General features: G+C 44.3%; 292 protein-coding genes, 24 pseudogenes and 1 riboswitch (3 of these 317 cut by a window edge). Of the genes and pseudogenes, 206 read left to right on the top strand and 110 right to left on the bottom strand.

Annotated elements, in window-relative coordinates:
* Window positions 1-122, top strand: the 3' portion of a protein-coding gene (locus RS881_RS43920) for a DUF4954 family protein (RefSeq protein WP_315816585.1). The gene continues 1,228 nt to the left of window position 1, outside the view; only the last 122 of its 1,350 coding nucleotides appear in the window; the start codon falls outside the window, past its left edge; the stop codon is at window positions 120-122.
* Window positions 123-157: 35 nt separating this feature from the next.
* Window positions 158-829: a DUF6819 domain-containing protein gene (locus RS881_RS43915; RefSeq protein WP_315816584.1), complete on the top strand. Its 672-nt coding sequence runs from the start codon at window positions 158-160 to the stop codon at window positions 827-829.
* Window positions 830-967: 138 nt separating this feature from the next.
* On the opposite strand, the gene RS881_RS43910 is transcribed toward RS881_RS43915, so the two are convergent.
* Complete coding sequence (locus RS881_RS43910) at window positions 968-2,200, bottom strand: 4-hydroxy-3-methylbut-2-enyl diphosphate reductase (RefSeq protein ID WP_315816583.1); 1,233 nt, start codon at window positions 2,198-2,200, stop codon at window positions 968-970.
* Between the two features lie 86 nt (window positions 2,201-2,286).
* Between RS881_RS43910 and RS881_RS43905 the strand changes: the two genes are divergently transcribed.
* Genes RS881_RS43905 through RS881_RS43895 form a run of 3 tightly spaced genes read left to right on the top strand, consistent with a single transcriptional unit; the run spans window position 2,287 to window position 3,556 of the window.
* Window positions 2,287-2,868: an alpha-amylase family glycosyl hydrolase gene (locus tag RS881_RS43905; RefSeq protein ID WP_315816582.1), complete on the top strand. Its 582-nt coding sequence runs from the start codon at window positions 2,287-2,289 to the stop codon at window positions 2,866-2,868.
* Window positions 2,820-3,194 carry an alpha-amylase family protein gene (locus RS881_RS43900; protein ID WP_315816581.1) on the top strand — a complete coding sequence of 125 codons (375 nt, stop codon included), beginning with the start codon at window positions 2,820-2,822 and terminating at the stop codon, window positions 3,192-3,194. Before RS881_RS43905 ends, RS881_RS43900 begins: the two co-directional genes overlap by 49 nt.
* Window positions 3,182-3,556 (top strand): alpha-glucosidase C-terminal domain-containing protein, encoded by a 375-nt coding sequence (locus RS881_RS43895; protein ID WP_315816580.1) that lies wholly within the window; start codon window positions 3,182-3,184, stop codon window positions 3,554-3,556. The genes RS881_RS43900 and RS881_RS43895 overlap by 13 nt, the downstream gene beginning before the upstream one ends.
* Before the next feature lie 206 nt (window positions 3,557-3,762).
* Here the strand turns inward: RS881_RS43895 and RS881_RS43890 are convergent, their stop codons facing one another.
* Both RS881_RS43890 and RS881_RS43885 read right to left on the bottom strand, forming a co-directional pair.
* Window positions 3,763-5,262, bottom strand: coding sequence for a trypsin-like peptidase domain-containing protein (locus RS881_RS43890; RefSeq protein ID WP_315816579.1), 1,500 nt, complete (start codon window positions 5,260-5,262; stop codon window positions 3,763-3,765).
* 361 nt (window positions 5,263-5,623) lie between these two features.
* Window positions 5,624-6,622 carry an acyl-CoA reductase gene (locus RS881_RS43885; RefSeq protein WP_315816578.1) on the bottom strand — a complete coding sequence of 333 codons (999 nt, stop codon included), beginning with the start codon at window positions 6,620-6,622 and terminating at the stop codon, window positions 5,624-5,626.
* Between the two features lie 60 nt (window positions 6,623-6,682).
* On the opposite strand from RS881_RS43885, the pseudogene RS881_RS60795 reads away from it, so the two are divergent.
* From RS881_RS60795 to RS881_RS43780, 22 genes and pseudogenes are all read left to right on the top strand, one after another.
* Window positions 6,683-6,730 (top strand): annotated as a pseudogene (locus RS881_RS60795) (ferredoxin); the annotation flags it as partial.
* A gap of 41 nt (window positions 6,731-6,771) precedes the next feature.
* Window positions 6,772-6,951 carry a hypothetical protein gene (locus RS881_RS43880; protein WP_315825038.1) on the top strand — a complete coding sequence of 60 codons (180 nt, stop codon included), beginning with the start codon at window positions 6,772-6,774 and terminating at the stop codon, window positions 6,949-6,951.
* A 716-nt stretch (window positions 6,952-7,667) separates the two neighbouring features.
* Window positions 7,668-8,072: a 4Fe-4S binding protein gene (locus RS881_RS43875; protein ID WP_315816577.1), complete on the top strand. Its 405-nt coding sequence runs from the start codon at window positions 7,668-7,670 to the stop codon at window positions 8,070-8,072.
* 235 nt (window positions 8,073-8,307) lie between these two features.
* Window positions 8,308-9,288 carry a hypothetical protein gene (locus tag RS881_RS43870; protein ID WP_315816576.1) on the top strand — a complete coding sequence of 327 codons (981 nt, stop codon included), beginning with the start codon at window positions 8,308-8,310 and terminating at the stop codon, window positions 9,286-9,288.
* Window positions 9,289-9,607: 319 nt separating this feature from the next.
* Window positions 9,608-9,811 carry a hypothetical protein gene (locus RS881_RS43865; protein ID WP_315816575.1) on the top strand — a complete coding sequence of 68 codons (204 nt, stop codon included), beginning with the start codon at window positions 9,608-9,610 and terminating at the stop codon, window positions 9,809-9,811.
* Between the two features lie 78 nt (window positions 9,812-9,889).
* Window positions 9,890-10,300 (top strand): hypothetical protein, encoded by a 411-nt coding sequence (locus RS881_RS43860; RefSeq protein WP_315816574.1) that lies wholly within the window; start codon window positions 9,890-9,892, stop codon window positions 10,298-10,300.
* A gap of 80 nt (window positions 10,301-10,380) precedes the next feature.
* Window positions 10,381-10,638: a hypothetical protein gene (locus RS881_RS43855; protein WP_315816573.1), complete on the top strand. Its 258-nt coding sequence runs from the start codon at window positions 10,381-10,383 to the stop codon at window positions 10,636-10,638.
* Window positions 10,565-10,804, top strand: coding sequence for a hypothetical protein (locus RS881_RS43850; protein ID WP_315816572.1), 240 nt, complete (start codon window positions 10,565-10,567; stop codon window positions 10,802-10,804). The genes RS881_RS43855 and RS881_RS43850 overlap by 74 nt, the downstream gene beginning before the upstream one ends.
* 446 nt (window positions 10,805-11,250) lie before the next feature.
* Window positions 11,251-11,592, top strand: a complete 342-nt coding sequence (locus RS881_RS43845; RefSeq protein ID WP_315816571.1) for a hypothetical protein — start codon at window positions 11,251-11,253, stop codon at window positions 11,590-11,592.
* A gap of 173 nt (window positions 11,593-11,765) precedes the next feature.
* On the top strand, window positions 11,766-12,797 hold the full coding sequence (locus RS881_RS43840; protein ID WP_315816570.1) for a hypothetical protein: 1,032 nt from the start codon (window positions 11,766-11,768) through the stop codon (window positions 12,795-12,797).
* Window positions 12,788-13,852 (top strand): hypothetical protein, encoded by a 1,065-nt coding sequence (locus RS881_RS43835; protein ID WP_315816569.1) that lies wholly within the window; start codon window positions 12,788-12,790, stop codon window positions 13,850-13,852. Before RS881_RS43840 ends, RS881_RS43835 begins: the two co-directional genes overlap by 10 nt.
* Before the next feature lie 11 nt (window positions 13,853-13,863).
* On the top strand, window positions 13,864-14,259 hold the full coding sequence (locus RS881_RS43830) for a hypothetical protein (protein WP_315816568.1): 396 nt from the start codon (window positions 13,864-13,866) through the stop codon (window positions 14,257-14,259).
* Between the two features lie 3 nt (window positions 14,260-14,262).
* A complete protein-coding gene (locus tag RS881_RS43825; RefSeq protein ID WP_315816567.1) occupies window positions 14,263-15,129 on the top strand; it encodes a DUF8696 domain-containing protein in 867 nt (288 codons plus the stop codon).
* Window positions 15,098-16,087, top strand: coding sequence for a DUF6443 domain-containing protein (locus tag RS881_RS43820; protein WP_315816566.1), 990 nt, complete (start codon window positions 15,098-15,100; stop codon window positions 16,085-16,087). The genes RS881_RS43825 and RS881_RS43820 overlap by 32 nt, the downstream gene beginning before the upstream one ends.
* Window positions 16,088-16,355: 268 nt before the next feature.
* On the top strand, window positions 16,356-16,658 hold the full coding sequence (locus RS881_RS43815) for a hypothetical protein (protein ID WP_315816565.1): 303 nt from the start codon (window positions 16,356-16,358) through the stop codon (window positions 16,656-16,658).
* 8 nt (window positions 16,659-16,666) lie between these two features.
* Window positions 16,667-17,713, top strand: coding sequence for an RHS repeat domain-containing protein (locus tag RS881_RS43810; RefSeq protein WP_315816564.1), 1,047 nt, complete (start codon window positions 16,667-16,669; stop codon window positions 17,711-17,713).
* Window positions 17,649-18,677: a hypothetical protein gene (locus tag RS881_RS43805; RefSeq protein ID WP_315816563.1), complete on the top strand. Its 1,029-nt coding sequence runs from the start codon at window positions 17,649-17,651 to the stop codon at window positions 18,675-18,677. The genes RS881_RS43810 and RS881_RS43805 overlap by 65 nt, the downstream gene beginning before the upstream one ends.
* A gap of 35 nt (window positions 18,678-18,712) precedes the next feature.
* Window positions 18,713-19,429, top strand: a complete 717-nt coding sequence (locus RS881_RS43800) for an RHS repeat-associated core domain-containing protein (RefSeq protein WP_315816562.1) — start codon at window positions 18,713-18,715, stop codon at window positions 19,427-19,429.
* Between the two features lie 3 nt (window positions 19,430-19,432).
* Window positions 19,433-19,882: a hypothetical protein gene (locus tag RS881_RS43795; protein WP_315816561.1), complete on the top strand. Its 450-nt coding sequence runs from the start codon at window positions 19,433-19,435 to the stop codon at window positions 19,880-19,882.
* Between the two features lie 947 nt (window positions 19,883-20,829).
* The gene (locus tag RS881_RS43790) at window positions 20,830-21,465 is read left to right on the top strand and encodes a hypothetical protein (RefSeq protein ID WP_315816560.1); all 636 of its coding nucleotides are present in this window, start codon (window positions 20,830-20,832) and stop codon (window positions 21,463-21,465) included.
* Between the two features lie 214 nt (window positions 21,466-21,679).
* Complete coding sequence (locus RS881_RS43785) at window positions 21,680-22,186, top strand: D-alanine--D-alanine ligase (RefSeq protein WP_315816559.1); 507 nt, start codon at window positions 21,680-21,682, stop codon at window positions 22,184-22,186.
* Window positions 22,183-22,674: a D-alanine--D-alanine ligase family protein gene (locus tag RS881_RS43780; RefSeq protein WP_315816558.1), complete on the top strand. Its 492-nt coding sequence runs from the start codon at window positions 22,183-22,185 to the stop codon at window positions 22,672-22,674. Before RS881_RS43785 ends, RS881_RS43780 begins: the two co-directional genes overlap by 4 nt.
* A 123-nt stretch (window positions 22,675-22,797) precedes the next feature.
* Here RS881_RS43780 and RS881_RS43775 read toward each other — a convergent pair whose 3' ends face one another.
* Window positions 22,798-22,977, bottom strand: a complete 180-nt coding sequence (locus RS881_RS43775) for a hypothetical protein (RefSeq protein WP_315816557.1) — start codon at window positions 22,975-22,977, stop codon at window positions 22,798-22,800.
* Between the two features lie 38 nt (window positions 22,978-23,015).
* Between RS881_RS43775 and RS881_RS43770 the strand changes: the two genes are divergently transcribed.
* Both RS881_RS43770 and RS881_RS43765 read left to right on the top strand, forming a co-directional pair.
* Complete coding sequence (locus RS881_RS43770; protein WP_315816556.1) at window positions 23,016-23,627, top strand: PASTA domain-containing protein; 612 nt, start codon at window positions 23,016-23,018, stop codon at window positions 23,625-23,627.
* 7 nt (window positions 23,628-23,634) lie between these two features.
* Window positions 23,635-23,943, top strand: coding sequence for a rhodanese-like domain-containing protein (locus RS881_RS43765; RefSeq protein WP_315816555.1), 309 nt, complete (start codon window positions 23,635-23,637; stop codon window positions 23,941-23,943).
* 68 nt (window positions 23,944-24,011) lie between these two features.
* Here the strand turns inward: RS881_RS43765 and RS881_RS43760 are convergent, their stop codons facing one another.
* Window positions 24,012-24,617: a methyltransferase family protein gene (locus RS881_RS43760; protein WP_315816554.1), complete on the bottom strand. Its 606-nt coding sequence runs from the start codon at window positions 24,615-24,617 to the stop codon at window positions 24,012-24,014.
* Between the two features lie 62 nt (window positions 24,618-24,679).
* Window positions 24,680-25,939: a PAS domain-containing protein gene (locus tag RS881_RS43755; RefSeq protein ID WP_315816553.1), complete on the bottom strand. Its 1,260-nt coding sequence runs from the start codon at window positions 25,937-25,939 to the stop codon at window positions 24,680-24,682.
* A 267-nt stretch (window positions 25,940-26,206) separates the two neighbouring features.
* Between RS881_RS43755 and RS881_RS43750 the strand changes: the two genes are divergently transcribed.
* From RS881_RS43750 to RS881_RS43730, 5 genes are all read left to right on the top strand, one after another.
* Window positions 26,207-27,256: an ABC-F family ATP-binding cassette domain-containing protein gene (locus RS881_RS43750; RefSeq protein WP_315816552.1), complete on the top strand. Its 1,050-nt coding sequence runs from the start codon at window positions 26,207-26,209 to the stop codon at window positions 27,254-27,256.
* Window positions 27,246-27,455, top strand: coding sequence for an ATP-binding cassette domain-containing protein (locus RS881_RS43745; RefSeq protein WP_315816551.1), 210 nt, complete (start codon window positions 27,246-27,248; stop codon window positions 27,453-27,455). Before RS881_RS43750 ends, RS881_RS43745 begins: the two co-directional genes overlap by 11 nt.
* Before the next feature lie 89 nt (window positions 27,456-27,544).
* Window positions 27,545-27,898, top strand: a complete 354-nt coding sequence (locus RS881_RS43740; protein WP_315816550.1) for a hypothetical protein — start codon at window positions 27,545-27,547, stop codon at window positions 27,896-27,898.
* Window positions 27,899-28,600: 702 nt separating this feature from the next.
* Window positions 28,601-28,846, top strand: coding sequence for a zinc-binding metallopeptidase family protein (locus tag RS881_RS43735; RefSeq protein WP_315816549.1), 246 nt, complete (start codon window positions 28,601-28,603; stop codon window positions 28,844-28,846).
* A complete protein-coding gene (locus RS881_RS43730; protein WP_315816548.1) occupies window positions 28,843-29,991 on the top strand; it encodes a M28 family peptidase in 1,149 nt (382 codons plus the stop codon). The genes RS881_RS43735 and RS881_RS43730 overlap by 4 nt, the downstream gene beginning before the upstream one ends.
* A 140-nt stretch (window positions 29,992-30,131) precedes the next feature.
* On the opposite strand, the gene RS881_RS43725 is transcribed toward RS881_RS43730, so the two are convergent.
* The 6 genes and pseudogenes from RS881_RS43725 to RS881_RS43700 form a co-directional block, all read right to left on the bottom strand.
* Window positions 30,132-30,551, bottom strand: coding sequence for a hypothetical protein (locus RS881_RS43725; RefSeq protein ID WP_315816547.1), 420 nt, complete (start codon window positions 30,549-30,551; stop codon window positions 30,132-30,134).
* On the bottom strand, window positions 30,527-31,120 hold the full coding sequence (locus RS881_RS43720; protein ID WP_315816546.1) for a class I SAM-dependent methyltransferase: 594 nt from the start codon (window positions 31,118-31,120) through the stop codon (window positions 30,527-30,529). The genes RS881_RS43725 and RS881_RS43720 overlap by 25 nt, the downstream gene beginning before the upstream one ends.
* A 222-nt stretch (window positions 31,121-31,342) precedes the next feature.
* Window positions 31,343-32,191, bottom strand: coding sequence for an MFS transporter (locus RS881_RS43715; RefSeq protein WP_315816545.1), 849 nt, complete (start codon window positions 32,189-32,191; stop codon window positions 31,343-31,345).
* A 29-nt stretch (window positions 32,192-32,220) separates the two neighbouring features.
* Window positions 32,221-32,451: a hypothetical protein gene (locus RS881_RS43710; protein ID WP_315816544.1), complete on the bottom strand. Its 231-nt coding sequence runs from the start codon at window positions 32,449-32,451 to the stop codon at window positions 32,221-32,223.
* Window positions 32,452-32,681: 230 nt separating this feature from the next.
* A pseudogene (locus RS881_RS43705) lies at window positions 32,682-33,340 on the bottom strand (DUF4197 family protein).
* A gap of 197 nt (window positions 33,341-33,537) precedes the next feature.
* Window positions 33,538-33,834, bottom strand: a complete 297-nt coding sequence (locus tag RS881_RS43700; protein ID WP_315816543.1) for an acyl-CoA thioesterase — start codon at window positions 33,832-33,834, stop codon at window positions 33,538-33,540.
* A gap of 212 nt (window positions 33,835-34,046) precedes the next feature.
* On the opposite strand from RS881_RS43700, the gene RS881_RS43695 reads away from it, so the two are divergent.
* The 4 genes from RS881_RS43695 to RS881_RS61980 all read left to right on the top strand — a co-directional run bounded on the left by RS881_RS43695 (window position 34,047) and on the right by RS881_RS61980 (window position 36,241).
* A complete protein-coding gene (locus RS881_RS43695; RefSeq protein ID WP_315816542.1) occupies window positions 34,047-34,367 on the top strand; it encodes a hypothetical protein in 321 nt (106 codons plus the stop codon).
* Window positions 34,368-34,620: 253 nt separating this feature from the next.
* Window positions 34,621-35,346, top strand: coding sequence for a thioredoxin family protein (locus RS881_RS43690; RefSeq protein WP_315816541.1), 726 nt, complete (start codon window positions 34,621-34,623; stop codon window positions 35,344-35,346).
* 350 nt (window positions 35,347-35,696) lie between these two features.
* Window positions 35,697-36,002 (top strand): porin family protein, encoded by a 306-nt coding sequence (locus tag RS881_RS61985; protein ID WP_315816540.1) that lies wholly within the window; start codon window positions 35,697-35,699, stop codon window positions 36,000-36,002.
* Window positions 35,966-36,241, top strand: a complete 276-nt coding sequence (locus RS881_RS61980) for a hypothetical protein (RefSeq protein ID WP_315824798.1) — start codon at window positions 35,966-35,968, stop codon at window positions 36,239-36,241. Before RS881_RS61985 ends, RS881_RS61980 begins: the two co-directional genes overlap by 37 nt.
* Before the next feature lie 101 nt (window positions 36,242-36,342).
* Here the strand turns inward: RS881_RS61980 and RS881_RS43675 are convergent, their stop codons facing one another.
* The 4 genes from RS881_RS43675 to RS881_RS43665 form a co-directional block, all read right to left on the bottom strand.
* Window positions 36,343-37,068, bottom strand: a complete 726-nt coding sequence (locus RS881_RS43675) for a LytR/AlgR family response regulator transcription factor (RefSeq protein ID WP_315816539.1) — start codon at window positions 37,066-37,068, stop codon at window positions 36,343-36,345.
* A 10-nt stretch (window positions 37,069-37,078) separates the two neighbouring features.
* Complete coding sequence (locus tag RS881_RS43670; protein WP_350340320.1) at window positions 37,079-37,516, bottom strand: LytS family sensor histidine kinase; 438 nt, start codon at window positions 37,514-37,516, stop codon at window positions 37,079-37,081.
* Window positions 37,516-38,181 (bottom strand): histidine kinase, encoded by a 666-nt coding sequence (locus tag RS881_RS60780; RefSeq protein ID WP_350340013.1) that lies wholly within the window; start codon window positions 38,179-38,181, stop codon window positions 37,516-37,518. The genes RS881_RS43670 and RS881_RS60780 overlap by 1 nt, the downstream gene beginning before the upstream one ends.
* 113 nt (window positions 38,182-38,294) lie before the next feature.
* Window positions 38,295-38,843, bottom strand: a complete 549-nt coding sequence (locus RS881_RS43665; protein WP_315816538.1) for a TapB family protein — start codon at window positions 38,841-38,843, stop codon at window positions 38,295-38,297.
* Window positions 38,844-39,219: 376 nt separating this feature from the next.
* Between RS881_RS43665 and RS881_RS43660 the strand changes: the two genes are divergently transcribed.
* On the top strand, window positions 39,220-39,987 hold the full coding sequence (locus RS881_RS43660) for an FKBP-type peptidyl-prolyl cis-trans isomerase (RefSeq protein WP_315816537.1): 768 nt from the start codon (window positions 39,220-39,222) through the stop codon (window positions 39,985-39,987).
* Window positions 39,988-40,227: 240 nt separating this feature from the next.
* Here the strand turns inward: RS881_RS43660 and RS881_RS43655 are convergent, their stop codons facing one another.
* The 4 genes from RS881_RS43655 to RS881_RS43640 form a co-directional block, all read right to left on the bottom strand.
* A complete protein-coding gene (locus RS881_RS43655; RefSeq protein WP_315816536.1) occupies window positions 40,228-43,110 on the bottom strand; it encodes a reprolysin-like metallopeptidase in 2,883 nt (960 codons plus the stop codon).
* 184 nt (window positions 43,111-43,294) lie between these two features.
* Entirely contained in the window at window positions 43,295-43,669 is a 375-nt protein-coding gene (locus RS881_RS43650; RefSeq protein WP_315816535.1) for an SPFH domain-containing protein, read from the bottom strand.
* Window positions 43,666-45,210 carry an SPFH domain-containing protein gene (locus RS881_RS43645; protein ID WP_315816534.1) on the bottom strand — a complete coding sequence of 515 codons (1,545 nt, stop codon included), beginning with the start codon at window positions 45,208-45,210 and terminating at the stop codon, window positions 43,666-43,668. Before RS881_RS43645 ends, RS881_RS43650 begins: the two co-directional genes overlap by 4 nt.
* 116 nt (window positions 45,211-45,326) lie before the next feature.
* Window positions 45,327-45,473: a hypothetical protein gene (locus RS881_RS43640; RefSeq protein WP_315816533.1), complete on the bottom strand. Its 147-nt coding sequence runs from the start codon at window positions 45,471-45,473 to the stop codon at window positions 45,327-45,329.
* Between the two features lie 192 nt (window positions 45,474-45,665).
* Between RS881_RS43640 and RS881_RS43635 the strand changes: the two genes are divergently transcribed.
* The 6 genes from RS881_RS43635 to RS881_RS43610 all read left to right on the top strand — a co-directional run bounded on the left by RS881_RS43635 (window position 45,666) and on the right by RS881_RS43610 (window position 48,989).
* Window positions 45,666-46,514, top strand: a complete 849-nt coding sequence (locus RS881_RS43635; protein WP_315816532.1) for a hypothetical protein — start codon at window positions 45,666-45,668, stop codon at window positions 46,512-46,514.
* A 238-nt stretch (window positions 46,515-46,752) separates the two neighbouring features.
* Window positions 46,753-47,265 carry a hypothetical protein gene (locus tag RS881_RS43630; protein WP_315816531.1) on the top strand — a complete coding sequence of 171 codons (513 nt, stop codon included), beginning with the start codon at window positions 46,753-46,755 and terminating at the stop codon, window positions 47,263-47,265.
* Window positions 47,266-47,303: 38 nt separating this feature from the next.
* On the top strand, window positions 47,304-48,125 hold the full coding sequence (locus RS881_RS43625; RefSeq protein ID WP_315816530.1) for a hypothetical protein: 822 nt from the start codon (window positions 47,304-47,306) through the stop codon (window positions 48,123-48,125).
* Window positions 48,107-48,382 (top strand): hypothetical protein, encoded by a 276-nt coding sequence (locus tag RS881_RS43620; RefSeq protein ID WP_315816529.1) that lies wholly within the window; start codon window positions 48,107-48,109, stop codon window positions 48,380-48,382. Before RS881_RS43625 ends, RS881_RS43620 begins: the two co-directional genes overlap by 19 nt.
* Window positions 48,383-48,430: 48 nt before the next feature.
* Window positions 48,431-48,610: a hypothetical protein gene (locus RS881_RS43615; protein ID WP_315816528.1), complete on the top strand. Its 180-nt coding sequence runs from the start codon at window positions 48,431-48,433 to the stop codon at window positions 48,608-48,610.
* Between the two features lie 16 nt (window positions 48,611-48,626).
* Entirely contained in the window at window positions 48,627-48,989 is a 363-nt protein-coding gene (locus tag RS881_RS43610; protein WP_315816527.1) for a hypothetical protein, read from the top strand.
* On the opposite strand, the pseudogene RS881_RS43605 reads toward RS881_RS43610, so the two are convergent.
* From RS881_RS43605 to RS881_RS43580, 6 genes and pseudogenes are all read right to left on the bottom strand, one after another.
* Window positions 48,956-49,689: pseudogene (locus RS881_RS43605) on the bottom strand (mucoidy inhibitor MuiA family protein). The gene RS881_RS43610 and the pseudogene RS881_RS43605 overlap by 34 nt on opposite strands.
* Window positions 49,690-49,832: 143 nt before the next feature.
* On the bottom strand, window positions 49,833-50,930 hold the full coding sequence (locus RS881_RS43600) for a mucoidy inhibitor MuiA family protein (protein ID WP_315816526.1): 1,098 nt from the start codon (window positions 50,928-50,930) through the stop codon (window positions 49,833-49,835).
* A 132-nt stretch (window positions 50,931-51,062) separates the two neighbouring features.
* Window positions 51,063-52,388 carry an alpha-glucan family phosphorylase gene (gene glgP, locus RS881_RS43595; protein WP_315816525.1) on the bottom strand — a complete coding sequence of 442 codons (1,326 nt, stop codon included), beginning with the start codon at window positions 52,386-52,388 and terminating at the stop codon, window positions 51,063-51,065.
* 34 nt (window positions 52,389-52,422) lie between these two features.
* Window positions 52,423-52,590, bottom strand: a complete 168-nt coding sequence (locus RS881_RS43590) for a hypothetical protein (protein ID WP_315816524.1) — start codon at window positions 52,588-52,590, stop codon at window positions 52,423-52,425.
* A 315-nt stretch (window positions 52,591-52,905) separates the two neighbouring features.
* Complete coding sequence (locus RS881_RS43585) at window positions 52,906-53,337, bottom strand: hypothetical protein (protein WP_315816523.1); 432 nt, start codon at window positions 53,335-53,337, stop codon at window positions 52,906-52,908.
* 35 nt (window positions 53,338-53,372) lie between these two features.
* Window positions 53,373-53,930, bottom strand: a complete 558-nt coding sequence (locus tag RS881_RS43580; protein ID WP_315816522.1) for a hypothetical protein — start codon at window positions 53,928-53,930, stop codon at window positions 53,373-53,375.
* 121 nt (window positions 53,931-54,051) lie between these two features.
* Here RS881_RS43580 and RS881_RS43575 point away from each other — a divergent pair, with 121 nt between their 5' ends.
* The 4 genes and pseudogenes from RS881_RS43575 (at window position 54,052) to RS881_RS60775 (ending at window position 56,592) form a co-directional block, all read left to right on the top strand.
* Entirely contained in the window at window positions 54,052-54,396 is a 345-nt protein-coding gene (locus RS881_RS43575) for a metal-dependent transcriptional regulator (RefSeq protein WP_315816521.1), read from the top strand.
* An 83-nt stretch (window positions 54,397-54,479) separates the two neighbouring features.
* Entirely contained in the window at window positions 54,480-54,725 is a 246-nt protein-coding gene (locus RS881_RS43570; RefSeq protein WP_315816520.1) for a FeoA family protein, read from the top strand.
* A 120-nt stretch (window positions 54,726-54,845) separates the two neighbouring features.
* A pseudogene (locus RS881_RS43560) lies at window positions 54,846-56,515 on the top strand (Nramp family divalent metal transporter).
* Window positions 56,479-56,592, top strand: coding sequence for a universal stress protein (locus RS881_RS60775; protein ID WP_350340012.1), 114 nt, complete (start codon window positions 56,479-56,481; stop codon window positions 56,590-56,592). The pseudogene RS881_RS43560 and the gene RS881_RS60775 overlap by 37 nt, the downstream one beginning before the upstream one ends.
* A gap of 176 nt (window positions 56,593-56,768) precedes the next feature.
* Here the strand turns inward: RS881_RS60775 and RS881_RS43555 are convergent, their stop codons facing one another.
* Entirely contained in the window at window positions 56,769-57,833 is a 1,065-nt protein-coding gene (locus RS881_RS43555; RefSeq protein WP_315816518.1) for a PepSY-associated TM helix domain-containing protein, read from the bottom strand.
* Window positions 57,834-58,494: 661 nt separating this feature from the next.
* On the opposite strand from RS881_RS43555, the gene RS881_RS43550 reads away from it, so the two are divergent.
* Entirely contained in the window at window positions 58,495-59,061 is a 567-nt protein-coding gene (locus tag RS881_RS43550) for a hypothetical protein (protein ID WP_315816517.1), read from the top strand.
* A gap of 319 nt (window positions 59,062-59,380) precedes the next feature.
* On the opposite strand, the gene RS881_RS43545 is transcribed toward RS881_RS43550, so the two are convergent.
* Both RS881_RS43545 and RS881_RS43540 read right to left on the bottom strand, forming a co-directional pair.
* On the bottom strand, window positions 59,381-61,717 hold the full coding sequence (locus tag RS881_RS43545; RefSeq protein ID WP_315824796.1) for a ribonucleoside-diphosphate reductase subunit alpha: 2,337 nt from the start codon (window positions 61,715-61,717) through the stop codon (window positions 59,381-59,383).
* 160 nt (window positions 61,718-61,877) lie between these two features.
* Window positions 61,878-62,692: pseudogene (locus RS881_RS43540) on the bottom strand (ribonucleotide-diphosphate reductase subunit beta).
* Window positions 62,693-63,003: 311 nt separating this feature from the next.
* Window positions 63,004-63,225: riboswitch (cobalamin riboswitch) on the bottom strand.
* 707 nt (window positions 63,226-63,932) lie between these two features.
* On the opposite strand from RS881_RS43540, the gene RS881_RS43535 reads away from it, so the two are divergent.
* The 9 genes from RS881_RS43535 to RS881_RS43500 all read left to right on the top strand — a co-directional run bounded on the left by RS881_RS43535 (window position 63,933) and on the right by RS881_RS43500 (window position 68,079).
* On the top strand, window positions 63,933-64,343 hold the full coding sequence (locus RS881_RS43535) for a MauE/DoxX family redox-associated membrane protein (protein ID WP_315816516.1): 411 nt from the start codon (window positions 63,933-63,935) through the stop codon (window positions 64,341-64,343).
* A gap of 118 nt (window positions 64,344-64,461) precedes the next feature.
* Window positions 64,462-64,701: an HTH domain-containing protein gene (locus RS881_RS43530; protein WP_315816515.1), complete on the top strand. Its 240-nt coding sequence runs from the start codon at window positions 64,462-64,464 to the stop codon at window positions 64,699-64,701.
* A 327-nt stretch (window positions 64,702-65,028) separates the two neighbouring features.
* On the top strand, window positions 65,029-65,334 hold the full coding sequence (locus RS881_RS43525; protein ID WP_315816514.1) for a hypothetical protein: 306 nt from the start codon (window positions 65,029-65,031) through the stop codon (window positions 65,332-65,334).
* The gene (locus RS881_RS60770) at window positions 65,256-65,783 is read left to right on the top strand and encodes a protein kinase domain-containing protein (RefSeq protein ID WP_350340011.1); all 528 of its coding nucleotides are present in this window, start codon (window positions 65,256-65,258) and stop codon (window positions 65,781-65,783) included. The genes RS881_RS43525 and RS881_RS60770 overlap by 79 nt, the downstream gene beginning before the upstream one ends.
* Window positions 65,723-65,905, top strand: coding sequence for a hypothetical protein (locus RS881_RS43520; protein ID WP_315816513.1), 183 nt, complete (start codon window positions 65,723-65,725; stop codon window positions 65,903-65,905). Before RS881_RS60770 ends, RS881_RS43520 begins: the two co-directional genes overlap by 61 nt.
* Window positions 65,905-66,732, top strand: a complete 828-nt coding sequence (locus tag RS881_RS43515; RefSeq protein WP_315816512.1) for a lanthionine synthetase LanC family protein — start codon at window positions 65,905-65,907, stop codon at window positions 66,730-66,732. The genes RS881_RS43520 and RS881_RS43515 overlap by 1 nt, the downstream gene beginning before the upstream one ends.
* Before the next feature lie 35 nt (window positions 66,733-66,767).
* Window positions 66,768-67,238 (top strand): lanthionine synthetase LanC family protein, encoded by a 471-nt coding sequence (locus tag RS881_RS43510; RefSeq protein ID WP_315816511.1) that lies wholly within the window; start codon window positions 66,768-66,770, stop codon window positions 67,236-67,238.
* 23 nt (window positions 67,239-67,261) lie between these two features.
* A complete protein-coding gene (locus RS881_RS43505; protein WP_315816510.1) occupies window positions 67,262-67,507 on the top strand; it encodes a hypothetical protein in 246 nt (81 codons plus the stop codon).
* 29 nt (window positions 67,508-67,536) lie between these two features.
* Entirely contained in the window at window positions 67,537-68,079 is a 543-nt protein-coding gene (locus tag RS881_RS43500; protein ID WP_315816509.1) for a hypothetical protein, read from the top strand.
* 12 nt (window positions 68,080-68,091) lie between these two features.
* Here RS881_RS43500 and RS881_RS43495 read toward each other — a convergent pair whose 3' ends face one another.
* The 23 genes from RS881_RS43495 to RS881_RS43400 form a co-directional block, all read right to left on the bottom strand.
* Window positions 68,092-68,508 carry a hypothetical protein gene (locus RS881_RS43495; RefSeq protein WP_315816508.1) on the bottom strand — a complete coding sequence of 139 codons (417 nt, stop codon included), beginning with the start codon at window positions 68,506-68,508 and terminating at the stop codon, window positions 68,092-68,094.
* 226 nt (window positions 68,509-68,734) lie between these two features.
* On the bottom strand, window positions 68,735-69,541 hold the full coding sequence (locus RS881_RS43490; RefSeq protein ID WP_315816507.1) for a hypothetical protein: 807 nt from the start codon (window positions 69,539-69,541) through the stop codon (window positions 68,735-68,737).
* A gap of 8 nt (window positions 69,542-69,549) precedes the next feature.
* A complete protein-coding gene (locus RS881_RS43485) occupies window positions 69,550-69,798 on the bottom strand; it encodes a hypothetical protein (RefSeq protein ID WP_315816506.1) in 249 nt (82 codons plus the stop codon).
* A 14-nt stretch (window positions 69,799-69,812) separates the two neighbouring features.
* On the bottom strand, window positions 69,813-70,502 hold the full coding sequence (locus RS881_RS43480) for a DUF4221 family protein (RefSeq protein WP_315816505.1): 690 nt from the start codon (window positions 70,500-70,502) through the stop codon (window positions 69,813-69,815).
* 474 nt (window positions 70,503-70,976) lie between these two features.
* Window positions 70,977-71,312: a hypothetical protein gene (locus RS881_RS43475; RefSeq protein ID WP_315816504.1), complete on the bottom strand. Its 336-nt coding sequence runs from the start codon at window positions 71,310-71,312 to the stop codon at window positions 70,977-70,979.
* A 549-nt stretch (window positions 71,313-71,861) separates the two neighbouring features.
* Window positions 71,862-72,155 (bottom strand): hypothetical protein, encoded by a 294-nt coding sequence (locus tag RS881_RS43470; protein ID WP_315816503.1) that lies wholly within the window; start codon window positions 72,153-72,155, stop codon window positions 71,862-71,864.
* 239 nt (window positions 72,156-72,394) lie between these two features.
* Window positions 72,395-72,646 carry a hypothetical protein gene (locus RS881_RS43465; protein ID WP_315816502.1) on the bottom strand — a complete coding sequence of 84 codons (252 nt, stop codon included), beginning with the start codon at window positions 72,644-72,646 and terminating at the stop codon, window positions 72,395-72,397.
* A 93-nt stretch (window positions 72,647-72,739) separates the two neighbouring features.
* Complete coding sequence (locus RS881_RS43460) at window positions 72,740-72,937, bottom strand: metallophosphoesterase family protein (protein ID WP_315816501.1); 198 nt, start codon at window positions 72,935-72,937, stop codon at window positions 72,740-72,742.
* Window positions 72,938-73,123: 186 nt separating this feature from the next.
* On the bottom strand, window positions 73,124-73,456 hold the full coding sequence (locus tag RS881_RS43455) for a hypothetical protein (RefSeq protein WP_315816500.1): 333 nt from the start codon (window positions 73,454-73,456) through the stop codon (window positions 73,124-73,126).
* Window positions 73,440-74,468, bottom strand: a complete 1,029-nt coding sequence (locus RS881_RS43450; protein ID WP_315816499.1) for a TlpA family protein disulfide reductase — start codon at window positions 74,466-74,468, stop codon at window positions 73,440-73,442. Before RS881_RS43450 ends, RS881_RS43455 begins: the two co-directional genes overlap by 17 nt.
* 59 nt (window positions 74,469-74,527) lie before the next feature.
* Window positions 74,528-74,983, bottom strand: a complete 456-nt coding sequence (locus RS881_RS43445; protein ID WP_315816498.1) for a hypothetical protein — start codon at window positions 74,981-74,983, stop codon at window positions 74,528-74,530.
* A 542-nt stretch (window positions 74,984-75,525) separates the two neighbouring features.
* Window positions 75,526-75,900 (bottom strand): RagB/SusD family nutrient uptake outer membrane protein, encoded by a 375-nt coding sequence (locus RS881_RS43440; protein ID WP_315816497.1) that lies wholly within the window; start codon window positions 75,898-75,900, stop codon window positions 75,526-75,528.
* Between the two features lie 311 nt (window positions 75,901-76,211).
* On the bottom strand, window positions 76,212-76,466 hold the full coding sequence (locus tag RS881_RS60765; RefSeq protein WP_350340319.1) for a RagB/SusD family nutrient uptake outer membrane protein: 255 nt from the start codon (window positions 76,464-76,466) through the stop codon (window positions 76,212-76,214).
* Window positions 76,467-76,492: 26 nt separating this feature from the next.
* Window positions 76,493-76,915: a RagB/SusD family nutrient uptake outer membrane protein gene (locus RS881_RS43435; RefSeq protein WP_315816496.1), complete on the bottom strand. Its 423-nt coding sequence runs from the start codon at window positions 76,913-76,915 to the stop codon at window positions 76,493-76,495.
* Between the two features lie 241 nt (window positions 76,916-77,156).
* Window positions 77,157-78,878: a TonB-dependent receptor domain-containing protein gene (locus RS881_RS43430; RefSeq protein ID WP_350340318.1), complete on the bottom strand. Its 1,722-nt coding sequence runs from the start codon at window positions 78,876-78,878 to the stop codon at window positions 77,157-77,159.
* Window positions 78,869-79,330 (bottom strand): hypothetical protein, encoded by a 462-nt coding sequence (locus RS881_RS43425; protein WP_315816495.1) that lies wholly within the window; start codon window positions 79,328-79,330, stop codon window positions 78,869-78,871. The genes RS881_RS43430 and RS881_RS43425 overlap by 10 nt, the downstream gene beginning before the upstream one ends.
* A gap of 47 nt (window positions 79,331-79,377) precedes the next feature.
* Window positions 79,378-79,902, bottom strand: coding sequence for a TonB-dependent receptor plug domain-containing protein (locus RS881_RS43420; protein WP_315816494.1), 525 nt, complete (start codon window positions 79,900-79,902; stop codon window positions 79,378-79,380).
* A 48-nt stretch (window positions 79,903-79,950) separates the two neighbouring features.
* Window positions 79,951-80,409 carry an STN domain-containing protein gene (locus RS881_RS43415; protein ID WP_315816493.1) on the bottom strand — a complete coding sequence of 153 codons (459 nt, stop codon included), beginning with the start codon at window positions 80,407-80,409 and terminating at the stop codon, window positions 79,951-79,953.
* Between the two features lie 561 nt (window positions 80,410-80,970).
* Window positions 80,971-81,060 carry a hypothetical protein gene (locus RS881_RS60760; RefSeq protein ID WP_350340010.1) on the bottom strand — a complete coding sequence of 30 codons (90 nt, stop codon included), beginning with the start codon at window positions 81,058-81,060 and terminating at the stop codon, window positions 80,971-80,973.
* Complete coding sequence (locus tag RS881_RS60755; RefSeq protein WP_350340317.1) at window positions 81,057-81,212, bottom strand: FecR domain-containing protein; 156 nt, start codon at window positions 81,210-81,212, stop codon at window positions 81,057-81,059. The genes RS881_RS60760 and RS881_RS60755 overlap by 4 nt, the downstream gene beginning before the upstream one ends.
* Window positions 81,213-81,262: 50 nt before the next feature.
* Window positions 81,263-81,817, bottom strand: a complete 555-nt coding sequence (locus tag RS881_RS43410) for a FecR family protein (protein WP_315816492.1) — start codon at window positions 81,815-81,817, stop codon at window positions 81,263-81,265.
* Complete coding sequence (locus RS881_RS43405) at window positions 81,775-82,227, bottom strand: hypothetical protein (RefSeq protein WP_315816491.1); 453 nt, start codon at window positions 82,225-82,227, stop codon at window positions 81,775-81,777. Before RS881_RS43405 ends, RS881_RS43410 begins: the two co-directional genes overlap by 43 nt.
* 429 nt (window positions 82,228-82,656) lie before the next feature.
* Complete coding sequence (locus tag RS881_RS43400) at window positions 82,657-83,235, bottom strand: RNA polymerase sigma factor (RefSeq protein WP_315816490.1); 579 nt, start codon at window positions 83,233-83,235, stop codon at window positions 82,657-82,659.
* Between the two features lie 107 nt (window positions 83,236-83,342).
* Between RS881_RS43400 and RS881_RS43395 the strand changes: the two genes are divergently transcribed.
* On the top strand, window positions 83,343-83,687 hold the full coding sequence (locus tag RS881_RS43395; RefSeq protein ID WP_315816489.1) for a hypothetical protein: 345 nt from the start codon (window positions 83,343-83,345) through the stop codon (window positions 83,685-83,687).
* Window positions 83,688-83,716: 29 nt separating this feature from the next.
* Here the strand turns inward: RS881_RS43395 and RS881_RS43390 are convergent, their stop codons facing one another.
* The 6 genes and pseudogenes from RS881_RS43390 to RS881_RS43365 form a co-directional block, all read right to left on the bottom strand.
* Window positions 83,717-84,106 carry a BamG-related protein gene (locus RS881_RS43390; RefSeq protein WP_527250445.1) on the bottom strand — a complete coding sequence of 130 codons (390 nt, stop codon included), beginning with the start codon at window positions 84,104-84,106 and terminating at the stop codon, window positions 83,717-83,719.
* Between the two features lie 70 nt (window positions 84,107-84,176).
* Window positions 84,177-84,545, bottom strand: coding sequence for a BamG-related protein (locus tag RS881_RS43385; protein ID WP_527250444.1), 369 nt, complete (start codon window positions 84,543-84,545; stop codon window positions 84,177-84,179).
* Window positions 84,542-84,754 (bottom strand): hypothetical protein, encoded by a 213-nt coding sequence (locus RS881_RS43380; protein ID WP_315816486.1) that lies wholly within the window; start codon window positions 84,752-84,754, stop codon window positions 84,542-84,544. Before RS881_RS43380 ends, RS881_RS43385 begins: the two co-directional genes overlap by 4 nt.
* Window positions 84,755-84,759: 5 nt before the next feature.
* Entirely contained in the window at window positions 84,760-84,957 is a 198-nt protein-coding gene (locus RS881_RS43375; protein WP_315816485.1) for a hypothetical protein, read from the bottom strand.
* Window positions 84,958-85,041: 84 nt separating this feature from the next.
* Window positions 85,042-85,962, bottom strand: a pseudogene (locus RS881_RS43370) (DUF4270 family protein); the annotation flags it as partial.
* Window positions 85,926-86,351: a DUF4270 family protein gene (locus RS881_RS43365; protein ID WP_350340008.1), complete on the bottom strand. Its 426-nt coding sequence runs from the start codon at window positions 86,349-86,351 to the stop codon at window positions 85,926-85,928. The gene RS881_RS43365 and the pseudogene RS881_RS43370, both read right to left, overlap by 37 nt.
* A 547-nt stretch (window positions 86,352-86,898) precedes the next feature.
* Between RS881_RS43365 and RS881_RS43360 the strand changes: the two genes are divergently transcribed.
* The 26 genes from RS881_RS43360 to RS881_RS43240 all read left to right on the top strand — a co-directional run bounded on the left by RS881_RS43360 (window position 86,899) and on the right by RS881_RS43240 (window position 99,675).
* On the top strand, window positions 86,899-87,675 hold the full coding sequence (locus RS881_RS43360; RefSeq protein ID WP_315816484.1) for a Kelch repeat-containing protein: 777 nt from the start codon (window positions 86,899-86,901) through the stop codon (window positions 87,673-87,675).
* Window positions 87,675-87,923 (top strand): Kelch repeat-containing protein, encoded by a 249-nt coding sequence (locus RS881_RS43355; RefSeq protein WP_315824793.1) that lies wholly within the window; start codon window positions 87,675-87,677, stop codon window positions 87,921-87,923. Before RS881_RS43360 ends, RS881_RS43355 begins: the two co-directional genes overlap by 1 nt.
* The gene (locus tag RS881_RS43350) at window positions 87,910-88,251 is read left to right on the top strand and encodes a DUF4907 domain-containing protein (RefSeq protein ID WP_315816483.1); all 342 of its coding nucleotides are present in this window, start codon (window positions 87,910-87,912) and stop codon (window positions 88,249-88,251) included. The genes RS881_RS43355 and RS881_RS43350 overlap by 14 nt, the downstream gene beginning before the upstream one ends.
* Window positions 88,190-88,570 carry a hypothetical protein gene (locus RS881_RS43345; protein WP_315816482.1) on the top strand — a complete coding sequence of 127 codons (381 nt, stop codon included), beginning with the start codon at window positions 88,190-88,192 and terminating at the stop codon, window positions 88,568-88,570. Before RS881_RS43350 ends, RS881_RS43345 begins: the two co-directional genes overlap by 62 nt.
* Window positions 88,571-88,956: 386 nt before the next feature.
* Window positions 88,957-89,706, top strand: coding sequence for a sensor histidine kinase (locus RS881_RS43340; RefSeq protein WP_315816481.1), 750 nt, complete (start codon window positions 88,957-88,959; stop codon window positions 89,704-89,706).
* Window positions 89,707-89,759: 53 nt separating this feature from the next.
* Window positions 89,760-90,269, top strand: coding sequence for a LytR/AlgR family response regulator transcription factor (locus RS881_RS43335; RefSeq protein ID WP_315816480.1), 510 nt, complete (start codon window positions 89,760-89,762; stop codon window positions 90,267-90,269).
* Window positions 90,270-90,274: 5 nt separating this feature from the next.
* Window positions 90,275-90,466 carry a LytTR family transcriptional regulator DNA-binding domain-containing protein gene (locus tag RS881_RS60750; protein ID WP_350340316.1) on the top strand — a complete coding sequence of 64 codons (192 nt, stop codon included), beginning with the start codon at window positions 90,275-90,277 and terminating at the stop codon, window positions 90,464-90,466.
* 599 nt (window positions 90,467-91,065) lie between these two features.
* Window positions 91,066-91,590, top strand: coding sequence for a murein L,D-transpeptidase catalytic domain family protein (locus RS881_RS43330; RefSeq protein WP_315816479.1), 525 nt, complete (start codon window positions 91,066-91,068; stop codon window positions 91,588-91,590).
* A 199-nt stretch (window positions 91,591-91,789) separates the two neighbouring features.
* Window positions 91,790-91,963, top strand: a complete 174-nt coding sequence (locus RS881_RS43325) for a Gfo/Idh/MocA family oxidoreductase (RefSeq protein WP_315816478.1) — start codon at window positions 91,790-91,792, stop codon at window positions 91,961-91,963.
* Window positions 91,942-92,250 carry a Gfo/Idh/MocA family protein gene (locus tag RS881_RS43320; protein WP_315816477.1) on the top strand — a complete coding sequence of 103 codons (309 nt, stop codon included), beginning with the start codon at window positions 91,942-91,944 and terminating at the stop codon, window positions 92,248-92,250. The genes RS881_RS43325 and RS881_RS43320 overlap by 22 nt, the downstream gene beginning before the upstream one ends.
* Before the next feature lie 17 nt (window positions 92,251-92,267).
* A complete protein-coding gene (locus RS881_RS43315) occupies window positions 92,268-92,519 on the top strand; it encodes a Gfo/Idh/MocA family oxidoreductase (protein WP_315816476.1) in 252 nt (83 codons plus the stop codon).
* 403 nt (window positions 92,520-92,922) lie between these two features.
* Window positions 92,923-93,252 carry a hypothetical protein gene (locus tag RS881_RS43310; protein ID WP_315816475.1) on the top strand — a complete coding sequence of 110 codons (330 nt, stop codon included), beginning with the start codon at window positions 92,923-92,925 and terminating at the stop codon, window positions 93,250-93,252.
* Window positions 93,198-94,184: a sugar transferase gene (locus tag RS881_RS43305; protein WP_315824792.1), complete on the top strand. Its 987-nt coding sequence runs from the start codon at window positions 93,198-93,200 to the stop codon at window positions 94,182-94,184. Before RS881_RS43310 ends, RS881_RS43305 begins: the two co-directional genes overlap by 55 nt.
* A gap of 45 nt (window positions 94,185-94,229) precedes the next feature.
* The gene (locus RS881_RS43300; protein ID WP_315816474.1) at window positions 94,230-94,505 is read left to right on the top strand and encodes a hypothetical protein; all 276 of its coding nucleotides are present in this window, start codon (window positions 94,230-94,232) and stop codon (window positions 94,503-94,505) included.
* A 125-nt stretch (window positions 94,506-94,630) separates the two neighbouring features.
* The gene (locus tag RS881_RS43295; RefSeq protein ID WP_315816473.1) at window positions 94,631-94,858 is read left to right on the top strand and encodes a hypothetical protein; all 228 of its coding nucleotides are present in this window, start codon (window positions 94,631-94,633) and stop codon (window positions 94,856-94,858) included.
* A complete protein-coding gene (locus tag RS881_RS43290; RefSeq protein WP_315816472.1) occupies window positions 94,840-95,262 on the top strand; it encodes a gluzincin family metallopeptidase in 423 nt (140 codons plus the stop codon). Before RS881_RS43295 ends, RS881_RS43290 begins: the two co-directional genes overlap by 19 nt.
* Complete coding sequence (locus RS881_RS43285) at window positions 95,247-95,804, top strand: M1 family aminopeptidase (protein WP_315816471.1); 558 nt, start codon at window positions 95,247-95,249, stop codon at window positions 95,802-95,804. Before RS881_RS43290 ends, RS881_RS43285 begins: the two co-directional genes overlap by 16 nt.
* Window positions 95,805-95,907: 103 nt before the next feature.
* On the top strand, window positions 95,908-96,915 hold the full coding sequence (locus RS881_RS43280; RefSeq protein ID WP_315816470.1) for a gluzincin family metallopeptidase: 1,008 nt from the start codon (window positions 95,908-95,910) through the stop codon (window positions 96,913-96,915).
* A 124-nt stretch (window positions 96,916-97,039) separates the two neighbouring features.
* A complete protein-coding gene (locus RS881_RS43275) occupies window positions 97,040-97,429 on the top strand; it encodes a gluzincin family metallopeptidase (protein WP_315816469.1) in 390 nt (129 codons plus the stop codon).
* Complete coding sequence (locus tag RS881_RS43270) at window positions 97,312-97,632, top strand: M1 family aminopeptidase (RefSeq protein WP_315824791.1); 321 nt, start codon at window positions 97,312-97,314, stop codon at window positions 97,630-97,632. The genes RS881_RS43275 and RS881_RS43270 overlap by 118 nt, the downstream gene beginning before the upstream one ends.
* Before the next feature lie 44 nt (window positions 97,633-97,676).
* Window positions 97,677-98,273: a hypothetical protein gene (locus tag RS881_RS43265; RefSeq protein ID WP_315816468.1), complete on the top strand. Its 597-nt coding sequence runs from the start codon at window positions 97,677-97,679 to the stop codon at window positions 98,271-98,273.
* Window positions 98,264-98,518, top strand: a complete 255-nt coding sequence (locus tag RS881_RS43260; RefSeq protein WP_315816467.1) for a hypothetical protein — start codon at window positions 98,264-98,266, stop codon at window positions 98,516-98,518. Before RS881_RS43265 ends, RS881_RS43260 begins: the two co-directional genes overlap by 10 nt.
* 5 nt (window positions 98,519-98,523) lie before the next feature.
* Window positions 98,524-98,667: a hypothetical protein gene (locus RS881_RS43255; protein WP_315816466.1), complete on the top strand. Its 144-nt coding sequence runs from the start codon at window positions 98,524-98,526 to the stop codon at window positions 98,665-98,667.
* Window positions 98,649-98,831: a hypothetical protein gene (locus RS881_RS43250; RefSeq protein WP_315816465.1), complete on the top strand. Its 183-nt coding sequence runs from the start codon at window positions 98,649-98,651 to the stop codon at window positions 98,829-98,831. The genes RS881_RS43255 and RS881_RS43250 overlap by 19 nt, the downstream gene beginning before the upstream one ends.
* Window positions 98,832-98,935: 104 nt before the next feature.
* Window positions 98,936-99,112, top strand: a complete 177-nt coding sequence (locus tag RS881_RS43245; RefSeq protein ID WP_315816464.1) for a hypothetical protein — start codon at window positions 98,936-98,938, stop codon at window positions 99,110-99,112.
* Window positions 99,079-99,675, top strand: coding sequence for a GNAT family N-acetyltransferase (locus RS881_RS43240; protein ID WP_315816463.1), 597 nt, complete (start codon window positions 99,079-99,081; stop codon window positions 99,673-99,675). Before RS881_RS43245 ends, RS881_RS43240 begins: the two co-directional genes overlap by 34 nt.
* Before the next feature lie 223 nt (window positions 99,676-99,898).
* Here the strand turns inward: RS881_RS43240 and RS881_RS43235 are convergent.
* A pseudogene (locus RS881_RS43235) lies at window positions 99,899-100,482 on the bottom strand (IspD/TarI family cytidylyltransferase).
* Between the two features lie 277 nt (window positions 100,483-100,759).
* Complete coding sequence (locus RS881_RS43230) at window positions 100,760-101,134, bottom strand: STAS domain-containing protein (RefSeq protein ID WP_315816462.1); 375 nt, start codon at window positions 101,132-101,134, stop codon at window positions 100,760-100,762.
* Window positions 101,135-101,228: 94 nt separating this feature from the next.
* Between RS881_RS43230 and RS881_RS61975 the strand changes: the two are divergent.
* The 9 genes and pseudogenes from RS881_RS61975 to RS881_RS60740 all read left to right on the top strand — a co-directional run bounded on the left by RS881_RS61975 (window position 101,229) and on the right by RS881_RS60740 (window position 110,428).
* Window positions 101,229-103,753, top strand: a pseudogene (locus tag RS881_RS61975) (ATP-dependent Clp protease ATP-binding subunit).
* A 399-nt stretch (window positions 103,754-104,152) separates the two neighbouring features.
* Window positions 104,153-104,356, top strand: a complete 204-nt coding sequence (locus RS881_RS43215) for a (d)CMP kinase (RefSeq protein ID WP_315816459.1) — start codon at window positions 104,153-104,155, stop codon at window positions 104,354-104,356.
* 55 nt (window positions 104,357-104,411) lie between these two features.
* Window positions 104,412-104,830, top strand: a pseudogene (locus RS881_RS43205) ((d)CMP kinase).
* Window positions 104,831-105,197: 367 nt separating this feature from the next.
* Window positions 105,198-105,671: pseudogene (locus RS881_RS60745) on the top strand (MBOAT family O-acyltransferase); the annotation flags it as partial.
* 23 nt (window positions 105,672-105,694) lie between these two features.
* A complete protein-coding gene (locus RS881_RS43195) occupies window positions 105,695-106,489 on the top strand; it encodes an MBOAT family O-acyltransferase (protein ID WP_315816456.1) in 795 nt (264 codons plus the stop codon).
* Between the two features lie 11 nt (window positions 106,490-106,500).
* The gene (locus RS881_RS43190) at window positions 106,501-107,391 is read left to right on the top strand and encodes a hypothetical protein (protein ID WP_315816455.1); all 891 of its coding nucleotides are present in this window, start codon (window positions 106,501-106,503) and stop codon (window positions 107,389-107,391) included.
* Between the two features lie 239 nt (window positions 107,392-107,630).
* A complete protein-coding gene (locus tag RS881_RS43185; protein ID WP_315816454.1) occupies window positions 107,631-109,262 on the top strand; it encodes a T9SS type A sorting domain-containing protein in 1,632 nt (543 codons plus the stop codon).
* Between the two features lie 441 nt (window positions 109,263-109,703).
* Window positions 109,704-109,985, top strand: coding sequence for a hypothetical protein (locus tag RS881_RS43180; RefSeq protein WP_315816453.1), 282 nt, complete (start codon window positions 109,704-109,706; stop codon window positions 109,983-109,985).
* 20 nt (window positions 109,986-110,005) lie between these two features.
* The gene (locus RS881_RS60740) at window positions 110,006-110,428 is read left to right on the top strand and encodes a GDSL-type esterase/lipase family protein (protein WP_350340007.1); all 423 of its coding nucleotides are present in this window, start codon (window positions 110,006-110,008) and stop codon (window positions 110,426-110,428) included.
* A 55-nt stretch (window positions 110,429-110,483) separates the two neighbouring features.
* Here RS881_RS60740 and RS881_RS60735 read toward each other — a convergent pair whose 3' ends face one another.
* Window positions 110,484-110,621, bottom strand: coding sequence for a tyrosine-type recombinase/integrase (locus RS881_RS60735; RefSeq protein ID WP_350340315.1), 138 nt, complete (start codon window positions 110,619-110,621; stop codon window positions 110,484-110,486).
* Between the two features lie 208 nt (window positions 110,622-110,829).
* Between RS881_RS60735 and RS881_RS43175 the strand changes: the two genes are divergently transcribed.
* The 5 genes and pseudogenes from RS881_RS43175 (at window position 110,830) to RS881_RS60730 (ending at window position 113,442) form a co-directional block, all read left to right on the top strand.
* A complete protein-coding gene (locus RS881_RS43175) occupies window positions 110,830-111,054 on the top strand; it encodes a hypothetical protein (protein ID WP_315816452.1) in 225 nt (74 codons plus the stop codon).
* Window positions 111,055-111,142: 88 nt separating this feature from the next.
* Window positions 111,143-111,532: an IS66 family insertion sequence element accessory protein TnpB gene (tnpB, locus tag RS881_RS43170; protein ID WP_315816451.1), complete on the top strand. Its 390-nt coding sequence runs from the start codon at window positions 111,143-111,145 to the stop codon at window positions 111,530-111,532.
* 119 nt (window positions 111,533-111,651) lie between these two features.
* Window positions 111,652-112,970, top strand: a pseudogene (locus RS881_RS43165) (IS66 family transposase).
* Between the two features lie 73 nt (window positions 112,971-113,043).
* Window positions 113,044-113,304, top strand: a complete 261-nt coding sequence (locus tag RS881_RS43160; protein WP_315816449.1) for an IS66 family transposase — start codon at window positions 113,044-113,046, stop codon at window positions 113,302-113,304.
* Between the two features lie 12 nt (window positions 113,305-113,316).
* Window positions 113,317-113,442 carry a transposase domain-containing protein gene (locus RS881_RS60730; RefSeq protein WP_350340314.1) on the top strand — a complete coding sequence of 42 codons (126 nt, stop codon included), beginning with the start codon at window positions 113,317-113,319 and terminating at the stop codon, window positions 113,440-113,442.
* A 17-nt stretch (window positions 113,443-113,459) separates the two neighbouring features.
* Here RS881_RS60730 and RS881_RS43155 read toward each other — a convergent pair whose 3' ends face one another.
* Both RS881_RS43155 and RS881_RS43150 read right to left on the bottom strand, forming a co-directional pair.
* Window positions 113,460-114,011: a hypothetical protein gene (locus RS881_RS43155; RefSeq protein ID WP_315816448.1), complete on the bottom strand. Its 552-nt coding sequence runs from the start codon at window positions 114,009-114,011 to the stop codon at window positions 113,460-113,462.
* Between the two features lie 260 nt (window positions 114,012-114,271).
* A complete protein-coding gene (locus tag RS881_RS43150) occupies window positions 114,272-114,709 on the bottom strand; it encodes a hypothetical protein (protein WP_315816447.1) in 438 nt (145 codons plus the stop codon).
* A gap of 209 nt (window positions 114,710-114,918) precedes the next feature.
* Between RS881_RS43150 and RS881_RS43145 the strand changes: the two genes are divergently transcribed.
* Window positions 114,919-115,212, top strand: a complete 294-nt coding sequence (locus RS881_RS43145; protein WP_315816446.1) for a hypothetical protein — start codon at window positions 114,919-114,921, stop codon at window positions 115,210-115,212.
* 151 nt (window positions 115,213-115,363) lie between these two features.
* Here RS881_RS43145 and RS881_RS43140 read toward each other — a convergent pair whose 3' ends face one another.
* Window positions 115,364-115,771, bottom strand: coding sequence for a hypothetical protein (locus tag RS881_RS43140; RefSeq protein WP_315816445.1), 408 nt, complete (start codon window positions 115,769-115,771; stop codon window positions 115,364-115,366).
* A 406-nt stretch (window positions 115,772-116,177) separates the two neighbouring features.
* Here RS881_RS43140 and RS881_RS43135 point away from each other — a divergent pair, with 406 nt between their 5' ends.
* Complete coding sequence (locus RS881_RS43135) at window positions 116,178-116,402, top strand: hypothetical protein (protein ID WP_315816444.1); 225 nt, start codon at window positions 116,178-116,180, stop codon at window positions 116,400-116,402.
* Between the two features lie 864 nt (window positions 116,403-117,266).
* On the opposite strand, the gene RS881_RS43130 is transcribed toward RS881_RS43135, so the two are convergent.
* Complete coding sequence (locus tag RS881_RS43130; RefSeq protein WP_315824789.1) at window positions 117,267-117,896, bottom strand: glutamine synthetase III family protein; 630 nt, start codon at window positions 117,894-117,896, stop codon at window positions 117,267-117,269.
* Between the two features lie 444 nt (window positions 117,897-118,340).
* A pseudogene (locus RS881_RS43125) lies at window positions 118,341-119,458 on the bottom strand (glutamine synthetase III domain-containing protein); the annotation flags it as partial.
* A 490-nt stretch (window positions 119,459-119,948) separates the two neighbouring features.
* On the opposite strand from RS881_RS43125, the gene RS881_RS43120 reads away from it, so the two are divergent.
* A complete protein-coding gene (locus tag RS881_RS43120; RefSeq protein ID WP_315816443.1) occupies window positions 119,949-121,031 on the top strand; it encodes a glycosyltransferase family 4 protein in 1,083 nt (360 codons plus the stop codon).
* 144 nt (window positions 121,032-121,175) lie between these two features.
* Here the strand turns inward: RS881_RS43120 and RS881_RS43115 are convergent, their stop codons facing one another.
* On the bottom strand, window positions 121,176-121,964 hold the full coding sequence (locus RS881_RS43115) for a hypothetical protein (protein WP_315816442.1): 789 nt from the start codon (window positions 121,962-121,964) through the stop codon (window positions 121,176-121,178).
* A gap of 227 nt (window positions 121,965-122,191) precedes the next feature.
* Between RS881_RS43115 and RS881_RS43110 the strand changes: the two genes are divergently transcribed.
* The 7 genes and pseudogenes from RS881_RS43110 (at window position 122,192) to RS881_RS43070 (ending at window position 126,393) form a co-directional block, all read left to right on the top strand.
* The gene (locus tag RS881_RS43110) at window positions 122,192-122,512 is read left to right on the top strand and encodes a phosphoribosylformylglycinamidine synthase-related protein (protein WP_315816441.1); all 321 of its coding nucleotides are present in this window, start codon (window positions 122,192-122,194) and stop codon (window positions 122,510-122,512) included.
* 26 nt (window positions 122,513-122,538) lie between these two features.
* A pseudogene (locus RS881_RS60725) lies at window positions 122,539-123,362 on the top strand (AIR synthase-related protein).
* Window positions 123,363-123,445: 83 nt separating this feature from the next.
* Window positions 123,446-124,411, top strand: coding sequence for an AIR synthase related protein (locus RS881_RS43095; protein WP_315816438.1), 966 nt, complete (start codon window positions 123,446-123,448; stop codon window positions 124,409-124,411).
* Between the two features lie 70 nt (window positions 124,412-124,481).
* Entirely contained in the window at window positions 124,482-125,483 is a 1,002-nt protein-coding gene (rfaD, locus tag RS881_RS43090) for an ADP-glyceromanno-heptose 6-epimerase (protein ID WP_315816437.1), read from the top strand.
* A gap of 115 nt (window positions 125,484-125,598) precedes the next feature.
* A pseudogene (locus RS881_RS60720) lies at window positions 125,599-125,876 on the top strand (pyrroline-5-carboxylate reductase family protein).
* A gap of 74 nt (window positions 125,877-125,950) precedes the next feature.
* The gene (locus RS881_RS43075; protein WP_315816435.1) at window positions 125,951-126,202 is read left to right on the top strand and encodes a pyrroline-5-carboxylate reductase family protein; all 252 of its coding nucleotides are present in this window, start codon (window positions 125,951-125,953) and stop codon (window positions 126,200-126,202) included.
* Window positions 126,112-126,393, top strand: a complete 282-nt coding sequence (locus RS881_RS43070) for a pyrroline-5-carboxylate reductase family protein (RefSeq protein ID WP_315816434.1) — start codon at window positions 126,112-126,114, stop codon at window positions 126,391-126,393. The genes RS881_RS43075 and RS881_RS43070 overlap by 91 nt, the downstream gene beginning before the upstream one ends.
* A gap of 80 nt (window positions 126,394-126,473) precedes the next feature.
* On the opposite strand, the gene RS881_RS43065 is transcribed toward RS881_RS43070, so the two are convergent.
* Both RS881_RS43065 and RS881_RS43060 read right to left on the bottom strand, forming a co-directional pair.
* Window positions 126,474-126,923: a hypothetical protein gene (locus tag RS881_RS43065; RefSeq protein ID WP_315816433.1), complete on the bottom strand. Its 450-nt coding sequence runs from the start codon at window positions 126,921-126,923 to the stop codon at window positions 126,474-126,476.
* Between the two features lie 71 nt (window positions 126,924-126,994).
* Window positions 126,995-127,549: a hypothetical protein gene (locus RS881_RS43060; protein WP_315816432.1), complete on the bottom strand. Its 555-nt coding sequence runs from the start codon at window positions 127,547-127,549 to the stop codon at window positions 126,995-126,997.
* Window positions 127,550-128,498: 949 nt separating this feature from the next.
* Between RS881_RS43060 and pyrG the strand changes: the two genes are divergently transcribed.
* The 8 genes and pseudogenes from pyrG to RS881_RS43015 all read left to right on the top strand — a co-directional run bounded on the left by pyrG (window position 128,499) and on the right by RS881_RS43015 (window position 136,894).
* The gene (gene pyrG / locus RS881_RS43055) at window positions 128,499-130,148 is read left to right on the top strand and encodes a CTP synthase (RefSeq protein ID WP_315816431.1); all 1,650 of its coding nucleotides are present in this window, start codon (window positions 128,499-128,501) and stop codon (window positions 130,146-130,148) included.
* A 213-nt stretch (window positions 130,149-130,361) separates the two neighbouring features.
* Window positions 130,362-132,190, top strand: a pseudogene (yidC, locus tag RS881_RS43050) (membrane protein insertase YidC).
* A 226-nt stretch (window positions 132,191-132,416) separates the two neighbouring features.
* Complete coding sequence (locus tag RS881_RS43040) at window positions 132,417-133,070, top strand: hypothetical protein (RefSeq protein ID WP_315816428.1); 654 nt, start codon at window positions 132,417-132,419, stop codon at window positions 133,068-133,070.
* Window positions 133,071-133,738: 668 nt separating this feature from the next.
* Window positions 133,739-133,972, top strand: a complete 234-nt coding sequence (locus RS881_RS43035; protein WP_315816427.1) for a hypothetical protein — start codon at window positions 133,739-133,741, stop codon at window positions 133,970-133,972.
* 286 nt (window positions 133,973-134,258) lie between these two features.
* Entirely contained in the window at window positions 134,259-135,125 is an 867-nt protein-coding gene (locus RS881_RS43030) for a tetratricopeptide repeat protein (protein ID WP_315816426.1), read from the top strand.
* A gap of 268 nt (window positions 135,126-135,393) precedes the next feature.
* Window positions 135,394-136,164, top strand: coding sequence for a phosphosulfolactate synthase (locus tag RS881_RS43025; RefSeq protein WP_119051040.1), 771 nt, complete (start codon window positions 135,394-135,396; stop codon window positions 136,162-136,164).
* On the top strand, window positions 136,164-136,469 hold the full coding sequence (locus RS881_RS43020; RefSeq protein ID WP_315816425.1) for a hypothetical protein: 306 nt from the start codon (window positions 136,164-136,166) through the stop codon (window positions 136,467-136,469). Before RS881_RS43025 ends, RS881_RS43020 begins: the two co-directional genes overlap by 1 nt.
* Window positions 136,445-136,894, top strand: a complete 450-nt coding sequence (locus tag RS881_RS43015) for a shikimate dehydrogenase family protein (protein WP_315816424.1) — start codon at window positions 136,445-136,447, stop codon at window positions 136,892-136,894. Before RS881_RS43020 ends, RS881_RS43015 begins: the two co-directional genes overlap by 25 nt.
* 85 nt (window positions 136,895-136,979) lie before the next feature.
* Here RS881_RS43015 and RS881_RS43010 read toward each other — a convergent pair whose 3' ends face one another.
* The 8 genes and pseudogenes from RS881_RS43010 to RS881_RS42975 form a co-directional block, all read right to left on the bottom strand.
* Window positions 136,980-137,360: an acyl-CoA thioesterase gene (locus tag RS881_RS43010; protein WP_315824787.1), complete on the bottom strand. Its 381-nt coding sequence runs from the start codon at window positions 137,358-137,360 to the stop codon at window positions 136,980-136,982.
* Window positions 137,361-137,491: 131 nt separating this feature from the next.
* Complete coding sequence (locus RS881_RS43005; protein WP_315816423.1) at window positions 137,492-137,776, bottom strand: hypothetical protein; 285 nt, start codon at window positions 137,774-137,776, stop codon at window positions 137,492-137,494.
* A 35-nt stretch (window positions 137,777-137,811) separates the two neighbouring features.
* Window positions 137,812-137,943, bottom strand: coding sequence for a hypothetical protein (locus RS881_RS43000; RefSeq protein ID WP_315816422.1), 132 nt, complete (start codon window positions 137,941-137,943; stop codon window positions 137,812-137,814).
* A gap of 8 nt (window positions 137,944-137,951) precedes the next feature.
* On the bottom strand, window positions 137,952-138,413 hold the full coding sequence (locus RS881_RS42995) for a hypothetical protein (RefSeq protein ID WP_315816421.1): 462 nt from the start codon (window positions 138,411-138,413) through the stop codon (window positions 137,952-137,954).
* A gap of 1 nt (window position 138,414) precedes the next feature.
* Complete coding sequence (locus RS881_RS42990; RefSeq protein WP_315816420.1) at window positions 138,415-138,564, bottom strand: RNA polymerase sigma factor; 150 nt, start codon at window positions 138,562-138,564, stop codon at window positions 138,415-138,417.
* The gene (locus tag RS881_RS42985; protein WP_315816419.1) at window positions 138,558-138,992 is read right to left on the bottom strand and encodes an RNA polymerase sigma factor; all 435 of its coding nucleotides are present in this window, start codon (window positions 138,990-138,992) and stop codon (window positions 138,558-138,560) included. The genes RS881_RS42990 and RS881_RS42985 overlap by 7 nt, the downstream gene beginning before the upstream one ends.
* Before the next feature lie 118 nt (window positions 138,993-139,110).
* Window positions 139,111-139,619, bottom strand: a pseudogene (locus RS881_RS42980) (non-canonical purine NTP pyrophosphatase).
* A 97-nt stretch (window positions 139,620-139,716) separates the two neighbouring features.
* Complete coding sequence (locus RS881_RS42975; RefSeq protein WP_315816417.1) at window positions 139,717-140,337, bottom strand: hypothetical protein; 621 nt, start codon at window positions 140,335-140,337, stop codon at window positions 139,717-139,719.
* A gap of 235 nt (window positions 140,338-140,572) precedes the next feature.
* Between RS881_RS42975 and RS881_RS42970 the strand changes: the two genes are divergently transcribed.
* The 7 genes and pseudogenes from RS881_RS42970 (at window position 140,573) to RS881_RS42935 (ending at window position 147,034) form a co-directional block, all read left to right on the top strand.
* Entirely contained in the window at window positions 140,573-141,097 is a 525-nt protein-coding gene (locus RS881_RS42970; RefSeq protein WP_315816416.1) for a branched-chain amino acid aminotransferase family protein, read from the top strand.
* Window positions 141,046-141,588: an aminotransferase class IV gene (locus RS881_RS42965; RefSeq protein WP_315816415.1), complete on the top strand. Its 543-nt coding sequence runs from the start codon at window positions 141,046-141,048 to the stop codon at window positions 141,586-141,588. Before RS881_RS42970 ends, RS881_RS42965 begins: the two co-directional genes overlap by 52 nt.
* Before the next feature lie 242 nt (window positions 141,589-141,830).
* Window positions 141,831-142,210, top strand: a pseudogene (gene rpsL, locus RS881_RS42960) (30S ribosomal protein S12).
* 107 nt (window positions 142,211-142,317) lie between these two features.
* Window positions 142,318-142,533, top strand: a complete 216-nt coding sequence (locus RS881_RS61970; RefSeq protein WP_315825037.1) for a hypothetical protein — start codon at window positions 142,318-142,320, stop codon at window positions 142,531-142,533.
* Window positions 142,496-142,869: pseudogene (locus tag RS881_RS61965) on the top strand (hypothetical protein). Before RS881_RS61970 ends, RS881_RS61965 begins: the two are co-directional and overlap by 38 nt.
* Before the next feature lie 333 nt (window positions 142,870-143,202).
* The gene (locus RS881_RS42940; RefSeq protein ID WP_315816412.1) at window positions 143,203-145,833 is read left to right on the top strand and encodes a hypothetical protein; all 2,631 of its coding nucleotides are present in this window, start codon (window positions 143,203-143,205) and stop codon (window positions 145,831-145,833) included.
* A gap of 514 nt (window positions 145,834-146,347) precedes the next feature.
* Window positions 146,348-147,034: a T9SS type A sorting domain-containing protein gene (locus RS881_RS42935; RefSeq protein ID WP_315816411.1), complete on the top strand. Its 687-nt coding sequence runs from the start codon at window positions 146,348-146,350 to the stop codon at window positions 147,032-147,034.
* A 186-nt stretch (window positions 147,035-147,220) separates the two neighbouring features.
* Here RS881_RS42935 and RS881_RS42930 read toward each other — a convergent pair.
* A pseudogene (locus RS881_RS42930) lies at window positions 147,221-147,667 on the bottom strand (hypothetical protein); the annotation flags it as partial.
* A gap of 437 nt (window positions 147,668-148,104) precedes the next feature.
* Window positions 148,105-149,427, bottom strand: coding sequence for a S8 family serine peptidase (locus tag RS881_RS42925; protein WP_315816410.1), 1,323 nt, complete (start codon window positions 149,425-149,427; stop codon window positions 148,105-148,107).
* A gap of 501 nt (window positions 149,428-149,928) precedes the next feature.
* Between RS881_RS42925 and fusA the strand changes: the two are divergent.
* Both fusA and RS881_RS61960 read left to right on the top strand, forming a co-directional pair.
* Window positions 149,929-151,712: pseudogene (fusA, locus tag RS881_RS42920) on the top strand (elongation factor G); the annotation flags it as partial.
* A gap of 3 nt (window positions 151,713-151,715) precedes the next feature.
* Window positions 151,716-152,078, top strand: coding sequence for a hypothetical protein (locus tag RS881_RS61960; RefSeq protein ID WP_425476403.1), 363 nt, complete (start codon window positions 151,716-151,718; stop codon window positions 152,076-152,078).
* Window positions 152,079-152,571: 493 nt separating this feature from the next.
* On the opposite strand, the gene RS881_RS60710 is transcribed toward RS881_RS61960, so the two are convergent.
* The 3 genes from RS881_RS60710 to RS881_RS42910 all read right to left on the bottom strand — a co-directional run bounded on the left by RS881_RS60710 (window position 152,572) and on the right by RS881_RS42910 (window position 153,499).
* Window positions 152,572-152,676 (bottom strand): transposase, encoded by a 105-nt coding sequence (locus tag RS881_RS60710; protein WP_350340313.1) that lies wholly within the window; start codon window positions 152,674-152,676, stop codon window positions 152,572-152,574.
* Window positions 152,677-152,810: 134 nt separating this feature from the next.
* Complete coding sequence (locus RS881_RS42915; RefSeq protein WP_315816409.1) at window positions 152,811-153,215, bottom strand: IS110 family transposase; 405 nt, start codon at window positions 153,213-153,215, stop codon at window positions 152,811-152,813.
* A complete protein-coding gene (locus RS881_RS42910) occupies window positions 153,173-153,499 on the bottom strand; it encodes an IS110 family transposase (RefSeq protein WP_315814407.1) in 327 nt (108 codons plus the stop codon). The genes RS881_RS42915 and RS881_RS42910 overlap by 43 nt, the downstream gene beginning before the upstream one ends.
* Before the next feature lie 376 nt (window positions 153,500-153,875).
* On the opposite strand from RS881_RS42910, the gene RS881_RS42905 reads away from it, so the two are divergent.
* The 4 genes from RS881_RS42905 (at window position 153,876) to RS881_RS42890 (ending at window position 160,561) form a co-directional block, all read left to right on the top strand.
* On the top strand, window positions 153,876-157,061 hold the full coding sequence (locus RS881_RS42905; protein WP_315816408.1) for a DUF7619 domain-containing protein: 3,186 nt from the start codon (window positions 153,876-153,878) through the stop codon (window positions 157,059-157,061).
* A gap of 128 nt (window positions 157,062-157,189) precedes the next feature.
* A complete protein-coding gene (locus RS881_RS42900; RefSeq protein ID WP_315816407.1) occupies window positions 157,190-157,693 on the top strand; it encodes a hypothetical protein in 504 nt (167 codons plus the stop codon).
* Window positions 157,694-158,542: 849 nt separating this feature from the next.
* Window positions 158,543-159,625: a DPP IV N-terminal domain-containing protein gene (locus RS881_RS42895; protein WP_315816406.1), complete on the top strand. Its 1,083-nt coding sequence runs from the start codon at window positions 158,543-158,545 to the stop codon at window positions 159,623-159,625.
* Between the two features lie 174 nt (window positions 159,626-159,799).
* On the top strand, window positions 159,800-160,561 hold the full coding sequence (locus tag RS881_RS42890; RefSeq protein ID WP_315816405.1) for an alpha/beta hydrolase family protein: 762 nt from the start codon (window positions 159,800-159,802) through the stop codon (window positions 160,559-160,561).
* 204 nt (window positions 160,562-160,765) lie between these two features.
* Here RS881_RS42890 and RS881_RS42885 read toward each other — a convergent pair whose 3' ends face one another.
* Window positions 160,766-161,302: a hypothetical protein gene (locus RS881_RS42885; RefSeq protein WP_315816404.1), complete on the bottom strand. Its 537-nt coding sequence runs from the start codon at window positions 161,300-161,302 to the stop codon at window positions 160,766-160,768.
* A gap of 70 nt (window positions 161,303-161,372) precedes the next feature.
* Window positions 161,373-161,840, bottom strand: coding sequence for a hypothetical protein (locus RS881_RS42880; protein ID WP_315816403.1), 468 nt, complete (start codon window positions 161,838-161,840; stop codon window positions 161,373-161,375).
* 498 nt (window positions 161,841-162,338) lie between these two features.
* On the opposite strand from RS881_RS42880, the gene RS881_RS42875 reads away from it, so the two are divergent.
* From RS881_RS42875 to RS881_RS42735, 31 genes are all read left to right on the top strand, one after another.
* The gene (locus tag RS881_RS42875; RefSeq protein WP_315816402.1) at window positions 162,339-162,848 is read left to right on the top strand and encodes a hypothetical protein; all 510 of its coding nucleotides are present in this window, start codon (window positions 162,339-162,341) and stop codon (window positions 162,846-162,848) included.
* Window positions 162,849-162,903: 55 nt separating this feature from the next.
* Complete coding sequence (locus RS881_RS42870) at window positions 162,904-163,161, top strand: hypothetical protein (RefSeq protein WP_315816401.1); 258 nt, start codon at window positions 162,904-162,906, stop codon at window positions 163,159-163,161.
* Window positions 163,162-163,365: 204 nt separating this feature from the next.
* Window positions 163,366-163,671 (top strand): 30S ribosomal protein S10, encoded by a 306-nt coding sequence (gene rpsJ, locus RS881_RS42865; protein ID WP_014220852.1) that lies wholly within the window; start codon window positions 163,366-163,368, stop codon window positions 163,669-163,671.
* A gap of 408 nt (window positions 163,672-164,079) precedes the next feature.
* Window positions 164,080-164,442 carry a large ribosomal subunit protein uL3 gene (locus RS881_RS61955; protein ID WP_425476318.1) on the top strand — a complete coding sequence of 121 codons (363 nt, stop codon included), beginning with the start codon at window positions 164,080-164,082 and terminating at the stop codon, window positions 164,440-164,442.
* Window positions 164,443-164,558: 116 nt separating this feature from the next.
* A complete protein-coding gene (locus RS881_RS61950) occupies window positions 164,559-164,696 on the top strand; it encodes a hypothetical protein (RefSeq protein WP_425476317.1) in 138 nt (45 codons plus the stop codon).
* Window positions 164,697-164,759: 63 nt separating this feature from the next.
* Window positions 164,760-165,398, top strand: a complete 639-nt coding sequence (rplD, locus tag RS881_RS42855; protein ID WP_315816400.1) for a 50S ribosomal protein L4 — start codon at window positions 164,760-164,762, stop codon at window positions 165,396-165,398.
* Window positions 165,399-165,469: 71 nt separating this feature from the next.
* Entirely contained in the window at window positions 165,470-165,724 is a 255-nt protein-coding gene (gene rplW, locus RS881_RS42850; RefSeq protein WP_315816399.1) for a 50S ribosomal protein L23, read from the top strand.
* Window positions 165,725-165,975: 251 nt separating this feature from the next.
* A complete protein-coding gene (locus RS881_RS61945; RefSeq protein WP_425476316.1) occupies window positions 165,976-166,191 on the top strand; it encodes a hypothetical protein in 216 nt (71 codons plus the stop codon).
* A complete protein-coding gene (gene rplB, locus RS881_RS61940; protein ID WP_425476402.1) occupies window positions 166,164-166,694 on the top strand; it encodes a 50S ribosomal protein L2 in 531 nt (176 codons plus the stop codon). Before RS881_RS61945 ends, rplB begins: the two co-directional genes overlap by 28 nt.
* 44 nt (window positions 166,695-166,738) lie before the next feature.
* Window positions 166,739-167,011, top strand: a complete 273-nt coding sequence (gene rpsS, locus RS881_RS42840; RefSeq protein ID WP_315816398.1) for a 30S ribosomal protein S19 — start codon at window positions 166,739-166,741, stop codon at window positions 167,009-167,011.
* Between the two features lie 87 nt (window positions 167,012-167,098).
* Entirely contained in the window at window positions 167,099-167,446 is a 348-nt protein-coding gene (gene rplV / locus RS881_RS42835; protein ID WP_315816397.1) for a 50S ribosomal protein L22, read from the top strand.
* Between the two features lie 182 nt (window positions 167,447-167,628).
* Complete coding sequence (gene rpsC / locus RS881_RS42830; RefSeq protein ID WP_425476315.1) at window positions 167,629-168,390, top strand: 30S ribosomal protein S3; 762 nt, start codon at window positions 167,629-167,631, stop codon at window positions 168,388-168,390.
* A 67-nt stretch (window positions 168,391-168,457) separates the two neighbouring features.
* The gene (gene rplP, locus RS881_RS42825; RefSeq protein WP_167290999.1) at window positions 168,458-168,877 is read left to right on the top strand and encodes a 50S ribosomal protein L16; all 420 of its coding nucleotides are present in this window, start codon (window positions 168,458-168,460) and stop codon (window positions 168,875-168,877) included.
* 110 nt (window positions 168,878-168,987) lie between these two features.
* Window positions 168,988-169,197 (top strand): 50S ribosomal protein L29, encoded by a 210-nt coding sequence (gene rpmC, locus RS881_RS42820; protein ID WP_315816396.1) that lies wholly within the window; start codon window positions 168,988-168,990, stop codon window positions 169,195-169,197.
* A gap of 110 nt (window positions 169,198-169,307) precedes the next feature.
* Window positions 169,308-169,565, top strand: a complete 258-nt coding sequence (rpsQ, locus tag RS881_RS42815) for a 30S ribosomal protein S17 (RefSeq protein ID WP_119051018.1) — start codon at window positions 169,308-169,310, stop codon at window positions 169,563-169,565.
* A 103-nt stretch (window positions 169,566-169,668) separates the two neighbouring features.
* Entirely contained in the window at window positions 169,669-170,037 is a 369-nt protein-coding gene (gene rplN / locus RS881_RS42810) for a 50S ribosomal protein L14 (RefSeq protein WP_119051017.1), read from the top strand.
* A gap of 132 nt (window positions 170,038-170,169) precedes the next feature.
* A complete protein-coding gene (gene rplX / locus RS881_RS42805) occupies window positions 170,170-170,511 on the top strand; it encodes a 50S ribosomal protein L24 (protein WP_315816395.1) in 342 nt (113 codons plus the stop codon).
* Between the two features lie 21 nt (window positions 170,512-170,532).
* Complete coding sequence (rplE, locus tag RS881_RS42800) at window positions 170,533-171,096, top strand: 50S ribosomal protein L5 (protein WP_315816394.1); 564 nt, start codon at window positions 170,533-170,535, stop codon at window positions 171,094-171,096.
* A 45-nt stretch (window positions 171,097-171,141) separates the two neighbouring features.
* Window positions 171,142-171,465, top strand: coding sequence for a 30S ribosomal protein S14 (gene rpsN, locus RS881_RS42795; protein WP_425476314.1), 324 nt, complete (start codon window positions 171,142-171,144; stop codon window positions 171,463-171,465).
* A gap of 105 nt (window positions 171,466-171,570) precedes the next feature.
* Window positions 171,571-171,969, top strand: coding sequence for a 30S ribosomal protein S8 (gene rpsH, locus RS881_RS42790; RefSeq protein ID WP_315816393.1), 399 nt, complete (start codon window positions 171,571-171,573; stop codon window positions 171,967-171,969).
* 145 nt (window positions 171,970-172,114) lie between these two features.
* A complete protein-coding gene (rplF, locus tag RS881_RS42785) occupies window positions 172,115-172,639 on the top strand; it encodes a 50S ribosomal protein L6 (protein WP_315816392.1) in 525 nt (174 codons plus the stop codon).
* A gap of 48 nt (window positions 172,640-172,687) precedes the next feature.
* Window positions 172,688-173,035 (top strand): 50S ribosomal protein L18, encoded by a 348-nt coding sequence (rplR, locus tag RS881_RS42780; protein ID WP_315816391.1) that lies wholly within the window; start codon window positions 172,688-172,690, stop codon window positions 173,033-173,035.
* A 115-nt stretch (window positions 173,036-173,150) separates the two neighbouring features.
* Window positions 173,151-173,594, top strand: coding sequence for a 30S ribosomal protein S5 (gene rpsE, locus RS881_RS42775; RefSeq protein WP_425476313.1), 444 nt, complete (start codon window positions 173,151-173,153; stop codon window positions 173,592-173,594).
* A gap of 78 nt (window positions 173,595-173,672) precedes the next feature.
* Window positions 173,673-173,852 (top strand): 50S ribosomal protein L30, encoded by a 180-nt coding sequence (gene rpmD, locus RS881_RS42770; RefSeq protein WP_315816390.1) that lies wholly within the window; start codon window positions 173,673-173,675, stop codon window positions 173,850-173,852.
* Window positions 173,853-174,036: 184 nt separating this feature from the next.
* Entirely contained in the window at window positions 174,037-174,432 is a 396-nt protein-coding gene (gene rplO / locus RS881_RS42765) for a 50S ribosomal protein L15 (RefSeq protein ID WP_315816389.1), read from the top strand.
* 244 nt (window positions 174,433-174,676) lie between these two features.
* On the top strand, window positions 174,677-175,951 hold the full coding sequence (gene secY, locus RS881_RS42760) for a preprotein translocase subunit SecY (protein WP_315816388.1): 1,275 nt from the start codon (window positions 174,677-174,679) through the stop codon (window positions 175,949-175,951).
* 81 nt (window positions 175,952-176,032) lie between these two features.
* Window positions 176,033-176,518, top strand: a complete 486-nt coding sequence (locus tag RS881_RS42755; RefSeq protein ID WP_315816387.1) for a type I methionyl aminopeptidase — start codon at window positions 176,033-176,035, stop codon at window positions 176,516-176,518.
* Window positions 176,518-176,676: a M24 family metallopeptidase gene (locus tag RS881_RS42750; RefSeq protein WP_315816386.1), complete on the top strand. Its 159-nt coding sequence runs from the start codon at window positions 176,518-176,520 to the stop codon at window positions 176,674-176,676. The genes RS881_RS42755 and RS881_RS42750 overlap by 1 nt, the downstream gene beginning before the upstream one ends.
* On the top strand, window positions 176,666-176,848 hold the full coding sequence (locus tag RS881_RS42745) for a hypothetical protein (RefSeq protein WP_315816385.1): 183 nt from the start codon (window positions 176,666-176,668) through the stop codon (window positions 176,846-176,848). The genes RS881_RS42750 and RS881_RS42745 overlap by 11 nt, the downstream gene beginning before the upstream one ends.
* A 107-nt stretch (window positions 176,849-176,955) precedes the next feature.
* Complete coding sequence (locus RS881_RS42740; RefSeq protein ID WP_315816384.1) at window positions 176,956-177,072, top strand: FAD-binding protein; 117 nt, start codon at window positions 176,956-176,958, stop codon at window positions 177,070-177,072.
* 55 nt (window positions 177,073-177,127) lie between these two features.
* Window positions 177,128-178,126, top strand: coding sequence for an aminoacetone oxidase family FAD-binding enzyme (locus RS881_RS42735; RefSeq protein ID WP_315816383.1), 999 nt, complete (start codon window positions 177,128-177,130; stop codon window positions 178,124-178,126).
* Window positions 178,127-178,307: 181 nt separating this feature from the next.
* Here the strand turns inward: RS881_RS42735 and RS881_RS42730 are convergent, their stop codons facing one another.
* Window positions 178,308-178,634: a DUF1572 family protein gene (locus RS881_RS42730; protein ID WP_315816382.1), complete on the bottom strand. Its 327-nt coding sequence runs from the start codon at window positions 178,632-178,634 to the stop codon at window positions 178,308-178,310.
* A gap of 409 nt (window positions 178,635-179,043) precedes the next feature.
* Between RS881_RS42730 and rpsA the strand changes: the two genes are divergently transcribed.
* Window positions 179,044-180,975 carry a 30S ribosomal protein S1 gene (rpsA, locus tag RS881_RS42725; protein ID WP_315816381.1) on the top strand — a complete coding sequence of 644 codons (1,932 nt, stop codon included), beginning with the start codon at window positions 179,044-179,046 and terminating at the stop codon, window positions 180,973-180,975.
* A gap of 549 nt (window positions 180,976-181,524) precedes the next feature.
* Here the strand turns inward: rpsA and RS881_RS42720 are convergent.
* Together RS881_RS42720 and RS881_RS42715 are read right to left on the bottom strand one after the other, a co-directional pair.
* Window positions 181,525-181,779, bottom strand: coding sequence for an HAD-IA family hydrolase (locus RS881_RS42720; RefSeq protein ID WP_315816380.1), 255 nt, complete (start codon window positions 181,777-181,779; stop codon window positions 181,525-181,527).
* Window positions 181,767-182,042 carry an HAD family hydrolase gene (locus RS881_RS42715; RefSeq protein ID WP_315816379.1) on the bottom strand — a complete coding sequence of 92 codons (276 nt, stop codon included), beginning with the start codon at window positions 182,040-182,042 and terminating at the stop codon, window positions 181,767-181,769. Before RS881_RS42715 ends, RS881_RS42720 begins: the two co-directional genes overlap by 13 nt.
* Before the next feature lie 238 nt (window positions 182,043-182,280).
* On the opposite strand from RS881_RS42715, the gene RS881_RS42710 reads away from it, so the two are divergent.
* From RS881_RS42710 to RS881_RS42670, 7 genes and pseudogenes are all read left to right on the top strand, one after another.
* Entirely contained in the window at window positions 182,281-182,697 is a 417-nt protein-coding gene (locus RS881_RS42710) for a TrmH family RNA methyltransferase (RefSeq protein ID WP_315824785.1), read from the top strand.
* A 10-nt stretch (window positions 182,698-182,707) separates the two neighbouring features.
* Window positions 182,708-183,687: pseudogene (locus RS881_RS60705) on the top strand (4-hydroxybenzoate octaprenyltransferase).
* 7 nt (window positions 183,688-183,694) lie between these two features.
* Window positions 183,695-184,107 (top strand): annotated as a pseudogene (gene ruvX, locus RS881_RS42695) (Holliday junction resolvase RuvX).
* A gap of 110 nt (window positions 184,108-184,217) precedes the next feature.
* Window positions 184,218-184,796: a peptide deformylase gene (def, locus tag RS881_RS42685; RefSeq protein WP_315816374.1), complete on the top strand. Its 579-nt coding sequence runs from the start codon at window positions 184,218-184,220 to the stop codon at window positions 184,794-184,796.
* 4 nt (window positions 184,797-184,800) lie between these two features.
* The gene (locus RS881_RS42680; RefSeq protein ID WP_315816373.1) at window positions 184,801-185,316 is read left to right on the top strand and encodes a hypothetical protein; all 516 of its coding nucleotides are present in this window, start codon (window positions 184,801-184,803) and stop codon (window positions 185,314-185,316) included.
* Window positions 185,313-185,573 carry a hypothetical protein gene (locus RS881_RS42675; protein ID WP_315816372.1) on the top strand — a complete coding sequence of 87 codons (261 nt, stop codon included), beginning with the start codon at window positions 185,313-185,315 and terminating at the stop codon, window positions 185,571-185,573. The genes RS881_RS42680 and RS881_RS42675 overlap by 4 nt, the downstream gene beginning before the upstream one ends.
* Window positions 185,570-185,809 carry a hypothetical protein gene (locus tag RS881_RS42670; RefSeq protein ID WP_315816371.1) on the top strand — a complete coding sequence of 80 codons (240 nt, stop codon included), beginning with the start codon at window positions 185,570-185,572 and terminating at the stop codon, window positions 185,807-185,809. Before RS881_RS42675 ends, RS881_RS42670 begins: the two co-directional genes overlap by 4 nt.
* Before the next feature lie 119 nt (window positions 185,810-185,928).
* Here RS881_RS42670 and RS881_RS42665 read toward each other — a convergent pair whose 3' ends face one another.
* On the bottom strand, window positions 185,929-186,963 hold the full coding sequence (locus RS881_RS42665; protein ID WP_315816370.1) for an RluA family pseudouridine synthase: 1,035 nt from the start codon (window positions 186,961-186,963) through the stop codon (window positions 185,929-185,931).
* Between the two features lie 72 nt (window positions 186,964-187,035).
* Between RS881_RS42665 and RS881_RS42660 the strand changes: the two genes are divergently transcribed.
* Entirely contained in the window at window positions 187,036-187,281 is a 246-nt protein-coding gene (locus RS881_RS42660) for a lipoate--protein ligase family protein (protein WP_315816369.1), read from the top strand.
* A gap of 88 nt (window positions 187,282-187,369) precedes the next feature.
* Window positions 187,370-187,777 carry a lipoyl(octanoyl) transferase LipB gene (lipB, locus tag RS881_RS42655; protein ID WP_315816368.1) on the top strand — a complete coding sequence of 136 codons (408 nt, stop codon included), beginning with the start codon at window positions 187,370-187,372 and terminating at the stop codon, window positions 187,775-187,777.
* 87 nt (window positions 187,778-187,864) lie between these two features.
* Here lipB and RS881_RS42650 read toward each other — a convergent pair whose 3' ends face one another.
* The 4 genes and pseudogenes from RS881_RS42650 to RS881_RS42635 all read right to left on the bottom strand — a co-directional run.
* On the bottom strand, window positions 187,865-188,176 hold the full coding sequence (locus RS881_RS42650; RefSeq protein WP_315816367.1) for a hypothetical protein: 312 nt from the start codon (window positions 188,174-188,176) through the stop codon (window positions 187,865-187,867).
* A 31-nt stretch (window positions 188,177-188,207) separates the two neighbouring features.
* Window positions 188,208-188,342, bottom strand: a complete 135-nt coding sequence (locus RS881_RS42645; RefSeq protein WP_315816366.1) for a hypothetical protein — start codon at window positions 188,340-188,342, stop codon at window positions 188,208-188,210.
* Window positions 188,343-188,523: 181 nt separating this feature from the next.
* Entirely contained in the window at window positions 188,524-188,802 is a 279-nt protein-coding gene (locus RS881_RS42640) for a hypothetical protein (RefSeq protein ID WP_315816365.1), read from the bottom strand.
* Between the two features lie 134 nt (window positions 188,803-188,936).
* Window positions 188,937-189,686 (bottom strand): annotated as a pseudogene (locus tag RS881_RS42635) (1-aminocyclopropane-1-carboxylate deaminase/D-cysteine desulfhydrase); the annotation flags it as partial.
* A 231-nt stretch (window positions 189,687-189,917) separates the two neighbouring features.
* Between RS881_RS42635 and RS881_RS42630 the strand changes: the two are divergent.
* Entirely contained in the window at window positions 189,918-190,817 is a 900-nt protein-coding gene (locus tag RS881_RS42630; protein ID WP_315816363.1) for a nucleotidyltransferase family protein, read from the top strand.
* Between the two features lie 216 nt (window positions 190,818-191,033).
* On the opposite strand, the gene RS881_RS42625 is transcribed toward RS881_RS42630, so the two are convergent.
* Together RS881_RS42625 and RS881_RS42620 are read right to left on the bottom strand one after the other, a co-directional pair.
* On the bottom strand, window positions 191,034-192,158 hold the full coding sequence (locus RS881_RS42625) for a S1 family peptidase (RefSeq protein ID WP_315816362.1): 1,125 nt from the start codon (window positions 192,156-192,158) through the stop codon (window positions 191,034-191,036).
* A gap of 57 nt (window positions 192,159-192,215) precedes the next feature.
* Complete coding sequence (locus tag RS881_RS42620) at window positions 192,216-192,668, bottom strand: RNA polymerase sigma factor (RefSeq protein WP_315816361.1); 453 nt, start codon at window positions 192,666-192,668, stop codon at window positions 192,216-192,218.
* A gap of 207 nt (window positions 192,669-192,875) precedes the next feature.
* On the opposite strand from RS881_RS42620, the gene RS881_RS42615 reads away from it, so the two are divergent.
* From RS881_RS42615 to RS881_RS42555, 13 genes are all read left to right on the top strand, one after another.
* On the top strand, window positions 192,876-193,076 hold the full coding sequence (locus RS881_RS42615) for a hypothetical protein (RefSeq protein ID WP_315816360.1): 201 nt from the start codon (window positions 192,876-192,878) through the stop codon (window positions 193,074-193,076).
* A gap of 643 nt (window positions 193,077-193,719) precedes the next feature.
* Window positions 193,720-194,397, top strand: a complete 678-nt coding sequence (locus RS881_RS42610; RefSeq protein ID WP_315816359.1) for a Mur ligase family protein — start codon at window positions 193,720-193,722, stop codon at window positions 194,395-194,397.
* Window positions 194,391-195,077 (top strand): glutamate ligase domain-containing protein, encoded by a 687-nt coding sequence (locus RS881_RS42605; protein ID WP_315816358.1) that lies wholly within the window; start codon window positions 194,391-194,393, stop codon window positions 195,075-195,077. The genes RS881_RS42610 and RS881_RS42605 overlap by 7 nt, the downstream gene beginning before the upstream one ends.
* A gap of 16 nt (window positions 195,078-195,093) precedes the next feature.
* Window positions 195,094-195,861: an exonuclease domain-containing protein gene (locus RS881_RS42600; protein ID WP_315816357.1), complete on the top strand. Its 768-nt coding sequence runs from the start codon at window positions 195,094-195,096 to the stop codon at window positions 195,859-195,861.
* Window positions 195,862-195,938: 77 nt separating this feature from the next.
* On the top strand, window positions 195,939-196,397 hold the full coding sequence (locus tag RS881_RS42595; protein ID WP_315816356.1) for a glycosyltransferase: 459 nt from the start codon (window positions 195,939-195,941) through the stop codon (window positions 196,395-196,397).
* Window positions 196,388-196,735: a glycosyltransferase family protein gene (locus RS881_RS42590; RefSeq protein ID WP_315816355.1), complete on the top strand. Its 348-nt coding sequence runs from the start codon at window positions 196,388-196,390 to the stop codon at window positions 196,733-196,735. The genes RS881_RS42595 and RS881_RS42590 overlap by 10 nt, the downstream gene beginning before the upstream one ends.
* Before the next feature lie 13 nt (window positions 196,736-196,748).
* Window positions 196,749-197,018, top strand: coding sequence for a hypothetical protein (locus RS881_RS42585; RefSeq protein WP_315816354.1), 270 nt, complete (start codon window positions 196,749-196,751; stop codon window positions 197,016-197,018).
* Between the two features lie 7 nt (window positions 197,019-197,025).
* Window positions 197,026-197,640: a DMT family transporter gene (locus RS881_RS42580; RefSeq protein WP_315816353.1), complete on the top strand. Its 615-nt coding sequence runs from the start codon at window positions 197,026-197,028 to the stop codon at window positions 197,638-197,640.
* A gap of 436 nt (window positions 197,641-198,076) precedes the next feature.
* Window positions 198,077-198,496 (top strand): hypothetical protein, encoded by a 420-nt coding sequence (locus RS881_RS42575; RefSeq protein ID WP_315816352.1) that lies wholly within the window; start codon window positions 198,077-198,079, stop codon window positions 198,494-198,496.
* 41 nt (window positions 198,497-198,537) lie between these two features.
* On the top strand, window positions 198,538-198,825 hold the full coding sequence (locus RS881_RS42570) for a hypothetical protein (protein ID WP_315816351.1): 288 nt from the start codon (window positions 198,538-198,540) through the stop codon (window positions 198,823-198,825).
* Window positions 198,826-198,873: 48 nt separating this feature from the next.
* Window positions 198,874-199,215, top strand: coding sequence for a hypothetical protein (locus RS881_RS42565; protein WP_315816350.1), 342 nt, complete (start codon window positions 198,874-198,876; stop codon window positions 199,213-199,215).
* 47 nt (window positions 199,216-199,262) lie between these two features.
* Complete coding sequence (locus RS881_RS42560) at window positions 199,263-199,661, top strand: hypothetical protein (protein WP_315816349.1); 399 nt, start codon at window positions 199,263-199,265, stop codon at window positions 199,659-199,661.
* 16 nt (window positions 199,662-199,677) lie between these two features.
* Window positions 199,678-200,718, top strand: a complete 1,041-nt coding sequence (locus tag RS881_RS42555; protein WP_315816348.1) for an alpha/beta hydrolase family protein — start codon at window positions 199,678-199,680, stop codon at window positions 200,716-200,718.
* Window positions 200,719-200,924: 206 nt separating this feature from the next.
* Here RS881_RS42555 and RS881_RS42550 read toward each other — a convergent pair whose 3' ends face one another.
* Complete coding sequence (locus RS881_RS42550) at window positions 200,925-201,254, bottom strand: hypothetical protein (RefSeq protein WP_315816347.1); 330 nt, start codon at window positions 201,252-201,254, stop codon at window positions 200,925-200,927.
* Between the two features lie 23 nt (window positions 201,255-201,277).
* Window positions 201,278-201,640: a hypothetical protein gene (locus tag RS881_RS42545; protein ID WP_315816346.1), complete on the bottom strand. Its 363-nt coding sequence runs from the start codon at window positions 201,638-201,640 to the stop codon at window positions 201,278-201,280.
* Window positions 201,641-201,838: 198 nt separating this feature from the next.
* Between RS881_RS42545 and RS881_RS42540 the strand changes: the two genes are divergently transcribed.
* Window positions 201,839-202,288, top strand: a complete 450-nt coding sequence (locus RS881_RS42540; protein ID WP_315816345.1) for a SixA phosphatase family protein — start codon at window positions 201,839-201,841, stop codon at window positions 202,286-202,288.
* 203 nt (window positions 202,289-202,491) lie between these two features.
* On the opposite strand, the pseudogene RS881_RS42535 reads toward RS881_RS42540, so the two are convergent.
* The 4 genes and pseudogenes from RS881_RS42535 to RS881_RS42520 form a co-directional block, all read right to left on the bottom strand.
* Window positions 202,492-202,909 (bottom strand): annotated as a pseudogene (locus RS881_RS42535) (2-oxo acid dehydrogenase subunit E2).
* Window positions 202,867-203,868: a 2-oxo acid dehydrogenase subunit E2 gene (locus tag RS881_RS42530; RefSeq protein ID WP_315816344.1), complete on the bottom strand. Its 1,002-nt coding sequence runs from the start codon at window positions 203,866-203,868 to the stop codon at window positions 202,867-202,869. The pseudogene RS881_RS42535 and the gene RS881_RS42530 overlap by 43 nt, the downstream one beginning before the upstream one ends.
* Window positions 203,869-203,946: 78 nt before the next feature.
* A complete protein-coding gene (locus tag RS881_RS42525; protein ID WP_315816343.1) occupies window positions 203,947-204,726 on the bottom strand; it encodes a nicotinamide-nucleotide amidohydrolase family protein in 780 nt (259 codons plus the stop codon).
* Window positions 204,723-205,202 (bottom strand): competence/damage-inducible protein A, encoded by a 480-nt coding sequence (locus tag RS881_RS42520; RefSeq protein WP_315816342.1) that lies wholly within the window; start codon window positions 205,200-205,202, stop codon window positions 204,723-204,725. Before RS881_RS42520 ends, RS881_RS42525 begins: the two co-directional genes overlap by 4 nt.
* A 66-nt stretch (window positions 205,203-205,268) precedes the next feature.
* Between RS881_RS42520 and dacB the strand changes: the two genes are divergently transcribed.
* The 5 genes from dacB to RS881_RS42495 all read left to right on the top strand — a co-directional run bounded on the left by dacB (window position 205,269) and on the right by RS881_RS42495 (window position 208,847).
* Complete coding sequence (gene dacB, locus RS881_RS42515) at window positions 205,269-206,834, top strand: D-alanyl-D-alanine carboxypeptidase/D-alanyl-D-alanine endopeptidase (RefSeq protein ID WP_315824784.1); 1,566 nt, start codon at window positions 205,269-205,271, stop codon at window positions 206,832-206,834.
* 91 nt (window positions 206,835-206,925) lie between these two features.
* Complete coding sequence (locus RS881_RS42510; protein WP_315816341.1) at window positions 206,926-207,423, top strand: DUF4349 domain-containing protein; 498 nt, start codon at window positions 206,926-206,928, stop codon at window positions 207,421-207,423.
* 21 nt (window positions 207,424-207,444) lie between these two features.
* Window positions 207,445-207,807, top strand: a complete 363-nt coding sequence (locus RS881_RS42505) for a hypothetical protein (RefSeq protein WP_315816340.1) — start codon at window positions 207,445-207,447, stop codon at window positions 207,805-207,807.
* Window positions 207,808-207,989: 182 nt separating this feature from the next.
* Entirely contained in the window at window positions 207,990-208,358 is a 369-nt protein-coding gene (locus tag RS881_RS42500) for a carboxymuconolactone decarboxylase family protein (protein WP_315816339.1), read from the top strand.
* Between the two features lie 150 nt (window positions 208,359-208,508).
* Entirely contained in the window at window positions 208,509-208,847 is a 339-nt protein-coding gene (locus tag RS881_RS42495) for a YciI family protein (RefSeq protein WP_315816338.1), read from the top strand.
* Window positions 208,848-208,927: 80 nt separating this feature from the next.
* On the opposite strand, the gene RS881_RS42490 is transcribed toward RS881_RS42495, so the two are convergent.
* The 8 genes from RS881_RS42490 to RS881_RS42455 form a co-directional block, all read right to left on the bottom strand.
* Window positions 208,928-209,770, bottom strand: a complete 843-nt coding sequence (locus tag RS881_RS42490) for a redoxin domain-containing protein (RefSeq protein ID WP_315816337.1) — start codon at window positions 209,768-209,770, stop codon at window positions 208,928-208,930.
* A complete protein-coding gene (locus tag RS881_RS42485) occupies window positions 209,767-209,961 on the bottom strand; it encodes a hypothetical protein (protein ID WP_315816336.1) in 195 nt (64 codons plus the stop codon). Before RS881_RS42485 ends, RS881_RS42490 begins: the two co-directional genes overlap by 4 nt.
* An 18-nt stretch (window positions 209,962-209,979) precedes the next feature.
* Window positions 209,980-210,504: a hypothetical protein gene (locus RS881_RS42480; RefSeq protein WP_315816335.1), complete on the bottom strand. Its 525-nt coding sequence runs from the start codon at window positions 210,502-210,504 to the stop codon at window positions 209,980-209,982.
* On the bottom strand, window positions 210,429-210,680 hold the full coding sequence (locus RS881_RS42475) for a hypothetical protein (protein WP_315816334.1): 252 nt from the start codon (window positions 210,678-210,680) through the stop codon (window positions 210,429-210,431). Before RS881_RS42475 ends, RS881_RS42480 begins: the two co-directional genes overlap by 76 nt.
* 35 nt (window positions 210,681-210,715) lie before the next feature.
* Window positions 210,716-211,531 carry a RagB/SusD family nutrient uptake outer membrane protein gene (locus tag RS881_RS42470; protein ID WP_315816333.1) on the bottom strand — a complete coding sequence of 272 codons (816 nt, stop codon included), beginning with the start codon at window positions 211,529-211,531 and terminating at the stop codon, window positions 210,716-210,718.
* A gap of 10 nt (window positions 211,532-211,541) precedes the next feature.
* Window positions 211,542-213,035: a SusC/RagA family TonB-linked outer membrane protein gene (locus tag RS881_RS42465; RefSeq protein WP_315816332.1), complete on the bottom strand. Its 1,494-nt coding sequence runs from the start codon at window positions 213,033-213,035 to the stop codon at window positions 211,542-211,544.
* Between the two features lie 253 nt (window positions 213,036-213,288).
* A complete protein-coding gene (locus tag RS881_RS42460; protein ID WP_315816331.1) occupies window positions 213,289-213,660 on the bottom strand; it encodes a hypothetical protein in 372 nt (123 codons plus the stop codon).
* An 83-nt stretch (window positions 213,661-213,743) separates the two neighbouring features.
* Entirely contained in the window at window positions 213,744-214,574 is an 831-nt protein-coding gene (locus tag RS881_RS42455; RefSeq protein ID WP_315816330.1) for a TonB-dependent receptor plug domain-containing protein, read from the bottom strand.
* Between the two features lie 493 nt (window positions 214,575-215,067).
* Between RS881_RS42455 and RS881_RS42450 the strand changes: the two genes are divergently transcribed.
* The 10 genes from RS881_RS42450 to RS881_RS42405 all read left to right on the top strand — a co-directional run bounded on the left by RS881_RS42450 (window position 215,068) and on the right by RS881_RS42405 (window position 219,622).
* Window positions 215,068-215,334: an RNA polymerase sigma factor gene (locus RS881_RS42450; protein ID WP_315816329.1), complete on the top strand. Its 267-nt coding sequence runs from the start codon at window positions 215,068-215,070 to the stop codon at window positions 215,332-215,334.
* Window positions 215,335-215,461: 127 nt separating this feature from the next.
* Window positions 215,462-216,085, top strand: a complete 624-nt coding sequence (locus RS881_RS42445; protein WP_315816328.1) for a DUF6596 domain-containing protein — start codon at window positions 215,462-215,464, stop codon at window positions 216,083-216,085.
* The gene (locus RS881_RS42440; RefSeq protein WP_315816327.1) at window positions 216,037-216,318 is read left to right on the top strand and encodes an RNA polymerase sigma factor; all 282 of its coding nucleotides are present in this window, start codon (window positions 216,037-216,039) and stop codon (window positions 216,316-216,318) included. The genes RS881_RS42445 and RS881_RS42440 overlap by 49 nt, the downstream gene beginning before the upstream one ends.
* A 268-nt stretch (window positions 216,319-216,586) precedes the next feature.
* Complete coding sequence (locus RS881_RS42435; RefSeq protein WP_315816326.1) at window positions 216,587-217,063, top strand: hypothetical protein; 477 nt, start codon at window positions 216,587-216,589, stop codon at window positions 217,061-217,063.
* A 5-nt stretch (window positions 217,064-217,068) separates the two neighbouring features.
* Entirely contained in the window at window positions 217,069-217,575 is a 507-nt protein-coding gene (locus tag RS881_RS42430) for a hypothetical protein (RefSeq protein ID WP_315816325.1), read from the top strand.
* A gap of 123 nt (window positions 217,576-217,698) precedes the next feature.
* Window positions 217,699-217,989 (top strand): autorepressor SdpR family transcription factor, encoded by a 291-nt coding sequence (locus tag RS881_RS42425; protein WP_315816324.1) that lies wholly within the window; start codon window positions 217,699-217,701, stop codon window positions 217,987-217,989.
* Window positions 217,990-217,992: 3 nt separating this feature from the next.
* The gene (locus RS881_RS42420; protein WP_315816323.1) at window positions 217,993-218,268 is read left to right on the top strand and encodes a DUF1648 domain-containing protein; all 276 of its coding nucleotides are present in this window, start codon (window positions 217,993-217,995) and stop codon (window positions 218,266-218,268) included.
* Window positions 218,232-218,645: an SdpI family protein gene (locus RS881_RS42415; protein ID WP_315816322.1), complete on the top strand. Its 414-nt coding sequence runs from the start codon at window positions 218,232-218,234 to the stop codon at window positions 218,643-218,645. The genes RS881_RS42420 and RS881_RS42415 overlap by 37 nt, the downstream gene beginning before the upstream one ends.
* Before the next feature lie 35 nt (window positions 218,646-218,680).
* Complete coding sequence (locus RS881_RS42410; protein WP_315816321.1) at window positions 218,681-219,169, top strand: alpha/beta hydrolase; 489 nt, start codon at window positions 218,681-218,683, stop codon at window positions 219,167-219,169.
* A gap of 171 nt (window positions 219,170-219,340) precedes the next feature.
* A complete protein-coding gene (locus RS881_RS42405) occupies window positions 219,341-219,622 on the top strand; it encodes an alpha/beta fold hydrolase (protein ID WP_315816320.1) in 282 nt (93 codons plus the stop codon).
* Between the two features lie 554 nt (window positions 219,623-220,176).
* On the opposite strand, the gene RS881_RS42400 is transcribed toward RS881_RS42405, so the two are convergent.
* Together RS881_RS42400 and RS881_RS42395 are read right to left on the bottom strand one after the other, a co-directional pair.
* Window positions 220,177-220,734: an acyl-CoA thioesterase gene (locus RS881_RS42400; RefSeq protein ID WP_315816319.1), complete on the bottom strand. Its 558-nt coding sequence runs from the start codon at window positions 220,732-220,734 to the stop codon at window positions 220,177-220,179.
* Between the two features lie 79 nt (window positions 220,735-220,813).
* Window positions 220,814-221,221, bottom strand: coding sequence for a DoxX family protein (locus RS881_RS42395; RefSeq protein ID WP_315816318.1), 408 nt, complete (start codon window positions 221,219-221,221; stop codon window positions 220,814-220,816).
* Between the two features lie 272 nt (window positions 221,222-221,493).
* Here RS881_RS42395 and RS881_RS42390 point away from each other — a divergent pair, with 272 nt between their 5' ends.
* The gene (locus RS881_RS42390) at window positions 221,494-222,111 is read left to right on the top strand and encodes a tetratricopeptide repeat protein (protein WP_315816317.1); all 618 of its coding nucleotides are present in this window, start codon (window positions 221,494-221,496) and stop codon (window positions 222,109-222,111) included.
* Between the two features lie 133 nt (window positions 222,112-222,244).
* On the top strand, window positions 222,245-223,084 hold the full coding sequence (locus tag RS881_RS42385) for a tetratricopeptide repeat protein (protein WP_315816316.1): 840 nt from the start codon (window positions 222,245-222,247) through the stop codon (window positions 223,082-223,084).
* Between the two features lie 111 nt (window positions 223,085-223,195).
* On the top strand, window positions 223,196-224,234 hold the 5' portion of the coding sequence (locus RS881_RS62425) for a tetratricopeptide repeat protein (RefSeq protein WP_484557607.1). 26 nt of this gene lie beyond the right edge of the window; 1,039 of the gene's 1,065 nt are visible here — the first part of the coding sequence; it begins with the start codon at window positions 223,196-223,198; its stop codon lies beyond the right edge, outside the window.
* On the top strand, window positions 224,176-224,234 hold the start of the coding sequence (locus RS881_RS42375) for a tetratricopeptide repeat protein (protein ID WP_484557644.1). It continues 280 nt past the right edge of the window; the window shows 59 of its 339 coding nt (coding positions 1-59); its start codon is at window positions 224,176-224,178; its stop codon lies beyond the right edge, outside the window. Before RS881_RS62425 ends, RS881_RS42375 begins: the two co-directional genes overlap by 85 nt.

The following is a 224,234-nucleotide window of genomic DNA, read 5'->3' as shown; positions in this document are numbered from 1 at the left end:
AGCATATTGAATTCAGCTTCCTGGCGCCTGACTCTGTAAACGAGATCGTACATTCCATCTCACTCCTCCAATTGTATACCGGTAAAGCATGGCTCAAAAAAGAAGGCAACCATAAAAACTGACTGTCGAAGAAATAACCGCCATAGGTAAAAAGCTGTTGGAGGATAATAACCCCGTCATCAATCAACTGGAAATATTGGCCGAAGGGTTTGAAAATAGTGCCCGGCCTGTTGTATTGGTGAAAGTACCTGCCGCCTACCGCATTTTCAAGGAGCTGATCGTTTATAATGCCGTACAACAACTGTTGGAATTTACCCGTCACCAGGCCATTAAATCCCATGAGCAGTTCACAACCCTGGTGCCATCTAAACCTGTTCTTTCATCATGGATCAATGCCGGCGGTCAGTTGGTATTGCGTACTGCACTCGATAAACTCATCAAACAAATACATGCGGGCCGCGTGAAGGGCTGGAACGATATCCATGCCTTTTATGGCCAACAGGCACAATCCTATCCACAGGAAAAATTGTTCCATGCCCTGGCTGCTTTAAAAGAAGTAACAGGCATCAACTTGAAAAAAGCGGGGCCGGCAGCCCTGAAAAACCTGGTGCAGCAAAGCATACTCACCAAAGAATGGATGGTAAAAGGCATTTATGAATCCCGTGCCAAAGATTACCGCAACCCTTTCCGGAAAATGGTTTATCAAACGACCGAAGAAATGAATAAAGTGGTGGGTAAACTAACCGATAATACATTTATCAAACAGGAACAGGCTGCTTTGGAATCCTACAAAAAAGACGTTCAACAACTCATAAAAAGTGGAAGCTGAATACGGTAATTCCCACTTAGACGAGCAAACTGTGAATCGTGAATATATGCGTAGCAAGGGTTTCGTAACAAATGTATTCATCCTGCATGCTTGCGGGACCAATTGCCGACTGCCGATTCGCGATTGCCGTCTCACTTCTCACGCCCCAGCAAATTGGGAAGTCAATTCATTCACCGTATCCTCCACACCATAGAAAGATGCAATTCTCCTGATCACCCCTTCCACCAGCGCATCCGGACAGGAAGCTCCACTCGTAATGAGTAGGCGAACTGGTTGCTGTACAGGAAGATAATCTCCTGATAATATTTCTTGTTTGGTGTGATAATTATAGTGCAGGATATTACTGGCGGAGATCAATTTGTCTTCTGCGTTAATAAAATACGTAGGCAGCTTTACTTCACATAATTCTACCAGGTGCGTTGTATTCGATGAATTATAACCTCCTACTACAATCGCCAGGTCGGCCGGCGTATCCAGCATATGCATGATGGCCGTTTGATTGTCATTCGTGGCATAACACAACGTGTCCCGCGTATCGGCAAACCTTTCCCCGATATTACTATCCGTCAATCCATATTGCTGCCGCATCGTTTGTTTCAGGTAATCGGCAATAGCCTGCGTATCAGTTGCCAACTGGGTGGTTTGATTCACTACCCCAATACGCTGTAAATCTTGCGTAACATCAAAACCCGGTGAATACCTGCCGGCAAAGCGCGTATAAAAATCAGCTCCGTCCTTTTCTCCTGTGATGTATTGCGCCAAAACCTGCGTTTCTGTCATATCATTCACGATGACCGAAGGGGCGTTTTCCGATGCATGCGAAAAAGTAGCCCTGGTTTCTTCATGCTTCGGCTTACCATGGATCACAATCGTATATCCTTTTTTAGCAATCTGCTCACTCCGGTTCCAAACCTTTTCTACAAAAGGGCAGGTCGTATTGTATTTTTCAATGGGTATGCCCAGTCCGGTAAGCCTGGCTTCTATTTCCAGCGTGGTGCCAAAGGCGGGGATGATCACCACATCATCAGGCGTCAACTCCTCAAAGCCGATCAACTGCTTCCCATACGTATCCTGTAAAAATTGTACCCCTCTTTGTTGCAGGTCCGCATTCACTTGTGGGTTATGGATCATTTCACTCAATAAGTAGATCCGTTTGCCGGGATTTTCCTCAATCGTGCGGAATGAGATCTCAATGGCATTTTCCACCCCGTAACAGAAACCAAAATGACGCGCCAGGTAAATATGTATAGGCCCCAGGTCAAGCAACGTAGGGGTAAAATCTTTCTTCATTTTATCGCCAGCCTTCCGGTTGTTTTTAATACCATGCAAAAGCGGGCTGCGATATATGATGGGAACGTTGAATGTTTTCATCTTGGCAAAGGTACAAAGTTGCCGGTGAATGCATCACTTACGGTCAGATGGGCTATATTCGTATCGTTTCCAACCCATCATGATTTATGCCGAGACGCTTTACACCTGTAGCATGGAGCACCGATACCAATATTTATGAAGTCAATATCCGTCAATATTCCCCCGAAGGAACATTTGCGGCTTTTGGCCGGCAGCTACCCCGCCTGGCGGCCATGGGCGTAGAGGTACTCTGGTTCATGCCCATTACCCCCATCAGTAAAGCGGGCCGCAAAGGCACCATGGGCAGCTATTATGCCTGCGCCGATTATACCACTACCAATCCCGAATTTGGCACCGTCAACGACTTTAAAAACCTCGTACAACAGGCACACACTGCCGGCATGAAGGTCATTATTGATTGGGTGGCCAACCATACCGGCCTCGATCATGTATGGACAACTACCCATCCCCAGTATTTCAAGAAAGATATTGATGGTAAATTTTATGATACCCATGGCTGGGACGATGTAATTGATCTCAACTATTACGACCAACCCATGCGGCAGGCCATGATCGATGCCATGGCTTTTGGATCAAGGAATGCAATATCGACGGATTCCGTTGCGATATGGCCCACCTGGTGCCCCTCGATTTCTGGCGGCAGGCCCGTACCGCCCTCGACCCCCTGAAACCATTGTTCTGGCTGGCCGAAACAGAAGATCTACTGTACCTCGATGTTTTTGATACTTGTTATGCCTGGCGCTGGATGCACCAAACCGGGAAATATGCTAAAGCCCAGGTGAACCTCCAAAACCTCGTAGATTTACTGAACCTCTACCTGCAACAGTTTCCGTCAGGTACCTGCCCCTTGTTTTTACAGCCAACCATGATGAGAACAGCTGGAATGGCACCGAATACGAAAAATATGATGGAGCTGCCAGGCCACTGGCCGTTTTTAATGCTACCTGGTATGGAATACCGCTTATTTACAGCGGACAGGAATTGCCCAACCTGAAACGGCTGAAGTTTTTTGATAAAGATCCGATTGAGTGGACTGGCAACAACCAGCTGCACGATTTCTATCGGTCATTGAACCTGTTGCGCAAGCAACATCCTGCTATCAATACCGCCAGTGCCACACAACCCATTCGTATAGCCACTACTCAAAACGACCAGGTGTTTGCTTTCCTGAGGCGCTACGAAAACAGGCAATTGCTCGTTATATTGAACCTTTCTCCTCAGCCCCTCGCCATACAGCTACCAGGTGGTCAGGTACAGGGAACCTTCACCAATCTATTGGATGCCAGTTCCATTTTCATCACCTCCCAATTAACGATTGATCTCAAGGCCTGGGATTACCTGGTATTAACCAATTGAACATGGAGCATTGAAAATTGAGCATTCCTCGCCTCATCCGCAACTAATCCGTGAAATCCATTCCAATCCGCGAAATCAGCGCTTAATCTGTGTGATCTGCGATAAAAAAGCGGGACCCCGTTAAGAGTCCCGCCGCACCTTTTATTATGATCTAAGCTTAATCTGTATTACTACATTAATCTGCGAAATCTGCGATTAATCGGCGATTAATTCGCGCTGTTCATAGGTATCACAATTGGATAGATACCTTCATATCCGGGATACATACCTTCTATCTTTACATTTCCCGTAACCCCTTCCAATATCTTCCGGAATTCGTCTACCGTCTTCACTTCTTTACCATCTGCTTTTAAGATCACATAGCCTTCCTGTACACGTACTTTGCTAAGAGCGCCCTTACCACTGATGGATTTGATGACTACGCCACCATTCACACCCAGTTGTTTTGCATCTTCTTTGCTCAGCGTTTCCAGCTCTGCACCCAGTTTGTCTATGGCCGATGTGCGTACGATATCAGTTGATCCGGTAGCATTGCGCAACGTTACAGCAACCGTATTTTCTTTACCTTCTCTTTTGTAAGAAATGTTCACCTTATCACCGGGGCGGTAAGTAGCGATCTGTCCAACCATATCGGCGCCACTTACTACTGGCACACCATTGATCTTGGTAATGATATCGCCTTTCTTGATACCGGCAGCGGCGGCAGCGCCTTCTGTACGTGCATTCAATACATACACACCTTCGCCCTCCTTAATACCATTTTGTTCTTTCACTTCGTCGCTCAGATTCTCACGGGGATATTCAATACCCAGGTAAGCTCGTTGAACCGTACCGTGCTTCATCAGGTCGGCCACTATTTTCTTCACGATATTTACCGGGATCGTAAACGAATAACCGGCATAGGCGCCCGTTGGAGATGCAATGGCCGAGTTGATACCGATCAGTTTACCATCGGTATTGATCAGCGGACCACCACTATTACCGGGATTCACCGCGGCATCCGTTTGAATGAACGATTCTACCGGTGTACGGCTCTGACGGCTGTTAATATCCAGCGTTCTGCCCTTGGCGCTCACAATACCCGCCGTAACCGTTGTTTCCAGCGTTAAGGGATAGCCTACTGCCAGTACCCACTGACCCACCTTTACATCATCCGAATTGCCATAGATCAGGAAGGGTAGCCCTTTGGCTTCTACCTTGATCACTGCCAGGTCACTGCTGGGGTCGGCGGCTACCAGCTTGGCCTTGAATGTTTTTTTATTGTTCAGCGTCACATTAATCTCGTCCGCCCCCTCTACTACGTGATTATTCGTTACGATATAACCATCTTCGCTGATGATCGCGCCGGAGCCCGATGCCATTTGGGGCACCGACCGCAAACGGTCACCAAAGAAATCATCCAGGTCCATATCAAACAGGTCGCCAAAAGGACTTCTCCGGGGCAGGTTATTACTGGCCGTACGCGTTGCTTTTGTTTTGATGTGTACCGTAGCTGGTATCGCGGCATTGGCTGCAGGCACAAAGTCGGCAGGCGCATTCGTCAACCCTTTAAAGTCGGCATAATTGGCCGGCACCTTCCCACTGTCATTATTGTCATTCTGATACACATACGTATCCTGCTTGGCGTACTTCTGATACCCCCACATGGTTGCGAACGTTGTGGCAGCACTCAATAACACAATCGCTGCTATCTGTTTAAACTTCATATTCGGTTGTAATTTTATTTTTGCTGTTGAAAATATACGAATTCAAATCATATAACCGGTCACAACAAATTAACACCACAAAACCTATAAGGATCGAACCTCCCCTCCGGTTTAACAATTAATTTACTAAAGTCTTCGTACTTGCTACTACAAATTTAAAACAATAACTCGGAAACTCAACCAGTTAGACAACCCAAAACTGCCCGCTTATCCCAATCCTTCAACCATTTTCCCGCTTCAGGCTTTCTGACTTTCCTCCCGTATAACTATCAGGACGGACTTTCCCGACTTTCGGACTTCCCGACTTCCCGACTTTCGGACTTTCGGACTTTCCCTACTTTCCCTACTTTCCCGACTTCCCTCACAACCCAACCAGGAATCGCATCGTATCAATGCCATCCGCATAATCCGTCAATCCTGGTTGTTGAGCCTGCCCGAAAGGGAGCCATTTTTTACCCACTATACATTGAATATCTGTGTTATTGGCCAGGTCCTCGGCAGTTGCTGCTGCATCTTTGTAAAACGAATAGTGCAACTGACTGATCGGGGAGAAAGGAGAAGCATTTTCATGCAGTATGATACTCCCGTTTGTCATATAATACGACTTATTCAGGATTAAGATGGCTAGCTGGTAATCGTAATTGTTCTTGTATTTATGGTGACCCGCCAGCTCCTTGTACTTTTTAAAGGTCTCCAGCAGCGGTACAAAATCATAATCTGCTGGCACATACAACTGCGTTACATTCCGGCAACCCAGCCCAAAATACTGGTACACATCGTCCGCCAGTAAAGCCAGTTCCTCTACCGTTTCATTGCCATCCAGGATGGCTACCGAGGTGCGGTTGCGACGGATAATATGCGGATATTTCGCGAAATAGTAATCAAAATACCGCGCTGAATTATTGCTGCCCGTGGCTATATAGGCATCACACCCCTTCAGCATAGGCTGCAGCGTTACCAGCCCTTGCGTGGCCGGCACCCAGCTATGCAATTGTTCTACCAGGTGCTTGATCAGCACCTCATCCTTGGAGGAGGGTTTAATCGTTTGCCCGTGGCCGCTCATGAACACCGACAGGAAGTCGTGAAAACCAACCAGCGGGATATTGCCGGCCATAACGATCCCCACATTTTTTTGGCCGGCATTTTCGGCCGGGATGCCATATTGAGTGGCCCAATCCGATAGCTTACCCGCGTTCAAAAATTCATAACCAATCCCTTTTATAGATAGCTCAATAAACTCCGGTGTAAACCAACCGTTCTCCCGGGAAGCCTTTTCCTTGGCCGCTGCCCATTGATTATCAGCCGATAAAATATATTCTCCCAACCGCTTCCCTAAATCTATCCGTTGTTGTAAATTCATTACAGCTTATATTTGTCGTGCAAAATAACTGTATTCGATCCATTAAAATTCAAGCAATATATGTCTATCAAAATAACAGATGAATGTATCAATTGTGGAGCTTGCGAGCCGGAATGCCCCAATAATGCCATCTACGAAGGCGGTGTTGAATGGGCTATTTCCGACGGCACCAACGTAAAGGCAGTTTTACCCTCCTGGATGGGAGCGTGGTGGATGCCGACCAGCGTTTTGCCCCCATTAGTGTCGATATCTACTATATAACCCCAATAAATGCACTGAATGTCAAGGGTTTCATGAAGAACCCCAATGTGCGGCCGTTTGCCCTGTAGATTGCTGCGTACCCGATGAAATGTACCAGGAAACAGTAGATGAGCTGATGGCTAAGAAAGCAAAAATGCACCTTTAACAGTATTGTGCATAAGTACCCCTTCCAAAATTTGGAACAGAGTACTTGATTGTTGTAACTTAACAGTATTCAAATAGTAACTGTAGTCTTAGTACTACTCCAAGCAGGCGGGTGATATTTCCCGTTGTAGAAAGGTGAAGAGATTAACGTCCTTCACCTTTCCGATTTTTAGATAACATCCTTCATCTTTCTCCTCCATCGAAGCAAAACTTGCCCCTGGCGCAAATAGGAGTATTTGTTACTCCGCCATTTGCTCCGGGCGTACCTATGCCAGGCAAGTGAAGCTGGCTACGGGTAAACAATCAAAGTTACACCTGGCGAGGAGTTGGCTCGCCAGGCCGCGCGGAGCGATCGGGCCTGGCATCAAGGCAAAAGAACAGAAAAGCCGCACCCTGCCGTGCTTACGCCCCTTCGACGCAAACGCATTGCCGCTACACGATTTCCCCCACACACTTATTGCCCTAAACTGCACACTTAACCCCCATATCTGCACATTTATTGGTTTGTCCTTTGCCGGTTGAAAAATTAGTCATTACTTCATACTGATGAAGAGCAGTCATACCCGCAGCGGTTACCCGCTTTTGTCGGCGGTATGCGGGTTGCTTTCAAATGCTAAACCTTAACCGAAAGAAGTTAAACATGGCCCTTAAAATAACAGACGAATGTATCGTTTGCAATGCTTGTGAGCCGGAATGCCCTAACAATGCTATTTATGAGCCCGGGGTGGAATGGGCCATCTCCGACGGTACCAAGGTAAAAGGTAATTTTACCCTTCTGGATGGACGTGTAGTGGATGCCGGGCAGCGCTTTGCCCCCATTAGCACTAACTATTACTATATTGTTCCCGATAAATGTACAGAATGCCAGGGGTTTCATGAAGAACCACAGTGCGTGGTAGCTTGTCCTGTCGACAGCTGTGTGCCCGATGACATGTACCAGGAAACTGTAGAGGAGTTGATTGCCAAAAGGCAAAAATGCACCTTTAACATTTACCTGCCGGATATCTTTGCGATTATTTTGCTTAACCATTTACCCAAAACCTGATTGCCCGTGAGAAAACCAAAACCATGGCTGTTGATATGCTTCCTGAACCTTGTTTGCCTGCAAAAGGCGGCGGCCCAGGAAGGAACATCTTTCGTCGATAAACTCATTAATTTACCCTCCCGGTTTAATGAACGCATTCAAAAAAGACCGATAAGCTCGAGGCCCAACTTACCCGGCAAACCGAAAAGTACCTGCAGCGCCTGGCCAAAAAGAAGAGAAACTCCGGCGGAAATTAATGAAGACCGACTCCACGGCTGCCAAACAACTCTTTGATGGTTCTGCCGAAAAATATGCCCAACTCCAGCAACAACTTAAAAATCCTACCGCTATCGTTGGCCGCAGTGGCGGGCAATACATGCCTTATGTGGATTCCCTGAAAACTTCCCTTTCCTTCCTGCAACAAACCAATGGCTTGCTCAATTCCGAAGAAGCTAAAAAGGTTACCGGTTCCCTTCAGCAGGTACAACAACTCCAGGGTAAGCTCCAGCAAAGCGAACAGGTAAAAGCCTTTATCAGGGAACGCAAAGAACAGATCAAAGCCACCCTTAGCCGGTATACCACCCTTCCCCAAGGCCTCACCAAGGGATACCAGGATTTCAATAAAGAACTCTTTTATTATTCCCAACAACTACAGGAATATAAGGACATGCTGAATGATCCTGATAAACTCCTGACCAAAACATTATCACTACTCAATAAACTACCCGCCTTTCAAAGCTTCATGCAACAGCATTCCGAGTTGGCCGGACTGTTTGCTGTACCTGCTGGTTATGGCAGCAACCAAAGCCTGGCTGGCTTGCAAACCCGCAGCCAGGTACAACAGCTGATGCAAAATCAATTGTCTGCTGCTGGCCCCAACGCACAACAACTCTTGCAACAAAACCTGCAGGCGGCCCAGGCACAGCTAAATACCCTGAAAGACAAGATCAACAAATTGGGTGCTGGTGGCGCTGATATGGACATGCCCGATTTTAAACCCAACAACCAAAAACAAAATCATTTTGGAAGCGCCTGGAATATGGTACCAACTTGCAAACCCAGAAATCAAGTAACTTTTTCCCCACCACTTCCGATCTCGGACTGTCAGTTGGTTACAAACTCAGCGATAAAAGCATCATTGGGGTGGGTGGCAGCTATAAAGTGGGCTGGGGCAAAGACATACGCAACATCAATATTAGCAGCCAGGGAGCCGGCCTGCGATCTTTTCTCGATGTAAAACTCAAAGGCAGCTTTTTTGCCTCTGGTGGATTTGAATACAATTACCAACCCCTGTCGTATACACAAACATTGACGCCCCAGGAACAAAAACGTGCTGAAGAATGGCAACAGAGTGGGTTGGTAGGTATCAGCAAGATCATCTCTCTAAAGAGCAAGGCCTTCAAAAAACAAAGGTTCAGTTGCTATGGGATATTCTCAGCTACCAGCAAGTGCCCAAGGCCCAGGCCTTGAAGTTCAGGGTAGGATATAGTTTTTAGTACTTCAAAATAAAGCATCCATACGGCGATTGTTAATCGCTCTAACACCAAACCTCATATATGAAATTTTTACTCTCTGCTGCCCTCCTTGGGCTGGCCCTGAATTCCTTTGCCCAAACAAATACCATTGGTACAACTGGAAATGTAGGAATTGGAACTACCAGCCTGCAAAGCCTGCTGCATTTTGCCAATTATGCCTTCGAAAAGATCACGAAGAGCTTACCCTGTATATTATTGAACAGAATAAGGAAATATAACAGATAAAAGCAAGGCCGCTGGAACAGGAACAAAAAACAAACGATCCGATTAAATCAAAAAATAATCCCTTTAAAAGAAAAAATCATGAATTATACTAAACTCTTATTGGTTGCAGCGATAGGTATATGCAATAGTAATGCTTCAGCTCAATGGTCATTAACTGGTAATAGCTCCACAACACCTGGCACACATTTCCTCGGAACCACCGATAATAAGAACTTGATAATAAAAACGAACAACCTGGAAGCAATGACAATCACTGCTAATGGGAATTTAGGGGTGGGGACCCTTTACCCAAAAGCAAAATTGCACCTTACCCGGACCAATAACAGCAATTGGAGTGCCAACGTACCCGACAATGCACTGCTGATGATAGGTGGACAAGATGAGCAATTTGAAGGCCAGTACATTAATTTCAAAACCCCTCTTCCAATATCGGTAATATTATCTATCCGGACGGCCAACAGATATACTGGTTTTCTGCAGATATTTTAATAGGTAGATATAAGAATTTTGCCAAATGGTCATTCAAAGAGAATCATGGAGCTACATTGGGTAGCAGTACAAAAGACATCATGTATGCGAAGCTGCTTGATGTCGGTGGATTTACTAACCTCGAACAAATTGTACTGGCTCCCGATGCCGGTAATGTGTCCATTGGTACAAATGACTCCCGCGGTTTCAAACTGGCCGTTAATGGCAGCGCCATCTTCACCAGCGCCAGGGTAAAACTGGAGCAGAATTGGCCTGATTATGTATTTGAAAAAGATTACCAACTCATGCCACTGGCTGATCTCGAAAAAATTTATTCAAAAGAACAATCACTTACCTGAGATTCCTTCTGCTGCAGAAGTAGAAAAGGAAGGCCTTGACCTGGGTGTGAACCAGGCTGCCTTGCTTAAAAAAATTGAAGAACTCACCCTGTATATTATTGAGCAGAATAAGAGGATTGAGAAGCTGGAGCAAGAAGTGCTTCAATCAAATAAAAAAAGAAATTAGTTAGTTCATTTTGAATGAAAAGAGAATTATATGAACAAATGGATGTTAATTATCAGTGTTTTTATGCTTCAGTCTCACTGGGGCAAGTGAATCTGCAAACGGGTGCCGCAGAATTGGCTTTCCTTTATTTCAGTATTCAGATACTAAGAGTGGCCTAAGTACACATCTGGGGCTTTCCTATGTTTCCGGTAATGGATTAAAGGTAAATGAACTAGCTAGTTCTATTGGAGCCGGATGGGCGCTGCATGCAGGTGGATTTATTTCGAGAATTCAAAACGGTGAGCCGGACGATCAGGTTGGATCTGCCAGTGATCCTAGCTTTGTTGACGCCTTGGCTTTTGGATCACATCAGAATGGTGCTACCCAAACGGTTATCTATATACTACAGTCTTACCACAAAATGCGATACCTAATAGGTTTTCACATACTCCCCAGTTTCCGTTCAATTGGGGGCTCCAGGTTTTAGACAAAACTTTGATGACCGGGAGCAGGATGTTTTTGTATTTCAGTTCAATGGACGCATTGGAAAATTTGTAATCGGGAAAAATAAGATCCCAAAAGTGCTAAATGACAGTAAGGTCTTGATTTCGTTTGCCGAGACAAATATGGAAAATGAGAATATACAAACCCGTATTTCTTCCTTTATAATAACTGATGAACAGGGGATTCAATACAAATTCTCTGAAAGGGAAATAACAGATGTTTTAAGATACAATAATGGCATACAGGTCAACAACTATCGGGTTCTTAAGGGCATTGAACATGGGGAGTACGTAATAGAAAAATAATAACCAAATGGTTTTTAACCGAAACTCTAAATCCGCTGACTAACGAGAAAATTACGTTCAATTATAGCGCGTATCCAGTAGATATAGAAGGTGTAAAACACATTGTCCGTCAATCTTTAACTGTCAGCGGAACGAATGAGGTTAGCCAGGAAACATTGTTAGAGCGAACGAAAATGGTTTCCAAAAGACTCACCTCCATCCAATTTCCTGATCCCTACCTGGTTGAATTTGTTTATACGGCTGCGGATAGGGTCGATTTTCCCGGTGATAAAGCCTTGACCGAATTGAATGTGTCATACCTCAATAAACCTTTGTATGGATACCGGTTTAATTATGGCTATTTCTTTAAGAGTCAGATAGTACCACTTACAAATGTTTTTCAGGCACAGGATAAACGGTTTGCACGGTTATTCCTCAAAGATTTTAAGAAAGTGGGTGCTGATGGAACTGCATTACCAGCGCATGAATTTACTTACAATATGCCTTCAGGAGTTGGACGAGACATTATCCCTCCCATGTATTCCCTCTTTACCGATCATTGGGGGTATTACAATCCTAACCATAGCTTTATACAGGAAGATGCAGATGGGTTCCCCGCTTCTGAGTTGCAAGCTAAATCCTTCACTAATTATAGCTTGCTGGAAGCCAAATATGGAATAATTAAAACAGTTAAATACCCTGAAGGTGGTACCCTCGAATGGCAATATGAAGGCAATCAGGCAGAAAATAGTCCATTTACAGGAAAGTATGCAGGTGGAGTAAGAGTACTGAAAACCAAAGTATTTGATGGAGTAACTCATGAAAACGACATTATTAAAGATTATAAGTATGTTAAGGTGGGCGGCGCATCTTCGGCCTGGGGATTTGAAGTTCCTTATTATACTGAAACAAGAGCTGTAAGACAATATAAACTGAACGGCACCTATAACCAGGGAAACAACTTCAAGGATATGGCTGCCAATTTCGTAACAAAAATATTCTACAATGCACCTAATGCAATATATACCCAAAGCGTGAGCGGGGGCATGTTTGGCCATGCTTCTATTAGCGACGCCGCTTATGATGTAATGGTTGTTTATGTAATTGCCCAGATAATCGACATCATTTTTCTGATGGCTATAAGGACTTTTCCCTTTCGCTCATCAAAAACGACAATTACAATCAAATTAACCCATTGCCCTATCAATATTCCCGTGTGGAAGTAATTGATGCTATTTATTCTGGTGAAACGCTAACGGGGACGAACGGGAAAACTGTTTATGATTTTACCTCAGACCAGGAATTTCCCTTGATTGAGCAGGGACCTTTGGGTATCCCTTTCAGCACTGGTAAAGTAAGAGCAGCCGAATGGATGTATGGTCTTCCGCGTGTTGTTACCTGGGTAAATTCTGCTGGGCAAGAAGTCAAAAAAGTTGAAAATTTTTACAATTCTATATCAAGGCTGATTAATGCAGACAATAATTACTTGTCAAAGTCGTGGTATGTTAATCGTGTAGTATCCGGCGCTTATAACATGTTTGCTGTGGCCTTTGAGCCTGGCTTTATCAATTCGGTCGCTTATTATCCTTACCAGGGGCGTGCAGAATTATTTAAGACTACTGAAACAATTTATAATAGCAATGGTGCCTCAACTTCAACTGATATTCTGTACACTTATAGCGATGCCAATTTCTTGCCAAGAACCGTGTATAGGAAAGATAGCAAAGGGGATTTTATAGGAACCACAACATTTTATACGGCAGATTATGACAACACTTTGCCTATCATGAGTACCATGAAAAGCGCTAATATGGTGAATGCGCCGGTAAGTGTGAATTCCTGGATAAAAAGTACATCCGACGCAACCAGGCAATTGACAAGCTCTTCTGTAACTGAGTATGTACAATTGGCTAATAATGATATTAGGCCATTTCAATTGTATCAATCTGAATTAGTAGCGCCACTTGGTAATACAATTGTTGAACCAGGCGATATCAATTTTGATAGATCGAATTTTAAAAATTACCCCTATCTGAAACAAAAAACGGCTATCCTATATGCTGATGGTAACCCTATTCAGAATATTATCAATGCGGGAAATTCTCATAAATCAAGTATCTACGATTATCACCGGAGGCAGGTTGTAGCAGAAGCAACAAACGCCATGAATAGCGAAGTCAAATACACCTCTTTGAAGCTGATAACAGCGGTGGGTGGACTTACTCGACAAGTGGAATTGTCTCAGATATTTGTCCTACCGGTAAAATTTGCTATGATCTGACAAGAGGCGGCTTGGAAATGATTTCCCCTGCATCAATTAATAAACCGGTTACCATAACATTGTGGTCAACACAGAGTCAGGTAACCATCAATGCAGGCGGGAATATCTATCAAGCAGTTAAAACAGGGCCAACTATTAATGGTTGGACTTTTCTTGAATTTGAGCTTCCCGCTCTTAATAGCAATTTATCCATTTTGGGTAATAGCCGTGTAGATGAAATTCGTCTTTATCCCAAAAATACCAGAATGATAACTTATACCTATGAACCTGGCGTTGGTAAAACTTCGGAATGTGATGCCAATAACAGGATTACTTATTATGAATATGATCCATTTGGGCGGCTTAAAACGGTAAAAGATCAATACAGGAACTTAATCAAAGCTTACGAATACAACTATAAACAATAGATTATGCGCCTTATAATAACATTATTCTTTTGCTGTTTCTTTATAAATACTTTTGCCCAGCAGGCAATTGTATCAGGTCCGGAAATAGTTGGACGAAATACTGAGGCTTATTATGAAGTAACTTTTCCATATGGAGTAAGTCAATATTCAACCATCACCTGGACTGTTCATGGAGGAACAATTGTAATTAGCTCCACCAATCCAACCACTTCACCCATTTATGCATGGGTGCAATGGGACGATGCCAATATAATTGGGACCTTAGAGATTTATGAGAGTTTTAATGGCCAGTCTGGGGGAATCGCTGTCCAAGTGGGCACTCCGCCAATTATCCCAGCTAGCCAACAGGTGAATTATGGAGAAGCCCCACACCATCTTTGCGTAAATATTGCCGCTTCATTACAAAATCTTACTTACCAATGGCAGTTTAGCACGGATTTAAATTCATGGAGCGAAATCAATGGTGCCTTATCTCAATGCTATCAACCAATGGCTGCCTCAGTTATTACCTATTACAGGTGTATTACTACCATTAATGGCACCCAATATATTTCTGATCCCGCTAGTGTAGAGCCTAAGCCATTATCCGCAGGTACAATATCTCTTGCGCAGCAACCTGTTTATAATTCAAACCTCAATATAACAAGCACAAATGCAGACGGCGGATTTTGTTATACCGCAAATTATCAATACACCTGGGAGCTTTCTGTTGAGGGTGGGCCATGGACAACAATCGGAACAAGTGCTACCTATCCCGCTAGTTCACCTCCTATCGTAGGGAATTGCCTGGTTAGGGAGAAAAATTGCTTGCGGTACGCAGTCTTTGTATTCCAATACGTTGGATATCAAAGTAAATTATACCAGTACTGATTATGAAAATAGAAATTATATACGGACCTATACAGTAGCAACAAAAGGGATCAATTCCTGGATGCAAGCGGATCAATTGCCCATCGGTAAAAAATTTCAGGAAACTGATTATTTTGATGGATTGGGAAGAACTATCCAGGTAGTGAATAAAGGTGTAAGTGTCACCCCGGCCGACGCCTGGGTAGATATGGTTTCATTTAATCAATACGATAAGCTGGGCCGTTCGACTTTAGAATACCTGCCTTATCCAACAGCCAATCAGCCAGGGAAATTTAAAACTTCTACCGGCGATCAGGTTAGTTTTTATTCCACAAATTATAATGAATCTTCTCCCTGGAGTAAATCCATTCTGGAAAACAATCCATTAAACAGGTTAAAGAAAAAAATTGAAGTAGGTAGTTACAGAATTGCCAATGAAATCGGTGTTGAGTATGCTCTTGACTTCAATAATGCAAATAGTATTGACGAAAAGGTGCATATTTGGCGTATTGGGTATGCTGCCGGTTCCTTGCCAGTTTCTTCGCTTACTGATGTATATCAAAATGGTACTTTATCTAAATTGGTGACCCTGGACGAAAAGAACAAAAAGGTGATTGAATACAAGGATGTGCAGGGAAACGTCATTTTGAAAAAAGTTCAACTTAAGGAGCCTGCTGATGGTCTTAACGACGATCATGGAGGATGGTTGTGTACCTATAACGTTTTTGATGCATTTAATCGCCTGAGGTTTGTCATTACCCCAAAGGCTGTTGCCTACCTGGATACACATAACTGGAATTTAACGCAGGCAATTGCTGATGAACTATGTTTTTATTACGAGTACGATGGAAAAGGAAGAACTATTGTCAAAAAACACCTGGATCAGCTAAACAGAGCCTGGTGTATGATCAACGCGACCGGGTGGTTTTTTCCCAGGATGGAAACCTGGCCAATAAGTCTCCTCAGGAGTGGCACGTGAATTTTTACGACGACCTGAACAGGACCGTGATGACCGGTATTTACAAAAGTAATAAACCCGCTGGTCAACTTCAGACTGAATTAAACAATGCCGGAGCTGCTTCTAATATCATTGTACTGGGGCCAGGTGAAGAACACTTATCAGTACCTTCAAGACCTGCTCCAAATCAAAGCCCTCCCGCAAAATATTCAGCGACAGTATCCGTTACCTTACTCCCGGGTTTTCCAGCAACGGACCAGGCGATGAATTTTCAATTGAAATTGGCCCTGTGGCAATTGCACAAACTTTATCAGTTGTCAATAATGCAGTGGCCCAGGTCGAAGTCGATAATCCAGCCATATTTACAGCCCTCACTTATCATTATTATGACCAATACGATTTTGTAGGGGTTAAGAATTTTGATAACTCATATAGCAATTTACAAGCCTATGGAGGTTCGGAACCAGATGTAGAACCAATCCAAAAAAAAGTAATCGTACCAAAAATTTGGTTACCGGCTCAAAAACCAGGATTGTTGGAACTAACAACTTTTTATTCACTACACTATATTACAACGAAAATGGAGCAGTGATCCAGAGTTTGGGAGACAATAATAAAAATAGTGTTGATGTTGCAACGAACCAATACCATTTTGATGGACGTATTATGAGTATTTCTTCTAAGCATGGAAATTCCGGGAATAGTTTCAATGGATTAATCATACTTACCAAGAATGTGTATGATAAAATTGGCAGGTTGCAAACCTTACTGAAGAAGTTTGGAACAGCTGACTTTAAAAAAATAGTTGATTATAAGTATGATGAACTTGGGCATGTTAAGAGCAAAAAAATTGGTAAAAGAACCGGCTCTATTGATGATCCGTTGGAAACAATTGATTACAGCTACAATGCCAATGGTGCTTTAACCGGACTTAACAAGGACTATGCATTATCCGGAAGTAATACCGATCAGCGGAATCGTTATTTTGGGCTTTTCCTGGGCTATGAAAATTTTGACAACAAATTTACAAATGCCAGATTTGATCATTTAATAACTGGATTAATCTGGAAAACCCAGGGCGACAATACCCCTCGAATGTATGATTTTGTTTATGATAATGCAGGCCGGTTAACCAATGCTAATTTTAAGCAAAAGAATAAGCCTTCTGAAACGACCTGGGCAAATGCCAAAGTTGATTTTTCTGAATCTAACATACTATATGATGATAATGGAAATATTAAGCAGCTGTACAGAAAAGGCATACAGCCAGCAAACAACAGTGCATTATATATTGACAAGTTGATATATGCCTACAAGCAGGTAAGTGGTGGAGAGTGGAGTAATCATTTGACCAGGGTTTTTGACAATAGTCCGGATTTGGGTGCTGCGAATAACGGAAAGCTTGGCGATTTTAAAGACGAGGTTTATAATGTTGATAACGATGATTATTTATATGATCCCAATGGAAACCTGGTTGTCGATAACAATAAGAAGATAAGAAATGCTGGAGGCAATGGAATTACTTATAATTACCTGAATAAACCGGAAAAGATAGTACTGGAGAATAAAAGTACTGTTGAATATGTCTATGATGCATCAGGTATTAAGCTGGCAAAAAAAAGTTACACCGGTAACCGGTACGGCTAAAACAACCTATTACGTAGGAGATTTTATTTATGAAGAAAATGAATTGCAGTATATTCTCCATGAAGAGGGCAGGTTGAGGATAATGACCCCTGTAAATAGTACTTCCCAGTTAGGAGCTAGTGCAATGATTGTCAAGGGTAATATTCAGTTGACTGGAGACAAATGGGGCGTGTTTGAATATTTTATTAAAGATCATTTAGGAAGTACCAGGATGGTACTATCAGAAGAGGAGCACAAAGAAATTTATAAGGCAACAATGGAGGACCCTGCCGGATCTGAAGAAGAAAGGCTTTTTGGAAAGGTGGATAACAATGGTAATCCCGATGCAGCCAATGAGGTGATTCAAACCCGCTGGGCCAACAACGGAGGAGCTGTTTGGCCTTCCAATACTTCTACAAAGGTCAGTAAGCTGATAACTATAGGTGCTACTATTACAAAAAGTATTGGCCCCAATATGTTGCTGAAAGTCATGAGCGGCGATTATTTAAGCGCTACCGCTAAATATTACTATGATGTTCCCGCTGGAAACGTAAATAATAATGCCATTTTATCTCCCCTGGTAAATAGCTTGTTGGGTGGATTGTCGGCAGGTGGTGTGGCTCCGGTGATAAAAGAGGGCGCTTCTTCACTTCAATCGGTGTTGGGGAATACATCAACAAGTCCATTACTTTCATTTTTGGATGGACGACCTGCTGCTGTGGCTAATCGCCCCAAAGCATACCTGAATTTCGTGTTTTTTGACGAGAGCTTTAATGTAATACAGGATGTAGGAAGAGCTGATATGGTAAAAACAAACGACAATGATGATTTGGTGGTATTACCCAATGTTCAGGCACCACAAAATGGATATGTTTACATTTACCTGAGCAATGAAAGCGATTGGCCTGTATATTTTGATGATTTTAACGTAGCACATGAACGGGGGCTATCATTGAGGAAGCGCATTATTATCCATTTGGTTTAAAGATTGCTGGGATTAGTTCTGCGGCTTTTAACAAATTGCCGAACAGATACGGATATCAAGGTGAGTTCAGTGAAGAAGAAGAAAATACTGGCTACGACGAATTCAATTTACGCATGTATGATCCACAAGTGGCGAGGTGGATTCAGTCGGATCCTTACGATGAATTTGTAAGTTCGTACTTGGCTATGAGTAATAATCCAATTAACAGTATTGATCCGGATGGAGGTTGGTCCTTTGGTTTAACAGGCTCCCTTATTGGTTCGATTATAGGAGCTACAACAGCTCACCTTATTATCAAAAATAACCCTCAAATGGATGATGTTTTTAAGATTGGGCTTTCAATAGGTTTGCCATTAGCGGGTGCTGGCTTAGGTTACGGTGCTTTTGAATCCTTAAGTCCAGGTAGTGTTGGAGGTGGTGACGGTTATAAGAACGAAAACCCCAATTTTTGGATGAATACGAAAGCATTTTATGCAGGTCTATTTGGTAGAACGAGTGACCTAACCTCTAACTTTCAAAGGACCGGTGGGCATTCATCAACCGTACCTCCCAATATTTGGGGATGGGCTAAAGGGGTAAAAATAAAATGGGTAAGGGTGTTACCAAAATGGAACCTTGCACCTCGCAACGAAGAGCCTTCAGACTTTGGTATAATTTGGCGAATCTGGCTTACATTTAACCCGCCGGTTATTCCAGCCTATTTACTATTGAGGGAAATTTTGAGAATTCCTATACCGTACAAGAAAAGGTGAGTTATGAAATATTTAGCTTATTTATTTGCCTTAATTACTTATGTGCCTGCCTGGTCTCAGGAAAGAATAATAAATAAAGCTGAGCTATTTGCCCAGGGAATAACCATTGAAAATTTGAACGTATTTATTCCGTGGGGCACTAGCTTCTATGATATTTCTAAATATGGAAATCCTTTAATTATTCAACGATCTACAAAATGGAATGAAGCGAGGTGGGATTCGGTAAGAATTATTAATAACATTCAGGTAAGTTTAGTTTATACTAACTACAAATGTTTTTTATGTAATAAAGAAGATGAAAAACTTAGGACAATTACGGCTTTTGTTGATTCACTGAATTTTGAGAGACTTCGGATTAAGCTCGAAGCGATTATTCAGGTTCCTGGTAAAATTTATAAACAAAAAAGGGCTATTATTTTAGTTGGTCTGTTGATTGCTGTAATATTAAGCTAGCTCATGAACAGGTAAACGGCAGGTATTTGTGGATTCAAAAAAGTAAACATTTTTAAATCAATGGAGTAGAATTAAAAGCTTTCTTGCTGTTTTCTTTTTTGTGAGGTTAAATATGCCGATACAAAAAGTGAACAAAAAGAAATTCTTATACAATTCGTAAAACTGGCGCGGGTATGCAGAATTGCCATTGTGCAGTTGCGTACCCGTGCCTTTTCCTCCGTGCAATCAGCGCTTCCATCTGCAGGATCCATTCAAATCTGCGGAATCTGCTATTCATCCGCATAATCATCGATTCCCCATACCTCCCTGGCAGCTCTCCCCACCTTGACCCATAGCGCTTCCGTACCGCTCCCGTATTAAAGGCGCATTTTCCTAAATAGTAAGGTCCTTAAACTTGGAAATCGTGCCAAAATAAATAATAAATAATAAATAATTAATAACCAATAATTTAATGCCAGTACCCAACCCCAATACCTAACGCTCAACCCTGAACACCCTTAGTCCAAATTGCTTCCCGATAGCTATCGGAACGGTCTTTCAGACTTTCCCGGCTTTCCGGACTTCCCCAAGCCTAACCCTAGTCTCATCCTTGCCTTATCCTTGTAGGTAAAGGCGCATTTTCCTAAATATTCACATATCCTCAATTCGTCACTACCCGCAAAGGCAATAATAAATAACTAATAATCAATAATATAATCACAAAGCCCACTCCCATACCCCGACACCCCCTTCCTACCAACCCTTAGTCTTCCTCCCTACACAGCAACCTGTATTCGTTCCCAGCTAAAAACTTGTTCCGCCCTGGCGGAAGTCCAGCTCGAAGCTGCTCTCAAAACCGGCCATTTTAGCCATTTCGGTCACCTATATCCCAGATTCAAAAATAGGCTGTAAATTTAAGTATCAATCCAATGAGTTATGGCCAAAGTAATGGGACCTATATTTCTTGAATGTACTTGGGACAACCTCACCTTCTACAAGATGGAGGGCAGGTACTTCGTGCGCAAAAAAGCCGCCTTACCCGCGAAAAGGTGCTCAAACACCCCGCCTTTGCCAAAACCAGGTTCTATGCCAACCGGTTGGCCGTAGCTTCCAAAATTGCTTCCTCTATTTACAGCGACCTGCCCCTCCACTGGCGGCAGTTCTGGATGTACCGCGACTTCACCGGTGAAGCCATCAACATGCTCAACCAGGAAGCTACGCCACAGGAAGCCTATGATTACCTTTGGAAAACCTATGTAGAGTATTGGGTACTGTACCAGCAAGCCACCGGTATCAAACTGGAGACAGGCCGCAAACAACAACCCGTCAAAAGAGCGAAGGACTATAAAACCCGGCTCAAACACCGCGACAGCAATCCCAAACGTTGCCGTTATCGCCGCCTCATTGGCCGTAACCATTGGAAAAGCAGTTATGACAATACCGCCGAACTCCTGGAAAGGGAGCGCAAACGCATAGCCCGCGAAAAGCAACTGCAATGGCTCGAAGAACAACGTCTCAAAGACCGCTACAAAGAACAGGAAGAACACTGCCGTAAAATGCAGGCCAAACTTCTAAAGCCGCCACCTCCTCAATTGGCCGCCTGATCCGCGAAATCCTTTCCGCGTAATCAGCGATTAATCTTCGGCTAAATCAGCGTAATCAGCGCTTAATCTGCGAAATCTGCGTTTAAATCTGCGTAACCAGCACTTAATCTGCGATTAAATCAGCGCAATCTGCGTAATCTGTGATTAATCTGTGTAATCAGCGCTTAATCAGCGATTCTTTTTCGTTTATTTGCTGAAAATTCGAAACATATCAATGAAGCCAGTTATTGCCTTTGTTACCGGTGGCTATTCTACTGAAGCCGTGATCTCCTATAAAAGTGCTGTTACCATTGAAAACAACATCGATACCAGCAAATTTGAGGTCTTTAAGATCGACGTCACCACCGAAGGCTGGTGGTATGAAACAGCTACAGGCCGCAAAATACCCGTCGACCGCAGCGATTTTTCCCTGGCTGCCGATGGCCGTAAAGTAACTTTCGATGCCGTACTCATTGGCATTCACGGAACGCCCGGCGAAGATGGAAAACTCCAGGGTTATTTCGACCTCATGGGCATCCCCTATACCTCTTGCGATGCAGCTACCTCTGCCATCACCTTCAATAAACGTTATACAGTGGCCGTAGCGGCTTTTGCAGGCATACATGTGGCCAAATCTTTGCATCTGTTCAAACATACGCCCGTTACCCCGGCCGACATACTAAAGCAGGTTAGCCTGCCCGTATTCGTAAAGCCCAACAATGGGGGTCCAGCATCGGCATGAGTAAAGTACACAAAGCCGAAGACCTGGCCGCCGCCCTTGAAAAAGCCTACCGGGAAGACGACCAACTGCTCATCGAAGAGTTTATTGCCGGCCGCGAATTTACCGTAGGCGTGTTCAAAACCATGGAAGGCATCATTGTACTGCCTATCACCGAGGTGGCTACAGATAAGGACTTCTTCGACTATGAAGCCAAATACCAGGGCAAAAGCACCGAAACCACGCCGGCCCAAATAGAGGAACACATGGCCGATATCATTCGTAAGAATGCCCGGAAAGTATACGAAGTGTTTAATTGCCGGGGCGTAGTGCGCATTGATTTCATCTATAATGAGGCAAAAAATGCACCTTATATGCTGGAAATCAATACCGTGCCCGGCCAAAGCGAGGCCAGCATTGTACCCCAGCAGGTACAGGTAATGGGATGGACCCTGAAGGACTTTTATTCCTCCCTCATTGAAGATGCCCTGGATCGCGGAAAAAGGAAATAAGGAAGCCAAAATAGGTAAGAGCCTTTAGCGTTTAACTAGTAGCCAATTCTAAATCGAAACAGCTTAAGTGAAATAGGGGGTATTTATTCTGTGTGCTGTATACTGTGTTCTAAATTCTAAATACTAAAAATGTTCAAATTCATCACCACACGACCCCTCTGGCAAAACATACTTTTTGCTGTCGTAATGGTCATCATCATATTGTTCCTCTTCCTCCAGTCCCTTAACCTGCTTACCAGGCATGGCGATACACTCGTTATCCCATCTGTTACCGGCAAAACCTATGAGCAGGCCAAAAAACACTGGAAGACCAGGGTTTTGATGTACAGATACAGGATTCTGTGTACAATGATACCGCTAAAGCCCTCACCGTTATGCGCCAGTTTCCCGAAGGGGAGGCCATCGTGAAGGTCAACCGTACCGTGTATCTTACCATCAACAGGGCTGTAGCGCCTGAAATTGAAATGCCCAACCTCGAAGGATTGAGCTTTCGCAGTGCCGAAATTGCCCTAAAACAGTACAACCTTAAATTAAAGGATACCAGCTACGAACCCAATTTTGCCAAAAATGCCGTATTGGAACAACATTACAATGGCAAGCGCATCAAGCCAGGCACCCGCCTGGCCATGGGCAGTGGTATCTCCCTTATCCTCGGTAGCGGCCTGGGTCAGGAAGAATTTCCCGTACCCGACCTGTTTGGTAAAACCTATACCGAAGCCCGTGTATTGCTGGAGTCCTATGGCCTTAGCCTGGGCGCCACTGCTTTTGAGCAAGGCGTAGCCGATAGCGCCAATGCGTACATATATGTGCAGCAGCCCGAAGCAGTACTGCCCGATGGCCGCATGAATACCATTCGTCAGGGACAATCCATCAACGTGCGTTTACAGGGCCAGCGCCCCGTTCGCACCACCGATTCCATTCCCCTGCCACACAACCTGAATAATTATCAATAGCCATATTATGCAAAACATAACAGCAGAAGAGCTAAAAGCACGCATCGATGCCGGTGAACAATTAAACCTGGTAGATGTAAGAGAGCCACACGAACATGCTGACTTCAACATAGGAGGTACTTTATACCCCCTCGGAAAGATACAGACCATGCAGGTCGACGAATTGGAACCACTGAAAGAAGAAGAAGTGATCGTTTATTGCCGCAGTGGCAACCGCAGTGGACAAGCAGCCATGGTGCTCGATATGCTAGGCTTCAAAAACACCAAAAACCTGGTAGGCGGTATGATGAATTGGGAAACGATCTACGGACGTTAATATCTCGTAGCCATACACCTTAATACCTCATTCCCTCGGTCGCCAGCCTCTGGCTGGTGACGCCTATTTCAAAGCCTCCGGCTTTGCCGTTGAACAGAAGAAGTTTTCATAGCCTTTCCCAATTTAAATGGAATGAGCATGGGTACTTTTTGCTGGTAGGCCAAATACACTTCCCCAAATTCCTTGCGCAGCCTTTGTTCTTCCCACAATACACCAATGCAGGTGTACAAGGTGATCAGGCTGCAGCTAATAAGGTATCCCAGCTCTGGGAACAGCAGAAAGAATGACCACACGGCCAGCAGCGTACCTGAGTAAAGCGGATGCCTTACATACCGGTGCAGTCCACTGGTGGAAAGTCCCAATGTAATTGGCTTGGGCGGCAACAATACATCAATACCACTGAGATAATAAAAATACCGGCGTATACAAATGCCCATGATGAGCAGGCCTGCCAGCGCAGCAATGCCTGCTACCAACTGTACAACAAGCGGCATGCGCCACAGCCACAGCGCAGGTAATTGTAATTCGTAAACGATGATGATGATTAACTGGAAAAAGACGATGAGAGAATACAACAGCCTGTAATAGGGAAAATAGACACCTGTACGCTGCGCTACCCAAAGTTTCCACCACTCGGCAGCCAGCAGGCTATGCGTAAGCCCAAAAATACCCAAAGTACAGCCAGATAGACGTAAGGTACCATAGGCGATGTATTACGATAGACTAAAACTAACACTTAAATCCTCACATTCAGCGTACACCCATCACCCGGGGCCGACAATATCTCCATTTCCCCATTGAATACCTCTATACGGTTGCGGATATTATTAAGCCCCATGCCTGGTTTCATCTGCTGTGGGTCAAATCCAATCCCATTGTCCTGGATCGTCAGTTGCACATGCTGTTCATGGTGCACCAACTTAATATTCACCGCCTTGGCCTCCGAATGCTTCAGCGCATTGTTCAACTGCTCTTGAATAATACGATAGATCACCAGCCGCTTATTATCCGGCACCTTCGATTCATCAAAACCCGCATGTTGTACCTGGAAATCAATATCCTTCGCATGACTGATGTCTTCTATCAATTGATAAAGACTTTCCAGCAAGCTTTGTTCATTGAGGGCAGGCGGCAACAGCGACCTGGAAAGATGGCGGATCTCCTCAATGGTTTGCGTTATATAGCTCGCACTCTTTTCCAACAATTCCTCCCGCATCTTGGGATTTACCAACGCATGCTGAATGTATAACTTTACGACCCCCAGCAGCTGGTTGATATTATCATGCAGTTCTTCTCCCAGTTTTTTCCGTTCCGCCTCTTCCGTTTGCAATACACTTTGCGCAATTTCATCCTTATGCCTCGTTTGTGCATCAATCAGCGTTTCCTGTAAGATGCGTTGCTCCGTTACATCCTGCATGGCCCCAATCAGCCGGTACGGCTGCCCTGCCTTATTGCGCATAATAAAACCCCGGTCAAAGATCGTTTTGTATTCGCCATTCTTGCAGCGGAAACGGTATTCATCCTGCCATACCGTTCCACCCATATCCAACTTCGATTCAATCGTATCCAGTACCCGCTCCTTATCTTCCGGATGCAGGTTATTTGTCCACCAACGATAATTGTCTTGTAATTCATCGGCCGTATAGCCGAACATTTCCTGTAACGTACGATTCGTATAACATTGTTTGGTGAAGATATTATAGTCCCAGATCGCGTCATTGGTAGCCATACCCAATAACTGATAACGTTCCAGTATTTCTTCCTGCTCCTTACGACCCTTTTCAATATTGGCATACAAGTTCCGGCTCACCCAATAGATCAGTACCGCTGCCAATATCATGAATGAAATGCCTTTATAGCTCTGCAGTTTGTTGTAGGAATCCAGGTCGTGCCGCGCAACTGACAAAGTAATAGAGTCGGAGAATAATATCCAGGCCGTGCCGAATACAAGGAAGGTTAACGCGAGTTTTACAGAGGAGGGCAGAGGATTTTTCATACAAAAGGCTATAAACATACAATATTGCGAAAAAAATACTTCTATTCCATACCAATCATAGATTTCATCTAAAAAATCATATTACCTGTATCTTTCAACGTATCACCTGTATCCGGTAAACTTGCGGCTACTTCGCGCAATCTTGCCCTTCCCGCTAATAGCTAACTCCTAATTGTTAACGTGTAAAGCTCGCGGCTCGTAGCTCACAGCTCGCAACTTGTCCCGCCTTGGCGGGAGCTTGTATTCCTATTCCCCTATCTTTGCGCCATGCATTATGTTTCGGTAGAGGGACTTACTAAGTCATACGGTATCAAGCCACTTTTTGAGAATATTTCATTCCACATTGAAGAAGGTGATAAAATTGCACTCGTTGCCCGTAATGGTAGCGGCAAATCCACCCTCCTTAAAATACTGGCAGGCAATGAAACCCCCGATGAAGGGAAAGTGTGGATCAACAAGGAAGTAACTGTAGCCCTCTTCGATCAGGAACCCGTTTTTCATGAACACCTATCTGTACTGGACAATATCTTCCACCACAACCATCCTGTGATCAATGCCATCAAAGAATATGAAGCCGTTAGCGAAGAGGGTACTCCTGAACAGGTAAGCGATGCCATTGTGAAAATGGACGAACTGGGTGCCTGGGACTTTGATGCCAGCGTACAACAGATACTAAGTAAACTCAATATCCACCACCTCAGTCAACCTGCCTCTACCTTGTCGGGCGGTCAGCGCAAGCGCGTAGCCCTTGCCAAAACCCTTATTGATATTGGTTTTGAACACAAGCATACCCTGCTCATCATGGATGAACCTACCAACCACCTTGATGTGGAAATGGTAGAGTGGCTGGAGCATTACCTGAGCCAGCAGTATGTAACCTTACTCCTCGTTACCCACGACAGGTACTTCCTGGACAATGTATGCGAAGAGATCTGGGAAATGGACCGCAGCAGCCTTGTGGTATACAAAGGCAATTACGAAAACTACCTGGAGAAAAAAGCAGCCCGTATGGAAAGTGAGGCCGCTAGTATCGATAAAGCCCGCAACACCTTCCGCCGTGAATTGGAATGGATGCGCAAACAGCCCAAGGCCCGCACCACCAAGTCCAAAAGCAGGCAGGATGCCTTTTATGTGGTGGAAGCTAAGGCCAAACAACGTATCGATGAGCAAAAACTCCAGCTCGAAATGAAAATGAGCCGGTTGGGAGGTAAGATCGCCGAACTGAAAAAGGTATATAAATCCTATGATGAAAAGATCATCATGAAAGGCTTTGACTATACTTTCAAAAAAAGGCGAAAGGGTAGGAGTGGTTGGTAAAAATGGTGTGGGCAAATCTACTTTCATCAATATCCTGCAGGGTATGGAAGAACCCGATAGCGGTAAGATCAATATTGGTGAAACCGTCATCTTTGGTAACTATTCACAGCAGGGACTGAAGATCAAGGAAGACATGCGTGTGATAGAATTTGTGAAGAATATTGCTGAATCCTTCCCCTGGCCAGTGGCGGCTCCTTAAGCGCTGCTCAATTCCTGGACCTGTTTCTATTTCCACCCGATCAGCAATACACCTATATCTCCCGCTTAAGTGGGGGTGAAAAACGCCGGTTGCACCTCCTGTCCATCCTTTTCCGCAACCCCAACTTCCTCATACTCGATGAGCCTACCAACGACCTGGATCTGCCCACCCTGGGTATCCTGGAAAACTTCCTCAATGATTTCCAGGGATGCCTGCTCATCGTGTCCCATGACCGCTACTTCATGGACCGCCTGGTAGATCACCTCTTTGTTTTTGAAGGAGACGGGCTGATCAGTGATTTCCCCGGCAATTATACCCAATACAGGCTGGCCGAAAAAGACAAGGATGGCAATGCACCCACTGGGCCCCGCCAGGATGTATTGACCGAAAAAGCCCCTCCTGTAGCAGAAGCCCCGTCAAGGCCACCGAAAAAAGGAAACTGACATATAAAGAAAAAAAAAGAGAGTTTGAAACCCTCCAACAGGAAATGGCTGCCCTCGAAAGGAAAAGGTAGCCGTAACCGAAAAACTCAACAGCGGCAATGCCCCTTTTGATGAACTCCAGCAACTGGCTGTGCGGATTGGTGAGATCACCTCCCAACTCGATGAAAAAGAACTCCGCTGGCTCGAACTCAGCGAAATAGAAGGATAGACCGGAAGTCCGGAAGTCCGGAAGACCGGAAGACCGGAAGACCGGAAGTCCGGAAGTCCGGAAGACCGGAAGACCGGAAGACCGGAAGACCGGAAGTCCGGAAGTCCGGAAGTCCGGAAGTCCGGAAGACCGGAAGACCGGAAGACCGGAAGACCGGAAGACCGGAAGACCGGAAGACCGGAAGACCGGAAGACCGGAAGACCGGAAGACCGGAAGATCGAAAGATCGAAAGTACTACAGTCTTTCAGACTTCCCGACTTTTCCGACTTTCCCTGACTTTCCCGACTTTCCCGACTTTTCCATCAATGGCAAGAAAACCACAGTTCGTTCTCCTATTTTTGGCCTCCTAATACAAAAACAATACAATACATGAGAAAACTATGCCTGGTAATGGCATTGGCTGCCCTGATAGGCCTATTGGCCCAGAAAGCTGCCAACCCCGCTACCTACGCCAGCACCATTACCGCCGAGGACCTTAAAAACACCTGTACATCGTGGCAGGCGCCGAAATGGAAGGCCGTGAAACCGCTACCGAAGGACAGCGGAAGGCGGCTGCTTATATCGAAAACTACTTTAAAGAATTGGGCCTGGCGCCCGGCATCAATGGTGGATACCAGCAGCCTTATCCCGTTTTTCAGGATTCCCTGGTAAGGGCTTCCCTGGAGATTAAAGGCAAGAAGTTTCAGTTTTTACCGACTTCGCCACCAGCCTCAGTTCTTCCAATTCATCTGCTTTCTTGACTAATGAAGTAGTTTTTGTTGGATATGGTCTCAGCGATTCTTCCCGCGACGATTACAAAGGCATTGATGCCCGCGGAAAGATCGTATTGGTATTGGCCGGTACCCCGCCTACTACGCAAAAACTTCCTGCAGGCACACTGCGTGGTTATGCTGCCCCTCCTGTAGTGGAAGCAGCCCTTAAAAATGGTGCGGTGGCCGTATTGCAGGTGCAGCCCGGTTTCCCACGCCGGACAGGTGCCAGCAGAGGCTTTCAATATGTAAACGGTTTCCGCAAAACCATTTACCCCAACCTCTATGCTATTTCCGATCAGCTAGCCGAAACCATTATGGGCGCCGACGATTATGCAGCCGCTAAAGAAGCTATGAAGGCCGGCAATCCCCATCCTAAATCCTATGCTGCTAATGTAGCTGTAGAGTTCAATAAAATAGTGACTGCCCTGGAAAGCACCAATGTAATTGGCTTCCTGGAAGGCTCTGACAAAAAAGATGAATACGTTTTCCTCACCGCCCACTACGATCATATTGGTAAAACCGCTGCCGGCGTGATCAACTATGGTGCTGATGATGATGGTTCCGGTACCGTTAGTATCCTCGAATTGGCCGAAGCCTTTGTGAAAGCAAAAGCTGCTGGTAAAGGTCCCCGTCGTTCCATTGTCTTCATGACCGTATCTGGTGAAGAAAAAGGATTGTGGGGATCGGCTTACTATGGCGATCATCCTGTTTATCCTTTGGAGAAAACTACTGTCGACCTGAACATTGATATGATTGGTCGCATTGACCCCAAACGCAAAATTGGCGACTCAACCAACTACGTGTATGTAGTGGGTGATGATAAACTCAGTTCCGACCTTCGCCCCATCAGCGAAGCCATGAACAAGAAATATACAAAACTGGAGCTCGATTATAAGTTCAACGATCCCAAAGATCCCGAGCGTATTTATTATCGCAGCGATCATTACAATTTCGCACGCAAGGGTGTTCCCATTATCTTCTACTTTAATGGTACCCACGAGGATTATCACCGTCCCGGCGATACGCCCGATAAGATCAATTATACCCTCATGGCCAAGAGAGCACAATTCGTGTTCTATACTGCCTGGGAAATGGCCAACCGCAACGACATGCTCAAAGGGATATCCCTTTAGACGCGCCAGGGAGATAAGTAAACCATAAGGCGCCCTAAGGCCAGCCTGTCAAAAAAATAAAAGGGTGGATCGCTTTCCGGCAATCCACCCTTTTCTTTTATGTACACTCAAAACACCACTCCCAATAATCAATAATCCCATCAAAGCGAAGGGCTCGCAGCTCGTTGCTCAAAGCTCGCAGCTGTTTTCTCAATCCTATAACACCACCTGAAAAGTTTGCCCTGGAAATCAAAGGGCGTGGTAGCTTTTGTAATATCCCGGATAGAGCCTGCCAGTATTTTATCCTGCTCCAGTACAAACCGGCGGTAATTCGTACTGAAATAGATAACACCACCTTCGGCAACTGCCTGCAAGGTTTTATTCAGCAGTTCTACATGGTCCCTTTGTATATCGAGGAAATCGACCATTCGCTTGCTATTGCTGAAAGTAGGAGGGTCCATGATCACCAGGTCGAAAGAACCCGGTTTCAGCGTATCCAGGTATTGCTTCACATCTGCATGGATATAGGAATGCTTTTGCGGATCATAGAGCTTATTCAGCTGCATATTGTCTTCCCCCACTTCAGGTAAGTTTTGGAAAGGTCTACAGAAGTAACTGAAGCCGCTCCGCCGGCGGCGGCATATACTGAGAAAGAGGCCGTATAACAAAATAGATTAAGTACCCTTTTATTGGCGGCGGTTTCCCGCACCAAACCCCGCGTAATGCGGTGGTCCAGGAACAAACCCGTATCCAGGTAGTCTGATAAGTTCACTTTGAACTGTAAGCCCGCTTCCCGCGCCTCGAAGAAAGCTTCTTCAGTAGCTACCCGTTGATATTGCCCCAGCCGCCCCTGCTTACGTTGCCGCTGCCGGATGTACACATTGTCTGAAGCCAGCTCCAGGATCTCACTGATGATCTGGATACAGTCTTCCAGCCATTGTTCATGTTCTTCCTCCGTGAGCGAATGACGCCGTTTATATTCCGCCAGGTAAATATTTTCTTCATAGATCTCAATGCAGAAAGGGAATTCAGGCAGGTCATGATCATACACCCGGTAACACGTAACCCCTTGCCGGCGTGCTTGCTTGCTTACGTGCCGGTATACCTTCGTAAGCCGGTTCCTGAACATCTCAAATTTATCAGTTGACATGCCCCAAAGATATACAGTAATGGCGAGTAGCAGGTAGTAAGTGGCGTTCCACTAGCCTTCGTCATCAAAGTGTATTCGCTCGCAGCTCACAGCTCACAGCTCGAAGCTCGTAGCTTACAGCTCACAGCTTTTCTTTCCGGTACATCATCCCAAACCCAATACTACTGATAACAGATATGCCACCTACCAGCCACCACAATACACTCCAGCCTCCATGCTCTGCTACCTGCGATCCCAAAAGGGCCCCAGCGTTTGCGCTACCGACCAGGCAATCGTATACAAGCCGGCATATTGCCCACGGTTATGGTTTCCTGAGCGGGCAATCCAATACGAGTTCATAAACGGCATCGCCAGTATTTCACCGAAAGTGATCAATGCCATCATCGCAATCGCTAAGGAAGCATTCATGTGAAATACATTCAACATCAGGTACGCAACACCACATAGGAATACGCCCAGCGTTATATAATACAATTTGCTGCGCCTGCCTTCCAGCTTAAACACCAATACCATTTCGATCAACGTAATGATCACTCCATTCATGGCATTCAGCAAGCCGATATATTGCTCGGAGAAATGAAGTACATTTTTGTAGTAGGCCGTGAGGTTATTGAAGATCTGGAAAAAGCTGGCTGCGAAAAGCGTAGTCAATACAATAAACCATAGGAATACCTTGTCTTGGTAAGCTGAATGCGATGGATCAGGTATCTCTTTGGCGGCTTCCTTTTTAGCTACCTGCGTTTTGGAAGGTGGTAGCAGGAACCACATGAGTATGGCAGCGGCAATATTGGTGCAACCGTCTACCCAAAACAACAACTCATAATCGTAGGCTGCTATTAATCCACCAGCGGCACTACCCAGGGCCCAACCCAGGTTAATAGCCAGCCGGTTCAGCGAAAAAGAACGCGTACGGTTTTCAAGCTTGCTGTAATAGGCAACGGCCGTGGAATTGGCAGGGCGGAACGATTCATTCACCAGGCTGAGCAAAAAGCTCAATACACATATACCGGGGAAAGACCGCATTTGTCCCAATATCATGAACAGGATACCGCCACCTGCAAGCGCTATCATTTGTACCTTGAAGAAGCCAATCTTGTCTGTTAAACGTCCACCAAGGTACCCCCGGCAATCGCTCCCAGGCCAAACAACCCCATCACGATGCCAGCCTGGCCAATACTATAACCCACCGAAGGACTGATCAGGTAAATCGTCATAAAGGGCAGTACCATCGTACCACTCCTGTTGACCAGCATAATGAAGGAGAGCCACCAGGTGGCGGGAGATAGACCACTGTAGGCGTTTTTGTACAGCGATAAGCTGCTTGTTAGCATGGCTATGGTATAAGTGCGCAGCAAAAGTAAGCATAGCCCCTGGAAATAGAACTACCCTTCTTCATCTAAAACCCATACCCTATGTACAAAATAAAAACATCCCCAATGACGGGGATGTTTCTTTATAATTCGATTTACGACGACTGGCTCACAAAAAACTCATCTGTATTCGCTCGTAGCTCACAGCTCGAAGCTGTATTCATTGCCGATTTACGATCCAAACACCTTCTTCAGCGTGTCCGTAACCTCGCTGCAGGATCCTTACGGATCTTCTGCTCCTCAGTAGCTACCTGGAAAAACATGCCGGTAAGCGCTTTATCCGTTACATAACCCGACAGGTCGGGGTTTACTTTAGATACGAGCGGGATCTTATTGTAAGCATCCATCACCGTTTTCCAATGTTTGGTGGCGCCTGTTTTTCAAGAGCGCTTTCTATCACCGGGCGGAAGGCGCTGGTTAAAGCCGGCGTTGTTTTGCCCTTGAGATAACTGGTAGCAGCCGTATCACTGCCTTTCAAAATACCCAGCGCATCCTGGAAGCTCATCGTTTTAACCGCATCCACGAAGATGGGGGCAGCCGATTTGGAGGCTTCTTCTGCAGCCCGGTTCATCGACAAAATGGCGTCATCTACCAGTTTGCCCATACCTGCACTCCTAAGCGTTTTTTCCACCTTCTGTGCTTCGGGAGGCATCAATACCTTGATTGCAGCATTGGCAAAGAATCCATCTACGGAGGATAACTTATTAGCACCGTTTTGGGCACCAATCGAGAGCGCTTCTTTCAGCCCTGCTACAATATCATCATTACTAAGGTTGCCGCCCTTGGCTTTATTAAGCAATCCACTGGCTTTTTCAGCAAACCACCACCGGAATTCTGGGCATTCACACATACTGAAGACAATAACAATAAGGGTAATATCAATTTTTTCATAGCGACATTATTTCGTTAAAAGTAACGTCGGTTTCTATAAAAAGTTGTTAATCCTCAATTATTTAATCTCCTGTTAAACCCAACACAAACTATCAATGGCTTATCAAAGTGCTTCCCTCCTTGCCTCGTTGCCTCAATGCCTTGTTGCCTTTAGATTTATTTGATCCATTCAAATCCTTCGGCCCGGGGCATATTGTTGAATACGTGTAATATCTGTTCAGGCGGGGCCGCTAACTTGCGCAACTGCGTATTGATCCAGGCCCCATCCACCGTAATGATAGCAGCCAGCGTATCTGCATTTTTATAAATATGATGCTGGATACTCCAGCGGCTTTGGTCTTCTTTGGCCTTCGATAAGTGCAGGTCGATCGTTACCGCATCTCCCAGTTTGATTTCCTTGCTGAATATACATTCCTCGCGAAACAGGATAGGACCCAAATAGTGCTGTGCCATAAAGCTTGCTGTGAGCCCATGCGCATCCAAAAGGCAATGCGGCAATAAGCCCCGTAATCATAATAAACCGAGTGGCGCAGGTGGAAATTGGGATCCAGGTCCGACCAACGCACTTCTACTGTTTTAACATAACTACTCATAAATAAATTTTATTAACCTGATCGGTAAAATTATACCATACCAAATTTATTGGCTAATTTTCATATTGAATCATGCGTAAGCTGGTAACCATAATATGTCTTTTTGCTTTCCTGGCCTTACAATATGGCAAGGTAGTAAGCTATTGGCATTGCCGTTTAACAGCTCCCATTAATTGCGATTGCCAGAAAACCCTTACCAGCCATAATGAAAAAGATCATGCTACCAAACCTGTCATGATTGCCAGGGAAAAGGCGGAAGAAGTATACCTGTCTCATGAATTGACTACCCACGTTTTTGAAGTATTTACTACCAATAATTGCCAGCAAAGCCACTACCTGTCACTGATCCCTTCCGATCATACAGTTGCTATCTTCCAGCCTCCCAAAGCATAAATTTCCCTTATTGTTATTGATGCGTTAGATTCCTTTCAACAGGCATTTACCTGCGCGTATGCGTTCGGTTTGTACACAGTACCATGATGTACTTGTTGCTTACCAATACCCCTGCCATTAGGTGCATGCGGGTATGGCTGCCACAAACTCATGGAGCAACCTGCCCGGATGTTCTTTTGCGATGTATTCCATCGTAAGGCCTTGCTATGCCTGTAAGGAAAACAATTATTGTAAACACACACAACTATCAATCATGAAACAGTTAACCATATCATTCTTTATTATCAGTATACTATCATTCACTGCCGCTTGTCAACATCGTACCGTGGCTACTGCTCCTGGCGCTACACCTGTACCCACACCTGCCAATATTGAATACAAGGACGCCGGCGGAAATATCAACCTCCTGGGTACAAGTTCCAGGGAACGCCTCACACAGGCGCCTTTTGATACCTGGTTCAATACCAATTATGCAGCCTATACCATTGATACCCTGGCGGCCAATCAATTAAAAACCCTGGTAAAAGACAAACAATTCCTCATCTTCATGGGTACCTGGTGCGGCGATAGCCGGCGCGAAGTGCCACGCATGTACAAGCTACTGGATTATTGCGGTGTAAAGCCTTCCCAGATCCAGCTTGTCAATGTAAACAACCATGATACTGCTTATAAACAAAGTCCTACCCATGAAGAAAGAGGATTGTACATTTCGCGTGTACCCGATCTGCTGGTATATGACAACAAGCAGGAAAAAGGAAGGATCGTTGAATTGCCTGTAACCACCCTGGAGCAAGACCTGCTGACCATCCTCACCAACAAAGCCTATAGCCCCCGCTATCCGGCTACCGCCTACCTCACCAATTTGTTCCAAAGCCCTCAATGGATGTCTACACCCGCCAGTCACCAAAAGGCTGCGGAACAACTGAGGCCCATGGCATCTTACTGGGGCGAACTGACTTCTTTTGGCAGAGTACTCTGATGGGCGGTGAAACCGAAAAGCCATTGATGCCCTGCGCATCAATACCCTTTATTCCCTGCCGAGCCGGCTACTTTTAATTACCTGGCTACAGCTTACGTGAAGAAAGGCAATAAAATGGCCGCCAAAGAATGTTGCGAAACAGTACTTCGGTTGCAACCAGGCAACCAACAGGCTACTGCCATGTTGGATCAGCTTAAACAATAATCAGCCAATTCCATGTATATCGGATTGGCAGGTTGGTATAATTGATGAAGCAATTGGTATAAATCACCAATAGAGCAGGCCCGGGAATGATACTTTCGTCATCAACAAAAAAGTATGACCATGAAAAACTCATTCCCGGCCTCTTTATGGCGCTCCTCTGCACTGCTACGGCCAGTGCTCAATTACATGTGGGGGCCAGGGCTGGCGCCAACCTCACCAAAATGGATAACGAAGCATTCACAGATCATTACCGGCTAGGATATGCCGTAGGCGGTTACCTGTATGTTAATTTTATGCCTTTCCTGGGTGTACAAGCCGAAGTGATGTTCAACCAAACCAATACCGAGGTGCAATCCAACCTGTCTGGCGTATACCAGAACCTGCTCAAGGGCAATAAAAACTCAACTACCTCAGCATTCCCCTCCTGCTCCGCATCCATGCAGGCAAGCTAATCGCTTTCCATGTAGGACCGCAGTTCAGCATACTGATGAACAAGAACGATAATTTACTCCAAAACGGTAAGAATGCTTTTAAGAAGGGCGATTTTGCGGGCATCCTGGGTGCCGAAGTCAGTCTCGCTTCTCTGAAGATCTATGGCCGGTACATCCTGGGGTTTTCTGATGTGGGCAAAATCGGGGGTGATGTAAAAAGCAGGCAGATACAGGCAGGAATTGGATTTAACATTTTTTGATGATTAGGGTTTTTAAAACCTGTTCCGTGGAGAACCACAATAGTGTCCCAGTATTCTGTGGACACTATCTGTCGTTTGGTCCCTATTGTAATACCTCCCACTTATGACCTGCGCAATAATTTCTTACCTACAAATTCATCAAAAAAGTAAGCCCGGTAACTATTACCGATAGGTATCTCCTGCCCTTGCATAAAGATGGTATTGTTATCAAAGGAAACGATATGCCGGAAGTTAACAATGTACGATTTACTGACCCTTATGAAATACTTCTTGGGCAGTTGATCATAGATCGTTTTAATATTCATCGCCGTAATGATCTTTTGAGCCCGCGTATGGATCACTACATAATCCTTGAGCCCTTCAATAAAACCAATATCCTCAAAATGAACTTTGAATATCCTGCGTTCTGCCTTTACAAAAATAAAGTCATCCGAAAAGGTTTCAATTTCATTACTATTGCCTGTTATTTCCAGTAACGCGTGATAGGATAGCGCTTTCTGCACCGCCTTTTGAAAGCGTTCTCCCACTACCGGCTTCACCAGGTAATCGATCGCATCCACCTCATAACTATCCAACGCATATTCCGAAAAGGCAGTAGTAAAAATCACCAGCGTGTGCGAGGGCACTGTTTTGGCAAAAGCAATGCCATTGATGCCCGGCATCTGGATATCGAGGAAGATCAGGTCAACCTGGTTGCTACTAATAAAATCACCGGCTGCTATGGCGCTGCTGAATGCACCCATCAAGGTCAACTGTGGGGTGCTGCTTACCAATAACCGGATCCCTTCCCGCGCCAGCGGCTCATCATCTACTATAATGCAATTCATAATGGAATACTTAAATGAAGCGTATACAGATCAGTTTTGTCCTGGATGTCCAGGATATGTTTTTTCGGATACAACAAGGCCAGCCTTCTTTTGGCATTGGCCAGCCCCAGCCCCCATTGAGGCCATGCTTTACTGGTAGGGCTGGTTTTGAATTAATACAAGAGAAATATAATGTCGATTGTTCTACCTTGAACGTTACGTGCACAAAAGAGGCTTTATGGGCGTCCATATTATGTTTTACTGCATTCTCTACAAAAGTGGTAAATAGGAAAGGAGGGATCATAATACTGTCCGTATCTCCCTGACTATATACCGTGAAATCAAAATTGTCCCGGCGTATTTTCTCCAGGTTCAGGAAATCCGACAGGAAATGAATGTCCGAGGATAATAAGACCTTGTTACGTGCACTGTCATACAATTGGTAGCGCAACAGGTCACTCAATCGCATCAACACCTCCGATGCTTTTTGGGGTCCTTTTGCGTGAGCACGTTTGCATTGTTGAGCATATTGAACAGGAAATGCGGATTGATCTGGCTTTTCAACTGGTCGAGCTCCGATTGCATCGTGCTTTTTTCCAACTCATGCATGCGGTGGGCATCCATTACCCATCGCTGGAACAACTTGATGGCTGTAAAAGTGGCAAACAGAAAGCTGAGGATGATGGTAAACCCCAGCATATCCACCCACCAGCTATTACCCGTGGCTGCCAGCGGTTCCTTGCGGATGTATTGCAGGAAAAAATGTTCAGAGAGTATAAACAGTAAAAAGGCAAAGGCCGATAACAAGAGTACCGCCAGAGTATAAAGAATATACCTGCCTTTCAACAAGATGCGGGGCACCAGTAAATACAAATTGGTATATAATAAAAGCAGGATCACCGCTAGCGCCCAAAGACCCACATACCAGTCGTAGTTGCCTGTAAAATCCGCTTTGTCTTTATACAGCAGCGTTGAAAATGCCAACAGTAACAGCAAATGACGGAATATGCGGTACCGCGGGCTTACCAAAAAGCCCAGCATCCGGTCATTATGAATATTGGAAAACAAAGTAGTAGCCGGTTTATCCATGGCGTAAAAATAAAGGATAGCCCGTAAACCCGTCTTACCGCCCATCCGGGCATCAAGACAGTTTTACGGGCTGCTATTAACGGGCAGTGCAATAACCTAATGCCAATAACAGAATCGCGATCAAGGCTATCATATCGTGAAGGGATTGGTTAATAGTATCATTGTATTTTTGTCAGCAGGCTCCGTTCCTCCAGTTTACCACTTTTGAAGGATTCCGTTTTCACCACCCCATTTCCCGGCGCGTACCATTCTTGCACCTCTAACTTGATGGGGATACTGAACAGCCCCATGCTAAAACGCATATCCAGGTTGTACGAGATCTTTACACAGTTCCAGGTGCCCGCATCAGTAGTTACTTTCTCATCCAAGGAGGCTACCTTTCTGTTGTTGATCTTTATCCGCACTTTTACTTTCTTTCCATCCGATATTGATTCCATTTCAAAATCTATGTCCTGGCCAAGCACCTGTCCTGGCCTCATGTCAGGTGGGTATACCAGGAAAAATTCCTCCCCTTTTTTAGATTTCCCTACCGACACTTTCAAGATGCCACCGGAACAGTAATAAGTACCTTGCTCTTCTCTTACTTTCCCTCCCTTGCTTTTGGTTATTTGTGCATTGGAGTTGATCTCATTGCCCGTTCCCTGAACACTTGTTATCCGGTAACTGTCCGTTCCCGTTACCGTTCCATTGCCGTCATAATTGGTCATTTCAATGGTCCCTTTGTTTTTAGGTAGAATAAGCCCCCACAGTTTTGTGCATACACCAGGGGCTGCTCATCAATAGGAGCGTGTACATGGCTACTTTTTTTCATCAACGGCTATTTAATTGTTAATTGATCCGTTAAAAGTAGCTGCCAGGCCAGCGCCGTTCGCGGGTTTTATACAAGCCGGTATAGCTTTTATACAAAAGCCCCTTTTAATAAAGAATCCTCATTCCGCCAGCCTTCCCCCGGCTATCCCTGGCCGCCTGTATGAGGCTGTAGGGCGCCCAGCCTGTCTGGCAGGCCGCTGGCCCGTAAATCAGGTGCCGCAGGCTTGTTTTCCTGATTGGTTTTCCTACATTTGGACCCTTAAAAACAATTGAATGAAAAGAACCAGTTTTTTTATAGTGACTTGTTTTGCAGCGGCCACCGCTTTTGGACAAACCTCAAAGCCTGCAGCGGGTAAGCCTGCAGCTAAACCAGGTACGGCAAAGCCCAAAACAGGCCTTACCTCCGTAGCCATGAAAAACTCGACAGACTCCTTCAGCTACGCTATTGGCCTAAGTATTGCCAATTTCTATAAACAACAGGGCGTTACAGGAATCAATAACCAATTGGTGCTCAAAGCCCTTTCTGATGCCAGTAAAGGTACCCCCGCACTGAATGAAGAACAGGCCAACGGCTGTATCATGAACCATATGCAATCCGCCCGCAGTCAAAAAGCCTCCGGTGCTAAAAAGGCTGGACAGGCTTTCCTGGCGCAGAATAAAACCAAAGCAGGGGTAGTAACCCTGCCCAGCGGTCTCCAATACCAGGTGATCCAGGAAGGTACAGGGCCCAAGCCAACACCCGCCGACCAGGTAAAATGCCATTATATAGGATCGTTTATTGATGGAAAAGAGTTTGAAAGCTCCCGCAACAATGGCCAGCCAGCCACCTTTGGCGTGGGTCAGGTGATCCGCGGATGGACAGAAGCCCTGCAACTGATGCCCGTAGGCAGCAAATGGAAATTATTCATCCCCGCTGAACTGGGTTATGGCGATGCCGACAATGGCCCCATTGCAGGCGGTTCTACCCTCATCTTTGAAGTAGAACTGCTGGAAATAGTAAAGCAGCCGCAGACGCAACAGCCTCAGCCTGTGCAGCAGTAATAAGAATACAGGAGACAGAATTTAGAATACAGAATTAATACAGGAGGCGATCGTTTACTCCTTAATTAATTTCAGTCTGGATAAAAAGCAAGAGGTCCGAATGATATTCATTCGGACCTCTTGCTTTTATGAATTAACGTAGATTACGTCGTAAGAACGCAGGTATGCAATACAAGTATCAACAAATTCTGTGTGCTGTATTCTGTCTCCTGTATGCTAAATCCTGTATTCTAAGCCTTCCTACTCCTTCATAAACTTATACTGATAGATTCCCTTTCCTTGTTCATCTGTTACCAGTACCAGGTATACGCCCTTGGTCAAGGACTTAACATCCAGTAAGGTATTGCCTTCTGCTACCGGTTTAGTGATCAACAGGCGGCCATTCACATCCACTACCTTAATAACAGACCGTGAAGTGGCGCCAGCTATATTCACATTCAGGGTGCTGACAGCCGGATTGGGGAATATATTTACCTTAAATGCACCGGTATACTCAGGTGCTCCTGCTCTGGAAGCTGTACCGAGGGCTACGCGCAGGGTATAGCAAACCGTTGCATTGTTGGCATTGCTGTAACCATACACGCGTACATAATAAGTGCCGGCTGCCGCTGTGTAATTGATGGTTTCACTGCTGGTGCCTCCCAACTGGGAAATAGCTACCTGTGTTTGGGCACTGTTGAACAAGCGGATATCATAATCGGCTGGCAGTGTGCTCAGCGTGATGGTTATGGTTCCACCGGTGGTGATCACAAATTTATAATAATCATTATCCCCACTTGGGCTGATGAGGCCGGTAATATTGGTATTGAACGGAACGGTGACGGCCCCGGCAAAGTTGCCATTGGTAGCATTGTCATAAGCACTGGCGCATCCTGTAGCGGTAGTGGTAAACTGGGCTGCAGTATATGAACTTGTACCCGATGTACAATTGGCCCGTACACGCCAATCATAAGTGGTAGAAGCCGTTAAGCCAGTTAGGTTGACTGAGGTACTGGTTGTTGCAGTAGCTGCATTGATCCAGGTACCAGAGGCGGTAGTCTTATAATCTACATCGTAGTTATTGGCCCCGCTTACGGTTGTCCAGCTTACTGTGGCTGTGGTAGCGGCAACAGCTGAAGCTGTTAATCCTCCAGGCGCTGTACAAGCAGGTGGCGTACTGCTGATGGTAAAGTTGACATTGGAAATATCATAGAATATATTTCCTACTGCTTCGATTTTTACCCGGGCAGTTGTAGTGAGGTTATTAGGCACAGTAATGGCTTCCGATCCATCATTGGGGGTACTGGCCAAAAGTACGATGGGGAAGGTTGTACCACCATCCGTTGATAAACTCACCTTTACATTAGCGCAGCTAACAGGCGCTGCATTAGAGCTATTCACACTCCAGGTAATGGTTTGAGAAGTACCTGGCACCCAGGTTACGGCGGTATTGGGTGCTGTAACGGCAAATGGACCTGCAGCAGCAGAAATGACCACCTGCATATCATCACTGTTGTTATTGCCGCCACCACTATGGTTATCCCGTACCGTGAACCTGAAATTGAGGGTACGTGCTACGGATGGCAGCACTTCCCATTTATTGGTATTGGTACCACCTAATACGGAAGCCAGGTTGGGGAAGGGCCGGGAAGAACTGGTGGAATAGGTTACGCTGCGGAACTGCGGCCCCGAAGTAGCAGTTGCCGAAGGAACGGTAGAGGAACCGGAAGCATAATTATCATATTGTTCCCAGGTATAAGTTAATACGTCTGCCGCATCAGCGTCGCTACCTGTTCCGCTAAGTACAAAAGGTGTTGACTTTGGAATGGTGTAATTGGCGCCTGCATTGGCTGTAGGCGTGGCATTGCCGGTAATGGTCACTACGGCGCAGCCTCCACCGGTAGCACCTTTTACATAATCAGTTACCTGTTCCACACTTTTGGCATGGAAATAATCATCACTATGGGGCTGTATATCGGTAGTAGCCCCGGTAATACCTGCATAACCCATGATGGTACTACCGCTGCCTGGTTCCATATTGGCGCCTGTACCTTCTGTTTGGAAAGAGAAGGTGTGGTTGGCGCCAAACTGGTGGCCCATTTCATGGGTTGAATAATCCACCACAAAAGGATCGCCTTCGGGCGTGGTATGGGAAGTGAAGCCACTGCCTTTGGAACCGGTTACGCAAACGCAGCCTATACAACCGGCATTACCATTATTGGAACCCCTGTGTACGAGGTGGCCAATATCATAACCGGCATTACCGATCACAGCATCGATTGTTTGCTGCGTTTTGGTATTGTATTCAGTGGTCCAGGGATCGGTGGAAGCGTTGAGGTAAATGATGAGGTCATTGTTGGCGATCAGGTTCATGCGAATGCCAAAATCACGCTCATAGATACCATTCGTCCTGGTCATCAGCGTATTCATGGCAGCCAGCACTTTGGCCCTGCGTTGTGCATCGGTTGTTTCTGTACCGTTGAGGAAGTAGGTGGAGTATTCACCGGTAGCTGCCAGTGCCAGGCGGTAGGTGCGTAACCTGCCATCATCGGCACCGCGCAATGCTTCGCCGGGCATGTTGACCGATGGCTGGTGGGTTTTGTTGCCTTCCTGTGTGAAGCACTGAAAAACATTCCGGTAATCAATTACATCCTGGCGTGAGAACACCACGTAGTACTTGTCGTTCCGGTCTACCGGATCAATGTAAATAGTGGGCCGGTCGTAGGATAAGATCATGCCGTGAAATCCGCGTGGGGATACATCAAAACGGATGGTAGAGCCAGGGTGGTCAATGCCTTGACCTGCATAGGATTGGATCTCGGGATAACGTGCAGCCAGCCTGGCGTCCATTACGGGAGCTGATACTACACTGAAACGTTCCAGCTTGCCATCTCCAACGGGTACTGAGATAACGAAAGTAGATTGTGCCGCAGAAACCTTTGTTTCTGAAGGCGAATTGCGTAAGGTGCGTTGGATAGACAATTCATCCAGGCGGTAAATGCGGTAAGCTGTAGGCTTGATGTGGACAGTGAAAAGGTTTTTGGTGATGGTGGATTCATTGACGGGCGCCCATTCATCGCCTTGCTGCGATAGCGCGCTAAATCCAACCAACACTAATGCAAAGAGTAGTGTAATCTTTTTCATGTGACGTAGGTTTTTGTTGTACCTAAATATAAGTTAAATAATAATCGTTTGCCCAAGGGCGTTTGGGTAAATGTTTTGCACCTTTCATAAACTACCGATTGAAGCATCGTGTTATTACTATATAAATATAGAAGCATGTCCATCATTCTGAACATGCTTCCATAAAAGGTTAATTTATTATTACTTAATTGTTATTACCATCACCACTATCCGATTTCTTTCGTAATTGTTCCAACAGTTGCAATCCTAATAGGCCATTAATTGCACCATTGCCTTCTCCGCCACCACCTATTAAAACATCCGGCATGATCTTAACCTGTTGAGCGCCTATGGATTCCATTATTTTTAGCTGAGTAAAATTGTCGCCACCCATGCCTTCCACTGCCAATTTATAGCTTTCGGCCGAAGATTTACCAATGGCCAGTATCTTCTCAGCTTCTGCATTACCGGTAAGGGATATCTTCCCGGCCTCTGCTCTGGCCAGTAATTCAATCTTTTCTGCATCGGCTTTTGCCAGCAACCTTGTCTTTTCGGCCTCACCACCCGCCAGCAGTTTCAATCTTTCGGCATCCGCCGTTGCCTGATCTTTACACTGTTGGCATCACCGGTGGCTTTCTTAACCGATGCATCTGCAATGCGTTCTGCAATCAATACCCCTTGATCGGCTTTCACAACCTCTTTCTGTATCTCGGCGATGGCCGTTTCCTTTTCCAGTGCCTGACGGGTTTCCTGTGCCAGCCGCTGCGTTTCATACGTTACCTTCTGTTCTTCCGCCAGCTTCCGGTCGGTGAGCGTTTTCATCAAGGATTCAGGCGGTACAATATCACCGATCAGGGTATCGACCCCAAACACATTGTATTGGTCCAATACATGGCCGATATGCTCCCGGGCCGATTCCTGCCTTTCTTTACGACTGGTTAAAAAGTCAATCACTTCGGCGCCTTGTGCCGAGTTGCGGAAGTAGTTGCCAATGGTAGGCTCCAATACCTGGGTTACCAGGTTGCTCATATTGCCAAAGCGGGCAATCACTTTCGGCGCTTCGTTAGTGGGTATATGGATGATCTGCGATACATCGAGGTTGAAGGTGAAGCCATCCTTGCTGCGTACGGTGATGGTAGACAGGTTTTTGTCGAGCTGGTGCGCCTCACTGCGCGCACTGGCCCAGTTCAGTACCAGGTTGGTAGTAGGCACCAACTCCACTTTCATGATATGCGAATTGATGGGGTACTTACCAGGGCCCAGTGGTTCGGCCCAAACACCTCTTTGTTGTTTGGATACAATATTGCCATGCTTGAACTCGGCGCCACTAAGGTCCACCCCATCATCGCCCACATAGGATATAACAACACCTACAAAGCCGATGGGGATCTCTGTCATCCTGACCATTTCAACGCGGGCAAACCAGGGGTTGAGGAAATAGGAACCTGCCAGGATCACCTGTTCCTGTAAACCTTTATAACCGCCGTTTTCGAGAAAAGTATCAACATCCTGGAACCTGTTGTGTATACCGATCATCTTTCCGGCAATCTGACCTTCTTCCAATGGTTTACCTTCCAGGGTGGTTACAATACCCACGGCGTTGTCGGGGATGGTGGTCATATCATACACTTCGATCTCAAACAGGAAGGTATTGATCCGGTAAGACCCGGGTGGGATCAAGGCCGTTTGCCGGCCTTTGCGGCCGCCATTCAGCAGGAAGTTTGCAGCATCCTGGAACGTATCGCACTCCACTTTACGGCTTAATATACGGCCGGTTTCGAGCTCCATGCCGTCTTTGGCCAATACCAGGCCTAGTTTGCCGGTAGGGATCACGGTAAAAGGTTGAAAAGTGATCTCATATTGCCAGATCCATTTCCAGAAATAAACGCCTGGCGGTAAGGTTTGGGCCTGGAAGCCGGCCTCGCCTTTGGTAGCGATGATGCGGCCTTCCGGCAATTCTTGCTGGCCAAATAACACGAACTTTTTGGTCACCAGGCCAATACGGTCTTCCGGAACAATGACAAGGCCAAAGAAGAAGCGAAGGATGAACTTGTATAAAACAAGGGCAATAAGGGGTATGCCAATGAGCATGGCCCACTTGATAAGTGTTTGGGTTTCCATTTTATTTAATGAAGGTTAAAAATGCGTGAATAGTCAATAAGCAACCAGGCAGTATTGCCAAATTGGAATACCACGGGTTGAAGGGCATTGAGGCGCCCAATAATTAAACGGTATACTTACAGCGAACCGGGAGGGGAGGTGTTGTAGATAGTAAACCGGATGGTTTTGTAGAGTGACAGGTAATGACTGCTAAACGGTGCTTTTTCCATGACCGGAAAATTGAATACCCAAAGGTAGAGATTGGTTTTGGAATTCCATAGCAACTGGCAAAATTTTGTCTTTAGATAAGTTTTAACTATCGGGCATTTGCAAAACGGTACAACGTTGTAGTATATTTGGAATAATGACAGTAACCTGTAAAATGTGGCTGTCATCCTTATGACCCTTCCCCGGTTTTCCCCCTGTTCATGCTGAGTTTGCTGTTGCCCTTATTTTTTTCCTGCAAAGAAAAGAAGGTGACCCGTGGTTATTACTACTGGCGTAGTGATACTTATCTGGCTTCGACCGAAACATCCTATCTACGGCAGCAGGGCATTCAAAAATTGTATGCCAAATGCCTGGATATTGATTGGAATATAGCCAGCCACGCTTTTCCGCTTACCATTACGCCGGTGCATGAGACAGCTTTCAACTTACGGCGTAATGATAGCCTGACCTTAGTAGTAGTGCCCGTAGTATTCATTACCAACAAAACATTCCAGCAGATCGACTCTTCCGAGATCCCTTTATTGGCTACCCGTATCTTACGCAAATGTATACCAGGCTTTGATACGATGGCTATCCCGCTGGTATACCCTTTTGGTGATGCTCCCTATCCTATCCCGGTAGAGCTACAATTTGATTGTGACTGGAGTGGTAGTACCAAAAACAAATACTTCTACTTTCTTCAGCAAGTACGGCAGCAACTCGGCAACCGGGCAATAGCCCTCTCAGCCACCGTTCGCCTGCACCAATACAAATACCCTGGTAAAACAGGCGTGCCGCCGGTTAACAGGGGCATGCTGATGGTATACAATGTGGAAAAGCTAACAGACCACCAGGCTACTAACTCCATCTTTGATTATGAACAGGCAAAAAAGTACTTTACTGGTAGTGGCGCTTACCCTTTGCCATTGGACATTGCACTGCCTGCTTATAGCTGGGGCATTGTTTTCAGGCAAGGGAAGTTCTACCAGATAGAGAATAGACTACAGGCCGATACGCTCCGAAAAAGCAGTTTCCTCCGTTATGCACCCCCAATACCTGGAAGGTTACTGCTGATACGGTTTTTTATGAGCTGTTTCTCCGGCCAGGGGATGAGATAAGACTAGAGCAGATAGATGAAAAGACGTTGTTGAAAGTAGCCAGGCTGGCTGCTAAAGCTGTGAATACCGACTCCTTTACCGTCTCGCTGTTTGAACTTTCTGAAGCCGAAATAAAAAACTACTCGCATGCAACCCTTCAACAGGTTTATACTGGTTTTTAGTTGTAGTCTCTTGCTGGTATTGCCCAAAAGATGGCCCGGGCCTGTGCCAATTATACCTGGCCCGGTGAATACCGGTTTTGGCTGCTGCAACCCGATCTGACCAATCAAAAGACCTGAGCCCCTTCTTTTTTTCCATGCGTGATATTTGGCCCCAGGACCCACCTGATGCAGCTCCCTTTCACTACCAGCAAAATGTGCAGGAATGGAAAGCGCTGGTGGGTAACAAAGCGAATGAACAAGACATTGATACGATACTTTACCATACCGAGCCCGATGCATTTGAAAACGACTTCGCGCAATTAACTAAAACAAATTCCTTTGTGAGGGCCCTGAAGCAGCCCCAAAACCGGACCTTGTTGCAATACATGCACCTGGCTAAAAAGATAGAAGCTTATGCCGGCAATCCCGATCCCTGGCAGGAAAACAAATACCCCGATCCCAATCTCGACCGGCTGATCAAGGAGGCTATGGCCTTGTACAATGCTTCCACCAACACTGATATCCGTTTGAGGGCTGCTTATCAACTGATGCGGTTGTATGGTTACAATGGAAATGGCAAACTATTGACCAAAACCTGGGAAGAAAAATAGCCGGTGTAAACACCAATAGTTGGATCAAGCCCGCTGCTTTGTATGAACGGGCCATCCATGCGTCTACCAAAGAAAGGTATTACCTATTGTCCCGCGTATTTGATCAGTCCACCTTTAACCGCAAGTATTGCCTGCTAGACTTTGGCGCCGCGTCGCTCCAAAAGATACTACCCCTGGCGGCCAATGACCATGAACGTACGGTGTTATATGCCATGCGTGCCTTCAGGGATCCCGGCCGTACGCTGCACAATATAAAATTCATTTATAACCGGGAGCCGGGTTATAAAGAGCTGTCATTTTTGATCCTGCGGGAGATCAATAAAACGGAAGATTGGTTGCTTACCAATAAAGTAACGGGGTTTGGTCCTGCCTCGTATAATCGATTCATGATTGATTACGAGCCCGATCTGAAGGAAAATTATAAAAGGGATATTGCCTATACGCGTGAACTCTATGATTTTGTGAAACTGATGCTGGCAGAAGGAAAATGTAAAGACCGGGCTTTGTTGCACATTTATGCTGCGCACCTGGCATTTACACAAGGGTTGTACAATGAGTCGCGCCAATACCTTTCGCAGGCCAAACGTTTGCCGCGGCTCCCGGCCAATATTAAAACCCAATTGTTGATCAATGATTTTCTGCTAACGCTGGAAATGGATGCCTCATTTAGTAAAACATCCGAGCATAAATTAATGCAGCTCCTGCTAGCGTCCGCTTCCACAACAGGCTTGCATAATCCCGACCTGATGCGCGATCAGGTGATATTGTATACCGGCCGTAAACTGATACAAAGAGGGAAAGGGCAAAAGGATTGCTACTATTGGGCAAAACCCGCCGGGCCTTGGGAGAGCTGCCCATAGGAGCTTATAAATCGGTGTATGAATGGATATGGCAAAAAGCCACTGCTGCCGATTATGACGATATGCTGCATATCCTGAACAAGGAAAACCCAACATCCTTTGAGCAGTTTGTCACCAAGGGCGTGTTGGGCGCCCCTGGCATTATAGGGATTGGGGCTTGGATGGTGCGGAAGGCTGGAACCGCAACAAGTTGCGAGACCTGCAAGCCGGCTGGTATATCAGGCAGGATAGCCTGGAAAAGGCCCTCCTGGTTTTGAAACAAATACCTGCCTCCTTCTGGAAACAGGAGCCCTACAGTACTTATATTGAGGGCGATCCTTTTTTACCTCAATATCAATTTTCCCCGGATGAGGCAGGCTACTGAAAAGAACTATAGCAAACCGCAGGTTGTTGAAGCCATGATACAGTTAAAAAGAAGGCGCTGGAAGAACCCAAAAACGCCGCCAGGTATTATCACCAATTGGCCAATGCTTACTACAACCTAAGTTGGTATGGCAGGCATTGGATCCTATCAAGCCCTGGTCGTCAGGGAACGATATTAGTGATACAGACAATGACCCTGCCGACCTTGGTTTTAAGGAAAATTATTATGGCTGTAGCAGGGCCAGGGAGTATTATTTAAAAGCTTTCTGGAAGACCAGAGATAAGGAGCTGGCTTCCAAATGCGCATTTATGGCCCTGCACTGCGACAGCAATTACGGGTGGTACCAGGAGGCAGCAGGCATAAAGAAAAAGCCCAGGATAGCCGATGTTGGTCATTATTCCACCTTGCTAAAGCGCAAGGGGTTTGACAACAGCTACTATCGTGAGCTTATTGAAGAGTGTGCTACTTATAACAGTTTCGTGTTTCCGGCGGGCAAATGATCAACTAATGACGTGGTGTTAGGTTTTGCCCCTTTAAGGTGAGTCACTCTGCCGCCCGGCGGATGCAGCGCTGCAGAGTGGCCCACCTTTGTAACCGGTAACAGCCTTCTAACTAAACGGCATGGGATGTTTAATTTACATTGACCACTTTGTCTTTGGGGTATTTTTACACTATAGCTTACCCGGTACTTTTTGGATTCTCCTGGCGCCAGTTCTGTGAGCCAGTTGAGTAATCCCAATTCTGTATTGTTGTTGGCGCCGCTGATGTCGATCAACTCAACTTCAATATCCTTATTGGTGGAAATGGGATATTGATCTTTCAACATCAGCTGTACATTTTCCTTTTATTATTCTTCACAGTGATCTCATAGGTGAAGACCTGTTTCTTATTGCTGCCCAGGAACTTCACGCTGCTGAAATCTTTGAGCTTTTCCCTGGTTACCACTACCCGCTTGTCTTTACCCAGGGTAAAATTCAATGTATCCAGGGTAGCGTTTGGATCAATCTGTGTTTTACCAATATAGGTACCTTCTAAAATAATATTGGCTTCGCCGGGCAATAGGTTCAGTTTTTCCCAATCGGCAATATCTGCCAGCAGGTAGGCGTCTTTATCTACACGTGGTGCGGTATAATACTTAAATTGAGCCGGTACGGTAAATTCTTTCAATGATACCTGTTGCTCTTTTCCATTGGTAGGCACATCATAAGGGAGGTCAATTTCAAAGGTGACGTTTAGCTCATTATCATTTACTGACACATAATCACTCAATTCGTTTTTGAGGGTAACTACAATGGCTCCAGCAACTGCACGGCTGCCATACAGTGAAGTGGCGGAAGCATCTTTTAATACTTCCACGTTTTTATTGCCCTGGGATCAATCTTATTGTAGTCTTTCTTACTGATAATATTCCCATTCAGGATGTATACAGGTTCAAGTTGGTCTCTTGTGTCAGAAGATTCTTCTTTGGATCTGGAACTATAACCTACAACAACCACCTCATTCAATTGGGAAGATTCACCCCGGATAGCGATACCCGGTACTCTGCCGGCAAGCGTCTGTTGCATGTCGGCGGGGTTTTGATAGGCCAGGAACCAGCTTTTTAATACCGGTGCATTGTTGTCCTGGTTGGGAGCTGAGGTGGCCAGTGTTAATTTTACACGCTGCCAGTCGATGCCCGTTGTTTGGGTTAGTTTGGCTTTATAAGAAAGTTTAACTGGTTTGTTGATATTCTCTACTTTAAGGTCATAGGTAGGCTGCCAGGAAGCCAGTGGGGTGATATAGGAAACGGTAAAGTTATAAGTGCCTCCCGCCGGACTATACAATTGCAATATTAGCTTGCCTACTGTTTTTGTATTCTTTTGCTCTTCTTCTTTGATCTGCAGGGTTAGCTTTGCAATCAGGTCCAGGAATTTGGTTTCTTTTTCCCGGTATTGGCCCATTTCTTTTTGCAGCTCCAGTGTTTTTGTCCGGTAATAATCTACCATTTTGGTCAACTCGGCTACACTTAATCCAGTCTGAGTGCCGCCGATCGTTTTATTTGCTTTTAATAAATCCAATAATTCCTGGTCGGTCTTAATGGCTACCTGTACAGTAGCCAGTTCTTTATTGACTGATTCTAATGAATCTTCCAGTCGTCTTGTGGTATTCGTTTTCTGTACGGGCCTGAGGAAATCAGTAGAGAAAGTAGAGGATAGGATGGTGACGTTGCCATCATTGCCAATTTGGAGGCTGTTCATATTGATCCGGTTGCTGACGCCATCTATGACCAGCTCGTTATTACCCTGGTCGAGTGATACTTTGGCAGTATGTGTCAATTCGGCTCCTGCACGATACACCGTAGCCGATTTCAGGTTGGCTGTTACTATGTTTTTCTCATTACCGGCCTGGGTTTGCATCCACATGCCCAACAGGAATACTACTACAAAGGAAATATGCTTCATAATAAGCGTTTTAGGTGATTCTTATTATGGATGCACAGTTGGGAAAGATTACATAAAGAAAAATCCGGAAGTAGGTTATTTAGGTAGTAACATACTTCCGGATGCGTTATAATTACTTGTTAGTAGTTGCCTTTATTTATAGAGCAGCTCATAATATTCAGTTGCCATGCGGCCTGCTTCAAAACGGAAGCGTACATCACGCATACCATTTTGCGCCACTTTGCGCCAGGTATCATGATTGTCATAGTACAAGGGCAATATCTCATGCTCCAGGATATCGTACAATTTGTTGTAATCGTAATCATCCTGTTCTTGTACATTCATCCGTCCATAATCGGCCTTAGGTACTACAAAACCATTGTGCCCATGATCCATGAATTCTGGTATCCAGCCATCATCGGTGGAGAAGTTAACAGCTCCATTCATAGCTGCAGTCATACCACTGGTGCCCGATGCTTCACGCGGCACACGGGGATTGTTGAGCCAGATATCCGAAGCCTGCTTCATGCGTTTGGATAAAGTAAGCTCGTAGCCAATCAGCACGGCCACGTTCTTATAGTTCTTACTCAGGTGTACCAGGTTGTTGAATTCGTTAATGGCCGGATAATCCATGGGGTAGGGTTTGCCTGCCCAGATGATCTGCACCGGATATTTGGTATTGGACAATAAGCGCTCAAAACGTGCTTTATCCCTGGTCAGGAATTCAGCCCTTTTATAACCGGCAAAGCGACGCGCCCATACAATGGTCAATACATTGGGATCAAAGATCTTTCCTGTTTGGTCGGCTACGATCTCGAAAGCCCGCTTTTTCAGGTACTTCTTGCGATCATCAAACCAGTAGTCATTGTTTTCGCCCGAGGCTTTATACAATTGTTTATCGGCCCAGTAAGTCCAGTTCTGTGCATTGGTGATGGAAATGATGGGGCAGATGGCGGGATATTTACTCCACATTTGCCGGGATACTTCACCATGGAGGGCCGATACACCATTGGCCATGTGGGCAAAGCGCAAGGCTACGAGGGAGTGATTGAATTGATCATCCTGCAACCCGGTCAACTTGCGGACCTCATCGAGCCCCAGGCCACAGAAATAGCTCATCTTATGGCAGAGGTTGATATCATGTTTTTCATTTCCGGCTTCCTCGGGAGTATGGGTCGTGAACACCAGTCGTTTCTTGACCTCCTCTACATTTCCAAACTTCTTGTACAGGTAGAAGACAGAAGAAACACCATGTGCCTCATTAAGGTGGTAACGGTCGGGGTTAAAATTGAGCTCATCGATCAATTTAGCACCTCCCACACCCAGCAGGATGAATTGGGCTACTTTGGTAGCCACATTGGCATCGTATAACCGGTGTGTAATGGTTTGGGATACATAATCATTTTCCGGCAGGTCGGTGCTTAGCAGGAACAGGGGAGCTGATTTGAATGTTTCCGGATTCAGGTACCAAACCTTCACCCATACGGGATGATCGTGTATGATGATCTGGAATTTAATGCCTGTATCTTCCAGAAAACTGTTGTTTTTTTTCCATCCAGGTCACTTGCAAGGTCTGATCCTGGTTGCGTGCCTGGTCGTAATAACCGTATTTCCATAAGATACCTACACCAATCAGGTTTTGTTTTAGCTCATAAGCACTGCGGAGGTGTGATCCCGACAAAAGCCCAGGCCGCCACTGTAGATCTTTAAGGGCTGGTGTATGGCAAACTCCATCGAAAAATAGGCTACGCGTCTGGCAAAACGTTCATCGGTCTGGTACGGTACTTTAAAATTGATAAAACTCATATGGTATAATACAATTATTCATGAATGTTGATTGGTACAGGTGGTCAACCTGTTTGGCAGGCCTCGTTTAATCCCTGGCCTGTATTGTGTACTTTAGACACAAAAGTGGTGCAATATAATGGTAAAAAACTAAATGTGTAGCTTTTTACAGCACTTGGTTTAGTTGTGTACCAACGCAATAGGAAAGGGCTTATTGTTTGAGGGCGCCGGCTTGGCCTGATTGGCAGGGTACCAGCGGAGGATATTGGATTGCCTGGGGGCCTATTTTTCCCGGATTTAGGCTTGGCGGGTGCTTTCTTTTTAGGATAGGTGCCTTCAAAAAGCATTTGATATCGCGATAAGTACCGCATCCGCCTGTTTCTTTCATCGCTACCCGGTTATTATTGAAGTTAAACTCCAGGGTACAAGGATTGCCGCTTTCCTGGAACACAGCCACTGCAGGCGATACAAAGCGGGCCATTCCTTTCAGCTCGCCACGGCAATCTGTTTTCTCGAAGTGAACAAAAATAAGGGGCTCTGTGGACCGCTTGCCATCACGCACTGAGATAAAATTCTTTTTGTCCTTTACATAGTCACCGGAAAACTTGTTTTTGGCAGGGAAGGTATCAATGGGATTGATCACATTTTCAATGATCTCTTCATTGGGTTCGGTCAGTATCAGCGTGAATTCATTGGCGCTGCTATTGAAGATGTAGACATTTCGTTTGAAGGATGTTTCATTATTGGCCTTCTTTTTTTTTCGTGGTAGGTAGTGATCTGAAATTTCTTGTCCAATGCCCCATAAGCTGATGAATATTGGTCGAAGCCTGTTTTTACGAGTGGGAGCATTTGGAGGAATTCATTTTTCTTATTGAAACAGGCGAGATAGGCAACGCGTTTAACGCCGGTGGTGGCTTTAATGAACAGGTAGGTTTCCTTACCATCTTCCTGGGTTCTGCTTAAGGGGAATATTTTGGGTACTACGCCCTTGCCGAAATCATTTTGGAGAAGGCTGTCGGGAATAAATTGCTTAAATATCTTATACCCAATTTGCAGGGAATCTGTTGACTTTTTTACCAGGGTGGTGTCTGCTACCCGGATAGGCAGTGGGGATTCGGGGAAAAACTCAATGAATTCCTTAATCGTCACGGTTTCCTCATCCTGCAATGATGTTTTCTTTCCTTTACAGGCAACGATCAACAGCAGAACGGGTATCCAGAAAAGAGATTGTTTCATATACCGGGTTAAAACATTCACGGTTAAAAGTAGTACATCCCCTCACTCATTGAAAAGATTGTGTTTTTAGTTTGATTATTTAATTTTAGATTTGTCTAAAATTAAATTTAGGTACTGTTAAATGAGTACAGTTGTCAAATACTCCAGTAGTACGGAAAACTACCTGAAAGCAATCTTCCATCTTCAGAAGGCGGATGGAATTGTAACTACGAATGATGTAGCCAATGAATTGCAAACGCGGCCTGCTTCTGTGACAGATATGTTGAAAAAGCTCAAGGCGCAGAAGCTGCTGTTGTATGAAAAATACCAGGGGTTCAAGTTGAGTCATGAAGGGCGTAAAGTGGCTTTGCAGATCATTCGCAAACATCGTTTATGGGAATATTTCCTGGTAGAGAAATTAGGCTTTGGCTGGGATGAGGTACATGAGATTGCGGAAGAGTTGGAACATATCAGCAGTAAAAACTGATTGACCGGCTGGATGAATACCTGGGCTTTCCGAAAACAGATCCGCATGGTGATCCGATACCAGACAGCAATGGCAAATTTACGTTGCCCAAACAGGTAGATCTGCTCAACCTGCCGCTAAACAAAGTAGCGGAGGTAAGCAGCATTGGCGATCAATCGCCCGAAATGCTCGAATTGTTGAGTCATAAGGGAATTGCCCTGGGCACCAGGATAGAAGTTAAAAAGAAATTCGCCTTTGACAGCTCACTGGAATTAAAATTTAAGAACCAATTGATCGTTACTGTAAGCGAGCATGTAGCCAAAAATGTGTTTGTAAAGTATGATGAATAGATTAAAACATGAACAGTCACTTAGCGAAGTACATGGATCTATAGACGTTAACAAAAAAGCAACTGGCTGGAAAAGGATACTGGCTTTTTTGGACCTGCCTACCTGGTAAGTGTAGGGTATATGGACCCCGGCAACTGGGCCACTGACCTGGCAGGTGGTAGCAAATTTGGATATGCGCTCATTTGGGTATTACTGATGAGTAATATCATGGCTTTGTTGCTCAAAGTCTTTCTGCCCGCCTGGGTATTGTAAGGGGCCGCGACCTGGCACAGGCCAACCGGGAGACGTACCCTAAGACGGTTAATTTCTTTCTATACCTATTGGCGGAAGTAGCAATTGCGGCTACGGACCTGGCGGAAGTGTTGGGGATGGCGATTGGTATTCACCTGCTTACGGGCATTCCTATTATATGGGGTGTGGGGATTACTGTATTGGATACGTTGTTGTTGTTGTACCTGCAGCGACTTGGGATGCGTAAAATGGAAGTGTTTATCATTGGCCTGGTGGCGGTGGTAGGGCTTTCTTTCTTTGTGGAAATATTGCTGGTAAAGCCTGACCTGGCTGAAGTAGCTACTGGTTTTGTGCCCACGTTTCCCAATGACGAAGCTTTGTATATTGCTATTGGTATTATTGGGGCTACGGTGATGCCACACAATCTTTATTTGCATTCGGCGCTTGTACAAACGCGCAAGATCGACCGGACGAATAAGGGGATCAAACAGGCGCTGAAATGGAGTTTTGTCGATTCGGCCATTGCGCTCAATATAGCCTTCCTGGTCAATGCGGCGATCCTGGTACTGGCAGCTACTGCCTTCTTTAAAAATGGCATTATGGTGGATCAGATCAAAGATGCGCATCAACTATTATCGGGTGTATTGGGATCAAAAGTAGCCCCGGTATTGTTTGCTATCGCGCTGATTGCAGCCGGACAAAGCTCTACTGTAACGGGAACGTTGGCGGGACAGATTGTAATGGAAGGTTATTTGCGCTTGCGCATCAATCCCTGGATCCGCCGTTTGCTTACGCGCTTGTTGGCCATCGTACCGGCCATCATCGTCATCTACATTTTTGGCGATAAGGAAGTGGATTACCTGCTGATCCTAAGTCAGGTGATCCTGAGTATGCAATTGGGATTTGCTGTTATTCCGCTGATCCATTTTGTGAGTGATAAAAAGACGATGGGCGCTTTTGCCATTAAACCCATTGTGCAGGCAGCTGCCTGGCTCATTGCCACGGTACTGGTATACCTCAATATTAAGATGGTGGCGAATGAGGCAGGTAAAGTATTTGATCACCCTGGCAATCTTGTATGGAAAATTGTGATCGTATTGGGTGGTTTGCTCTTCCTCTTGTTATTGCTGTATACGATCTTTTATCCCCTGTTTAGTAAAAGAAGGAAACCTGTTTCGATACAGATGCACCCGGATGTTGCCGGGCTGAAGCCATTGGTAGTACCTACGTATAAAAAGGTGGCGGTAGCGCTGGAATTTGGAGAACATGATTCGGCGGTCCTGGCGCATGCGATTGGGCAGGGCAAGCAAGATTCTGAGTATGTACTGATCCACATTGTAGAAAGCCCTACTGCGCGGATATTGGGGCAGGAAAGTGATGATTTTGAAACGCGTGCAGATGAAGAAAGGTTACAATTCTATATCCGGCAATTGACAGAGCAGGGCTTTGTGGCCTCTGGTCACCTGGGCTTCCGACATCGTGCGAAAGAGATCGTAAGATTGGTGAAAGACCAGGGGCTGATATGCTGGTTATTGGCGCCCACCGCCATACAGGGGTGAAAGATTGGCTGTACGGGGAAACGATCAACTCAGTACGCCACGAATTGACGATACCTGTACTGGTGGTGAATTTATAGGGGGTATGTAAGAATTGGTGAATCTATATTCCTTTACTGCATTGATGAGGGGCTGCGCTTAACTTTCCAAGCTTAGCCCTGGACTCCCAATTCCGGATTTCTGACCATAATGGGCTGTTTTTTAGCACCTGTCTGTTTAGCTTTCTTCCGTCTTCCCAGCCAGATCATGAAGCCGGTTACGGGGAGAGAAGCTGCCAGCAGGCTGGCAAAAATGCCAGGAATTTGCCGGGTAATCCCAGGATAGCGCCAGTATGGATATCATAATTCATGCGGAAGATCTTATCGGCTGTTTTGGCCTTATCCATTCTTCCCCAGATATGGGCCACGGGTATTTCTTTCAGGGTATATTGGTCGTAATAGCGGTAATCTGTTTGCCAGTAGGTTTTCGCATCTGGATTGAGTGCTGCTTCAATAGCGCCAGAATCGGAGGTTGGGAAGTGCATTTCGATGGTTTCCACCCTCGCTGCTTCCTGCTGCAACTGGTTCCATATTACATCTACGGGCTGCTGGTAAAGGGCTTTTTGGGTGGTATCGGATAAAGGCTCCTGATAGACCATTGATTTTTCGCCTCCTGCCGTCCAGTAGGCGGCTTTGGCAAACCACTGGAACCCCCATACCAGTCCGGTCAATGCGAGGAAAATGACTACCCAGGTCATGTAAAAACCAAATACGTTGTGTAGGTCATAATTAACCCGGCGCCAGCGTGCATTCCATTTGATACTGAAACGTTGTTTGCGGGCAGCTTTGTTTTTGGGCCACCAAAGGATAATGCCGGTGATCATCATCACTACAAATAGGAGGGTGGCACTGGCTACTATGGGCTGACCAATGGCAGGAGGCAGCCATAGGTAAAAATGGCCATTGAGCACCCAACGGAAAAAGCCTGCGTCCATGTCTTCTGTCTTCAGTACTTCTCCGCTATAGGGATTGATGTATACGATATAATAATACTCCACGGGCTCAAAGGCATAAAAAGATACTTTGGCAGCATCGGTTTTTTTGCCATAGGCCACGCTGTGAATATTTTTTCCGGGTAATTGGGCCTCGGCAATGGACCTTAATGCAGAAGGTTGAACATAAGGCTTGTTTTCCGCTTTTACATACTGGTAGGGCTGGGTCATGTTCTGGATCTCCTCCTGGAATGCATAGAGGCAACCTGTGAGTGCTATAATCACAACGAGTAAGCCGGATACGAGGCCAAGCCAGAGATGAACCTTACCAATGATCTTTTTAACGGACATGGCCGCAATTTAATAAGGCTGGTTTTCGCATTCGGGAAATCTGTTTACGCGATTGGGAAAGAATCGCTGATTACACGGATTTTAATTGATTTCGCTGATTAATACAGTAATACAGATTAATCGCTGATTACGCAGATTGAAATAGATTTCGCTGATTGGGGCAGATGGATCGCTGATTACACGGATTGTAATTGATTTCGCTGATTAATACAGTAATACAGATTAATCGCTGATTACACGGATTATAATTGATTTCGCTGATTTCACTGATTAATCGCTGATTGCGTGGATTAGGGGAGGGGGAGGCAAGTTACGAGCTTATAGCTGCGAGCGGGGAGGTGTGATTGGGGAAGGTAAATAATTATTGGGTGGCGACCGGGGAATATGGCCTGGACCAGGCAGCTATGTGGCGGCGCCCAGGGAGCAACCAGGACTTACCCAGGGAGTACTTAGGGTGTAACAGAAGGGAAAGTCGCTATAAGGTCGCTAAATGGTCGCTGAAAGCTCGCTAAAAGGCCGCTATTCGGTCGCTGTAATATCGCTGTAGTGAGTAATTAAAACAGCTAAAAAGGCAATAGTTATTAAATCCAAGTATCATGTGTTTTCATATTTAAGTATAGTGATCCCCCGATTTATCGTTCATCATTAAAAACTATGTTTTATGGCAAAGCTTAGACCTTCTGTCATTAAGTTGCAAGGTTCGATTCTGGACGTAACGGTGGTTCGCAGCAAACGCTACAAGCCCCATGTACGGGCGAGGCGAGGAACTTATACACCAGTTACCTTGAATCAGCAAATGGAACAGAGTTCGGCGCAATTATTAAGCAGCAATAAACCTGCCAAGCTGATCTTTGATGCTATCTGCAATGAGCATAAGGATGGCGGCTTATGGACAGACCTATTGAGCCTGTTTAGAAAACAATTGAAGGAGGATAAAGGTTTTAGTTTAAAGGGACTTTTGGGGTTGGAATGCAGCCGGCAGTATTCGTTGGATAAGGTATTGCGCAATCAGTTTTCGGTAGCGGTGGTTGCGAAACGCAAGAAGATGCAGGTAGCTATTCATCTGGATCAACAACCGAAATGGGATAGGAAGAATTTCCTGGATGGTTATCAATTGAGTGTGACGGTATTGTTTCCTGATTTCGAAAATGGTCGTTGTAAAAGGAAACAGTGCGTGGCGCTATTGTTTCTTATGATGATGCGCAGCGGGTTTTTCACTTTGAGGTAGCGATGCCAGCCACCACTGCGCCGTGGATAGTGTTTCTGGGTGCAGCTGGCGCGGAAAAAGGGCAAGTAGACAATGTACCTACTACGAAGGCCATGGCAGTGGTAAAGGTGAGTTGAGTTTTAGTGGCATAAGGTTTGGGTGTTTGAGGGGCACAAGTACCCTACCGCACTGGGCCAAGCTGCATAACTTGCGCCAGGTTTTGGGAGGGGAATTGTGAGTGAAAGGGCTGCTCCTAAAATGAAAAAGCGCTCCCAATAGAAGAGAGCGCTTTAAAAATCTATGAATGCTGTATTCTTCTGTCTTCTGAATTCTTTCTTCCTTACGCACTGCAGGTAACACAACCTTCTTCCATGGTACAGGTGGCGCCAACAGGAATGACATCCAATTCGCCTTCCACCACTTTCAGTGAATGGTTGTCTGTTAATGGCTCTGTCATTTTTCCGCCTTGCTTTTCTACAGTGAACTGAACGGCTTGTGAAGCTGCTTTTGTACGCAGGTAATACATACCTGTTTTCAATCCCTGTTTCCAGGCATAGAAGTGCATGGAGGTCAGCTTACCGGTAGTAGGCGTATCGACAAAGAGGTTCAGTGATTGAGACTGGCAGATATAAGCGCCACGGTCGGCAGCCATATCGATCAATGTACGTTGTTTGATCTCCCAAACCGTTTTGTAAATATTCTTGATATTCTCAGGCACGCCGTCGATCTTTTGGATAGAACCGTTGTGGGTGATGATCTTGTTCTTCATGTCATCGTTCCACAAGTTCAGTTCTACCAGGTCTTTCAGCAGGTGCTTGTTTACCACTACAAACTCACCACTCAGTACGCGACGCACATAAATGTTGGATGTATAGGGTTCAAAACACTCATTGTTGCCCAGGATCTGTGAAGTAGAGGCGGTAGGCATTGGGGCTACCAGCAAAGAGTTGCGAATACCATGTTTTACTACTTCATCTTTCAGGCGGAACCAATCCCAGCGCAGGGTAGGTTCTGTATTCCAGAGGTCGAACTGGAACTGGCCTTTGGAGGTGGGTGAGCCGGCAAAAGTTTCATACGCACCTTCTATTTTGGCCAGGTCTTTACTGGCGGTCATAGCCGCAAAATAGATGGTTTCAAAGATTTCCTTATTCAATTGCTTGGCTTCGGGACTTTCAAAAGGCAGGCGCATGAGGATAAAGGCATCTGCTAAACCTTGTACACCCAATCCAATAGGCCGGTGGCGCAGGTTGGATGTCCTGGCTTCTTCTACTGGATAATAGTTATTATCGATGATCTTATTCAGGTTCTTGGTAGCCTGGTAAGTAACATCATACAATTTCTGATGATCAAATTCGCCATTGGTCACAAAGCGGGGGAGGGCCAGTGAAGCGAGGTTACAAACTGCCACTTCATTTTCGGAAGTAAATTCCAGGATCTCGGTACACAGGTTGCTGCTTTTGATGGTTCCCAGGTTCTGCTGGTTCGATTTTCGGTTAGCAGCATCTTTGTATAGCAGATAAGGGGTGCCGGTTTCAATCTGTGCATCGAGGATCGCAAACCACAGGTCTTGTGCTTTCACTGTTTTTCTTGCTCTTCCTTCCTGCTCATATTGGGCGTACAGTTTCTCGAATTCTTCACCCCAGCACTCATGTAAACCGGGTGCTTCATGGGGGCAAAACAGGCTCCAATCGCCATTGGATTCTACGCGTTGCATAAACAGGTCGGGAATCCACAGGGCGTAGAATAAATCTCTTGCCCGCATTTCTTCCTTACCATGGTTTTTACGCAGGTCGAGGAATTCAAATACATCAGCATGCCAGGGCTCCAGGTAGATGGCAAAAGCACCTTTGCGTTTGCCGCCGCCCTGGTCTACATAACGCGCTGTATCGTTGAAAACCCGCAGCATGGGGATGATACCATTGCTGGTGCCATTGGTGCCACCGATATAGCTACCAGTAGCGCGGATACCATGTATAGAAAGACCAATTCCACCAGCGCTTTGGGAGATCTTGGCTGTTTGTTTCAGTGTATCATAAATACCGTCAATGCTGTCTTCTTTCATGGTGAGCAGGAAGCAGCTGCTCATTTGTGGTTTGGGAGTGCCGGCATTGAACAGGGTAGGGGTAGCGTGTGTGAACCAGCGCTCGGACATCAGGTGATAGGTCTTGATAGCGCTGTCAATATCTTCTTTATGGATACCTACAGATACACGCATGAACATGTGTTGGGGGCGCTCTACTACTTTGTTATCTACCTTCAGCAAGTATGATTTTTCAAGTGTTTTAAACCCGAAATAATCAAAGCTATAATCGCGATCGTAGATGATGGTAGAATCCAGCAGTTCGGCATGTTGCTGAATGATGTGCCATACATCGTCGGCCAGGAGGGGAGCGGCTTTACCTGCTTTGCTGTCACGGCAGTTGTACAGCAGTTCCATGGTGCCGGAAAAGCTCTTTATGGTATTCTTATGCAGGTTGCTGACAGCGATACGGCTGGCGAGCAATGCATAGTCGGGGTGTTTTACGGTAAGGGAAGCTGCTGTTTCGGCAGCCAGGTTATCCAGTTCGGTAGTGGTAACGCCATCGTACAATCCTTCAATTACTTTCTTGGCTACATCGATAGAGTTTACAAACCGCCTGTCGAGCCCATAGCATAGTTTTTCTATGCGGGCAGTGATCTTGTCGAACTTGACAGATTCTTTTTGCCGTTTCTTTTATTACGTACATGGGTTAGTAGTATTTATGATGAGTAATTAGTGTCTGTAACTTAGAAATCTTCTTCGAGTGAAAAGCTTTGTGATTCTTTGCTGCCCATTACACCGCTTTTCTGGTAATCACCTACACGCTTTTCAAAGAAATTCGTTTTCCCTTCGAGGAGATCATTTCCATGAAATCGAAGGGGTTGGTATTGTTGAACATTTTGGGGTAGCCCAGTTCGCCCAGCCAACGGTCGGCCACAAATTCAATGTATTGCTGCATCAGTTTGGCATTCATGCCAATCAGGTCTACGGGAAGGGCTTCTGTGATGAATTCCTTTTCAATCTTCACGGCATCGCCAATGATGGCGTATACTTCTTCCTGGCTCATTTTATTGTTCAGCATGCTGTACAGCAGGCAGGCGAATTCGCAGTGGAGGCCTTCATCGCGGCTGATGAGTTCGTTGCTGAAAGTAAGGCCTGGCATCAGTCCGCGTTTTTCATCCAGAAGATAGAGCAGAAGCTACCGCTGAAGAAGATGCCTTCTACGGCGGCGAATGCTACCAGTCTTTCGGCAAATGTGCCATTCTCGATCCAGCGTAAGGCCCATTCGGCCTTTTTCTTTACCGCGGGTACGGTATCAATGGCATGGAATAGGCGGTGTTTTTCCTGTGGATCTTTAATGTAGGTATCAATGAGGAGGGCGTAAGTTTCGGAATGGATATTTTCCATCATGATCTGGAAGCCATAGAAGCAACGTGCTTCGGGCAACTGTACTTCGCTCATGAAGTTGACGGCGAGGTTTTCATTCACGATGCCATCGCTGGCTGCAAAAAAGGCCAGGACGTGTGAAATAAAATGACGTTCTCCGTCGTTTAAGTTGGCCCAGTGTTGGAGGTCTCCGCTGAGGTCAATCTCTTCGGCGGTCCAAAAACTGGCTTCATGCTTCTTGTACATTTCCCACACGCGGGGATAGTTAATGGGCAGAATAACAAAGCGGTCTTTGTTTTCCTGTAGTAGTATTTCGTTTTCGTTGGTCATGGTATCAAATAGTATTTAATTAGTCCTTTTTCTATCCTCTTTGTCTACTGCCACTTTGCTATAGGGACGACGATGTCCCTCAATGGAAATATACTTCCATGGATGGAACCAAAAATCACCCGTTACAAAAGGGAACGACACAATACCTAATCGCGACACCGCCCGAAGGGGTAGGGGTAGGGCAGTGTACGATTGTATAGCAGTGCAATAACCTTTAATGCGAAGGCGTGGCACCAAATTGTATGGCAGGTATCTGACTTTATTCGTGAAAGGTGAGACGTGAAAGCTGCCGTTTAATGGGGCAGGCTTTTTAGACGTTTCACGTTTTTTGTTTCACGGAATTCACAGTTGCGCAACAGTCCATGATTTTCACATGGTTCCCTTTTAATCCTACCTAAGCTCCTGTTTTTGAGGAAGATAGGCAGTCACCGAAACAATATTTTGTAAAAGAGCGAATACAAACTTAATCCTCGTGGCGGGGTAGGTCAAATTAACTTAGTAACAGGGGTGGATAAATCTTACGGGCTGAATGGTCAACTTTCAAGAGGCCCGCTGCATGGGCTTTTCGCCCTTTTGCATTACTACTTCCAGGGATTTCCTTGTTTGCCCGGTTTTGGGTTAGTGCTTCGCCCTTTCGACTCCCGGAATGCGCAGCTTCCCGGCCGCATCAGTTTCCAGCTTTTCTACATAAAATCACTTAACCCAATGTTAACAATTGGCTTAGTGGTCATTTATGAAAATTTTACTCCGGCTATCTAAAACAAGCTAGCGAATAAAGAAAGAAATTTATAGTGCGGACCTGGGAAACCAAAAGGTCCACATGATCATGAGAAAAACTACACAATTTCAATAACCCGGACCCTTTTTCCTTTTAAAAACGGGAACGCTACGATAGCTTATGTATTCGCCGGTCCGGGTTATTTGAAATTGCTGCAGTAAGCTCATCAATTGATAGACCCTCTCTTTTTAACCCCTTTACAGCTACTCAGGCTACTGATTAGTTCCGTACCTGTGAATCTATTCACCTAATATATACATGCCGAACTGCCGGTTGTCCGTACTGTACCCATGTAAAGCCTTCAAACATTAAGAAACCGTTACAGTCAATGAACAAAAGTTTCATAGTAGGGATCATTTCCTGCTCCTTATCCTACTGATGGTCTATGCTGCACTGGCCAAACTGAATGATTTTGATAATTTTCGATTCGGCCTTAGTGAATCACCCATCATAGCTCCTTTTGCCGGTATATTGGTATGGTCCGTGCCGGCTACGGAGCTCCTTATTGCAGTGATGCTGTCCCTGTCATTCCTGCGCCTGGCTGGCTTGTATGCCTCCTTTGGGTTGATGTTGTTATTTACCTTGTACATTATTGGGATGTTAAGTTTTTATGAAGACATTCCCTGCTCCTGTGGTGGGGTATTGGAAGATATGTCGTGGGGTGTACACATTGCCTTTAACCTCCTTTTTGTATTGCTTAGTGCCTGGGCCATTATGTTGGAAAAGAAGCGCCGACGAGGACCGCCGGCTGCTTCGATAGGAAATACCACTCCTTTGCCGCAGTCGTAATTACTCCTTGCAGTTATACGCGTGAAAGCTGTTCTTCCTACTCTCCCTGCTATTCACCCTTTTTTATTGAGGATTCATTATTCAAGAACGAAACCGATCACCATTAAACCAATGTGTCATGCGTAAGAACATCCTGGAACGCCTGGAACGTATTGACCGCCTTATCCGAATCAAGGGAACCGGTACTCCTGCAGAGCTGGCGGCCAGATTGAAAATGTCTGAAAGAAATATTTACCAGTACCTCAACCTGATGAGGGACCTGGGCGCTCCTATCAAATTTGATCCCTACCGAGAAACGTATTACTACAGCGAAGAAGGTCAATTTATCATTTGTTTTCAACATACTAAGAAGGAATAAGAAATTAAACCTGATAAAAAAACGGCTTCCAAAAAGTCGACCCAGGTTACCCCGGAATCATAATACTGTACTGCAAGATGCATGCAGTGAGTGGATGTAAATTAGAATGTGAATACAGCTACTGGCATCAGCATACAGCATGTTGTTAACAATATGCTGTATGCTGTACTGTTGGTATGGATTTGCCAATAAGATATACAATAATCCAGGATACTTACTTACGGCGATATCTCTTGTAAGTGGTCAGGTATTGGCCGGTGTGTTTGATTGCATCAACAGGTGACAGGTAAATTGCCATGCTATTACTCCTAAAGAAATCTTGCAACCATGAAATCAGAGATCTTGCAATCAAAAGACAAGGAAGATGTAACCATCTCGCAGGCATCGGAAGTGGCTCCTGTGGGAGAAGGTGTGGAGCAAGAGGTTCAGTCCACGGGGAAAGTCGAAAAGAAAGCCGGCAAGCGAGTGGGCTATAATTACATCATTGTAAAGAGTTATAAAGAGAGTCAGAAGAATGATGTAGTGAAATGCCTTTATATTAAAAGTCTGACGAATTGGGGCTTTTGTGTGATCAAGGAGGGAGTTATGGGGATACGAAAGATAATGAAGGAAGGGATATCATTGACAGACTAAAATGGCAAAAGGAACTCCATGAACAGCTAGAGGATAAGGTTCGGATACCACGTCTATTGGGGCATTTTGAAGAAGGAGGGAATTATTATCTGGTGATTGAACATATTCGAGGGAAGGCGTTGCAGAAGGTTTGTTCTGAAAATCGCACAGTTTTGCGAGAAGCAATAATAACTGGTAACAAGTTGGGCAAACAGCTTTTAAGCTATTTAATTCAGATCACTGATATCCTCTCTGTATTGCATGGGCAAAAAATAGTGCACAGGGATGCTACACCCAATAACTACATGGTAACTCCAGGTGGAAGGGTTGCATTGATAGATATGGAAATGTGTTATGCCCTGGATACTCAATTTCCTACTCCCCATTTCCACTGGGCACCCACGGATATATGTCAACCCAGCAGGAGGCCATTCAAACGCCTACCACGGCCGAAGACATCTTTGCATTAGGGGCTATTATTTTACATATGTGGAGTGGGGTGGCGCCGGGCAAGCTTACCAGGGAACCCCTGGAGGTATTACAAAAAAAAAAAGTAGCCTTTTTATACCCAATCAGTCAATTGCAGCCATAGTGCTAAGTTGTCTCACTCCCGAGGATATTGCTCGCCCTTCGGCTGCAGAGGTCAGGGAAGTACTGGTACAATATAAAAATGACCTCAGAAACAAGGCAACCAGACCGGATAACCAATCTGGATTATTTAGCAAGGAAGAAATACTGAATACGCTACAGCATACGATCAATACTTTGTCTACTCCCTTATTAGCTGACGAGGGGAAAGGATGGTTTGCTGACGATATGACGCCTCCGGTGGGCGACGATAAGCATAAGCTGCGCAAGCAATGGTATGCTAGCTACAATCGGGGTGTTACAGGTGTCATGTACCTGCTGGCGCAGGCTAAAAAGGCAGGCCTCGATGTGGATGTTACATGTCCTTATGTTGACAAGGCGCTTGAGCTGGTAAAGCTTAAATACATTAATAGACTGGCAAAAGCATCTGGTGGCTTGCATTATGCGGCAGATGGTATTGCAGCGGTGTTGGCTTTGTCTGTACGGCATGGATTGATAGAAGCTTCAGAGGAACATCTGGACTGGATCGACAAATTATTGGATAAGAACAGTGATTTCCACAACATGATTGGTGGAGTAGCCGGCCAGGGCATGGCTAATATGGTTTGTATGGCATTTATCAGCCCGGCTACTTTACGGGATCGCCTGGAACGTTATGCCAAATTTTTGTCTGATAAACAGGAAGCCAACGGTTCTTGGACAAATGGATTCGTGAAAAAGAAATACAGACGCAGAAAAGTTAAGAAAGTTAATCCGGGTTTTGCCTTTGGTATGGCCGGCACCATTTATTTTTTATTGAGTTGGAAAAATGTTACCCTGACATTAGAATAGTACAGGAAATGGTAAAAAAGGGGCTACAATGGCTTATGAAAAAGGCTACCAAGAAAAACGACACTTATTTATGGCGTTCCTCGAGGGATAAAGAGTTGAATTATGGTTGGACTGATGGTAGTAGTGGCATTGCTCTGACATTTATAAAGGCCTATGAATGTACAGGAATGGTTGCCTACAAACAATTTGCCATCGGTGCTTTACGAAGCATCCCTCCTGCTATTACCGATACCAATCTCAGTCAATGGCAAGGGCTCAGTGGGCTTGGCGAAGTATACCTAGAAGCCTGGAGGGTGTTGAGGGAGCAGGAATGGCTGAACAGGGCTGGATGGATAGTCCAGGTAATTATGCAACTGAAAAAGAAACATCCTAAGTATGGAAATTTTTGGTTGGTAGAACATGAACGCCAGCCAGTAGCCAATTTTATGATTGGCAATAGCGGTGTTATGCACTTCCTGTTGAGATATTGCTATCCACAGGAAATAGGATTTCCGATGTCGGTATAAACCCATTACATTAAATTCATTGTATGAACTATGCAAAGGTTATTGGCTCTGCGTTGCAGTTATTCCCTAAAAAGATAAAGGTTACGCTTATTGATGCTGCTAGCGGAAATAATATCGGCAAACATTTCATTCCGGCTGTACAATTACCGACAGCCTTTAACAGGCCTACTATTCTGGAGGTTGATAATATTAAGTGGCGGGTGTTAAAAGCCGATCCTGTATTGGCCGATGATTTTCTGTTTAGCAAAAGCTTACCCTACAAGTTCTGAATTCGGATAATACTAACACGGAGGAATTAATGTTTAGTTTACCTACAGTTTGCAAGGAATTGCCAGTAACTGGTACGTCCAGTTTATACCATGCATTTACCTTGGAACTTGATAAATTAGAGTGGCGGCAAGTTGAACTTTTGCCCCTTGGTCAATCTGGAGAAATAGAAGAAGCTATCAAAATAATTGAAACAATCCTTACTGGGCAGTCCAATCCTTTACTTGGTTATGACCAGCAGTACAGCAGAAATGACTCCATATCATCAGGATTGTCAATTCCCTGGAGTGGTTTTTGCGATCTGTTGCCCAACCCTAGATTAGGCCATGTTGTATTGAAGAATAGCGGCCTTATCCAGAATGGATTTGCAATTCGTTCAGAAGGATATACCTATTATGGCATTGTGGTTGATGGACTAATCCAAAGGCTTTGCCTAACACAGTTTGAATGTGCTGACGACGAGTTTATGCAGGTGATTGGTACCTATCAATTGATGGTGGTGGATTGGTGCGGGGCCAGATGTATGAGTGCAGAAGCAGGAGAAAATCCTGCAAGTGAGTATGTTGAATTATAAATCCTCGTTATTTTATTTTTCCCTTTTCCCTTCTTTTGAAATACTGTAAATGTGTTTATGCATAATGAACAGCGCTTTTGCATTTCCATTTTTCGGGTCGATATTCACATTTATTACTTTTCCACCAAAATAAGAAATAGCCTCTGGTTGTAGGCTATAACCTGTAATAATAGTGTGAACTCCGAATTTAGTAAGGGTTGTATTTATTTGATCGCTTGTGACCGTGCCATCGTAATATCCCTGGTAATAGAAAGGACTATCACTTTCATTAAACAGTTGAGGCTGAAGAGGGGGTGTAAATGCCTGCTTCGGACTTGTATAATTAGCGCGGGCTAAGTCATTTATTTCCGCAAGGGTGTGGGGGAGTCTATTGACCGCAGGAGAAATGCCGCCATGAACAAATAGCCAAGGGCCAATTTTCTCGATCATATTTTTAGTGAGTAGCCAATGCCACAACTCGGTATTGCCGTTGTAGAGAGCCGTGATGGGCTTTTACTATTAATTTTTCTCAGCATAGCGGGGATGGGTGGAAAGCCATTCACCATTAAATATTTTGTGGTTTCCCAGGATAAAATGCACATAGCCACCTGCCCGGCGGGCTTGCTCTTCTAGTGAGTAAATGAACCAAAGGCATTCTGCCGACTGAGTAGTATGATCAAAAAAAGCAATCGCCAATGATTACGAGGTGACCTTCTCCAAAGGTCCATTGCAGGTATTTATTGACAATCTTTCTTTTCAGCAGTTGTGTACAAAAGAATTGGAAGGGCCCCTCTATATCGGCTATTACAAAAATTCGTTTAGGTAGGCTATACTCTACTGGTTCGTTGCTCAATGCCTGTTTTAGCCGCAATGAATAGTACCGGTCTGATTTTCCCGGATAATCTACTTGTAAGTCTATTTTGAATCTTTGCATCATAGCATTACTATTCTTCTTTTTTAGACGATATCCTGAAAAGAATTCTCGCAGGTCTTCTTTTACCGTAATCGGGATGGCTGTTATTTTCTTGTAAGCCTTTTTATTGTAAGTGTAATAAATTAGAGGGTTATCATCATACAGATTGTTTTTGGAAGCTTGGGCAGTACTATCCAGGAACAACCGGTGAGGAATTGTTGGGAGCTTTCCTTTCCTTTCCTTGAAATAACTGTTGATGGTTTTGAGGCCTCCATTGGCCGAGATGATAATATAGTGCCTGTCTAACAAATTGTTTTGATGCCTGAGGATGCTATCAATAGTTTTATTACGGCAAGCAGGGCAGCTGGCATGCATAGGGAGTAGTAGGAATGTGAGGGAGTCGGCTAATTTATCTTCCGGTATACCAAAGTTGGTAGTAGCCACCAATCCATTGAAAACAGAATCCTGCAAACCAGGTGATGTTATGAGATCTACCTTTTCGAGCTTTCTGCCTGGCTTGCCACAGCACATAATAGCTATTGCTATTAATGATATAAATAGTGATTTCATAGATGCTGTTACTTTTGCGTCGAGGGCTTGTTGAGTGAGAGTTGCCCTTGCTGGTGAAGTTTGTCAGAATACTCCAAGCGCACAAAATGGATCGCTTGTTCATCTTCAGCTTTTATCCGGATATAAATCCCACCATCCGGTGTAAAGAAAATTGACTTGAATGCATCCAGCCCATCGTTTAATACTGATTCGCCAATGACCTTAAAATTTTCATTTAAAATAATAAGACTTCTTTCCCTTTCTTTCTTTTTTGCCAAGTAATTGGCTATAGTTATTTTTGTTTGGCGAAGCGTAAGTATCTTTTCTGGTGAGGATCATAATAGATGGTGCCGTATGCATCCCGAAGGTAATATTCTCTGCGGCTTTCGCCGCTGTCAATTGTGTTTTGAGAAACTGGTAAAATGGTACCTGATTGGAACTTGCTTTTTGCATAATAAGCGTTGTTTAAATCGCTTAAGTTAGTTTCATAGATATTTGTGTCTGCCGGGAAACTAAATACAAAATTACCGCGATCGTTAACACAGTAACTGTATTCAAGGAATGAATAGCCATATAGGTTTTCACGATAGAGGGATGGCAGCTGGTAGTATAGCTTTTGGGTACCATTTGTCAGGTCAAAGCCACCTATGACGTTCCACCGTTGTTGGGCTTTCAAAGAGGATTCCATGGAGATAGGCTGTATACCTGTATATAATGTATTATTTCTTAGTATAGCAGGAGTTTCGTTGTTTATTATGGCTTTGGCATTTGGTGCTTCGAATAGGTCAATACTATCCTTTATCACCCTGGCGCTATCCATTAAAACCATTCGCTTTTCGTTGATAACAAAAATGCTATCATAGTTTACCACATATGTAAACCCCTTAGCAAATTTTCTTTGTAGGCGTATTGTGTTAGCCAATTTTTGAGTCTTAAAATCGTAAATATTTAGCGATATGGTTCTTTTGTCAAAAAAAAGCAATATAGGGTTTCCCTTTATTTATAAAATAGTTAAAGGTCCTGATTTGATTGTACGAATTTGAATCTAATAGGAAGTGTAGGCTATCGCTCTGTGGCTGTAATTCAATAGTGTCGTAGGTGGGTTCAATAAATTTAAATGTACTTGCAATTGGCTCAGGTACTTGTTGGCATCCAATGAAAGCCAGGCAGCTGAAAATATAGAACCAAGCATAAATTATATACTGCTTCATTTCATTTTTTTTGACATAAACAATAATACCAATCTGTTGGTGTAGACAATTGTTGCAGGTAGAGTTAAAATTAATCAGCCTGCCTGCAATATTATTTCAGTGAAATGTTATATTTTAATGGCTATCACGCTAACTAAAGCAGCGTATAGTAGTTTTATCTCCTCTTCTTAGCGGAGGCACGTTTCTGCCTGACTTAGCGTAGAATTGTTTCTGTAACCACATTCGCCATTATGTAAATGAAGAAGCTAAACTTTACTAGTGGTATCTCTTGCATCATTCGGGTTAGAATTTGAGGTATTATTGGCAGTTACCTGAATAGGAAAAATATCTGAACCAATACCTGTCCCTGTTATTATAGAAATATGACACGAAAATCTTAGGGTATTGTCACCAACACAGGATACAATAGGGTTGTTTTGGTCACTTCCAATTCCGCTAAAGGATCGGAGTGTTCCATTATCTGCCGAATTGGCTTGTTTCAAATCTTTTGAATTCCCAGGTAATATCGCGGCTGTTACAACTGATGCAGTCATGAGAATAATACCCAATATTGACAACTTTCTTGCTGATGTATTTTTCATAAAAGTAATTAGTTAGGTGAAATTGGATGCGTATCTCTTACTATTTATTGTTATAAAAGAAGCAGGTATTTTAATAGTAATGAAATTGAAGTTTCTTCAATGTCGTTACTATCGATTTAGTCCTATTCAACGCTTGTTGTGTCATGGCCGTTATTAGGATCAGTTAGTGAAGTATTATTAACAGTTACTTTGGTAGGGAATGCGTTGCTTGCTGGACCGGTGGCAGATGCTGTAAAGTGGCAGGAAAAATTAAATCGTTGTCTGCCACGCAAGATAAAATACCCTCATTTATATCGCCTCCAACACCGCTTTTTTGAACGTAAAGTTCCATCGTTTGTTGAACCGTCTTTCTGCAAGTCATTTTGCTTTTCTGTAACGCAACTGTGATTTTGGCAGAGGCCGCCAATATTACTAATGAAAGTACAGATGTTGGTTTCAAAAAAACATAATATAGCTTTTACTATTCAGGAATGCTTTTCTTATTTATACAGAAACAACTTTCCCATTCTATAGTGAAAAAGTTGTTTCTGTATTAGTTATTATAACGACTTATGCCTTACTAGTTGTATCAACTGAGTCGTTAGGATTGGAATTGGAGGTGTTGTTAACGGTTACTATATTAGGAAATGCATCGGAACCAGCACCTGTTCCAGTAACGCCGTCTATTGCTGAATTATGGCATGAGAATACCAGATCGTTGTCTGCCACGCAAGATAAAACGCCCTGGTTAAGATCATTACCATCACCACTTTGAGAACGGAGTGTTCCATTATCTGCGGAATTGATTTGTTTCAGGTCGTTGGATTTTGGTAACATAGCTGCAGTTACTGCAGAAGCGGCCATGAGTACAATACCCAGAATGGACAGCTTTCTTAATGATACTTTTTCATAAAAGAATAATTTTAATGTTAATTAATTTGAATTCACTTGGCCAATGAATGACGATACGAAATTATTAATAGTGGCTGCACAAATTTTGCAGTGTAAAGTTACTTTTTAGCAGGAACCTAGGAAATAATGAAGCCGGCAGATGCTATTAGAGCAGCATGCCGGCTTCATTAATACTATTTTCGTATAGTATACTAATCTGTAGTTATAGGATAAATATGATTTTTAGGTTCAAAAAATAGTAATATTTTATCACCTTTGGTGTTGACCCTATAAAAATTTCCGTTTGCAATCAGCAGAGCCTCGCTTTTTCCTTCAGCATGATGTGTGTCAGTATTGATCACTTTTCCTCCGTAATATGTACTGATGGTATCGGATACAATAGTATGGCCTGTTACTATATGCCTTACTCCGAAACTTTGAAGTGTACTATCAATAATTGACAATATTTCTTTTTACCATCATAGTAACTTCGATACCAAAAAGGGCTGCTAGAGGGGTTCATAATATAGTTCGACTTGCTATTGCCATATTCATAATTATCCTTGGCTTTTTGCCAAATAGGGTCGAGCGAGTTGATTAATCTCGGTCACCGACAGATGAAGCTGATTTAGCTCACGGGAAATACCGCCATGTACATAGAGAATATTTCCAATTTTTTCAACAATATTTTTGGTACGTAGCCATTTGCCAAGTTCACTGTTTTCTGCGTATAATTGAGTTAGTTGTTTGCCCAATATTGATGCACTTTCTTTATATTTTTTATCTGTATAGTGATGAATACCTTGAGATTCATGATCTCATGATTCCCTAAAATAAAATGGACATAACCTCCTGCAGATTTCGCTTTTCCTCTAGCGAATAAACCAACCATAAGCACTCTGTAACTTGCTTGCCTCTATCGAAAAGGTCTCCCGCCAAGATCAAATGGCCATTCCCAAATGTCCACTGATAATTACTATCAATGACATTATTGTTCTGTAGCAGTTTCCTGAACTGATCAAAATTCCCTCTATGTCAGACAATGCAAGTTGTTTTTCCGGCTTTCTAAATTCTGCAGGTTCTACATCCAAGGAGGTTTTTAATGACACCCTAAACGATTTCGGGTATTCGTCGGTCATAACATTAAATTCAGCCTTGTTTTTACCTTTGTCTAATAGTAAGGTTGAGGTAAGTTTTTGATCTTTATTAAGATAATTTGTATTTGTACTGTCGCCTTCATAAAATACATAAGGGCCATCATGTTGTATTGCCATTTGTTTTTTTTAGAAGTGCAGTGAGCGCTTTCCCGTTATCAAATCGGGGATCAACTTTTCGTTTGTCAGCTTTTAGTAAAAAGCCATTTTGATCGATAATTTCAAGTGTTGGATAGCTTTCGATTAAAAGCTTTTTGATCAGGTCGTGCTGCTGCCCCTTCCCTTCTGTATATAACTGTGTGCCGCCAGCACTAGTATATTTCCCCTGGGCTACGCTTTTAAGCCATCGATTCTTATCTTTATCAACAGAGACACTTATAAATACAATATTGGTATCATTAGAAAATTGTGCTTCCAATTTCCTTAAAGCTGGCGCCATTTGTACACAACCAGTACATCCTGTGAACCAGAAATCAAGAACAGCTATTTTACCTTTAATTTGTTCGTTATTGAATAGATTACCAGTAATATCCATCAAAGTAAATACCGGGGCATTAGTGGTGTTCCATTTCCTCCTGCGATCTAACTCTACGGTCTTAACTTCCTCCTTAAACTCCGGATATCCTGGCTGGGCATAATAATCTGCTAAAATGGCTTCTATTTTTTGCGTGAACCCTACCGATCTTAAAGCTCCACCCGCGTCACAAAAGGTATAGGCCATAAGATTCTCTCGTACAACACCTGTATATTTTTCTTTTATCTGGTTATATATATATACAAATTTGTCATCTGGATTTAGGAATAATAATGTTGAATCAGCCTCATTGGTTTTAAAGAATTTTCCGCGTTTTCTGTAAAGTTCATCTGTAAGTATATTCCAGGAATAATCAGCCGGAAAAATATAATTACGCTCATATCGAAGCCACTTGGAGGACGCATTGTCCATGGTTGAATCGTAAATTTTGCAAAGATCCTCGTTTGATAACCCAAATTGGTTAACTGGCCCAATTAGCGTAGATCTTCTAATTGAATGAAACTTATGCATCCTGATCTTTTCGATATGTCTCAATACGCGGTCTTTTAAATCCAGGTAAGCGAGCTTTGAAATATTTGCCGCATTAAGAATTTTCAACCAGTCTTTTGTTTTTCGATTTAAATACTCATTCCAGGCAAGGTAATCTTGAACGGAAGTTACAGGCTTTTATCCCCATCCGAAAGACCTTCAGGAGTTCCGCGAATAGTATCTAAAAATAATTCGACTTCTTTGCTAAGCTGAAATTTTTCTGAACCCCTCCCTGTGAATACAATTTTATTTCCAATATGGCTAATGTATATACTGTCGCCAGGTTCAGCAAGATAAGCCATTGTACGAGAGAAATAATTGTTAAACAAGGCTACGGGTACCTTAGTGTTAACTTCCCATTTCGTGTATCCATTCTTCAATGGTTGCTTCATTTGCTTTATTATCCAAGGATCAAAACGTTCAAACAGGAAAGGGTATATATTGAGCGTTAAGGTATCTAAATGGTTTTGAATTGGACCCTCAATGATTACTATTTTGCTTTGACTTCTAGGATTAACTTCCGACGATGCACTCAATTGAATACATGCTAATAGTAAAACACCGAGTACTTGTTTTGCTTTCATTTCTTTTTTTTAATATCATTAGTTTTCGTAGTTCTTATGACACTACTAGTAACTACGGTCACAACCTGAAAAATCAAACCTTAATCAATTTAGGTTATAGTTTATGCTGTCACTTTTAAGTGTTCAATAAGATTATGATTACGATCATAGGTCCTCTGGTCTTTGTGAACTGTTGTTTTTGAAAATGAAACTAGCAGTAATAATATTACGTAGAATAAAATAGCCATGCATAGAATGATACTAGTTCTTTTTCGGGAAGAAGATAATAATTGTCTGTTCATTGTAGTATTTTTTAGATTTGAATTCAATTGTTATTATGTAAAGTGGGATTTTCAAATCCAAAAAAGAACCTGTTTATTTCTGAGCGTACAATTGCTAAGGAAAGATAACTGCTATTTGGAAAAAAATGTTTTCCGTAGTTACAAGTATGTCAAAGAACAAAAATTTGTTTAGTAATAGCGAGTTTTAAAATTTCAGTTTGCCTAAGTATTACCAAAGAAACCGTAATCTTTAGTTGTAACCAGGATTTTGCTGAAGGCCCATTATTTTAACATCTTGGCCTGGAATAGGAGCAATAGCCCTATCACTTGGATAAGGCAGCAAATTTTGAAATCCAGGAAAAACATCTGATCTTTGCACGCTTTTTTTCCACCTTTGCAAATCCCCATCCTGAATCCTTCAAAGCATAGCTCCTTCCTTCTTTCCTTATAAATAGAATCTATTAATGCGTTTCCTGTAGCTGTTATATCGGCGATTGTTGGATCAGCTCTTTTTCTAATCGCATTGAGATAGAACTTTGCAGTGTTGTCATCGTTTATTTTTGCAGAAGCTTCGGCGGCTGTCAGGTACATTTCTGAAGAGCGAATGATCGGAGGGTAATAATCTATTGAGGGATGATATCCTAGCCCATTTGCCACACCTTCAGGGAATTTTTTAGTTTGCCAATCGGAGCCTGAATTAACAACCCAGGTATTTCGAATATCATTTAAGTTTTCACTTAAGATGTTTGCGATATCCGCCGTTGCTCTATAATAATCGTAAAAGGTAAATACCTACGTAGGTACTGGTTGCGCCATTTTGATAGATAGGTACTACTTGGAACAGGACTTCTGTTTGAGTGGGGTTTTTGTTCTTAAAGATATCTACAGGATACCCAGCAGCGATCGTCATTAATGGGGACTGTTTGATAACTTCAATTGATAAATTTTCGGCGGCTTTGTAATCTTCTTTAAATAAATATATCCGCTAACAAAGCCTTAGCTGCTTGTTTGTTCATTATCCTGCAATCGTTTAGAAAAGTAGGCAACAAGACAAGAGCCGATTGCAGATCAGCAACAAGATTAGTATATACTTCAGCAACGGTTTGCCGGCTGTATGGTTTTGTTATGTCTGATGTAGTAATATAGGGTATTCCCGGATGACCGGCATTTGCCGTAAATAGATATCCTTGGGCGAAAATATTTAATAGTTTGAAGTGTACCAGGGCTCTAATAGCATAAGCTTGTCCTTTTAAGTCTTGGACTTTTTATTGTTTTCTGAACTGTATTTGTCTATATTTTCAATGACATAATTACAAGAGCGTATAATCTGATATAAATCCCTCCAGGCACCATTCATAGATGTTCCTGCATTTGAACTTTGTGCATCTATAAGTTGAGACCAGTTATTATGTAATGCTAATGGTACACTGCTATTTGAGATTTTGAGCTCGTCAGAAATTAACCCGGAGTATGCCTCAAGAGTGGAGCTTTCATATTTAGTGCTTAATAAAACGTAAATTCCATTCACAAAATCTTGCATAGAGTTTAGGTCTTTAACATAACTCTGCTTATTTAATAAGCTATTATCCTTTACATCTAAAAAGGATTTCTTACAGGATAGTGAATAGAATGCTAATATCAGTATAAGTAAAATATATTTTGAGTGTTTCATACCGAAGGGTTTAATTCATGTCTAGTTTTGAAACATGAAATGAATAACTAAAAGGTTAGGTTTAATCCAATAGAATACGAACGGGCCTGTGGATAAAGAATGCTCCCAAATCCTGAAGGGCCAACATTTTCGGGGTCCTGGCCAGAATATCTTGTCCAGGTAGCCAGGTTGTGGGCTTGCATAAAGATCCGTGTTGAGGTTAAATGAAGTCGTTCTATCCAAGCCTTTGGAAAGTTGTAGCTTAGTCCAATGTTTGCCAATCTGATAAAATCACCTTCAAATAAGTATCTGGTGGAAGGGAGAGTTCCCTGATCAAGGATTGTTCCTGATGATGAGAGGGCTTGACCATTGAGCAATCTTCTTGGATTATTTGCAATATCTCCTGGTTTCCGCCAACGATCGAGGGCTTTTTTGTTTGGTTAAGATATGGATCACCACTCATATTTCCATCGTTCTGTAATTTAGAATCTGCATATATCTGAGAACCATATTGATAATAAAAATCAATGGAGAGACTTAAATTGTCATAACTGAATAGGTTTCTGATACTTCCGAAACCATCAGGCTGTGCTTTGCCTACGATGGATGGTTTTGCAGCATAGTAGTTTTCGGTTGGTTTTCCGGTAGAATCCATCCATTGCGGCCGGCCATTTTCGGAATTTACTCCTACCCATTTAGGAAGAAAGTAAGAGTTGTATTCGTAACCCACTTCATTGACGAGATTAGTGCCTGCAACTGTATTGCGAGGAACAAATGATTTTGTCAACTTATTTTGATTCTTACTCCAAATGGCTACTATATTCCAGCTAAAATCCTTTTGACGAAAGATTTGCGCTGAAATTGATAGCTCAATTCCTTGGTTTTTTACATCGCCTATATTTCCCGTTAAAGTAGAGGCTCCGGTTCCTAAAGGAGCAGTGATATCATATGCAATGAGGTTTTTTGTTTTTCGTGTATAGATGTCTGCAATTAAATTGATTCGATCCTTAAACAGGCGTATTTCAACTCCGCCATCCCATGTGAAGGTTTGCTCCCATTGAATAGAGGGATTTCCCGGGCTTCCTTCAATGGGAAACACTGCTGTACCATTCATAAAAGAAACTAAGGCAAGAGGATCGAAGCGAAGGCGGTCAGTAATAGCCGCTGAATTACCCGCTTGCCCTATGCTTCCCCGAAACTTCAAATAGCTTAACCAACTGCTTGCAGGTTTCATGAATGGTTCTGCGCTAGCTAGCCATCCTGCGCCAGCAGACCAATATGTTCCAAAGCGGTTATTTTTCCCAAAACTAGATGAGCCATCAGTGCGGATGCTGCCAGATAAATAATATCTTTCGAGAAATCCGTAACTAACCTGCCCGAAGTAGGATAAGAAGGTTTGTTTTGATGTATTACCGAAGGCGGCACCGATGGAGTTGCCTCCGTATAATTGATCTTGATCTGGGTTGGCCGTAATGTCATCCTTCGAGAGAAAGATAAATTTGCTATTTTCAATACGTGCTTCTTGTCCTCCTAAAACACTTAAACTATGTTTGTTAGACCATTGTTTGTTATACTGTAACAAGTTAGTGTTAATGATATTGGCTGTTCTAAAAGTTTGTTCTCTGATATATCCCTTTGCAATGCTTACTAAAGGATGATTTTTTTCCTTGGCTTCGTTCAACATGAAATCAGTACCGAAGGAAGAACTGAAGGTAAGATTCTTAAGAAGTTTTATTTCGGCAGCTAATTTGATAAGGCCTCTATAGGCTCTACTGTTGTTAATATCGAGTTCAGTCTGGGCAACAGGATTGGGAAGTAAAAGCCCGCCGGATGGCCCAAGGCCATAAGGAAATGTATAGTTATAATTGCCATTTATATCCCTGATAGGGTTGAGGGGAGAGATTGCAATTGTAGAAAGAAAACTATTAAAGTCTGAATTAGAATATTTTTGTACGTTATAGGATAGGGCGGAATTTAATGTGATTCTAATCCACGATGTAGGTCGGTGTTCGTAGTTAAGCCGAATTGATTGTCTGTCATATCCTGTTTTTTTGCAACACCATTCTGTTTAGTATACTCAAGATTTAGGTAAAAGTTGGATTTGTCATTTCCTCCGGACATAGAAACCTCATTAATTGTAGTTATAGCTGCTTTATTCAATAAAGCAGCTGACCAGTCTGACTGTGTGTAAAAGGCTGTATCACCCGGTGAATTTATGATTACCGGAAACTTTTGTCGTAGGTCAGTCAAAACGGATGCATCATTGGGGTACATTTTGGGGTCGCTATTTCGATACGATTCCGTTATTAGTTCGAGGTATTCCGACTGATTTAGCATTTCAATCTTGCCTTCTAGCGCGCTGGAGACATCTGTTTGGTTACGAAAATTAAACACTGTTTTACCGGCTTTACCTTTTTTGGTGGTTACTAATATCACTCCGTTGCTGGCTTGTGAACCGTATAGAGCTACGGCTGAGGCATCTTTTAATATGGAGATTGTTTCAATATCAGAGGGGTTAAATTGTGCCAGGGGTTGGTGATCCTATTTGTATTGGTTGCGTCGCCTGGTGGATTCTGTGAAACTGGAATACCGTCAATCACAACGAGCGGGTTTCTGAAAGATTCACCATTCACTGGCTGTGCGCCGGTGGCGATGCCACGCAACACGAAATTACTAGTTGGGCTGCCTGGCTGTCCGCTGCCGCTCGTCACAAGCAGGCCGGGGACGAGGCCCTGCAGGCTCTTGTCGAAGCTCCGGTTGGGGAGCGTAGCGATTTGTGAACCCTTGACGACTGTCACCGCTCCGGTATTAGACCGTGATGAAATTTTGTTATAGGCTACTACCACCTCTTCTTCCTCCTTTACTGCAATCGGCAACTTGATCTCCATAATCAAACCTTTCACCTTCACCTGCTGTGTAACGTGCCCAACAGAGCTTACGACAAGTACAGCATCGTCCTCGATCTCGGAAAGCTGGAAGATGCCAGCTTCATCTGTCGTTGTACTCATATCGGTTCGGCGAACAGTAATGGTAGCGCCTGCGAGAGCATCCCCTTTTCATTCATCACTTTGCCGCGCATGGTGATCTTTTTTGTCAGGAGCGGGTATTTTGTTAACGACAGGGATGACCGCCATCTTTTCTGCGCGTGATTTTACGATCACTATTTTTTCTAAAATTGTATAAGTAAGCGGCTGATTCCTGAAGCAGATGCCCAACACATTGTCGAGCGAAGAATTGGCTACCTCAATGGTCACCTTATTGGCCTTTTGCAACTCACTTTCGGTATACACGAAACTATACCCGGTTTGTTTCCGGATCTCTTTAAACACCTTATCCAGGGTCGCATCCCGGAAGGAGAGGGTGATGTCCTGGGGAAGTTCTCCCCGGCCTGGCAGACTAAAAATTAATAATAGCAATAACGTTGTGAGGGTGTACTGTTGCCAGCGACGAGGCTTGTTAAATAAGCCTGGGCTGACTTGCAGTTGTTGTCGGTCGGTTGTTGTAGAGCGTTGCATTGTCAATGTATTTGTTCAAAATGATGGATGAGGAACAAGGTAAAATGGTGCATTTTAATATGGCATGCGTACCTTCATCGGACAGGTCAATTTGAACAATCGTAGAACAGTTAATGTATTTGATCCTGGTATTTTCATAGGAATAGAATTCCAGGTTGCCCCTGTGAAAGGGCAATGAACCTTAAAGGATAATGAATCAAAAATGACGTTGCTTAATGTTGTAGCTCAAACTGTGGCTTGTATCCTGCCAACTGCACAAAATCCACAGATCATGGATAAGTACTACAGTTCAGGTTTTGAGGATCGGTATAAAAGCGAAACGGCGGCCTTCACTTCGTTTCGGAAGTAATGCCGCCGTTTAATAGCTGTCTTTAATGGCTGTACTGTACGCCCTGCGTTCAGTATGGATGATACTTGTTGTGCCATAATCAATAATTGCCTTAATGCTCATACAAATTAGCTTAACCAACACTCCAACAGGAGTGTATTGTACCAGGAATGGATCGTTAATTACAGGATAGGTTAATGGTTGATGTATATGATAGCTCAAATAGTTATGACTTATTCGCTTCTCTTTACGGTTATCTTTTTCCCTTCTATCTCAAATCTTACCTTCTCTGTTAACTCCAGGATCTTCAACAACTGACTCACTGGTACGTGGCGGAAATGCCCATTACATTGAATTTATCAACGGGCAGGGCACCCTCATAGACCACCTCTACATCATAATTCCTGGCTACTTCACGCATAATCTTTTCAATGGGGGCGTTATTGTAAACAAAAACTTCATTTTTCCAGGCTATAGCCTCTTCTGTATCGGCCTCGGTTACTTTCAGCTGATCATTCTTAGCATTTAATGTGGCCTGCTGACCGGGGAAAGAAGTTGAGAGCGGCGGGCTGCAGGCCCTCCTCCTGTAACGGGAACAGGAGTTACTCTTACACTTCCTTCCAACAGGGTCGCTTTTATCGTTGATTCCTCATTATAACTCATTACATTAAAATGGGTACCCAATACTTCCACTTGCATACCATTCACCTTAACCAGGAAAGGCCTTCTTTTAGTAGCCATTCCGGCCTTTTGGTGCTGCAGGCTCTTGGCTACTTCAAAATAAGCCTCACCCGTTAATTCCACCACCCGTTCATCTCCTGTAAATGCAGTAGGATATCTTAAAGAGGACACTGCATTCAACCATACGATGCTGTTATCGGCCAACACGATCTTATATCGTCCACCTTTGTTGGTGTTGATCGTATTATAGGTTATTTCCGACTGCTGGTTTCCATTTTCGGATTTATGGTATTCTATGGCCCCACTTTCCTGTTTTACTACCTGCATTATACCCTGCTGGGCCAATTGCCCACTATTTACAGTGTCCAGGTTGATCTTATCACCATTGGCCAAGACCAATACAGCATTGTTGCCAGTTGAGCTTCCACATCGTTTTTATACCGTTCCTTACCTGCTTGTACAAGGGGCTCGCTGGTTTTGCTGGTTGTCGTAAAATACCAAAGGCCCAAACCTATTACCAGTAAGATACCCGCTACCCCTGTATACCGGAGCCAACTGAAATGCTTTACGGGCGTTCCTGCCAACTCTGGCGCCAGGGTAAGTATCTTATCCCAGGTTGCTTTCTTATCTTCACTATGTGTAGCAAGATCCCTGCTCATGCGGTACTCGTCGCTCAACTCCTCAAACAACGCTTTGTTATCAGGATGTTCATTTATCCATACATCCAAGGCCCGCTTTTCCTGGTCTGAAGCGACTCCTTCGAGGTGTTTGATGATCAAGGATGATATAGGATGCAATTCTTTCCGCATGTTGTTGTTTATTGGGCCTTACAAAACTGCGATGATAAATATATTTTCTTACAGTTCGTTTAAACCCTTCGACAATCTGATACATATAGAACGGATAAATGGAAGATTGTCCCGGTCAAACAAGAAACTATTTTGTGTTTTTCTTCAGAAATAAATGGATTTAGCAATCTGTATAGGTACATGTTAATTTATCATTAACCGTGAATTAATTTATTGTAAAATGAAGTATGGATGCGTGCTAGTCAGTAGAAGAAAAACGACAAAAACTAATCGTTGTTAGTCTATGCAACAGTCAGTGTGCAGTAAATACATACCGGAGACAAGGAGATTGAGTAGTGAAATAACGATTACCAGCCGGCAGGCAGGAAACAAATAAGGAGTGATACGATGCGAAGATGATCAAACAAAGCAACACGCAATAGTTTTTGGCTAATACTTTTGGTTACGCACTGTTTTGTCGGTTATCTGCAATAGTTCGGCAATCTCATTGTTTTTGCGGCCTTCGAGGTAGGAGAGGGTAAATACGGCCTTGCACTGCTGTGGCAATTTTTCAATTTCCGTGTAAATATGATCGAGTACATCGGCCTTGATCTCATCGCGCAGCATCACCTGGTCTGTTTCGGGTAGAAGCTGGTTTATAAGTTCTTTTTGTTGGCTGTTTTCTTTGGCGTTATACTTCAGGTAATCATAGCAGGCGTTGCGGGCTGTTACAAATAAGAAGGCACGGATCTTATCGTGGGTAGGAAAGTTTGGGTGCAGGCGCCATAGTTTTACAAAGGTTTCGGCAGTGATATCCTGGGCTTCCTGTCGGTTATCTACCATGCGCTTGGCGAAGTTGAAAAGACGGGGATAATAAATATTATAGATAGCAGTAAAAGCACGGGTATTCCCTTGCGTAAATTGGGTCACCAAGTCTTGTCCCACCTGCTTCATCTTAGCCTGTACTTTTTTGGAATTACGAATTAAAATAATGCTATAAGGATGGATATTGGTTAACGCCAGCCTCATGGGGCCGGTATCCTGGAAGCAATGGTAGCAGCGATAAGGTGCAATGATTCTACTCGGCAACACTGGGAAATAGCACAGTAAGCTGGTAACAATGTTAATGTTTCTGTATGGAAAACCCGCAATGGCAAGTGATGATCTATGCGGGACAATCCGGGCATGAAAATAAGAAGTTCGGACGGGATTCTCCAAAAATCGTGGATTACTATTTTGAGAAATCTATGCACATCGGCGGAGGTAAGGTAAACCCGGTCGTATCAATAATGGTTTGTCTACCCAATCCATTGACTACCATTATTCCTTTTTATTGTGTAGAATTTTGCTTGCTATACCTGTGTTTGAGGATGAGGAGGCATATACCCGGATCGGGCCGCTATGGGCTGCTAATGCGGTTTAAATGCAGGTGGTTGGATGATGAACCCGGGGGCAGGAAAATGATCGGGATCAACTGTTGAATAAATGCCGGGCAAGGCCCGGCATTTGCCTAATCATACTTATGTCCTTTACTAAATAGGAATTCGCGAAGGGAAAGGGTTAGTGTTGCCTGTACATAGTTCTCTTTGATCAATCCATTGGTGATGGTGCCACGCCGGCCGGCTTCTACGGACAGGCCATAGAACAAACTGCCACTGAGGTAGCCTCCATATCCAATACTTCCACCAATTTCATTGACAGGGGTGTTGCGGATACGCAGATATGAATTATGGGTAAAAAAGCCTGCCTGGACATAATTCTTCTCATACCGGCGTCCCCAGCGCTCTACCTGGTTGGAGAATTGCACGCCCGCCGAAAGGCGCCTGCTGTCGATCAGGGAGTAACCAATGCCCCGCTGCTTCAGGTCAGTCCAGTTTTGGTAATTGTAATCCACTGCCAGGGTAAGCCGGTTCTTGTGTGTAAAAGAGATGCCGGCATCATAGGCTAGTGGTAAATAGAAAGGATCGCTTTTACCAGCTCATCCTTTTGATCACAGTAGTGCCCTCTGTAATGGTAACGGTTCTTTCGGAATTGAGTGTCGTTTTTGTAGTGAATTTGCCACCCAAGGAAAATTTCCAGTTCTTAGTGAGGTTGGCGCTATAGATGGACCCAAATTCAAAACGGAAATTGTTGTAGTAATCCCTTGTTTTGGTAACGATGGAAGAGGCGAGTGCTTCACCGGTCAGGGTTTCTGTACGGTTCAGGGATCCAAAGATGAAAGAAGAACGAACGCCTACGGAAAAATGTTTCCCAATGGAAACCGCATTGTTCCAGTAGATATTGTACAAACCACCATCTCCCTCGTAGTCTCCATCATAGGTATCATCGGATCCTTCTATGTCTTTTTGGCCGTGTAGCGATAACCTGTATAACTGAAGGGCATAAAGCCGATGCTGCTGGCCCAGAAATTATTTAATTTGGTGGCAACGGAAAAGCTTTTGATGCTCAGATCACGGCTTTTGTTGTTGGATTCTCCGATGGGTGTTCCGGCATAAGTAATGCTTCTGCCCGTAAGTGCCAGATTTACATAGATATTGCTTCTTTCCAATCCACTTAATGAAGCTGGGTTTTCAGGAATTGATAATGGGGACTGCTTAACAAAGAAATAGAACTATTGGCCATACCAATGCTGCGGTCATAAAATCGTTGTTCCAGGTCGCCGACGCCATAGATGGAGTAGGGGGCATTGTAATCCTGGGCACCTGCCTGGATAGAAACAAACAATGCTAATATGATTAGACTTTTATTCATGAATGTCTTTTTACGTGAATCTTGTGTCATGAATCGACAATGCGCGCCTAGGCGGGACAAACTGTCGATCGTAAATAGCTGTTGTTATTTTATGGTCATAACTGTCACGACCAATTGGCTTTTGAATTTCGGATGACTGCGGCTGCCCATCAGGGCCCTGTTTAATTTCTTGGTCGATCCTGGACTTTCTTCCAACACAAATACACCGCCCTGTGAACTACCTGTTGTTGTGAGTAGGTAATTGATATAAGAAGAAACATCAAAAGTGTAATTGGTATTGAGGCGATAGATGTAATCTATTGAAGGGGTGCTGTATAGTGTGGCCGATCCGCCGGCATCGGGCAAGGGGGAGCCAATGGTATTGGTGGCATCGGTTTGAGCCAGGTAAAGTGTATCGGGCAACCGGTAGCCATAGGTATCAAAAGTGGCTTCTACTGGTTTAATGACAATCTTGGCATTTAATAATTTTACCACACTACCCAAGCTCAGGATATTCCGGAGGGAAGGGAACTTCATTTTCATCATGACGCCTGTGCCTGCCTGGGTAAAGGCATAGGGATATTGGGGAGTGGTAAAGAATTCCTGCTGCCCTGCAAATTGCCGTTCCAGTGGGGTATTGGCCCGATTGGTTAAGATCTGGTTGTATTGGTAGCTGGTACGTGTCAGGGCAAACTCAATCACATATTCTTTGTAAATGGGGATGGTGGTGTGGTAATACAATTTCATGAGCACGCTGCTATCGGTATTAAATCCGAAGATGGCCCCCTTGTCATTATCTCCCACCTGAATGGAAAAGCCCCTCAGGTAGTTCAGGAAATTATCAGCACTCTTCATTTCCGGAGCCTTTGCTTTGATCTTACTAAACAGTTCGGCTCCTTTATTATCGGGTAGCCTGATCTGAAGGGAATCATTACGGCTTGGCCTTATGCGCGCAGTAACGCTTCCAAGTGGAGCGGTCAATTTGGCCGTTACGGAAGTGTTGAACAATTTGCTTGAATAGGTATAATCAGGTTGATAAGCAAGTTCATAAACGGAAAATGTTTGTGCTTGTGTGGTATCTCCAAAATACTTTTATTAGGCCTAAGGGTCATGGCCAGCGAATCATATACGGCATCGTTGGGGAAGGTGAGGTTGGCAATGGAGGCAGGTAAACCCAACTGGAAGAAGGTATTGGCCCGCGTAGTGCCCATCAGGGGATCTTCCCACCGGCCAATCAACAGTATATTGTTGTTGGAGGTTGGAAATGAATCCAATACATAGGTCGATAGGATGGGTGTGATGGTGTCGATGGTAATAACCCGGGTATAATTGTCATTGCCCATATCGCCAAACTTAATCGGTTCCTTATAGCAGGATATGAGCAAGCAGGTAAACAGGCATAGGCCAGCTAGCACAATAGAGGCAGGTTTCGGTGAATTCATACACAAATCAGGAATTATGATCAGCGCAATATATTGGGGTAAGCCTGGGTGAGTTTGTTATAATATATGGTTGTTATTGAATAATCGACGAAGGAGAGGTTTTGATCTGTAAGATTGATCCGGAAGGAAGGCCCTTTAACAAAACAATGGTTACTAATCACCGGTTGCTTAACTGGTTCAGGATCACTGGTCCCAGTCCGGCATCGTATATCCCCTGATTCTACGTTTCCTGAATAATGAATTCTGCCGTTTCTGCCTCCGCCGATTATAATAGGAAGTTCGTCGATTCAACCTGCGGGGCTATCTATTTTACCAAGACGTTTGGAGACGCTCTAAATACTTTTATTGAAAATACTGTTATGCGAGCGGGCAGGCATACAGACCTGACTTGAGATATCCTTTCTATGGCTGGCTTTACCAGATGCCATAAAGCCACACTTGCCTGCAAGGTTGGTGTAGTAGGTTGCTCCTGGTAATTGCCGGGATACTGTTTAACCAGTCCGCTTATAAAAAACTAAAAATGATGAAACAAATTGCTGTTTATGCTGCTGCCTTAGTGATTATTTTAACACCTGTTTTGCTTCTGCCTGGCTGTTCCAAGAATACAGGCGATGATGATGACCTGGTGGGTAACTGGTCTATTAGTAAAGACTTTGAAAGCGATGCCAGGAGTGAAGCAGTATTGTTTACCATTGGTAATAAAGCCTACCTGGGTACCGGTGTTTCGGCTACCAAGCGTTATAATGATATGTGGGAGTATGATATTGACACTGATAACTGGATGCGGATGAAAGCAATGCCCGGCGATGCCAGGAATTCGGCCGTAGCTTTTGCTATAGGAAACAAAGGTTATGTAGGCACTGGTACGGATGGTTATGTAGAATACAAGGATATGTATGTATTTGATCCCGTTGCTAATACTTGGGACCCCATTGCACCTTTCCCTGGAACGGCCCGTTACAATGCCATTGCTTTTACTCTGGGCGATAAAGGATATGTTGGCTCGGGATACGACGGCAGCGACTTGCAGGATATGTATGCTTATACGCCCGCTACGAATAGCTGGGAACAAGTAAATAGCCTCAATCGAAGAAGGTCGGCATCCACTGCCTTTGTAATTGATAACAAAGCCTATGTATGCAGCGGCGACAACAATGGTACGGCGCTGAATGACCTGCTGATATATGATCTGGTGACCAAAAAATGGACCGAAAAAGAAAGATCACCAATATCTCCGATGACAGTTATGACGATGACTACACTTCTATTGCCCGTATTAATGCGGTTAGTTTTGTGATGAACAATAAGGCCTACCTCGCCACGGGACAAACCGGCTCTTATTCATCTACTGTATGGGAATATGATCCCATCAATGATCAATGGACACGCAAAACTGATTTTGAAGGTAAATTACGGGAAGGGGCTGTGGCTATGACCTTGAAAAATAGGGGCTTCGTGCTTACCGGCCGCAATGGTGCGGAGTATTATTACAATAGATTCGAGTTTCATCCGGCCGATGAACAAAATGACGATGACAACCAATAAAGCAAGGCGAATCATAATAGCCGCCGTTGTTATAGCGGTGGCTATTACTTCCGTTAAATTATACTGGCAGCATCGCCAGCAATCTGCCAATGCGCTCTCTTATCGATGTTTCGCCAATGGCCAGCATTGGGGCTATGATATCCTGGTCGGAGAAAAGATAGTGATACACCAGTCTATTGATCCTGAAGCTAAGGGCAGAATTGGGTTTGCCAGTAAAGAAGCTGCTGAAGCAGATGCCCGAATTGTTATAGGAAATATAAAATTGGGTGAAACACCTGTTTTTAACGCTCATAAAATGCAGCGTACCGGTACCTTGCCTGCTCAATAATATGATGACTAAAGAGAAAGCCCGTGATAGCATTGCCTATATACTGGGATTTAAACCCGTGAAAACTACACGTCATCGTGTGTTGGTCATCGTATCTAACCTTATTCTATGGGGATTGTTCCTGGCGATGCCATTACTTATTTACCGTATCCGGATATTGGATATTACATTCTTTTATCGTGAGCTGGTAACTAAAACATTCCTGGTCGTCCTGTTTTACGTTAATTATTATTACCTGCTGCCCCGTTTTTTTCAGCGCAGGAAAATTGCCAATTATTTTTATCGATTACTGCAGCGCTATTGGTATTGTGCGCTTTGAATGTAACGACGGAGTATTTTTTCGTGAGCATTTGCGTATGAATGCGGGCCGATATTTTCTTACCAGCAGACTGGGGGTAGGAGGGGGATGGTAGCATTCAAAGACTCAATAGGGGCCGACCATGTTACGGGCCCGGGAGGTCCGCCGTTCGTTCATGTGGAAGCAGGAACAGTTTCTATGCCAGATCCTGGTATGCCAGGGGTAAGTTTAGTGATGGCGAATGCTACAGACAATGATTCACTGCGCCGGCGAATGCGCCTTTGGCGAAAGTATTTCAACAGCCCACATCCGGCTGACACAATATCTATGGGAGTGGCTACGGCGGTACCGGCCATGCCTACCGTCCCTTTTTTCCGGACAGGTCCATTTGGAGAAAGGAGTCTCTTTTGGATGGGGTTTTCGATGGTACTGATGAACACGCTTTCATCGGGGTGATCATATTACTCATTAGCGGGTTTATTAAGTTGGCTAATTCGTTGATCATAAGTGAAAAACAAAAAAAAGCATTGGAGAATGAACGACTGAATGCCGAACTTAATTTTTTGAAACTGCAGATCAATCCGCATTTCCTATTCAATACGCTGAATAGTATTTATTCACAGGCGCATCTGAAGTCAGAACAAACGGAATATTCTATTCTTAAGTTTTCACAGATCATGCGTTATGTATTGTATGATAGTACAACGGAGAAAATTCCTTTGACGCGGGACCTGGAGTATATCCGGAATTATATAGATCTACAAAAGTTGCGCATCTCCAAAAACATAACCATACAGTACGAAGTATCGGGTGTTACCAACGATCTGTTGATTGCCCCCTTATTACTGATCACTTTTATTGAGAATGCATTCAAGCACGGTATCAGCTATTCCAGTCCTTCGGCCATTGACATCCGGATAGGAGTAATAGGTACGGACCTTTCTCTTACGGTGGGCAATACTATTATCCGAAAACCAATGCCGGTTGGCGAAATATCGGGTGGCGGGGTAGGTCTTGTAAATGCCAGGCGGCGGTTGGATGTATTGTATCCTGGCCGTTACCTGCTCGATATTAGCGACAATAACAGTATTTATGTTGTAAATCTCAAAATCACACTGGACCATGAATCTGAGCGTGATCAACTCCATCCGGTTTGAGCTGATGAACGCTCGGTAAAAGCGGCCCATATCACAAAACTAAAAACGAAGCGATGAACCTGAATTGTTTGATCATCGATGATGAGCCCTGGGCTTTAGACCTGATGGAAGATTTTATCCGGAAGATCCCTTACCTCAAGTTGGTTGCACGTTGTGAAGGGCCTATGGCTGCCATGCCCCATTTTGAAAAAGAAGAGATCGACCTGATATTCCTCGACATCAAGATGCCTGATCTGTCGGGTATCCAGTTCCTGAAGATCCTGCCCAAGAAGCCGGCAGTTATTTTTGTGACGGCCTACCATGAGTTTGCAGTAGAAGGGTATGAGTTGGATGCCATCGATTACCTGTTGAAGCCTGTTCCCTTCGATCGTTTTGTGACGGCGGTGAACAAGGCCTGGGAATACATAAGCTACCGTAAGAATAAATCTCCTCAACGGAAAGATGATTTTCTCTTTATTAAAACAGCGCATAAGATCCAGAAATTGTTCTATAATGATATCGTATACCTGGAGGGATTAAAAGATTATACCCGGATTCACCTCACTGATAGTAAAAACCAGTAGTTACGCTGCAGAGTCTCAAGTATTTTGAAAGCAGGTTACCCAATGAAGATTTTATACGCATTCATCGTTCCTATATTGTATCGCTTCGTAAGGTTGATACAGTGTCTCGTAAAACGGTGTTTCTGGGCGATACGGAATTACCTTGCAGCGAGCACTATAAGAACCTGCTGTATAATATTATTGGAGAAAAATTGTAAGTGAGGCAAGTGGCAGGCAGCAATTGGTTGGTGGGAAGGCTGGTAATATAGAGCTATGCCCCCTGGAAGCACGGGCTTACTTGCAACTAGCCTTTCATAAATTGCTTATTCATTTGTAAATCAATCATTTGCCGGATCATTACCCACCTTATTAGCTTTGTTTTATATTGGAATAGCTAAAATGTGTTCCTCCAGCGTAGAATTAGTTGGGAGAATAGTAAAAACCGCTATTTTCGTGATTGTCCAAAAAATCCTGGTTTTCGGTCCTCTGCACAATATCATTCTTATTATTGCGTTGATACTGAAATCATTGATCAATTATTCATCCCTTAATAAAGGTTGAATCTATGAAAAAAACCGAACAAGGCAAGGTTTAGCAAGGTGGTAAGTGCATCCTTATTAGGTTTAGCAATTCTGTTGCAATGCTCCTTTATATCCGTTCCTGCAACCGTACTTCCCGTTAAGTTTATCTTTAGTGCTACTACTTCCTTACACACAAAAAATACTAGCAAGCTTGCAGTTTTTCTTTTAGCCATAGTATGGAGATATACGATAGTCTCCATCTGGAAGACCTTGGGTTATCTAAAATGGTATTCCGTATGGCAGTTAAGGGCATGGAAAAGCTTTCGAATGCAGGCAGGCTGAAGGGCAATGTGATCTCGATAGTTGATTTTAGCCAGCCCAGTACGAGTAAGCGTTTATATGTGATTAACCTGGACAATTACGAGTTATTATACAATACCTGGGTAGCGCATGGTATGAAATCGGGCAAAACGATGGCCAAATTGTTTTCCAATAAACCTTCCTCCAATAAAAGCAGCCTGGGTTTTTATGTAACAGGTGAAGCATACCAGGGTAGCAATGGGTATTCGCTCAAGCTGCAGGGGGTAGAAAAGGGTATCAATGACTTCGCGTTTCGACGGGCAATTGTAATTCATGGGGCTGATTATGTGAGCGAGCAGTTTATCTCCAGTCAGGGATATATTGGCCGTAGCAAGGGGTGTCCGGCAGTACCACTGGATGTATGCCAGCCTATGATCGACCAAATTAAAGATGGCACTTGCCTTTTTATCTATCATCCTACTTCTTCGTATCGTGCAAAATCTCCCTTATTACGGAAATAAGTAATTAAATACAAGCTGTGAGCTACGAGCTGCGAGCGAAAGGCATTAAGGCAAGCGGTGAGTAGAGCTGCAGATTTTCTGCGTTTGCGACATGAAGGCCGCGCTTCGAGGCTTTCTTCACATTGTTCATAAAAACCTACAAACAAACCAATTACACGGTTTATCTTTGATCTTTAACACTTTGTAACTTACAATTCCTATGCTAAAGGTTGGCGTATTCGGCGTTGGTCATCTTGGAAAATTCCATCTTAATAACTGGAAAGAAATTAAGGATATAGAACTGGTAGGTTTTTATGACCCCGACGATGTAGCCGCCCAGGAGGTGACTGAAAAATACCAGCTGGCCAGGTTTTGGACCCCGAACGTCTTGTAGAAGCGGTTGATATGGTGGATATTGTGGCTCCCACGACCTATCATTTCAATCTTTGTAAAATGGCCATCCGCAAGGGAAAGCATGTATTTGTTGAAAAACCCCTGGCCAATACGATGGAAGAAGCCCGTGAACTGGTAAAACTGGTACGGGAATCGAATATTAAGCTGCAGGTAGGTCATGTGGAACGGTTTAACCCTGCTTACCTGGGTATTCAGCATATGCAACTTCATCCCATGTTTATTGAGGTGCACCGCCTGGCGCAATTCAACCCCGGGGCACGGAAGTAAGTGTAATACTGGATCTTATGATCCATGACATTGACATCATTCTCAGTATCGTTAAGAGTGAAGAAAAATTGATCTCTGCCAGCGGGGTGGCCGTTATGACGGATACGCCTGATATTGCCAATGTGCGTATAGAATTCAACAATGGCTGTGTTGCCAACCTCACTTCCAGTCGTATTTCAATGAAGAAAATGCGAAAAATGAGGTTATTTCAGAAAGATGCTTATATTGGTGTTGACTTTCTCAATAAAAGTCGGAAGTTATTAAACTGAAGACGCCACAGGATGTAGATGCCTTTTCCTTCGACCTGGATACGCCGCATGGTAAAAAAACCATTGCTGTTCTGAATCCGCAGGTTCCTGAAGTCAATGCGATCAAAAAAGAACTGGAAGCATTTCGCGATGCAATTCTCAATAATACCCCTACGAGGGTATCTGAAGTGGATGGTTACCGGGCCATGGATGTAGCACACCAGATTTTACAGAAAATTAAAAATAATAGTATTACCTCGTAGCCTTACATGTCAGCTAATAAACGTATCCATAGTGTCTGGTATATTCTGAGCGACTATATAGCGGCCATTTTGGCTTGGATCGTTTTATACTTTGCCCGCCGCTATTATTTGCATGAAACCTTGTATACACAAGAGGGTGACTTGTACTTCAGCAACCCCTTTTGGCTGGGCATTACATTGCTGCCCATAGCCTGGCTCATCTTTTTACTTTGGTAGGTTCCTATCATTCTTTATACAAGAAGTCAAGGCTGAATGAGTTTACGAATACAATCATTACTTGCATTATTGGTTGTACCGTTATCTTTTTCTCGATTGTGATCAATGATCCCCAACATAAGTATACCTATTTCTACAAAGCGCTCTTCACGTATATATGGGCTCAATTATTCTTTACCTGGCTGGGGCGTAGCCTGTTGTTGGGCAGGGTGCGTAAACAATTAACCAAGGGAAGTATACAATTCAATACGCTGTTGGTAGGGGGAATGCGGTAGCCAGTAAGATCTATAAAGATACGAGGGCTGGGCTTCGATTGGCTGGTTACCATTACACAGGGTTTGTGGCTATGGCCCAGGATACCAATGGTATCAGTGCCTATTTACCTCAATACGGTTGTATCACAGAAATTGAGCAGGTGATCCGTGAACAAAAAGTACAATTGGTAGTCATTGCGCTGGAGAAATCGGAAAAGCAACAGGTAGAAAAAATTGTTTCTGTATTGAGTGAAGAAGATGTTGATATCAAAATAGCGCCTGATATCCTGGATATCCTCTCCGGATCGGTAAGAACCAGCAATGTATTCGGGGCTGTACTCTCGGATCTTAAGACGGGCCTTATGCCCGAATGGCAGCAAAATATTAAACGTGTAATTGATGTTTTGGTTGCTTCGATTGGTATGGTATTGTTATCCCCATTATACCTGTATGCGGCCATTCGCGTAAAAGCTTCCTCCCCGGGGCCTGTATTTTATACACAGGAAAGGGTAGGATACCGGGGACGGAAATTTGCGATCTATAAATTCCGTTCCATGTATCACCCTGCCGAACAAAATGGCCCCCAACTATCCTCCACGGATGATGAAAGGATTACCAAATGGGGTAAAACGATGCGTACCTGGCGGCTGGATGAACTGCCGCAGTTTTGGAATATCCTGAAAGGCGAAATGAGCCTGGTAGGTCCAAGGCCGGAAAGGGCATTTTATATCGGCCAGGTGCAACAGCAGACGCCTTACTTTAAGTATCTCCTCAAAGTAAAGCCAGGCCTTACCTCCTGGGGTATGGTGAAATTTGGGTATGCGGAAAATGTTGAAGAAATGATCGAGCGCATGAAATACGACCTTATCTACATAGAAAATATCTCCCTCGCATTAGACCTCAAGATCATGGCGCATACGCTGAGGATTATTTTCATGGGTAAAGGGAAATGACGCAGTTGCTATTCACTATTGACTTTTCACTATTCACTAAATTACATGGAGAAAAAGATCCTTCCCCTTTTGGCCCTTATTCTTTTGAACAATATTGGTTTTTCACAGGACTACTGGCAACAGGAAGTACATTATACGATCGATGTTACGCTGAATGAAAAACAGCATAGCCTCAACGGCAATCTGTCTGTACAATACACCAATCATTCTCCTGACACCCTTACCTATATCTGGTTCCACCTATGGCCCAATGCTTATAAAAACGATCAAACAGCGCTGGCAAAACAACTGTCGCAGGACAAGGAAGGCCGGAAAAACTAAGGAGTAAAAAGAATAAAGGTTATATCGATGGCCTTGCATTTACGGTAAATGGAAAATCGGTCACCACAGGAGCGGATAGCGCCCAGGATATAGATGCGGTAAAGTTGCTTTTACCGACACCGCTGATGCCGGGTCAATCCACCACCATTGCCACGCCTTTTGTGGTGAAGCTGCCATTTTATTTCTCCCGTTCAGGATATGATGGCGATCAGTATATGATTTGTCAATGGTATCCCAAACCAGCGGTATACGATAGTAAAGGCTGGCATGCCTTCCCTACCTGGACCAAGGGGAATTTTATAGTGAATTTGGCAGCTTTAAAGTTAATATTACTGTGCCTGCTTCCTTCGTAGTAGGGGCAACAGGTACGCTGCAAACAAAGGAGGAATTGGAACAATACAAAACGATCGGTACTCAAAACTACCAGGCACGTGCAGCACTGGTAAAATACCAGCCCGCCCGTCCCGATGGATCCAAAACGCTGGAGTACTATGCCGAAAACGTGCATGACTTTGCCTGGTTTGCCGATAAAGACGCGATCATACAATATGATACGCTTCAATTACCCTCGGGAAAGATCATTGACGCTTTTTCTTATTACCAGCCGAATGGCAATAAGGAATGGAGTAATAGTCTTTCTTTTGTTGAAGATGCGGTACGGCGCTATTCGGAATGGATAGGAGAGTACCCCTGGCCAGTAGTACAAGCGGTGGAGGGCCCCAAAAATCTTTCATCGGGGGTATGGAATACCCCATGATAACGCTTATTACCAGTCCCGAGGCCAAAACGGAAGAATTGGATGCGGTGATCACGCATGAGGTAGGGCATAACTGGTTTTATGGTATCCTGGCCAGTAATGAACGGGATTATCCCTGGATGGATGAGGGTATCAATAGCTTTTACCAGTTTCGCTATGAAGCCGAAAAATACAAATCCAATACTATTTTTGGCAAATCCCTGCCCAAAGAGGTGAAAGCGCTGCCGGCTGCCGAACTGCTTAGCCGGGTATACAATGCCCTCAATACCCTGCCGGCCAAAGAAGCTGTCAATACAAGCTCTACGGGTTTTCCCAATAAAAGCGATTATGGTGTCGTTGTATATTACAAAGCAGCTATCTGGCTATATTTAGTAGAGACGGCATTGGGTAGAGAAGTGTTTGATAAGGCGATGCATGAATATTTCACTAGCTGGAAGTTCAAACATCCCTATCCCGACGACCTGAAGGCGGCCCTTGAAAAAGCAACTGGAACTGATTTAAGTCAATACTTTGACCTGTTGAATAAGGAAGGGAATTTTTGATGGCAAGGGGGAAACGTGAAAAGTGAGAGGTGAAACGTGTTACCCACTAGCCACTCGCTACTTACCATTAACCTGGATAATGATCATGAAGAAATGTATACATATGCTCTTATGGCTGTTGTTCCTGCATGGTGGGGTATCAGCACAAAGCTACTGGCAACAGGAACTGGATTATACGATTGATGTAACGCTCGATGATCAACAAAACAGCCTGAACGGATTTCTCAAACTCCGGTATACGAACCATTCCCCCGATACGCTTTCCTTCATCTGGTTTCACCTGTGGCCCAATGCTTATAAGAATGACCGTACAGCTTTCAGTGACCAGCTTTTGTTGCAGGGCCGTACTGATTTTTATTTTGCCAGCCGCGAACAGCGCGGATACATTAACCGCCTTGATTTTCGCACGAACAATGCCACCTTATCAACGGAAGATGATCATCCGCAATATATTGATATCATCAAGGTAATGCTGGCAACGCCGCTAGCCCCTGGCGCGCAAACAGAAATTACTACGCCATTTCATGTTAAGCTGCCTAAAAACTTCTCTCGTGGCGGCCATACGGGGCAATCTTACCAGGCTACTCAATGGTATCCCAAACCTGCGGTTTATGACAATAAAGGCTGGCATCCCATGCCTTATCTTGACCAGGGTGAGTTTTATAGTGAGTTTGGAACGTATGATGTACGGATCACGGTGCCCCAAAACTATGTAGTGGCAGCCACTGGCGAACTTCAAAATGAAGACGAAAAGCAATGGATGCGTAAAATGACCAACGAATATCGCCTCCTGCATACCCCCAAAGTGATTCCCAAAGCAAAGTTTCTGAAGCCCACTCCGGCGCCTAAGAAGCCGGCAGCTAAAACTGGCAGCACTAAGGTGTCCTCTAAAAATTCAAAAGTAAAGTCCCCTACAATAAAAAGAAAGCTACTGATACTCCAATTCCCGAACCCCTCATTCAGAATACCCCATCCGAAAGCTCAAATATTTCCTCCGGAACTGTTAAAACATTACGGTACTTACAGGGAAATATCCACGATTTTGCCTGGTTTGCCGACCAGCAATTTGTGGTGGATTACGATACAATACAACTGTCGTCCGGAAGGGTGATCGATGCCTGGGCTTTTTACGCGCCGGGCGACACGACCTGGAAGCATAGTCTGCCCATGGCAAAAGATGCCATCCATTTTCGCTCACGCCTTATTGAGAGTATCCCTACAATGTGGTGAGTGTAGTGGAAACCAAAACGGGTTTTGATGGCGGTATGGAATATCCCACGATCACCAATATTGGTGCGGTAGGGGACCCCAAAACGCTGGATCTTATCATTGAACATGAGATAGGGCATAATTGGTTTTATGGAATCCTGGCCAGCAACGAAAGAGATCACCCCTGGATGGATGAAGGCATGAATAGTTATTATGGCAACCGTTATAAAGAATGGAAGTATCCTGTAAATCCCAGGAAGAATTGGATCGAGTCTAAAATACCGGATGATCCGGAAGCATTGGCGATTGCGGCCTTTGCCAAAGAGAAAAAGACCAGCCCATCAATACGCCTTCGGCCAGTTTTACAAAACAGAACTATAATCTCATCGCCTATCATAAAACGGCCATCTGGATGAAGGAACTGGAACAATACATTGGGCCTGCTGCTTTTGATGCTGCGATGCAGCAGTATTACCAGCAATGGAAATTCCGGCACCCTTCGCCGCAGGATTTTCAGCAATTGTTACAGCAACAAACGGGGAAAGACCTGACTACCTGGTTCCGCTTATTGGATACCACGGGTGCGCTGCCCGGGGGTATACAGGCCCTAAAAAAATAAGACCTGCTCTCTTTTCAATAAAAGATTATGACCGGGTAAACTATGTGAACTTTCTTCCGGCTTTTGGTTACAATATGTACGATAAATTCATGGTAGGGCTGGTGCTGCATAATATCAGCCTGCCTTCGCACAATTTCCAGTTCATTCTGGCGCCTTTGTATGCTACGGGCAGCAAACAATTGAATGGCATTGGCCATATCAGTTACACCTGGCGTCCCAATAAGCATTTCCGTGCTATTGAACTGGGGCTTACGGGTGCCAGGTTTTCAACCCTGGATGGTACGGACAGTAATGGCGTGAAAGTTTTTGGCGGATTCCATAAATTGGTTCCCTCCCTGCGCTTTACATTCAAAAACCGCTCATTACTATCTACGGTAGAGAAATGGATAGAATGGAAAACCTATTTGATTGGGGAAAAGCGCTTTAATTACGTTATGGATAGTGATGATTCCATGACCTATCCAACACCTGGCGCCACCCGTGACAGGTACCTGAACCAACTTACGTTTACTATTACGGATTACAGGAAATTGTATCCCTACGATGTGCAGCTGCAATTGCAGCAGGGGATGGCTTTTACCGGGCCAATGCCACAGGTAATTATTTCTTCAATTATGCTAATGGCGGTGGGATGCAGGTAAGGGTATTTGCGGCCAAGTTTGGCTATATAGGCGGTAAAACGAATGATAAGGTCAGCCGTGCTTATTTATACCAACCCAAACTGACGGCAGTAAGGGGAGACGAAGATTATACGTATAGTAATTACTTTATTGGCCGGTCGGAGTTTGATGGTTTTGCCAGTCAGCAGATCATGATGCGCGATGGTGGCCTGAAATTGCGGACGGATCTTTTTCAGGATTGCAGGGCCGATCTGATAATTGGATAGCCTCCATGAACTTTAATACAACGCTTCCCAATAAATTATTGCCCTTTAAAATACCGGTACGGGTATTCCTGGATGTGGGCACGTATGCCGAAGCATGGAAAAAAATGCAGAGACGAGCCGATTCCTATATGTGGCAGGCTTGCAATTGAGCCTGTTTAAAGACCTGCTGAATGTGTATGCACCGATTTTCTATAGCAGGGAATTCAGGGACAACCTTAAAACGGCCCCTGAAGAAAACACTTTTGGAAAGCGACTGTCATTCAGCATAGATATACACCGTTTTAACCTGCGAAAGATCATTGGGAACTATTAGGGTATGAAGCAAGTCTTTTAAAGCGGTTTACGATAAGCGGTTGAAACCAGAAATCATTACAACTTGATTCCATTCAATACCTTACACGCGCGCAGATCGATACGGTGAAATGGGACCGGTGTATTGCCGATGCTCCCAATGGACTGATCTATGGTTATTCATTTTACCTCGACAAGATGGCCGATAACTGGGACGGGCTGGTGTTGAACAACTATGAAGCGGTGATGCCGCTTCCCTGGAAAAAGAAATGGGGCATCTATTATCTGGCTCATCCCCTTTAACGGCCTCTTTGGGTGTTTTTGGAACGCATGTCACAGCAGTAATAACAAGCCTTTTTCTCAAGGCCATTCCCGCTAAGTTTAAGTTAATCGACTTGTTATTGAATAAGGCCAATTTCCTTCCTGCTACAAGGGCACAGTCTATGCGAAGCAATTATGTATTGGACCTTCATAATCCCTATGTGGAGATATATGATCAATACAGGAATAATGTACGTCGCAATACGAAAAAGGCTGGCCAATTGAATTGCCGGTATGTAACGGGTATTCCGGTAGAAGAAGTAATTACATTGGCTCACTGGCAAATGCAACAGCAGGTTACGAATGTAGGGGAGGAAGATTATGCTCATTTTAAGGACTTGTACCAGTTGCTGGCGTCGAAGGAAATGGCGCAAACGAGCGGGGTATATACGGTCAACGGTGAATTGGTGGCTTCCTGTGTATGGTTCTATTCACATGGCAGGGCGTATTATATCCTGGTAGGTAATCATCCCAATGGGAAAACCCTGGGGCTTCTCATTATCTTATTGATCGGTTTATTGAGGCTCATGCGGGTAGGGAGATGATCCTGGATTTTGAGGGATCGGATATTGATAGCCTGGCATTTTTTTACAGCAGCTTTGGAAGTGTAAAGGAAATATACCCTGTACTTCAATGTCAGCGCTTGCCTTGGTGGCTGCAGTGGAAAAGCAAAGGATATCCTACATTGCCAGTTGCTTAAGCGATCAGGGGTTCAATAGTCTGCCAGCTTCCAAATCATTCCCGTATTCTCTTTTCTCTCTTCCTCTCTTAGATGCCCATTTCCCGTTCTTCCAATATTTTCTCGGCAATCAATACATCAATAGGGTGGGTGATCTTGATATTGGTCGATTCTCCTTCGATCAGGTGGATCTTTACGCCCAGCCGTTCTACCACACTGGCTTCATCTGTAAAAGATTCTTCATATTCCTGTTCAAAAGCCGCCTTAATGATGTCGCTATAAAAGGTTTGGGGGTTTGAATGATCCGCACTTTTGTCCGGTCGATGAATTCATTGTGATCGAAATGTTCAATGCGGATAGAATCTACCGCGGTAATGGCTGGAATGGCATTACCGCGCTCCTGGGCCATGGCGTAGCATCGTCTGATCAATTGGGGAGTCAGGAGGCAGCGCACCCCGTCATGTACAAAAACGATGGAATGCTGGTGAATATGGGATAGGCCATTGCGTACGGAATGAAAGCGGGTTTCGCCCCCTATGGCCATCCAAATGCGATCGGGAGCATGGGTGGAACGAAGGATCTCCTGGCCGGTCTCAACGTGAGCTTCGGGCAGTACGAGGATGATCTCCAGGTCGGGAAATGAGTCCAGGAATGCGGTAAGGGTATACCACAATACGGGCTTGCCTTGTAAGGGTAAAATTGCTTGGGCACTGTAGTGCCCATGCGCATACCGGACCCACCGGCAACAATAACAGCGTATTTTTTCATGTAAGGGCGAACGTCAACTTTATATAATGTACTGGTAAAGAGTGCAAAAAGATCTATTTAGCTGCAAATACAGGTAAATAAATTGGCTGGCAACCGTTGAATGAGAACGCAGGAACCCTGCAGAAAGTATCCTATGATCAATAAGCAATCACCAAAATTCTGCTTTCACTGTTTGTTACCTGTTATTCTCCTCCCAGCAATTCCCTTTCGATCTCTTCCATTTGCACTATATCCCAAGCCTCACTTTCTGTAGGCGTCACATTCATCATTTCCAAAATACCTGCCCGGTCCAGTGCGTCCTCTACCTCGGGTTGCAGTTCGCAGATGACGAAGGAGGCGCCCTGCTCGTAGAAGGTTTGTTGTACCTTTAATAGGTATTCTCCCGCAGCATCGTCCAGTTCTTGAATGTCTTTAACAATTAGGATCACGTTTTTAACGTCATTTTGGAGGAAAGGAAGTAAACATTCATCCAATTCTGCTGTCATATTAGCAGTTAACGCTGGTTCAATGATCGTTATGGCATGGAATTTTTGCTTGGTATCAATTTTGACCTGCATACACACTTAATGTTTGTTAACAGCCGTTAATAATAAGGCGGGAACATAAGTCAAAAATATTTGTTATTATTGTATAACACAACAAATTATAAAAATGGATAACAATTTTTCAGCCCAGGTAAAGGAGATTATTTCGTTTAGCAGGGAGGAGGCTTTACGGCTGGGGAATGATTTTATCGGTACTGAACATTTGTTGCTTGGGTTGATTCGTGAGGGTGAAAATACGGCAGTTCGCATATTGAAGAGTTTCAATGTGGATCTCTATGAACTGCGCAAGGAGGTAGAATTGGCTGTCAAGGACAAGACCGGTAAGAACATCGCCAACATAAACAGCTTACCGCTGACGAAACAAGCAGAGAAGGTCATTCGTGTTACGGTACTGGAAGCAAAAGCCCTGAAGAGCCCTACCGTTGAAACGGAACACCTCATGCTCTCCATTCTTAAGAACAAGGAAAACATAGCTACTCAAATTTTAAATCAGTTCGACGTGGATTACGATTTATTCAGAAACGAGTTAGGCGTAGTTAAGAGCAATGATGTTCGCAGCGAGTATGCTGATGAGAATGAAGATGACTTTGATGAGGAGAAGAAATACTCACAACAGAAATCACGCGCAGCAGGCAATGCCAAGAGTAAGACGCCTGTATTGGACAACTTTGGCCGTGATATCACCCGTCTGGCCGAAAGCGGCGCATTGGACCCCATTGTAGGCAGGGAAGAAGAGATTGAGCGTGTATCGCAGATACTCTCTCGTCGTAAAAAGAACAACCCGATCCTGATTGGTGAACCTGGCGTGGGTAAAACAGCCATTGTAGAAGGATTGGCCCTGCGTATTGTACAGCGCAAAGTGTCCAGGGTATTGTTCGACAAACGTGTTATTTCACTTGATCTTGCTGCCCTGGTAGCAGGTACTAAATACCGTGGTCAGTTTGAAGAGCGTATGAAGGCCATCATGAATGAACTGGAGAAGAACCGTGATGTGATCCTGTTCATCGATGAAATTCATACGATTGTTGGTGCAGGTGGCGCCAGTGGCTCACTGGATGCTTCCAATATCTTCAAACCAGCCCTCGCCCGGGGAGAGCTCCAATGCATTGGCGCTTCTACGCTGGACGAATACCGCATGTATATTGAGAAAGATGGCGCCCTTGACCGTCGTTTCCAGAAAGTAATGGTAGAGCCACCCAGCGTGGATGAAACCATCCAGATCCTCAACAACATTAAGTCTAAATACGAAGACTACCACAACGTTACTTATAACGATGAAGCTATTGATGCTTGTGTGAAGCTCAGCGACCGCTACATCACGGATCGTTTGTTGCCCGATAAGGCTATCGACGTAATGGATGAAGTAGGCGCCCGTGTTCACCTCAAGAATATCAATGTGCCCAAGGAGATCCTTGACCTGGAAAAGAAGATCGAGGATGTGAAGGTGGAAAAGAACAAGGTAGTCAAGAGCCAGAAGTTTGAAGAAGCTGCCTCTCTCCGCGATACGGAAAAACGTTTGCAGGAAGAGCTGGAGAAAGCCAAAGCAAGCTGGGAAGAAGAAAGCAAGCACAAGCGCTATCCTATCGATGAAGAGGCCATTGCCGAAGTGGTGAGCATGATGACTGGTATACCTGTAAAGCGAATGGTACAGGCCGAAACTGAGAAGTTGAGGAATATGACCATCGACATGCGCAATATGGTGGTTGGCCAGGATGAAGCGATTTCAAAGTAGTGAAAGCTATTCAGCGTAATAGGGTAGGGTTGAAAGATCCTAAGAAACCCATTGGTACCTTCATTTTCCTGGGCCCTACGGGGGTAGGTAAAACCGAGCTGGCACGCGCCCTGGCCCGCTATATGTTCGACTCTGAAGATGCGCTGATTCGCATTGATATGAGTGAATACATGGAGAAGTTCACGGTAAGCCGGTTGATTGGTGCACCTCCGGGATATGTGGGTTATGAAGAAGGTGGTCAATTGACTGAAAGGGTACGCAGGAAACCATATTCTGTGATCCTCCTGGATGAAATTGAAAAAGCACACCCCGATATCTACAATATCCTGTTACAGGTACTCGACGATGGACAATTGACCGATGGCCTGGGCCGGAAAGTAGACTTCAAGAATACGCTCATCATTATGACCTCCAATATTGGTGTACGTCAATTGAAAGACTTTGGTGATGGAGTAGGGTTTGCCACGGCATCACGTACGCAGAATGCGGAAGAGAACAACAAAGCGGTAATTGAAAAAGCCCTTAAGCGGACTTTCTCTCCCGAGTTCCTCAACCGTATTGATGATGTAGTGATCTTCAATACCCTGAACAAGGAGCATATCTTCCTCATCATTGATATCCTGATGAAGGGGGTAATGAAGAGACTTTTAAGTCTTGGATTTAGCCTTGAACTCACCGAAGAAGCCAAAAACTTCATTGCAGAAAAAGGTTACGATCAGCAGTTTGGTGCACGTCCGCTGCACAGGGCTATCCAGAAATACCTGGAAGATCCGCTGGCGGAAGAGATCCTCAACCTGCATATCAAGCAAGGTGATGTGATGATCGCCGACCTTGATAAGGAAAAGAGTAAGATACAGTTCACACTCAAGGAGCCTACAAAGGAAAAGTCTGAAGCGTAATAAGAACGCGCCTGGTAAATAAAACAAGCCCCTCCCTTAAGGAGGGGTTTTTATTGATCCCGATCATACACTAATACATGTGAAATGCCGTTAATACCAATGAGTCCCTCTGTTTTTATGCTGTAAACAGGCCAGGGCATTTTCGCAATGCCAATACCCCGTTTATAGACCAATGGTAAAATCCAATGCTTATGATCAACAAGGTGACTTACGCGTAGTAGGTCCGGAATCGTCCCCACTACATTATTAATGCCGCTTTACCTGTGTGAGGAGGCATTAACTTTTGGTCCTAACCTGTACATGCCCGGAACGAGAGCGGTGCTAACAAAGTTTCCTGATCCACGCTAAGGGAATACCGATTCAGGCCTCCCGTTTGCCGGGATTTCTTAGCTTTGCGAAGTGGAAAAAAAGATCATTATTACCATCGACGGCTGGTCCTCCTGCGGCAAAAGTACCCTGGCCAAGCAATTGGCTCGTGAGCTGGGCTATGTATATATCGACAGCGGGGCGATGTACCGCGCCATTACGCTGTATTTTCTGCGCAACCACCTTGACTGGACCAACCACCAGGCGGTTGAAGGGGCCTTGAAAAATAGCGCTTGAATTCCTTTCCAACCATAAGAATGGTCAAAGTGAAATATACCTCAACGGGGAGAATGTGGAATATGTGATCCGCGATCTTGTAGTGGCCGAAAAAGTAAGTGAGGTAGCGGCTATTAAAGAGGTGCGTCAGTTTGCCGTTAAGCAACAACAAGACATGGGGGCCAAAAAGGGATTGTGATGGATGGGCGTGATATTGGTACGGTGGTATTTCCCTATGCGGAACTGAAGATTTTTATGACTGCCGACAATGCCATCCGTGTTGAGCGCCGGTTTAGGGAGCTCTATGAGAAAAACCCCAATATCACGATTGAGGAGGTGAAGGCCAACCTTGAAATGCGGGATTATATCGATTCCCATCGGGAGGTAAGTCCGCTGCGGCAGGCCGAGGATGCCCTTCTCCTCGACAATTCCAAGCTCACCATGCGCGAGCAACTGGATATAGCCTTAAAATGGGTGCGCGAGCGCCTGGGTTAGGCTTCAAGCAGGGAATTGAGGCAGTATTTTCGGGTTGCTTACGCTCCCTACTTTCTCCTTACCACTGGCCGGGATATAATAAATTTTCCTATTTTGACGTTTAACTGGGTAATTTTCAGCGGGCAGTGAGGCAATCCGGCGCCTTAGGCTTCCGGTTATGGACTGATTTGCTTTACTTTGCCCCGGTTTTCACTATTATACCCTTAAGCTAAGCCAGGATGGTATTCAACAGCATTACGTTCTTAATATTCAGCGGCATTTTCTTCCCTGTTTATTTCCTTACCAAAGGAAAATTGCGACTGTGGTGGATTCTACTGGCCAGTTATGTTTTTATGGCTGGTGGGATTGGCGTTTCCTTACGCTGATCATGATCTCCACGTTCATGGATTACAATTTTGGTAAGCTCATTGGCGCCACGGAAGAAAAAGGCAAACGTCGCATTTACCTCATCCTGAGTATGATCATGAACCTTGGTTTCCTGGGGTTCTTTAAATATTTCAACTTCTTTATTGACAGCTTTATAAGCATGATGCATGCCTTCGGCTTTCAGCCCTCGGTGAGCATGCTGCAGATCATGCTGCCCATTGGTATTTCGTTTTATACATTCCAAAGTCTGTCATATACCATTGATATCTATCGGCGGGAAATACCTGTGGAGCGCAATATGCTCAAGTTTGCCGCTTTCATTGCCTTATTTCCGCAACTGGTAGCAGGCCCCATAGTAAGGGCCAGGGACCTTTTGCCGCAAATGAATACGGACAAGAAATTTGACTGGGATAATTTCAATTCTGGCCTGGGCCGGGTATTATGGGGTTTCTTTAAGAAAGTGGCCATTGCCGATTCGTTGGCGCCCTTTGTTGATCAGTGTTGGGCCGATCCTTCCAAATTCTCTTCTTCCCACCTGATGGTAGGGGTTGTTTTTATTCGTTCCAGATCTATTGTGATTTCTCGGGCTATTCGGATATCGCGATTGGCCTGGCACGTATTATGGGTTACCGTTTCGTTGAGAACTTTAAAACCCCTTATTTTTCGCAAAGCTTTAGTGAGTTCTGGACACGCTGGCATATTTCTCTTTCCAGCTGGCTGCGGGATTACCTGTATATTCCGCTCGGCGGCAATAGGAAAGGGAAATTCAATACGTATAAAAATAACATGATCACCATGCTGCTGGGAGGGTTGTGGCATGGAGCCAACCTGGCCTTTATATTCTGGGGTTTCCTGCATGGTATTTATCTGATCCTGCAAAGGGTAACGACGCCCATCTGGCGAAAGTTTGTGCAGATCGTCCGGATGCCTGCTTTCCTCAACTCGGCCATTTGTATCGTGATTGTATACTTCTTAACTGTATTGGCCTGGATCTATTTCCGGTCGGGTAGTATGGGTCATAGCAGCTTTGCTACTGCCAATACGATTATTGGGCGTATCCTTTCGTTTGAAGATTTTAACTGGTACAGTGTACTCAATAAATACCAGGTATTAAAAGGCATTTTATTACTGATGATCATGTTAACGGTAGAGATCACCAATCAGCGGATGGCCTGGAATGTAACGCAATTGCGGCGTCCCGCCCTGCGGATCGCGCTCTTTGTTTCGGTGCTGTGGCTCATTGCTTTGTTTGGAACGTTCTCTGCTAATTCTTTTATTTACTTCCAGTTTTAATCCTGCATAACATGAAAAAGGCAATATGGATCCTGGCGTTTTTGGCTGTTTTGTTTGTGGGTGATCGCCTGATTGGCTGGATCTTTCAGCAGCAGATCACCAAGAGCCAGTTTCGTTATTCCAGGATGTATCGAGGTGAAGGGCAGGCGGATATTCTCATTGTAGGCAATTCGCGTGGACTTAATTTTTACCAACCCAGTGTTGAAAAAGCTACGGGCCTCAAAACCTTCAGTCTTTGTTATTATAGCATGCCTTGTGAAATGGCCACGGTGCTTACACAGGACTACCTCGACAGGTACCCCAACGTGAAGACGGTATTGGTAGAAACGACGATCGTTGAAATGTCGGACGATAAATTGTTACCCGGCTTTACTACGTACTTGCCCTATTCCAAAAGGATTGACTCGTTGTTGAAGGATAAGACTGAAGAAACCTGGTACTATTCTAAGTTTTCTCATATCTACCGCTTCAATAATGAAGTATTTCAACGTGCGATGTATTATCGCAATAAACTGGATAATGACTGGTATTTCGATCACACGATTACGCAGGACCTGATTGACCAGGCTCCGCATCGTAGTGTAGAGTTTAAAACACCGGATAAACATGTATTGGACATCAAGGTGCTGGCCGATTATTGCCGCGCCAGGAATATCAATATACAATTCGTTATAGCGCCCATCTTCCCCACGTATACGGTTAAAAAGCTGGATGTGTTTAAGCAGAAAATAGAAGCTGCTACGGGCTATCCGGTGCATGATTACAGCAATTCTATTAAGGATAACTCGTCTTTCACTGATTATCTCCATGCCAACCTGAAGGGTGGTGCGGAAATAGTAGATATTATGGTGAAAGATGGAATACTACCGGTGGCTAAGCAAACAGGTGTAACCAAGCAATAATCTCCTCCTCATCTTTCCGCATTTGGAATTTCGTTCCGGTATTGGGAATTTTTCCCATTATTTTCCCTTCTTATCAAACCCTGGTAAATATTTTCTTAGGGGCCGTGTTGGTGCCATTATAAGGTTGGTTATTAAATACTTATAAGCATTTTGGGGCGGTATTATTTTCTATTTTAATTCCTTTTTCGCTGTCTGGCGCGCTCTTGGTCATTACTATGCCAACTACCCGACCAAACAGTATGAAACATCTGTACCCTAAATCATCTATCGGCAGTTGGCTGATCGTAATTGTTTTCCTCACTGTGGCACAAGCAGCCATTGCCCAATGCCCGGCAGGTAGTTTATCGCCTGTAGCCGGCACTACTTATACCAACGGTAAAGTGGTTTGTATCTCTTCCAGCTTTAGTGGCAATCTCAAGTTCAACATTGGTTCTAAATTGGTTATTACCAGCGGCGGTACGTATACTGGCGATTTTGAAGGCAACTCCGGATCAGAGATTGAAGTGAGGGCGGGCGGTACCTTTAAGCCTAATAATGCGAATAACCTTGCTTCCTATATCAAGAATGCAAAGAACGGAACGGTTATATTGGGTACTGGCGGGCTGACCCTGGCCAATGGGTTTTCCGCCGAAAACTATGGCACTTTTACCTGGGCAGGCAGTCCGACGCTTACCAATAACACGGTGGTGACCAACACTTCCTGCGGTACGATGTCTTTTTCTTCTGGTGTTACCATGAACAATGGCTCTAAGCTCAACAATAGCGGGGACCTTACCTTTCAATCTACACTTACTACGGATAATGGTTCCAGGATCGATAACCGGGGCAGGCTGACGGTAAACGGAGATTTTGCGCCCAAGGGTTATTTCCTGAATCAATGGCAGGCCATTTTTCAGGGCAGTAACAACAATTACAATTCCGGCGCCGATTCTATCATCAACCTCTACACTTTTGTGGTGAAGAACAGTATTAATGGGGTTATGAATATGCGCAATGATGGCCTGTTTTGGGTGGGCGGTGCTTTCCAGTTCAATAGTGGCGGTGGCATCAAGCTCAACCGTACCAATGCCCAACTGCGGGTGAGTGGTTCTTTTGCCAACAATGGCGCGGTGAGCGGCAACGGTAAAGTGTATGTAGCAGGTGGTTTTGCTAATGGCGCAGGTACACTTACTGGTAAAAGCGCTTCCGAAAAATTGTTCCTCAATAAGTCTGTAGGTGGAACGAAGGTCAATACTCAGGACAATACCTCTATGGCATTTGATGACACGACTGCTTATACGGGTGGTGCGGGTAATCCCGATGTATCTTGTAGTATACTGCTGCCCATGGTAGTCTCGTCTTTTAAAGGCGCCTGGTACGATAATGGGGTCAACCTAAGCTGGTATACGGTTAGTGAGATCAATGGTAAGCAATTTGATATTGAATACAGTACGGATGGACTTTCCTATGCAAAAGCTGGTGTAGTGGCTGCCAAAGGCAATAGCAATGAAAGGATCAATTACCAGTACCGTTTCACCGGCGCAACCAGTGCTACGCTTTATTTCAGGCTGCTGATGGTAGACCAGGATGGACGTACGGAGTATTCAAATGTGGTGATGGTGAAAACGGGCATAAGCGCAAAGGTTTCAACAACTGTTTACCCCAATCCTTTTGTGGACAAGCTGGACATTACTGTAACGCTGCCCAAAGCTGGGCCGGTAACGGTAAAACTGGTAGATATGAATGGCCGTGTTGTGAGAACGCAGGTATATACGGCCCAAGCGGGTAACAATAAGTGGACATGGACCGGCCTTGGGGGATTGAATAAAGGGTTATACCTGCTGGAAGTAACAGCCGGTGAGGAAAAATGGATGCAAAAATTATTAAGATAGTACAAGGTGGTTTAATTTTCATGGTTTAATGGTGAAAGAGGTCCCATCGAAAGATGGGATTTTCTTTTGGGGTATGGGCCCCCATCTCTCTATGTGCTATTGGTTTTCTGTGTTGACCAATGTTTTTTAAAATAATTGTACTGCCTGTATACTAATTTGATATTAATCAACGTTAATGATATCCACTGTTTTTGAAATTAACAGTGAGGTGTGTAGAGCACCGGAGGGATTAATCATGCCGATCTGTGGGTGTTTTTAGAAGGATGATCTTGCCAAACAACACTAAAGAGATTATATAAAAGCATTGTATTAAACCTTATCCTGTGTAAACAGGCTTAGCTCTGAAACCTGCGTAAGAAGTCCGTAGCATTTGCCGCCCCTGGCGCCCTATGCTCAGGCTTCGCCAATAAACGCATTATTACTTAAAAACCATAACAATAGGTGAAAATCATTACCACAAAAATGAAAATGGTACTTTATGTGTCCATTGCTTTTAATGCTATTTTAATTTCTTTATTTGTTGGAAAAAGGATCTATTACTCAAACCCGGCATCGGCTCCTTCAAACGAATCAATTGCAAATGAAATGTGGAATAAAAGTAGGGCCAGTGTTTTTGATGATTCAGATATTGATTCCACAGATGCAGTATTTGTCGGTGATTCTCAAGTAGAGGGTTTCCAGTTTCAGAAATTTTTGGAGAGCATGCAAAAAATAGGGGAATAAGCGGGAACCTATCCAGACAAGTGTTAGGTAGAATTAGACCAATCCTTCTCCGACATCCAAAATCGTTAATCCTCCTGGTCGGAATTAATGACCTTAGAGGTGACTTTCCAATTGATACTACTATCATAAACTATTCCCGCCTTATTTCGTTCGCAAAAAGCCTATCACCTAGCACCAAAATCGTAATAACTTCCATCCTTCCAACACGTGGCAAATACTTCATGTTGAACTCAAAAGTTGAAATCCTAAATGCAGAACTTAAAAAATTCCACAATCCTCCTGCTATCACATACATGGATGTTCACAGCCTATTATCGAATCAGGGACAACTGGATAGTATCTACACAATGGATGGCCTACATTTAACCGGCAAGGGATACAAAGTTTGGAAGGAAATTATTGAAAATACCGAGTCCGGGCTATTTGTCACTTTTAATAAATAACACAGCCTCAATTTTGCTGTATTGTGGCTATCTTCTATATAGCTTATTCATATCCTTATCCCAGCACCTCATCATCAAGGTTTTCTAAGTAAATTTCAGTCGTATGGCTATCTGAATGTCCAAGGGCGTCTTTAATCACATGTATATTATCACTGGTATGCTTCAGGTGGAAGGCAAAGGTGTGCCTGGCTATATGGAGGATACCGGTTTCTTTATAGCAGCCAAAACGGCAACTTTCTTCAGGTTCCTGTTAAGGATAGCATTAAGCGTCCCTATCTGACTTACATATTCTTCAGGATCCGTCCTTAGTTCTGTGATGTAGGGAAGTAAGCCCCTAACCATCCCCTTGATTGAAAAATGATAATAGTCCTTTAAGTTTGCCGCGAACAAAAAATGCTATCATGGATCAAACAGAAAAGAAAACCGGTTCAGTCAAACGGACCAGGGAACTAATTCTTCAAATAATAGCCAAATATGAAAAGTCCCATGGGTTAACGGTAAAAGAATTCTGCCAGCAACATGGCATCAGCGAGGATCATTTTATAGTTTTCGAAGCCGTTATGGGTTCAGAAACCAGCCAAAGAAAAAAGCAGGTGGTTTTATCGCCATTGCAACCTCTATGCTGAAAGAATCATCCAATGTACTATTTGCAGAAGTGAAAGGCATTAAAATCTACCAGGCCGTACCGGCCGATTATCTTAAAACCCTTGCATCATGAGCGCCATTGCACTGCTCACCGATCATCACCGGTACTTTTTGTATTCCGGTTTTGTGAATATGAGCAAATTATTTGACGGTTTATGTGGTATCGTTTGTAATGAACTGGGCAGAACGGTAAACGACAAAGAGATATTTATCTTTCTCAATAAGAGATGTACTCATATTAAGCTTTTACTGGCAGAAGCAGACGGCTATACATTATTTTACCGTAGGCTACATAAAGGACGTTTTAATGTACCAGCTGCGGATAATACAGGGACCATACAATTAAATGCTCATGAGCTGCTATTTTTACTTTCGGGCCTTGCCTGGCAGCGATCAGAAAAAGAGTGTAGTTATGCACATTTCGGGTGCGTGAAATCAACAGTTTACGCGCAGGTGTAGCTGATTTTTAAAATCAAAAATCAGCCCTGGTTTATCCCCAAAAAATCAGTTATTCAGTGGAAATATCCCCTTCTTAAATCAAGTCATTGGTATTTGCTTTGCGGGCAATTAGCTGTAATATGAAATCTGCCCGCAACTATAAGGCTTTATACCAACAGTGCGCTAAAGAAAGCACGGCGAAGGATCGTCTTATAGCTTCACAGCAATTGCAGGTAATGCAGGTGGCAGGTGAATGCCAAGCCCTGCGGGCAAAGAATGCCGATCAGGCTGAACAATTTAAACAGTACCTGGAGTTGCATGCACAACAACAGGCTACGATCCTGGGACAGGCAGAGAAACTCTGTCTACAACAAGCAATCATAACGGACCAAAAAGCCACTATCACTTCACAACAAACAGAGCTGAATAAGCAAACAAAGGAAATCCTTCGTCTGGATAAACTTCGCTATGAGTTGATGAACCTTAAAAAATGGATCCATGGTATCGGGAGTGAAAAACGTCGTGGGACAGATGAACCGGTCAAATCTGCATCAGGCGATCAGCTTAGCTTGGCTATGGAAGTAGATAACTGGGGCGTTTGTAAAATAACCAACCGTCTCAAAATACAGGAACATTTACGGGTAGTTAAAACCATCGAGCCTAAGAAGCGAGGCGGTCGCCATGATTTTCCGCAAGGGCTGGAAGAGGAGATCACCATTGTTGATGCCCCTGATAAACCGGCTAATGCCAAATGCATTGGTCATGTGGATCAGCGGCAGCTTGCCTGTGATCCCATGCGCTGGTACATTAAAGTGAACCGGCGGTTGGTATATCTGGTGCCAAAGGATGAGGACAACCTCTACAGCAAACAACTGGTTGCTCCGCTGCCTGCGCATCCTATAGATAAATGCAAAGTCGATATCAGTGTGCTGGTACTGCTTACCATTGAAAAGTTCCTGTATCATTTACCGGTATGGCGTCAGCAGCAACGGTTATGCCAGTATGGTATCGATATTCCTTACAGCACCATGTGCTACCTGGTGAACAAGACCTGTGAAGTGCTGGAACCCTTATGGAACCTGCTTTTAAAAGAAATCATCCAAAGCGGTATTATCGCATTGGATGAAACCCGGTTCCGTGTTTTAGACAATACGAAAAAGAAGGATAAAAAATCGCATATTGGCTGGATGTGGGCTTGTTCTAATCACATTCAGGGTCTGGTATGCTTCCTGTACCAACGAGGGCGGGGTAAAAAAGATATTAGTGCTGTACTCAGGGCTATGAAGGTTATCTGATGACGGATGCCTATGGGGCTTACAACAAATATGGAAAGCAGCCTGGCGTTTATCATCAGCGGTGTATGAGCCATGCAAGAAGGTATTTCCTGTACGCATTGGGTAACGATGCTGCAAGAGCTAACTATGCATTAGATAATTTTTGGGTCCACTATATGGTATAGAACGGGAATGCAAAATAGCAGGACTTGATTTTGATGCTATTACTGAAAAAGACAAGCTGAGTCATTACCCATATTGGAAGCCTTCCATAAATGGCTGGAAAAGGAACTTCCTAAAACAACTCCTCGTACGCCTATCTATAAAGCGATTGCATATACGTTGAATAATTATAGTGCGTTGCTAAAATACACATCAGATGGGATGCTTTTAATAGACAATAACGTCCTGGAAGGACAAATCCGTAGTATCGCTTTAGGCAGAAATAATTTTATGTTCGCGGGCTCCCATCGCGGTGGTGAACTGGCAGCTATCATCTACAGCTTTATTGCTACCTGAAAACTTCAAAAGATAGATCCGGCTAAATGGTTAGATGATGTATTAAGAAGAATACCTCATCATTCCAAAAACAAGCTAATTGAATTGTTGCCACAGTTTTGGAAGCCGTTGTGGGCAGACAAACAGAAAACCGGTTAAAGGTTTACGGGAGCATATTACGCAAAATTAATAGCACCTTCTGCCTGGGCATCGTCATTTTTTTGGATGATGTTATCTATGTCTTTGTATAGAAGATCAATGGTTGAATAAAGATTATCTATTCCATCCACACAAAAAGTACCCTTGCCATAGCTCATCAGGTACTGATCGGTAGCCTGGATATGCAGCACATCCAGATTGGGCGCCCTGTCTTTATTGTACGGATGCATTAACGACCATCCACCATCTTTACCATAAGTGATAACATCTTCCTTGTTGAGGCAGGTGCAATACCAGCCGGCAGCATCCCTGAGCAGAGCCAGGGTCGCTGCAATATTACGCGCTCCTCCCTGCATGACTATCATTAAAAACAACCGGCGCTTGTCATCAGCACGATGATATTGAAATAAAACATTACACCCCTTAAAATTAAAATCGTTCAGGCGTTGGCTATAATCAATCTCAATAACTGAAGCGAAAACCCGGGGATTATCAGGATGGTATATATAGGCAACCCTTCCTGGAGGCATCTTGCCAAAAGGATTATGACAGAGATAAAAATCACGCATATTTTAATCGGCAGTAAATGATGGCTGTAAGATAAGAATCCCTGATTAAAGCTTGCTAACCATACACCGAAAATCCCTCCATAAGGGAAAATAAGACAACTTCAAACATGGGTGTGCTTAGAGGATTACGTAGGGAAAGACGAATAGGCTTGTCGGGTATTGATCCATCAACATGTGCAGCCGGTCGTGGATCTTCACGCTCAAATACTTTTTGCCCTTGTTTTCCGTAAAGCCAGTCCCTCGGAGATAGCGGTCTCGTATTATTCCCGGCGCATCTTAAACTTTTTGTGGCGGTCCGTTTCATTGTTTCCAGCTTTAACCAAGTAAAATTCGTATTGCCGTAATATTTCGATGGTAATATCCTCAAAATACATTTCCTGATCAAAACAGGTAGTCATCTCCTTGGCCAGTCTTGCGGCTTTCCGCCTAATGATTACCATTTTTGTAGTGAGCTTTCCTGGAATTAGGGTTGCAATGTCTGCACGGAAGACCCAAGGATCTGTGTTGGCATTAAAGGCGATAAAGATGTTTGGCTCCACCAGGCAGATACAGTCGTCGTATATGCCGCGATCATTCTGGCCGGACTTGTCCATAGTATTCTGGTAATAACCACGAACGCCAATAAGGAACACTTCGTCGAGGATGGGCTGTTGGATGTATGCCACCGCATCCGCCCGTATTAACTTAGGTCGGTTCATGGTAGTTGTGATTTGCTTTCAATTTATTCAGTAGCTTACCCTTCCTCAGCCCATCTGACCTTCAATTGTTAAAGACTTCTCAAAATCCAATTGTTCAAGTGGCTGATTATCATATCTCTCAAACATTGTTAAGGTACTGATGGCTGTAAATGGCATGGGCATTGACTAATACCGTGTACGAATTGCATTATTCACTAAAAAGCACGGCTATGAAACAATCGTTCAACATCATTTTCAGGTATCCGTTCAAAGAAAAGAATATTTTCATTGAACTAACAGGGAAGGTAACACGGCCAGGTGCTGCATCGTATTATATGGTGAGTGATATACGTTTTGCTAAACATCCGGAAGGGCCCTACGATGCATTTCCTGAAATTAAAGTGCAACAACGGCAATTGCATGGCGAAATGGTATGGGTACATATGGACACGCAAAAAGAAAGTGAACTCAGCCATATTGTAGGACAAGCTATCGACGATTACCTGGCCGGCAATGCCTCCTAATATCCATCTACTATAATACAATGAAATGTATCAATACAGAGAAACCGGAATACAAAAGCCGGAAGACTGAATCAACAGCTTCCGGCTTTTTAAATGCACCTGTCAACTATCCATCTAATAAATAGGAATGGTTTGATCAGATCAATACACTTTACTCACCATGCAGGTAATCATCAATATTCTCCAGTGCATCATCCTGTAAGAATTCTTTACAAGTGCAGTATTCACCCATGGGGCAGGAGGGAGGGTCGTAACTGCACAATTCAAAAGTAGTGAGGCTATTATTATTGATCTCTGTTTTTATATCGAGTGTGCTAACCATTAGCTGGTACTTTTTACTCAAAGGCACATCATCGGGAATATCGGTATCGAGGTTCCAGGTAAACATCATCTTGCTGAAAGCTGCACACACCCTTTCCAATTGGAAGGTACTTAATAAATGAGCCGGCGGGAACTGCTCTTGTTGTAACCCACAATAATAACCAAAAGTGTATACGGGATCGCTCTCCAGCCATCGCTCCTCCTCTTCGAGAGCGTCTTCCACCAATTCAGGGTACACATAATTCAATGTAGGCTGGTCTGGACGTTCAGCCTCGAGGATGTCGGATAAAAGATGTATGATATACGCTTCCATGCAGCCGAGCATTTTATTAGCTCTACAATGATATACGAGAAATTCCGGTAAAGGATTTATTGTATAACCCACTTGAAGTAAGAAAGTTGCACGAAAATGTAAATACTGCACAAACTGCCTGCTGCTGATAGCAGGATATTTATCAAGCCGGACAGCTATGGATGGGCCCCATGGAGGAAACCCTTTTTGTATAATACCTTGAAGAAGCTTCCAATAAGGGCCATCCCGGACGGATTTGCGGGATTATTGCAAACCAGGTTGATCCTGGCTCAATCGGGCATGAACCCCGCTAGAAACTGATCCCTGGAAGGCTGGGCCGGATGTAAAATGGGTGAAATATCTGGGTGGGATAGCTGGCGTATGGCTGGTAGGCGGCTGGTATACGGATATGGGTCTCTATAAGGTCTCGATAAGGGTATTGCTGAATTGGAGAAATTTACCAGGTGTGATGGAGGCGGGAGGGGCTGGTTGCCTGTTTTGGGCAGGGATGCTCATACAGCCTGTGAAACTGAGGGGTCTTGCTGTAATGTACGAAATCTGGCGGGCCATTGTGTGACTGGTAGCCAATGATCTTTCTGCAACAGAATATCATATAGTGGTTTTAGCAGGGAGGGGAGAGCTGGCCGCATGATGGGCAGTGGTGAAGGTGTGTATTACAGCAGGCGTTATACAAAAAATAGTGTGGTAGGGTTATATGGGATGCCCGGCGTTGGGGTAGATACAAAAAAGCCCCGCCTTTAAAAAGGCGGGGGTGCTCCCATTCATATGCGTTAACCATTAAACCTTATCCTATGGGTGTAGATACGCATAATCATGCCATAAGGATTTACAAAAGGAGAAAAAGTCTATTATGTTAATTTTTGTGCATTGAGTACCAGTAATGCACACTCTTTTTAGTGTTTTGGAATGATACGGGCATGTTTAGATCCGATACGGGGTAGTGAAAAACTACTCTAAACCCTTTGCCAGTAAGGATTCCCCAAAGTGCTACTGCAATTGTAGAATCAGCTGTACAATTGATACTTAAAATACACATTGCCGTTGTTGCACCTGCTTATACCACTATTCTTGTTGATCGTTAAAATCAAGGATGCTCAAAAAACTTCATCACAATTGCGTTGTACTGATCTCAATAGTGTAATCTATTGCCCACTTTAAAATCAACCAGTTTCTTACTGTATATGGTACGCTTAATAGTTTATTGTCTTCATCTCATTTTCTACTCCATACATCGCATTTATAACTCACGCTGCTTAGGTTCTTTTCAAAGCAGATGAAGGCGGGTTTGGGCCGGATGGGAATGGCGGGCTGACCATCCCCTTAAATAAAGAACCCCTCCCGTAAACGGGAAGGGCTCTTTTGCTTGTCATGTCAGTGTACCTATTTTATGATAGTACCTGTATCAAAGACTATCCAGGTCTTATCTCAGGAACAACATTTCGCGGTATTTGGGCAGTGCCCAGTATTCATCGGCCACGAGTAATTCGAGCTTGTCAACGCTGTAACGGATAGCATCAAAGTATACATCTTTCACCTGGCTTTGGTAAGCGATGGCCTTTGTGCGTGTATCTGTCATGGCATTGGCTGTCTTACGTGCCTGGATCATTTTTTCAACCAGGTCGCTCACTTTGCTGATATGCTCGGAGATCTTTGCAACGATCTGCTTTTGATTGGCATAGGATTCTTCCTTCAGGCCAATCTCTTTCAGCCCCTTGATATTGTCGATCAGGATATTCTGGTATTTGATTGCAGCGGGCAATACATGGCTGGTACAAAGCTCACCCATGATACGGGCTTCGATCTGAACACGCTTGATGTATTTTTCCAGCTCAATTTCATGACGTGCTTCCAGCTCTACATGGCTCAATACATTGTTGTTTTCAAACAAATGCTTGGCTTTTTCGGTGATCATACCATCGAGGGCCAGTGGGGTAGTGGGGATATTGGGCAAACCACGTCTTTCAGCTTCATGGTGCCATTCTTCGCTATAACCATCACCTTCAAACAGTACTTTTTCGCTTGCTACAATGTATTCACGGATAACGTGCATAATAGCGATCTCTTTCTTCTCCCCTTTTTCAATCAGGGTATCTACATCCTTCTTGAATTGTTTCAGTGTTTCGGCCATGATGCTGTTCAGGGCAGTCATTGCATTGGCGCAATTGGCAGCAGAACCTACGGCACGGAACTCAAACTTATTACCGGTGAAGGCGAAAGGAGAAGTACGGTTACGGTCGGTATTGTCCAACAGCAGTTCAGGAATGCTGCGGTGCAGGTCGAGCTTCAGGATGGCTTCATCCTGCTCATCGAATTTACCACCTACTCTTTCTTTCACGTCTGCCAGCACCTTGCTCAGGTATTGACCAATGAATACGGAAATGATAGCAGGCGGAGCTTCGTTGGCACCCAGGCGGTGATCATTGCCAGCAGAAGCGATAGAAGCCCTTAAAATATCGGAATAGTCGTGTACTGCCTTAATGGTATTTACAAAAAAGGTCAGGAACATCAGGTTGGTCTTCGGTGTTTTACCGGGAGCCAGGAGGTTCACGCCAGTATCAGTGGCCATGCTCCAGTTGTTGTGCTTACCGCTACCATTGATACCTGCAAATGGTTTTTCATGCAACAGGGCACGCAGTTTATGACGGCGGGCAACACGGTCCATGATGTCCATCAACAAGGTATTGTGGTCTACCGCTACGCTCACTTCTTCAAAAATAGGAGCGCACTCAAACTGTGAAGGGGCTACCTCATTGTGACGTGTACGTAAAGGAATACCTAATTTGTAAGATTCTGTTTCGTAATCACGCATGAAAGCATACACTCTTTCAGGAATAGAGCCGAAGTAGTGGTCTTCCAATTGCTGACCTTTTGCGGGGGCATGACCAAATACGGTGCGGCCGCTCATTACCAGGTCAGGACGGGCGTTGAACATGGCTTCGTCTATTACGAAATACTCTTGTTCCCAACCCAGGGTAGCGGTTACCTTATTTACATTCTTATCGAAATAGTTACATACTTCAACAGCAGCCTTGTTCAGTGATTCCAGTGATTTGAGCAAAGGAGCTTTATAATCCAGTGTTTCACCGGTATAAGAAACGAAGATGGTAGGGATACACAGGGTTTTACCTTCGCCGATCTCCATGATAAAGGGAGGAGAAGAAGGATCCCAGGCTGTATAACCACGGGCTTCGAAAGTGGCGCGGATACCACCGCTTGGGAATGAAGAGGCATCAGGCTCTTGTTGTATAAGTGCGTCACCATCAAAGGTTTCGAGGGCACTGCCATCACCTTTCAGGGTAAAAATGAATCATGCTTTTCGGCAGTTGTTCCGGTAAGTGGTTGGAACCAATGCGTATAGTGAGTAACTCCTTTAGTTTCAGCCCACTGGCGAAGTCCGGCAGAGATCTGATTAGCCATAGCCCTGTCAATCTTCTTGCCACCCTTGATAGAGGTCAGCAGGCTCTTATAAGCCTCATCACTTAAAAACTCACGTGCTGTTTTAAGTGTAAAAACATTCTCCCCAAAGTAGCCTGTAATTTTAGATGACCCTTCCACCGCCGTACCATTCGAATGGGTTAGGTCGTTGATAGCTTTAAAGCGTAATGATTCCATTTCTTAATTTTTTGCGTGTTGTGCAAATAAACAATAAATGGCGTGGATAAAAAATTTTTGGATTCAATGTGCGTTTTTTTAAATAAAACGTGGAAAAACCCCTATCCTTTTGAATAAACCGCTAAAATTTGGGGTCAAACTCCGTGAATATTAAATATTTTTCTTTTTACTAATTTAATGTTTTGGCGGCTCTTTGGCCCTTTCATTGGCACCATGATAAATTGGGGTGAAAATAGCTGCGGGCAGTGGGCTGCAAGCTGGGGATAAATACAGTTTAGAGGTGAGGGTGAGCCGCCCTTGGGAGGGCGACCCACCCTAAGCGACCACCCTTAAGAGGGCGACCCAGGGTAAAGGGTTCTACCTGCCGAATACTGGATTCTGGCATGTATTTGCAACCAAATCAATACATTTGATGCAATATTTGCCAATGTCCGGTATTACAGCAGTACATAAAAGTTGTATAGCCTTCGTTTCAAACAGTGCCTGGTCGGTGTACAATTTCCGGCTCGATGTCATTAATAATCTCCTGGCGCAGGGTTATGAAGTATTGGTTTTGGCTCCTGACGACCGTTATTCGGCCCTCCTTCTTGAAAATGGCTGCCAGTTTATTCCAATTAGCTTCGACAACAAAACAAAAAACCCCTTTCACGACCTGTCTTTTTACTGGCAATTAAAACGACTGTACCGCAAGCACAAGCCCAACTTCATTTTTCATTATGTAGCCAAGCCCAATATATATGGTTCGCTGGCTGCTGCGGCCAATGGTATTCCTTCGGTAGCGGTCATCACGGGCCTTGGATATGCTTTTGACCGAACCAACTGGCTTTACCAGGTGATGCGCCTCTTGTATAAGAATTCACTGCGCAAAGCCCGTGAGGTATGGTTTCTTAACAACGAAGATGCCCGCATATTTATAGATAAGAAGATCATTAACATTGAGAAAGTAAAGGTGTTGCCGGGGGAAGGGATCAATACGAGCTATTTTGCTCCCCTGAGAAGCGCCCGTCATACGGAACCTACTTTTACCTTTCTAATGAGTACCCGTTTACTCCGGAGTAAAGGGATTGGTTTATATGTTGATGCTGCCCGCATATTGAAAAAGAAGAATTATGATGTACGATTTGAATTGATCGGCTTTTTTGAGAACCATCACCCGGATTCGATTACCCAGGAAGAACTTACGCGGTGGGAAAAAGAAGGGCTGATCCATTATGGCGGTTTTGCCAATGATGTACGGCCTTATCTTGCCAAAGCGGATTGTTTCGTATTTCCTTCTTTTTACAATGAAGGCATTCCCCGTTGCCTTATGGAGGCTGCTGCAATGGAGCTGCCAGTAATTACATCCATGAACAGAGGCTGTAAAGAAGTGGTACTTAATAACTCTACGGGGTATATCTGTAATCGGCATGACCCTTTTGACCTGGCCGATAAAATGGAGAAAATGATCAACCTGCCTCCGGAAGAACGTCACCGCATGGGTAAAAATGGCCGTTCGCTCGTGATGCGGAAGTTTAATATAGCTGCGATCATTGACGAGTATACGGACACGCTGCAGCAGGACCTGACGGATTGAAAACGTGAATGATGAATCGTCAATTGGTTACTGCATCGGTAAATAGCTAATAAGAAAGCATTAAACTGCTATTGGATCAACTTCCTAAACATTAACCTACTGCACGATTAAAGTTTTCGGGAAACTTCTTTTGGAGGAACTCTATCACCCCGAACTTTTCAATTGCTGCTCCCAGATCCAGGTACTTAGGTCGGGAAATTGAAATGGGAATTTTTCAAGGATTTCCATGGTAAAATTGGAAAAGTCGGGAGTAAAGTAAAAAAAACAACCACCATAAGTCTGCTCAAAATAGCGCACCCAGGCAAGATCGCTCGTAAGGATCGGGATCCGGCAGGCTGCATATTCTAGTAGTTTGGTAACTGTTTGGTGGTTATGTGGCTCAATATCAGGCTTGTAGTTAATGGCAAAACGGGCTTTCTGCAAATATTGCCCCACTTCCTCATGCTGTACGGGGCCTTTGAATATGATATTAGAATGGCTGCTGTACCTATCGGCCAGGTGTTGAAAGTTCATACTCAGAACAAGGATATTGCTCTTCGCCATGGCAGCACCCGGCAGAAACCGGTCAAGGATCCTATGAAACCGGATATCCCGGGTAACAGAACCGCAGTAAATGAAGTCATACTCTTTTGGGGCCGTTTGTTGCGCGCCCAGGAGTAAACCTTCGGTGATACCCATATCCCGGAACCCAAAGGGCACTTCATCCCGGAAATTAAATTGCTGTTGTACATATCCATTGAGGAACAACCTGAAATCAGGCCGTACGTTATAAAACCGTTTTGCGCTGTCTTTCAATCGTCTTAGCGGCGGCAAAGAGGAAGACGAATATTCATGGATCTTGACAATTCCCGGTCTTCTTGGGGTAAGATCAACTCCCATAAAATACCACTCCACCTCAGGTGAGTGTAACCTCACTTCTTTCCTGGTCACCAACTCACACCCAATCCCATATTGTCCGAAAAATCGTGTACATGCATCTACCTCGGTTTCAGGTAGAAAGGCTTTTTATTATGCACAAAAGCGATGGTCATAAGTGGAAACAAAGGATAAATTTATAAATAAGATTGCATAGTGGTTCGTACTTTTGCGCTTCTTCCGGCGGGAGTGGCCTATTTTTTAACAGGATGGCTATCCCCAGCACGAAAACTTTATATATTATCATGGAAATTACAGTTAAAACGGCGCAGCAATTACGCCTCACTTCCGATGAATTTGAGCTCATTAAAGAAAAACTTGGCCGCACTCCCAACTTCAACGAACTCTGTGCCTTCAGTGGCATGTGGAGTGAACACTGTAGTTATAAAAACTCTATTAAATGGTTAAAAACACTGCCCCGTGACGGCCAGAAAATGCTGGTAAAAGCCGGCGAAGAAAATGCCGGTCTGATGGACATTGGCGATGGCTATGGCGTAGTATTTAAAATAGAATCACACAATCACCCCTCCGCTATCGAGCCTTTCCAGGGGCCGCAACTGGTGTAGGTGGTATTCACCGCGATATTTTTACGATGGGCGCCCGCCCGGTGGCCTCTCTTAATTCTCTTCGTTTTGGCAATCTTACTGATGCCAAAACACAACACCTGCTCTCTGGGGTAGTACATGGTATTGGTCATTATGGCAACTGTTTTGGCGTTCCAACGGTGGGTGGCGAAATATATTTTGAAGGCCGTTACCATACCAATCCGTTGGTAAATGCCATGAGTGTAGGTATTGTGAAAAATGGGGAAACCATTTCGGCTACGGCAGCTGGCATTGGTAACCACGTATTTTTTGTGGGTTCTGCTACGGGTAAGGATGGTATCGGTGGGGCATCTTTTGCTTCTGCTGATATTACCGCCGAAAGTGCACAGGAATTACCCGCTGTTCAGGTGGGTGATCCTTTCCAAGAGAAAAACTATTGGAAGCTTGCCTTGAAGTGATCCAAACGGGTGCGGTAGTAGGTATGCAGGATATGGGTGCAGCAGGGATCATTTGTTCTACGGCCGAAATGAGTGCTAAAGGAGGTGTAGGGATGCGTATTGACCTCGATAAAGTTCCTACGCGCCAGTCCAATATGAAAACATGGGAACTGCTGCTGAGTGAAAGCCAGGAGCGGATGCTGATGGTAGTTGAAAAAGGGAAAGAAGAACTGGTGAAGAAAGTATTTGAAAAATGGGATCTCCCCTGCTCTGATATTGGTGAAGTAACCGGCGATGGCATCCTGCGTTTCTATATGCATGGTGAATTGGAAGCTGAATTACCAGCGGAAGAATTGGTATTGGGTGGCGGCGCTCCCCAATACACGCGGGAATACAAAGAGCCTGCTTATTTTGAAAAAGATCAATGGTTTTGATCCGGCTGCCATTGCTGTACCGGCCGATCTGAAGGGGTTGCAGAAGAACTGGTAGCTGTTCCCAATATTGCCTCAAACGTTGGGTGTACGTACAATATGATAGCATGGTGGGCGCCGGCAATGCCTCTACCAACCAGCCCAGTGATGCTGCCATCGTTATTGGCAAACCTACTGGCAAAGGACTCGCTTTAACTACGGACTGTAATAGCCGCTATGTATTTGCGGATCCTTATAAAGGAGCTATGATAGCTGTGGCCGAAGCCGCCAGAAATATCGTATGTAGTGGCGGTCAGCCGCTGGGTGTTACCAATTGCCTCAATTTTGGCAATCCCTACGATCCTGAAGTATACTATCAGTTTGTTCATGCTATTAAAGGTATGGGTGAGGCCTGCCGCAAGTTCGATACGCCGGTAACAGGCGGTAATGTGAGCTTCTACAACCAAAATCCTGATGGGGCGGTGTATCCTACACCAACGATTGGTATGGTGGGATTACTGGATAGTGTGAATGATAAAATGACGATGTATTTCAAAGAGGAAGGCCACGTGGTATTCCTGGTAGGGAAGGCCCGTGGCGACATCAACTCTTCTGAATACCTGCATAAAATAAAAGGGGTGGAACACAGTCCTGCTCCTCACTTCGACCTGGAAGAAGAGTTTGTGCTGCAACAAAAAATTGCTGAGCTCATCAAGGCTGGCGCTATTGAATCAGCGCATGATGTAAGTGAAGGTGGTTTGTTCATCACGCTGTTGGAAAGTTCTTTCCATAAAAACCTGGGTGTTGATGTAGTGGCTTCTGACAGTGATATCCGTAAAGACGGATATTGGTTTGGCGAAGCGCAAAGCAGGGTTGTAGTGAGTGTAAAGCCTGCCAAAGTAGCTGCTTTCCGCAAGCTGTTGGGTGATCATCCTTTTGAAGAGCTTGGTTTTGTCACCAATGGAGCTATTGAAATTGATGGTATGAACTGGGGAATATCATTACCTGGAAGGAGCGCTATGATACGGCCATCGAAAACCTGTTGGCTGGAACAGCGTCTGAGCAGGCTTTGAGTGCGTTGTAAGAACTTGCAGACCCTATTGTCAGGATGCTTCATTATTGATTATTGCAATAAGCCAACCAATGAACAAAGATTCAATCATAGTCGTTACCGGGGCGGCAGGATTTATAGGCAGTTGTCTAGCAGGCTTTCTGAATGAACAGGGATTCAATAACCTGATCCTGGTAGATGAGTTTAGCCGGATCGATAAAGTCCCCAATCTGGCGGGCAAGACCTTTACAGGGAAAGTAGAGCGTGATCATTTTTTTGAGTGGCTGGGAAAAAGGCCTGCACCTGTTGATTTCATCTTCCATATTGGCGCCCGTACAGATACTACTGAATTTGATTATTCTGTACACCAGCGACTCAATGTAGAATATTCGCAAAAAGTATGGAACTATAGTGTGCTACACCAGGTGCCGGTAGTGTATGCGTCTTCAGCAGCTACTTATGGTGCTGGTGAACTGGGTTATGATGATACGCATGAATTGCCATATCAGCTAAAGCCTTTGAACCCTTATGGTATTTCAAAGAATGAATTTGATAAATGGGCCTTGCAACAACCGGCGCAACCTCCTTTCTGGGCTGGCTTGAAATTCTTTAATGTATATGGCCCGAATGAATACCACAAGGGACGTATGGCCAGTGTAATATGGCACTCCTTTAACCAGATACGTAAAGATGGACTGGTCAAGCTGTTCAAATCACACCGGCCCGATTATAAGGATGGTCAGCAGTTGCGTGATTTTGTGTATGTGAAAGATGTGCTCAGTGTTTGCTTTTGGCTGATGGAACAATATATCGTGGGCAATAAGTCGAAGGTGACCAATGGACTGTATAATTTAGGTACTGGTAAAGCCCGCAGCTTCGATGACCTGGTGAAAGCTACTTATGCCGGACTCGACAAGGAGGCCAATATCCAATACATTGATATGCCCGAAGATATACGTGATAAGTACCAGTATTTTACGGAGGCCAATATGCAAAAGCTCATCGATGCTGGTTACAAGAAGCCTTTTTATTCGCTGGAAGCCGGGGTAGATGACTATGTACGTAACTATTTGGCAAATGGAAAATTCTATTAAGTCCGAAAGACCGAAATTCAGAAAAGTCCGAAAGTAAAAATGATGATCAGCAAAATACTTTTGGGCTTTCCGGACTTGCTGACTTCTGGGCTACCTAACTCATAAACATACTCCCATGAACAATAAGATCGCGATTATAGGCGGCGGCAACCTGGGTACCGCCATTGCAGAAGGGTTGATCAATAGTGGCTTTTCAAAACCTGAAGATGTACTCATTACCAAGCGCAATATAAAAACCTTGCATACATTGGAGCAGCGGGGGTATTGGTGAGAGATGACAATGGGGAGGCTGTACGTTTTGCCAATCTCGTTATCCTGGCGGTGAAACCTTTCCAGGTAAATGAGGTATTGGGCAAGTTGAAAGACTCCTTGATCCTGCCAGGCATGTACTGATCTCTGTAGTAACTGGCAATACGATTGAACAGCTGCTTAAAGCCGTAGGGAAGAAGATCCCGGTTATCAGGGCCATGCCCAATACGGCGATTGCTATTCAGGAAAGTATGACCTGCCTGGCTGCGCATGAAGTGAGCAAGGAGCAGGTGAGTTATACGGAAGACCTGTTTAATCAATTGGGTAGGGTAGTATGGATCGATGAAAAGCTGATGGATGCTGCTACTGTTTTAGGGGCTTGCGGTACTGCCTATGCTATGCGTTATATACGTGCCAATATACAAGGGGTATTGAAATTGGGTTTGATGCGGCCACTGCCACGCTTATAGCTGCTCAAACGGTAAAGGGAGCAGCCGAATTATTGTTGAAGAAAGGAACTCACCCCGAGCAGGAAATTGATAAAGTAACTACTCCCAAAGGATGCACCATTGCTGGCCTTAATGAAATGGAGCACCAGGGGTTCAGTTCATCACTCATCAAGGGTATTGTAGCCAGCTATGATAAAATAGCTAAGGATTAATATACCAATTTGTCCAATACAAAGGGGCGTCACTATGTTGTGGCGCCCCTTTGTATTTCAAATCAGTTGATCGCTTTCTCTTAATAAAACTTTCCATTTTCCACGTCCACCTGGAAGGCTCGCAGGTTCACCAGCCGTCTTTCGTATTGTGAAAATTCGGCCGCCCCGGCTGCAGCCAACATCAGGGGTATTCCTGCCCCGGGTACAACTGGTATACGGAACGACCTGAAGTCCATAGCAGCGGTACCATAAAATTCCCAGGTCCTTTCCTGGTTGTACAAGGGAAAGAAATTGGAGCCCATTCTGATAAATACGGTTTCTCCATCACTGAATCCCCATACGTTCCGCTTGGGGTAGAGGCTGCCATCTGCTTCTTTTACATAAATGATATCGGCCAGTGATTCAAATTTGACCTCAAAATTGGTACAAGAGGGCGTGCTGTTCTTAAATTCATGATACGAGAGATATACGCCCTTGGCGGGTTTGGGTAATGTACTACTTCCGGTATAGAGATTATTAAATGCATCCAACTCCACCTGTTTCAGGCTTCTTTTATGCAGCAGTCTGGCAAAATCTGTTCTGTTAAGTATGCTGAGGCTATTTAATAAGGTTGAACTGATAAAACCTCAGAGGTATAACTGTTGGTTTTACGGGCGTAGATCACGGAATCGAAGCGGTGAATAGGGTAGTAGACTCCGTTTGAATGCAGATACATTTCGGTCTTCAGGTATAACCAGGCATTCCGCACATGGGTATTGTGGAGATTCAGTTCCGTGGAATCGAACTCTGATAACCACAGTTTCTTTATGTAGATCACCAACTGGTTATTGGAGCCTGGTGTTAAATTGTTTTGGAAATGACCGGTGAGGAAGGCTGTTAGTTCATCTGCGGTATTTGTTCCAAACCGGTATTTATAGGAGTGTTTGTCTTTGGTGGAACGATAAAAACCCAGCTTGGTGGTATCGGGGCGGATATCCCGTATTTCAATGGCAGAGAAAGGAAGCAATGATCCGGCTTCATTGATAGCAGCAACGGGATAGATTACCTTATACTTACTTTTACTGGAGGGAGAAAGGGCTGTTGATACTTTGCTTTGGGCGATACTATTTGTGCAGGCCAGCAAATAACCCAATATGATAAAAACACACCTGTTCATGCGTAATGATTAAGCAGTTGTTGAAAATGAGTGGAGGCTCATTCACAGGTTATGATTTTGAAAACATGTAATTGCAGGGAGAGAAAAACAATCAACAATAGGAGGGTGGTAGACCCCGGTAAGATCGTAGGATATCAGCACCTCCAAAGTACAAAAATTTATGAAAAAACCTAGCTCAAAGGGTTAAATATAATACTGTGCCCTGATATCTGTGATATTCCGCAAACCTGACCTATAATGGCCATTTGTTATTCGTAAAAATAACTGTGCCAGGTGCGTATTCATACGAAAAAGTCAATAAATTCTGTCTGATGGCTTGTATATGAAATAAAAATTGCCTTCCTTCGTTTAAGAATTACTTTAATTCCCAGATCCAATTTTACTATGAAAAGTGAGAGGTTTACATTATTCATCTTACTGGTTGAAATCGTGGCAATAAGTGTTTTGCATTCAGCAAAGACTGGTAAGCCCACATCATCATCTACCAAAGCGACTGTTACGGCAGAGAAGCAAAAGCCTGTACAGAAAACCAGCTGGCAATGGAGTAACAATTTTACGCTTATTCGCCTGAAATAAATGCCTTCCCATCAATGGTTCACGCAGCCTGTAACGGGTAATCCGCCGCTCAAAACCGGCAGCAGCGCCAGTTTCGCCACCTGTGTTCCAAGTTTTCCACATTACCATTTTGTGATTTTTATCAGCCGGAAAAATGCTGTACCTTTGCATGACCTTCAGGAAATATTATCCCCCTAATGTGGTTTTCCGCTGGTCATAACCGGACTGGTTCAATAATCAAGCAAAAGTAGTACGCCAGATATACAAACATCGAAGTAAACCCTGTTAACTATTTGCCAGGGACCATCAGCGATGTATGTGTGGCTTATTGTTTTGTACCTGTCCTATACCGGATTAACAGCATAACATTTGTAAACTGATTTAACCATATATTATGGCCAAGTACATATTTGTTACAGGAGGCGTAACTTCTTCATTAGGTAAAGGGATCATTGCCGCGTCATTAGCCAAGCTATTACAGGCAAGAGGTCTTAGGGTGACGATTCAGAAATTTGATCCCTATATTAACGTTGACCCTGGTACCCTGAACCCCTATGAGCATGGGGAATGTTATGTAACGGAGGACGGAGCTGAGACGGACCTGGATCTGGGACATTATGAGCGTTTCCTGAACATTTTTACCACACAGGCCAATAATGTTACTACGGGCCGTATCTACCAAACAGTTATCAATAAGGAAAGAGAAGGCGCCTTTTTGGGTAAAACGGTGCAGGTAATTCCCCATATTACCGATGAGATCAAGCGCAGAATGTTGCTCCTGGGCAAAAACAATGAATACGATGTGATCATTACGGAATTGGGAGGTACTGTAGGCGATATTGAAAGTCTGCCCTTCATTGAAGCGTTGCGTCAGTTGCAATGGGAACTGCCTGAAGAAGATACTGTGGTGGTGCATCTTACCCTCATTCCTTACTTGAAAGCTGCTAAAGAGTTGAAAACCAAACCTACGCAGCACAGTGTAAAAATGCTGAGTCAGGAAGGTGTTCACCCTGATATCATCGTTTGCCGGACTGAAAGGCCACTTTCGCCTGATCTGCGCCGCAAAATTGCCTTGTTCTGTAATGTTAAGCAGGAAGCCGTGATAGAAGCGGCTGATGCCCCGACGATCTATGAAGTACCACTGGCCATGATGCGTGAGAAGCTGGATCTTATTTGTATGAAAAAGCTGAACATCAATTTGCAAAAAGAACCGGATCTCCATCGCTGGAAAGAATTCCTCGATAAATTGAAATACCCCAAAAGCCAGGTTACTATTGGCTTGATCGGCAAATACATTGAGCTGCAGGATGCCTATAAGTCTATCCTGGAAGCGTTTGTTCATGCAGGCGCCATTAATGAATGTAAAGTGCAGGTAGTCAATGTACACAGTGAATTCATTACTGATGATAACGTGGCCGAAAAACTGGCTAACCTGGATGGTTTGCTGGTAGCGCCCGGGTTTGGACACCGTGGTGTGGAAGGGAAGATCATTGCTGTTAAATATGCCCGCGAAAACAAGCTGCCATTCTTTGGTATTTGTCTGGGAATGCAGATGTCGGTGATTGAGTTTGCCCGTGATATCCTCGCGTTACCGAAAGCCCATTCTACTGAAATGGACCTCCATACGCCCGATCCTGTTATTGATCTTATGGAAGAACAAAAGAAGATCACGGCTAAAGGCGGCACCATGCGTCTTGGTTCTTATACCTGTCAAACGCTTGAAGGTAGTCTTGCCCGCCAGATCTATGGCAAAGAGATGATCACTGAACGTCATAGACACCGCTGGGAGTTTAATAATCAATACCTTACACGTTTTGAAGAAGCTGGTATGGTAGCCAGTGGCAAGAACCCGGAAAGTGGGCTGGTGGAGATCGTAGAGCTGCCCAAGCACCCTTTCTTTATTGGTGTTCAGTACCATCCCGAGTTAAAAAGTACGGTTGAAAATCCACATCCTTTATTTGTGCATTTCATCAAAGCCGCCAAAGAATACGCCGATCAGAAAAGTGCGGTTAAAAACCCTTTACTGCAAAGCGAAATGATTTAAATAGGGACTAATCGTTACCGGAGAGCCGGTAACTAACAACGGCACGTTGAGGAATAGCTGCCTGCTATTTCCCAACGTGCCGTAACATTTTATGCCTGGCGGCGACTTATTACCTGGCTGTTAACCTTTCTGGTAACCAGTCTTCATGAATCATAAACCAATTCCCGGCAACCAGAAACCCCTATCTTTGCACCTCCTCTAAATTTTGTACTAATGAACATGGATCGCAATACGATCATTGGTTTTGTATTACTGGCGGGATTACTCTTTGTTTACTTGTTTATTTCAACTAAGAATTCCCATGAGTTAGCAGGGCAACGCCAACATTATGAAGATTCTGTAGCCCGGATAAAAAGGGCCCAGGATTCTTTAACAGCTATTGCCCAAAAGGATGCTACGATCAAGGCCGTGCTCGGTAATGACAGCACGTTGAATAATGACCAGGGCGTGGAAAAACTGGTAACAGTCGAGAATGAAGTTCTGAAGGTCACTTTCACTACTAAAGGCGGTCAGCCAGGAAAAGTAGAGCTGAAGAAATATAAATCAGTTGATAGTAACCTGGTTGTATTAAACGGTACTACTTTTGACAAAATATCGTATGCCATCAATGCTGGGTCCAATCAGGCCATGCAGGTGACTGATCTGAATTTTGTAGGTGGAGAGGTAGTGAAAAATGCGGATAATAGTCAAACGATCACTTTTCAGCGGCCTCTTCCCAATGGCACGGTTATACACAAATTCACCTTGAGGCCCAATGATTACCTCATTGACTGGAATGTTCAAATGGGAGGTGCTGATAAGCTGCTTTCACAAGGTGCTTTCAATATCACCTGGCAAAACCAGCCTGTTCAACATGAAAGTGATGTGAAGTATGAGCGTCTTCAATCCAATATCTGTTATTATTCTGATAATGATTTTGACTACATCATGTCAAAAACAGAAAAGAAGCTTGAAAAACAGGTACAATGGGTAGCGGTTTCGCAGCAATTCTTTAATACTACGTTGTCGTATAAGAACGGTTTTACTTCTGGCGATATCCGCTGGTCAAGGCATGCTGATACTACGCATAAGATTGCTGATGTAACTACGATGCTGCAGGCCAAACTACCTCTGGGAACTGATGCGCTTGTTCCCTTGCAACTGTATTTTGGCCCCAATGATTATAAGATATTGAGAAATCAGCCGGTGACAGAGATGGATAAGATCATCAATCTGGGTAGGGATATGTATGCGTTTGTACGTCCCATCAACAAGTACATTGTAATGCCGGTGTTTAACTTCTTCAATAGTTTTGTGGGCAGCATGGGTATTGTAATTCTCTTGCTTACGCTCTTTATCAGGTTGGCTACTTCACCACTGATGTATCCTGGTTACCTGACGAGTGCCAAAATGAAGATATTGAAGCCGGACCTGGCCAAGCTGAAAGAAAAATATCCAGAACAGCAGCAGTTTGCTATGGAGCAAATGAAGTTTATGCGTGAGGCGGGAGTTAATCAATTTGCGGGTTGTTTGCCCAGCTTATTGCAGATCCCGATCTTCTTTGCGTTGTATAGTTTTTCAACTCCAATATCTCTTTGCGTGGTGAAGAATTCCTATGGGCCAAGAACCTGGCTTCTTATGATGTGTTGTTCCAGTTTCCCTTTGAAATCTGGGGATTGGGCAGTCATATCTCCTTATTTACGCTTACTGCGGTAATTACGAGTTTCCTGATCTCTTTTTATAATATGGCATCTACACCTGATCAGGGCAATCCTGCTTTGAAATACATGCCGTATATTTTCCCATTCATTCTGCTTTTTGTTTTCAATAAATTACCGGCGGCCTTAACCTGGTATTATACTGTGTCTAATATCATTACGCTGGTACTACAGTTTGTGATACAACACTATATCATTAACCATGATAAGCTGGTAGCTAAAATTGAACTGGCCCGTAAAAAGCCTAAGTCGAAATCCAAGTGGGCAGAACGGCTGGAGCAAATGCAGGAGCAGCAAAAGAAAATGCAGGAAACCAAGGCCAAACAAGGCGGCGGGAAGAAATAGAGGGTCCGAAAGTCAGTAAAGTCAGAAGGTCCGTAAGTATTTTCGTAACAATCGAAGGTGCTTACGGGCTTTCGGTTTTTTGGACTTGCCGGCTTTATACTATTCCTTAAAGTATTTCGTTAAAAATCAAGCCAATAGTATCTTAAATAGCCTAGTTGTTGTTATTTTAGGCAACGGTTCTGATTACTTATCTCGTCTATAAGACAACTCACCAACCCGGGTTAACATGAAAAAGTATTTCGGTCTTTTCACGCTGAATCTGCTGCTCCTGCTAACTGCAGTGGGGCAGAAGAAAGTTTCTGAGCTGACTCTCGTGTATGATGCTTCGATTTCTTCCGGCAGCACTGAGCCTAAAATGGCGGATGCCCTGGATGGCGCTACGACTACGGTTTATCTGAAGGGGCCCATGAGTCGTACAGAAATGGTCAGTGCGCTTTTGGCTTCGACAACGATCCATGATTCCAAGGCGGGTACGGCTGTCATATTGCGGGAAGTAAGCGGTCAGAAGTTATTGATCCGAATGACGTCCGATAATTGGGCAGAGAAGAACAAAAGGTACATTGGAATGACCTTTACAGATACGAAGGAAACGAAGATTATTGCGGGATACAACTGCATTAAAGCGGTCGCCAAATTGGCTGATGGAGCGACCTTTACTGTATACTATACGGCGGATATTATTCCTGAGAATAAGGATTATGACTCCCAGTTCAAGAACCTGAACGGTTTGCCCCTGGAATATGAACTGGTACAAGGTAAACTCACGATCAAATACACGGTTTCCAAGATCAACCTGAATCCTGTGCCGGCCTCTAAATTCGACATCCCCAAAAGCGGCTATCGCGAGCTGACCTACGAGGAAAGCAGGAAGGTGAATTAATAACTGAAATTTAATGACTTTTTAATGGATAAAGCTTACTTATGAAGCTTTATTTTAAGATCTAACAGGTTGAGATTGGTCTTGAACGTAGGTTTTGCGTTCATCTTTACCTGCTGGGGCAATATGTAAACGGTATTGCCTTTTTGGTAGGTAACTACTGTGTTGTAGGTGATGAAATTACGTGTACGTTCACTACTGAGGATTTGACTTCCTGTGTAGGAAGGACCGGCTTTTAAAGTAAAGCCATTGGTCGTTCTAATAGGTGTGTAGATGGGCTTTAGCGGCGCCTCTGACTTCTTTTACCACCACCGCTGCTAGCTACAGCAGCAAGTGCAACCGCCCCAATCATCGCACAACTGATGAGGGTCTTTTTAGCATGTGGGTAAATTTAAAAGTAGAGTTTGCCTTCATAACTAACGCAAAAATATTGAAAAATTTTAGAAACCTTTAACCGATTGTCACAAAGTTTAGTATCTCTTTAACGATTAAGGATGCCTAAATGTTACAGATTCCATAAAAATGACACTGCTTTTTAACAAATGTTGCACGGCCATTTTAAAATACTCAAAATCAATCCTTTTGCCCGGGACTTATTAACATGCTGTCAATAAGAAAAATTGGTATACATCCATGAAAAAGCTATTTTACATAAACCTTTACTTAATTACATGAGAGACAATCCATCACGCAATGACAACGAGGAGCTCAAGGAGTTAGTGAAGCAGTTTCAGAACCTAAAATCTGGCCGCAGCCACTCCTTCCTGGATGAGGAGGCCTTTGAGCGTATTATAGATTATTTTGATGACCGGGAAGACCTGCAACAGGCGCTGGAAGCGGCTGAATTGGGTATTGAGCAATACCCGTATTCGGCCATGTTGCTTATTAAAAGGCGGATCTGCTGATCGCTACCCGCCATTACCACGAGGCGCTAAGGATCCTGCAGCATGCTGAATTGCTGGATAGCAACGATATCAACCTGTATATATTAAAAACTGATGCTTACTTGGCGCTTGATCAACAGGAAAAAGCGGTAGAGTTATTGGAAAATGCCCTCCAGCTTTTTGAGGGTCAGGAACGCATAGAGCTGCTTTTGAACTGGCCGATGTATACGACGATTATGAGGAGTTTGATAAGATCTTCGATTGTCTCAAACTTATCCTGGACCAGGAGCCCAATAATGAGGAAGCGTTGTACAAGATCTGTTTCTGGACTGATTTTACGGGCCGTAATGAAGAAAGTATCCGCTTACACCAGCAGATCATTGAAGAGTATCCTTATAGTGAGTTGGCCTGGTTTAACCTGGCTGCTGCCTATCAGGGGCTAAAGCTCTATGAAAAAGCGATAGATGCCTATAAATATGCGATTGTAATCGATGAGAAGTTCGACTACGCATACCGCAATATGGGTGATGCCTATATCAGGATGCGGAAGTACAAAGACGCCATTGAAGTACTGGAAAAGGTATTGGAGCTTTCGAGGCCCGAAGATGTGATCTATGAAGCTATAGGTCATTGTTACGACCGTATGAAGAACTTTGCGCAGGCGCGGTTCTACTATCGCAAAGCATCACACCTCAATGTAGAAGATAGCAAGCTTCATTATAAGGTAGCCTGTACTTACATCAATGAAGCGCAATGGGCTACTGCCATTAAGCACCTCGAAACAGCCTTGCAGATCCATCGCATGCAGCCTGAGTACAATATGGCGATGGGGGAGTGTAAAATGCAGATGGGAGAATACAAAGAAGCGATTCAGTATTTTTCAAATGTGGTGCGTCAGCGGCCTCGCAATATATCCAGTTGGGAAGCACTTATCCGGTGCCTCTACAATGGCGAGTTTTATGAGGAGGCGCTTGAACAAGTGAAGGCTGCCATCAAAATGACCGAGGGGAAACCGCTGTTTCTTTTCTACCTGGCGGGTGTTTATTTTGCCCTGGGTAAGGTTAAGGAAGCCCTGTTGCAACTTGAAAACGCGATGAATGTGGCTCCCAAGATGGTAAAAAACTGGTTCAACTCAATCCCGCCATCCTGCAAAACCAAATGGTGGTGGATGTAGTGGCTCGTTATAAGAAAAACAAGCCTCAATAGGGCGATCCAAACCTGCTTGTTTTTGTACAATTGTTCCTTCAGTATGAAGTAAATCGATGCAATTTTCAGGAGGTTAAAGTATTTTAACCTGTGAAGGATGGTAGCCGTTCCTGTGGCATTAACTACATCCTATACGTCTTTTATCTAATATTCTGTCTATGACCTGGTGCATCATTTTTCTTTTTCTTCCCTATTTTTGCGGCGGCTATAGAAATCGTAATAGTAAAATCCAGCGAATGAATTTCAACCTCACACAGATTCCTGATAGAAACCTTAAACCTCGTACCAACGGTATTACAATGGTCATGGATAAAGGGCTTAGTATACCTGAAGTGCATAATTTCATGAGTGTATCAGGTCCTCATGTAGATATCGTAAAGCTGGGATTTGGTACATCCTTCGTAACTCCCAACCTGCGTGAGAAAATTAAAGTGTATCAATCCTATAATGTGCCAATTTATTTTGGCGGTACTTTATTTGAAGCTTTTCTTGTACGGAACCAGCTCAATGATTACATCGCGGTTTGTAAAGATTATGGCATTGAATATATTGAAGTGAGTGATGGTTCGATTACGATCCCCCATGCTGAGAAGTGCGGGTATATTGAAAAACTTACCAAACATGCCACGATCCTCAGTGAGGTGGGAAGCAAAGATGCGGCTCATATTATTCCTCCTTACAAGTGGATAGAACTGATGCGGGCTGAACTAAATGCCGGTGCAACGTATGTTATTGCCGAGGCCCGCGAGGCTGGAAATGTGGGTATTTATCGTGGCAGTGGAGAAGTACGGGAAGGGCTGGTACAGGAGATCCTTACACAAATACCCGGCGAAAAGATACTTTGGGAGGCCCCGCAAAAAGCACAACAACTCTATTTTATTGAATTACTCGGTTGTAATGTAAACCTGGGTAATATAGCCCCCACAGAAATGATTTCGCTGGAAGCCATGCGCATTGGCTTGCGTGGCGATACTTTCAGCTTATTCCTCAATAAAGAAGAAGCATAATGAGACATTTTGGGCTGATCGGTTACCCGTTGAGCCATTCCTTTTCCCAGAAATTCTTTACTGACAAGTTCAGGGAGGAAAATATCGTCGACTGTGTATATGCAAATTTTCCCCTGGAAAATATAGACGCGCTGGGGGCTGTACTGGAAAAGTATCCAAACCTGGCGGGTCTTAATGTGACGATTCCCTACAAGGAAAAAGTGATGCCCTGGCTCCATCATCAAAGTGATGTAGTAAAAAGATTGGCGCCTGTAATTGCATCAAGTTTGTCAATGGCGAGTTGCATGGCTACAATACGGATGTAACGGGTTTTGAAAACTCCCTGCGTCCTTTGCTGGAATCACACCATCAGAAAGCCCTGGTATTGGGTACGGGTGGTGCCGCCAAAGCCATTCATTTTGTGCTGGAGAAACTGGGAATCATTTTCCTGGAAGTATCGCGCAACCCCATCTCCGGCCGGCAGATCAGTTATGAGCAATTAACGCCTGCCCTCCTGGAGCACTATATGCTCCTTATCAATACCACACCGGTAGGTATGTATCCCAATGAGCAGGATTGCCCGCCCTTGCCTTATGAGGGCCTCACCCCCATCATTACCTGTTTGACCTGGTATATAACCCGGCCAAAACGCTGTTTCTTCAAAAGGAGCGGAGCAGGGGCTGTGATCAAAAACGGCGCAGATATGCTGGTGATACAAGCTGAAGAAAGCTGGCGGATATGGAATGCTTAAAAGTCGGGAAGTCGGAAAGTCAGTAAAGTCCGGAAGACTAAACCTTCTTAGCATTAAAGAGAACACTACTTACCGACTTTCGGACTTATGATTTTTCGGACGCTGTTAGTTTGAACTTCACTTCTTCTGGTACTGCTGCTACCTTTTTCCGTTCATAGTCAAAGCAAACCATGCCTGTTTTGGCAATAGCCACTAAAACAGTTTTGCCGGCAGTTTCCTTTTCCAGCTTATAATACAGATCAAACGAGACTTTGGTAAAATCGTTGGCTGTTACAGAAACCTTTACCTGGTCGGTATAGAAGAGTTCCTGCTTAAATTCTATAGCTACATCGCTCATAATAAGCCCCAGGCCTGCTATATTGAGCTCCCCATAACCATAATGCTGCAAGAACCGGACCCTTGCTTCCTGAATAATGGAAAGTATAGTGTCGTTGCCTACATGCCCACCATAGTTTAGGTCCGTAATACGGATTGGAATGGTGGTTGTAAAAAGAACTGCCCGGGGAGGTCAACTTTAATGCGTGCCATGAAGAAATTGATTGGGGTTTTGCCTTTGGTATTATTTGTGTAATGGCTGTGTTTGTATAACCTGAATATTTATTTCTCTTCTATGAGGTCTTTGAGGGCTATGATGTCCAGGAAGTTGGTGGCTGTAGGCACAAATGAAGCCTGTTGCATGAGTTTATAACGCCATTGGCTGAATCGGTTCTTCCAGATGCTTTTCTCCCCAAAAATGGCGCCCAGGTATTCGGCAGGGTCTGTAGTGGCATTCAGATCGGCGAGCAGTGGCAGGAATTTGGTGGATAAACGTGCCTGCTCTCCATTAGGACAGGTAATAATGATATAATTTTTGTCGCGCGATACAATAAGATTGGGGTCCATAATGATATTGCCATTGGCGTCTTTGATGGGAGGGGCTATAATGCCCTTGCGGGAGGTGGTTTCAGGGCATGCAATCCATCCATTTCTGCATAGTGAATATCGTCTGTCGCTTCTTCCCGGAGGTCATTGCTAATATAATTTGCGGGTAATATGGGGGCGGCATTCACACGGCGGGCTACGTTGATATTTGTTCGGCGTCCCTGGTCATTGATAGAGGCGTCAATAACAGGTAATGAAGGTTGTACCAGTACATCCTTGTTATTGGGGTAATATTGGAAGGTGGGGTAATCGTGGGATCCTGTTGGACGATCACATCGCCTGAAGCGCTGTTTAAGAAGGCCCAGGTAGCAAAACCAACTATTCCGAGTAGAACGGCTGCTATGGCCAGTTTACGGAAGGGTATTGGGATGACCTTGGCAGGTACGGATTCCTGAGCAGCTGCATCAACCTGTAATGCAAGGGCTATCTTATGCCAGGCATCGGGCGGGGGAGGAGCTTCCCAATCATATAATTTTTCAGCGATCTTTACTTGCTGTGGATCATACTCTGCGTCCAGCTGCAAACTAATATTGTCCCAGGCGGCAGGTGGCGGAGCCGCTTCAAGGTTATGGAGAATATATTGTAGGTTGGCAGACATATTAGCGGGTAAAGGACTTTTTGGTATCGCTTAAATACTGGGTTATTTTCTTTTGCAAAATGGATTTGGCCCTTGCCAACTGTGATTTACTCGTTCCTTCACTGATTCCCAACATCTCACCGATCTCTTTGTGTGAATATCCTTCTACCACATAGAGGTTAAATACTGTGCGGTAGCCGGGGATAATTCTTGTACAATATTGACGATATCTTTTTCTGCCAGGCTGTCAAGGGCTGATATATCTGCATCTTCGATGGTATTCTCTTCCTTTTCGCTGACGCTGGATAACTGGGCCGATTTTTTGCGGAAATGCTCGATTGATGTATTTACAAACACTCTTCTTACCCATCCTTCAAATGAACCCTCTGCCCTGAACCGATGCAGGTTTTTGTACACTTTGATAAAGCCTTCCTGCAACAGGTCTTGTGCATCATCGGTATTGTTGGCATACCGCAGGCATACTGCATACATTTTTGGTGCAAACCTGTGATACAGTTCTTCCTGCATGCGCCTGTCGCCTGCAATGCTGCCCTTTATCAAGTCGGATTCAGAAATACTATAGTTGCTTTTTTGATCCAAATTTTTTATTAAATGATATGAAATGTCGGGATGGGGCGATCTTTCAGCAAGTACCAGGCAATCTCACCGGGCTTTTCAGGCATGCTGTACCAGGTCCTGCAAAAAGGAAACCAATTTATCAGCGGCTTTTTTTCCGGTGGCTGAACTGTCCTTTCTCCTCCAGACTCATTTCAGCAAAAGTACGGGTACTTCCCTGGGGAACAAAAACGGGATCATAGCCAAATCCTTCTTTACCTCTTTTCTCTCCAATGATAGTACCTGGACAAATACCTTCAAAAAGATATTCTTTGCCTTCCCATAACAAGGAAATGACGGTACGGAATTGTGCATTACGGTGAGGATTATCCCCAGCTTGTTCAACAGTTTTTCTATATTCTTGTCGAATGCTTTATCCTCGCCCGCATACCGGGCGCTTTTCACACCTGGCTCTCCGTTTAATGCCGCTACCTCCAGGCCTGTATCCTCACTAAAGCAATTTCCGCCAGTTAACTGCTGTATTGTACGTGATTTTTCTGTGGCATTGGCCTCCAGGGAGTCATGTGGCTCAGGGATATCAATATCAATCCCTGCTTCTTTCAGGCTAATGACGTGTATTTGCTTGCCAATAGCAGCCTGTATCTCCTGCACTTTATGGGCATTATTGGTGGCGAAAATCAGTTGTAGCAAATGGTATGGTTTGTTGTTTTTAATGAATAGTCAAAATAGCAGAGAAGGAAAAATGAGGCTAAACAGCAAAGATCTTTTTCAGGCTTTCCCACAGGCTTCGTTTCAGGGCCTTTCCTTCTTCTGTTTCCTGGTTCAGCTCATCGAGTGAAGGGGTGTACAAATAGGTTGAGCCTGCATAATCCTGGCTTTTAAAAGCCGGGAAGCTCAAGGGCAGGCCGGTTTCTTCTGGGGATACGCCAAACAATAAAACCCGTTTTGGCGAAAGCTGGTCTCTTAATGCGTTGATATCAACCCTTTGTGAAGCATCATTGACGATGGCTACGTCACCCAGGTTCAACTTACAGGCCCCCAGCATTTTGGTTAGCATCTGGAGGTGGTTTTCCGGAAGAAAGGCTTCGCCGGGAAACCGTACAACGACGGTTACCTGCTGGTGGTTATTACCCAAAAACTTATAGGGGGCAGCAGGGCCTGCCGGGATTGGCTGGGTAAAGGCGGGTGCCGGCGTTTTTACTGTTTCTGGGGAGCTGCTATGGGCTTCGCAGGGGGCTACAAGCGCTTCGGGGAGGGCTTCCGTGGTTGCCTTAGCAGGTATTTCTTCGATTGCCATGGGGCGCGGGTTCGAGTCCCGTCCGGTCTGCACAGTTCCCGTTTCCACGGCCTTTCCTTCGCCCTGCACCACCGTCTTTTGTAAAGTCCGGCCAGTACAGTGCCTGGTAATTGTATATTGTATGCCGACATATTATAATTTGTTGTTCTGCTGTGCCAGGGCCTTATTTATCATGACACTAACAATTGTTAGTAATTTATGCCTGGTTTTTGCAGGCAAAAACTTTAATTGTTTCTTTGTGGCTCAAAAATACTGGATTATGATTGATGCATATATCATACCTGTGACAAAAATTGAAAGGAGTAAATTGAACGATATTCCGTTGGAAAACATTCCTTTCGGCAGGTATTTTACGGACCACATGCTGGAAGCGGATTACGAAAATGGCGAATGGAAGAATGTGGAAATCAAGCCTTACCAGCCGCTGGTATTGAGTCCAGCGCTGGCTTCCCTGCACTATGGCCAAGCAATTTTTGAAGGCATAAAGGCTTACCGCAATAAGGATGGTGAAGCCTGTATTTTTCGCCCCAAGGACAATTACAAGCGCTTTAATATCTCTGCAACACGCATGCAAATGCCTGAAGTGCCTGAAGAACTGTTTATGGAAGGTATGCGCCAGTTGATCAACCTCGATAAGAACTGGATCCCGGCCAAAGAAGATCACTCTTTGTACATCCGTCCGTTTATGTTTTCAACTGATGAGGTAATTGGTGTAAAAGCTTCTGATACTTACAAGTTTATGATCATCTTGAGTCCCACAGGGCCTATTATGGTGCCCCGATGCGGATCTATGTGGAAGAGAAATATACCCGTGCGGCACCTGGAGGGGTAGGTTATGCGAAAGTGGCTGGGAATTATGGCGCCAGTATGATGGTTACCGCCGAAGCGAAAAGCAAAGGGTATGACCAGGTATTATGGACTGATGCGGTCGAACACAAATATGTGCAAGAAATTGGCACGATGAACGTATTCTTCATTCTTGGTAATAAAGCCGTTACCCCCGATCTCGGTGCTGGCACCATCCTGGCAGGCGTAACCCGTGACAGTGCTATCACGATCCTGAGGGATATGGGACTTACGGTAGAGGAAAGGCCGGTGAATATTGAAGAAATGATTGAAGCTTATAAAGCCGGCCAGCTCCAGGAAGTATTCGGTACGGGCACAGCAGCCACGATTTCTCCCATCAAGGAATTGAGGTACAAGGATTTTGTGATGACCTTTAATGTGGATGAATGGAAATCGGCCCCTGAAATGAAACGTCGCTTGAATGATATCCGCGAGGGACGTGCAGCGGATAAATATGGCTGGATGTATAAAATTTAAGCTTTTAGTTGTGAAGGATCAGGTTTTGGCAATCAGAAGTTGGCTTTTAGTAATTAGTCATTGATGTACAGTTGTTTATGTGTTAAAAGGGCTAATGGTTAAGGCTACAGGTGGATTGTTTGGTAGAGGTATATTCAGAAGTTATCCACATGGATTTTGAGAAATCCTTAAAAGCGTGATTAAGATTTGGTATTTAACTGGCTGGGTTTTACCTTTGCCGTCCCAAAAATAAAAGGTTCAGAATGCCTACAATTCAACAATTGGTAAGAAAAGGAAGAGAGATTATCAAGGCCAAGAGCAAATCGAGGGCTTTGGATAGCTGTCCGTTCCGTCGCGGTGTATGCACCCGTGTATATACAACTACTCGAAAAAGCCTAACTCGGCTTTGCGTAAAGTAGCCAAGGTACGTTTAACGAATAAAGTAGAGGTGATTGCCTATATACCCGGTGAAGGTCATAACCTGCAGGAGCACTCCATTGTGTTGGTTCGTGGCGGTCGTGTGAAGGATTTACCAGGTGTACGTTACCATATCGTTCGCGGTAGCCTGGATACTGCGGGTGTGAAAGATCGTAAGAAGAGCCGTTCTAAGTACGGTACTAAACGTGAAAAAGCTAAGAAATAATTAAACGCAGATTGAGCAGATTATTTGGATTTCAAAGAGTATACAGGAATCTATAATCAGCGAAATCCAGCTAATCAGTAAATCAGCGATATAAATCAGCGATAACAATGAGGAAGACTAAAGCCAAAAAAATTGCCCCGGCGCCAGATGCAAAATACAGTGATGCTCTGGTAACACGTTTTGTGAATAACCTGATGTGGCAGGGTAAAAAGAATACGGCATTCACCATTTTTATGATGCAATGGATCGTATATCCAAGCAAACGGGTGAAAATGGTTACGAAGTATGGAAAAAGCTTTATCCAACGTTACACCGGCTGTTGAAGTTCGTAGCCGTCGTATCGGTGGTGCTACTTTCAGATTCCTGCTGAAGTACGTGCAGACAGGAAAATATCATTGAGCATTAAATGGCTCATTCGCTACAGCCGCGACAGGAATGGTCGTAGCATGGCTGAAAAATTGGCGAATGAAGTAGTTGCCGCTGCTAAAGGCGAAGGTGGTGCTTTCAAAAGAAAGAAGATACTCACCGTATGGCTGAAGCCAATAAGGCTTTCGCTCACTTCAAAGTTTAATCACTTTAGGTATATCATATTTGAAGGCCATCCCAAAACGGGATGGCTTTTTTATTGTACGCACTTTCCAACACCTCCTTTCGGTTAATAGTTACCCACATTTATCAAGTTCGCGGCAGAAATTTAATAAGCTACCTGTTTCCCTTTAGAATCCTTGCTTATACAGCTGTAAATCAACAGGAATGCATATACACAAATTGTGTGATGTAGCGCTTTTCAGGCTATGATAGGGGCTATTTTTCTAATAAGTTATCCAGACAGGCTTGCATTAATGACAAAAAGCTATTTATTTTATTCTTGCATTTAATAGAACTGAATCCTGTCGAAAAACGAATCCGAAATCGTACCCCATGAAGAGCCTGTTGACAATGATACGCACGGGGATGCTTATACCCCTACTTTACCTGCACCCCTGATTGGGTTGGCCCAGGATTGTTCTACACTTAACTACACTGTTACTACTAAAGAATCGAGATGTATTGCCACGGGCAGCATTAAAGTGAATGTCACTGGAGGTTCCGGGACCTATAATATTAAGGTTACGGGACCGGTTACTACTGCTTATACTTCCTCTACCACGATTACCGGACTTTCTGCCGGAACTTATACTGTAAGTGTAAAGGATATTAATACGGGTTGTGTAACAGAAAAGTACAATATAGTGGTTCCTGGTTCTTACAGTGATCCCCGGTTTGTACTGAACAAAACGGATGTTACCTGTATGAATGGTGCTGATGGAATAATCAGTGTATCCGGCCTGCAGAATGGTAGGGCACCTTTTATTTATACCATCGTAGCTCCTTCTCCTTCAAAAGTCGGCACATCCAATTCCACTGGTAATTTTGCAGGTCTGATAGCGGGAGAATATGCTATAGAATTAAAAGATTCCTGCGGCGGTCAGCAAACCCGGCGTGTTACCATCCTCAATTACCAATGGTGGGTGGATGGTGTTACTATAGGCAGGGTTGGTTGTGATAGCGCCCAGGTAACTGTAAAGCTTAAAGACAGTAAGGGTAATACCACTGTATTTTCTGGTTTCCGCTATGGCGTGGTGAGAAGTACGGGTGATACGGTATGGTCGACCAATAGCACTTTCCGTTTCTTTATTGGCACTAAACGTACGGTAAAGGTAGTGGTCAAAGATCCCTGTGGTATCACTCAGGTTACTACCTGGGTAGATCCTAACAAGCCGAATGTAGCTGCCACGATTACTACCTCTAATTATCAATGTAATACATTCGATGCGAAAGCCACGGGGCAAAGTAATCTTACCAATCCGCTGTATGAACTGTACAATAGCAGCAATGTGAAAGTGGGTTCTAATAACACGGGTATTTTTACAGGCCTGCCCTACGACAATTATTGTATGCGCATAAAAGACAATTGCTATGATACAGCTATTGAACGTTGCTTTTCGCCTGTAAGACAGAAACCGGCAGTGGCGGCTAGTGTAACCATATCCAATAGAGGATGTTCGACGTTTACGGCCGCCATAACCGGACAAACGAATGTGACCAATGCTACTTATCAGTTGTTCAACAGTAGCAACCTGCAAATAGCAAGTAGCCCCAATGGTATATTTAATAATATTCCTTATGGCAGCTATTGCATCAAGATAAAAGATGGTTGTTATGATACCACCATTACCCGCTGCTTTACAGAAAAGCGGCCTAAACCTTCGGTAGACCTCAATATCAATACAAGTGGTGGTAGTTGTACTAGTTTTACAGGTAGTGTAACCGGACAGGCTAATCTGAGTAATCCTCAATACTGCTTATACAACAGCAGTAATGTGTTGATTGCCTGTAACACTACAGGTAGTTTCGGAAACCTGCAGTACAATACCCGTTATTGTATGCGCATAAAGAATGATGCGGCTTGTTATGATACTACCATAGAACGTTGCTTTATTATGCCCAGGCAAATACCAGCGGTAGGAACGGATGTAGACATTACGCAAAACTGTACTTCATTCAATGTTGAGGTTACCGACCAGGAAAACCTCAATAACCCCAATTATTGCTTGTATGATGCCAATAATGTAAAAATAGCCTGCAATACAACCGGTATCTTTACCAACTTGCCTTATGGCTATTATTGTATCACGATTGCCAATAGTGCTGCTTGTTATGATACGGTGATCAGAAGATGCTTTAATCCAGTAAGGCCCAGGCCATCATTATCCTCGTCGGTTAATATCAGCAACAGGGGTTGCGATGGGGTAACAGCAAAAGTATCAGGAAGCAACCTTACTAATCCCCGGTATATACTGTACAATGCTGCTAATGTAGCGATCGATAGTAATTCGACTGGTACATTTAATAATGTACCTTATGGCTATAATTGTATCCGGGTAAGAAATAGTTGTTATGATACTCTTATGGAAAGGTGCTTTACGGTAAAAAGGAATGTACCGGTAGGTGGTAGTGTTGCCATCAGCAATAAGGCCTGCGCTACCTTCACAGCCAAGGTAACAGGCCAGAGCAACCTGATCAACCCACAGTATACGGTATATGATACCCTGGGCAATTATGTAGCTAATAATACCAATGGTACTTTCAATAACCTGCCTTACGGGTATTATGATGTAAAGATTGTAGATACCTGTTATGATACGGTCATTGTGCGTCGTTTCAACGCTGCACCCATTCCCATTACCATTTCTGTAACTGCCCAGGAGTCCTGTACCTTTGGAACAACTGATATTAAGGTGATCTTTAATACAGGCAATGCTCCTTATAAAATTGAGGTGCTGAACCCGGTAGGTGTGTTGGTTACATCTACTACTTCTGCAACCAGCCCGGTAATGATCAATGCTTTGCCTCCGCTTACTGGCGGGCAGCAATATACGGTTATAGGTATTGACAATTGTAATGTAAGGGATACGGCACAGGTGACGCCTCGCCCCAGTATCCTGAACAAAACGCAGTTCGTGAAATCAAAATGCCCTTCGGGTGTATGGGAAAATGGTGCTACGGATATTGATATTGATGTGAATTCCAATATGGGTGTAGTTACACCAGTGATCATAAAAAGAACAGTGCTACCGTAAATATTAAATTTACATCCAATGTAGGTTCATCCTTTAAGTTTGTTGACCTGGAGCCTGCTACTTATGTTATTCAATACAGTGTTCCTAGTTGTACGGGGAGAATATATGATACGGTGGATGTAGTTCCTTATAGTTTCCCGGGATTGCAGCAATCGGCGGCCTACCAGTGTGACAATAACAGTTTTAGTGTGGGGCTGTAGTAACCGGCGGTACCGGACCTTTCAGTTACGAGATCATTGGCAGTATCCCTGCTTCTCCGAGTATTAACTCTACTGGCCAAACCAGCCCGGTATTTACCATTACAAATGGTGAGCAGTACTCGCTGGTACGACTTAGGGCGGTAGATGCCTGTGGTAATGCCACTTTAAATGACGTAAGCATTCTGCCACTGGCCAATACCCTGATCTATGCCAGTTCGGACTGTTATTATAATGATGTTAACCTGCATGTAGATTCTACAGCCAATGCCACTTATAAATGGTACAAGAAAACGAGTGCTACAGACAGTGTATTGGTGAGTACAACTACCTCGTATAGGATACCTTACCTGTTGCCATCCGATACAGGTACGTATGTGTGCCGTATGTCAGTAAACGGTGGCTGTTTAACCAAACTATCTTATTTCACTGTTACTGGTATGTGTAGTGGTACTCTGCCGGGGCAGGTTAGGTTAGCTGGTAAAGAGATCAATGGTACGGTGCAATTGAACTGGGCAGCCTTGCAGGATGTGGATACCAAGGAATATATCATAGAACGCAGTAATACGGCTAATGGGCAATACGCCCCCATTGGCAAAGTAAATGCGCGACAGTTGGGTGGGCGGAACATCTATGCCTTCACTGATGAGGCGCCAATGGCTGGCACAAACTATTACCGCTTGCAGATCGTAGGAAAGGATAATAAATCGATATTCAGTAATGTGATCAACATCAAAACAGCTACTGTTAGTGGAATTTCCTTGTATCCCAACCCGGTAAAACGAGTATTGAATATCAGCCTTTCGGCCAGGCAGCAGGAAAGCTATAAGCTATCCCTGGTAAGTGCTACAGGTCAGGTGGTGCATGAGCAACTGGTGCAAAAGGTGCAGCAGACTACGATCCAATACTACCGAACCGGGCAGGTAAAAAGCGGCGTATATATGTTGCGTATTACGGCGATCAATAGCCAGGAAACCTTTGTATATAAAGTAATATTTGAATAACGCTTTTTTGAGGTTTAAGAACATTAAGGCCGCCTTGCGCGGCTTTTTTGTTTTAATATACCAATAGACTTCCTGTCTGTTCCTTCTTCCCTTCCTTGCTGATGAGGTAGAAATAAATACCTTTTGCAGGGTTAATAAAGGCACTTTTTCATGCAGATCTGTCAACTTCTTTTGTAACACTTGCTGGCCGGCTGCATTGTACAGGATAATGGAGGTATTGCCGGGTAGGGCAGAAAGAATATTGAGTAGGGACGCGGCCGGTATAGGATTGGGGTAAACAAGGTATCCCGCATCCTGAAGATTATATACGGTTTCCGGTTGGCTGTAGACAGCAGTTCCATCTGTCCGGTTTATTTTCAGTCGGTAAGTATTAAGTCCACGGGTCAAACTATTATCGGTTAATTGGTATTGTAAAGCAGTGACGGGTGTTATCAACTGGAGACTGGTATAACCCGAAATGCCCAATTTCTCTACAGTTATTTGTTGAAGGCCATAACTGGTACCTAATTCGATGGATAAGTTGGCTGCCTTGTTTATGAGATCGACCAGAAAACTTTTGATATAACAAGCTGTTCCCTGTGCAGTATAGTTGAATGTATAAGCTTTTAGTCCCTCATAGCCAGTCTTTAGCATGGGTGAAACAGTATAATACAATGTAGAGCTTACTGATTTATTCAATACAACTGCTGTATCGTTGGTTGTAAGCAGGGGAGTCAGGTATTTTTCTCCCAAAGCATACACTACAAAGTTGTTTACGCCTGTTGGTTTGTTCCAGGCAAGCAAAAAGGAGTCGCTGCAATTAAATCCCGTACTGGCTTTCAGCCTCGAAGAGATACTAAAGGTGTCTGATAAAAAAGTATGATTATTGGTAGATATCCTCAGTAAAGCGGTGCTAAAGGTATCTGGCGTAAGCCATTGATAAAATCCGGATGAGAGGCTAATGTTATTACCAATCAGTTGCCAATGAAGCCCATCATCAGTAGAGTATTCAATACGGGCTGGGTCGGCATTGTTGAAAGTAGCGGCCCATCTCAGGTAGTTGTGTTCTCCTCCTTTTAGATGATCGGCTTTCATGGGATAATACCATTGGAAGCGGTCGGCCGTATCGAGGCGCCAGGAAACAGCGTATGCCTGTGTGCTAGCTGGGATAGTATTCCCTTTACCTGTATGCTATAAGTTCCTGGCAAGGGATTATCCAACGTGATCTGTTCATTAGTATTCAGGCTGTCTCTTTTTCTAATCGGCCATTTGGATAAGGAGTCAATATGAGCTGTATGATTTAGAACCCAGGGTTGCCAGCGCTCGCCCGTAGAGGAATTTATTAGTTCAAGGTCCAGGTCGTTGACAAGGGATTTGGCGCTATTGGGAGTTGCTGGTGGATCATACCAACAAAGGGTTATTTTAACTTGCTTAATACCTGGAGGAATAGTGAGTGTAGAGGTATTCGTTTGTCCCTGGATAATATTGCCCAGGCTGTGAGTGCCCTGGCGGGCTGCCTCGACGGCTTGATAGGCATTGACTTTGCCATAACCTGTTTGAAAATCGATTCCCGGAGTTGCTACATCATCGGCAGTATTAAGCAGGATGGCTTTTACCAGTGAATTAGGAGGTATTACTCCGGTACTATTCTTAACGGCTTGCTGTACCAGCAGTGCAATGCCTGAGGTTAGGGCTGCAGCCCCTGAACTGCCATCCTCTCCAAAAGCCACCAGTTCTGGCTTTACCCGCCCGTCGTAGGCTGGACCTTTTGAACTTAATGATTCTAACTGGTACTGGCTGTTGATAGCTCCGACGGTGATCATATTTTTGCCCATTTTAAAACTACCGGTTAGGTTGGAGTAACCAGGTATGCCGGCATAAGGGCCAGCCGTACTAGTTTGATTACCTGAATTGCCGGCTGAAAAAATGTGTAGTAATTGGGGATTGGCCAGGCTGCTGGCATCATAAGCTGCGGCATCGGCACCATAATAATTCTCTATGCCTGTACCGTATGAATGGTTCTGTACAGTGATATGGTATTGTTGGTAGGCGCTATTGGCATCTGGCAGCAGGCTGGCAAAATCAGATGAGTTGAAATTGGCGCCCCAGGCAGCTCCTTTTTCCGGTATGATCACTATTGCCTCCCCGGTGATAATAGTGCTCATAATGGTGGCATGTTGGGTAATATTGACCGAACTCAGAGGAGTAGGCAGGTACCTTCCTTTAAAGTCAATATCCGCTGTATCGGGCTTATTTTCCTTTATAGAGGCCGTAAGCCCGGTTCCATTTAATGCGGGGTAAAGGGCATGAATGGTATTGACCTGGTTGGTAGTATTGTCCAGTGTATTAATGGCTTGTTCTTCTTTAGGTTGGCGGGGCTGATCGGCAAAAAGCACCCAATTGGTAGTTAACAATTTGTTTATCAGTATTTTACGAGAAGTTTTTATGACGAGCAAATGGGCTGGAGGATATTCGCCGGTAATTTCAACGGCTAATTTTTTTGAGCCAGCCATAATTGGAAGGATTCTTTTTCAGGAACGATTATCCACCAGGTTGCCAATTGATCATCTGAAACGGGTACTTTGGTTTGTTGCAAAGCAGGGGGAGTTTTCGTTGTAATAAAAGCTTGTCTGACTCTTGTGCATTGACAGCCAGGCAATAACAGCTGCAGATGGTTAGCAAAATGCGGTATCTCATGGACGAAGGCTAATGGTACTTAAATGTAACCAATTATTGGTTTCCTTCCTCTTGTAGCATTGGCGGGAAGTCTTTATCAGTGGGTGATCGGCTGGTTTTCCACAATTAATCTTTTGATCTTACACAATATGCTTTTTTAGGGGGATTTTGCTTACCTTTGCGCACTTATTTTCAGGGAGTTCCCTGCACTACATTAAAAAGAAAACAACAACAAAGTCATGGCAGACTTACGATTACAGAGAAACTTTGGTATTGCGGCACACATTGATGCCGGTAAAACCACCACTACGGAGCGTATCCTGCGCTATACCGGTATGATCCATAAAATAGGAGAGGTGCATGATGGTGCAGCTACTACCGACTGGATGGAGCAGGAAAAAGAAAGAGGTATCACTATTACCTCTGCTGCAGTTAGCTGCCAATGGAATTTCCCTACCGTAAAAGGTAAGGCTGATGCTAACACCAAAAGTTACTATTTCAACATCATTGATACTCCTGGCCACGTAGACTTTACTGTAGAAGTAGAGCGTTCTATGCGTGTACTGGATGGTCTGATCGCCCTGTTCTCGGCAGTTGACGGCGTAGAGCCTCAGTCTGAAACTGTATGGCGCCAGGCTAACCGTTATAAAGTTCCCCGTATCGGTTTCGTTAACAAAATGGACCGTTCCGGCGCTGACTTCCTCATGGTGGTTAAGCAGGTAAAAGAAATGCTCGGCGCTAAAGCTGTGCCTTTGCAATTACCAATCGGTGCAGAAGATGATTTCAAGGGTGTGGTTGACCTTATCAAAATGAAAGGTATCATCTGGCATATGGAAACAGAAGGTATGACCTTCGACGAAATTCCCGTTCCTGCTGATATGCAAGCAGAAGCTGAAGAATGGAGGCAAAACCTGATTGAGGCTGTTGCTGAATACGACGACAAGCTGTTGGAGAAGTTCTTCGACGATCCCAATACCATTTCTGAAGATGAAGTACATGAAGCGATCCGCAAAGCAACGATCGATCTGAGTATCGTTCCGATGATGTGCGGTTCTTCCTTCAAGAACAAAGGTGTACAGACTGCCCTGGATGCTGTTTGTCGTTACCTGCCATCTCCTATTGATATTGAAGATACGGTAGGTACTGATCCTGATAGTGGTGAGCAGATCACGCGTAAGCCTGATCCTAAAGCTCCTTTTGCTGCATTGGCCTTTAAGATCATGACCGATCCTTTCGTAGGTCGTCTTGCGTTCTTCCGGTGCTATAGCGGTCACCTCGATGCTGGTTCTTATGTATTGAACGTAAGAAGCGGTAAGAAAGAGCGTATCAGCCGTATCATGAAGATGTTTGCCAACAAGCAAAACCCGATCGACTTCATCGAAGCTGGTGATATTGCTGCTGCGGTTGGTTTTAAAGAGATCAAGACCGGTGATACCCTGTGCGATGAGGATCATCCCATCACTTTGGAAAACATGTTTATCCCTGAGCCGGTGATCGCGATCGCGATTGAACCTAAAACGCAGGCTGACGTGGATAAAATGGGTATGGCTATTGCCAAACTGGTAGAAGAAGATCCTACACTGCGTGTAAATACAGATGAAGATACCGGTCAGACGATCCTCCGTGGTATGGGTGAGTTGCACCTGGAGATCATCATCGACCGTATGCGTCGTGAGTTCAAAGTAGAAGTAAACCAGGGTGCACCCCAGGTGGCTTATAAAGAAGCGTTCCGTAAATCTGTTGAACACCGTGAGATCCTGAAGAAACAAACGGGTGGTCGCGGTAAGTTCGCTGACATCATCTTCGAACTCGGACCTGCTGATGCTGAATGGCTGGAAGCAAATCCAAAAGATAACCTCCAGTTTGTGAATGATATCTTCGGTGGATCTATCCCCGTGAATTCGTTCCTGCTATCCAGAAAGGATTCCAGAACTCACTCGGCACTGGCGTATTGGCCAGCTATCCTGTAGAGAATGTGAAGATCCGTGTATTTGATGGTAGCTTCCACCAGGTTGACTCTGATGCCATGTCTTTCGAGCTTTGTGCCAAGCAAGGTTTCCGTGAAGCAGGCCGTAAAGCGCAGCCTGTACTGTTGGAGCCCATCATGAAAGTAGAAGTTATTACGCCCGACCAGTACATGGGTGATGTTACGGGTGACCTTAACCGTCGTCGTGGTATGCTGGAAGGTATGGACAGTCGTGCAGGTGCACAGGTTATTAAAGCCAAAGTGCCTCTGAGTGAAATGTTTGGTTACGTAACACAATTGCGTAGCTTAAGCTCTGGCCGTGCTACTTCTACTATGGAGTTCAGCCATTATTCTCCTGCACCTAATAACATCGCTGAAGAAGTGATCGCTAAGGTGAAAGGAAAGGCGAAAGTGAGCGAATAATATTTGCACTTTTTTATATAAGAGCCCCGCCATTTGGTGGGGCTTTTTTCTGAAAAGCCTTCAAGAAGTTCCTTATCAACCTATCAAGGGATCAAATTTTTTCTACGTGCTCTGAGGCACAGCTGCGGATGCTTGATAGGTGAAGCCAGTTTTTGTGCCGGTTTATATACCAGTAAAGCCTCGGCCTTTAAGGTTGCAATACAGCTTCATATCCGAGTTGTTTGATCTTCTGCAGATATGCATTAAGCTGTTTGGTTTTTATTTTTGTTGTAATACAATTGGATCGGGTTGTGTAAAAGGTTGCTTGTCTTTAATCATATGCCAGACTGCACACAGGATCTTATGCCCTATAGCGATGAGCGCCTTTTTAGCGCCTATTCGTACCGCGAGGCTATAATATTTGTTACGTAGGTAGTCCTTTCCCTCGCCCTTGCAATGTGTAGCAGCCCAGGCACATTCTACTAGAACGGTTTTGAGTTGGGGTTGCCTTTTGTTATTCGGCCGCTTTTTTACCAGCACTTTCATTATTGCCAGGACTAATACCAGCCCACGATGCAAGGTGATGTGAAGATGGGAAAGCCTCCATATTGTCACCAATTTCACTAATGATAGTAGCGGCACTATCTTTCCCAACTCCTGGTATGGTTTGCAGTAGATCAACAGACAGTTGGTGACTTTGCAGATGTTCGTCGATCGCCTGGTCAACGTCTGCGATAACTGCCTGTATTTGGGCTATAGACTTTTGATTGTCTTGAGCATGAAGCGATGATGAGCAGTGATACGCCCCTGCAGGGATTTATGCAAGGTGTCTTTGGATGCTTTTACCCGACCAAGGGCCAGGGAGGTCAAAACAGCAGGATCTGTTTGGCCGCCAATGATGGCATCGATCACAGCTGACCCACTTTTGCCAAACACATCACTGATGACACTGCCGAGCTTGATGTTAGCGTCTTCCAGTATCTTTTGAAGGCGGTTCTTCTCGGCAGCAATCTGACCGGTGAGTTTCTTTTTATAGCGGAACAAGTCTCGCATTTCTCTTATGTCTGAAGGTGGAATGAAGCTGCCGCTCAATAATCCACTGAGCAATAATTTGGTCAGCCAACGGCTATCGGCCTTGTCCGTTTTGCGGCCAGGCACATTTTTACATGCCGGGCGTTAACCAGCAGGATCTCGAAGTCTTCTTCCAGGATATTATAGACAGGCTTCCAGTAAACACTGGTGCTCTCCATGGCTACGTGGGTAATACCAGTTTGCTTTAACCAATGGCGCAACTGCTCTAAAGAAGCAGTAAAAGTCTCAAAACTTCGGGTTTCTTCCACTATCCCTTGACCTCCAATACTGGCTACCACACTGTTCTTATGAACGTCCAGACCGCAGCCTGCAGCTACTACCTGGTCAAACTCAATTGTTGACTTTACCATAGTAACCTCCTTGTTTTGTATATAGGAAAGTTACCATTTTTCAACGGCTCACACTTTTCATGGGCGCGGATGCTCAAAAGGAATCAATGTTTTTGTGCTTGTTTCCCCAGTCTGTACCCCGGCTGCCTGCACGTTTTTTGGCCAAATCTGCACGGTTTTAGGTGATTTCTGCGCAGTTACTGGTTCGGCCCCCCGTAAAATGGTATACAGTCTTATATTTAGACACCCGGTTGTAAAGCCTGGACATGCATTTTATATTTGTAATGTCCTAAATACCTAAAGCAGTTCTTATGTTTAAACGATCTCTACTCCTGTTTGCCATCCTGGTATCACTTGCCTTTTGTATAATTGCGCAACAAACGCCCCCATCGATTGAATGGCAAAAAGCCTGGGTGGAACAAAGGATGACCGGGCAAAAAGTGTTATCCGCTCGTATGATAATGGGTTGCTGGTAGCCGGTGTATCCAAATCGAATGATGGTGACGTAACAGGTCACCATGGCTCCACCGATTCTACAGATGCCTGGCTGGTGCAGCTCAATGAACAGGGCAATATCCTGTGGCAAAAAAGCTATGGGGGTACAGGTAACGATGAGTTTGTACAAGTGATCCATACTGATGACCAGGAATATGTAGCAATTGGTCATACCAATACAGTTAACAACGGCGATGTAACCGGCTTTCATAACGTTAGCGGCACTTTCCAAGACCCGGATATATGGGTAGTAAAGATCAATCGTCAGGGAAACGTAGTATGGCAACGATGCCTGGGAGGCTCTTTTGCAGAAGGAGCAGGGAGTATCCGGCAAACTGCTGACGGTGGTTATATAGTTATTGGTTCCACGGCTTCTTCCGATGGGGATGTAACAGGCAGGAAGGGTAGTTATGATATTTGGGTGGTAAAGCTGGATAGTGACGGTGTGATCGAATGGAAGCAATGCTATGGCGGAACGGGTAGTGATTTAGGTAAGGATATACGTCCATTGCCAGGCGGTGGATATATCCTGGGTGGAGAAACTCAGTCAGAAAATGGTGATTTCCCCGGCTCACATGGGAGTTTGCCAGTGGGGATCAAAGTAACGCTCAATAATGCTGGTACCATTCAAAACATCTCCTACATCATTTCCCGTGGAAGTATCACCAACATAATACCTGAAACTAACGGTTCATCGTTTATTCATATTGATAATTATCAAAATTGTTATCCGATGAATGCCGATATCAAGGCTATGGGTATCCGGAACAATGGTGGCGGTTATGTGAGTTATGAGGCTTGCGATATGTTTGAAACCCTGGGATACTATGTTCGTGGCGTAGATATAATGACTCTTTTGCCTGGCGGAAATGGAGTGGTGGCTGCCAGTACCACGGATAACAGGGGCATGACATTACAAGGTGGAGAAGATGCCTTTTTGACCAACGTTAAGCTGGCCGGTGCCTATCCAGACTCTATGAAGACTATTTGGAAAAAAGCTTACGGAGGTACTGCCACTGATGCCTTTACTGGTGTGGTGTCGATGGGTGACAATGCTTACCTGTGTGTAGGCTATTCTAATTCCAATGATGGCAATGTAACAGGCAATCATGGAGGATTTGATTGCTGGATAGTAAAGTTCAACCCGGTTAATTTTATTAAAGGCACAGTGTTCATGGATTACAATGCGAATGGTGTAAAAGATGGTACTGAGCCTTTTGCCTACAATGTAATGGTACAGGTAAAGAAGGATACGGCTATTTATAGCACCCATCCTGTTCAGGGAGAATATGGATTTGCTGTTGACACCGGCAATTATACTGTTTCCATACCTATCATTCCTAATTATCACACGATAACACCTGCTTCACAATCTGCTAGCTTCCCTACTTATGGATCAACGAATAGCCTGCCTGGTTTTGCCCTGCAACCGATTCCCGGTAAGCGTGATTATGAAGTGAAAATAGCCGGCTATTCTGCAATCAGGCCTGGTTTTGATGTACAGTTATGGTTTACTTATGCCAATATAGGGACCGATACGCTGACAAACAGGTCAGTAAAGCTGATCAAGGATAGCAGATTGCAGTTCCTGTCTGCCACTCCTGCTCAAACAAGTATATCGGGCGATACCATTACCTGGAATATTGCTCAGCTTTTGCCTGGTGCATCCGGTTTGATCAATGTGTTGTTGAAAGCGGCTGCCCCTCCCGATTTGAATAATACTGATACTATTGCTTTGACCACGATCATCGATACAGCCGGCGATGTGGTACAAAGCAATAATACCTCCATCATACGTCAACCTGTGACTGGTTCCTATGACCCCAATGACAAGCAAGAAGTCCATGGTTCTACGTTGTTTAAGAGTGAGTATGATGCCGGTAACTGGCTTACTTATACGATCCGATTCCAGAATACTGGTACGGACACTGCTTTCAATATAACAATCCGGGATACACTCACCAATAAATTAGTGGGTAGTTCATTGGAAATGGTCGCTGCGAGCCATCCTTATAAGTTGCTGGTGAAAGGCAATAAGTATTGCAGCTGGACCTTCAACAACATTTTGCTGGTGGATAGTAACCGGAACGAACCTGCCAGTCATGGTTTTGTGACCTTCCGGGTAAAACCTGCTAACGGCCTTGCCCTGAATGATAAGATCCAGAACAGGGCCGCTATATACTTCGATTATAACCTGCCGGTGATTACCAATACACATGAAACGGTATTGAAGGCTACACCTATACCAGCACCTGCTCAACCAGTGGTGACTGGCCTGCAGGCTGCTTATTGTAGCAACCTCGGTGTGCAGAAAGGTAAGGTCACTAATTTGCCTGCGGCTGGAGGTGTAATAGCGGCCATTGTGAAGCTGGACAATGCAACGCTGGCCATTACGTCCGATAGCAGTTTTGCCTTTAGGGTAGATACTTTAACGGCCGGACAACACCAGGTAGTAGTAACCTTTACCAATGCTACAGCTACTAAAACGTACACTTTTGATTTTTCCGTAACGGCTGCCATAACGCCCGAAGTGAATATAACGGCTAATATCACCAATGTAGTGAATCTGACCAATACGGTAATAGTCACTGCGGCCAATGCTGCCGGTGGTGGTACTGCTCCTTTATACGCGTTTGCAAAGGATAAGGCATTTACCTCCATTGTGCAGGCGGAAGGAACTTCTGCCATGTTGAATATTGATCCTGCCACGCTGGTCATTGGAGATAACAAGGTTTATGTGCGGATGAAGACCAGCGCCACCTGTTATACTGTTCAAACCAACATTGACAGTATCCTTATCCGGCGTGATGCGGCCACCGGAATTGTTGATCCTGCCAATCCCGGCCTGGTGATCCTGGTAGCGCCCAACCCTTTTGGCAGTGAGATTATAGTGAAAGGACTGAATAGCGGCAAGGCCTACCGCCTGGTGGTATTCAACAACCATGGACAGGCATTGTATACCAGTGACGTGAAAAATAAGAATGTGGTGACGGTACCGGCTGGTAAGATCCCTGCGGGTGTTTACTGGTTGAGTATTTACGATGATAAAAAGAAATTGCTGGGTACTGAGAAATTGATAAAAGATTAACCATTTTTATCACACTTATCAGCCAAAACTGCACGGTTACAGGTTATTTCTGCACGAATATGGGTTTGTTGTAGGGCCTTTTGTTTCAAGCAATTACTTTTGCACATTAACCCCTAAACACACTCGATATGCGAAGGCTAACTGTAATGCTATGTCTGGTTTTGGCAACTTATTCTTTATCTGCACAGGGACCTGAATTTATGCACTCCTTTGGAGGTAAATACCTGTTTTACTCCAACTCAGATGGGGTTACTGGTGGTGCACTCCTTTACTCTCCCCGTGTTAATCTTAGTTCAGGTGGTAACAACACCTTTTCGGTCGGCACTCATTTAGCATTGGGATTTAGTGCCCAATCCGGGGCAGGGGGATCTAGTAGCTCCTTTATCCTCGATTTGCCACTGGTGGCAGAATATAATGTCGGATTTGGTGCTACCAAAGATGCAGAAGGGGGCTTTGGAGGATACATGGGAGCTGGTTATGGGATACACCGCGTGAGTATGCAAACGGACTATTATAGTGGAAAAGCTTCAGTACATGGTCCCGTTTTCACTGGTGGTGTTCGATTTCTTGTTAATCCAATAGGTGCTTTTGATATTGGCGCCAGCTATTCTCTTGATTTAAAAATAAAGTAAAAAGAAGCCAAACTCAACATCTTTGGTATTTCTGTTTCCTACCTATTTGGATTCCGGGAATCAAGGTATTAAAGGAATTTGATGTGCATCTGAAGGTATACACAACATTTGTATTTTAAAAATGTCTAATGCCTGTCATATAATGCATGCGTAACCTCTATACTCGATGGCTTTTGATTAGTAGCCCCCATGGGCTGCAACTCTCCCCAAAGTGAATTCAAATAGCAATGATGAACTCACGTAAAGGGCCTCTCTTCGGGGGCTTTTTATTGCCTATTAAAGACGCATTTAAAGGCATCTTACCATTAAACCTTCCTTTGGGACAATTGTCAAACAACCAGCTATCACAAATCCCCGTACAAAGGGGCATTATTTTGAAGTTTATTTCAGGTCACAGGATACACAGGCTTTCCGCAAGGAAGCTAAAGGTTAGCAGGTCCCGGCAATTGCCGGGATTTTTATGGGTAAATGTCCTCCAATCCGGTAGCAGGCCACCGCACAGTATGCTAATGTATCTGCTACACAACCTTTAAATTGGTTAATCCAGGTTTATCGGTATTCAGACTTTTGCTTTAATTTCCCGCCCTAAATTTTTACGCATGAAATGTCGGTCTACCTTCTTAACCAGGTTATTTTGCTTATGCCTGGGCCTCTTTTCCATGCACCTGTTAATGGCCCAGGGAGCTGTCAGGTGGACAAAAGATGGCAATGGTTACTTCAGTGCCCAGGGTGGAGAACTGGTACAAATAGCGCTTCCCCAAAACACGAAAACTGTGTTGCTTTCCAAAGAACAGTTAACACCTCCTGGTCAAAAGCCGCTTGCCTTCCGTAACTTTTCCTTTTCTGAGGATGATAAAAGATACTGCTGTTTGCCAATACCAAAAGGTATGGCGGCTCAATACCCGTGGTGATTACTGGGTATTCGACAGGAACACGAATACACTTAAGAAAGTAGGAAAGGGGCGTCCCGTTTCTTCCCTTATGTTTGCCAAATTCTCGCCCGATGGCGCTAAAGTGGCTTATGTAAGTGAATATAACCTGTATGTGGAAGACCTGGCCAGCGGAATAGTAAAGCAACTGACTACCGACGGCAGCCGAAAATTGATCAATGGCACTTTTGATTGGGTATATGAAGAGGAGTTTTTCTGCCGTGATGGTTTCCGCTGGAGCCCCGATAGCAAGCAGATTGCTTATTGGCAAATAGATGCCAAGAACACCAAGGATTATCTGATGGTGAATAATACAGATTCGATTTATCCCTTTGCTGTACCTGTAGAATACCCCATTGCAGGCGAAGCACCTTCTCCCTTCAAAATTGGTGTAGTGGATATTAACTCGGCCAATACCAAATGGATGGCCATTGCTACTGACCCTATATTGCAAAGCTATGTGCCCCGGATGGAATGGGCTGCTAACAATAACGAACTGATTGTTCAACACCTGAACCGCAAACAGAATGAAAGCCAGCTGATGCTTTGTAATGTACAAAGTGGCGCTGCCCAAACGATCTATACTGAAAAGGATTCGGCCTGGATTGATATTCTGCCGCTGTGGGACAATGATTATATCTGGGGTGGTTGGGATTGGCTCAATGGAGGTAAAGAGTTTATCTGGGCTTCTGAAAAAGATGGCTGGCGTCACCTGTACCGGGTAAGCCGTGATGGTAAAAAAGAAACACTCATCACTGTCGGAAACTATGATGTAATGGAAATTACCTGCATAGATGAAAAAAGCGGCTATGTGTACTTCATGGCTTCACCTGATAATGCTACACAGAAATACCTGTACCGTACCAAACTGGATGGTAAAGGTAAACCTGAGCGTATATCCCCGCTAATCAACAGGGTACCCATGATTATGATGTGTCGCCCAATGCCAAATTTGCGCAACACGTGTTCTCTAATTACTTTACGAGCTATACCAGCGAATTAATATCCCTGGCCGACCAAAAAGGAGTAAATGGAGAGAACAAAGTGGCTGATGCGGTTGCCAAAGCCGATAAATCAACCTCCAAGGTGGAGTTTTTAAAGTAAAGACTTCGGAAGGGGTGGAAATGGATGCCTGGATGGTGAAGCCCGATAATTTTGATGCTTCCAAAAATATCCAGTGGTGTTTTATGTATATACAGAGCCATGGGGGCAGAATGTAAAGGACCAGTTTGGCGTGGAAAGCAATTTTCTGTACCAGGGTAGCATGGCCAAGGATGGCTATATCTATATATCGATCGATAACAGGGGTACGCCTGTACCTAAAGGAAGGAACTGGCGCAAGGTGGTGTACCGAAAAATAGGATTGGTAAATATCCGCGATCAGGCGCTGGCAGCTACGGAGATACTGAAATGGCCCTTTACGGATACCAGCCGGGTAGCGGTATGGGGATGGAGTGGTGGCGGCTCCGCTACCCTTAACCTGATGTTTCAGTTTCCCGAGATCTATAAAACGGGGATCTCTGTAGCGGCAGTGGGCAACCAGCTTACCTATGATAATATTTACCAGGAACGTTATATGGGATTGCCGCAGGAAAACCGGGAAGACTTTGTAAGAGGTTCGCCCATAACTTATGCCAAAAACCTGAAGGGTAATTTGCTGTACATCCATGGTACTGGCGACGACAATGTGCATTACAACAATGCAGAAATGCTTATCAATGAACTGATCAAGCACAACAGGCAGTTCCAACTCATGTCTTATCCTAACCGCACCCACAGTATTTCGGAGGGACCGGGGACCTATCAACATCTATCGACTTTGTATAGCAATTACTTGAAACTACACTGCCCTCCAGGAGGAAATAATAGCCATAATGTATTGATTAATAATAGTTTATGGGCTTTGCAGATTCAGAAAACCCTGTGTTCATACGCATGATCACAGGGTTTCGCATTGATTGGTATTTGCCAAACTTACCTTAGCCAATTCCAAACCTATACCGTTCCCTAGGGAAAGGGGTATTTGACACAAAGAACATAGGGAGATGAGGCCAGGTTTATATACGGTTTGCCAGTGAGGCTAAGTATTGGCGCCCGGTTAAGAGTGGGGTGGTAAGGGGTGGGACGTGCGGAGCATGCATGGTTATTCAATAATGACAATTCTATGGAAATGAAAATTATAGTGTTCAACCCATACTGCTTTTGTAATGCCCCATTGTTGCATCAGTAATTTTGCTTTGACCTGGTTTGAGGAATGGGTAATATTCCGGCCTGCATAATACTCAATCATGGGATAGGTAAATGGGCCTAAATCCATAAATATCTTATAGTCCTTAGGAACTTGTTTTAGCTGCTCACCCATCACTGCAAAACTGTTGAAAGCCATTCCATCCCGGGATATGGACCCCGGTCTGTTAATGAAATAATATTGGCCCAGTGCAAGCACAAAAAACATAAGCAGTAACAGGTAAGAGGAAATGGTCTTAAAAGCAGCTAAAAACAATCGAGACCCGATATAAGCCAGGAGGAGGCCTGCAGGAATCACCGAAAATTCATGTGCGGAAGCCCAATCGATCAATACCACCCCGTACAGTAGTACAGTAGCGCCGTATAGGTATATAAACAGGTATTCCTGTTTGGAAAAAGTAAAACGAACTTTTGTCCATTTCAGGGTGATCATGCTTAGTACCATGAGCAGCAAAGGGGCAAATAAGCAGTGATAAAGTGACTGCCAAGGAAAATTAGCCTTTTCAGAAAGGAATATCGTTGTTGGTAATACTGCGTGAAAGGAAGCGTAATTGCCAATAGTGAAACACCGTTTGTAAACCAGTATACGAGGCGAATTGCCATAAAATAAGGGCTATTCCGGCCAATGTAGCTATTATGAGTACAAGTGCTAACAAAAGATATCGCCTATCTCTGGCATGCCTGAATAAGATCCAGGTAGCTGTGCAAAAAACAATAAATACAGCCATCCAATCGGTATATACCAACAGGATAAGCAGCAGGGCGAGTGAGAGTAAACGCCAGGGGGTAATTTTTAAGGGTGATTGCAATGTGGGTATCAATAACATTAGTATTCCAATAATGGCTGGAAGGATGATGGCTGTATGTACGTATCCATTCCCAAAATACCACAACATGCCTGGTGTGAATAGGAATAGCAAACAACCTATTGTTACGATGGTATACCGGTTGTTGGTAGTAGGGGGTACCAATTGTTGAAAAAAATAAAAGACGAGAATGAGGAAAGTAGGTTAAAGCAAAGGTTGAGGATGCGTAAATAAATGGGTTTAACCGGCAAATCAAACGCCTGATATACAAAATAGGGGATCATGTACCAGGCAGGTCCTAAGGATAGGTATAGTTGGTTGCCAGTGCTATCTATATAAACAGCTTTCACAGCACTCTTATCCCCGGCATTTTGATAATTCATGATCGGCGTATAATGGAAGTGATCTCCACCGCCTGCCTGTCGCCAGGATTCTATATTTATCAGGATCAGTGCAGTAATAAATTCGTGGTGTTTGGAAACCGGCCGGTTAAGATTGGGGAGGCGGACTAAGACGCTAATAATAAATATTAATGATATAATCAGTAATGCTTGTTTCTTTTGTATCACTGGTAGCATTTACGCGTATTAAAAAGGCCCTAATTTAGTTTTTCTTAACGTCAATTTTGATGGGTATAGGGTAAATTGATGGCAAAACCGATCCATGAAGTTATTTATACCCGTCCTAGCCAGTTGTTTCTTTTTTTCTTGTACGGTTTACCAGGTCATGACCGTCAGTAGTCCGGAGATCCGGCAAAACCAGGCTAGTGAGTTTGTGATCGAAAATGATAGCCTGGAGCTTTGCTACAACTTTAATGGGTTGGATGGCCCCATAAAAGTGAAGATCCGGAATAAGCTGCAACAACCGCTATATGTCGATTGGAAGCATTCGGCCCTCATTATCAATGATCGTGCAGTGAGTTATTCGCCCAGTACAATGGCTATTGAAGGGGTATTAGCGGCAGGGATGTTTAGCTGGACAAAGGAATGGTCTACCACTTATGGCCGCATTAGTGCCGAGGCTCTGCTTCCGCCAGAAATGGAATTTATACTCCCTCAGGCCTATGTTACCAAAAAGCTTATGGGTATAACCAATCAAGCTTTGGAGAACCTGCCTGATTCGCTGTTTTCCAAAAAAGGATACCTGCCATGGCTGATGGGTATGAAACGGTGAAACAAGCACTTTTACAGCCGCCTCATCTCCCTGGTTTTCAAAAAGTTACCTCACGGTGGTAATAGGAGATACCCTGCCCAGGCCGGTAGCTTATCAGCACAATTTTTATATGTCGGAACTGGTGAAAATGACGAACCCACCAGAATTGTTGACCGGTGATCAGCGGGGCGATCGGTTTTATGTGAAAGAACGACCTCTTAATGACAGTTTTACAATGGGTTATGAGGTAGTAGGGGGCAAAGCGGTGTTGCAAATACAGCTAATGTGCTGCGATGAGCAGGTTACGGAAAGTGTAGTGGTTCAAAGGTATTAATTATTGATTATTAATTATATATGTGTATATTTAAGGATATATATCTTATTTCTGATAGGAAGGGCTGTATTAATAATTAAATGGTACCCGGAACGGCTTGAGACAGATTTTTAGTGTAAGAATGCAAAATTTATCTTCAAATCTTTTGAAAGTAATCAAACTACACTTACCTTTGCATCCCCATTAGAAAAATGGGATTGAACTATGTCTCAACGAATCAGAATCAAATTACAGTCTTACGATCACAACCTGGTAGATAAATCTGCAGAGAAAATCGTGAAGACAGTGCGCAGCACAGGAGCGGTAGTAACAGGTCCAATTCCTTTACCTACCCGTAAGAAGATTTTTACCGTTTTGCGCTCGCCGCACGTGAATAAGAAAAGCCGTGAGCAGTTCCAGTTGTGTACGCATAAGCGTTTGCTGGATATTTATACTTCTTCCAGCCGTACGGTGGACGCTCTGAGTAAGCTCGACTTGCCCAGTGGTGTAGAAGTTGAGATCAAAGCCTGATGAGCATTTGATGAACCCTGTCAGGGTTCTAAAATCCTGACAGGGTTTTTCATATAACACTACGTGACCGTAGTAAAGTTCTTTCAAACCTATCTGCAAACTTTGTTACCGTTGGTAACAGATAAAGTAGCGCTGGGTAAATAAAAAAACATTCTGATGGGGTTAGACCTGTCAGGTTCATTAACAAACTAAATATGAACTAGCCCTTCGAGGTTAGTTTACTACCGGTACTTCGAATGTCTGTGGTTTTCATTCAAGGTGAAATAAAACAGGCAACAAAAGAAAAGGTCGGTAGCAAACGGGGATTGAAGTTGCCATGGTTGTGCCTTCTCTGTCCGCCCGGACAGCAAGGTTGTGACAATCATACCGCAAATGTCTCTTAAACCGAGAAGGCAAAAACGAACAACGATGAAAGGAATTATTGGCAAAAAAATCGGGATGACCAGCATCTTCAGCCCAGATGGTAAGCAAACAAGCTGCACCATCATTGAGGCCGGTCCCTGTGTTGTAACCCAGGTCAAAACAAAAGACACTGATGGTTACAGCGCTGTGCAGTTAGCATTCGGCGACAAGAAAGAAAAGCACACACTCGCTTCAGAAAAGAATCACTTCGCAAAGGCCAATACAGCCGCAAAAAAGTTTGTAAAAGAATTTCGTGATTATTCCATAGAGAAAGCTCTTGGAGAATCTATTACTGTTGACATTTTCACTGAAGGTGAGAAAGTTGAAGTAGTAGGTACTACCAAGGGTAAAGGTTTCAGGGTGTTGTAAAACGCCACGGATTCAGTGGGGTAGGCGAGCAATCTCACGGTCAACATGATCGTCAGCGTGCTCCAGGTTCTATTGGTAACTCATCTGATGCTTCCCGCGTATTTAAAGGTATGCGTATGGCCGGCCGGATGGGGCAAGACCGTGTGAAAGTAAAAGGATTGAAAGTAGTGAAGATCTTCTCTGATAAGAACTACATCCTGGTAAGCGGTTCTGTACCTGGTCATAACGGATCAATTGTATTAATTCAAAAATAACAACTTCAGGAAACAGGTGGCTTTAACCAGCAATCATCTTTCTGAACTGAAAAATAGCGTACGATGCAAGTAGATGTATTAAATATAAACGGTAAGAAAACAGGTCGCTCAGTAGAGTTGCCTGATGAGATCTTTGGTGCTGAACCAAATGATCACGTAATCTACCTGGCTGTTAAGCAATTTCTGGCTGCACAGCGTCAGGGTACTCACAAAGTGAAAACTCGTGCCGAAGTGCACGGTTCCAGCAAGAAGCTGCACCGTCAAAAAGGTACCGGTGGTTCCCGTAAAGGTAACCTGCGTGCCCCTATATTTAAGGGTGGTGGTACTATTTTTGGACCTAAGCCTCACGGTTATGATTTCAAGCTGAACCGTAAGGTAAAAGACCTGGCTAAGATCAGCGCCCTGTCATACAAGGCAAAGGAAAATGCGATCGTAATCATAGAAGATATCAACCTGGATACACCCAAAACAAAGACTTTTGTTGGTGCACTGAAGGCGTTGAACATCGAGAACAAGAAATCACTGGTTATTCTGCCCGAGTACAATGAGAATCTGTACCTGAGCCTGCGTAACGTGCCTGCTGTAAATGCTGCACTGATCGCTGATATGAATACTTATGATATCGTTAATGCCAATGTGTTGGTATTGACTGAAAGTGCTGCCAAGATCTTTATTGATGACGAAGCAGAAGTAACTGCATAAATAATGCAGGTTTGAAGATGCCAAAAGCATTTTCAGGTTATCAAATTTTCAAATTATCAAATTAGAGTTATATGAAACTCGCAGAAGTATTGATAAAGCCGATTGTAACTGAGAAAAGCAATAAGCTTTCTGATAAGAGCAGAACTTATGCTTTCCGGGTAAATCGCAAAGCCAATAAGCTGGAAATTAAAAAAGCAGTAGAAGGATTTTACAGTGTAAGCGTAATTGATGTAAATACTGTAGTGGTTCCAGGTAAGGCAAAGAGCCGTTTCACTAAAGCCGGATTTATTTCAGGTGTGAAACCAGCTTACAAAAAGCATATGTAACCGTAGCAGAAGGTGAAACCATCGATCTGTACGCTAACATTTAATCCGGAATAAGGATTGATAAGAATGGCGCGTCAAACGCCGCAAAGGATTGACAAAACGATTTTTAACACAGAATAAGAATTAAAACATGGCACTGAAAAAGTATAAACCAATTACGGCCGGAACACGCTGGAGAATTGGTAATGCATATGAGGAAGTGACAACGAATGTTCCTGAGAAAAGTCTGGTAGAAAAAGTAAAATCTACTGGTGGTCGTAACGTACAGGGGGCGCCGCGCAATGCGCTATATTGGTGGCGGTCACAAGAAAATGTACCGTATCATTGATTTTAAGAGGAACAAGAAAGATATTGAAGCTACTGTAGTTACAATTGAATACGATCCAAACCGTACCGCTTTTATCGCCTTGCTGAATTATGCAGATGGTGAAAAAGATATATCCTGGCTCCCCAGGGCTTACAGGTAGGTACTACCGTAATAGCTGGTGATGCTGTAGCACCTGAAATTGGTAATGCTCTTCAAATGAAGAACATGCCATTGGGTACCAACATTCACAATATTGAAATGCAACCTGGTCAAGGTGGCAAGCTGGTACGCAGTGCTGGAACTTCTGCTCAATTGACCAACAAAGAAGAGCGTTACGCAATTTTGAAAATGCCTTCCGGTGAGTTGAGAAAGGTATTGATCAACTGCTTTGCTACCGTAGGTATCGTGAGCAATGGTGATCATAACCTGGAGATGAAAGGTAAGGCCGGCCGTAACCGTTGGAAAGGTATTCGCCCCCGTACCCGTGGTGTAGCGATGAACCCTGTAGATCACCCGATGGGTGGTGGCGAAGGTAGAGCTTCTGGTGGTCACCCACGTTCAAGGACTGGTAAGTACGCTAAAGGTCTGAAGACACGTACACGTGGCAAGGGAAGCGATAAGCTGATCATCCAACGTAAGAATGGTAAAAAATTAGCTAAATAGTCAAAACGCTGATTTTAATCTTCAAATTTTCAAATTAAGTATATATGGCTCGTTCGATAAAAAAAGGTCCTTATGTAGCCGCGAAGCTGGAACAAAAAGTATTGTCTGTAAATGATGGCAAAGCGAAGAAAGGTGTTATCAAAACCTGGAGCCGTCGTTCTACCATTACTCCAGACTTTGTGGGGCATACCTTCGCCGTGCATAACGGTAATAAATTCATCCCGGTATACGTGACTGAATTTATGGTAGGCCATAAGTTGGGGGAGTTTGCACCTACGCGCAACTTTAAAGGACACTCAAGTAAAAAAGTATCATAAGATAACAGTCAGGAGACACGGGTAAGGAGCCAGGAATAAAACACCTGCAACTCGATACTCAAAGCTCCAGGCTCCAAATTAATAAAAATGGAAGCAGTAGCTAAACTCAGAAATTATCCCACATCACCCCGCAGAATGCGTTTGCTGGCTGATGAGATCCGCGGTGTAGAAGTGGAGAAAGCCCTGGCTTTGCTGGAACACCATCCGCAACATTCCGCCACTCCTTTGTCTAAGCTGTTGAAAAGCGCTATAAACAATTGGGAGCAAAAGAATGAAGGAAAAAGTGCTGCAGATGCTGCACTGGTGGTAAAAACAATCTTTGTTGATGGTGCACGTACCCTGAAAAGGATGTTGCCTGCTCCTCAAGGAAGAGCGTATCGCTTACGTAAGCGTAGCAATCACGTAACGATCATTGTTGATTCGAAAACAAATTAACCAAGTGTAAAATTTGAAAGGTGCGGATGATTTGTTCAGCGTGAATTTCAAATTTTCAAATACTCAAATTTTCAAATTCAAATAAATGGGTCAGAAAACAAATCCTATTGGTGCCAGGTTAGGGATCATCCGCGGTTGGGAATCTAACTGGTATGGTAACAAAAAAAGATTTTTCTACCAAGTTGATCGAGGATAACAAAATCAGGACTTACCTGAATGCCCGTATCAATAAAGGTGGTATCTCTAAGATCGTTATTGAGCGTACGCTGAATAAACTGATCGTTACCATTCATACCTCTAAGCCCGGTATCATCATAGGTAAAGGTGGTGGCGAAGTAGACCGTATTAAAGAAGAGTTGAAGAAGCTGACTGGTAAAGATGATGTGCAGATCAACATTCTTGAAATCCGCCGTCCTGAACTGGATGCCATGATCGTGGGTGATACAATTGCCCGCCAGATTGAAAACCGTATCAACTACAAACGTGCTATCAAGATGGCGATTGCTTCTGCTCTCCGTATGGGTGCTGAAGGTATCAAGATCAAGGTTAGTGGTCGTTTAGGTGGTGCTGAAATTGCCCGTACAGAAGAAATCAAACAAGGTCGTACACCTTTGCATACGCTGCGTATGGATATTGATTATGCCAATGTATTTGCATTGACTGTGTATGGTAAAATAGGTATCAAGGTATGGATCTGTAAAGGTGAGATCCTTGGCAAACGTGATTTGAACCCCAATTTTGTTGGTGGTAAGAGTGATGTAAGCGACCGCAGAGATAGAAGAGAAGGTGATGACCAACGTGGTGGTGACCGCAGGGATGATCGCAGAGGCGGTGGTGACCGCAGAGGCGGTGGCGGCGGTGATCGCAGAGGCGGCGGTGGTGGTGGTGACCGCAGAGGCGGTGGTGGCGGTGGATTCCGCGGTGGAAACAACAGAAGAGGTTAATGAGCAAATGGGGGATACCCGCTGATTAAGAGATCTTCAAATTATCAAATTTTCAAATTGTTAATAGATGTTACAGCCTAAAAGAACGAAACACAGGAAAGCGCAGAAAGGCCGCATCCGGGAAGTAGCAAAACGTGGTACTACCATTTCTTTTGGTTCTTTCGGTCTGAAAGCCCTGGAACCAATATGGTTGACCAATCGTCAGATCGAAGCTGCCCGTCAGGCGCTGACCCGTTCCATGAAACGTGAAGGTAATGTATGGATACGCATTTTCCCCGATAAGCCAGTTACCCGCAAGCCTCAGGAAGTGCGGATGGGTAAAGGTAAAGGTAACCCCGAGTTCTGGGCTGCTGTAGTTGAACCAGGTCGTATCATTTTTGAATGCGATGGTGTAAGCGAAGCAACAGCTAAACAAGCTCTTGAATTGGCTGCCCAGAAGCTTCCGATCAAGACCAAGTTCATTGTTCGCAGGGATTATCAAGCATAAACTATTAGTTGTTAGCAGTTAAGCAATAACTGTTAGCAATGAATGATAGATAAGATTAACATTGGCGGATGACGTATTAGTTAACCGCTAAAAGCTAAAAGCTAAATAAAATGTCTAAGAAAACTGATTTTGTAAAAAGCCTGAAGGATCTGAGTGCGGCTGATTTGAAAGCCAGGATCCAGGAAGATGAGCTGCGCTTAAAGAAGCTGGAGTTTGCTCATGCTATTTCTCCTTTGGAGAATCCTATGAGTATCCGTGGTCTTCGCAAAGACCTGGCTCGTCTGAAAACAGAGCTGAAGCAGAAACAACAAGCTGTATAGAAACAGCAGCAAGCTACGAGCTGTGAGCTACGAGCATTAAACAGAAGTTGATAATTAAATTATAAGCCGAGAGTTCAAGCTCAAAGCTGGTAGCTAAAAAGCTAAATAACATGTTAGATAGAAATTTGCGTAAAACAAGAACTGGTGTTGTAACCAGCAACAAAATGGCTAAAACCATTACGGTTGCGGTAGAAAGAAAAGTAAAACACCCGATCTATGGTAAGTTCGTAAAGAAAACCACCAAGTTCCATGCTCATGATGAAAAGAATGAGTGCACTATAGGTGATGTAGTAAAGATCATGGAAACCCGTCCGCTGAGCAAAACAAAGCGTTGGAGACTGGTTGAAGTGGTAGAGAAAGCGAAGTAATCAGAAGAAGCTGTGAGCTACGAGCTATGAGCTACGAGCCACGTATCAAATATAATTGTTTCAATGCTCGAAGCTCGAAGCTAAGAGCTCAAAGCTTAACAAAATGATTCAGCAAGAAAGCAGATTAAACGTAGCTGATAATAGTGGTGCCAAAGAAGTATTGTGTATCCGCGTGCTGGGTAATAGCGGCCAGGATTATGCAAAGATCGGCGATAAAATTGTTGTTACCGTAAAGGATGCTATTCCTGCCGGTGGTATTAAAAAAGGTACTGTCGTAAAGGCTGTTATCGTTCGTACCAAGAACAAGCTGCGCCGTAAGGACGGATCTTATATCCGTTTTGATGACAATGCAGTAGTACTTTTGAACGCTTCTGATGAGCCACGTGGCACTCGTATTTTCGGGCCCGTAGCACGTGAACTGCGTGATAAGGGTTACATGAAGATCATTTCACTGGCGCCTGAAGTACTATAAGTGAGTGGTGAATAGTGAGTAACTCACACATCACTGGCAAAAAAGCTTAGTCAATAATTCTCTTTAAGAGATAAAGTATAAGAAAATGAGCAACAGATTTAAACCAAAGTTCCATATTAAAAAGGTGACACCGTGGTGGTGATCACAGGTGACGACAAAGATGTTAAGAAGCCCCGCAAAGTGCTGGAAATATTTCCAGACAAAGAAAGGGTGCTGATTGAAGGAGTGAACATCGTTACCCGTCACACCAAGCCTTCTGCCCGCGATACCAAAGGTGGTATTGTGAAGAAGGAAGCACCCATCCACATTTCCAATGTGATGTTATGGGATGCTAAAAAGGTGAAGGCACCAAGGCAAAGCGTACCCGCGAAAATGGTAAACTGGTACGTGTTTCCAAAAATCCGGCGAAGTTATAAAATAACCGGTCATTGCTCCACAGGCCTAAAAGCCCGCGGGGTAAAGGAAGCGATATAGTAAAGTACAAACTCTATAACAATGAGCACAACAAAATATTCTCCGAGATTAGCAGATAAGTACAAGAAAGATGTTGTACCTGCCCTGATGAAGCGTTTTAATTACGACAGCATTATGCAGGTTCCCCGTCTGGAAAAGATCTGCCTGAACCGTGGTGTGAACGGAGCTGTAAGCGATAAGAAACTGGTGGATGTAGCTGTAGATGAGCTTACACAGATCACTGGTCAGAAAGCTGTTACCACCATGTCAAAGAAGGATATCTCTAACTTCAAACTCCGTAAGAACATGCCTATCGGCGCCCGTGTTACTTTGCGTGGTGTGAAAATGTATGAGTTCCTGGACAGGCTGATCGCTACTGCTTTACCTCGTGTACGTGACTTCAAGGGTGTGAATGAAAAGGCATTTGACGGTCGTGGTAACTATACCCTTGGCGTTACAGAACAAATTATCTTCCCAGAGATCGATATTGATAAGGTAAATAAGATCACTGGTCTTGATATCACTTTCGTTACTACGGCAGGTACCAACGAAGAGGCTTATGAGCTGTTGAAGGAAATGGGTATGCCTTTCCGTAAGAAAGACTAAGTACTTAAAGAGTACTAAAAACGAAGTACAAAATACAAATCCGGGATGGGGAAGTACGGCTTTCAACTCCCGATATTCAAAATTGAATTTGTAATTATTATGGCAAAAGAGTCAGTAAAAGCCAGACAAAGGAAAAGAGAACGTATGGTAGCTCAGTATGCTGAAAAGCGTGCTGCTCTGAAAGCTGCCGGAGAGTGGCAGGCATTGGATGAAATGCCGAAGAATTCTTCTAAGGTTCGTCTTAAAAATCGCTGCCAGTTAACTGGTCGTCCTAAGGGATATATGCGTTATTTCGGACTTTCCCGTGTTACGTTCCGTGAGATGGCCCTGAATGGCAAGATTCCAGGCGTTCGTAAGGCTTCCTGGTAATAAACTGCTGCAGGATATGGGTTACGGTAATTATCAGTCCCGTAGCAGTACATCCTGTGGATTAGATTCAATAATATTTAGAACTGATACATAACTTCTATACAAATGGTAACAGATCCTATAGCAGATTTTCTGACCAGAGTTCGTAATGCACAACTGGCAGGTCACCGTATCGTAGAGATTCCGGCTTCTAACCTGAAAAAGCGTATCACAGAGATTCTGTATGATCAAGGCTATATCCTGAAATACAAATTTGAGGATGATAACAAACAAGGCGTAATCAAGATCGCTTTGAAATACGATGCTCAATCTAAAGAACCCGCCATCAGGTCACTGGAAAGGGTAAGTCGCCCCGGTTTGCGTCAGTATGCCAGTCCCGCTGAATTCAAGCGTGTGAAGAATGGTTTGGGTGTTGCTATCCTCAGCACTTCTAAAGGAGTGATGACCGATAAGCAAGCTAAGGTGCAGAATGTAGGTGGTGAAGTTCTTTGCTATATCTATTAATCGTAGGAGTCATCAATTTGGCTCATACATGTTACTGATACATTAAGCCTGGCCTATACCAGGCTGACCGGTCGGTAGCAGGAAACAATAAACAGTAAAAGTTAAACTGATTTTTATGTCTCGTATAGGTAAACAACCGGTAGTATTGCCCAGTGGCGTTACTGCTACAGTAGGAAAGGATAATGTACTGACTGTAAAAGGCCCTAAAGGTGAACTGAAGCAAGCCATTGACCGCGATATCACTGTAGAAGTGAAAGATAACAACGTTACTTTTTCACGTCCTACGGACCAAATTCGCCACCGTGCGATGCATGGTTTATATCGTGCCTTGGTAGCTAACCTGGTAAAAGGTGTAACTGAAGGTTTTAAGCGTAATCTTGAGCTGGTGGGTGTGGGTTATAAAGCCTCCAACCAAGGTAACTTGCTGGATCTGTCACTCGGTTACTCTCACAATATCATTTTTGAAATACCTAAGGAGCTGAAAGTAGCTACTTCTCAGGAAAAAGGGGAGAATCCTAAGATCAGCCTGGAAGGTATAGATAAGCAATTGATTGGTCAGGTAGCTGCTAAATTACGTAGCCTCCGTAAGCCAGAGCCGTATAAAGGGAAAGGTGTTAAATACGCTGGTGAAGTTATTCGTCGTAAAGCTGGTAAGGCTGCTGGTAAATAATTTGAAAATTAACTCCCGGCAGTATCGGGAGCTATAAAATAAAGAGCAATGAATAAATTAGTAAAAGACAGAAAATCCGCTACCGGATCCGTAAAAGTATCCGGCACAGGCCAAAAACCCAGGCTGGCCGTTTTCAGAAGCAATACAGAGATCTATGTACAACTGATTGATGATGTTTCTGGAACAACGTTGGCTGCGGCTTCTTCTAAGGATAAGGATATTGCTGCTCAGAAAATTACCAGAATTGAAAAGAGCAAACTGGTAGGTCTGGCCGTTGCACGTAAGGCTACTGAATTAGGCATCAGCGTGATTGTTTTTGATCGTGGTGGTAACCTGTACCATGGCCGTGTGAAGAGTTTAGCAGAAGGTGCACGTGAAGGTGGTTTGCAATTCTAATGCCTTAGAATATTTACAATTAAAATCGTCAAATCGAAATAATGGCAAAAGTTAATTTAAACAGAGTTAAAGCCGGCGATCTTGAGCTGAAAGAGAAAGTGGTAGCCATCAACCGGTGGTGAAAACCACCAAGGGTGGTCGTGCCTTCAGTTTTTCTGCCCTGGTAGTAGTAGGTAATGAAAATGGGGTGGTAGGACATGGTCTGGGTAAGGCCAAAGAAGTACAGGAAGCAATTACCAAAGGCATTGAAGATGCTAAGAAGAACCTCATAAAAGTTCCGATCATGCATGGTACTATTCCCCATGATCAGTTGACTAAAGTAGGTGCAGCTAAGGTATTGATCAAACCGGCCGCTCATGGTACCGGTGTGATTGCAGGAGGTAGCATGCGTGCAGTACTGGAAAGTGCTGGTGTTACCGACGTATTGGCTAAATCACTTGGTTCTGCCAACCCACACAACGTAGTGAAAGCTACTTTTGCTGCGCTGGCTATGCTGCGTGAACCAGTTACTGTTGCCAAGCAACGTAAACTGAACCTGAAGAAAGTATTTAACGGATAACTTTCAGTCTGCCTATCAGCTGGCTGTATTCATGCGAATCCGGTTGGCTGGCAAGTAGCTGATCATAATGATTAAATCATGAGCAAGATTAAGATCACTTTAGTTAAAAGTGCTATTGACCGTCCTGAGCGTCAGAAGTTAACCCTTCAGGCACTGGGCTTGAATAAGCTGAATGCTACCAAAGAGGTAGAAGCAACTCCACAAATACTGGGTATGGTACGTAAAGTAACCCACTTGGTAAAAGTTGAGCAAGCTTAATTTGAAAATTTGAGAATTTGCTAATTCAATAATTAGGTTGACTGGCAAAGGCATTTTCAAATCTTCAAATTCCCTAATTTTCACATTAATAAACGCGAGGGAGATTCCCCGTTGAGTAAAAATCAAAAAACATGAAATTACATCAGATTAAGCCTGCAGAAGGCGCAACGCATAAAGAAAAAGATTGGGTCGTGGTGAAGCATCCGGTAAGGGTGGTACTTCTACCAAAGGTAATAAAGGTGGTCAAAGCCGTGCCGGTTACCAACGGAAAAACGCCCATGAAGGTGGTCAGATGCCAATCCAGCGTCGTTTGCCAAAACGTGGATTTACTAATATAAACAGGGTTGAATATAAAGTATTTAACCTGGGTCAGGTAGATCATCTTGTTGAAAAGTATGACTTGAAGGAATTCTCCCTGGAGAACCTGTATATCAACGGACTGATTAGCCGCACTGACCTGGTTAAGGTATTGGGTAATGGTGAGTTGAAGAGCAAAATAACTTTCAAAATAAATGCGATAAGTGACAAAGCCAAAGCTGCCATCGAAGCGGCTGGGGGTGAAGTAGAAATTGTAAAGTAATTTTACGTAACTTGCACAGACGCATCTTGGAATGCGTCTTTTTTGTTAAAAGCAGATTAGTAATTAACCCGGTTTATATAACGGTACAGCAGGTTTGCCATAAGGATTGAATGGTCTTTTCAGCAAACCTGTTTGTGGTTTTTCAAAACAGAGGCCATCATAAAAAATTTCTGGATTCCGTGAAAAATTCATACAAACCCTGAAGAACATCTGGAGTATTGAGGAGCTGAAGAGCAAGATACTGGTGACCATTACCCTGATTGCCATTTATCGCCTCGGTACGCATATCGTACTTCCAGGTATTGACCCTACCAGGATCAATACTGCCACATCAGGTGGTGGTATCCTCGGTCTCATTGATGCTTTTGCCGGTGGTGCCTTCTCACAGGCTTCTATCCTGGCATTGGGTATCATGCCTTATATTTCCGCTTCTATCTTCATGCAGTTGATGACCATTCTCTACCCACCATTCCAGAAAATGCAGAAAGAGGGAGAGAGCGGACGTAAAAAGATCAACCAATATACCCGTTATCTTACAGTAGCTGTAGCTATCCTGCAGGCCAGTGCTTATGTAGCCTACCTTCACCAAACCAATAAGGATGCCATGATCGAAGCTTATTCAGCTTACTTCTGGCTTTCAACTACTGTAATCCTTTCTGCTGGTACATTATTTGTGATGTGGCTGGGTGAAAAGATCACGGATAAAGGATTGGGTAATGGCAGCTCTGTGATCATCATGGTTGGTATCCTGGCCCGTCTTCCACAATCTTTAATGCAGGAATGGAGTGCTAAAGCTATTGGTGGCAGTGGCCGCGGTATCCTGCTTTTTGTTATTGAAATTGCGGTACTGGTTGCTATCATCATGGGTTTAATCATCCTGATCCAAGGGGTACGGAAAATACCTGTTCAATATGCGAAGCAGATCGTTGGTAATCGTCAATTTGGTGGTGCCCGTCAGTTCTTACCTATCAAAGTGAATAGTGCCGGTGTAATGCCCATCATCTTTGCACAGGCGATCATGTTCTTGCCTACTTTGTTGTCTAATTTTGATTCAACCCGCGGTTTAGCTAAAATATTCGGTGATCACAGTAATTTCTGGTACATGCTGATCTATGCTGTAATGGTGATTGGGTTTACCTTCCTGTACACAGCCTTGATCTTCAATCCGAAGCAAATTGCTGATGACCTGAAGCGTAATAACGGATTTATCCCCGGTGTGAAACCAGGTCAGCCAACAGCCGATTATATTGGTTCGATTATGGATAAGATCACCCTACCAGGTGCTGTATTACTAGCTGTAGTGGGTATTCTCCCCGGATTTGCACAACGTCTTGACGTTCAGCAGTCTTTCTCTTCTTTCTTTGGAGGAACTTCCTTGCTGATCATGGTGGGCGTTATCCTGGATACATTGCAACAGATTGAAACACAATTATTAATGCGTCAGTATGATGGTTTGATGAAGAGTGGGCGCGTTCAGGGCCGGCAGGCTGTTTCACCAGCATCACCTGCATCCCTGTAGTATTTAATTATACAACTTTAGAACCTGGCAGCTGTTATAGTAGTTGTCAGGTTTTCTTTTAAACAATAGATTTGAGCAAGCATGGTTTATATTAAATCTCCGGCTGAAGTAGAGTTGATGCGTCATAGCGCTCTATTGGTGAGCGCTACATTAGCTGAAATCGCTAAACTACTTCGTCCAGGCATTACCACTTTGTCATTGGATAAGACCATTGGCGAAATGATCCATGATCATGGAGGAGTACCTTCGTTCCTTAATTTTCATGGCTATCCTTATAATTCCTGCATTTCAGTGAATGATGTAGTAGTACATGGTTTTCCAAATAATGCTGAATTAAAGGATGGTGATATTATTTCTGTTGACATTGGTATCGTAAAGAACGGTTTCCATGGTGACCATGCATATACTTTTGCAATTGGAGATGTAAAACCCGAAGTTTTGCAGCTTATTCGCGTTACCAAGGAGTCATTGTATAAAGGCATCGAAAAAGCAACTGCAGGGAACCGTATTGGTGATATTGGCGCTGCTATTCAGGAGCATACAGAAAAAAATATGGTTATGGTGTAGTGCGTGAACTGGTTGGGCATGGCTTAGGCAAAAGCCTGCATGAGGATCCTCAAGTACCTAACTATGGAAAGCGTGGTTCTGGTGCCAAACTTAAAGAGGGGACGGTACTGGCGATTGAGCCTATGATCAATATGGGGAAAAAAAGAAGTGTATACTGAATCTGATGGTTGGACGGTTCGTACTGTAGATCATTCTCCTTCTGTACATTTTGAACATGATGTATGTGTGCAAAAGAACCAGGCTGATATTTTATCTGATTACGGTATCATTGAAACGGCTGAAAAGGCGAATGCTTATCTGATAACAGATCAGCCTGTTCTTGTTGGCTAAAAAGTGTAAAGTAATAACAACGACAGGTTTAATAATAACCCTCTTCGCAGAGGGTTTTCTTTTACCGTATAGAATTAACCTGGTATTATGCTCAATAAAAGAAAAGGTTGGTAGTAATTGGAGGCGGAGCGGCCGGCTTTTTCTGTGCTGTAAATGCAGCACGCTTGCACCCCGATCTGGAAGTGATCATCCTGGAAAAAGCAATAAAGTACTATCCAAAGTAAAGGTATCGGGGGAGGGCGTTGTAATGTTACGCATGCTTGCTTTGACATAGGTGGTATGGTACGGAAGTATCCCCGGGGAGCCAACTTCCTGAAAAAGGCATTCCATCAATTCTTTACTACTGATACCATTCAGTGGTTTAAAGACCGGGGAGTAACATTAAAAACAGAACCTGATGGCCGTATGTTTCCGGATACTGACTCCTCGCAAACGATTATTGACTGCCTGATGCGGGAAGTGAACAAATATGGCATTGAATTGAGGATGTCATCAGAAGTCAAGTGTGTGAGGAAGAATACAACATTAAACAACGAGGAACCCGAAAGTAGTAGCCAGTCAGTGGGAGCGGAAAAATTTACGATTGAGTTATCTGGTGACCGGGAACTGACTGCTGACTATGTATGTATCGCCTGTGGTGGGTATCCAAAAACAGCCATGTTTGATTGGTTGCAACAGCTAGGGCATACGATTGAAGCGCCGGTACCCTCTCTCTTTACATTTAACATGCCAGGTAATAGCATTACACAGCTAATGGGCGTATCGGTAGCTGAAGTGCAGGTACGTATTGCAGGTAGCAAGCTCTCCGCCAGCGGACCTTTGTTAATTACTCATTGGGGAATGAGTGGTCCGGTAGTGCTTCGATTATCAGCCTGGGGAGCCCGGGAATTGGCGGCCGGGAATTATCATTTCATCATTAGTATAAACTGGCTGGCGGATTACAATGAGAACAATTTGCGTGAGAGAATACAGGCACTGCGTTTTGAATTGGCGACGCAAAAGATCAGTAATCGCAATTCTTTCGGATTACCCCAACGTTTATGGGATTATATGTTGGAGCAAGCAGGTATTGGCATAGATAGCCGGTGGGCTGATCTACCGGGGAAAGAGCAAAATAAACTCATTAAACTGCTATGTGCGCAGGAGTTTGAAGTGCGTGGCAAAACTACTTTTAAAGAAGAGTTTGTAACAGCAGGCGGTATCCGGCTCTCAGAAATAGATGCCAATACAATGCAGAGTAAGTTAGTGCCCCAACTATTTTTGCCGGCGAGATTGTAGACGTGGATGGTATTACAGGTGGATTTAACTTTCAGCACGCCTGGACCAGCGGATTTATTGCAGCGACTGCGATAGCAAGGGAAAGTCAGTAAAGACCGGAAGTTGGAAAGTCCGAAAGCATCTTCGAATTTTACGAACATACTCACGGACTTTCGGTATTACAGTTTTTCGGACTATTGTATTAAGCAGGTTGTGGCTGGGTCACTAACCTTCTGAGGTAATTGATCTGACCAATATGGTAGTTGAGATGGGCCAACAGGTATACCAGGAAGTATTCTGTATTGACCATTTCGCCATTGATGGGCAGTGGATATGTTTTATCCAGTTGTTTCCTGCTTACCTGTTCCAGGGTATCTTTTACGGCTGTTTTGGTTTCTTCTATTTCGTTAAGCAATTTGGCTTTCACGATATTCTTCACTTTGAATTCGGCATCGCGATTACGTACGTATCCCGAATCATTCAATACGGCTCCTAAAAATGCTGGAGGTTTCCAGTGAGGTGAAGGCATAAGTTGCCGCCACTATTGTTGATTCCGTCTTTGGTTACCCAAAGGCTTGCGTCGTCTGGATAGGCGCTGATTTCTACTGTTAGTTTCGTTAAGCCTTCCTCAAATAGCTGAATTAAAACCGGTGTGATCATTGTAAACGGTTGGTGTAAAAGGTTTCAAAAATAGCAGAAAACTGGTTGTTGTGAAATGTTTTGCAGAAAAATAATAATCAACAATGGGCTTGATATTATAAATGACCACTGCTTAGATCTTTTCTTGTCCCTGTTTTCCTGGCAGTTATTTGATCAGGCCTTTGTAAATGCTTGCCTTTGAGGGCTTTATTAGGTCAAAAAAACAGTAAAAACCCGCTACTGTTCAGCATTTTGACGTATCTTTGCCTCCCGAATTTAAAAACCTTCGGGATTCTATCATGTTTGAAAATTTAATTGTTAAACAACTAAACGCTGATGCACAGGAGTCTTCTTCTGCACCTGTGGAAGAGGCTACAGCGACACCAACTGCACCTGTGGTGGCAGCTGCTCAGGTTTATGAAGATCCGGGCGCTCATGATGATTTTGATTGGAGCATTGACAAACGCAATGTTGCTTCTTACACTAAAGAAGAAAAGTTGAAGTATGATGCTGTTTATGAAGGTACTTTCAAAGCTGTAACAGACGGAGAACTGGTGAAAGGATTGGTGGTAGCTATGACTAAAACAGACGTAGTTATCAACATCGGTTTCAAGAGTGATGGTCTGGTTTCCCTGAACGAATTCCGTGACCTGGTTAACCTGAGAACAGGTGATGAGGTAGAAGTTATGGTGGTTGAGAAGGAAGACCGGGAAGGTCACCTGAACCTGAGCCGCAAACAAGCGCGTATTACCCGTGCCTGGGAGCGTATCGTGGAAGTTCACAAGACTGGCGAAGTTATTACCGGTACTGTTACTTCTAAGACGAAGGGTGGTCTTATTGTGGATGTGTTTGGTATGGAAACGTTCCTGCCAGGTTCACAAATTGACGTTAAGCCTGTAACTGATTACGATCAGTTTGTAGGTAAGACTATGGAGTTCAAGGTAGTGAAGATCAACGAAGCTATCAAGAATGCTGTAGTATCTCACAAGGCCCTCATCGAAAGCGATATCGAAGCACAACGTGCAGAGATCATGAGCAAACTTGAAAGAGGCCAGGTATTGGAAGGTACAATCAAGAATATCACCGATTTCGGTGCATTCATGGACCTCGGTGGTTTGGACGGCTTGCTGTATATCACCGATATCAGCTGGGGACGTATCAGCCATCCGAGCGAGGTATTAAAGCTGGATCAGAAGCTGAAAGTGGTGGTACTGGATTTCGACGACGAGAAGAAACGTATCAGCCTGGGTCTGAAGCAACTTACTCCTCACCCATGGGATATCCTGCCAGAAAATGTGCATGAAGGTTCTGTAGTGAAGGGTAAAGTAGTAAACATTGAAGATTACGGTGCATTCCTGGAAATCATGCCAGGTGTAGAAGGCCTGGTTCACGTGAGTGAAATTACCTGGGCCAATACGCCAATCAACGCCAAAGAGTTCTTCAAACTGGGCGATGAGTATGAAGCCAAGATTGTTACCCTGGATAAGGGCAGCCGCAAAATGAGCTTGTCTATCAAGCAAATGAGCGAAGATCCCTGGAGCACTATTGAAACGAAATTCCCTGAAGGAAGCCGTCATACTGGCCTGGTGAAAAACATCACTCCTTACGGTGTGTTTGTTGAACTGGCTCCTGGTATTGGTGGTATGATCCACATCAGCGACCTGAGCTGGCTGAAACGTTTCAACCATCCTTCTGAGTACACAAAAGTTGGTTCCAACATCGACGTAGTGATCCTCGGTATCGATAAAGAAAACCGTAAGTTGCAACTTGGTCACAAACAACTGGAAGAAGATCCCTGGAATGCACTGCAAGACACATTTGCTGTTGGAACAGTGCATGAAGGAACAGTAATCCGCCGTGATGATAAAGGTGGTATTGTTCAGTTGCCTTATGGTCTCGAAGGATTTGCTCCTAACCGTCACCTGAGCAAGGAGGATGGTAAGAGCATGGGTGCTGATGAAACTTCGCAGTTCATGGTGATCGAATTCGATCGCAATGAAAAACGCATCGTTGTATCACACACACGTATCTGGGAACAATCTAAGGTTGAAGAGAAAGAGGCTGCCCGCAAGGAAGCCCGTGTAGAAGCTGATAAGACCAAGAAAGCCGTAAAGAACATTCAAGGTAAGGTAGAAAAAGCTACTTTGGGTGATCTGGGTGCCTTGGCTGAGATCAAAGAAAAGCTGAAGCAAGAAGAGAACCAAGGTGGCGATGTTGCTCCCAAAGAGTAATTAACAACAGTTATTACCTGATACTAGCGTTCCGGTTCGCCGGAACGCTTTTTTATGCGTTAATGTGCCCCAGGTATAATAAATTAAAATTAATTGTCATTGATATGGGGTTTGTATGCAGGAATTTCGTATCTTAATTGTCCCAATTTTTAGTAGTAAGATCGGACCTCTATCCCTTCGGACCTTTATCCCCACTCTGATTATTAGTACCCCCACACCAGTAGCACGTTATTTCATTTGGAAGGTCAATCCTAACTATTCAAATATTCCATATGAAAAATGAAAAATTGCAGCCTATTTATTTACTGATGGTTATCCTGATGCTTATTTGCTTTTTTCATTGTAGTACATAACCTGGTAAAAATAGTTGAACACTGCACCAGCACTTTGCGGGAGGCAATGCCTTTTTTTATTACAAATCATTCAATACTTGCTCATTTAGCTGTAATAGTGAAGCTAATTTCATATCGGCGGCATCCCACCTGGTTTGGAGCTGTTTATGTTTGGCTGGTATAACTATACACTTCATACGTGCTGCTTTTACAGCGATCATTCCGTTAAATGAATCTTCCAGACAAACACATTCAAGGGGGATACTTCCAGTGCCTGTGCACAATCGAGATAAACCTGGGGATGGGGCTTACCATATTTTAACTCCTCTGCAGATGCGATGGCTTGAAGGTAATCGTTAATCTGCAATTTTTCGGCTACCACGTTTACAAGGGCGAGGGGCGAAGATGTGGCCAGGCCAATTTTATAGCCTTTTTCTTTTAATAAGGGAAAAACTTGTTCTACACCAGGCATAGGTATGCCACGTTCCGCAATCTTATCGATGGCTTTCTGTACGATGACAAGCTCGGCAGCCAGGGAGTGTTTTTATCTATATTGAACCAGGTAAACCACCAATCGACCCATTCACGGGTACGTAAACCAGTGCTGAAATGATACTGTTCATCGGTAAGACTTACACCAAATTGTGCCAGGGTTTCTTTTCCGGCTTCTTCCCATAACGGCTCTGAATCAATAAGGAGGCCGTCCATATCAAAAATTACAGTGGTTGGTTTCATACTACTCGTTTTGATGCCTGTTTTCAAAAGGTGCCGCAAAAGTACTGAAAACGTGAGAGGTGAAATGTGAAACGTGAAAGGGAGAGGCGCTTGCCGCTTCTTTCTTACCTTTGCAAGATGCGTAAACTGAGCATGGATGAACTGAATCGTAAATCGGTAGAAGTATTCAGGAGTCGGATAAAATACCCATTATCATAGTGCTGGATAATATCCGCAGCATGCACAATGTAGGCAGTGTATTTCGCACGGCAGATGCTTTTTACTACAGGGAATTTACCTCTGTGGTTATACACCACAACCTCCCCACCGGGATATCCACAAAACAGCTTTGGGAGCTACTGAAACGGTAGCCTGGAAATATTTTGCTTCTACACAGGAAGCTGTACAGGAATTACGGGAGGCGGGGTACCAGTTATGGGCTATTGAACAGGTGGAAAATAGTGTTCCTTTACACCAGTTTGATGGTGGTCAATCAGCGCCACTCGCCGTTGTGTTTGGGAATGAGGTAAGTGGTGTGGATGCTGAGGTGATAAAAGCTTGTGATGGCTGTATTGAAATACCTCAACTGGGAATGAAACATTCTTTAAACATTTCTGTGGCTGCGGGTATTGTGTTGTGGGAACTTGTACGTACACAATTGAATATCGAACGCTGAATATATCCCCATGTCAACTATTAAGAAATATCTTTCACTGATCAAATTCTCACATACGATTTTCGCTATGCCTTTTGCGCTGATCGGTTTTGCGCTAGGGCTGTTTTCGGTTTTTAATGATTTGTACAATCAACAAGCGCTTACGGAAGGAGAGTTTGTTTCGTCTAAATGGCGGATCGAGGGAAACTGGAAAGCCCATATAGGGTTGCAGCTTTTGCTGGTAGTACTTTGTATGGTTTTTGCCCGTAGTGCTGCCATGGCCTTCAACCGTTACCTAGACCGGCAATTTGATGCGAAGAACCCCCGTACGGCTATTCGTGAGATTCCTGCGGGGATATTAAAGGCCGACCGGGTTTTATTATTCACTATTGTTAATTGTATATTGTTTGTGGCGTGCTGCTGGTTTATTAACCGGCTTTGTTTTTCTTGTCTCCGGTAGCTTTATTTGTTATCCTCTTTTATAGTTATACCAAACGGTTTACGCCGCTCTGCCACCTTGTATTGGGGCTGGGATTGTCGTTAGCACCCATCGGGGCCTTTCTGGCGGTGACGGGGCAATTTGCTTTGTTGCCCCTCTTGTTTTCATTCGCAGTCATTTTCTGGGTGAGCGGCTTTGATATCATTTATGCTTTGCAGGATGTAGAATTTGACAAATCCAATCAACTGCGTTCTATCCCTGCCTGGCTAGGTAAGGCAAAGGCTTTAAGGGTATCGGAAGGTTTGCATGTATTAAGTGCTGCCTGTGTTATCATAGCGGGTATTTATGGTGGGTTTCACTGGCTATATTGGATCGGGATTGCTGTTTTTGTAGGGATGCTTATTTACCAACATTCGATTGTAAAACCCAACGATCTGCGCCGGGTAAACCTGGCCTTCATGACTGCCAATGGTATTGCCAGTGTAGTATTTGCGGTATTTGTTATTGCTGACCTGGTGGTAGGATGGATGGCAATTGCGGGCCCCTTGTTCAGGCAATTCACTTTTGAATAATATTTCTATGCCCCGTATTATCTCTATAGATTATGGTCTTAAAAGGACCGGCCTGGCGGTTACTGACCCGTTGCAGATCATTGCATCGGGGCTAACCACTATTGAGTCGCCCAAACTGATCCCCTTTTTGAAAGATTATTTCTCCAAAGAAGTAGTAGAGCTTATCATTATCGGCGAGCCCAAGAATTGGGATGATTCGGATACGCATGCCACGCCCCTGGTGAAGAAGATTATAGTGAAACTGAAAAAGAATTCCCTTCCATCCCCCTCAAAACGGTGGATGAGCGCTATACCTCTAAAATGGCTTCCCAGGCCATGATAGAAATGGGGTTGAAAAAGAAGCAAAGGCAAAATAAGGCCCTGGTGGATGAAATTGCGGCTACCATCATGCTGCAGGAGTATTTGCAAAGAATGGCTTAAAGTGGGACTTCCAGGCTACCCGGATGCTGGCCAAATGGCTAATTTGGCGTATATTTGCCCTTTGAATTATAATTTAACAATCGAATAATCAAGCATTTAAGTATAAAAGCATGATCCTTCCAATTGTAGCTTACGGAACACCTGTATTACGTGTTGTAAGCATGAATATTACACCCGATTACCCCGGTCTTCCTAAATTGATAGAAGATATGTGGGAAACCATGTACGCCAGTAACGGGGTAGGATTGGCCGCTCCGCAGATCAACCGGGGTATCCGCCTATTTGTAATAGACAGTGCCCAGATCTTTGAAAACCAGGATGAAGATGAAAAGGGTAAATATCCTGATGAGCCCGGTACCAAACAGGTGTTCATCAATGCTCATATAAAGGCGCTCAATGGAAAGGAATGGGCTTATAATGAAGGGTGCCTTAGCATTCCTAAAATCAGGGAAGATGTGACCCGTCATGAAGAAGTGACACTGGAGTATGTAGATGAACAGTTTGTTGTGCATACCAAAACTTTCAATGGCATTACCGCCCGCGTTATACTGCATGAATATGATCATATTGAGGGCAAGTTGTTCATTGACTACCTTAAACCACTCAAACGTAAGTTGCTGAAGGGTAAACTAGATGATATTACCAAGGGTAAAGTGAAAGTGGACTATAAAATGAGTTTTGCCAAATAACAGGTTGATAACAATCCTTAAAAGCAACTTAATAATCGCTACAGTTCGTACACCTTTAAAGCTCAATAACTACCTTACAGGTATGAAAGCGCTGGCTTTTATACTTGCACTCCTTACTTGTTACCCTGCCTTTGCTCAGAAAGACACAGCAGTTACAGTAAATAAAAGATCAATTACCCTAAAAGAGGTAGTGGTGCGAAGTAACCTGAATGTACCTGCCTTTATCGAACGTGTAAAAGAAGATACTACTTTTTATAAGGCATTCCGGAATTTGAAAATACTGGGCTATAAAGCGCTCAATGATATTCGTATGCTGGAAAAGAAGGGTGAAGTAAAAGCTACCCTGAATAGTCGTACTCAGCAACTGGTAAAAGATAGTTGTCGATGGATGAAAGTGCTGGAAGAAAAGACAACTGGTGATATGTATGATAAGAACCACAATTTCAATTATTATACTGCTAATCTGTATGCCGGGTTGTTTTTGCCCGTGATACGATCTGTGGTGAATCGAATATTGTGAAAGGAGCCGAGTTTAATACTAAAAATAAAAGCGGTATTGAAAAGCATAAAGAGCAGTTGAAAATGTTATTCTTTAATCCGGGTAAAAAGATACCGGGTATTCCATTTATTGGCAATAAAATAGCCGTATTTGATGAGGAGGTGGGCAAGCTGTACGATTACGTCATTGATATGAATACTTTCAATGGTCAGATGTGTTATGTCTTTAAACTGGTGCCGCGTGCAGACCTTACGGGTAGTGAAAAAACAAGATCGTGATCAATGAAATGACTACCTGGTTCAGAATTGATAACTGGGACATTGTAGCCCGTAACTATGACCTAAGTTATAATGCAGGGGTATACAGTTTTGATGTAAATATGGAGGCCGAAATGACGAAATTTGAGGGTTACCTGGTACCCAAGGTACTACGTTACAATGGCAGTTGGGGAGTGGTATTGAAGAAAAGGGAAAATGCGGTGTTTACGGCTACCTTGTTTGATTTTACAAAGTAATTAGCGTTGTGAATAACAACAAAGAGGTGACATCTTTTACCTGCGTTGCAGGGGAAAGGTGGCACCTCTTTATGATCAAATAATATTTTTCACTTTTACATAGCTCCTCCACTTAGTGATCAATTGCTGCATATCGTTGGGGAGCTCACTGTTAAACGTGACTTCTTTACGTGTGCGGGGATGAATGAAACCCAGGGTTTTGGCGTGTAGGGCATGACGGGGACAAAGGGCAAAGCAGTTGTCGACAAACTGTTTGTACTTGCTGAAAACGGTACCTTTACGATCCTGTCACCACCATATACTTCATCATTGAATAAAGGATGCCCGATGTGCTTCATGTGTACGCGTATCTGGTGGGTGCGTCCGGTTTCCAATTCGCATTGAACCAAGGTTACATAACCAAAGCGTTCCAGCACTTTATAGTGAGTTATTGCTTCTTTACCATATTCTCCATCGGGGTAAGCATCGAAAATCTTACGAAAGCGTTGGTGCCGACCGATATGGGCATTTACGGTGCCGCTATCTTCAGCCACATCGCCCCAAACGAGGGCATTATATTGCCGGTGAATGGTATGATTAAAGAACTCTTTGGCCAGGCTACTCACTGCATTTTCGGTTTTAGCCAGCACCATGAGCCCGCTAGTATTTTTATCAATACGGTGTACCAGGCCAAAGCGGGGTAGTACTTCTGTGTTCAATTCGCTGTTTTGCTGGAGCAGGTGGTAAGCTACGCCATTAATCAGGGTACCATTGGGGTTACCGCTGGCTGGGTGTACTACCAATCCTACAGGCTTATTGATAATCAGGATGTCATCGTCCTCATATTCAATATTCAGCGGCATCTTTTCCGGTATGATGTCTTCGCCTTTCACCTCTTTGTCGGAGTATACAACGATCTCTTCACCTGGCTTGATCTTGTGGTTGGATTGTACCGGTTTGCCATTAATAAGTACCCGGCCGCTTTCAATAGCCTGCTGTACCTTGTTGCGGGAGGCATTTTCAATGCGTTGTACCAGGAATTTGTCGAGGCGCATGGGGGCCTGCCCACCGTCTACCACCAGGCTCATTCGCTCATATAGCTCCTCGGCGCCTTCTGAGCTGTCTTCCAACTCATTATCCAGCTCATTATCCTGCTCAATGTCTTTTTTACTCATGACTGCCACTGAATTTGGCGCAAAGGTAAGATATCGGGAGGTAAGTCATAAACACGTAAATTTGCGGCTGCTATGGCCAATATTGAACAACAGCCAGTATTTTTCGAGGACCTGGGTGCCATGCCCTACCAGGCGGCCTGGGATTACCAGGAAAAGCTCCTAAATGAGAATGTGAGGAAGAAGATTGAATTCAGAAATCAGGAGACGGAAGCCAGAAACGAGATTCACCATTCACCAGCAACTACCCACCATTTACTATTCGTAGAACATCCCCTGTTTACACGCTTGGCAAAAGCGGAGATATGGCCAATGTGCTGATCAGTGAGGAGGAACGGAAAGCACGGAATATTGAATTTTTCCCCATTAACAGAGGGGAGATATCACTTTTCATGGCCCTCAACAACTGGTGGGCTATCCTATCCTTGACTTGGAGAGGTTTTATACAGATATAGGAAAATACCTGCGTAACCTGGAAGAAGTTTTTATCCTTACCATGGCTGAATACGGACTGAAAGGAGCGCGCTCGAAAGGTGAAACAGGAGTTTGGTTGGACACTGCTGTACCGGGGAAGGAACGTAAGATATGCGCTATGGGCATACGGTGCAGTCGTTGGGTAACGATGCATGGCTTTGCTTTTAATGTTAATACGGACCTACGGTACTTTGATTATATCATTCCCTGTGGTATTCGCAATAAGCAGGTTACTTCCCTGCAAAAGGAATTAGGGTATACCTTGGATATGGGGGAAGTAAAGGCTAAAGTAAAGGCAAACTTTGAGCGGGTATTCAATGTGGAACTTAAAGCTGTGCTTTAACTGTTAACCACTAGGTTTTAGGGTTTGGGTCTATTGCGATGCAAAACTGCTGATTGCTACTGTCCAACTGCTAAATAGTGCCTGGATTTAATCTTTGGGGATATAAAATTTATGCGTTTCTTTCACCTTTCCATCTTCATATAGTTCAAACCGGAACCAGCCTGCGTGCATGAAATTTGTTTTATCCACCACTAGAAAGGGTTCTTTTATCTGTTTTACCTCAAACAAGAAGGTTTTGTCATCTTCGTAGAACTTCACTGCATAATTACCGGTTTTGACATCGGGTAGCATGATCACAGCATTTCCACTGTTATCGGAGTAAACATATTTGGAGGGTTTAAAAACCTCTTTGGGTACAAAAGGCTTGATCAGGATGGTATCTACACTTCTAAACGTCATGGTATCCCGCGTTTTCAGTACAATGGAATCCCTAAACTTTTGAATCCTTTTCAGGGAGTTGCATGATCACGGTATCTCTTTTCTTAATGATAAAAAAGCGTTCAGGCTCTGGCGCAGGCTTGGGCTTTTCTACAGGTGTTATCGCTTTAGGGTCAGCTTTCTTCACGGCTTCCTGTATCTTTTCCTTTAGCAATTCGGCCTCTTTGGGGCCATATTTTCAGCGATCACTACCCGTTGTCTTGCATTATTTTCGGGCATTATATCGGGTCTTTGATACTCCATCCTACGAGAGGTGTCCAGGAAAGGGCGCTGGGATTGAGTAAAAATATACTTGCCGCTATCGAGCACTATAAAAGGCGATAGAACATTTGGGGCGTGGCGCCTTTGGCATCGAGATAGCCGTTTTGTGGAACGGAAGGGTCAGGCACGGTTAAGATGGTTTTGAAGAATTTCAAACTATCATAGGATCGTTGAATACTGATCTGGGTTACTTTGGCGTAAGTATTGGTCCAACCGATGATTACTTTATCATTGCCCCTTATGTAGGTTGTGAATTTAGGCAAGGTATCCTGGGCCAGGGTATTGAGAGAAAATAAAAGCAATACTACTGAAAGGGTCCTTGTCATGTGCCTATAACGAATTTATCTGTGGTTCTATTTTAGTGTCGCAAAGATAGGGCTTGATGCGCTATGGGTTACACCTTAGCTAATTTTATACCGTTTATAGTGAAAACCTGGAATTCGGATTAAAAATTACCTGATTAGAAAAGTAGGGTACCGGGGGCCAAGGACCTATTACCCTGTAATCCGCCGCTGTGGATGACCAACAGCTGACTATTGCGGGGGAAATAATCTTTATATATAAGGTCATTAATCCCATATAATAATTTGCCGGTATAGACAAAATCGGTGGGTAATCCATGGGCCACGAACAATTGGTTCATAAAGGCTATCAGGATGCTGTTTTTTCTGGCATAACCGCCAAAATGATAATCATATACCAAGGAAAAAGAAATGCCGGAAGTATGGGCTTTTAAGAGGTTTAGCAGGGTGTTGTTTTCCTGGTCGGCAATTTTAAGGCTGCTGAATCCCAATCCTATTTGTGGAGGTAGAAGGGCCTTTAAAATGCCTGTAAACATGGTGCCGGTCCCCATGGCGCAGGCGATATGCGTATAAACTGCGGCATTGGTAAGAGATAATATTTCGGTAGCCCCTTTTATACCTGGTTCGTCCTGGCCACCGGGCGGCACGATCAAATAATCAGGGTTGGCTAGTTTCATCCCGGTCATTAATGATTGCTCATCTGCGAAGGCAGTACGTGATACATACAGCAATTCCATTCCGTGATCTGCTGCTTCCTGTAATGTAAGAGAGGGGGTTGTTGCTGGTTCGCCCCGTGCAATGCCCTTGGAAGGGATACCCTGAAGTTTGCAGGCAATGGCTGTTGCCACCAAGTGATTGGAATAAGCTCCACCGAAGGTAAGGATGCCTTTTTTTCTTCTGTTTTGGCTTGTTGCAAGTAATACTTCAGCTTAAACCATTTATTGCCTGAAAGAACAGGATGGATCAGATCCAACCGGAGTATATCGACATAAACGCCCTTTTATGCCAGGTTTCGTTGGGTAATGCTTGTGTAATTGCCTTTGTGCAATCAATGGGCTGGTATGGATTAATAGCTGCCAAGGTTTCTTTTGATCGTTTCTTTTTATATTTTCGTGCCCGAAACTTTAAAAAATACGATAATGCAACCAACCTTATTAATATTAGCTGCCGGTATGGCCTCCCGCTATGGAAGTATGAAACAGATCCAATCTTTTGGTCCTGGCGGCGAAACTATCATGGATTATTCTATTTATGATGCTATTCGTGCCGGTTTCAAGAAAGTGGTATTCATTATACGCAAGGATTTTGCAGAGGATTTTAAAGCAATCGTAGAGCCCAGGTTGAAGGGGCGTATTGAGATTGATTATGTATACCAGGATCTCAAGACTTTTACAGAGGGTTATGAAGTACCTGCGGACCGTACTAAGCCCTGGGGTACTGCTCATGCGGTGCTTTGCGCCAAAGATGCAGTTAAGGAACCTTTTGCGGTGATTAATGCCGATGATTTTTATGGCAGGGATGCTTTTGAGAAAGCCTATAAATTCCTTACTGGCGATGTAAATGCTACAGTGTGGTCCATCATAGGGTATGAGCTGTTGAAAACGCTGTCTGATAATGGAACAGTGAACCGTGGCGTATGCCAGGTGGATGCACAGGGAAATCTTGCCTCTATTGCTGAGCGACTGAATATAGTGATGACAGATGGTAAAATCTTAACGGATGATTCTTTTGTACCTAAGGAGTTGCCCCGGGATTCCAGTGTATCTATGAATTTCTGGTGTTTTGATCCAGCAGTGTTTGATTATTCTTTGGGCCTTTTCAAGACTTTCCTGAAGGAGCATGGTACAGAGTTAAAGTCTGAATTCTTTATTCCTATTGTAGCTGACCAGTTCATTAAAGATAGTGCGGGGGTTATTAAGGTAATTCCTACTTCTTCCGACTGGTTTGGAGTTACTTACAAAGAAGATGCTCCGGAAGTAAAGGCCAATTTGGAAAAACTGGTCAATGCAGGAGAGTACCCGCCAGCACTGTGGAGTTAAGAACACATCATTTAAGCATAATTAATATTACAAGCGCTTTCCTTTGAGGGCGCTTTTTTAATGCGCGCGACTCACCTTGTGGAGCCCTTCTAAGAAGGCGATTAGAAGTAGGTGAGATACTGTAAAATAAGAAAGCTTCGCCGTGGGGCGAAGCTTTTATTGTCAGCAAAACTGTAATTGATGGCTTAATAGCTTTTCACCATGAACATGCAGTCTTCAATTTTTTGATCTGATGTACACGATCCAGGCCTTTGATAGAAGAAGGCAACAGCAATTTGATGCGATCTTCATTGGTGCTGTCTTTTTGATCTCGTGCAAGGCGGTGAAAATATTTTTGGTGCGGCTTGAGAATACCACTCCTTCGGCAGTGGTTTGTTTTCCAATAAGAATGCCAATCACTTCACCGCTATGATTAAAGATGGGGCCTCCAGAATTACCAGGATTGGCAGAAATGGCCAATTGATAGGTGGTGGTATCTCCATTATACCCTGTTTTGGCACTTAGATATCCTCTGTTATAGACGATGTCTGAAGTAGGGCGGGGAAATCCCATGGTGAATACTTCTTCGCCCAGTTCCGCAGTATTCTTTTGTAAAGCGTAGGGCAAATTTTTAATAGGTTGAAAGCGGCTATCTACAATTTTTAATACAGCAATATCCGTTTGCCTGTTCATGTGCAGGATATTGACTTTGAAATAGTCGCCTTTTATGTTTTGTATATATACCGAATCGGCATTGGCCACGATATGGGCACTGGTAACGAGGTAGCCTTTTCCGTCGATGAGGAAACCGGTTCCTCCAAATTTGGGATTAGCTGCAGGCCTGGAAGAGGGTACTGAATTCAGGACTGAATCTATTTTTTGATCTGTTTGACGTTTAACTTCTTCTTTTAATTCCAGAAAAAGTGGACGAAAATCTGATACGGGCTTAGGCGTAAAATAATAGACCATTGCACTAATGGTAAGGGCTGTAATGCCGGCAATGGAAGCGGCTACGGCAACTACCCGCTGGTATTTTTTCCACAACTGGATAATGGTGGCTTTAGGTGCTTTGTCTTTAATGGAACCGGATTCCTGTAGCTGGGTATGCACCTCACTTAGTGTGGATTTGTAATGTTTCCAATCGGAAAAACGGTCTATCTGCTGCAGGAACATGGAATGTTCGACTACCAGCTGATCAACTTCCGGATTGGTTTTGCGCAGTTGTTCAAAGAAAGCCTTCTCTTCGGCAGGCATTTCGTTGGCCAGATAGCGTTCTACAGCATCCAGTAATTGCATTTCTTCCATTACGGTGTATTGTTTTTGTAGGCGGCAAAGAATAGTTTCTTTAGCCGCATTAAACATTTGTATTTCTGATTCTTGGCGTTGTCGGCATTGGTGTACCCGAAATGGCTCGCAATGTCAAGCATATTCCTTTTGGATGTAGAAAGCTTCGAGCAGGCTACGACAGGGTTCGCCCAAGTGCTGCATGGCTTTCTCCATCATTTGGAATTCGGTATTTCTTTGTCCATGAACTTCCAGCTCCTCTTCTACAGGAACAGTTTCACTCAGGCCTTCCAAATCTGGAACGAATTTTTGTTGCTGTTGAAGCCTTTTAAGCCATAACCGGCGGCATACCGAATAGATATAGGTCTTTAACAGGCAATTGAGCTCAAAAGTTCCTGAAAGGGCTTTTTCATACAAAACAATCATGGCTTCCTGGAAAACGTCCCGTGCATCGTCTGCTGAACCATTGTTGTTGATTATCAAGGCTTGCACCATATTATAGTGCTGCTTGTAAATGGTTTCAATGGCCTGCCGGTCATTTTTTGCCAGTCCTTCTAATAAAGCTATTTCCCGGGGATCTGTTTTCACTTAAACCGTATTATTAATACCCAAATTAATGAGAAGTAACCCAAATTACCTGCTAAAAGCCTGTAAACTGGGTAATTTCCCGCGCAAAGTACTGTGTTCCCGTGTTTTAAAAAATAATTACAATTTTTTTATAAAGTGGAGGTTACCTTTTTCCCTTTCTCGTATTAATCCTTAAATCATCTGTTAATAAAACAAAAAACGGTACAAATGAAAAAGCTCCTGTTAGTTTTAGCAATTGGCGCATTCGTAGCATCTTGTAATGATGGCGGAACTGGTACAGAAACTAAAACCGATACTACTGCTGCTCCTGCTGCTGCAGATACTACAGCTCCTGCTGCTGCAGATACTACTGTAAAGGCTGCAGATACTACTGCTCCAGCTGCCGCTGCAGATACAACGAAGAAATAAGTTTTTTTTTCATATGGCAAGCAATCGTTAGAGGCCGTCCTGTTCCCAGGAGGGCTTTTCTTTTTACATGAAATGTGGAGAATATCCGTGAAAATGGGCGAGCAGAAGTATTCTGCGATTGGCTTAATGTAAAAAGGCACCACAGTTGCCTATGATGCCGTCCAGAAAAATTATCTATTTGTGGATGATAGCTTAGCGATAGCCACTCATTCCCTGCGTTGATTTACATCCGCCTCTAGAAGCTGTGCAAGAAGTAACAGTAGCGCTAATAGCAATAATCAAAGCGAGAATAGTCAAAATCCGTTTCATTTTTGTGGTATTTAGGTTTGAGAATAAGCCTGATGAATTGGAAATTAAAGGGGCGGTAAAACAACGATCATCAGGAAATTCAAAGGAGCGGATTAGGCTAGTTCAGAGGTGAGGATGAGTACGGAAATTGATAGGGATTGGAGGGGATAAGCGTGTTTGCGTTTGATGGGTCAAAGAAACAAACTAAATTCGGTTCTTGCAAGTGGAGGGCGAAAAAATACTGCCTATCGCACAATAAAAAGACCGGAAATCAGCATAAATTATTGTTACAGAGATAGTAAAATATGCCAGTTAAGGCATAAAGCGATTAAAATCTTATCTTACGGCTTTGCATATGAATGTACACTTTATAGCCATCGGGGGTAGTGTGATGCACCAGCTGGCCCTGGCACTCAAAAGGAAAGGATATCATGTTACGGGTAGTGATGATGAAATATTTGAACCCGCCCGGGCAAACCTGGCCAATGCCGGCTTGTTGCCGGAAGCTACCGGCTGGTTTCCTGAAAAGATAAGTTCTTCCCTCGATGCCGTTATTTTAGGTATGCATGCCAAAGGTGATAACCCCGAATTGTTGCGGGCACGGGAGCTAGGGCTTAAAATTTATTCTTTCCCTGAATATATATACCAGGAGAGTCAACAAAAGACCAGGGTGGTGGTAGGAGGTAGTCATGGTAAAACTACAACAACTTCTATGATCATGCATGTACTGAAGAAGACGGGAAAGGCTTTTGACTACCTGGTGGGAGCCAGGCTCGAAGGTTTTGACCAGTCGGTAAATATTACAGAGGCGCCTGTTATCGTATGCGAAGGCGACGAATACCCGGCCAGTGCACTGGAGAAAAGACCCAAATTCCATTTCTTATTTCCACATATAGCCATACTTACTGGTATTGCCTGGGACCATATTAATGTATTTCCCACTTTTGATTTTTACCTGGAGCAATTTGTCATTTTCATCAACAAAATTGAGCCAGGGGATTACTTATTTATAACGAAACGGATAGTGTGTTGAATAAACTGGTAGAGGACCATAAACGAAGTGATATCCGTTATCAGCCGTATAGTATACCTTCCCATGCCATTGAAAAGGGTATAACGACCGTTAGAATAGGTACACATTCAGGCGTATTGCAGGTTTTTGGTGATCATAATCTGATGAATCTTTATGCCGCCTGGTATGCCTGCCGTGAGTTGGGCATCAGTGAACCAGATTTTATCCTGGCGATAGGTTCTTTTACAGGGGCTGCCAAACGGCTGGAGTTATTGGCCCGGAATGAAGGTACTATTGTGTATCGTGATTTTGCCCATGCGCCTTCCAAGGTAAAAGCCACCATGGAAGCTGTAAAACAACAATATCCTGAACGTAAGCTCATTGCGGTGTTGGAATTGCATACTTACAGCAGCCTCAATGAGCAGTTTATGAAGGAGTACAAAGGTGCGATGGATCAAGCAGATGCGGCGGCTGTATTCTATTCGGGACATGCCTTGGAACTAAAGCGTATGCCGCCACTGCCTAAGGAAAAAAATTGTGGAAGGTTTTGGGAAAAAGACCTGGTGGTACTGAATCAAAAGGAGGAACTGGTACAATGGTTGCAGTCACAGTCATACCAAAACGCCAATTTGCTTTTGATGAGCTCAGGCAACTATGATGGAATAGATATGCTTACATTTGCAAAAAAGGTGACCAATTAACCCAATATCAAAATTGATGTTACAATTATCAAGACCATTAGCGATCATCGACCTGGAAACTACAGGTATTAATCTTAGTACTGATCGTATTGTTGAGATTGCCATAGTGAGAATTCAGCCCGACGGAAGCAAACTGGTAAAGCGTAAGTTGCTGAACCCTGAAATTCCCATTTCGGTTGTTTCCAGTGATCTCCATGGTATTACCAATGAGATAGTAAAGGATGCTCCTACTTTTAAACAGGCTGGCAATGAGATCAAGCAATTTTTAGATAATTGTGACCTTGCCGGTTATAATTCTAACCGTTTTGACATACCTATGCTGGCGGAAGAATTTTTGCGAGTAGGGTTGGATTTTGATTTCAAGGGGCGCCGGCTGGTGGACGTGCAAAAGGTATTTCACCTGATGGAGCAACGTACATTAAGTGCAGCCTATAAGTTTTACTGTAATAAAAACCTGGAAGGCGCCCATGGAGCGGAAGCAGACGCTACTGCCACATGGGAAGTACTGGTAGCTCAGGTGGATAAATATCCGCAATTGGGAAACACGGTTGAAAGCATCCTGAAAGTAATAGGAGAGGATAATACGGTTGATTTTGCCCGGCGTATGGTACTGGAGAATGGGGTAGAGGTATTTAACTTTGGGAAGCACAAGGGGAGGGCGGTGGCCGACGTCTTAAAGTCAGAGCCCCAATATTATGATTGGATGATGAAAGGAGATTTTCCTATGCATACCAAGCAGAAACTCACCGAGATATTCAATAGAACCTTGTTAAAGAAGGGCTAAAATCGTTTTGTGGGGAATTTGAGTAAAAACCAGCCCCTTAATTATCGTAAATTTGTGAATCTCATTGATTGCCCGATTTGGAAAAAGTAGTAATCATACCCACCTATAATGAGCGTGAAAACATCGCTCTTATCCTTGACGCAATATTTGCTTTGCGCCAACATTTTCATGTGTTGGTGATTGATGACGGCTCTCCAGATGGTACTGCTGCTATTGTTAAGTCATTACAATCCAAGTATCAAGGACAATTGTTCCTTGAAGAGCGTACTGGCAAACTGGGGCTTGGTACGGCTTATATCCACGGTTTTAAATGGTCATTGGCGCGCGGCTATCGTTTCATCTTTGAAATGGATGCCGACTTTTCTCATAACCCTGCCGATCTTCAACGTTTGTATGAGGCATGCAATACAGGAGCAGATGTAGCCATTGGCTCACGATATGTTGCTGGTGGCGGCACTGTAAACTGGCCGCATAACAGGATCCTGCTTTCCAAGGGGGCTCACTTTATACCCGCATTATCACCTGGATGCCGGTAAAAGATACCACTGCCGGTTTTGTTTGTTACCGGGCGGAGGTACTGGAATCCATCAACCTTGACCAGATCCGTTTCCTGGGATATGCGTTTCAGATTGAAATGAAATTTGCTGCTTGGAAACTAGGCTTTACTATCAAGGAAGTTCCTATCATATTTGAAGACCGTAAATTCGGTGCTTCCAAAATGCACAAAGGGATTGTTAAGGAAGGTATTCTTGGTGTATTAAAACTCCGCTGGTACAGTTTATTCAAAGACTACCGCAACCGTGTTAAAAACACAAATTCCTCTCAGGTATTCCCTTCTATCCAACGGGAAGATCAAAAAGTGTGGGTGAAGTAATTTATCTTGCCTCATGCGCAAAGCGTTTCTTCAGCTTCATATAGCAGTACTCCTTGCCGGATTGACCGGTATTCTTGGACGTTTAATTGATCTAAATGAAGGTTTGCTAGTATGGTACCGCCTGATGATCACTGCTGTTACTTTATGGATATTGTTTTACTTCACTAAGAAAATACAACGTATCAGTTTTAGGGAGATTGGGAAAATTACTGGTGTGGGTGTTATTGCAGCGTTGCATTGGGTGACGTTTTTGGTAGCATCAAATACTCCAATGTATCGGTAGGAGTGGTATGTTTTTCGGCTATTGGTTTTTTACTGCCATTTTTGAACCCATTATTACCCGTAAGAGAATAAACCTGGTAGAACTGTTGTTGGGATTGATTACAATAGCAGGTATTTCATTGATCTTCCATTTTGACTCCCAGTATAAAACAGGGATCATTGTAGGGCTTATATCGGCGTTCCTTGGCTGCTTGTTCCCGATCTTTAACCGGCAGTTATTACAGAGGCATAGGCCTGAAACAGTAACCTTATACGAGTTAAGTGGTGGTTTCCTGTTCCTTTGTCTGTTACTGCCTTTCTATTTGCAATATTTCCCACCTGTTTCCATCCTGCCTACCTGGAGTGACCTTGGCTGGTTGCTGATCCTATCCTGGCTGTGCACAGTATGGGCCTTTAAGCTATCGATGGGGGCGCTACAGAAGATATCTGCCTTTACTGTGAACCTTAGTTATAACCTAGAACCGCTGTATTCCATTGCATTGGCCTTTTTATTGTTCAGGGAAGATAAACAGCTTTCCGGCACATTTTATATTGGATTACTGCTCATTATCATATCGGTGATACTACAAAGCTGGTTCTTTTACCGGGCGCACAAGAGAAGTACGGTGGCGCCAGCAGGCTAAGTCCCCAGGAGTGTTTTCTGCTCGTTATTTACCTACTATTTAGGGGCATTTCTTTATGAACGGCCACAATGCCTGATGATAAAAACCGTCAAATAATACTTTACCCTAATTTTATTCTCAAACCAAAGCGTTAAAATGACACGACTCTTCTACCTGTTATCGGGTTTATTGTTTACTGTCCCGGTCCTGGCACAGAAAAAGCCCCTCGATCACTCGGTATACGATGGCTGGCAAAGCATCGGTGAGCGGGCTATCAGTAACAATGGTAAATATGTAGTATATGCTGTAACGCCTCAGGAAGGGGATGGAACCTTAGTGTTTCAGGCTGCCGATAATTCCTGGAAAAAGGAAATACCACGTGGTTATAGTGCTACGATAACAGAAGACAACCGCTTCGTTGTTTTTAAGATACGGCCGTTATTCAAGGATACCCGGGATGCAAGGATCAAGAAAAACACCCAACGATATGCCGAAGGACAGTCTTGGGATCGTAGAGTTGGGGAAGGACAGCGTAACCAAAATTGCCCGGGTGAAATCGTTCAAAACGCCAGAGAAAGGAGCAGGTCAATGGATGGCTTACTTACTGGAGAAAGCGTTACCAGAAGTAACACGTGCTGCTAAACCCGATTCGCTGGCACAACTGAACAGCCTGGTGCGTATGGCGGATAGTTTGGCACGTGTGGCTGATAGCTTGCGTAATAAGGCTGTTGAAGCACAGACGAAGGGACTGGCAGTTTTGCAGGCTCCTAAAAAGGAAGGTGGCCGTAGCGGCGCAGGCCGTGGGGAAGATGTTGAGGAAGGGACTGAACTTATTCTTCGTAACCTGTATACAGGGGAAGAAAAAAGTATAAACTGACCAATGATTATTATTTCAGTGAGCAGGGTAATGTATTGGTAGTGAAAACTACCCGTAAAAACGGAGATAGTTTATCCAAAGCTACTTTGTTATGGACGAGCCTGCCCAATGGTAAAGTAGATACGATCATCCGCAAATTCAATGACCTTAAAAGCGTAACACTTGATGAAGCGGGTACGCAAGTGGCATTTGTAGCTGAAAGGGATAGTGTTACTAAGGCATTGAGAAAATTCTACAAGTTATGGTACTATAAACCAGGGCTGGACAGTGCAAGGCTGCAGGTAGACCGCACTACAGCGGGTGTTGGCAAAGGGCTTTACGGTGAGTGAGAATTATGTGCTTACTTTTAGTAAGGATGGTAAAAGTTATTCTTTGGGTTGGCGGGCATCCGCAAGCCGAAGGATACCACGTTGGTAGATTTTGAAACCGCCCGGCTGGATATCTGGCATTATAATGACGATTATTTGCAGCCACAGCAATTGGTGCAGGTAAATAATGAACTGCGCAGAAGCTATACATCGGTATTGCATATTGGTAGTGGTAAGGTAGTTCAATTGGGCTCGGACAGTTCTGAAAATATTCAATTGGTAGATGAAGGGAATGGGGACTTTGTGTTGGGTACTTCCAGCAAGGGGAATCGTGTAGAAGCGCAATGGCAAGGATTTGCCCGTCAAAACGCTTATATAATCTCTACAGTGGATGGTTCTAAAAACTGGTAAAAGATAAGCAAAGGGGGTTCTTTAGCGTTTCACCTAAGGGAGGCTATGTGATCTGGTACGATATGCCTGGTAAAACCTATTACACTTACCAGGTAAGTACAGGGATTATAAAGAATATCACACAAAAAGTGCCAACGCATTTATATGATGATGAAGACGATCATCCGGATGATCCTTCTTCTTTTGGAATGGCAGGCTGGCTGGAAAACGATGGGGCGGTACTGATCAATGATCGTTATGATATATGGCAGGTTGATCCTACAGGAGAGAAATTGCCAGTTAATATTACTGGTGGTTATGGCAAGAAGAATAAGATCGTATTGAGGTATGTGCGTACGGATCGTGAAAACGTTTCATTGGTGCAGATGAGCAGATCCTTATGGATGCTTTTAACCGTACTAATAAATACGATGGTTATTATACCAAAAGATCAATGTACCGGGTGACCCTATTTTGTTGAATATGGAACCTTACTCCAATGTGCTGCCATTGAAAGCCAAACAGGCAGAAGTGTATGTAGTAGGGCGTATGAATGTGCAGGAAGCTGCTAACGTATATACAACGACTGATCTTAATAGCTTCACGCGCCTGAGTGCTATTAATCCTCAACAGAAGAATTATAACTGGATGACCTCGGAGTTGGTGAAGTGGAAGATGTTTGATGGTAAGGAAGCGGAAGGATTGTTATTCAAACCGGAAGACTTTGATCCTAAAAAGAAGTACCCGGTCATTTTCTACTTCTATGAAAGGGATGCTGATGGGTTGTATAACTACCGCGCTCCATCGCCCAGCGCCTCTACTGTCAACATTGCTTATTTTGTAAGTAATGGCTATCTGGTATTTGATCCCAATATTTATTATAAGAATGGAGAGCCAGGAGAAAGTGCCTATAATTCTGTAGTATCAGCTGCTAAGTATATGGCTAAGATGCCTTGGGTAGATTCTACGAAAATGGCGATACAGGGGCAAAGCTGGGGTGGCTACCAGGTAGCTTACCTGGTAACACGCACGAAATTATTTGCTGCGGCCGGCGCTGGTGCACCGGTAGCCAATATGACGAGTGCCTATGGAGGTATTCGTTGGGGCACGGGACTGAATCGCCAATTCCAGTATGAGCATTCACAAAGCCGTATTGGCGCCACGCTATGGCAGAAGCCAGACCTGTACCTGAAAAACTCTCCTTTATTCAAGGCGGATAAGGTAACTACGCCCATACTCATTATGCATAATGATGCCGATGGTGCAGTTCCCTGGTACCAGGGTATTGAATACTTTACTGCTTTGCGCCGGCTGGGTAAAAAAGCCTGGATGCTACAGTATAATGGAGAGGATCACAACCTGGTGGAAAGAAGGAACCGCAAGGACCTGAGTATTCGCCTGGCGCAATTCTTCGATCATTTCCTAAAAGGAGCACCTGCTTCTAAGTGGATTGCAGAAGGCGTACCGGCTGTTGAAAAGGGAATTGAGTGGGGAACGGAAATAGAAGAGAAGAAAGGATTTTAAGAAGGGAATACAGAAGACCGGAAGACGGGAAGTCCGTAAGTCCGTAAGACCGTAAGACCGGAAGACCGTAAGACCGGAAGACCGTAAGACCGGAAGACGGGAAGTCCGGAAGACCGTAAGATAGAAAGTCGGTAAGTATCTTCGATTAAATCGAACATGCTTACCGACTTTCCGACTTTCTGACTTTTCCGACTTCCCGACTTGTATTACGCGGCTGTTGATATGTACCTTACCAGGCTGCGTTTGGCTACGGGAAGTAAGGTTTCATCAACGGGGAAGGTAAGTTCGGTTTCTATGGAATAGACAGCTGGGTTGGGCAAATCTCTTTTGTTGCGAATGAGTTCGGCTTTAATATTTTCGTAGGTATTGACCATATTCCTTTCCCATTGATCAATAAAGTCGGTTTTGATGGCCCGGTATTTTTCATCATGCTTTTCGAAAATGCTCAAGCGGTATTGGTATACGCGGGTGCTGCGATGGGTGCCCTCGCTGAGTAGAAAATAGCCCTCGCGGATGTCCAGGGGGATCAGGCCCACGGGGAAAATGGTAAGCTTATTTTCTACGAACTCATAAATCTCGGTACCATTGCTGATGGCTTTTTCATTTTGCCGGTGGAATAATTGATAATGTCTTCCAACTCCTGCATCATTTCGTCGTCTTCAATGATCTGTTCGTATAAGAGTTGTAACTTCTCCAACTGGATGCCGGTTAGTTTTTTGGGGAACTGCTCTTGCAGGTACTTTTTGTTTTCGCGGAAGGCTACCAGGTTATTGTAGTGGAAAATTATATCGGCCAGCTGGGGATAGAGTTTGTTGGCGTCAAAGTATTTGTTGACTTCCTGCAGATAGGCCAGGAGGGTATACTTTTTCAGTTCAAAGTCGATGTAGCCATCGGCAAACCAGGTTTCGGAGAGTGTCTTCATCTGGTGATTATTTTAATTCGGCTGATGGATGACCGGTGCTACCTGGTACTGCTAAGCCTTTTCAATTCATCGGTGCAACAAATAGGATGATAGCATCGTCCATTCATCATTTAATATGGTTTAGCGGTTAATTGAATATACGAAAATTGACGGCTGTTACGAAATGACGTTTAACTTTAAAATGTTAAAACTCCTACAATGAAACCCATTCTCATCGTTTTCGCCTTAGCCTTATTGGTAACGTCTTGCGGCCATACTTATTATGTGGTGCGGCATGCCGAAAAGGCGGTCCCGTCAGCAGGTACCACCATGTCTACACCCAACGATCCTCCCCTTAGTGATGCGGGCGAACAGCGAGCACAGGCATTAAGGGAGGTATTAAAGGATAAAAAAATAGAATATATTTTCTCCACCAATACGGTGCGTACGAAAAGCACTGCCGAGCCTTTACGCAGCCTCCGGTCGCTTTCTATACAAACCTATGGGCCAGTGCCAGATTCGGCCTTTATAAGGCAGTTAAAGGGCTTAAAATACAATACGTTGATAGTGGGACATAGCAATACTGTAGATAATATTGTGAATGGGCTTACAAACGGGAGCACGATACCCGCTGACCTGCAGGATAGTGAATACGATAACCTTTTGTGATCAGGTACAAGCGTTTTTTGGGTACGCGGATCAAATTTGAACGGTTGAAGTATGGGGTTCCATCGAAGTAAAATGAGGGTAGGGTGTTTATCAATATAAGGGTGGGAGGTGAGCCGCTTTTGGGAAAGCGACCCACTTTGGGATAAATAGAAAAGCCTGGGCTTTCACCCAGGCCTTAGCTTAAAATAGCCAGCAACACAACACTAAATTTCCCTTTCGGAGTTAAAATGTTCCAATTCTTTGGCTACGGCATTGAGGAAGGTGGCTCCCAGTGCGCCGTCTATTATTCGATGATCGTATGACATACTCAGGTACATCATGTGACGGATTGCTATAGAATCGCCTTGTTCGGTTTCGATGACCACGGGTCTTTTTTAATGGCGCCAACGGCCAGGATGGCTACCTGGGGTTGGTTGATGATGGGGTACCCATGAGGCTGCCGAAAGTACCCACATTGGTGAGTGTGAAAGTGCCGCCTTGTGTATCATCGGGCTTGAGTTTCGCATTTCGGGCATTATTGGCCAGGGTATTTACCTGTTTGGTGAGCCCAACGAGGTTGAGCTGATCGGCATTCTTGATCACGGGAACGATAAGGTTACCGCTTGGCAGGGCAGCGGCCATACCGATATTGATATCTTTTTAATAATGATCTTGTCGCCATCCACACTGCTGTTGAGCCAGGGATATTTCTTGATACAACGTACTACGGCTTCAATGAAGAGGGGAGTAAAGGTTAGTTTTTCACCTTCGCGTTTTTCAAACTCCTTTTTCACCCGGTCTCTCCACAAAACCATATTGGTTACATCGGCTTCGGTAAAGCTGGTTACGTGGGCACTGATGTCTTTGCTGCTCACCATATGGTTGGCTATTGCCTTACGCATACGGTCCATTTCTATGATCTCTATGTTGCCGGAATAGGAAGGTACAGCTGGGAGCTGTGAGCTCTGGGCTGGGAGCGGTTTTTGCTCCTGGGCTGGCAATACCTGGGCCTGACTGGCAGATTTCTGTTCAAAGCCGGTAGTCCTTTGTTCGAGGACGGGTGCTTTACCAGTCTTCCTGGCTTCTACATATTGTAAAATATCTTTCTTGGTTACCCGGCCTTCATTTCCTGTGCCTGGAATATTTTCCAATTCGGTCATACTTACCCCTTCACCAGCTGCAATATTGAGTACCAGGGGTGAATAAAAGCGATTGGCGCTACCATTCACAGCAGTTGTTTGCTGGGAGGTTGTAGTAGATGGCTGATAAGTGGTTACCGGCTGCTGGTGACTGGCTGTGGACGCCTGGTTACTGGCAGCGGGCGGTGGTGTTTTTTGTACGGGGATGGCCGGTTCAGCGGCTCCGGTACGTATGCGGGCAATTATTGTACCGATGGGTACCACATCATTTACATGGAATAAGATATCTTCTATAACACCTTCAGCGGTTGAGGGTACTTCACTATCTACCTTATCGGTAGCTATTTCCAGCACGGTTTCATCCATCTTCACAGTATCGCCGGGCTGTTTGTGCCACTTTAAAACGGTGGCTTCCATAATGCTTTCGCCCAGCTTAGGCATCACCAGGTCAACAACTGCCATAATGAATTTCTGGTTTTTTGATTTTAGTTATAGATCCCAAAGTGCCAAAGGTAATGATTTTGCTAACAATCGTTCGCCTTACCCTTGTTCTACGATAAATTTTCTCAACAGGTTGAGGCTATGGTTGGTAGTTAATTCGATATTTCTCATCCGGTTGAACCGGAAATTCATCAATTGGGTCACGGTTTTTTCCCGGTTGCCAACGGCCATCCATACCATGCCCACTGGTTTTTCGGGTGAACCGCCATCGGGGCCCATAATTCCGGAGGTAACCAAGGCGTAGTCGGTATGGAGGGCGGCCAGGGCACCTTGCACCATTTGTTTTACGGTTTCCTCGCTAACAGCACCTGCGGTGTTCAATGTTTCGGGTGATACGTTCAGCAAGTTTTGCTTTACTTCATTGGCATAGGGTATTATACTGCCTTTATAATAAGCACTGGAACCTGGAATGGAGGTGATGAGATGGGCAATGTAGCCTCCGGTACAGCTTTCGGCTGTGGCCATGGTTTTGCCCTGCTTTTTCAGGAGTTGACCTACCACCACTTGCAGGGGCAGGTCTTCATCAATGACCATCCATTCCTTAACCAGGTTTTTTACCTGGGCAAATTGGCTATCTAATTCTTGCTCGAGTAATTGTTGATCGGGGCCAGATCCGGTAATGCGCAGGCGTACCATTCCATAGTTGGGCAGGTAGGCGAGTTTAAGGTGTGCCGGCAGTTTTTCTTCCCAATTTTGAATAATATCGGCCAGGTAGCTTTCTCCGATGCCGGCGGTGAGGAGGGTACGATGGGAGATATGGGGCATGGTAAAATGTTGCCTAAGCCGGGGTATTACTTCGGCTGTCATGATATCTTTCATTTCATGAGGAACACCGGGTAAGGAGATATAGATGTTACCGTTTTTTCAAACCACATGCCGGGAGCTGATCCTCGGGCATTGGGCAATACGGTACAAACATCGGGTACTTCGGCCTGGTGGAGGTTGCGTTCGGTAAGGGGGCGACGATAGATATTTTCGAACAAATGCCGGATGAATGCGAGGGTGGGTTCATGTATCACCATCTTACCGCCAAAGTACTCATTCAAAACAGGTTTGGTAATATCATCGGCAGTAGGGCCCAGGCCGCCAGTCATAAGAATGATCTGGGTATCGTGTGACTGGTCTTCCAGTGCATTTATGATCTCTTGCTTAACGTCGCCTACGGCTACGCGTCGTTTGAGCCATATGCCTGCTTTATTTAGTTCCTGGGCCATCCAGGCGCTATTGGTATCCACTACTTGTCCTATCAGTAATTCATCGCCTATCGTGATGATTGATGCAAAAACCTGTTCCATAAATAACTAATTGGGAAACAAAGGTAGTGTCTGAATCCCGTTTCTGACGGGACCGGCTCTGGATTGATGGGATTTTTGAATGGGGGTGGATGTGGTGAGTTGGGAGTAGGTGCGCGAGAATTGGTGTCAGAGATAGAAAACAGGGATTTAACGGTGGAGGTGTTTTATGGGGATTCCATGATTTTTTCTTACGTTGGTGGATATTTTAATATAGTGGTATTTATGAAGCATTTCTTCTTTCTTTTTGCCTGTTTGATGGTTGCCGTTGTTACCCCTGCTCAATCGCTACCGCAGAAACTGGCAGAGGCGGTACAAATACTGGAGGCTGACTCTACGATGAAATATGCCATTTTCAGTTTGCACGTGGTGGATGGGCAGACAGGCAAGGTGGTCTATGGGCACAACAGTAATGTGGGGCTTGCGGCTGCCAGTACGCAGAAGTTGTTCACAGCTGCTGCGGCATTTGAACTGCTGGGCAAAGGATATCAGTACAAAACGGTGATCGGATATAATGGAAAGGTAGCAGGAGGTGTGTTAAATGGGGACCTACATATTAAGGGGTATGGTGACCCTACGTTGGGTAGCTGGCGCTGGGCGGATACAAAACCTGATAGTATCCTTGGCAGCATTTTGGGCATCCTTAAAATCAACAAGATCAGTAAGATCAGTGGCAGGGTATTGTTAAATGATTCGGTGTTTTCGATTCAGCCGATTCCGGGTGGCTGGATATGGGATGATATTGGCAATTATTATGGAGCTGGCAGTTGGGGTATCAATTGGCGTGAAAACCAGTATGACCTTATATTGAAACCTGGTAAGGCAGCAGGAGAGGCGACGACTATAATTGGGACTAAACCTGCATTGCAGGAGGAAGGATTACTGAACCTGATCACTACAGGTAAAAAGGGTAGTGGGGATAATGGGTATATCTATCGTGCTCCTTATGCTCAGCATGGGTTTACGCAGGGAACTGTACCGCCCGGTGCTTCTTTTACGATTTCGGGTTCGCTGTCGAACCCTTCTCTGCAATTATCGCACGAATTGGAAGTGGCTTTTGTTACACATAAGATCAAACCAGAAAGGTCTTCCAACGTCTTTATTGAAAAGGTGATGAATGGTAAAAAATGGCCTGCGATGGAGCAGCAGATAGGTCAGTTACTATCGCCTCCTTTAGACAGTATCAATTATTGGTTTCTACGCCGGAGTATCAATTTGTATGGTGAAGCGCTGGTGAAAACGCTGGCTTATGAAAAAGATGGATACGGGTCGACAGAAGGAGGGGTAGAGGCAGTGCGCAACTTTTGGCAGCAGCAGGGTATCGATAAAGGGGCTATTCATATTCAGGATGGCAGTGGCCTTTCGCCACAGAACCGGGTAACTACAGGCTCATTGGTACAAGTGTTGCAATATGCCAAGACGAGGCCCTGGTATAGCTCTTTTTATAACTGCCTGCCTGAATACAATGGCATGAAAATGAAAAGTGGCTCAATTGGTGGGGCGCGTGCCTTTGCGGGTTACCATACTGGCAAGGATGGGAAGGAATATGTGTATGCTATTATTGTAAATAATTATGATGGATCATCCGGAGAGGCGGTGAAGAAAATGTACCGGGTGCTGGATCTGCTGAAGTAGGCTATTTAGGTAATAGTTAACATTAAATGGCGGATATTACCATGCAGATTAAACTTATCCCAATACCCCTAACATCTAAACAATCCCTCACGTGAAAAGTGTTCTTAAAGGCCGATTTTGGAAATATGGCAAATGGTTTATCGTCTTGTTTTTTGTGATGCTTGGGTTGCGGCTGTTGTATGGTTATGTTGCTACCAGCCTTTCGCAGGGCGGCGATTATTCTTCGGACTATTTTAGCCAGGTAGAGAATCTTCGGAAAAACTATGCCAGTGAAAAGCAAATGTTTAAAACTGATGCGGGGCAGCAGGCCACGCAGGCTTCTGCGCAGAAGTATGAGAAAACAGCTTCTATCAAATCCAAAAGTGTTCGGTTTGAGGAAGGTGTAAAGGAGATCACCACGGAAACTAAAAGGTATGAAGGTGTAGTTCAATATGAAAAGAATACGGGTAACAAGGGCAACCGGGAAATCCATTTGGTGATCGGGATCAGTCCGGTTAAGTTTGACAGCTTTTATGTGCAGCTACAAGGTATTGGCGATGTTAAATCAAAGGAAGTAACGAAGGTTGATAAAACGAATGAATACCGGTAGTTGAATGCCAAAAAGGCTTCATTGGAAAAGACGCTCTTTTCGCTGAATGAGTTGAAAGCAAAAGGTGGAGTGATCAGCGATTATGTTGCGCTGCATGATAAGATACTTGAAATTGAAACGCAGCTACAGGCGCTGGGGGTAGAGTTGGGGAACTTCGATACAGAGAATGAATTTTGTACGGTACGGTTTTCGCTTTATGAAGGCGCTACGGAAAAGGGCATCGGTTTTTTGCAACGGTTAAAAGTGGCGCTTGAATGGACGATTCAATTTTACACGATCCTGGTGATTGGATTGTTGGGAGCAGGAATTGGGGTACTGATCCTGTTGATCATTGTAGAAAAGTTGAACCTGCTCAAAACACTGTCGGGCAAATCGGACCAATAAAAGATATTCCTTAAAATAATTGTGAGCTGTAGGGGTGAAAACTACCTCTGCAGCTTTTTATTTATTGATACCCATGTTGTTAGGTGTATTTTAAAAATATTCTGCTTCACTTGTCCAATTGGTACTGTGTCAGTCATTATTGATATGTAAACTGATACAATCAAAAATAAATTCAAAACAAAATGGCACAGCGATTGAACATTCATGCAAAAGGACAACAGGCAATGAAAGCGGTATATGGTTTGGGGATCTACCTGGCCAAATCACCGGTGGAGCCATCTCTATTAAACTTAATTTATTACCGGGTATCTCAGATCAATGGGTGTGCTTATTGCCTGGACATGCACTCAAAGGACCTGCGGGCGAAAGGTGAAACGGAGCAGCGGCTCTTAGTATTGAATGCCTGGCGGGAAGCCCCTTTTATACTGAGCGGGAGCGTGCGGCGCTGGCCTGGGCTGAAGCGCTTACCAAGTTTAGTACTGGTCAGGTACCGGATGCTATATATGAGGCGGCACAGGCTCAATTTTCGGAGCAGGAGCTTATTGACCTAACAATTGGGGTGGTAACGATAAATACGTATAATCGTATTAATATTGCTTTTCCTGTTGTAGTGGGCAATTATCAGCCAGGGCAACATGGTTAATTGAAAATAGGAGGCAGCAAGATTAGATCAACATTCAAAAATTATTAAATTAAATACGATGAAAGAGTTTATGTTATTGTTCCGTCAGCCAAGTTATGATTATAGCCAAACATCGGCTGGTGAAATGCAAGAGTTGTTCAAGAAATGGCAGGATTGGGTAGGAGGTGTTACTGCTCAGGGCAAGTTGGTGCAAACAGGTATCCGATTGGCAGAAGAAGGGAAGGTATTGAGAGCGGGTGGCGTTATTACTGATGGGCCTTTTGTAGAGATCAGGGAGCGGTTGGGTAGTTTTATGGTTGTTAGCGCTGAAAGCATTGTAGATGCTACAGCATTGGCGAATGGATGTCCTGCCCTGGATGCTGGAGGAAGTGTTGAAATAAGACCGGTTTATAAATAATGGTCATGACATTTAAAAGGGTGAGCCATCTTTACGAAGGCTCACCCTTTTCATGGGAATGGATTATTGTTAAGCTTTATTTAGTTCAGCAGTTCTGCTATTTTCTTCTCCAGCTCTTCACCCCGGAGGTTCCTGGCGATGATCTTTCCGGAACGATCGAGCAGTACATTGCCAGGTATACCCCTGATGCCGTATAATTTTGCCGGGGCACTTTCCCAGAAGCGGAGGTCTGATACCTGAGGCCAATTCAATCCATCTTTTTGTATGGCTTGTATCCAGGCTTCTTTTTTGGAATCGAGGGAGATACCGAAAACAGAGAAACCTTTGTCTTTGTACTTATTGAATATGTGCACAATATTGGGGTTTTCTCTTCTGCAGGGGCCGCACCAGGCTGCCCAGAAATCAACCAGGAGGTATTTGCCAAAATGGTCGGATAGTTTCACCAGTTTGCCATCGGGGCCTGGCAATTCAAAGTCGGGAGCTTGCTGTCCGATAGCGGTGTTGCGTAAGGCGTTGGGCAGCTCTATCAATAATTTTACATATTGGGTATTCTCCAGTGATTTGTCGAGTAGGTTGGTATATTTCACTACTTCGTCGGCCGATAAGGAAGGAGAGAAATAGCGATACAATACGAAGGCAGAAACGATGGAGGCAGGTTGTTCATTGATGAAGGCTTCAATATTGGTATTCCTGGCGTTCTGCTGGTATTGTTTGTACCGATCTGCTGCGGGGGAGCCGGTAATGGTTGAGTTACGGCCTCCGCGGGCGGTATCGAAGTGAATGAGTAGTTCATTTTTAGTGTCGATAAAAACGAATAAGGTAGACAGTTCACCGGGATCGGCCGAGATCCCATAGAGTTCGGGTACGTCGAGTTTGGTGGCGAAGGAAAACTTCCCTTCATTTACTACTGATGAATCGATCACAAAAACATCTTATTGTGATAGCGTTGTAAGTAGATCTTCTGTGCATCCTGGATGCCCACTGCTTCGCCTTTTATTTTTATGAGCTCTTTGGGTGGATTGGCCAGGACTGTTGTGGTACTGACGGTGAATACCAGTAGGCCAAGGATAAAAATGGTGATTTTAGTAGGGTTGCTTATCGAATGATTTGTCATAATTAAACAGTTTTATTGTTACATGATGAATAGGTGTTGTTTATTCTGAAGCTTTCCAGCCTTCATTGGGAGCGGTAGCTGTTTCGCCAAAGGAGCCTTTCTCACCAAAGAATGCTTTTCCTCCATAGGTATACACGGTATTTTTATCAATTCCAATTGCAATTGTGGGATTGGATATTGGGTAGGTGTACCACCGATGAGGAGGTTATTTCTGCGCATGAAGGTGAAAGGGATAAAGGCACCACCTGCATCATCGATCTCGATGGCATATTCATAGTGGAGTGCTTTGCGGATGTCGGCTTCTGTTGCTGCTACCGGGGGCAATTTGCCTTTTGCAATTCGGGAAGCGGTGGCCGCGTTCAATTCAATGGCGGCCGCCGGATAGTCTTTGAGCCAGAATTTTGATTCAGCTTTTAAGAGCCGTATCTCTTCGTATAGGAAATAAGGATTGATGGCGCCAGGTGTGTTTAAGGTATTGCGGGTATTGAACCAACGGATACGGAAATAGTTGGTAAATAAGCCTCTTCCTCGTGATTCGAGCATAATACCAAAGCTGGGGTATAACCATAATACTCATAAAAGCGCTTATCATCGGATTCGATAGCTGGCAGGATACCGGTACTGGGATAGAACTTGGGGGTATTACCTGTTTTGTCGGCCAGCCAGGCCAGTTTTAGATCGGGCGCCAGCCAGCCTGATCCATCTGCATTGCGTTGCACGAGGTTTGAAACAAGCTGGTTATAGTAACCGCCTGTTACGGTAGTGATGGTGTAATCGGCGGTAACGCCTTTGAGGCATAGTTAAGTACCTTATTCCAAAAGTCATCTCCAAGTGCTGCTGCTTCAACTTTATCACGCGCCTGGGATGAAAGGATCCGCGCAGCGAGTGAATTGGCCAGTTGTACAAAGGTTGTCCGGTTGACTGTTACGCCTGTTAAAAAGTCGAACTTAAAACCAGGATGTTCTTCGGCCAGTTGTATAGACTTCCCGATAAGCTTAAGGCCGTTGGCAATTAAGTCTTTGTAGGAGTGTGGAAAGCTGCGTTTTGCAGTAGGATCGATGGTGTCAACAATCACTCCTTTATTGAATATGACACCCAGATAGCCTTGAGCAACGCCTTTAGAGAAATAGGCTGCCACCTGACAATCTTTAGTACGGTCATTGCCCTGGTTGTCGAGGATGGTTTTCTTCTGTACCTCGATAATGTCGAGTGCGATGGTGGCATCGAGGTTGGCCTGGTAAAAGTTGTTATAAAAGGTAGTCCAGGTGGTGGCGCCACGATAAGAAGCATTGTTGTTGAGGCGGAGGCGTGGCTCATTGGCGAAGTCCCACCAGGAGGAGTTGCCATTGGTATTGGTTGTTTGATCGGCCAGCAAGCTGAAGTGTGTTCCTGCTGAACTGGTTGTGGTATTAAAGGTGGTTTGAATGCTGCTGGTAACGAGCCTGTATCCAAGATCTCTTACCTTGGCCACAGCCTCTTCATTGGTGAGGGCGGTTGGATCGTCAAAATTGATCTTTTCGCAGGAGCTCAGTAAGTATGTGGATAGTAATAAAAAGGCAATCTTTTTCATGATCATGTATTTAAAAATTAAGGGTAAGTCTTCCGCTAAATGTGCGGAAGGTAGGATAGGAATAAAAGTCTATGTCCCAGCCTTCGGGTGTAACGCCGGTGAAATCTGTCCAGGTATAGAGGTTCCGTGCAATGAAGGATAGTTTGGCGTTTTTGATAATGCCGGAAATGCCAAACTTTTGAACAGGTAATTGATAAGCGAGTGAAACTTCACGGAGGGAAACGTAACCGCTGTTTTCAATCCAGTAATCAGTGGTTTGCTGGGCATTGAAAACGGCTGTAACGAAAGGTAAGGGAAGTCCGGCTGCTATGGCTTTATCAGTAAAGGCAGAGCGGTATTGGTAAGTGAGGTAGTTGACAGTTTCGTTATATTTTTGTCCGCCTTGTTTCCAATCGAGTACGGTATATAGGGAAAGTGGCCCCCAGGTAAGGGTATTGCTGAAGCCTACCTGGAAATCGGCCTGGGCATCACCGATCACTTTTGAATTACCGGTGGCAGCATTTTGATATTGTACGGGAACTTCTGCTGCGGTACCGATCTGACTTTTCAATACTACAAATCCAAGTTTATTAACGGTAAAGTCTTCGGGCTTCAATGTGCCACCTGCTGCATTGGATACAAATCCTTTGTCATCCACTTCGAGTTGAGAAAGATTGGTAAGGATGCTATAGCCATAATAGGAATAGGGGCTGATGCCGGCTGCTTTTCTGAAGTCGCCGGAGGTAAATTCAGGTACATTGCCCATGGAGGTAATCTTGCTTCTGATGCGGCTGAAGGTGGCGCCGGCATTCCACTGAAATTTTCCGCTGTTGATGATATTGCCATTAATTTCCAGTTCAATGGAGTTTGATTTTACCTCACCAAGATTATCCCAAATGCCGGCAATGCCATTAAAAGGGGTGAAGGAGGGTACGCTGATGAAATCGTGTTTGCTGGTAGCGCGGGCGTAGTTGGCTTGTATATTGATGCGATTAAACAACACAAGATCTGCACCTAATTCCAATTCGGATGTTATGGCGCGATTAAGATCGGTATTGGCTCTTTGGCGATAGCTAACACCGCCTGTGCTGGTAAGTGTTACCCTGCTTTCTTTGGCGCCATACCCGGGCAGGCTGCCTGCTTGTCCATAAGCGGCGCGTATTTTAAGATCGGTGATAGCTCCAAGGTCGAAGTCCCCGGTAATGCGATAGGCAATGGAAGCCCTTGGAAAGAAGGCTGCAGCTACGTTGGAACCAAAGCGGGAGCTAAGGTCATAGCGGCCCAAGAGGTCAAGAAATACTTTATTTTTCCAGGCTGACTTTATGTTTAGGAAATAACCATAGTTCACCAATTGGCTCCAGGAGGAGGAATTGGAACGTGAAGCTGGTTCTACTACGTTGAGGCTTTTTACGGGTGCGCTTAGGTTATAGCCAGAAGCATCCAATCCGGTAGATCGGGCTTGCTCATATACTGATTTGAGGTTGACACCAAAATCGAAATTGCCGAAATGATCATTGTAATTCAACTGTACCTGTCCATTCCTGGAAAAGGAGCGGCCAGTGGATAATCCATAATAACCATTGTTTTTTGTAATGTCGGCTGTAAGGGTTTGGTAGCCTATGGGGTAATAATCTTCTGATTCTGAATATTCATTCTGGAATGCGCCGCTTACTTCGGCAGATATCTTTTAGAGAATTTGTATTTCAATCTACCGCCAATCAGGAAATTGTTACTGATATTAGTATACTCCCGGTAGTTAAGCTGATAGAAGGGGTTGCCTACGTTGAATTTCTGGATATCGAAACCATAGGGTTTGAAAGCATATCTTCCATCGGCCTGTTTTTCGGTAAGGTCAATGAAAGGTTCATAGAGGAGTGCGGAATACAAGACAGAACCTGCGCCGCTGGAGGAGAGTGAGGAGGAGGGGTATTGCGGTTGAAGTATTGGAGGGTTACTTCGGCCTCAATATTCTTGTTGGGTTTGATTCCGACATTCAATAAGGCGGTTCTCCTGGTATCGGGAGAGATGGGACCGGCAATACCACCTTTGGACTGGTTTTGGAAGGAGGCATACAGGTTGTATTTATCACCGGCGGTGGATACGGAAATGAAGTTGGTAAAATAGGGATTGTTGCTCAGCATATTGCCCACATTGTCGTTGTCCCTGGTGTACTTATGTTGATTAAGGGAAAACCCGTTGTCTTTGAAATCGAGTGTTCTATTGTTGCCGGAGCTTAATACGAAGGAGCCATCGGGATTGACCTTATAGAAATGGTATTGTGAGGTAGGCGGGGTGCGTTGAACATTGCTGATGCCATATTCATTGTCGACGGTGATATTGATCTTGTTAAGTCCTTTTCCTTTTTGGTGATGACCTGGATTACGCCTCCTTCGCCGCGTGTTCCATAGAGGGCGGAGGCTGCGGCTCCTTTCACCACTTCAATAGATTCAATATCCTGTGGGTTAAGATCGGAAAGGCCCAGGCCGGTTACAAAGCCATCTACTACGAGTAAGGGGGCAATGTTGCCATTGATGGATTTGGCGCCGCGCAGGTAAACGGTGGCTCCCTGATTGCCTGCTGCCTGATCGATCTGGAGGCCGGCTACTTTGCCCCGCAAGGATTGGGATGCGTCGGTGGCTGGAACGGTATTCAATTGTTCGGTACTTACCTTGGTCAATGCAAAGGACAATTTCTTCCGGCTGGTACCTTCTGCCACGCCGGTTACCACTACATCTTCCAACTGGCTGGCCAATTCTTCCAGCTTGATCTCTATATCTTCGGTTGAAACAGTGAGCGTTAGTGGTTTGTATCCTATATAGGATATGAAAAGGATATAGGGCAATTTCTGGCCAGTTCTGAAGGTGAATTTACCTTCGCTGCTGGTGACTACGCTGTGGGTAGTGTTTTTGATGCTTACGCTGGCACCTTCCAGTGGGGTGCCTCTTTTGAGGTCGGTAACCCGACCATGGAGAACAGAGTTGATGGTGGAAGTTGCATTTTGGGAGAAGATGTGTAAGGGCAGCAATAAGACGGCCATTAGCCACATCCGGAGAGGTTGCTTCATTTGGGTTCATTAAAAGTTTAAAAAATAAGGGTTATAGTCAATACGGGCATAGGTATTGTGCAGTACCTGTGCAGGTGAACAGCACTGCCCTACATGCCAGGATTGTTAACCTGTGCAGGCAAGAAGGATCGCTATATGGTTAATTGGATTAACAGCGATAAACGGAACTGTGCTGATACGCACTGATGCTCCGGTTAAGCAGGTGATTGGTTGTTACGGAATGCATAATTGTTAATTTGATACAGGTGTTAGTTATAAGTCTACTTAATTGGTGGACAAATATACTCTACCCGGTACATCTACCCAAATTTTTGATCAATAGGTGTTGGTTACGATGCGTTTTTTAATCTCTCCCTGGCTGCATAACCAGTTCTAATTAGTGGGTTTGTTACCTAGGTTCGGTTACATACAAAGAAACTATATTTGACAATTGAACCTGGCCATTATTCAACGAGGAGCCTGTGCCAGGCAGGAGGTTTTTTTACTTATTTATATGGAGAAGGAACATGAATCTTTGAAGCAATTATTCCAACAGGAGTTTGCTAAAATGGTAGCGGTTATTAGTAAGCAGTTTGGCTTGCAGCATATTGAGATAGTGGAAGATATTGTGAGTGAAACGTTCCTGCAGGCAGCGGAGAGCTGGGGTATGAATGGATTGCCTGCCAATCCTGCGGCGTGGTTGTATGTGGTGGCCAAGCAAAAACCTTGTATCATTTCCGGCGCAATAAAATACTTGAAAAGAAAGTCTTGCCTGCGATAACAAGGGAGCAGGAACAGGAGGAGGAAATTACTGAACCGGATTTTTCGGGGCAGAATAGTAAGGATAGTCAGTTGCAGATGCTTTTTGCTGTTTGTAATCCAGCTATAGGGGCGAGGCCCAAATTGGTTTGGCTTTGCGCATCTTGTGTGGGTTTGGTATTGATGAAATAGCGGAAGCCTTTCTTTCCAATAAGGAGACGATCAATAAGCGTTTATTCCGGGCAAAAGAAAAGCTGCGAGAGGGTAATGTTATCATGGTGCCGATAGTAGCGGGGATGCCGTCGGAAAAAGAGGTTATCAGCCGGCTGGATAATGTACTACATACCATTTACCTGCTTTTTAGTGAGGGATATTATTCTAAGACGCAGAACGAGGTATTGCGAAAAGAGCTATGCCTGGAGGCATTACGTCTTGGGAGGATGCTTACGGAGTATGGCAGTACGAACCTGCCCAAAACGAATGCCTTGATGGCGTTGATGTGCTATCATGCTTCGCGTTTTTCGGCGCGGGAAAATAGTTCGGGCAGTCCCATTTTATATGAGCAGCAAAACTCTGCGTTATGGGATAAGGAATTGATGAGGCAGGGAGATCATTTTTGCATCTTTCTGCGCAGGGTAATGAGATCAGTTCTTATCACCTGGAAGCGGGTATTGCGCACTGGCATTGTCAGAAAGAGGATACGCCGGAAAAGTGGAATGGTATTTTGCAGTTGTATGACCTATTGCAGCAAACGAATTATTCGCCAGGGGTAAGGCTTAACCGGGTATTTGCGTTGTATAAGGCGCGGGGAAGGGAGGTAGCTTTGGCGGAGGCATTGAAACTGGACCTGGCAGACAATCACTTTTACTTCGTTTTGTTAGGGGAGTTGTATACGGCTGTTGATCGGGAACAGGCAATCCTTCATTTCCAGCAGGCCTGGTCTTTGGCAAAAACGCAATCAGACAAGCAAACGATCCAGGAGAAGATGGATCATTTGCGATCCTGAGCTGAAGCAAGTCTTCGAGTGAGGACGGGTTACCTATACGACTGGGGTTTGTATTTACAGGAAAATGCCCTAATTTAGGAAAGGGGCCTGCCATTTTGAGCGGGCAGGTTTGCTGACGTTACTTATCCATTGTCCTCGGTTTATTTGATTAATATCATATCCATCCCAACCACAGGAAAGTTATTTACATGAGGCTACAGGTTACCTGATTAGTTAACTGATTTATTAACGGGCACGATCTTAACTTTTAAAATCAAAAACAAAAATTATGGGATGGCTGGCCAACATTTTTAAAAGCAGGACCAAGGATTGGTTCTATTCTGAATTGCCGGTTGCGAATACGCCGGGCACGGTAGAATCGAAAATCCTGAACCCCAATGAGGAGTACCTGAGTGTGATACTGAAATCGATGCGGATCGTTAATGTACGGAAGGGGTTAGCGAAGTTTTATGCTACGGTGCACAGTCATATTGAAGTAGCGCACTTATCGGGCAAGCCGGCTAGTTTCAATTATGTTACGACGCCTGGTAATTTGGAGAAGCTGGATGGCGCCAGGATTGACCGGGTAGTGAATTTGAATCGCCGGTTACTAGGACCTGTTCCTTACCGGGGTGGGGATGTAAAAGTGGAAGTGGGGTTGTTTTCAATCAAAGAAGCTGATCTGGCTGCACCGTTCATTAACCTGTTATCGAGCATGTCGTCATTGGGGGTGTTTCGTTTATCAGTACGGCACTTCCTTATGTAAAGCCATTGGAGGATGGGATTGCTTTGTTAACGGGTAGTGGGGATGATACGATCCTGGAAATAGGCATTAATATTGAGCTGGACAAAGTAAAGACGGGTTATTTTGTGGTGATGCGGGCTGATAAAGATGAGGTCAATGCGGCTGACCTGGTGATTGATAGATCTGATTTCAGGTTGGTTGATAAAGGGGGCAATGCGGTAGAAGATTATCCTTACATGGTATTTGAAATATCTTCTTCAAAGGGCAGGGATGATTGGTTCAATATACCGGATGTTTCGGCTGCTTACAATAAGTTGCAGGCGGAAGTGCAAAAGGGCAATTACAATGATGCTTCTGATGCTTTAAAGGTGTTTAAACGGGTTGTGTATACGAGCCCGGATCTGTTGCCCAAGGATGGGAAAGCGATCTACACGCAGGTAGAAACAGATACCAATGAAATACTGAAAGCGTTGAAGTCAGATAATGAAGCTGCATTCTCGCTGAGGGACCTGTCGAAATATAAGCTGCAATAAGATCTTCTTTAAATAGGGATTGCCTGCTCCGGATCGTATTGGGGCAGGCAATTTTGTTTAACGGGGTAAGGTACTGGGAGAGTTAAGGCAAGGATTTGGTTATGTGGAATAATATTTAGACATTTGTCTAAATATATAATCAATAAGTCAGGCAGTACGATGAATGATGTATTCAAGGCGCTTAATGATCCGGCGCGGCGGGAGATACTCAAGCTGTTGCGCAAGCGGGATATGACGGCGGGAGAGATAGCCGCTAAATTTGATATGGCAGCACCCAGTGTTTCGCATCATTTGGACAAACTGAAAAGGGCGGGGCTTGTAACTACGGTGCGGGAAGGTCAGTTTATCCATTACTCTATTAATACTACGGTAGTAGACGATCTCATTCGATATATTCTCACGCTTAAAAAGTGAACGATGAATAAGTACTTAAGGGAATTGTTGTTGTGGGTGTTGATAGCCCTGCCTTATGTATACCTGGTTATATTGTGGGGTGGATTGCCTGGAAGGGTGCCTACGCATTTTAATGTTGAGGGGAAGGCTGATAGCTGGTCGGGTAAAAGTAGTTTGCTATTGATTCCCTGTGCGATTGGGTTAGGTACTTATTTGTTGATGCTTATAGTGCCGGTGCTTGATCCTAAAAGAAGTTGCAGCAAATGGGTGGCAAATACCATGAGTTGCGTTTTGTGTTAACGGTTTTTATGAGTGGCTTATCGATCTACTTATTGTATATAACCAAGGCTGGAGGGATGGAAAATCCTCAATGGCTAATTGCGCTTATTGGTTTGTTGCTGGTGATGATGGGCAATTATTTCCAGGCTTTGAGGCCCAATTACTTTGTAGGCATCCGCACGCCCTGGACGCTCGAAAATGAAGTGGTGTGGAAGAAAACGCATTATTTAGGTGGCCGGCTCTGGATGGCCGGTGGTTTGTTGATCATTATCGTTTCTTTTGTTATCAATAGTCATCTTCCTTTAATCATTGTGGCAGGCGCTATTTTGTTGATCATGGTAGTGGTACCTATTGGGTTTTCATTTCTTGAATTCCGGCGACAGTCTGTACTCCGGTAATCGATCTAATACATAAAAATATAGTTTATGAAACAATGCATCAGGATATGCACGCTGTTGTTATTGGTGCATACAACAAGGGGGCGAATGCTCAGCAGGATACTTCTTTTTCAGGGAATAAGGTGGTATTAGAAACGGCGACGGGTAATATTGCAGGGGTATTGGTGATACCAGCCGGAAAAAGTAGTATGCCGGTTGCCTTGATCATTGCGGGTTCGGGGCCTACGGACAAGGATGGTAATAATCCGGTGATGAAGAATAATTCGTTGAAGCTATTGGCCGGGGAGCTTTTGAAGCAAGGGATTGCCAGTTTGCGCTATGATAAACGCGGAGTAGGGGAAAGTGCCGCTGCGTTGAAGAGTGAAGCGGCTATCCGGTTTGATGACTATGTAGATGATGCCAGCGGGTGGGTAAGGTTGCTGCGCAAGGATAAGCGATTTAATAAGATCATTGTGATTGGTCATAGTGAAGGTTCGTTGATTGGAATGATGGCAGGAAAGGGGCGGATCAATTTGTTTCGATAGCTGGGGCGGGGCAACCGGCAGATAAGATCTTAAAAGATCAACTTAAGGCGCAGCCGGCCTCTGTGCAGGATCTGGCTTTCCCGATCATTGACAGCTTGAAAATGGGTCAAACGGTGAGTAAGGTGCCTCCTTTGCTTTTTTTCGCTTTTCAGGCCTTCGGTACAGCCTTATATGATCTCCTGGTTTCGGTATGACCCTGCTGTGGAGATAAAGGGTCTCTCGATCCCGGTGCTGCTTGTGCAGGGCACGCAGGATATACAGGTAGGTGTGGAGGATGCCAAACGGTTGCATACGGCCAATCCCAAGACTAAGTTGCTTATAATCAATGGCATGAACCATGTTCTTAAATTGGTGGAAGGGGACCGGCAGGCCAATATCAAAACGTATTCTGATCCAGCTTTACCCCTTGTACCGGAACTGGTACAAGGGATCGCTGACTTCATTTTAAAGTAATTATTTCGTTGATATTCAATTCCTTATTTGGTTTCTTTGGCCCCATTAAAGTGAGCGATTCCCCAACGGGTAATAGGTTTGTTAACTAGCTGACAGTAGGTGGAGAGGTGCTGGGGTAGGGCTGGTATACAGATGGTGGGCGGATGGAGCGCGGATATGGGTCTCTATAAGGTCTCGGTAAGGTCTCGATATTGTGCTGGCAAAGGAGGGGGGAAATTGGTTTTGGGGTGCTGGCGAACCCGGGCTTTGGGCTATCCAGGCCTGCATTTTAGTGATGGAAACGAATGGTAAGATAGTGAAGCGGGGATAACTTAAAGGTACGATAATAAAAAGAAAACATCCGCGGAGGATGTTTTTCAAAGGACTTGTGGACGGGAAACGGTTTTTTCTGGATGGATTGGATCTGGTTTTTTCGGACTTTGGATTGTTGGTTTTTCAGGATATCGTATCTATTAATTTTTCAGTGATACCAGACCTGGTGATCTGCCGTAGGTTGGTAGTGCAAAGAAATAGTTTTGAAGGGGTTCTTCTAAATTTTGGGGGTTAAGGAATCATTAAGGGAAGACGGAAAGTCGGGAAGACGGAAAGTCCGGAAGTCGGGAAGACAGGAAATCGGAAAGTCCGGAAGACGGAAAGACGGAAAGACGGAAAGTCGGGAAGACGGAAGGACGGGAAGTGAATGTGGGCAGGGGAGATATTGGTTTACATGAAGTAGGTGGCCAGGGCTGCATGGAGGGCGGGTGGCATGGTAGTTTTAGCTTTGGATTTGATATCGAGAAAAACAGAACGACTTTACCGCTGGTCAATAGTTTGCCCTGTTCATTATATACTTCGTGGTGAAATTCTATACGATGATCGGTGGGTAGTTCTCTCAAGGTTGTTTTAACGGTGAGGAGATCATCATAATGAGCCGGTCGCAGGTACCTGCATTGCATTTCTACGACCGGCATCATGACACCATTTATTTCCATGTCTTTATACGTAAACCCCAAATTACGGATGGATTCGGCGCGGCCCACTTCAAAGTATTGGGCATAATTGCCGTAATAGACCACATCCATTTGGTCGGTCTCGGCATAACGTACTCGTATGTTTGTTGTTGCAGTGAACACAGTAAATAGTGGGTTGTGAATTGTCTGTTGTGAGTTGGCAATCGGCAATCGTTTGCTTCGATGGTTGATCGCAGCCGGTTTATTTACCCATGGCGCCGTCAACGCTGGCTTTGCCGGGCCCAATAATGAGGATCACGAGGAAACCAAACATGAATAGGGCGGCATGTTCGCCATCGCCCAAAATATCAAGGTTATGGCCTTTCCATAAGGCCACAAACATGGCAATGGCGGGTGGTATAGCGGCCAGGCGGGTGGCAAGTCCTAGTATTACAAATAAAGAACAAAAGAACTCTGCAAATACAAGTAGCGCCAATGAAGCAGTTACGCCTATTCCCATAAAATTGATCATGTGAGCTTTGCTGGCCGCAAAGTGTACCAGCTTGCCATATCCATGAGGTAATAAGAGGCCGCCCATGGCGAGGCGCAAGATCAAAGCCCCGAAATTAAAGGCGCCGCTGGTGTAGTTGGTGGATATTAGTTTACTCATCAGTCAGGATGTTTTTCAAAAGTAATGGATTTGTTTTTGCATTTCATAATCAAAAAGAATTGTTAATCCTTGCACTTATCCACAGTGTTAGGAACGATCTTTGGTTGAACATAAAATAATTAGAAACTTTACGACGTTAAAAACCCAGCAGGGGAACCAACAGAAGCACTACGAATGCCGAACTGGAAGTAAGATTAGAACACTAAAATCCGATTCGATATTCGTAATTTTTTTGCTCCCCACCCAAATAGAATCGACTAAAAATGCAGGGAATGAAAAAAACGACAGTTATTTTTGGGCTTCTTGGTCTTTCCCATTTTTCTATTGCACAACAAACGCGATTTATTGACGACCCGCAGGCTTCGTATAAGCAGGCAAAAGAGTATTTCCAGCGGGAGCAATACAGTTTGGCTTACCCCTTGCTTAAGGACCTTGCGCTGAAGCAGCGTGAACCAGATATTACGAATCAGGCGATCCCTTACCAGGAGATAAAGTATTATACGATCGTATGTGCGCTTAAGCAAAATGAGAAGGGGGCGGTGGAAAAGGCGAAGAACTTCATCGATCTGGAAGATAATGAGGTACGTACGCAAATGATGGGGTTCCACCTGGCCGAGTATTATTTCCGCCAGCAAAATTATCCGGAAGCGATCCCGCTGTATGAGCATGCGGATATAGCCAACCTGACGAACCGCGAAATAGCGGATATGAAGTTTCACCTGGGGTATGCATATTTTACGAATAAGCAGTTTGACAAGGCCAAGCCGATGTTTGATGCGATCAGGCAAATGAAGGATGACCCCAACTACATCGATGCCAACTACTACTATGGCTTCCTTTCCTTTTATGATAAAAATACCGGGATGCACTGGACGCATTTGCTGTTGTAGAGGACCATTCCAGTTACGGCAAGGTGGTGCCTTATTATGTAGCGAATATTTATTATTCGTTGGGTCAAAAGACAAGGCGCTGGAATATGCAGAAAGCAAACTGAAAAGGGGCAACCTGCATTATGATCTTGAAATGCGGCAGATCGTAGGGCATGCTTATTTTGAAAAGAAGCAATATGAAAAAGCGTTGCCTTACCTGGAAACGTATGTAACGAAGTCGGATAAGGTGCGCCGGGAAGATGTATATGAGCTTTCTTATTGTTATTATAAAGCGAGCAACTGGAATAAGGCGATTGATGGTTTTAAGCAAGTAAGCGGTAAAGACGACTCGCTGGCGCAAAATGCGATGTACTTGTTGGGAGATGCTTACCTTAAAACGGGGCAAAAAGCCAACGCAAGGAATGCCTTCCTGATCGGGGCTTCGAACAATAGCAATGCCAGGCAAAAAGAGATCTCGATGTACAATTATGCCAAGTTATCTTATGAACTTGGCTACCAGGATGTGGCATTAACAGAGTTGCAGAAGTTTACGCAGGCCTATCCGCAATCTGAGTACAATAATGAAGCGCGGGAGCTGATGGTGAGTGTGTTGGCGAATACGAATAATTATAAGGATGCGCTGGCATTGCTGGAAAGTGTAAAATCGCCTTCACTGAATGCCCGTCGGTTGTATCCTAAAATATTGTATGGCCGGGCTACGGAGCTGGCTAATGATGGTATGTTGGTATCGGCTATGGAGTTGCTTACACGGGCTGAAATTGACCCCAACAATACGTCGGTGATGCCTTTTGTTCAATTCTGGAAAGGGGAGATCTCTTACCGGTTGGCCAAACTGGATGATGCGGTACGTTATTATTTTGAATACCTGAAGACGCCGGTTGTTAATGGAGAGGTAAATCCCCTGAATGCCAAATATAATCTTGGGTATAGTTTCCTGAAAAAGGAAAACTATAAGCAAGCACAGGGCTTTTGAGCAGGTGGTTTCGGGTACGCCTAAGATCAATGCTACGCCAATAGAGCAGGATGCTTATGTGCGTATTGCAGATTGTTATTACATGAACCGGGACTATAAAAGGCGGAAGCGATGTACAATAAGGTGTTGGACTATAGCTGGCCTGCGAGTGACTATGCTACTTTTCAGAAGGCAATGATTGCGGGTGTGAATAATGGTAAGGAGAAGATCAACTTATTGTCTACGATCAGCCGTAAATATCCTAGCTCGGGCCTGGTAGCGGATGCCAATATGGAAGTGGCGGTAACGTTACTGGCCAATGAGCAATTCCGGGAAGCGCTCCCCTATCTGAAAAATGTAGTGAGTGATCCTAATTCATCGCTCAAACCCAAGGCGCATTTAAAGATGGGCATTGCTTATTACAACCTGGATAATAATGCCGAGGCATTGAACCAGTATACGGCTATTCTGAAGCAATTTCCCAATTCGCCGGAAGCAGATGCGGCGCTGGAGAATGCCAGGATCATTTATATAGAACAGGGTAAGACGAGTGAGTATGTGAACTTTGCGCGTACCATGGGTAAGGAGATCACGGGAACGCAGGAAGATGAGCTGGCTTATCAGGAAGCGGAAGTGCAATTTAATAATGGAAATTTCCCTGTTGCTGCCAGGAAATTTGAGGAATACCTCACCAAATTCCCGGAAGGTAAAAACTCGCTGGAGGCGCTGTATTATAAAAGTGAGATCTATTTCAACCAGAAAGATTGGGCTAAGGCGGCTGCTGGTTATGAAATACTGGCGGATAGGGTGCCGCATAAGTTTGGCGAGAAATCGCTGGTCAATGCTGCACGGCTAAACTTCTTTGATCTGAAGGATTACCCCAAAGCGGAGAAGTATTTTGCCAAACTCAAAGATTTTGCTTCTTCTCATGAAAATAAGCTGGAAGCGATGCGTGGGTTGTTGCGTAGTCAATATCAATTGCAAAAGTGGGGTGAGGCAGTGGCCAATGCCCGTGACCTGTTGAGTCAAAAGGTATTGGTACGGATGATAAGGTGTTGGCCAACCTGGCAATTGCCAAATCGCACCAGAATGCCAAGGAGTATGAGCAGGCCATTACTGCCTATCGTTCGGTGGTGTCGCTTAGTAAATCGGCTTATGGTGCTGAAGCGCG

Source organism: Paraflavitalea speifideaquila (assembly GCF_032395985.1).
GTDB lineage: Bacteria > Bacteroidota > Bacteroidia > Chitinophagales > Chitinophagaceae > Paraflavitalea > Paraflavitalea speifideaquila.
The sequence above is the reverse complement of the archived record's forward strand: the minus strand, read 5'-3'. Positions and strand labels throughout refer to the sequence as shown.

Bases quoted from the DNA above. Each gene is read 5' to 3' on its own strand.
- RS881_RS43910 (WP_315816583.1), bottom strand. From the start codon at position 2,200: ATGAAAACATTCAACGTTCCCATCATATATCGCAGCCCGCTTTTGCAT.
- RS881_RS43905 (WP_315816582.1), top strand. From the start codon at position 2,287: ATGCCGAGACGCTTTACACCTGTAGCATGGAGCACCGATACCAATATT.
- RS881_RS43890 (WP_315816579.1), bottom strand. From the start codon at position 5,262: ATGAAGTTTAAACAGATAGCAGCGATTGTGTTATTGAGTGCTGCCACA.
- RS881_RS43885 (WP_315816578.1), bottom strand. From the start codon at position 6,622: ATGAATTTACAACAACGGATAGATTTAGGGAAGCGGTTGGGAGAATAT.
- RS881_RS43880 (WP_315825038.1), top strand. From the start codon at position 6,772: ATGGGCTATTTCCGACGGCACCAACGTAAAGGCAGTTTTACCCTCCTG.
- RS881_RS43875 (WP_315816577.1), top strand. From the start codon at position 7,668: ATGGCCCTTAAAATAACAGACGAATGTATCGTTTGCAATGCTTGTGAG.
- RS881_RS43870 (WP_315816576.1), top strand. From the start codon at position 8,308: ATGAAGACCGACTCCACGGCTGCCAAACAACTCTTTGATGGTTCTGCC.
- RS881_RS43865 (WP_315816575.1), top strand. From the start codon at position 9,608: ATGAAATTTTTACTCTCTGCTGCCCTCCTTGGGCTGGCCCTGAATTCC.
- RS881_RS43860 (WP_315816574.1), top strand. From the start codon at position 9,890: ATGAATTATACTAAACTCTTATTGGTTGCAGCGATAGGTATATGCAAT.
- RS881_RS43855 (WP_315816573.1), top strand. From the start codon at position 10,381: ATGTATGCGAAGCTGCTTGATGTCGGTGGATTTACTAACCTCGAACAA.
- RS881_RS43840 (WP_315816570.1), top strand. From the start codon at position 11,766: ATGGTTTCCAAAAGACTCACCTCCATCCAATTTCCTGATCCCTACCTG.
- RS881_RS43825 (WP_315816567.1), top strand. From the start codon at position 14,263: ATGCGCCTTATAATAACATTATTCTTTTGCTGTTTCTTTATAAATACT.
- RS881_RS43805 (WP_315816563.1), top strand. From the start codon at position 17,649: ATGTCTATGATGCATCAGGTATTAAGCTGGCAAAAAAAAGTTACACCG.
- RS881_RS43795 (WP_315816561.1), top strand. From the start codon at position 19,433: ATGAAATATTTAGCTTATTTATTTGCCTTAATTACTTATGTGCCTGCC.
- RS881_RS43790 (WP_315816560.1), top strand. From the start codon at position 20,830: ATGTACTTGGGACAACCTCACCTTCTACAAGATGGAGGGCAGGTACTT.
- RS881_RS43785 (WP_315816559.1), top strand. From the start codon at position 21,680: ATGAAGCCAGTTATTGCCTTTGTTACCGGTGGCTATTCTACTGAAGCC.
- RS881_RS43780 (WP_315816558.1), top strand. From the start codon at position 22,183: ATGAGTAAAGTACACAAAGCCGAAGACCTGGCCGCCGCCCTTGAAAAA.
- RS881_RS43765 (WP_315816555.1), top strand. From the start codon at position 23,635: ATGCAAAACATAACAGCAGAAGAGCTAAAAGCACGCATCGATGCCGGT.
- RS881_RS43755 (WP_315816553.1), bottom strand. From the start codon at position 25,939: ATGAAAAATCCTCTGCCCTCCTCTGTAAAACTCGCGTTAACCTTCCTT.
- RS881_RS43750 (WP_315816552.1), top strand. From the start codon at position 26,207: ATGCATTATGTTTCGGTAGAGGGACTTACTAAGTCATACGGTATCAAG.
- RS881_RS43720 (WP_315816546.1), bottom strand. From the start codon at position 31,120: ATGTCAACTGATAAATTTGAGATGTTCAGGAACCGGCTTACGAAGGTA.
- RS881_RS43715 (WP_315816545.1), bottom strand. From the start codon at position 32,191: ATGATAGCGCTTGCAGGTGGCGGTATCCTGTTCATGATATTGGGACAA.
- RS881_RS43710 (WP_315816544.1), bottom strand. From the start codon at position 32,451: ATGCTAACAAGCAGCTTATCGCTGTACAAAAACGCCTACAGTGGTCTA.
- RS881_RS43700 (WP_315816543.1), bottom strand. From the start codon at position 33,834: ATGGCACAGCACTATTTGGGTCCTATCCTGTTTCGCGAGGAATGTATA.
- RS881_RS43695 (WP_315816542.1), top strand. From the start codon at position 34,047: ATGCGTAAGCTGGTAACCATAATATGTCTTTTTGCTTTCCTGGCCTTA.
- RS881_RS43690 (WP_315816541.1), top strand. From the start codon at position 34,621: ATGAAACAGTTAACCATATCATTCTTTATTATCAGTATACTATCATTC.
- RS881_RS61985 (WP_315816540.1), top strand. From the start codon at position 35,697: ATGGCGCTCCTCTGCACTGCTACGGCCAGTGCTCAATTACATGTGGGG.
- RS881_RS43675 (WP_315816539.1), bottom strand. From the start codon at position 37,068: ATGAATTGCATTATAGTAGATGATGAGCCGCTGGCGCGGGAAGGGATC.
- RS881_RS43670 (WP_350340320.1), bottom strand. From the start codon at position 37,516: ATGCGATTGAGTGACCTGTTGCGCTACCAATTGTATGACAGTGCACGT.
- RS881_RS60780 (WP_350340013.1), bottom strand. From the start codon at position 38,181: ATGGGCGGTAAGACGGGTTTACGGGCTATCCTTTATTTTTACGCCATG.
- RS881_RS43665 (WP_315816538.1), bottom strand. From the start codon at position 38,843: ATGACCAATTATGACGGCAATGGAACGGTAACGGGAACGGACAGTTAC.
- RS881_RS43660 (WP_315816537.1), top strand. From the start codon at position 39,220: ATGAAAAGAACCAGTTTTTTTATAGTGACTTGTTTTGCAGCGGCCACC.
- RS881_RS43655 (WP_315816536.1), bottom strand. From the start codon at position 43,110: ATGAAAAAGATTACACTACTCTTTGCATTAGTGTTGGTTGGATTTAGC.
- RS881_RS43645 (WP_315816534.1), bottom strand. From the start codon at position 45,210: ATGGAAACCCAAACACTTATCAAGTGGGCCATGCTCATTGGCATACCC.
- RS881_RS43600 (WP_315816526.1), bottom strand. From the start codon at position 50,930: ATGAAGCATATTTCCTTTGTAGTAGTATTCCTGTTGGGCATGTGGATG.
- RS881_RS43580 (WP_315816522.1), bottom strand. From the start codon at position 53,930: ATGAAACAATCTCTTTTCTGGATACCCGTTCTGCTGTTGATCGTTGCC.
- RS881_RS43575 (WP_315816521.1), top strand. From the start codon at position 54,052: ATGAGTACAGTTGTCAAATACTCCAGTAGTACGGAAAACTACCTGAAA.
- RS881_RS60775 (WP_350340012.1), top strand. From the start codon at position 56,479: ATGCTGGTTATTGGCGCCCACCGCCATACAGGGGTGAAAGATTGGCTG.
- RS881_RS43555 (WP_315816518.1), bottom strand. From the start codon at position 57,833: ATGTCCGTTAAAAAGATCATTGGTAAGGTTCATCTCTGGCTTGGCCTC.
- RS881_RS43550 (WP_315816517.1), top strand. From the start codon at position 58,495: ATGGCAAAGCTTAGACCTTCTGTCATTAAGTTGCAAGGTTCGATTCTG.
- RS881_RS43535 (WP_315816516.1), top strand. From the start codon at position 63,933: ATGGTCTATGCTGCACTGGCCAAACTGAATGATTTTGATAATTTTCGA.
- RS881_RS43530 (WP_315816515.1), top strand. From the start codon at position 64,462: ATGCGTAAGAACATCCTGGAACGCCTGGAACGTATTGACCGCCTTATC.
- RS881_RS43525 (WP_315816514.1), top strand. From the start codon at position 65,029: ATGAAATCAGAGATCTTGCAATCAAAAGACAAGGAAGATGTAACCATC.
- RS881_RS43520 (WP_315816513.1), top strand. From the start codon at position 65,723: ATGTCAACCCAGCAGGAGGCCATTCAAACGCCTACCACGGCCGAAGAC.
- RS881_RS43510 (WP_315816511.1), top strand. From the start codon at position 66,768: ATGAAAAAGGCTACCAAGAAAAACGACACTTATTTATGGCGTTCCTCG.
- RS881_RS43505 (WP_315816510.1), top strand. From the start codon at position 67,262: ATGAACTATGCAAAGGTTATTGGCTCTGCGTTGCAGTTATTCCCTAAA.
- RS881_RS43500 (WP_315816509.1), top strand. From the start codon at position 67,537: ATGTTTAGTTTACCTACAGTTTGCAAGGAATTGCCAGTAACTGGTACG.
- RS881_RS43495 (WP_315816508.1), bottom strand. From the start codon at position 68,508: ATGATCGAGAAAATTGGCCCTTGGCTATTTGTTCATGGCGGCATTTCT.
- RS881_RS43490 (WP_315816507.1), bottom strand. From the start codon at position 69,541: ATGAAATCACTATTTATATCATTAATAGCAATAGCTATTATGTGCTGT.
- RS881_RS43475 (WP_315816504.1), bottom strand. From the start codon at position 71,312: ATGAAAAATACATCAGCAAGAAAGTTGTCAATATTGGGTATTATTCTC.
- RS881_RS43470 (WP_315816503.1), bottom strand. From the start codon at position 72,155: ATGGCCGCTTCTGCAGTAACTGCAGCTATGTTACCAAAATCCAACGAC.
- RS881_RS43455 (WP_315816500.1), bottom strand. From the start codon at position 73,456: ATGGCAATACAACATGATGGCCCTTATGTATTTTATGAAGGCGACAGT.
- RS881_RS43445 (WP_315816498.1), bottom strand. From the start codon at position 74,983: ATGAAAGCAAAACAAGTACTCGGTGTTTTACTATTAGCATGTATTCAA.
- RS881_RS43435 (WP_315816496.1), bottom strand. From the start codon at position 76,915: ATGAAACACTCAAAATATATTTTACTTATACTGATATTAGCATTCTAT.
- RS881_RS43420 (WP_315816494.1), bottom strand. From the start codon at position 79,902: ATGAGTACAACGACAGATGAAGCTGGCATCTTCCAGCTTTCCGAGATC.
- RS881_RS43415 (WP_315816493.1), bottom strand. From the start codon at position 80,409: ATGCAACGCTCTACAACAACCGACCGACAACAACTGCAAGTCAGCCCA.
- RS881_RS43405 (WP_315816491.1), bottom strand. From the start codon at position 82,227: ATGCGGAAAGAATTGCATCCTATATCATCCTTGATCATCAAACACCTC.
- RS881_RS43400 (WP_315816490.1), bottom strand. From the start codon at position 83,235: ATGAGGCTGGCGTTAACCAATATCCATCCTTATAGCATTATTTTAATT.
- RS881_RS43395 (WP_315816489.1), top strand. From the start codon at position 83,343: ATGGAAAACCCGCAATGGCAAGTGATGATCTATGCGGGACAATCCGGG.
- RS881_RS43375 (WP_315816485.1), bottom strand. From the start codon at position 84,957: ATGAATAAAAGTCTAATCATATTAGCATTGTTTGTTTCTATCCAGGCA.
- RS881_RS43360 (WP_315816484.1), top strand. From the start codon at position 86,899: ATGATGAAACAAATTGCTGTTTATGCTGCTGCCTTAGTGATTATTTTA.
- RS881_RS43355 (WP_315824793.1), top strand. From the start codon at position 87,675: ATGAACAATAAGGCCTACCTCGCCACGGGACAAACCGGCTCTTATTCA.
- RS881_RS43350 (WP_315816483.1), top strand. From the start codon at position 87,910: ATGACAACCAATAAAGCAAGGCGAATCATAATAGCCGCCGTTGTTATA.
- RS881_RS43335 (WP_315816480.1), top strand. From the start codon at position 89,760: ATGAACCTGAATTGTTTGATCATCGATGATGAGCCCTGGGCTTTAGAC.
- RS881_RS43330 (WP_315816479.1), top strand. From the start codon at position 91,066: ATGGCAGTTAAGGGCATGGAAAAGCTTTCGAATGCAGGCAGGCTGAAG.
- RS881_RS43325 (WP_315816478.1), top strand. From the start codon at position 91,790: ATGCTAAAGGTTGGCGTATTCGGCGTTGGTCATCTTGGAAAATTCCAT.
- RS881_RS43315 (WP_315816476.1), top strand. From the start codon at position 92,268: ATGATCCATGACATTGACATCATTCTCAGTATCGTTAAGAGTGAAGAA.
- RS881_RS43300 (WP_315816474.1), top strand. From the start codon at position 94,230: ATGGAGAAAAAGATCCTTCCCCTTTTGGCCCTTATTCTTTTGAACAAT.
- RS881_RS43295 (WP_315816473.1), top strand. From the start codon at position 94,631: ATGCCGGGTCAATCCACCACCATTGCCACGCCTTTTGTGGTGAAGCTG.
- RS881_RS43285 (WP_315816471.1), top strand. From the start codon at position 95,247: ATGGAATACCCCATGATAACGCTTATTACCAGTCCCGAGGCCAAAACG.
- RS881_RS43280 (WP_315816470.1), top strand. From the start codon at position 95,908: ATGCTCTTATGGCTGTTGTTCCTGCATGGTGGGGTATCAGCACAAAGC.
- RS881_RS43260 (WP_315816467.1), top strand. From the start codon at position 98,264: ATGCAGGTAAGGGTATTTGCGGCCAAGTTTGGCTATATAGGCGGTAAA.
- RS881_RS43255 (WP_315816466.1), top strand. From the start codon at position 98,524: ATGAACTTTAATACAACGCTTCCCAATAAATTATTGCCCTTTAAAATA.
- RS881_RS43240 (WP_315816463.1), top strand. From the start codon at position 99,079: ATGGGGCATCTATTATCTGGCTCATCCCCTTTAACGGCCTCTTTGGGT.
- RS881_RS43230 (WP_315816462.1), bottom strand. From the start codon at position 101,134: ATGCAGGTCAAAATTGATACCAAGCAAAAATTCCATGCCATAACGATC.
- RS881_RS43190 (WP_315816455.1), top strand. From the start codon at position 106,501: ATGAAAAAGGCAATATGGATCCTGGCGTTTTTGGCTGTTTTGTTTGTG.
- RS881_RS43185 (WP_315816454.1), top strand. From the start codon at position 107,631: ATGAAACATCTGTACCCTAAATCATCTATCGGCAGTTGGCTGATCGTA.
- RS881_RS43175 (WP_315816452.1), top strand. From the start codon at position 110,830: ATGGATCAAACAGAAAAGAAAACCGGTTCAGTCAAACGGACCAGGGAA.
- tnpB (WP_315816451.1), top strand. From the start codon at position 111,143: ATGAGCGCCATTGCACTGCTCACCGATCATCACCGGTACTTTTTGTAT.
- RS881_RS43155 (WP_315816448.1), bottom strand. From the start codon at position 114,011: ATGCGTGATTTTTATCTCTGTCATAATCCTTTTGGCAAGATGCCTCCA.
- RS881_RS43150 (WP_315816447.1), bottom strand. From the start codon at position 114,709: ATGAACCGACCTAAGTTAATACGGGCGGATGCGGTGGCATACATCCAA.
- RS881_RS43145 (WP_315816446.1), top strand. From the start codon at position 114,919: ATGAAACAATCGTTCAACATCATTTTCAGGTATCCGTTCAAAGAAAAG.
- RS881_RS43130 (WP_315824789.1), bottom strand. From the start codon at position 117,896: ATGCACGTTATCCGTGAATACATTGTAGCAAGCGAAAAAGTACTGTTT.
- RS881_RS43110 (WP_315816441.1), top strand. From the start codon at position 122,192: ATGGAAATTACAGTTAAAACGGCGCAGCAATTACGCCTCACTTCCGAT.
- rfaD (WP_315816437.1), top strand. From the start codon at position 124,482: ATGAACAAAGATTCAATCATAGTCGTTACCGGGGCGGCAGGATTTATA.
- RS881_RS43075 (WP_315816435.1), top strand. From the start codon at position 125,951: ATGCCCAATACGGCGATTGCTATTCAGGAAAGTATGACCTGCCTGGCT.
- RS881_RS43060 (WP_315816432.1), bottom strand. From the start codon at position 127,549: ATGAACAGGTGTGTTTTTATCATATTGGGTTATTTGCTGGCCTGCACA.
- pyrG (WP_315816431.1), top strand. From the start codon at position 128,499: ATGGCCAAGTACATATTTGTTACAGGAGGCGTAACTTCTTCATTAGGT.
- RS881_RS43040 (WP_315816428.1), top strand. From the start codon at position 132,417: ATGAAAAAGTATTTCGGTCTTTTCACGCTGAATCTGCTGCTCCTGCTA.
- RS881_RS43035 (WP_315816427.1), top strand. From the start codon at position 133,739: ATGAGAGACAATCCATCACGCAATGACAACGAGGAGCTCAAGGAGTTA.
- RS881_RS43025 (WP_119051040.1), top strand. From the start codon at position 135,394: ATGAATTTCAACCTCACACAGATTCCTGATAGAAACCTTAAACCTCGT.
- RS881_RS43020 (WP_315816425.1), top strand. From the start codon at position 136,164: ATGAGACATTTTGGGCTGATCGGTTACCCGTTGAGCCATTCCTTTTCC.
- RS881_RS43005 (WP_315816423.1), bottom strand. From the start codon at position 137,776: ATGGACCCCAATCTTATTGTATCGCGCGACAAAAATTATATCATTATT.
- RS881_RS42995 (WP_315816421.1), bottom strand. From the start codon at position 138,413: ATGTCTGCCAACCTACAATATATTCTCCATAACCTTGAAGCGGCTCCG.
- RS881_RS42965 (WP_315816415.1), top strand. From the start codon at position 141,046: ATGCGGATCTATGTGGAAGAGAAATATACCCGTGCGGCACCTGGAGGG.
- RS881_RS61970 (WP_315825037.1), top strand. From the start codon at position 142,318: ATGAGGAAGACTAAAGCCAAAAAAATTGCCCCGGCGCCAGATGCAAAA.
- RS881_RS61960 (WP_425476403.1), top strand. From the start codon at position 151,716: ATGTCTTTCGAGCTTTGTGCCAAGCAAGGTTTCCGTGAAGCAGGCCGT.
- RS881_RS42910 (WP_315814407.1), bottom strand. From the start codon at position 153,499: ATGGTAAAGTCAACAATTGAGTTTGACCAGGTAGTAGCTGCAGGCTGC.
- RS881_RS42905 (WP_315816408.1), top strand. From the start codon at position 153,876: ATGGCAAAAAGCCTGGGTGGAACAAAGGATGACCGGGCAAAAAGTGTT.
- RS881_RS42900 (WP_315816407.1), top strand. From the start codon at position 157,190: ATGCGAAGGCTAACTGTAATGCTATGTCTGGTTTTGGCAACTTATTCT.
- RS881_RS42895 (WP_315816406.1), top strand. From the start codon at position 158,543: ATGATAAAAGATACTGCTGTTTGCCAATACCAAAAGGTATGGCGGCTC.
- RS881_RS42885 (WP_315816404.1), bottom strand. From the start codon at position 161,302: ATGATCACCCTGAAATGGACAAAAGTTCGTTTTACTTTTTCCAAACAG.
- RS881_RS42875 (WP_315816402.1), top strand. From the start codon at position 162,339: ATGAAGTTATTTATACCCGTCCTAGCCAGTTGTTTCTTTTTTTCTTGT.
- rpsJ (WP_014220852.1), top strand. From the start codon at position 163,366: ATGTCTCAACGAATCAGAATCAAATTACAGTCTTACGATCACAACCTG.
- RS881_RS61955 (WP_425476318.1), top strand. From the start codon at position 164,080: ATGAAAGGAATTATTGGCAAAAAAATCGGGATGACCAGCATCTTCAGC.
- RS881_RS61950 (WP_425476317.1), top strand. From the start codon at position 164,559: ATGGCCGGCCGGATGGGGCAAGACCGTGTGAAAGTAAAAGGATTGAAA.
- rplD (WP_315816400.1), top strand. From the start codon at position 164,760: ATGCAAGTAGATGTATTAAATATAAACGGTAAGAAAACAGGTCGCTCA.
- rplW (WP_315816399.1), top strand. From the start codon at position 165,470: ATGAAACTCGCAGAAGTATTGATAAAGCCGATTGTAACTGAGAAAAGC.
- rpsS (WP_315816398.1), top strand. From the start codon at position 166,739: ATGGCTCGTTCGATAAAAAAAGGTCCTTATGTAGCCGCGAAGCTGGAA.
- rplV (WP_315816397.1), top strand. From the start codon at position 167,099: ATGGAAGCAGTAGCTAAACTCAGAAATTATCCCACATCACCCCGCAGA.
- rplP (WP_167290999.1), top strand. From the start codon at position 168,458: ATGTTACAGCCTAAAAGAACGAAACACAGGAAAGCGCAGAAAGGCCGC.
- rpmC (WP_315816396.1), top strand. From the start codon at position 168,988: ATGTCTAAGAAAACTGATTTTGTAAAAAGCCTGAAGGATCTGAGTGCG.
- rpsQ (WP_119051018.1), top strand. From the start codon at position 169,308: ATGTTAGATAGAAATTTGCGTAAAACAAGAACTGGTGTTGTAACCAGC.
- rplN (WP_119051017.1), top strand. From the start codon at position 169,669: ATGATTCAGCAAGAAAGCAGATTAAACGTAGCTGATAATAGTGGTGCC.
- rplE (WP_315816394.1), top strand. From the start codon at position 170,533: ATGAGCACAACAAAATATTCTCCGAGATTAGCAGATAAGTACAAGAAA.
- rpsN (WP_425476314.1), top strand. From the start codon at position 171,142: ATGGGGAAGTACGGCTTTCAACTCCCGATATTCAAAATTGAATTTGTA.
- rpsH (WP_315816393.1), top strand. From the start codon at position 171,571: ATGGTAACAGATCCTATAGCAGATTTTCTGACCAGAGTTCGTAATGCA.
- rplR (WP_315816391.1), top strand. From the start codon at position 172,688: ATGAATAAATTAGTAAAAGACAGAAAATCCGCTACCGGATCCGTAAAA.
- rpmD (WP_315816390.1), top strand. From the start codon at position 173,673: ATGAGCAAGATTAAGATCACTTTAGTTAAAAGTGCTATTGACCGTCCT.
- RS881_RS42755 (WP_315816387.1), top strand. From the start codon at position 176,033: ATGGTTTATATTAAATCTCCGGCTGAAGTAGAGTTGATGCGTCATAGC.
- RS881_RS42735 (WP_315816383.1), top strand. From the start codon at position 177,128: ATGGTACGGAAGTATCCCCGGGGAGCCAACTTCCTGAAAAAGGCATTC.
- RS881_RS42730 (WP_315816382.1), bottom strand. From the start codon at position 178,634: ATGCCTTCACCTCACTGGAAACCTCCAGCATTTTTAGGAGCCGTATTG.
- rpsA (WP_315816381.1), top strand. From the start codon at position 179,044: ATGTTTGAAAATTTAATTGTTAAACAACTAAACGCTGATGCACAGGAG.
- RS881_RS42720 (WP_315816380.1), bottom strand. From the start codon at position 181,779: ATGCCTGGTGTAGAACAAGTTTTTCCCTTATTAAAAGAAAAAGGCTAT.
- RS881_RS42715 (WP_315816379.1), bottom strand. From the start codon at position 182,042: ATGAAACCAACCACTGTAATTTTTGATATGGACGGCCTCCTTATTGAT.
- def (WP_315816374.1), top strand. From the start codon at position 184,218: ATGATCCTTCCAATTGTAGCTTACGGAACACCTGTATTACGTGTTGTA.
- RS881_RS42665 (WP_315816370.1), bottom strand. From the start codon at position 186,963: ATGAGTAAAAAAGACATTGAGCAGGATAATGAGCTGGATAATGAGTTG.
- RS881_RS42660 (WP_315816369.1), top strand. From the start codon at position 187,036: ATGGCCAATATTGAACAACAGCCAGTATTTTTCGAGGACCTGGGTGCC.
- RS881_RS42650 (WP_315816367.1), bottom strand. From the start codon at position 188,176: ATGACGTTTAGAAGTGTAGATACCATCCTGATCAAGCCTTTTGTACCC.
- RS881_RS42640 (WP_315816365.1), bottom strand. From the start codon at position 188,802: ATGACAAGGACCCTTTCAGTAGTATTGCTTTTATTTTCTCTCAATACC.
- RS881_RS42630 (WP_315816363.1), top strand. From the start codon at position 189,918: ATGCAACCAACCTTATTAATATTAGCTGCCGGTATGGCCTCCCGCTAT.
- RS881_RS42625 (WP_315816362.1), bottom strand. From the start codon at position 192,158: ATGTTTAATGCGGCTAAAGAAACTATTCTTTGCCGCCTACAAAAACAA.
- RS881_RS42615 (WP_315816360.1), top strand. From the start codon at position 192,876: ATGAAAAAGCTCCTGTTAGTTTTAGCAATTGGCGCATTCGTAGCATCT.
- RS881_RS42610 (WP_315816359.1), top strand. From the start codon at position 193,720: ATGAATGTACACTTTATAGCCATCGGGGGTAGTGTGATGCACCAGCTG.
- RS881_RS42600 (WP_315816357.1), top strand. From the start codon at position 195,094: ATGTTACAATTATCAAGACCATTAGCGATCATCGACCTGGAAACTACA.
- RS881_RS42590 (WP_315816355.1), top strand. From the start codon at position 196,388: ATGCCGGTAAAAGATACCACTGCCGGTTTTGTTTGTTACCGGGCGGAG.
- RS881_RS42585 (WP_315816354.1), top strand. From the start codon at position 196,749: ATGCGCAAAGCGTTTCTTCAGCTTCATATAGCAGTACTCCTTGCCGGA.
- RS881_RS42580 (WP_315816353.1), top strand. From the start codon at position 197,026: ATGTTTTTCGGCTATTGGTTTTTTACTGCCATTTTTGAACCCATTATT.
- RS881_RS42575 (WP_315816352.1), top strand. From the start codon at position 198,077: ATGCAAGGATCAAGAAAAACACCCAACGATATGCCGAAGGACAGTCTT.
- RS881_RS42555 (WP_315816348.1), top strand. From the start codon at position 199,678: ATGGAACCTTACTCCAATGTGCTGCCATTGAAAGCCAAACAGGCAGAA.
- RS881_RS42545 (WP_315816346.1), bottom strand. From the start codon at position 201,640: ATGAAGACACTCTCCGAAACCTGGTTTGCCGATGGCTACATCGACTTT.
- RS881_RS42540 (WP_315816345.1), top strand. From the start codon at position 201,839: ATGAAACCCATTCTCATCGTTTTCGCCTTAGCCTTATTGGTAACGTCT.
- RS881_RS42530 (WP_315816344.1), bottom strand. From the start codon at position 203,868: ATGGCAGTTGTTGACCTGGTGATGCCTAAGCTGGGCGAAAGCATTATG.
- RS881_RS42525 (WP_315816343.1), bottom strand. From the start codon at position 204,726: ATGAAAGATATCATGACAGCCGAAGTAATACCCCGGCTTAGGCAACAT.
- RS881_RS42520 (WP_315816342.1), bottom strand. From the start codon at position 205,202: ATGGAACAGGTTTTTGCATCAATCATCACGATAGGCGATGAATTACTG.
- dacB (WP_315824784.1), top strand. From the start codon at position 205,269: ATGGGATTTTTGAATGGGGGTGGATGTGGTGAGTTGGGAGTAGGTGCG.
- RS881_RS42500 (WP_315816339.1), top strand. From the start codon at position 207,990: ATGGCACAGCGATTGAACATTCATGCAAAAGGACAACAGGCAATGAAA.
- RS881_RS42495 (WP_315816338.1), top strand. From the start codon at position 208,509: ATGAAAGAGTTTATGTTATTGTTCCGTCAGCCAAGTTATGATTATAGC.
- RS881_RS42485 (WP_315816336.1), bottom strand. From the start codon at position 209,961: ATGACAAATCATTCGATAAGCAACCCTACTAAAATCACCATTTTTATC.
- RS881_RS42480 (WP_315816335.1), bottom strand. From the start codon at position 210,504: ATGCTCGAATCACGAGGAAGAGGCTTATTTACCAACTATTTCCGTATC.
- RS881_RS42470 (WP_315816333.1), bottom strand. From the start codon at position 211,531: ATGAAAAAGATTGCCTTTTTATTACTATCCACATACTTACTGAGCTCC.
- RS881_RS42455 (WP_315816330.1), bottom strand. From the start codon at position 214,574: ATGAAGCAACCTCTCCGGATGTGGCTAATGGCCGTCTTATTGCTGCCC.
- RS881_RS42450 (WP_315816329.1), top strand. From the start codon at position 215,068: ATGGAGAAGGAACATGAATCTTTGAAGCAATTATTCCAACAGGAGTTT.
- RS881_RS42435 (WP_315816326.1), top strand. From the start codon at position 216,587: ATGGGATGGCTGGCCAACATTTTTAAAAGCAGGACCAAGGATTGGTTC.
- RS881_RS42420 (WP_315816323.1), top strand. From the start codon at position 217,993: ATGAATAAGTACTTAAGGGAATTGTTGTTGTGGGTGTTGATAGCCCTG.
- RS881_RS42415 (WP_315816322.1), top strand. From the start codon at position 218,232: ATGGGTGGCAAATACCATGAGTTGCGTTTTGTGTTAACGGTTTTTATG.
- RS881_RS42410 (WP_315816321.1), top strand. From the start codon at position 218,681: ATGCATCAGGATATGCACGCTGTTGTTATTGGTGCATACAACAAGGGG.
- RS881_RS42405 (WP_315816320.1), top strand. From the start codon at position 219,341: ATGATCTCCTGGTTTCGGTATGACCCTGCTGTGGAGATAAAGGGTCTC.
- RS881_RS42395 (WP_315816318.1), bottom strand. From the start codon at position 221,221: ATGAGTAAACTAATATCCACCAACTACACCAGCGGCGCCTTTAATTTC.
- RS881_RS42390 (WP_315816317.1), top strand. From the start codon at position 221,494: ATGAAAAAAACGACAGTTATTTTTGGGCTTCTTGGTCTTTCCCATTTT.
- RS881_RS42385 (WP_315816316.1), top strand. From the start codon at position 222,245: ATGCGGCAGATCGTAGGGCATGCTTATTTTGAAAAGAAGCAATATGAA.